A 230,686-nucleotide genomic window follows, 5' to 3' on the forward strand; every position below is an offset into this window, starting at 1 on the left:
CGCCCGCCACATACACCATTTTCACCTCGGGGTAGGTGACCTTGGCGCCGTTGAAGTCGATGGTTTTGCCCGGATTGCTCAGGCATTCGGCGATGCGCGCCACCGGGATCGGCGCCGGCGAGTTCTTCGGCGCATTGCCGGCGGAGATGCCGGCGATGATGCCGCCCTTGGCGGTCGGGCTGCCGCCGGACGAATAGTGGTAGCTGAAGCCGAAGCCGCCGCCCGGCAGGCCGATTTGGCCGAGCATCGCCGCCACCGTCACCAACAGCCAGTGCTGCTGTTCGCCGTGGTGCTGACGCTGAATGCCCCAGCCGCCCATGATCATGGTGCGGCTCTTCGCCATCTCGCGCGCCAACGCGCGCAGCGTGTCGGCATCGACGCCGCTGATGTCGGCCGCCCATTCGGCGGTTTTCGCCACGCCGTCGTTCTCGCCCAGCAGGTAGGCCTGGAACTTGTCGAAGCCGACGGTATAGGTTTTCAGGAAGTCCGGGTTATGCAGCTTCTCGGTCAGCAGCGTGTGGGCGATGCCGATCAGCATGGCGCCGTCGGTGTAAGGGCGCGGGGCGATCCACTGCGCATTGACGAACTTGGCGCTGTCATTGTGCACCGGATCGATGCTGATCACCCGGGTGCCTTTCTTCTTCAGCGCTTCGAAGCCGGTCTGGCCGACGTGATCCGGCACGTTCCAGCTGTTCTTCAGCGTGACCATCGGGTTGCAGCCCCACAGGATCACCAACTCGCTGTTCTCGATCACGTTCGGCCAGGCGGTCTGCTGTTCGTAGACCTCCATCGAACCGACCACGTGCGACATGATCACCTGCGCCGCGCCGGTGGAGTAGTCGCCGGCGTAGCCGAGGAAACCACCGGTCAGGTTCATCAGGCGCTGCAGCAGCGTGCGGCTGTTGTGCAGCATGCCGACGCTTTTCCAGCCGTAGGAACCGGCGTAGATCGACTGCGGGCCGTGATCTTTCTGCAGGCGAACGATCTCATTGCACACCAGCTCGGTCGCTTTGTCCCAGCTGACGCGCACCCACTCATCGCGGCCGCGCAGCTCGGTGCGGCTGCCGGGGCCGCCTTCCAGCCAGCTTTTGCGCACCATCGGGTATTTGATGCGGTTCTCGGCGTGTACCTGATAAGGCGCCATGGTGATCAGCTCATTGGGATACGGATCGTCCTGCACCGGCTGCACGCCGACCATCTTGCCGTCCTGCACGATGGCCTCAAATGCGCCCCAGTGGGCGCCGGTCAGGATGCCTTTTTGCGCCTGACGCAAGACGATGAACTGCGGCAGCGCTTCGCTGATGGCCTGCGCCAGTGCCGCTTTGGGCCATAAGCCCGCCAGCAGCGGGGCAGCGGTCAGCGCGGCGGCGCCGGTCAGGAAGCGGCGGCGGCTCATTTTTAACGGTTGTTGGTTGCTCATTGCGCTTCTCCCTTAAAGCTTGGCCGGTGCGGCAGGTGGCATGTCGCTGGCGTGTTTTTGTACGTATTGCGTCAGCACGCGCAGCTGTTCCTGCGTCAGCGAGGTGCGCGGCGCCATGCCTTTGATGACGCCGATCCATTGGTTGGCGTTGAAGCGATCGAGCGCGGTCAGCCCGTGGCAGCCGGTGCAGTTGGCCGACATCATGTCCGCGGCGTAACGCCAGATTTTTTGCTGATCGTCGATCAGCTGCTTGCGCGGCAGCCACACCTGCAAAGAAACCTGATGCCAGACCAGGCCGGTTTCCGCATCGGTCTGAGTCGACGCGGTCTTCAGCTGTTGGCGCGCGTCCTCACCCAGCAGCACGCTGAGGATGCGCTTGCCCTGCGCGGCGTAAAACACTTCGCTGACGCCGTCTTGCTGCCAGCCGCTCACGGTGGCCAGCACCTTGTCGCCCTCCTGTTTCACCACCTGCACTTCGGTGGACGGCATCAGGTTGCCGGCGTTATGGCTGTCGTCCGCGCCGAGGAAGAACGGTTCGGTGGCGATGGTGTAGAGGGTGGTGGCGCCCGGGGCGGTCAACGCCGCGGCCTTCGCCAGCTCGGCGGCGCCGGCCTGGGTTTCGCCGCTCATGTCCGGCAGGATGTGGGCCACGCCCTTGTGGCAGTCGATGCAGGTTTCGCCCTGTTTGATCGCCACCGGGTGTTGCAGGCGCGCCTCAGGGCGCTGGGCGGTGATGTCCATGGCGTCGTAGCTGTGGCAGGAACGGCAGGTGGCCGAGTCGTTCTCTTTCAGCGTTTTCCAGACCGACTGCGCCATCGCCAGCTTGTGCGCTTCGTATTTTTCCGGCGTATCGATGGTGCCGACCATCTCGCCGTAAATGTCTTTCACCGCGCGGATCTTGGTCCACAGGTAGTCGATCGGCTGGTGCGGCACGTGGCAGTCGGCGCACTCGGCGCGGATGCCCTTGGTGTTTTGGAAGTGGACGCTGCCCTGATATTCGGCCAGCGGCTGTTGCATGGTGTGGCAGGAAACGCAGAAGGTGGTATCGCTGGTTTTATGGAAGACGGTGGCGGTCCCGGCCAACAGCGCCGCGCCGAGGATAATCCCCAGCAGCAAAAGCCATAGCCATCCCCACCGGCGCTTTTTTTCAAAGCCAGTCAGTTTTTTGCTCATGGTAAACCCGCTTATAATTATGAATTTAAAATAAAATCTTGCCAAAAGGCCACCGACCGGAGGTCAGAATGCCACGTCGATTGCAGGGGTAATGATAGAAGAGGGTTAACCCTATAGGGTTATCCGTAGTCAAAAAAATGGCATATATCGCAAAAAATAGCGTTATATTCTATTTTATATAGCGGTGGGCGGCGCAGCGCGCGCTCGCGATGGGTCAGGCCGTGGGCAGATAGGCCTGGCCGCTCAACCACAGGCGGATCGCCGTGCGGCTGGCTTCGAAATGGGGTTCCGGCAGGGCGTCCGGCGCGCACCAGCGCCATTCGGCGCATTTCTCGGGCTCTTTCAGCTCGGCGTTGCCGCCGGGGTGATCCACCTGCAGGCAGATAGACACGGTGTGTTTGCCTTCGGCGCGCCAGGTTTGCAGATTGTTGCTGACGCCAATGAAGCGCGGCGGATCGATAAGCAACCCGGTTTCTTCGGCGATTTCGCGCTGGGCGCACTGCTCGAAGGTTTCACCGGCATCCAGATGCCCGCCGGGGATCGACCAAAAGGGCGCGTGGGAGCCGCAGCGTTTACCCAACAAAATCTCGCCTTGAGGGTTGACGATGATCACCCCGACGCCCGTCACTACGTTCATGCTTTTCTCCGTCAGCAAAGTTTCAGCACAGTATGTCATTTTGCTCCGGCGCTGACCAATGAGCCGATGAAAGTGTGCGTAAGCTCAAAAATCTGCAATGGCGAAAGGGAGAAAGCTTGCTTTCGTCTTGTGCAGCTCACACACTCCTTGAAACGTTTCAGCGTTGTCCGGCCGCTTGTGGCGAACGGGTAACGCTCCTTTTTCTCAATAAAGCTGAAACGATTCAATTCAGCAGGAGAGGAGAATCATGTTCCAGTTGTCACCGCAAGACATTCATCTGGGCGCCGTTGCCGACGGTAAGCAAGAGGCCATCCGCCTGGTGGCCGCCGCCCTGACCGACGCCGGCTGCGTCAGCGCCGGTTACGTGGACGGCATGCTGCAGCGCGAACTGCAGACGTCCACCTATCTGGGTAACGGCATCGCCATTCCGCACGGCACCACCGATACTCGCGATCTGGTGTTGAAAACCGGCGTGCAGGTGTTCCAGTTCCCGCAGGGCATTGCGTGGGGCGAAGGCCAGACCGCCTATGTGGCGATCGGCATCGCCGCCCGCTCCGACGAGCATTTGGCGCTGCTGCGCCAGCTCACTCACGTCCTGAGCGATGACAGCGTGGCGGAGCGGCTGGCGCAAACCACCTCTGCGGAGGAACTGCGCAGCCTGCTGATGGGCGAACAGCAGAGCGCCGAATTCCAGTTCGACGTCTCGCTGATTGCGCTCGACGTCGCCGCCGACAGCCTGATGACGCTGCAGGCGCTGAACGCCGGCCGGCTGCAAAAGGCCGGCGCGGTCAACGCGCAGTTCGTCAGTGATGTCATCACCCGCAAGCCGCTGAACCTGGGGCAGGGCATCTGGCTGAGCGACAGCGTCGAAGGCAACCTGGGCAGTGCGGCCACCGTCAGCCGCCCGGCGCAGGCTTTCGTGGAAGACGGCGAGCCGGTGGCGCTGCTGCTGACGGTGTCGGTCGCCGACGCGCAGCCGCTGGCGGTGCTCAACTACCTCAGCGATCTGCTGCTGGCCAGTAAAGCTGAACGTTTGCTGAAGGCGGATGCCGCCGGGGTGCTGGCGCTGCTGACCAGTGAAGTGGCTGAGGAAAGCAGCGTGCTGAGCGCCGAATTCGTGATCCGCAACGAGCATGGTCTGCACGCGCGGCCGGGCACGGCGCTGGTCAACGTGATCAAAAGTTTCAACAGTGACATCACCGTCACCAACCTGGACGGCAGCGGCAAGCCGGCCAACGGGCGCAGCCTGATGAAGGTGGTGGCGCTGGGCGTGAAGAAAGGGCATCACCTGCGCTTTACCGCCAATGGAGAAGATGCTGAAGCCGCGCTGAAGGCGATAGGCGAAGCGATTAATGAAGGACTGGGCGAGGGCGCAGCATGAGCAGAAGAGTAGCAACGATCACCCTGAACCCGGCGTACGATCTGGTGGGTTTCTGCCCGCAGATCGAGCGCGGGGAAGTCAACCGGGTAAAAACCGCCGGCCTGCACGCCGCCGGTAAGGGCATCAACGTCGCCAAGGTGTTGAAGGATTTGGGCATCGACGTCACCGTCGGCGGCTTCCTGGGCAAAGACAATCAGGACGGTTTCCAGCTGCTGTTCAGCGATCTGGGGATCGCCAACCGCTTTCAGGTGGTGCCGGGGCGCACCCGCATCAACGTCAAGCTGACGGAAAAAGACGGCGAAGTGACCGATTTCAATTTCTCCGGCTTCGAAGTGACGCCGCAGGACTGGGATCGCTTCGTCAGCGACTCGCTGAGCTGGCTGGGCCAATTTGACATGGTGGCGGTGAGCGGCAGCCTGCCGGCCGGCGTCGATCCCGACGCCTTTACCGACTGGATGACCCAGCTGCGCGCCAAGTGCCCGTGCATCATTTTCGACAGCAGCCGCGAAGCGCTGGTCGCCGGGCTGAAGGCCTCGCCGTGGCTGGTCAAACCGAACCGCCGCGAGCTGGAAATCTGGGCCGGTCGCCCGCTGCCGACGCTGGCGGACGTGGTCGAGGCCGCGCATGCGCTGCGCGAGCAGGGCATCGCCCACGTGGTTATCTCCCTTGGCGCGGAAGGCGCGCTGTGGGTTAACGCATCCGGCGCCTGGATCGCCAAACCGCCGTCCTGTGAGGTGGTCAGCACCGTGGGCGCCGGCGATTCGATGGTAGGCGGTCTGATTTACGGCCTGCTGATGCGCGAATCCAGCGAACACACTCTGCGTCTGGCCACGGCGGTAGCGGCGCTGGCGGTCAGCCAGAGCAACGTCGGCGTGACCGATCGTCCCCAGTTGGCCGCGATGATGGCGCGCGTCGATCTGAAACCTTTCAATCAATAGCAGGAGGCAGAATGAAAACGCTGCTGATGGTAGACAGTTCGCTGGGGCAGGCCCGTGGCCACCTGGCGAAACGCATGCTGGAGGCCGCCGCGGCCAAAACCGGCCTGACGCTGGTCGAGTCGCTGCAGGACGCCGAACTGGTGGCGGTGGCGGGGCAGGCTGCCCCTGCTGACGCCGGGCTGAACGGCAAATTGGTGTATGTGGGCGATGTAGAACAGGCGGTGCGTGAACCGGACGCTTTTCTGGCGCGCGCCAGGGCCGAAGCTGAAACCTATCAGGCACCGCAGGCGGCGGCGCCGGTGAAAGCCGATGGGCAAAAACGCATCGTGGCGATCACCGCTTGCCCAACCGGCGTGGCGCACACCTTTATGGCGGCCGAAGCCATTGAAAGTGAAGCGAAGAAACGCGGCTGGTGGGTGAAAGTGGAAACGCGCGGCTCCGTGGGCGCCGGTAACGCCATCACCCCGGAAGAAGTGGCGGCGGCGGATCTGGTGATCGTCGCGGCGGACATCGAGGTGGATCTGGACAAGTTTGCCGGTAAACCGATGTATCGTACTTCCACCGGTCTGGCGCTGAAGAAAACCGCGCAGGAACTGGACAAGGCGCTGGCCGAAGCTGAAGTGTTCCAGCCGCAGCAGCGCGGCGGCGCGGCGCCGGCGGCGAAGAAGAAAGAGGGCAACGGCCCGTATCGTCACCTGCTGACCGGCGTGTCCTACATGCTGCCGATGGTGGTGGCCGGCGGCCTGTGTATCGCGCTGTCTTTCGTGTTCGGCATCAAGGCGTTTGAAGTCAAAGGCACGTTGGCGGCGGCGCTGATGCAGATCGGCGGCGGCTCCGCCTTCGCGCTGATGGTGCCGGTATTGGCCGGTTTCATCGCCTTTTCCATCGCGGATCGTCCGGGCCTGACGCCGGGCCTGATCGGCGGCATGCTGGCGGTGAGCACCGGCGCCGGGTTCCTCGGTGGCATCATCGCCGGTTTCCTGGCGGGTTACGTCGCCAAGGCGATCAGCAGCAAGCTGCGTCTGCCGCAGAGTATGGAAGCGCTGAAGCCCATCTTGATCATTCCGCTGGTGGCCAGCCTGATCACCGGTCTCATCATGATTTACGTGGTCGGCACGCCGGTGGCGAAAATCATGGAAGGCCTGACCCATTGGCTGCAATCGCTGGGCACCGCCAACGCCGTACTGCTGGGGGCAATCCTCGGCGGCATGATGTGCACCGACATGGGCGGCCCGGTGAACAAAGCGGCCTATGCATTCGGCGTGGCGCTGCTCAGTTCCTCGGTGTATGCGCCGATGGCGGCAATCATGGCGGCGGGCATGGTGCCACCGCTGGCGATGGGGCTGGCGACGCTGCTGGCGCGCCGCAAGTTCCCGAAATCCGAACAGGAAGGCGGCAAGGCGGCGTTGGTGCTGGGGCTGTGCTTCATCACCGAAGGGGCGATTCCGTTCGCCGCCCGCGATCCGATGCGCGTGCTGCCGTGCTGCATCGCCGGCGGGGCGCTGACCGGCGCGCTGTCGATGGCGTTCGGCGCCAAACTGATGGCGCCGCACGGCGGGCTGTTCGTGCTGCTGATCCCGGGCGCGATTTCGCCGGTGCTGCTGTACCTGGTAGCGATCGCCGCCGGCACGCTGTTGGCCGGGGTGGCTTATGCCCTGCTGAAACGTGCTGAAGTACCGGCGGCCAGCGTGGCGTAACGGCGATCCAGCCATAAAAAAACCGGAGCCCAGGCTCCGGTTTTGTCGTTTGGGCGCCGCGTTACTGCTGCGCCTTCAGCCAGGCGATCTCTTCCGCCCAGATGTCCGGGTTTACCGTTTCCAGAATCAGCGGGATATTGTCGAAACGCGGATCGCGCATGATGTAGCTGAACACCGTTTTGCCGATGTTGCCTTCCCCCAGGCTGTGATGGCGGTCGACGCGGCTGTTGAACTCGCTCTTGGCATCGTTCAGGTGCATGCCGCGCAGGTAATTGAAGCCGACGATGTCGCCCAACTGCTTGAAGGTGCGCTCGCACTCTTCTTCGGTGCGCAGATCGTACCCGGCGGCGAAGGCGTGGCAGGTGTCGATGCAAACGCCGACGCGGCTTTTGTCTTCGACGCCGTCGATGATCGCCGCCAGGTGCTCGAATTTGAAGCCCAGATTGCTGCCCTGGCCGGCGGTGTTCTCGATCACCGCCGTCACGCCGGCGGTTTTATCCAGCGCGATGTTGATCGATTCGGCGATGCGCGCCAGGCACTTGTCTTCGTCGATTTGCAGCAGGTGGCTGCCGGGGTGGAAGTTCAGCAGCGTCAGCCCCAGCTGTTCGCAGCGCTGCAGCTCGTCGATAAACGCCTCGCGCGATTTTTCCAACGCGTCGGCTACCGGGTGGCCCAGATTGATCAGGTAGCTGTCGTGCGGCAGGATCTGCCCCGGCCCGAAGCCGTACTGGGCGCAGGCGCTCTTGAACTTATCGATAACGTCGGCGGCCAGCGGCGCGGCCTTCCATTGACGCTGATTTTTGGTGAACAGGGCGAACGCGGTCGCCTCCAATTCGTGCGCGCGGATAACCGCCTGATCCACGCCGCCTGACGCGCTGACATGTGCACCGACAAACTTCATCTTCATTCTCCTGTGTTATCGGTGACATTATGGCATTGATGGCGGGCGGATTGAATGGCGAAAAGCGGCGGCCCGCCGAAGCGGGCCGCCGAGGGCGATTACAGCAGGTGTTGCACCAGTTGGTTTATCGCGCCGCCGCCGACCAGCAGCCAGACGAACAGCAGCGTCGCCAACAGAATCGGTTTCACCCCGGCCTGGCGCACGGCGCTGATGTGGGTGGTCAACCCCAGCGCCGCCATCGCCATCGCCAGCATCCAGGTGTCGGCGGTGATCAGATGGCGCACCAGCGTGGCCGGCAGCAGGTTGAAGGAGTTCAGCCCGGCGACGGCGATAAACAGCACGGCGAACCACGGAATGGTGATGGCGGATTTTTCCGCCTTGCCTGCGCTGCCGCGGCTGATGTAGCCCGACAGCAGCAGCAGGAACGGCGCCAGCATCATCACGCGGATCATCTTGGCGATCACCGCCGCATTTTCGGCGTCCGGCCCGATGGCGTGCCCGGCGGCGACCACCTGAGCCACTTCGTGAATGGTGGAGCCGGCGTAGATGCCGAAGGTTTCCTGGCTGAACGGCAGCCACTGGAAGTGTTCATTCAACTGATACAGCCACGGATAGACGAAGATCGCCAGGGTGCCGAACACCACCACGGTCGAAACCGCCACCGCCACTTTGCTGGAGTCGGCCTTCAGCACCGGCTCGGTGGCCATCACCGCCGCCGCGCCGCAAATGCTGCTGCCGGCGCCGATCAGTATCGCGGTCTGGCTGTCGATGCCGAACACTTTCTTGCCGAGCCAACAGGCCAGCAGGAAGGTGGTGATCAGGGTCAGCGCGTCGATGATAATGCCGCTGGCGCCCACGTCGGCGATCTGCTGAAAGGTCAGCCGGAAGCCGTAAAGAATAATCCCCAAACGCAGCAGGCGCTGTTTGGCCAGCTGCACGCCGCCGTGACAAACGGTTTGCCAGCGGGGGTACAGCGTGTTGCCCACCAGAATGCCGATCAGGATCGCCAGCGTCAACGCCCCCAGCCCCAGCTCCGCCACCCAGGGAATATCGCCGGCCCAGACGGCCAGCGCGGTGAGCGCGCCGGTCAGCGCCAGCCCCGGCACCAGCCGCGGCAGGCCGAACAGCGGAAAGCGTCGCTCGGGGTAAGTGTGAGTGGTATCAGTCGCCATAAAAGTCAGTCCTTCAGTCTGTTTCTCGCTGCTAAGAGTACGTTTGGGCTGAATAAAAGAGAAATTGATTATATATTTATAACCTATCTGAATAAGTGGTATTGCGTCAGGCATTGGCATAAAGTCGCATTGCGGCTAGGGTGAGGTGGAGCGGCAAGCCGCCGTCAACTTTCCAACTGAACAGGAGCAGGCGATGGATACCGACGATCAACGCAGAGAGCAGGTAGATCAGGAAGTGGGGCGCGCGGTGCGGCGGTTGATTGAAGAAAACAAGGCGATCGACCGCGACCATCTCGTGGCGATGCTGCAATTGATACAGCGGGACGAAGCCGGCACGCCGCGCGAGGCGGCGCTGGCCGCGGCGGCGCAGCTGGTCGCCTTGGGCAAGTAGCGCGCCGAACTGGCCGCAAACGGGGTAGCCTGGCCGGGCTACCCACATCATGTTGACATTAATTTTGCGGTTCTCTGGCAGAACCCTTTTCAATACCGGGACGGCTATGCATATCACGTTGCGTCAACTGGAAGTCTTCACCGAAGTGCTGAAAAGCGGTTCGACCACTCAGGCCTCGGTGGTGCTGGCGCTGTCGCAGTCGGCGGTCAGCGCGGCGCTGGCGGATCTGGAGGGGCAACTGGGCGTGCAGCTGTTCGATCGCGTCGGCAAACGGCTGGTGATCAACGAACACGGCCGGTTGCTGTATCCCAAGGCGCTGGCGCTGCTGGAGCAGGCGGGGGAGATCGAGCAGCTGTTTCGCCATGATGGGGGGGCGTTGCGCATCGCCGCCAGCAGCACCATCGGCAACTACATGCTGCCGGAGATGATCGCCCGTTACCGCCGGGACTTTCCGGCCACGCCGCTGGAGCTGAACGTTGGCAACAGCCAGGACGTGATCGTGGCGGTGGCGGATTTCCGCGTCGATCTGGGGCTGATCGAAGGGCCTTGCCATATGCCGGAGCTGGTGACGCAGCCGTGGCTGGAGGATGAGCTGGTGGTGTTCGCCGCGCCGGACAATCCCTTGACCCGCCAGCCGCCGACGCTGGAGGCGCTGGCGAATGCGCCTTGGATCCTGCGCGAGCGCGGTTCGGGCACCCGCGAGGTACTGGATCATCTGCTGCTGGCGCACCTGCCGCACTTCCAGCTGGTGATGGAGCTCGGCAACTCGGAGGCGATCAAGCATGCGGTGCGGCACGGTATTGGCATCAGTTGCCTGTCACGGCGCGTGGTGGCGGAGCAGTTGGCCAGCGGCGCGCTGGTGGAACTGCCGGTGCCGCTGCCGCCGCTGCGGCGCACCCTGTACCTGATCCGCCATCGGCAAAAGCACATTTCCAACGCCTTGCAGCGTTTTCTCAGCTATTGCGCGTTGTAATCGACAGCGCGTCACGTCTTCTATCGCCGCGCAGGCAAAAGAAAGCATAAAAACCTGCGCGCGCTCACATTAATGAGAGTAAGTAAGGCCATAAGGGCCGCGGCTAATAATTGCCTCTGAATTATGAAGCTATCTTATATCGGTGCAATGTTGCTAGTTCACCGGCGGGTATTTGTTACAATCCGCCCTCATTTTTCGAAGAGCAGATAGATAGGGAACGAATGGCTCAGCAGGATATAAAAACATCGGGGCAGCAAGCTCCCGGATTGCGCCGCGAGCTGAAAGCCCGGCATTTGACCATGATCGCCATCGGCGGCTCCATCGGCACCGGCCTGTTCGTCGCCTCGGGCGCCACGGTTTCTCAGGCCGGCCCCGGCGGGGCGCTGCTGTCTTACGCTCTGATCGGTTTGATGGTGTACTTCCTGATGACCAGTCTGGGCGAACTGGCGGCCTTTATGCCGGTCTCCGGTTCATTCTCCACCTACGGCGCCAAATACGTGGAAGAAGGCTTTGGCTTCGCACTGGGCTGGAACTACTGGTACAACTGGGCGGTGACCATCGCCGTTGACCTGGTGGCTTCGCAATTGGTGATGAGCTACTGGTTCCCGGACACTCCCGGCTGGGTTTGGAGCGCGCTGTTCCTCGGCCTGATGTTCCTGCTGAACTACATTTCGGTGAAAGGGTTCGGCGAGGCGGAATACTGGTTCGCGCTGATCAAGGTCAGCACCGTGATTATTTTCATCGCCGTCGGCGTGCTGATGATTGTCGGCATTCTGAAAGGCGGCGAGCATGCCGGCTGGCAGAACTGGACCATTGGGGATGCGCCGTTCGCCGGCGGCTTCTCGGCGATGATCGGCGTGGCCATGATCGTCGGCTTCTCGTTCCAGGGCACAGAACTTATCGGCATCGCGGCCGGCGAATCGGAAAATCCGGGTAAAAACATCCCGCGCGCGGTGCGTCAGGTGTTTTGGCGTATCCTGCTGTTCTATATCTTCGCCATTCTGATCATCAGCCTGATCATTCCGTATACCGATCCGAGCCTGCTGCGCAATGATGTGAAAGACATCAGCGTCAGCCCGTTCACCCTGGTGTTCCAGCATGCCGGCCTGCTGTCGGCGGCGGCGGTGATGAACGCGGTGATCCTGACGGCGGTGTTGTCCGCCGGTAACTCGGGCATGTACGCATCGACCCGCATGCTGTTCACCCTGGCGTCCGAAGGCAAAGCGCCGCGCATCTTCGCCAAGCTGTCGAAAGGCGGCGTGCCGCGCAACGCGCTGTACGCGACCTGCGTGGTGGCCGGGCTGTGCTTCCTGACCTCGATGTTCGGCAACCAGTCGGTTTACCTGTGGCTGCTGAATACCTCGGGCATGACCGGCTTCATCGCCTGGTTGGGCATCGCCATCAGCCACTACCGTTTCCGCCGCGGTTACATGCTGCAGGGGCGCGATCTCAACGACTTACCGTACCGTTCCGGGTTCTTCCCGCTGGGGCCGATCTTCGCCTTCGTGCTGTGCCTGATCATTACCCTGGGCCAGAATTACCAGGCTTTCCTGCAAGACAAGATTGACTGGTACGGCGTGACCGCGACCTACATCGGCATTCCGCTGTTCCTGCTGATTTGGTTCGGTTACAAGCTGTCGCAAGGCACCCGTGTCGTGAAGTACAGCGAAATGGAATTCCCGAAGATGGACGTGAAGTAATCTTCGGTGAGTGACACGCGGCGGGAGTTCCCGCCGCGTTTGGGTTTACTTTTTCCCGCCTTTGGCTTCCGCCAGCGCCTGCTGCGCCGAGCTCATCAAACTCTCTACCGTCGCGTAATTCTGCGTCAGCGCCAAAATGCCGGCGTTAAGCCGCATGTTCACCTCGCCGAACGCGCCAAAATCGTAGGGCGCCTCCAGCGGCGGCACAATGCGCGCCAGAAACTCGCTTTCCGCGCCGTAGGGCAGATCGTGCACCAGAATCAGAAACAGACCGCCGGTATAGCGGCAGACGTAGTCGCTCGGGCGGATCAGCGTCTTGAGGCGCTCGCCGACGGTGCGCAGCACGTCGTCGCCGATCTGGACGCCGTGACTTTGGTAGAGCGCCGCCAGCGGGCCGAATTCGAGAATGAACAGGTGGGAGATCGGCTGCGCCGCTGCGGGGCGGCAGATGCTGCGCATCACTACCTCGCCGCCCGCGCGGTTGAGAAAGCCGGTCAGGCGATCGCGGTGCGATGCCTGCTGCTTCTCCCAGGCCAGCGTGACGTGCTGCACCAATTGGCGATGGTAGCGCGCGATCATGCCATGGGCCAGCACCAGCCACAGCGGCGCGAGATCCGCCAGGACAAACAGATTTTGCACGCGCGACAGCGGCGCCGCCAGCAGGTAGGGCAGCGTCAGCGCGCTCACCTCAAGCAGCGCGAAGCGCGGCGCGGCGGCATGGCGCTGCATCAGCCAGCAGGCCAGGGCGGTAATGGTCAGGCCGGCGAACAGGATCAGCACGAAGCGGCCCGACAGCATCGCCAGCGCGGCGCTGGCGCCAACCAGCAGCGCCCACAACAACACTGTCACCAGCATGGCGTTCGGCCAGGCGGGTTGGCGTCTTTGCGCCAACCTGGCGCGCCCGGCGGTCAACAGCAGCAACAGCAGCAACAGGCCGATACCGACCAGCGGTTGGTTCAGCCAGGCGTACCCCGCCAACAGCGCGGCCGGCCCCACGGCATTCAGCCAGGGGGTGAGAGGAGAGGGCGTCAGCGTGAGACGCAGCTGGCGTTGAAACGGTTCGTCATCGGCGTGCAGCGGGCTGTGCAACAGCCAGTTCAGCAGCGCCGGGCGTTTGGGCGTTACCGCCGGAGATGGACTTCTCATTACAGCCTCGTCAATAAGGCCGCTCTTGCGGCGGCCTGAAAGTTTTTTGCACGCGCGGTGCTGTGGTTTTGGATTCTATGTGGTTTTGCCGCTATTTGTCAGAGTCTGGTCGGATCAGGAATAATTTTCAGAATAATTAACCTACTGGCCGTTGGCGGGGGAAAGCGTGGTGGTTTGAAAAATGGCGAGAAAAAACAAATTATTACATTTCGACAACGCTGTTTTCACCTATTGATATGATTGATAAGTATTATCGTTTGCTTTATTGTGGGCGGCTGCGCGCAGGCGGTCGCCGCGCGCTTTCCGGTTTACGGCGGACGCCTTCGCGCCGCTGTCATGATGGTTGTAACAGGTATCTTAACGAATGAGCGTATCCACCGATCCCATGACTGACGCCAAGGGGCAACCCAACGCCGGCGTGATGGGGCGTTATCAGCATATTCTTCGCCATCGCCTGTTGATGATGGGCGTGTTGGCACTGGCGATCCTGGGCTCGCTGCTGCTGGATTTCACCATGGGGCCGTCCGGCCTGTCGCTGTCCTCCTTATGGCAAACGCTGCTTGACCCCGCCGCGGCCGATGCCGGCACGCGGGTGATCGTCTGGGACATACGCTTGCCCTATGCGCTGATGGCGGTGGTGGTGGGCTTTGCGCTCGGCCTGGCCGGGGCGGAAATGCAGACCATCCTGAATAACCCGCTGGCCAGTCCCTTCACCCTCGGGGTGTCTTCTGCCGCGGCCTTTGGCGCCGCGCTGGCGATCGTGCTCGGCATCGGCATTCCGGGCATTCCCGATCAGTGGTTCATCTCCGCCAACGCTTTTATCTTCGCGCTGTTCGCCGCGCTGATGCTCGACGGCATCACGCGCTGGACGCGGGTCGCCACCTCCGGCGTAGTGCTGTTCGGCATCGCGCTGGTGTTTACCTTCAACGCGCTGGTCTCGATGATGCAATTCATCGCCAGCGAGGACACGCTGCAGGGGCTGGTGTTCTGGACCATGGGCAGCCTGGCGCGCGCCTCGTGGGACAAGCTGGGCATTCTGTTCGGGGTGTTCGCCGTGCTGCTGCCGCTGTCGATGATGAGCTCGTGGAAACTGACCGCGCTGCGTCTGGGCGAAGACCGGGCGGTGAGCTTCGGCATCGACGTGCGTCGTCTGCGGCTGACCACGCTGCTGCGCATCAGCATGCTCTCGGCGCTGGCGGTGGCTTTCGTCGGGCCGATCGGCTTTATCGGCCTGGTGGCGCCGCACATCGCCCGCATGATCTTCGGCGAAGATCACCGTTTCTACCTGCCGGCCAGCGCGCTGATTGGCGCGCTGGTGCTGTCGATGGCCTCGGTGGCGTCGAAAAATCTGGTGCCCGGCGTGATCATTCCGGTGGGCATCGTCACCTCGCTGGTCGGGGTGCCGTTCTTCCTGAGCATTATTCTGCGCCATCGGGGGAACGTATGAACCAGGGCTTGCGCATAGAACACTTCTCGGCGGGCTACCCGAAACGTCAGGTGATCGACGATCTCTCGGTGCCGATGCTGCCGCGCGGGCAAATCACCGTGCTGCTGGGGCCGAACGGCAGCGGCAAATCGACGCTGCTGCGCTCGCTGGCCGGGCTGAACCCGGCGCAGGGCAAGCTGTGGCTGGACGACGGCGATCTGATGCAGATGCCGTTCGCCCGTCGCGCGGAGAAAGTGGTGTATCTGCCGCAGTCGCTGCCCGCCGGGGTGCACCTGCACGTGCTGGAGTCGATCATCGTGGCGCAGCGCGCCTCGGGCGGCCGCAGCAACGCCGGCAGCGAAGCGGAGGTGATGGCCCTGCTGGAGCAACTGGGCATCGCCCATCTGGCGTTGAGTTATCTCGATCAGCTGTCCGGCGGGCAGAAACAGCTGGTGGGGTTGGCGCAGTCGCTGATCCGTCAGCCGTCGCTGCTGCTGCTGGATGAGCCGCTGAGCGCGCTCGATCTCAACTATCAGTTCCACGTGATGGATTTGGTGCGCCGTGAAACCCGCAAGCGCAATATCGTGACGGTGGTGGTGGTGCATGACATCAACATCGCGCTGCGTCACGGCGACCACGTGCTGATGCTGCAGGATGGCGATCTGATCGCCGATGGCGCGCCGGATCAGGTGATTACGCCGCAGAGCCTGGCGCGGGTCTACGGCGTGCGCGGGCGCATCGAACGTTGCTCGCAGGGCACGCCGCAGGTGCTGATAGACGGTTTGGTAAACCAGCCGACGATTTAACCCAAGAAAAAGCCCGGCATCGCCGGGCTTTCTTTATCGCGCAGTGTGATTCAGCGCCTCGCTCACGCGTTCGACGACGTGTTGGGCGGTGACGATGCCGCCGGACAGATAGACCTCGGCCGCCGGCAGGTAAACCACCTGGCCTTTTTTCACCGCCGTGGTTTTCTTCAGTGCGGTGCCGGTGAGGATTTTCTGCGGCGCCACCGCGTTCGGCCGCCCGGTCGCGGCGTCTCTGTCGATGACGAACAGCCAGTCCGGATTCAGCTTGGCCACCTGCTCAGGCGTCAGCTTGTTGCCGCGCACGTCTTTTTCATCGGACTGCAACGCGGACGCGAAGCCGAGGGCGTCATAGACGAAGCTGAAACGGCTCTTGGGGGCGTAAGCGCTGATCTTGCCGCCGGAGAACAGCACCACCAGCCCGCGTCCGGCCTGGGCGGCCTGCGGTTTGACCGCCGCGATCTGCGCATCCAGCTTGTCGATCGCCGCCTGCGCCTGTTGCTGCTTATCGAACAGCTCGCCCAACTGCAAGGTGCGCTGTTTCAGGCTGCCCAACTGATCCTGCTGATCGACGGACATGTTCAACGTCGGCGCCAGCGTGTTCAGCTCGTCATAGGCTTTGGACGCCCGGCCGGCGATCAGGATAAGATCCGGTTTGGCGGCGCGCAGCACGGCCATATCCGGTTGGAACAGGGTGCCGGCATTGAGGTATTTGTCGTCCTGATAGCGCTTCAGGCTATCCGGCAAGTTCTTGCGGTTGCCGGGCAGCGCCAGCGGCTCGACGTCCAGCAGCTGCAGCGTTTCCAGCGAGGCGTAATCCAGCACCACGATGCGCTGCGGGTGCTTCTTCACCTCGGTGCTGCCGTTCAGGTGCTGGACGTTGACGGTGGCCGGGGTAGCGGCTACCTGCGTATCGGTTTTGCTGTGGCAACCCGCCAGCGCCATCGCGGCCAGCAGGGCGATCATCAGGGGGGAGCGGCGTAATTTCATGGAGCTTCCTCACGGTGATGGAATGAAAAGGGCGCGCGGCGCGCGCCCAGGGGCATCAGAAGTTGTAGGTCATGCCGACGGTGTATCGGCGGCCGTCCAGCGTGGTGTTGTAGTGATCGTAATCCACGGTCTTGTCGAGGATGTTGTAGACCCCGCCGGTCAACTGCAGGTTTTTCGCCGCCTGGTAGCTCAGGCCCGCATCGACGAAGGTGTAGGACGGTGTGCTCTTGGCCATCGAGGTACGGCTCAGATACTCAGACGTTTTGCTGCGGAAATTAACGCGCGACCACAGGCTGAGGTCCTGCGTGGCGCGCCAATCCAGCACGGTGTTAACCATGTGCTTCGGCATCTGGTTGAGCGCCTTGCCCTGGAACTCGCCGCTCTTCTGCTCGGAAGAGGTGTAGGTGTAGTTAGTGTTCCACTTCCAGTCTTTGTTGATCTGCCAGCCGAAGGTGGCTTCTACGCCGCGCATATTGGCTTTGTCGACGTTGACGCGATCGCTGATAAAGTCGTAGACGTCATTGCCGATCTTACAGTCTGGCGTGTCTTCGCAGCGGCGCACTTCGGTGATCTTGTTCTTGAAGTCGGTGTTGAAGACGGTGACCCCGGCGTTGACGCCTTTCAGGCTATCCCACATCAGGCCGATCTCTTCGCTCAGGCTCTTCTCCGGCTGCAGATCCGGGTTGCCGACGATGATGCCTTTACGCACGCCGCCGCCGGTGACCTGGCCCCAGTTGGCGGAGGATTGGCGCAGATCCGGCGAACGGTAGCCGGCGGAAACGCCGCCTTTCAGCGTCCACTGCTCGGTCAGGTGCCAAACGCCGTACATGCGCGGCGACCAGTGGCTGCCGAAGTTCTGATCGCGGTCCATACGGATGCCGCTGGTCAGGCTAAAGTCATTGGTCAGCGCCCATTCGTCTTCGGCGAACAGCGCCCAGCTCCAGCGCGTCAGTTGATTGACGTCTTGCGCCGAGCTTAGCTGGTTGCCACTGTCGCCCAGTTTCTCATAGCGGTATTGGCCGCCGAGGTTCAGCATGTGAGAACCCAGCTCGAACTGGTTCTGGGTGTTGAAGATGGTGTTGTACATCTTCATTTTGCGGCCCGGGTTGTTGGTCTCTTCCCGCTGAACGTAGCTGGTGGAGTTGCCGAAGTCGTAATAACCGTTGTGGGTCAGCGAGTAGTTGGTACGGGTGTAGAGATCTTCGCTGCGGGAAGTTGGGGTGCATTTGCCTTTGCTGCAGCGCTCCGCCACCACCGATTTGCCCGGCGTGCTGTTGCGATCCTGCAGCGAGCGGCCGATTTCGAAGTCGAATTCGTTTTTTTCGTCCGGGGTCAGGGTGAACACCGCAGTGCCGCTGCGCATGCGCTGTTCATTGTAACCGTTGACGATTTTATCTTCCGCGCGGCGTGAGAGCAGGCCGTTGACCCGCAGGCCGAGCAGGCCTTCAACCAGCGGGCCGGACGCGTAGGCGTTGGTCTGGAACAGGTCGCCGGAATCGCGGTTTTCCTGAAGGGTGGCATCGCCGTGCAGCGAGCCTTTCCACTCGGTGCGTGAGGTTTTGCGGGTGATGACGTTGATCACGCCGCCCATGGCGTCGGAACCGTACAGCGAAGACATCGGCCCGCGCACCACTTCGATGCGCTCAATGGCTTCCAGCGGCGGCAGCCAGCCTTGTTCGATGCCGGCGTTGTCGCTGTTCGGGCGGGTGCCGCGGGTATCGACGCGCTTGCCGTCCACCAGGATCAGGGTGTACTTGGAAGACATGCCGCGGATGCTGATGTCGCTTTTGCTGCCGCCGTCGGTGACCACCACGCCCGGCACGTCTTTCAGCGCGTCGGTGATGTCGCGGTAAGCCTTGTCTTCGATTTGCTGGCGCGGGATCACCGAGATGGAAGCGGCGGAGTCCTGAATTTTTTGCTGGAAGCCGGAGGCGGTGACGACCATGGTGTCCTGGGTGTCGTCCTGCGGCGCGGCCAGTGCGGCGGTGGCGCTGAGTGAGGCAATCACCAGAGCGGCGAGCTTGCTGTAACGTGGCGTTTCCATGAGGTGAACCTTTCCTGGATTGAAGTGAAAGTAATTAACCAATTGAATTTCTAATGAAATTATTCATCGTTCGCTGAGAAATACTTCGCTTCGTCAGCGTTGCGTGAGGGTATTGTAAGGATTTTTTACTGAATGTAAACGCTAATGATAATTCATATCATTTGTATGCTTGTTCTACTGACGGGAAAGGGTAACCGGATGAATTAAAGGGAAAAGCGGCGCAGCGGGCGTGCGCCGGGGGCATCAGCGTTTCTGGATGTAGGTGATGGCCAGCGCCAGCGCCAGCACCAGGCCTTTGATAATGTCCATGGCGTAGTAGGGCACCGACAGCATCACCAGGCCGTTTTGCAGCACGCCGAGGATCACCGCGCCGATCAGGGTGCCGAGCGCATTGGGTTTGCCGGAGCCCGCCAGCGAGAAGCCGATATAGGCCGACGCCACCGCGTCCATCAGATAGCCGCCGCCGGCATTGACCTGCGAAGAGCCGATACGTGACGCCAGCAAGATGCCGCCAAGCGCCGCCAGCCAAGAGGAAATGACGTAAGCGGCAACCCTGTAACGCACGGTGCGGATGCCCGACAGACGCGCCGCCTCGGGGTTGCCGCCGATGGCGTACATCCGGCGACCGTGCTTGGTCAACGACAGAAACAGCTGCACCGCCACGGTGACCGCCAGCATGATCAGCACGATCACCGGCACCTGGCCGAGGGCGGAAAACACCTCCGGGATCAGGCCTTCCGCCATGTCGCCATTCGGTAGCACCATGTTTTGGGTGATGGAACCGCCGTAGCTGTAGGTCATCGCCACGCCCTGGATCACGAACAGGCTGGCCAGCGTCGCCAGCATATCGGGAATTCTGAACACCACGATCAGCAGGGCGTTGAACAGGCCGACCAGTGTGCACAGCAGCAGCGTCACCACGATGGCGCCGGTGGTGCCGAACCCGTGCCAGACGAACAGCGAAATCACCAGCGCGTTGGCCAGTGAGGCGGTTGAGCCGACTGACAGATCGAAACCGCCGACCGACAGCGAGATAGAGACGCCGATGGCGATCACTGTCACGATGGCGATCGAACGCAGGATATTGATGATGTTGTTGGCATCGAGAAAATTGTCCGACGCCAGGCCAAACAGGGCGATCAGCGCCGCCACGGTCAGCAGCATGCCCCACTTGTAGAGGAAATCGAACAGCTGTTGGCGCCAGGGCAGCGCCGGCCGCAAGGCAAATTCTTTACTCACGCAGGGGTTCCTCCGGTGGAATAGAGCAATAAGGTTTCTTCGTCGATGTCGGCGGCGTTCAACTCCGCCACGATGCGGCCGTCCCACAGCACGCAGATGCGATCGCACAGGCCAATCAGCTCGGCGAACTCGCCGGAGGCGTAAATCACGCCTTTGCCGGCGCGGGCCAGGCCGTCGATCAGGCTGAACAGCTCCTGTTTGGCCTTGATGTCCACGCCCTTGGTCGGCTCATCGAAGATCAGCACCTCGGCGTCGCCGCGCAGCCATTTGCCGATCGCCACTTTTTGCTGATTGCCGCCTGACAGGCGCGCCAGCCGCTGTTGCGGGCCGGAGGCGCGAATGTTCAGACGCTGCATGATCTCGCGCGCCCAGCGCAGTTCTTGCCGCCGGTTGAACAGGCTCCAGCGCGAGAAGCTGTCGTCGGCGCTGACGCTCAGGTTCATAGGGATCGCCTCGTCGATGAAAATGCCTTCTTTGCGGCGTTCTTCCGGCACCAGCGCCAATCCTTGTTCGACCGACAGGTGCGGCGCGCGTGGCGCCCAGGGCTGCCCGCGCAGTTCGCCGCGCTCAAGCTGCACGGCGCCGGCGCCGAACAATGCCTTGCACAGTTCGGTTTTGCCCGCCCCGGCCAGCCCGGCGATGCCGAGGATCTCGCCCTCATGCAACCGCAGCGAAACGTCGCGCAGCTTATGGCGATCGCGCAAGCCCTCCACCTGCAGCAGCGTTCGCTCTGGGTGCGGCGGGCGCGGCGGCGGGAAAATGTCGTCCAGCCGATGGCCGAGCATCTTCTCGACGACCTGTTCGCCGCTCAGCCCGCGCATGGCGTCTTCGCTGACGCGCCGGCCGTCGCGCAGCACCGTCAGCCGATCGCAAATGTCGCTCAGTTCGTGGATGCGGTGGGAAATAAACACGATGCCGATGCCTTCGGATTGCAGGCGGCGCACCACGTTAAACAGGCGCTCGCTCTCGGCGCGATCGAGCGGCGCGGTCGGCTCGTCGAGCACCAGAAAACGGCAGCGGTGCGACAGCGCGCGCGCCAGCAGCACCTGCTGTTTTTCCGCCAGCGTGCAGTCCGCCAGGCGTCTGCGCGGGTTGAGCGGCAGCGCCCATTGCTGCAGCAGCTGCGCGGCGCGGCGGTGCAGCTCCGCCCAGTTCAGCCAGTGGCCCGGCTCGTTCAGCCAGTCAAGCATGATGTTTTCCGCTACCGACAGCGTGGTGATCAGCGCGACGTCGACCTCTTGCTGCACCACGTGAATACCGTGACGGCGCGCCTGCAGCGGGGAGTGGATCGCCACCGGCTGGCCGTCGATCAGGATCTCGCCGCGATAATGATCGTGGGCGCCGGAGAGGATCGCCATCAGCGTCGACTTGCCCGCGCCGTTGGCGCCGACCAGCGCATGGATTGATCCGCCCTGCAGCGTGAAGTCCACGTCCTGCAGCGCGTTGAAGCCGGCGAAGGCGATCGAGATATTGCGCATCTCGAGGCGTGAAGGCGTTGCGGTTGACATAGGGTAGTAAGGCCGTTTAGATGTTTAGATGGCTGTTTTGCTCTGTTGTAACACAGATTGCGCCGTTGGCAACCAACAAAATGGCATAACGGCGATGAAAAACGTGGAGAGGCAGGGGCGCAACCCGCGTCAGGCTGCGCCGGTGCGAGAAGCGGTCAGAAGGTGGTAGGGGTGTGTGCGCTGACGATGCGGCAAATGCGCGCCGACGTATTGCTGAAGCTGTGCGGAATGCCGGTGTTGATGGCGTAACTCTGACCGGCGGTCAGGCAATAGCTCTGGCCGTTGATGGTCAGCACGATCTCGCCCTCCAGCAGGGTGCCGATCTCTTCGCCCTGATGCTTGATCTTTTCGCCGGTGGTGGTGCCGGGCTGGTAGGTTTCCAGCATCATCGCCAGGTTGCGCGTCGGGCTGCCGTTGTGCACCAGCTTCATCGACACCCCCTGGCTGCCGATCTCAATCAGATCTTCGGCGTCGATCACCACGCGCGGTTCGTCGACGGCCTCCGGTTCGGCAAAGAATTCAGACAGCGACAGGCCATACACCTTCAGCAGCTTTTGCAGCGTGCTGATGGCCGGGCTGACCTTGTCCTGTTCGATGGTGCTGATCGCACTGTGGGTTAACCCGGACAGTTCGGCGACCCGGCGCTGCGACAAACCCAATTGCTGACGGATCTGTGACAGGCGTTTGCCCGGTGCCAAGCTGGCTTCGCTCATAGCGGTACTTCCTTCTGGTAAGGGCGACAGGTAGAAATGAAGATCGCTATCGGGTGCCTGTCTGGTCGATAACGATGCTGCATGATATCGGTAGTTAGGGTGGGTTTGGAAAATATATTGCCCATATTCACTCTCGGTGCGTTGGACGAAATAGTTGACGTAAAAATGGCAGCAAGGCCTTTTCGGTCAATATTTTATCAATTTAGCAGTCGGTGATGAATAATCAAACAGGATTGTAACATTTGCAAACCCATTCTGTTAATACTATGTTTCATATTGTGGATGTTATTTTGAGCGCCCGGCAGCGGCGCGACCTGGCGAGAAATCCAATCATGTGTTGAATCGAACGGCGGACGGGCGCTAACGCGCCTTAAGAGCATAATGGCGGGTGACGTATGCAAACCAATAGCGCAGCAGTTGAACATTTTGCACAGCATCATGAAGAGAGGCGAAGTAGCGCGTTCCAAAATGAGGTTGCTCATTATTTGGAACGCTATCCCGCCACGCAGTATGTCGATATCCTTCTCACCGATCTCAATGGTTCCTTCCGCGGCAAGCGCATACCCGTCTCAGGGTTGAAAAAACTGGAAAAAGGCAGCTACTTCCCCGCGTCGGTGTTCGCCATGGACATCCTCGGCAACGTGGTGGAGGAGACCGGTCTTGGGCAGGAGCTCGGCGAGCCTGATCGCATTTGTCTGCCGGTGCCCGGCTCGCTGACGCCGTCGGCCGCCGATCCGGAGCATATCGGCCAGGTGTTGCTGACCATGCTGGATGAAGATGGCACTCCCTTTGACGTTGAACCCCGTAATGTGCTGAACCGCGTGTGGCAGGCGCTGCGACAGCGCGGCTTGTTCCCGGTGGCAGCGGTAGAGCTGGAGTTTTATCTCATCGATAGGCTGCGCGACGCGGAAGGCGATTTGCAGCCGCCGTGTGCGCCCGGCACCCAGGAGCGCAACACCCAAAGCCAGGTGTATTCCGTCGATAACCTGAACCATTTCGCTGAGGTGCTGAACGATATCGACGCGCTGGCGAAGCTGCAGGGGCTGCCGGCGGACGGCGCGGTGGCGGAGGCGTCGCCGGGGCAGTTCGAGGTCAACCTGCGTCATACCGACGATATTTTGCTGGCCTGCGATCACGCGCTGGCGCTGAAGCGGCTGGTGCGGCTGGTGGCCGAGAACCACGGTATGCACGCCACCTTTATGGCCAAACCCTATGAGGATTACGCCGGCAGCGGCATGCACGTGCATGTCAGCATGCAGGACGGGGCGGGCAACAACCTGTTCGCCGACGGCGAAGGCGAGGATTCATCGTTGCTGAAACAGGCGCTGGCCGGAATGATCACCCTGATGCCGGCGTCGATGGCGCTGCTGGCGCCGAACGTCAATGCCTATCGGCGTTTCCAGCCGGGGATGTATGTGCCGATCCAGGCCGCCTGGGGCCACAACAATCGCACCGTGGCGCTGCGCATCCCCTGCGGCGAACCGGAGAATCATCGGGTGGAGTACCGCGTGGCCGGCGCCGACGCCAATCCGTATCTGGTGATGGCGGCGATCCTGGCCGGCATGCTGTACGGGTTGGACAACGCGCTGCCGTTGCCTGAGCCGGTGACTGGCAACGGGCTGGAGCAGGAGGGGCTGCCGCTGCCGATCCGCCAGAGCGATGCGCTGTACGAGTTTGAACATCAGCACGCGTTGACCCACTATCTGGGCGAGCGTTTCACCCAGGTGTATCACGCCTGCAAGACGGACGAATTGCTGCAGTTTGAACGGCGGGTGACGGAAACCGAGATCGACTGGATGTTGAAAAATGCCTGAATGGGCGTATAAAGTAAGAAGTATGTGCGGGCGACCGGCCTGCCGGTAGCGGATTAATTCGCCTGCCGGGCTGGTTTTCCGTTCGATCGACAAAAAGAATTTGTATTTGAGGGCTTCCGGATCTTGTCATCCGGAGGCATTCTGGTGCAAAATATCTCAAATGCAGATAGCCGACGTTTTGAAAGCGTCGGTTATTTTTTTTGCATTTAGTTTTACCAACGTAGCGTTTCATACACCAAGCGAGGCCGGACACCGATCCGGATAGATAAATAGTTTCGTGCACGATCAAACAAAACTTTATGGTCGTGACTCATGAGGATTAGAAAGATGGGGCAATTTTTCACTTTAGCGCCGGTGCCCGCCGGTTTCCGCTGTGGCCGCAGCGACTATGGAGCAGCCGAGGTTACCTCGACCCGTTATCCAGCTTACAACCCCCTTCTTTTAGAATTAAGTCGCTCGTTGCGAAGTTTCCCCGCAACCTTAAGTCTTGGCGTGTCCGCCATCCGCAAGGCTCAAGGTAAGGGGGGGCTGAACAATGTCCGATAACACCCTTAACGCCGCTCCGGCTCAGCGCACTCAGCTGCGTAAAACCCTGACATTGGTTCCGGTAGTGATGATGGGTCTGGCTTATCTGCAGCCAATGACCATCTTCGATACCTTCGGCATCGTATCCGGCCTGACCGATGGTCACGTCGCGACCGCGTACGCCTTCGCTCTGCTGGCGATCCTGTTTACCGCCCTGAGCTACGGCAAGCTGGTGAAGAAGTTCCCTTCCGCCGGTTCCGCCTACACCTACGCCCAGAAAGCCATCAGTCCGCACGTCGGCTTTATGGTGGGCTGGTCATCGCTGCTGGACTACCTGTTCATGCCGATGATCAACATTTTGCTGGCCAAGATTTACCTGGAAGCGATCTTCCCGGGCGTCCCGTCCTGGATCTTCGTGGCGGTGCTGGTCGGGTTGATGACGATTTTCAACCTGCGCGGCATCAAGCTGGTGGCTAACCTGAACTCCATCATCGTGGTGGTGCAGGTGGCGATCATGATCGTATTCCTGGGCCTGGTGATCAACGGCGTTTACCACGGCGAAGGCGCCGGTACGCTGGTCAGCAGCCGCCCGTTCTGGTCCGATAACGCTCACGTGGTGCCGATGATTACCGGCGCGACCATCCTGTGCTTCTCGTTCCTGGGCTTCGACGGCATCAGCTCGCTGTCCGAAGAAACCAAAGACGCAGAGAAAGTGATCCCGAAAGCCATCTTCCTGACGGCGCTGATCGGCGGCATCATCTTTATCGTGGTGTCTTACTTCGTGCAGCTGTATTTCCCGGACATCTCGCGCTTCAAGGATCCTGACGCGTCGCAGCCTGAAATCATGCTGTACGTGGCGGGCAAGTTCTTCCAGTCGGTGATCCTGGTGTTCTCCTGCGTGACGGTATTGGCGTCAGGCATGGCGGCGCACGCGGGCGTTTCGCGTCTGATGTATGTAATGGGCCGCGATGGCGTGTTCCCGACTCGCTTCTTCGGCTATGTGCATCCGAAGTGGCGTACCCCGGCGCTGAACGTGCTGCTGGTTGGCGCCATCGCGCTGTCCGCAGTGTCGTTTGACCTGGTGACCGCGACTGCGCTGATCAACTTCGGGGCGCTGGTGGCCTTCACCTTCGTCAACCTGTCGGTGATCTCGCAGTTCTATATTCGCGACAAGATGAACCGCACCGTGAAGGACACGTTCAACTACCTGATCTTGCCGGTTATGGGCGCACTGACCGTCGGCGCGCTGTGGATCAACCTGGAAGCCAGCTCGATGACGCTGGGCCTGGTCTGGGCGGCCATCGGCCTGATCTACCTGGCCTTCGTCACCCGCAGCTTCCGTCTGCCGGTGCCGCAAGCGAGCGAAGACGCCGCCTAAGCGCGAGCCGTCTCCTCAGCCACAAAAAAGGCCGCTTTCGCGGCCTTTTCCTTTTCTGCTTGCTGCGGGTTTTATCCCACCAACTCTTTGCCGTAATCGAACAGCGCTTTCAGCAGGGCGGTTTTCTCTTTGTCGCCTTCGTGCAGGTTATACAGCGATTCGAGCTGCAGCAGATAGCTCTGCACGCGCTCCGCGCTCAAGGCTTCCTGACGGTGTTGCAGCCAGCGGCGCTGCTCGGCGTCGTCCAGCGTATTCGGGTAGTTGCGCGCGCGGAAGCGGAACAGCAGCTCTTTCATGCGGCCGTCGCTGAAGGCCAGATCCAGCGCCGGCAGGTTCTGCGGCTTGGTCTGCTGGATAATCCTCATCGCCGCCTTGTCGGCGTCGCTGAAGAAACCGTCGTACAAGCGGGCGTCGACGTCGTCGGCGCCTTTGAACGGCTCGGCTTCGGCGAACAGCGCGACCACTTTCTCGCGCACTTCCGGATGCTGTTTCAGCAGCTGCAGATTTTGCAGACACGCCTGACGATCGATGCCCAGCCGCTCGGCGTTCTCCGGCAGCAAGGTTTTGGCCGGCGCCAGCACCGGACATTTGTTGATGTGCACCAGCTTGATCGGCACCGGCGCCTGATCCGGCGCCAGATCGTCGCGGCGGGTGTACAGCCGTTCACGCAGTTGCTCGGCGCTCAGCGTCAACAGCGGCGTCATGTCGCCGGCCAGATCGCACATGATCACCGCGTTCTTGTTGTCCGGGTGCCAGGCCAACGGCGACACCCAGCTGGTGTTGCCGCGCGCCGCGCCGAACATGCCGGAGACGTGCACCAGCGGCGTCATGTCGGCGACGTCGATCAGGGCGTTCAGCTTGTGCTTGTTGCGGTGCTGCAGCAGGAAATCGAACAGCCGCGGCTGCGCCTGCTTGACCAGCTTGGCCATCGCGATGGTGGCGTAAACGTCCGACATCGCATCGTGAGCCTGCGTGTGTTCGACGCCGTTGGCGCGCGTGAGGTGTTCGAGGCGGAAGCTGGGGAAACCGTCTTCGTTTTCCGGCCAAACGATGCCGTCCGGGCGCAGAGCGTAGCAGGCGCGCATCACATCCAGCAGATCCCAACGCGAGTTGCCGTTTTGCCAGCTGTAGGCATAGGGATCGTAGAAGTTGCGATAGAAGATATTGCGGCTCACTTCGTCATCGAAACGGATGTTGTTGTAACCGAGAATGCAGGTGCCGGCCACGCTGAAGGCCTGATGGATTTGGCGGGTGAACTCGGCCTCGTTAACGCCTTTGGCTCGCGCCACCTGCGGCGTGATGCCGGTGATCATCACCGCCTCGGGTTCCGGCAGGTAGTCGTCGGCCGGGGCGCAGTAGATGACCAGCGGCTCTTCGATAATGTTGAAATCCATATCGGTGCGCACGCCGGCGAACTGCGCCGGGCGGTCCAGCGACGGGCTCTTGCCGAAGGTCTCATAGTCGTGAATGTAAAATGTGGCCGTTGCCTTGCTGCTCAAAATCGCGTCTCTTCAGTGGCGGATACAATATGCCCCTATTGTAACGGCGTGGGGAGCGATGCCAAGCGGCGGTTAGCGAAATGCGCGCAATTACGCACGGCGATAGAAATCCAGCCGCTGATGAAAGTAGGGGAGCAGGTGGTCGGGGATCTGTCGTTCTGTTTCCGCCTGGGTCGAGGCGATGCCGTAGCGCTCGTTGTAGATCACGCTGATGGCCAGCAAATCGGTTTCTATTTTCTCGCGTTGCGCCTGCGGTAAGCTATCCAGCTTTCGAACCATCGTTATCTCCCTGTTAACCTTAGGGTATAATAGGATCGTTAGCGGGTCTTGTCCCTACCCATTCCGAGGGGAGGTGGACGCCTGAGCGCTTTGCTGTGAGCTGGAAGTCAGACTGTGACGCGCGGCGAACTCGCTCTGCGCCTGGTGCGCATTGAGGCGATCCGCCCGGTTATACAGCGAACAGGCGCCGCTTATCACCGCCCCCCAAAACAGGGTGCACAGCAGTAAAACCCCCAACCAGATTTTTTGGTTATAGGTCATAAGTCCTCCACGGACGAAAAGAGAAATAACATTGACCGTTAAATTAAATCAGGCACTACATCAATGGTATTTAAACGGCGGAGATTAATCATGGAATCTACGCGGTTCTTTTGTTACTAAACCCAGGGTGGATGTTTCAAAAGATTCCTTAAGATAATATTAAGAAAAGTGAGTCTGGGCGCCGTAATTCTATTTAATATTTGTTTAAATATCCGCAGATACAATCTCCCACATTCAATGCCAATGTGGGTGACAATGATGAAAACGCTACTGTTGACCGGCGCTACCGGCTTTCTCGGTGGTGCAGTTCTTGAAAAATTATTGATTGAAAATCAGTCTATTAATTATCTTTTGCTGGTGCGCGCCGATGATGCGCAGCAAGGGCTGGCCCGTATTCGTGCGAATATGGAAAAGTTTAATATCGACGCGAATCTGCTGTCTAAAATTACGATGGAAAATATATTGTTGGGCGATCTTTCCGAGCCGGCCGACTTTTTAACTGACGCACGTATTAACAATGTCACGCACGTTATTAACTGCGCGGCCGTTGCTTCATTTGGTAATAACCCGCTCATTTGGAAGGTAAACGTAGAAGGCACTCTGGCTTTTGCTGAAAGAATGGCGCAGGTGCCGGGATTAAAACGCTTCCTGCACGTCGGCACCGCCATGTCCTGTTCGCCGGAGCCGGGTTCGCTGGTGGCGGAGAGCGGCGAATTTGAGGAGGACGCCGAGCACCTGGTGGAATATACCCGTTCCAAATCCACCATCGAACAGCTGATCCGCCAGCGCTGCCCGCAAATGCCGTTGACCATCGCTCGTCCGTCGATTGTGGTAGGGCACACCCGCCTGGGCTGCCAGCCTTCCAGCAGCATTTTCTGGGTGTTTGGCATGGCGCTGATGCTGCGCAAGTTCATGTGCTCGCTGCAGGACAATATCGACGTGATCCCGGCGGACTACTGCGCGGATGCGCTGGTGATGCTGATGAACAGCGAAACGCTGGAGAACGACGTTTATCACATCTCCGCCGGTGAGGAGAGCAGCGTCAGCTTTGCTGAAATTGACAACGCCATGGCGGCGGCCCTGGAAAAAGCGCCGGTGGGCGATGAGTATGCGCAGGTGACCTATGACGCGCTGGTGAAAATGCGCCGTCAGCTGAAAGACATTTTCGGCCCGTGCAACGAGCGGCTGATGCTCAAAGCGATGCGCCTGTACGGCTCGTTCGCCATGCTCAACGTGCGTTTCAGCAACGAGAAGATCCTCAAGCTGGGCATGCCGAAACCGCCGCGTTTCACCGACTACATCGCCGGCTGCGTGCAGTCGACGCGCGGGCTGTCTATCCAGCAGCAGATGGTGGTGGACTTCAAATAACCGCCGGGCGCAACGGGCGCCCGAGGTTGCTCTGCTACCAGGACGAAGACGACCAGAAGACGCGGCCGAGCACCACCAGTTGCTCCTTGCGCTGCTGATAGCTGAGATGCTCGTCCTGGTACTCTTCCCGGTTGAGGGAGCGGATGATGACGCCGCCGTCCGGCTGCTCGATCAGCACCTTCACCCGCAGCAAATTGCCGTGGCGGATGGCGTAGGTCTTGCCCTCGCGGATGCGCGTGTCGTCGGTGTTGATGCCGACCACGTCACCGTCCTGCAGGCGCGGCTCCATGCTGGAGCCGGAGATGCGGATAATGCGCGCGGCGTTGACCGCCACCCCCATCTTGTGCAGATAGTAACGGCGGAAGATCAGCGAAAACTCCTCGCGATCGACGATTTCGTAGCAGCCGTCGCCGGCGGAAAAATCAATATCCAGCAGCGGGATTTCCACAAACTCTTCCTTGTCTTGTTCGGTATCTTCCCATACCACCGGTTTCAAACGGGCGGGCTGGAAGTCCGACTCCGCCGCCACGTTGTCAAACGGGCGCACCAGCTGCTTTTCGTGAAACACGTCGAACCAGCCCTTGGGCAAATTCAGCCTGGCCTCGATCCGCCTGGCCAGATTGTCGCCAAGATTGCGGGAGGATTTTTCCCCGATGATTTGGCTCAGCGTCGGCGCGGAAGACTCAACCAGCGTGGCGAACTCATTCTGGTTGACGCCTTGCCGGGCGTAGCGGGCCATCAATTCGCGCAGATTGTTGCGCCTGATTTCTTTAGTTTCCATCGTGCAATGATCGCACTCTTTAGCAAAAAGGTAAATAACGATTTTGCTAAAAAACACTTGCGCATAATTTAGCAATTAGCTAAAACAAAAGGGTGGGCCAAGGGTTCACCCGTGCGGGGCGGCCTGTCATGATGAGGAGCCGCTCAGTGAAATCAAACGAGAGAGGGACTTTACGATGTACAAGATTGATTACAATAGCTACCGATCGGTCGCCAGCTTCGGCCACCGCGTGCGCTTTCTGGTGCTGCACTACACGGCGCAAAACTTCGCCGACTCGGTGACGTCGTTGACCGGAAAATCGGTCAGCGCGCACTATCTGGTGCCGGATCCGACCGAGGCGACCTATCAGGCGGCCGGCTTCAGCGGCGTGCGCATTTTCAACCTGGTGGACGAGAACGAGCGCGCCTGGCATGCCGGCAGCAGCCAATGGGGCACCCGCAGCAATATCAACGACACCTCGATCGGCATCGAGATCGTTAACCTGGCGAGCGGTGACGGTGAAAACATCACCTTCCCGCCGTTCAATCCGCAGCAGATTGAGGCGGTCACCCAGCTGGCGCAGAACATCCTGCAGCGTTATCCGGACATCTCGCCGGTGAACGTGGTGGCGCACTCCGACATCGCGCCGGGCCGCAAGAGCGATCCGGGCCCGCAGTTCCCGTGGCAGCAGCTGTATCAGGCCGGCGTCGGCGCCTGGTATGACGAAGCGACCAAGCAGCAGCGCCAGCAGGAATACTGCAGCCAGGGCCTGCCGGCGCAGGCCGATCTGCTGAAACTGTTCGCCCAATACGGCTATGACACCTCGGCGGCGAACACCGCAGAAGGCTATCGCCAGCTGGTGCGCGCGTTCCAGCTGCACTTCCGTCCGCAGAAGTATGACGGCGTGATGGATGTCGAAACCGCCGCCGTTCTGCGCGCGCTGGTCGACAAGTACGCCGCCTGAGCCTGACCGCGAATGGGGGACGCCTCATTCGCCTTTTCCTCGCCGGGCTTCCTCCGCTAAAATAGCGGCCTGGCTGGTCTTTATCGGAGGCATCGTGCGCCTCGATCGAAAAATCTCTCCCCTTGAACTGCTGACCTATCGCCACTATCGCGTCGTTCACGGCGTGCGCATCGGGCTGGCGTTTATCCTGACCTTTCTGCTGATCCGCCTGCTGGCGGTGCCCGAAGGCACCTGGCCGCTGATCACCCTGGTGGTGGTGATGGGGCCGATCTCGTTTTGGGGCAACGTGCTGCAGCGGGCGCTGCAACGCATTGCCGGCACGGTGTTCGGCGCCGCGTCCGGCCTGATCGCCCTGTATCTGGAACTCTATTCGCTGCCGCTGATGCTGGTCTGGTGCGGCGTGGTGATGTTCGTCTGCGGTTACCTGACGCTCGGCAAACGGCCGTATATGGCGCTGCTGGTGGGGATCACGCTGGCGGTGGTGTGCGGCGCGGGCGCCGGCGACATGCACACTGCGCTTTGGCGCAGCGGCGACGTGATCTTCGGCTCGCTGCTGGCGCTGCTGTTCACCAGCATCTACCCGCAGCGCGCCTACATTCTGTGGCGCATGCAAATGGCGGACTGCCTGCAAACCGCCGCCCGAATTTACGGCGCCTACTTTTCGCCGAACGTCATTGAGCGGCCGCGGCTGGAGCCGCAGCTCAAGGATCTGTTGAATCAGGTGGTGAAGCTGCGCAGCCTGATCGTGCCCGCCAGCAAGGAAACCCGCATCCCCAAAGCGGTGTTCGAGGCGGTGCAAACCCTCAGCCGCAATCTGGTGTGCACGCTGGAACTGATGGCCGACGCCTACTGGGCTTCGCGCGAAACGCACTTCATCATGCTAAACGCCCGCACGCTGCGCAGCACCCAACTGCTGACGCTGAGCTCGCTGGAATCGCTGGCGCTGCTGATGCGCGAAGGGCCACAGGCGCAGCGGCAGGCGGCGGCGGGGCAGCTGGCGGAGATCGCGGGCGAGCTGAAAACGCTGATGCAGGAGGTCAGCCTCGGCCAGCACGGCGAAGCGCCGATTTACGGCTATGTCTGGCTCAGCATGGAGCTGGCGCAACAGCTGGAGGAGTTGGGGGATTTGCTCCAGGTTTGCACCGCCGCCGGGCGTGAATAAGGGGTCAGATCATGAAGGCGGCGCTTTGGGTTTTGGCCGCCGGGGCAAAGTGGGTAAGATAAGGCAATCACTGTTGTGCCGGACCGCCACAAACCTGTATCTTGGTGCCATGTGGCCGTAAGCAAATGAATCTGTGTATTACTAAAGCAAGGGTATAAAGATGGATAATGCAAATAAGCCAAGTTTCCAGGACGTGCTGGAGTTTGTGCGTATGTTCCGCCGCAAAAACAAACTGCAACGCGAAATCGTCGACAACGAAAAGAAAATTCGTGATAACCAGAAGCGCGTGCTGCTGCTCGACAACCTGAGCGAGTACATCAAGCCCGGCATGAGCATTGAAGACATTCAGGGCATCATCGCCAACATGCGCAGCGACTACGAAGATCGCGTTGATGACTACATCATCAAAAATGCCGATCTGTCCAAAGAGCGCCGCGAGCTGTCCAAAAAGCTGAAAGCGATGGGTGAAGTGAAGTAACCCGCTTTATCGGGCCGGGCGCGATGCCTGGCCCGCATTCCTGCCAATCATCTTCTTCCTGCCGTTTCGATCATCTCCCGATCCTCATCGATCCCGTAAATGGGATCGCGATCCGCATTTGTAGCATTTTTAGCCGCAATGTTAACGAACTGTGATTTTGCTCAAACAATTATTTTTGCAGCTTTGGTTATATGTCGATCAATGTTCACGTTGTCATTTTGAGTTTTCGAGATGTTTTATGATTAATTTATTGAAATTTAACATGTTGTTTCGCTGCTCGTTTTTTGTTGAATAAAAATGACAACGTCAACATTTAGAATTTTCAAGCGTTTAACGAGTGTATTGGAGGAAGAGATGAGCCAGTTGCCGGAAAAAATGCGCGCGGTCGTTTGCCACGGCCCGCAGGACTACCGTTTCGAACAGGTGCCCACGCCGCTGCCGAAGGCGCGCGAGCTGGTGATCAAGGTGGAAGGCTGCGGCATCTGCGCCGGCGACTGCAAGTGCAAGAACGGCGCGCAGATGTTTTGGGGGGAGAACCCGTGGGTCAAACCGCCGGTGGTGCCGGGACATGAGTTCTACGGCCGCATCGCCGCGCTGGGCGAGGGCGCGGAAGGCAAATACCGGATCGGTGAGCGGGTGATCGCCGAGCAGATCGTGCCGTGCTGGGAGTGCCGTTACTGCAAATCCGGCAGTTACTGGATGTGTGAGACGCATAACATTTACGGCTTCCAGAAAGACGTGGCGGAGGGCGGCATGGCGGAATACATGCGCTTTTCCGAGAACGCTATCGTGCACAAGATCCCGGAAAGCCTGAGCCATGAAGACGCGGTGCTGATCGAACCGATGGCCTGCGCCATCCACACCGTGGCGCGCGGCGACATCCAGCTGGACGACGTGGTGGTGTTGGCCGGCGCCGGGCCGCTCGGGCTGTGCATGGTGCAGGTGGCGCGCCTGAAGACGCCGAAGAAACTGATCGTGATCGACGCCATCGACGAGCGGCTGGCGCTGGCGAAGGAATTCGGCGCCGACGTGGTGATCAACCCGCTGAAGGAAGACGCCGACCAGATTGTCAAATCGCTGACCGGCGGCTACGGCTGCGACGTGTATATCGAGGCCACCGGCGCGCCGATCGGCGTCACCCAGGGGCTGCAGATGATCCGCAAGCTGGGCCGCTTCGTGGAGTTCAGCGTATTTGGCAAGGAAACCACCGTCGACTGGTCCATCATCGGCGATCGCAAAGAGCTGGACATTCGCGGCGCGCACCTGGCGCCCTACAGCTATGAAATCGCCATCGATCTGTTCGAGCGCGGGCTGGTGACCTCAAACGGCGTGGTCACCCACAGCTATTCATTGAACGACTGGGACGAAGCCTTCGCCCTGGCGGACTCGACCGATTCCATCAAGGTGATCCTGGTTCCCTGATTTTCCCGCCGTACCGCTGTTGCAGTCACGACCGCCGGCCCATCCGCAATGGGGGGCCGGTCGGTCGGCCAAATGTAAAGACATGCTGTTGCTCTGATAACCACAACAAGAAGCTTCCCTACAGGAGAATTGGCTATGTTTTCATTATTCAAAAAGACCCTGCCTTTTATCGTCGCCGGTGGAATGTTGGCGGCCAGCCAGGTGGCGCTGGCCAAGCAAATCACGATCGGTATGTCGTTCCAGGAAATGAACAACGACTACTTTGTCACCATGAAACAGGCGTTGGATCAGGCGGCGGCGGATATCGGCGCCAAGGTGTACGTGGCCGATGCGCGCCATGACGTTGCCAAACAGATCGGCGACGTGGAAGACATGCTGCAGAAGAAGGTGGATATCCTGCTGATCAACCCGACCGATTCGGTGGGGGTGCAGTCGGCGGTGATCTCCGCCCATAAGGCCGGCGCGGTGGTGGTAGCGATCGACGCGCAGGCGGAAGGGCCGCTGGATTCGTTCGTCGGCTCGGAAAACTACGACGCCGGCTTCCAGGCGGGCGAATATCTGGCGAAAGCGCTGGGCGGCAAAGGCAAGGTGGCGATCCTCGACGGCATCCCGGTGGTGCCGATCCTGGAGCGCGTGCGCGGCTTTGAAGCGGCGATGAAAAAATACCCCGACATCAAGATCGTCACCAAGCAAAACGGCAAGCAGGAACGCGACACCGCGCTGACCGTGACCGAAAACATGCTGCAGTCGGCGCCGGATCTGGCGGGCATCTTCAGCGTCAACGACGTCGGCGCACTCGGCGCCCTGGCGGCGATCGAAAGCAACGGCGCCAAGGTCAAGCTGGTGAGCGTCGACGGCCAGCCGGAAGCCATCAAAGAGATCCTCAAGCCGAATTCGCCGTTTATCGCCACCTCGGCGCAGTTCCCGCGCGACCAGCTGCGCATTGCGCTCGGCATTGCGCTGGCCCGCTACTGGGGCGCCACGGTGCCGAAAACCGTGCCGGTCAAAGTGAAGCTGATCGACCGCAGCAATGCGGCCGGCTTTAGCTGGTAACAGCGGCCAGGTTCGCCCCGCTGCGGCGGGGCGTTCGGCGCGGAGGGCAATGCGGTGACACCTTTACTGGAACTGAAGCGAATCAAGAAAAGCTTTCCCGGCGTGAAGGCGCTGGACGGCATCGATCTGGCCATTCAACGCGGCGAGGTGCACGCCCTGCTGGGCGAAAACGGCGCCGGCAAATCGACGCTGGTGAAAATCATGTGCGGCATCTATCAGCCGGACGAGGGCGATATTTTTATCAACGGCGAGCAGCGCCGCTTTAACAACTATCGCCAGGCGATCGAGGCCGGGGTCGGCATTATTTTTCAGGAATTCTCGTTGATTCCCTATATGAGCGCCATCGACAACATCTTCCTCAACCGGGAGATCAGGAACCGCTGGGGCCTGCTGGATCGGCGGGCGATGCGGCGCAAGGCCGAGGCGATCTTCAAGCGGCTGACGGTGACTATCGATCTCGATTGCCCGGTGGAGCAGCTGAGCGTGGCACAGCAGCAGTTCGTTGAGATCGCCAAGGCGCTGTCGCTGGAGGCGCGGGTGCTGGTGCTGGATGAACCGACCGCCACGCTGACGCCGGGCGAGGCCGAGCACCTGTTCAGCGTGATGAACGATCTGCGGCTGCTGGGCGTCGGCATGGTGTTTATCTCGCACCACCTGGACGAGATCTTCACCATCTGCGATCGCATCACCGTACTGCGCGACGGCGCCTACATCGAAACGCTGGCCACCGGCGACACCAACGTGGAAGAACTGGTGCGGCTGATGGTCGGGCGCAAAATCGAGAACGCTTTCCCGGCGAAGCAGCACCCGGTCGATACCGCGACGGTGCTGCTGGAGGCGGAGATCCAGCGCGAGAAGCACGGCGCGACCGACCGTTTCCACCTGCACAAAGGCGAGATCCTCGGCTTCGCCGGGCTGGTGGGCTCCGGGCGCACCGAGACCGTCTCGGCGCTGATCGGCGCCAGCCGCTGCCACCGCAAACGCGTCAGCCTCGGCGGCCAACCGGCGGCGCTGTGCTCCCCGGCGCAGGCGCTGGCGCAGGGCATCGGCCTGCTGCCGGAGAGCCGCAAAACCGAGGGCCTGGTGCTGCCGTTCTCGGTGGCGCAGAACATCACCCTCAACCGGCACCACCGGCGCGGCAAGATCTTCGTCAGCGCCCGCAAGGATCGCGATGTGGTGCAGCGGCTGATCCGCGCCGTGGGCGTGAAAACCCCGGACGCCGAGACTGCCGTCAGCACCCTGAGCGGCGGCAACCAGCAGAAGGTGGTGATCGCCCGCTGGCTCAACAATGACTGCAACATCCTGATCTTCGACGAGCCGACGCGCGGCATCGACGTGGGCGCCAAGGCCGAGATCTACCAGCTGATGCAGCAACTGACCCAGCAGGGCATCTCCATCATCATGATTTCTTCCGAACTGCCGGAGATCATCGGCGTGTGCGACCGCGTGCTGGTGTTTCGCGGCGGCCACATCGTCGCCGAGCTGACCGGCGACGACATCGAATCCAACCACATCATGCTTCACGCGACCGGGAGTGCCTTATGATCGGAATTGAACAACCCGCCGTGGCGCGCCGCGCCGCCGGCCCCAGCCTCGGCAAGCGCTGGGAAAAACTGCTGCATCACCCGGCGGTCTTGCCGTTTATCGGCTTTGTGATCCTGTTCGTGCTGATGAGCCTGTTGAACGACAGCTTCCTCAGCGTCAACAACCTGACCAACGTGGCGCGCCAGGTGTCGATCAACGCCATCATCGCGGTGGGCATGACCTGCGCCATCCTGACCGGCGGCATCGATCTCTCGGTGGGGCCGGTAATGGCGCTGGCCGGCTCGGTCGCCGCCGGGCTGATGCTGGCGGCGGTGCCCATTCCGCTGGCGATGGTGGCGGCGCTGGCGGTCGGCGCGCTGTTCGGCCTGGCCAACGGCGCCTGCATCGCCTACCTGCGCATGCCGCCGATCATTGTCACCCTGGCGTCGATGGGCATCGCCCGCGGCCTGGCGCTGCTCTATACCGGCGGCTACCCGATCTCCGGTCTGCCCGACGTTTTCTCATTCTTTGGCCGCGGCACGCTGCTGGGCATTCAGGTGCCGATCCTGATCATGCTCGGCGTGTACGTGCTGGCCTGGCTGATGCTCAATCAGCTGCCGTTCGGCCGCTACGTCTACGCGATGGGCGGCAACGAAGAGGCGGCGCGCCTGAGCGGCATCCGTGTGCCGCGTTACAAGATGCTGGTGTACGTGATCAGCGGCCTGACTGCCGCGCTGGCCGGGCTGGTGCTGACCTCGCGCCTGATGAGCGGGCAGCCCAACGCCGGCGAAGGCTTCGAGCTGGACGCCATCGCCGCGGTGGTGCTGGGCGGGGCGGCGATCTCCGGCGGGCGCGGCGCCATCGTCGGCACGCTGGTGGGGGCGATGATGCTCGGGGTGCTCAACAACGGCCTCAATCTGATGAACGTATCGCCGTATATCCAGAATGTGGTGAAGGGCGGCATCATCCTGGCCGCCATCTACCTCAGCTCCGTGCGGCGCAAATAGGAGGCGCGATGTCAGTCTTTCTTGGCATAGACGTCGGCGGCACGGTGATCAAGGCCGGGCTGTATCGGGCCGATGGCGAAGAACTGGCGATCGCCGAGCGCGACGGCGCGGCGATCGCCGCTCAGCCGGGCTTCAGCGAACGCAATATGGACGCGCTGTGGGATGACGTTTGCGCGGCGATCCGCCAGACGCTGCACGCGGCGGGGCTGGAGGCCGGGCAGGTGCGCGGCGTCAGCTTCTCGGCGCACGGCAAAGGGCTGTACGCCATCGATCGCCACGGCAAACCGGTCGGCAACGGCATCCTCTCTTCGGACAACCGCGCGGCGGCCACGGTGGCTGAGCTGCGCCGCGCCGGCGTGGACGCGCAGACCTACCCGCGCAGCCTGCAGCCGCTGTGGCCCAGCCACCCGGCGCTGCTGCTGCGCTGGCTGAAGCAGCGGCAGCCGGCGCAGTACGCCGCCGTCGATCGCATCCTGATGGCGCACGACTACCTGCGCTTTCGCCTCACCGGCGAGGCGGCGGCCGAGGTGACCAACATCTCCGGCAGCAACCTGTTTAACCAGCACAGCGGCGCTTACGATCCGGCGCTGATGGCGGCCTTCGGCATCGAAGAGGCGCAGGAGAAGACCGCGCCGGTGATCGGCTCGGCGCAGCTGGCCGGGTGGGTGACGGCCGCGGCGGCGGCGCAGTGCGGCCTGCGAACGGGCACCGCGGTATACGGCGGCCTGTTCGACGTGGTGGGCGCGGCGCTCAGCTCCGGCGTGGCCGACGATCGCACGCTCAGCGCGGTGGCGGGCACCTGGTCGATCGCCACCTGCGTAACCGAGCGCATCATTCCCGCCGATTATCCCTACGCCTGGGGGCGCTACTGCATCGACGGCCGCTATTTCGTGCACGAAGGCAGCCCGACCTCGGCCGGCAATTTGGCCTGGTTTCTGCGCCAGTTCTGCGCCGACGACCGGCAGCGCTACGCCCAGTTCAACGCCTGGGTGGCCGAGCGCCGCGAGCAGCCGAGCGGGCTGCTGTTCCTGCCGTATCTGTACGGCTCCAACCTCGGCGGCAACACGCCGGGCGGGCTGATTGGCCTGAGCGCCCACCACGAGATGGCGGACGTGGTGCAGGCGATCTACCAGGGCATCGTGTTCTCGCACCTGATCCATCAGGAACGCATGGTGCAGCTGAACCCGCGCATCGAACGGGTGCGCATGACCGGCGGGCCGACGCAGTCCGAGGTCTGGATGCAGATGTACGCCGACGCCGGCAACCTGCCGCTCGAGGTGGTGGAAACGCGCCAAGGAGGCTGCCGCGCCGCCGCCCTGTGCGCCGCCGTCGGCGCCGGGGAGTACGCCGGGTTCGCCGAAGCGATCGCCGCCGCGCCGCCCAAATTGCGCTGTTATTATCCCGCGACCGCCGCCCATCGGCGCCTGCGCGCCCAGCAGGCGCGCTATCTGGCGGTCGCCCAGGCTTTGAGTGAGGTGACTGATGCAAACGACTAACGCCGCCTGTCTGGGGCTGTATGAAAAGGCGCTGCCCGCCGATCTGAGCTGGCCGCAGCGGCTGGCCACCGCCGCCGAGCTGGGCTTTGAATTTGTGGAGATGTCGATCGACGAGCAGCCGGCGCGCCAACAGCGGCTGGACTGGGATCGCCGCCAGCGGCTGGCGTTTATCCAGGCGCGGCTCGATAGCGGGGTGACGGTGCCGAGCCTGTGCCTGTCGGCGCACCGGCGCGATCCGTTCGGCAGCGCCGACGCCGCCACCCGCGAACGGGCGCGGGTGCTGATGAGCAAGGCGCTGGAACTGGCGACGGATCTCGGCATCCGCAACATCCAGCTGGCGGGTTACGACGTCTATTACGAACCCGCCGATCGCCACAGCCGCGAACGCTTTATCGAGGGCATGCAGTGGGCGGCGACGCAGGCCGCCAGGGCGCAGGTGATGCTGTCGGTGGAGGTGATGGACACGCCGTTCATCAACAGCATCAGCAAATGGCGCGACATCGCCCGCCACGTCAACAGCCCGTGGTTCACGGTGTATCCCGATCTCGGCAACCTCAGCGCCTGGGGCAACGACGTCGCCGCCGAGCTGGCGCTGGGCATCGGCAACATCACCGCCGTGCACCTCAAAGACACCGTCGCGGTGGGGCCGGGCAGCGCCGGGCAGTTCCGCGACGTGCCGTTCGGCGAGGGCTGCGTGGATTTCGCCCACGCCTTTTCCGTGCTCAACGCGCTCGGCTATCGCGGCCCCTATCTGCTGGAGATGTGGGCGCGCGAAGACGGGCGGGATAAGCAACGCATCGCCCAGGCCAAGGCCTGGATCGAACAACAGATGAATGAGGGAGGCATCGCATGCTGAACGAACTCAAGCGGCAGGTGCTGGCCGCCAACCTCAGCCTGCCGGCATACGGGCTGGTGACCTTTACCTGGGGCAACGTCTCGGCGATCGACCGCCAGAGCGGGCTGGTGGTGATCAAACCTTCGGGCATCGCCTACGAGGCGATGACGCTGGAGGATCTGGTGGTGGTGGATCTGGAGGGCAAGGTGCGCGAAGGGCACCGCAAGCCTTCATCCGACACCGCCACCCACCTGGCGCTGTACCGCGCCTTCGCCGATATCGGCGGCGTGGTGCACACCCACAGCCGCAACGCCACCATCTGGGCGCAGGCCGGGCAGCCGATCCCGGCGCTGGGCACCACCCACGCCGACTACTTTTACGGTGACATTCCCTGCACCCGGCCGATGAGCGAGGCGGAGATCGCCGGGGATTACGAGGGGGAAACCGGCAAGGTGATTATCGAGACCTTCAGTCAGGCGGGGCGCGATCCGCAGCAGGTGCCGGGAGTGTTGGTTTACTCCCACGGCCCGTTCGCCTGGGGCAAGGACGCGGCGGATGCGGTGCACAACGCAGTGGTGCTGGAGGAGGTGGCGATCATGGCGATGGCGACGCGCCAGCTGGCGCCGGCCATCGTCCCGATGCAGCCGGAGCTGCTGGACAAACATTTCCTGCGCAAGCACGGCAAACACGCCTACTACGGGCAATAGCGCCCGTCAGCGATTCAACAGCGAGCCGGTGAAGAACTCTCTGCGCACCGGCAGTTCGCCGCGCGGGCTGTTAATGGCGCTGAACAACAGCTCCGCGGCGATCTCCCCCAGTTTCTGCGTATCGTGATACACCCCCGGAATGTGCAGGCCGTAAGCGCCGGCGCGCGGCGGCTCGTCTATCGAGAAGAACTTCACCTGCTGATAGAGCCCCATCTCGTGGCAGATGGCGATGGCGCCCAGCGTGATGATGCCGTTCAGGCCGATGATGTAATCCGGGCGGTTCTCCGGCTGCGCCAGATAGGCGCGCACTTCGCTCTCTTGCGAGGTGAAATCGTAGTCGCCGTTGATGATATGAATCTCACGGCCGCTGCCCTGCAAGGCCGCGACGATGCCGGCGGTGCGCGTTAGCGTAATTTCCGAATCCGCCGGGCCGCCGATAATCAGCAGCTTCTGCTCCGGCTGCTCCGCCAGATAGCGCCCGGCCAGCACGCCGATCTCGCGGTTATCGAGGAACACGCCGCTCAGCTGCTGATCGTAGAGATCGCGGTCGATAAGGATCAGCGGCACGCCATACACCTCGGCCAGCTCGAGATAGGCGGGGCGGTAGCGCTTGTCGTCGCGCACCGCCGACAGCAGGATGCCGCGCGCCTTGTAGCCGAACAGCGCCTGAATGGCGCGCATTTCCGCCTCTTCGCTGCCGTCGGTGTCGAACAGCATGATCTGGTAGCCCTGCTGACGCGCAATGCGCGACACGGTCTTGATCAGGCCGGAATAGAACGGGTTGTACATGCTGCTGGTGACGATGCCGATAATCTGGCTGCTGCTGCTTTTCAGCCCCTGCGCAAAGGCGTTGGGCACATAGTTCAGCTCTTTGGCGATGGCGTGAATGCGCTCGCGGGTTTCCGGCTTGACCAGCTCGGGCTTATTGAAGGCGCGGGAAACGGTGATATTGGTCACCCTGGCGCGGCGGGCGATATCCACGATAGTGGCATTGGGATTGGCTTTCGACACCGTCTTTCCTTGCGTTATGCCTCAACAGATCCCTTATTGTAGGGAAAGGGCGGGGGCGGTGCTAGGGGGGAGTTGGGGGGATGGTTGGAGGCTTTGGAGTGGGAACGGGAAAATAACGAAATGAAAACGAAATTAATAATTTCATTTATTTATTAATTACGAATTAAATCATTTTATGTGGCTGTATTTTTTTGAGGAGAGGTTGGTAAGGTGTGTCTCATTGTTGAAGTTAGTAAGAATGACTGTTTTGTGCCAAGAGCAGACAAAGCCTATAGAGCTAGAGCGCATCTACCGGGACGAAGTTAGTCCATATAACTCCATTGTTCAATGTTTAACTCGTTGTAAAAGCAACATAAAAGATGTAGTGTTAGGAATCGAATTGTACTGGAATATGCTAATTTCAGTTAAGTTGTAGGTGGCTAATTAGGTTGTAATTTAATTTGGGTGAACTATGAAGAAAAAAATAGCAGATTTATTAGCCTTTAAAACAAATATACTTGAAGTGTTCGTTGTTGCAGTATTAATTGCTTTGGGCGTAAATATACTTTCCTCAGGAATTATTAATTATTTTGAATTATCATTTTTGAAAATGATTACAGTTGGCTCTCTACTTATGATTTTAGGCGCTGCAATCTTTCTGAGAAACGCCTATCCTATGAATAACGGAAAGTATAATTTTGATGGGGTGGTGTGCTTAGATGATGAAAACAAAGGATTAGTGCCAATTGAAGGTTACGATTTTGCAGAGGAGGTTAGTCGTTATCTAAAAGGTTTGTGTGCAGAAAATAAGGCTATCCATAAATTATGGACTGAAAATTCAATTGGCTATGGTTATGATATTCAAGGTGGTGTGGTAACCATGAAAAAAAACAAAGCAAATAAACTGTTTGTTGAAGCAATAGAATACTATGTTTTAAAAATGCTCGCACTTCATTTAAGTGGTCATTTTAATGGCAATAAATCTGTTTCTGAGGATTATTTAGTTAAGCTAGATAGGAAGAGTATCCCTGGTGTTCTTATGGGAAATAGATTTATTGATACTTTCTCTAGGCCTATGGATGAGCGTGAGCAATTTATTGACCATGGTCCCTCACCATCTATAGGTAAGGTTGTATATGCGTATGGGAAAGGGGGCGCAATTTTTGACCATTTTGAAATGGTTCTTCCCAAAAACAGTTCGGTCATAAGAGAGAGTGACTCCAGCATAAGTGTGATTACCAAAAGATTCAAAATAAATTATCGGCCTTTGTTCGAAGGCTTGAGTGATAATCTACCAAGAAGATTTGAGGAACTCTATTTAGGTAAGGACTTTCATTCATTGTCAACCTATTCAGTAGGCTTGGTCGTTACTGTGGATTTTAATGTTAAGTCGTTACTAACAACCAAAGGTTGGGAGTATTATTGGTGGCTTGATTCTTTTTTAGGGAAATTGGAAAGCTCATTTTCAAAAGAAATATTCTTATCTAAAATTTCTTGGGATCAAAATGCTGCAATGTTTCTTATAGCTGAGAATAGGAGGAAAATCCAACACAAGGGAGAGTCTTAAAATAAGGTAACAGACAAGCAGGAGTCATGGGCTTTAATGTGGAAGCACGGTCGATAAATTGTTATTATATATAATATGGTAAAATATATTGCTTTAGCTTGTTGGGATTTAAATTTAATTTTTGGTTATGATATGCAACATGAAAACTGTAATTATAAAGAATATACTAATTTATCAACTTGACATCTCGGGTTATTTAGAGGTATCCCATTATTTATGCAGAGAAAAGTGGCCTTATCACAGGAAATCGTTTGGAAGTTGGATTCTATGCGCCAACGTGTGCATCTACGCATTCAGCAAAAGGCAAGTAATATTAATGGGACATTTGACCAAGTTAAGGCTAGTAAGATTTTACTGGAAGTTGCCGATCAGCTCTCACCGGAGAATGGAACGCTCGGCCGAGAGCATCAGGAACGACACACCCGAATTATGTTCCGGCTAAATCTAAAGAAGGACTTGCACGTCGCACTTCGGTAACGCCTTGAGTGTATCCGAGTCGGATTTGGAAAAACTCAAGGCGTGATAATTAAGCAGAAGCTGGTAAGCAACTTAACGATTCGACTGATTGACTAAGCGCAAGAACATACTCAAGATATCTTAAGGGCCGAGTGACAGCGAGTAACACAGGAGTGCTTACCCTCAAGCACTTATGTTTACAATATCTAAGCCTGACTCAAGGGAGTAGTGAAAGGTGGGGTTTACGTCCCTGATGCTAACCACTAATTCCGAATCAGGTCAGGTTCGTTGGCCAGTGCTTATTTCACTTTCCACAACTCTTGGAGTATGGTGTATGGCATTAAGTGATATTTAATTCTACTAAGGTATTTGTATACTGTTTGATCACATAGGTTACCAGTTTGTGGATTTGCCCCTATAACTCCAGACTCATCGACTCTCTTATTTAGGCCTGCCGGCGTCGCAGATATTCCCGCGGCGAACGGTAGCCTAACGCACTGTGCGGATGTCATTCGTTGTAATGTTCGAACGCCATCGCCAGATTCTGCACTGCCGTTCGGGCATCCGGACGTGGCATAACGCTGATGTAGTCGCGTTTCATCGTCTTCACGAAGCTTTCTGCCATGCCATTACTCTCCGGACTACGTACCGCAGTTCTTTTCGGCTCCAGCCCCAGCAACCGGGCGAACCGCCGGGTATCATGTGCTCTGTAGGCCGAGCCGTTGTCTGTCAGCCACTCGATGGGGGCTGGCGGAAGACGGTGTCCGAAGCGACGCTCCACCGAGCCCAGCATAACATCCTGAACGGTATCACTGTCGAAGCCACCGGTTCCAGCGGCCCAGTGCAACGCCTCGCGGTCACAGCAGTCCAGAGCGAAGGTGACACGGAGTTTTTCACCGTTATCACAGCGGAACTCGAACCCGTCAGAACACCACCGTCGGTTACTTTCACTGACGGCCACTTTTCCGGTATGCGCCCGACCTACCGGCTGCATTCTGGGTTTTCGTCCCAGCAACAACGCATGCTGGCACATGATCCGGTACACCCGTTTGGCGTTGACGACCGCCACTGCCAGCGTCTCAGATTCGCGGCGCAATAATGCCCAGACGCGGCGGTAACCATAGGTTGGCACTTCACCGATAACGCCATGGATCCGCTCAAGCACGTCGGCATCATCGGTCTGGCGCTTTTTTCGCCCATCCTGCCAGTCCCCAGGACGATGCTTCAGAACATGCAAGTGCGCACGCGAGACCTGGAGACAACGACTGACGAAGCTCAGTCGCCATCCCCGGGCAATAAGGGCGCGTGCGCTATCCACTTTTTTTGGCGACCATACTCGACGGCTTCCTTCAGCAGTTCGTTCTTCATGGTCTTTTTACCTAGCAGACGCTGTAGCTCTTTGATTTGTTTCACCGCCGCCGCCAGTTCCGAGGCGGGAACAACATCTTCGCCAGCCATAATTGCGGTGAGACTACCTTCCTGATACTGCTTTCGCCAGGCGAAGATTTGGTTTGCATTCACACCATGAAGCCGTGCGACATGGGAAACGGTCATACCTGGCTGAAGCGTCTCTTGAACGATGGCAATTTTTTCCTGTGGAGAACGGCGCCTGCGGCGCTCTGGTCCCAGCAACTCTTCGATCATGCTTATCTCCCGACTAGTCTAATGACTAGTTTTAAGACTAGTCATTAATTTAAGGTGGGTCGAAGTGTCTGGAGATTCAGGGGGCCAGTCTAGTTTGAGAAACGTCCGCTCGTCGCTCAAAACTGCCCTTCTAACCCCTCCGCTAAAAGCAATAAATCAGGCCAGTAGCGCTAGGGTGAAGGCGGTGATGGCTCATTGGGGGAAAAAAGCATTTCCTATTTAGGAACGTTCGGACCAACAGCGCAGGTGATTATCCCCACGATCGACTACCGATAACAACACCGCTAATCTAGCAACGACTTTTCACTCCCCAACCCCCCGCCACAACCCCGGCAACAGCGCCAGCGTCTCATCAATCAGCGCCCGACGGTCATTGCCCGGCTTCCAGATAGTCACCATGGTTTGGCTGATCCCCTGGCTGCCTACTTGGGTGCGCAGCGTGTTGACGTTTTTCCACTGTTCGGCATGCATATGCGTCGGCAAGAATCCCCAGCCGCAGCCTTGTTCGAGCAGGGCACGCAGCATTTCCAGTTCGTTGGTAAAGATAGTGTGCCCGGAAATTTGCAGGCGGCGCGCCACGGGTTCGTCAGAATCCGGGTGCATGATTACCTGCGGCGTGAGCGAGAGCTCCAGCAGCGAAAGCGGCTGTTCCGCGCCGGGGAAAAGCGCTTTAGACGCGTAAAAATCCATCTCTATCGCCCCTAAGGCGCGCCACTCCATGGCGTCGCCCACGCTGCGGTTGCGCGCCTGGCAGATGCCCAGATCGGCATGGCCGTTTGCCAGCAGGCTTTCCGCTTCGTCGCGCGAGGCATTAATTAGGCTCAGGCGCGTGTTGCGTTGGGCCATGGCGGCAATCAGCGCCTGCAGTAGCGCGCGGGGCGTAAAGGGATCGTAGACCAGTGAGATTTCCTGCGCCGCGCTCTTCGGCACGTCTTTGGCGAACGCCTCAAACGCTTTCACCTGGCGCATCAGCAGGTGCGCCTGGCGTTGCAGCTGTTCGCCCTCCGGCGTCAGGTGCAGGCTGCGCCCCTCGCGCAGGAACAGCGCATAGCCCAAGCCATCCTCGAGAAAATCAATCAAATCGCGCAGCGTCGTGCGGTCTTTGCCCAGTTTGAGCGCGGCTTTCGCCAGGCTGCCGTGCTCGGCCACGGCGGTGAAGGCTTCCAGTTGGGCAAAGGAATAAATCAGGCTTGGCACGCGGTTCTCCCGTCGATTTTGCGGGGGATTTTCCCCCATCAGGCGTTTTTTATTATAGGCCGCGTTTTTTTAAGCTGAACGCCTTCCTGAGCTAAGCGAGAAAAAATATGAAAAGCAAAGTGTTTAACCGCAGCCTGCTGGCAGGCGTTGTCATCAGTCTCTGCAGCGGCCTGTTGGCGCCCGCCGCGCTGGCCGCCTGTGCGGGCACCGAACTCAGCGCCTGTCCCGCGCCTTTCGATGCGCAATTGCCGGACACGCACAAGATGCTCACCTGGAGCCAGAGCGACCGGGTGATCGGTTTTCGTAATGACTACCGCAACTATGCGGGGGATGTGTTTCATCACGGCAATGCCATACCGCTGGTGGCTGCCGCTAAACCGTTAACGGACGCCAGGTATCGGGTGAATGGCAAAACCTATAGCCTGCAGGATTACCTACAGCGCCAGAACGTCAGCGGCATGCTGGTGCTGAAAGACGGCAAAATCGCCTGGAAATATCTGGGGGAGGGCAATACCGACGCCACTTTGTGGACGTCGCGCTCGGTGGGAAAATCGGTGGTCGCCACGCTGGTGGGCGTGGCGATTAAACAGGGCAAGATCCGCTCGCTCGACGATCTCATCACGCAATACGAACCCGATCTGAAAGGCACCGCGTGGGACGGCGTGACCCTCGGGCAGCTGATCACCCACACCTCCGGCGTGGCGTGGAATGAGGATTACACCAACCCGAAATCGGACTTTGCGCAGCTGACCGAGTGTGAAGCCAGGCCCGGAACCTACGCCTGCGTGCGCAAGCTGGTGGCCGGCTTGCACCGTGCACATCCGGCCGGGCAGAACTGGTCTTACTCCTCCGGCGGCGCGTGGCTGCTGGGCGACGTGCTAGAGCGCGCCACCGGCATGCCGCTGGCGGCCTATCTGCAGCAAAGCATCTGGCAGCCCTACGGCATGGCGAGCGACGGCGTGTGGCATGCCTACGCCAAAGGTCAGCACGACGTAGGCGCGCACGGCTTCAACGCCACGCTGGAAGACTGGGGGCGCTTCGGCGAATTCATTCTGCATAACGGGAGGTTGCCGAACGGCAAACAGATCTTGCCGGCTGATTGGGTAGCCCAGTCGTCCAACTGGACTCGGGCGGCAGGCTCGGTGTCGGCGGCGCACCCTAACGGCATTTACGGATTCCAATGGTGGAACAACGAAGTGCCGGCCAATGCGGCCAACGTAGAACCTGCCCCGCAGGCATCCCTGAAGCATTCCCTGTGGGCGCTGGGGATCTTCGGCCAGATGATTATGGTCAATCAGGCGGAGAATCTGGTGATCGTCCAGTGGTCTACCTGGCCGCAGGCGGAGCCTTCTTTCAGCGCGCAACCGCTGGAGGCATCGCTGATGTTTAGTGCGATAGCGAAGGCATTGCGTTAACGTCGGCTGGGCAAGCAGGGGCTGGATGGCGGTTGCCATTCAGCCCCTGAACGGTATATTACATGTCTTCGACGTCGACCTTAGGGGAGTCTCAATTCTCTACAGGTAGTGGAGGCCAGTCACCACCCTTTTTAATTAATAACTCTTTTATCTTGTCAATTTTCTCTTTATCCTCGGCATCTCCTACGCCTCTATCTATAAAGCGCTGAAGCTGATTGCCCATAGTCCAACCAAACTTCCCTTTGATTTTACTATCCGCACCTCTCTCTAACAAAAGAATCGTATGATCAAACGAATGAGAATCCAATGAGCTTATTAACAAGGTGTTTCCCAATGAGTCTCTTGTATTTATGTCTGCGCCATAATCCAGCATCACCTTTAACGTTTCAGGGTTTTTGGCTTTGATTGTTTGGAATACAATGGGTTCATTGAATACCTTGTCTTTTGAGTTTGGCGGTAAACCGCCGTCGAGCATGGCTTTGACCCAAATCCCCTTGTCGGCTTTCATGACGAATTCCGCTGGGCTGCTCCCGCCCTCTGGTCTGGGTTGCAGCGGGTCTGCGCCACTTTTTACCAGGTCGGTTATTATTTTCAGCCTTTCCGGCGTATTTTTATCATAGATCGCGTTTAGCACCGACCAAAACAGCAGGGTCATGTCTGCTTTCACTGGTCGATTCAGTTCTTGCTTGCTTATTGAAGGAAGCTTTTCTTTCAGTTTCACTTCATCGCCATCATAAATCAGCTGTGCGACTTCCAGTTGACGGCCTTCAAAAAAATCCTGCGGCTCATATTCCATATTTTTTTTGCATCCTTGCATCATGAGAACAGTAAACAGTAACGCCATGGCCATTATCAACTTGCTCATATTCTCCCCCTGATAGTGGCGATATCATCGTCTTTCTGGTCTTCAATCAACTTTATTGTCTGGTCTATACCGTGTTTATCGAGCAAGGTTCCTGTCCCACCGGCAAGAGTGTGTGGTATGCCGGCGGCATCAGGTATCGCCAGTGATGACCACTCTTTCAAGGTGAAAGGCAATGCTGTGCCCCAGGGTTTTTGCAAAGCATCGGGCAGGGCATTTTTTATAAGCTCATAATCACTTTCGTTATTAACCTCCTGTAACGTGGTTAACAGTTCTCCTTCCACTCGATAGGCCTGTATGTTCTTGGCTGAACCAAGAGCCTCCCCTCCGTATTTTCTAATTGTTCCGCTGTTGAGCCCGGCTGCATTAAACGTCCATGCGGGTTTTCCACTGGTCATTGATGCTGCGGAGGCCATTCCGCCACCTAATGAATGACCAGTAATATCAATGCCGGGGTTTTTTGATATGCTTTCGCCAATATTGATGGCCTTTTTATAATACTCGGAGTTTGCCCCCATCCCCTGCGCGCCATTATTTATCCAGTCATTCACATTTTTAATTCCTGACAAATCGCCCTTAAGGGCCTTTTTGGCGGCGCTGCCGATTCCCTCCGGGAACTCTGGCGCTCTTGATCCTCTGAACACGACCGTCGGATTCATCTCTTTACCAAAAATACTGTTGTCAGGTTGATATACCCTTGCCAAAAAATCCGGCGATTCATCTCTGTCGAAGAGCATATTTCTGTTTAGCCCAATTTTACTCAGGGCCGCATTATCGTTACTGATATCTTTCCAGCCCTCGGGAACGCCGGGTGTATCCTTTAGCGGATTCGTGGTCTTGTAGATATTCTCCGCCAGCTTTGCCTTCTCGACGGCGACATTGTTTGCCGCCAGGCGTTCCGAGGCGATTCGGGCGTCCGGGTAGATACTCCGTTGCCCGCGGCCAATGAGGTATTTTCGCTCCTGCCAGCGTTGCGCTTTGGTCAAGGGGCCAGACACGACCGACTGTGAGGCTCTTCTACCTTGCGCCGGGATATCCGGGCCAAGGGCCGGTTTGGCCCGCGTGACTTGTGCGGGGAAGACGGATGGGCGCGCCCGGCGGCCACCGTAAGACTTCACGGCCTCTTCGTACCGCTTCACTATCTTGTCCACCGGGTAGTTGGGCTCTTGTCTTCCCTGCGGTATCAGGTAGCCGTCGATGTCGGCGTAAAATGGCCCCATCGTCGCCAACACGCCGGGCCGGGTTTCGACCGCTACGACAACGCCGCTCATCAGGTCGCTCTGCACTCTTGCGCGCAGGTTAGAGCTTATTCCGTTTTGCGTAACGCCGACTTCACGGCGGATCCGTCCGCCACCGCGAAAACCAGAAAAAAGCGACAGAATGTCATTGTCCGGCATGTATGAAAGGCTGTGACAGGCGCTGGAAGGGCTGACTATACGGGGGAATTCATCAGGTGAAATAATATCATCGGCGATATACAGCAGTTTCAAACGGGAAAACATAGTGTGTCTCTTCCTTTGCTTGCTGCGTCTTGGCCTGTTCAGGCGGGCGCTCGCACTCCTTGCACTCGATGGCGCCCTGAGGGGGCATGTTATCGAACGGCAGTCAGCGGTAGCTAACGGCGCATAGGACACCAGATAAGGGATAATAACGGCTCAAGCCAATTTGTAAAGCCGGCCAAAGGTTAACCGGAAAGTTCTTGTTTTCCAAAGGCTGCTGCGGGTTTTTAACCCCGCCGATCAAACCGATAAACCAGCGCCAACGCCAGCGCCAAAATCAGCAGCGGCGGGGCGAGGGCGGTGAAGGGCGCGTTGAGGGTGAACAACAACCCCAGGTTGAGGACGATCTGGTAAGCGATGTAGGTCAGCAGCCCGATGATGACGCCGAGCGCTAATCGGCTGCCCATGCCGGGGGCGCGCGGGGCGGTGAAGGTAAACGGGATGGCCAGCAAAATCATCGCCAGCACCAGCAGGGGCTGGCCGAGTTTTTTCCACAGCGCCAGGCGGTATTCGGTGCTGGGCTGCCCCGAGCCCTGCAGGTAATCGATATAGCGATCCAGCTGTTGGAGCGAGAAACTGCCCGCCGGCAGGGTCAGCTCTTTCAGGCTCGGCACCGCGAACAGCGAGCGCCAGAGCAGGCTGTCTTGCCGCGCAATCGTCTCCTTTCTGCCTTGCCAGCTTTTCTGCATCACGTTATGCAGCAGCCAGTTGCCGTCGGCGGCGGTGCTGGCGCTGTCGGCGTAAATGTAAGATTCCAGCGCGCGGTTGGCCTGATAACGGAAGATCTCTATGCCGTGGGGCTGGTCGTTCTCATCGACGGTTTTGACCGTCACAAACTCGTTGCCGCGCCGCGCCCACAGCGGGTTCACGGTGACGTCGTTACTGTTCGACTGCGCCAGCGCGTTGTTTTTCATCTGCAGCGCGCGTTGTTGCAGCGGCGAGGCGGCCCATTCATCGAGGGCGCCGAGCGAGAGGTTCATCAGCAGCCCGGCGGCGAGCATCACCAGCGCGATGCGGAATATCGACATCCCGGCGGAACGGATCGCCGTCAGCTCCAGGCTTTTAGACAGCTGCCCCAGCCCGACGATGCCGCCGAGCAGCGCAATAAACGGCCCCAGATCGACCAGGCTGCGCGGCAGCGTCATCACGGTCACCAGCAGCGCCTGCTGCCAGCGGTAGCCGCCCGGAGTGACGTCCTCCAGCTCGTTGATCAGCGTAAAGGTGGTGAACAGCGGGATGAGCAGCCCGGCCGCGGCGGCGAAGCCGATGAACACGTTGCGGATCAGGTAACGGCTAAAAATAGTCATCGGGAGGGTTTCCGCAGCAGGGATAAGTCGCGCGCCAGCAGCAGGGCGATGCCGACAGCCATCGCCAGCGGCACCAGCCAAACGCCGGGGATCGTCGGCAGAGAGCCGTTGGCCACTAGCGTGCGGCAAATGTTGCCGCCATAGAAAATCACGGTAAACAGCACCGTCAGGGGCAGCAGCGCGGCGTAGCGCCCCTGCCGCGGCTTGATGCGGCTAAAGGGGATCGCCAGCAGCACCATCAGCACGGTGGTCAGCCCACGGCTCTCGCGCCATTGCAGTTCGGCGGCGTCGCCCGGATCGGCGGAGCGCGCCAGTTCCGCCGGCGAGGCCGACTTGTGCCGGCTCTCGGCGCTGGGCACGAACGGTTTGAGCGCGATGTCAAAGTTGTCGTAATTCTGGCCGTTGTCGTCGGCGCCCTGGCGATCCAGCACATAGGCGGTGCCGGTTTTCAGCCGCACGGCGGGGCTGGCGGGAGAGGCGTCGAGCACTTCCACCGACTGCGCGCGGTACAGGTTGGTGTGATGGCCGCCGCGCACATAAATCAGGGTGTCCGTCAGGTGGTTGGCCGTTTTGTCGACGTGATTGGCGAGGATCATGCGGCCGTTGCCGCTGACGTTGAATTTGTCGGCCTGCAGGTGGCTCACGTCCAGCACCGATTGCGACTGTTGCTGCAGCTGATAAATATTGGCGTACGCCCAGGGCCTGCCATACAGCGACAGCAGCGTGACCGCGATCGCCAGCGGCACGGCGAGCAGCAGCACCGCCTTGTACAGCCGCAGCGGGCTGGCGCCGGCGGCCAGCATGGCGGTGATCTCCGCGTCGCTGTACATCTGGCTCAGCGCGACCGCCACCGAGACATACAGCGCGACGGGCAATATCATCTCCAGCGCGATCAGCGATTTATAGAAAACCACGTCGGCCACCACCCGCAGCGCCAGCGTGCCGTTGGCGGCGTCGGTCAGGTAGCGCTGGGCGGAGTAGCTGGCGAACATGAAGATCAGAAACCCGGCGATCATCATCACCAGGCGGCGGATCTCAACCGTGATATAGCGTTCAATCAAAGACATGCGTTATCAGTTCCCGGCGGCGTGCGCTTCATGGCGTCTCCTGCGCGATCAGCGCGCGCAGCAGGGCGATCACCTGGTCAACTTCCTGCGGGGTGAGTGTGCCGTCCTTCGCCCACTGCACGCGCCCGGCCTTGTCCAGCACTACGATGGTGGAGCTTTCCTCCGGCAGCCGCCAGGCCATGCGCCCCAGCCCGTCGCTGTCGACGATGAATTGCGCCCAGGGATAATGCCGCTTGTTTTTCTCGATCTTGCCGCGCACGAAGAAGCCGGAGCCCGGAATCGCATCGTCGGTGTTGACGATGGTGGTCGGCTGGAAGCGATCGCCCGGCAGGTTCGCGTCCTTAACGGCGTTGATCAGCAACGAGTTCTTCTTTTTGGCGGAGGTGCGCCCGGCGATGTACTGGATCACCCGCACCTTGCCCGCCAGTTTTGCGCTGTTCCACGGCCGGTAGCTGAAATCGCCGTTGCGCAGCAGCAGCTCGCCGCGATCGGCGATGGCGATCGGCGCCACCGGCCGGCCATGCACGAAGTTATGCGCGGATGCCGCCAGCGGCGTCAGCAGCAGGGCGAGGGCCAGCAAGCGAGGTAACGTCATCATGGCTACGGGCAATGCGCTTATCTGCCCGCCGCGATGGCCGGCTGGGAAAACGACAGGGGAAAGCGCGCCAGCAGCAGCTCCAGGCGCTGGCGGATGTCGATATCCAGGATCGCCGGCCGATCATAGATATCGCCGCCGGCCAGCTTGTCCGCCACCATCACGTCATGCCGGTCACCCATCAGGCCGTTAATCGCCGCCAGGAAGCGCGAGATCTGCCGGGCCTCGCGGTTGTCGGGATCGATCGATCTCAGCGTGTCGTAGAACGAGACCTGGCGGCTGACGATTTTGCGCACGTCATGGAACTGATGCCCGGTCAGCGCCGGGCCGGCGATCAGCGTTTGCAGCTGGCGCATTTGCTCCTGACGGTAGGTGATAAAGCCCTGTGCGCTTTCCAGCCGGGTGTGGCGCAGCGCATAGCGCACGTAAGACCACACCGGCTTGCTGAGCAGCAGCCGCAGCAGGTTGCCGTACAGCGTCAGGTTCTTCTGGTTGCCGTTGCGAAACGCGTCCTGAAAATGGCCGAGCACCACGGTGGTGGTGTGGAACAGGCGGTTGGCGCGGTGGGGGGCGCCGTACAGCTGCTGGGCGAAGCGCAGGTGCTTATAGCGGGCGCGGATATATTTGTAGCGCATGCGGGTCGCCGCCGCCAACTGCGGGTCTTGCAGGAAACCGTTCACCAATTGCAGCAGCTCGCGACGGGAAAAGCCGTCTTCCCAAAACTGCAGGCACAGCGCGTAGTTGTCCCGAATGCTTTCGGGGGAGCATTCCAGATCGATCTGCTGCGGCAGGCTGATATTCGCCTCAACCAGGTCGTCCTCTTCCACCGCGACAAACAGCGCCTGGGTGGTTTCGGCGGAGAACTTTTTCCAATTATTGCTAGCGGTCATTGATTACTCTCTTTGGGCACATTCAGCCCCAACATAAAGCGATTGCGGTAGGCGCCGATCGTCGGTATCAGGGATAACAGAACGTCTAAACATTGCCCAAGTAAATAAGCGAAGGCGGCGCCCTGCACGCCGAAGGCATACGCCATCGACACCAGCAGCGCAATGTAGGCCGCCGAGGCCGTCGCCTGCGCGATCAGGAAAGCGCGCTGCTTGCCCGCCATAAACAATAAGGATTCCTGCGGGAAGCCCATCATGGAGACGATGATCGCGCCCAGCATGATTTGAATCAGGTCATAGGCTTCCAGGTATTGCTGCCCGAAGACCGCGGAAATAAGCGGCTTGCCCACCAGCAACATCAACACCGCGACGGCCAGGCCGATGCCGCCGGCCAGCAGCGAGGAGCGCAGGCCGAGCAGCCACGGGGTCTTGGTGCGCGGATCCAGGCGCATGATCTCGGGATAGAAGCTTTTCTCCAGCAGCTTGGCCGGGGTGCCCGTCGCATCGAAGAAGGTCATGGCGATCTTGAACAGCCCGGCGGCGGCCGGCCCGAGCACCACGCCCACCAGCACGGTGGTGCAGGAGTTGCGCGCGGCCCAGATGGTATGGGCGATGTTGGTGGTCCAGACGAAGTTCCAGGCACCCTCGATGCGGCGCGCGACGTTGAACAGACGCGGCCTCAGCGCGCCGTGGATATCGCGGCGGCGCAGTTCGCGCGCAGTGAACCACCAAAACAGCGTGCCGCCGATCAGGTTCGAGGCGTACCAGGTGACGATAAAGCCGGGGAACCCCAGATCGAAATAATAGGAGATGACGCTGCCCACCGCCTGCAGGAACGGCTTGATCGCCTGCTGGATGGCGATGAGATCGAAGCGGTTGAAGGCGCGCAGCACGCCGGTCGGCGTGGACGAGGTCATCGATGGGATCAGGGTGCAGTACAGCATGGCGAGCCAGAAGCTTTCGCTGTCCAGCCCCAGGGCGTGAGACAAGAACGGCAGCATGATCATGCCGCCCAGCACGGCGATGACGCCGCTGGCGATATCCAGGCCGAAGGAGAAGGCGACGACGTCGCGGAAGCGCCCGGTATTTTGATGCTCCAGCGCCGGAGTGCCGAATTGCACCACAAACTGCCAGGTCTGGAATTTGATGAAATCGCTGACCGCTTTGGTATAGGCCTGGATCACCACCAGCACGCCGAACATTTCAGGCGACATGCCTTTACCGGCGCAGGAGAGCGCCAGCAGGCCGAGCAGCGCGCTGGCGACGCTGCCGGAGCCCAGGTAGGCGGCATTACGTAAAATGGAACGAAACGCGCCGTCGGAAAACCACCGTTTCATAGCCCAAACCAGCCGTTATCGTTGTTTTGCTGCATTTTGTGTTCCGCAGTCATGCGCTTGCCCTGTATTCGTTTAATAAACCTGAGTTTCTTTACCGGCGTTCTCGCCGGGTTGCCCGAGATCGCTCTGCGGGCGCTTCGCGGGGTTCACCACGGCGGAAATGGCGTTGAGCGCATTGCTCAGCACCTCGTCGTAAGGGGCTCTGGCGTCCAGCTCGATGATGCGCGCGCCGTTGTATTGCAGGCGCACCATGGCGGCGATCTTGTCTTTCAGCTCTTCGTAACTGTGATCGGGCTTGCGGGAAAAGGCCGTATCGACGTCGATATCAAGGCGAATGATCAGCGCTGGCCGATAGACGGCCATGCGTTGATATAAACGGCGTTCGCGCGCCGCCAGGCGGCTCAATAGCCACCCTTTTGCGCGTTCCACGCCGATGCCGGGCCCATCGTAGTAAAAACCTGAGATTTCCGCCTGCGGGTAGCGATCGCTTATCACCAGAACGCCGCTCTGCGCCAGCTGCCGCACCTTGCGCAGGTTGGATGCGCGCCACAGCGAAAAACCGTACATGATCAGCGCCGCCCACAGCGCCGGCGGCCTGTTGCTCATGCGCTGGGTTTTGTCGGATTTCGCCGCCAGGCGCCGTTCCAGCCACACGCCGATGAACGGCAACTTTTTGATTTTGTCGCCGTCTTCGCCGGAGATCAGCCCCAAATAGCGCCGCTCCGTGGGGCGATGTTGCTGCAGGTTTTTCACCAGGTCGGCGGTCAGCGTGGACTTGCCCGTGCCGTCGCTGCCCACCACGGCAATCAGCCCGGTGATGCAGACGGGAGAGGTATCCTGTTCGGCGGTGAGTTTATTTTTATTCATCTGTTTCGGTACGAAAAGGTTATTTGTCGGCTAGGCATTGGCGGCCCTCAGCGATATTTTAACGGCGCGCAGCGATGCGTCGAAAATACGGTCGGCGGGTTCGCGGCCGTCTAAATCCAATATGTTAGCGCCGTTAAACGTCAGGTGCGGGATGACGGCGATCTTTTCACGCAACGCCGCCAGCGAGTGATCGGGTTTGCGTGAATAGGCCGTTTGTTCGTCAATATCCAGCCGAATTAATAATAAGGGCTGATAAGACGCCATCCATTGGTACAGGTTTTGTTCGCGCTTTCTCAACCAGCGGATCCAGCGATTGCCGCCGGCGGTTTTCGCCAACTGCGGGCCATCGAAACGAAACCCCGCCACTTCGGCCTGCGGATAACGATCGGTGATCAGTAATGCGCCGCTGCGGCTTTTCTTCAGCATGCGACGGAATTTATAAACGCGCCAATAGGAGAGTAAAAATATCACCAGCGCCGTGGCATTATCCGGCGGTGTGGAAGGGCGCTCATGCACGCGTTCCGATTTCTTCAGCAAATAACGCCCGAAGGGCGCGCCAATAATCGGCAGCGAACTGATCCATTCGCCGATGCGCCCGGAAGACTGGCCGAGATACAGCAGTTCGGCAGGTTCTTGTGCCGATAACGCGTTGACCAGGCTGGCGGCTAATGTGGATTTTCCCGAGCCGTCACAGCCGGTTATCGCTATTACGCGCACGGGCGAGCGATCAGATGAAGGTCTTATCTGCTGACTCACAATAATTGATCCAATGCGAAAAAAACTATTGTATTCCAATACGCCTTGGGTTCAAGATATTTATTGTGCTTTGCTGCGATAAAATAATGAGATCGGCATTCTTCTTCGTTATTTGAATTGATATTTATGGCGTTTGTTCTTGTTATTTTGTGCTAATTGTTCGTGCGTGGGCCGGTTTCGCTTTTTATGTTAATTTTCGGCATGGCTCGCGGCGAAAAAAGAGCAGAGGTTTTCAATTTTCGCTTAATATTTTGTGCTTTTTGGCGCTGCGTATGGCAAATTTTTTTTCACGCAGCCGCCGCGGCAATGATAAGCGAACGTTCGCTTCAAATATGGCACGCCGTTTCTGGTGTATTGAAAGAGAGTCTTATTATGAGTGCAAAATTTCCGCCGCTGATTGCGGTTATCGGCAGCGACGGATCGGGTAAGTCCACCGTTTGTGAACATCTGATCGAGTATGTGAAACATTATGGCCCGGCGGTGCAGGTGCATCTGGGCAAACAGGCAGGCAACGTCGGGCGCGCGGCGGCGAAATTGCCGCTGCTCGGGCGCTCGGTGGGCAAGGCTATCGAGAGCAATACCAAAAAAGTCAAAACGAAAAAATCCCGGATTGGCCTGTTGCCGTCGGCGGTGATCATCGCTTTCGTGGGGCGGCGGCTGCTGCGTTTTCGCCGCATGCTGGCGTATCGCCGGCAAGGGTTCATCGTGTTGACCGACCGTTTTCCGCAGGCGCAGATCCCTGGCGCTTACGATGGCACGGTTTTTCCCGTCGACGTTGAAGGCAGCCGTTTCGTCCGTTGGCTGGCGGCGCGTGAACGGGCGGCGTTTCAATGGATGGCGGGGCAAAAACCGGATCTGGTGCTCAAGCTGAATGTCAGTCTGGACGTGGCCTGTGCGCGCAAACCCGATCACCGCAAAGCGGCGCTGGAGAAGAAGATCGCCGTCACGCCTTTATTGACGTTCGAAGGCGCCGACATCGTGGATCTCGATGCCGATCGGCCGATCGAGGAGGTGCTTTCGGCGGCGGAAAAAGCCATCGCGGAATTTATGGCGGCGCAGGGGTATCGCTATTCGGCTGATGGGGTATCAACGGCTGCGCACTGAGGCGCGCATCGGTTCGGCAGGGCGGCGAGGCCATTTTCGGCACCGCCGCCGCGGCCGAGAGGGAAAGGCTTTATTTTTTCAGCGCCGCAAAGGCGCGCACGATGGCGTCGATTTCTTCATCACTGTGCGCGGCATTGACGCTGCAGCGCAGCAGGGTCACGCCCGCCGGCGCGGCCGGTGGCAGCACCAGGTTCACATAGACGCCGTGGGCGATCAGCTCGCGCCAGAAACGCAACCCTTCTTCCTTTGAACCGATCATGACCGGCACCACCGGGCTGATGCGCGGCCCCAGGGTATAGCCCAGCTCGGCGAGGCCGTGGTACAGACGGTGCGCATTGCTCCACAGTTTTTCCCGCAGCTCGGGATGGCGGGCGATTTTTTGCAGCGCCGTGCGCACCGAAGCGATGCTGGACGGCGACGGCGAAGCGGTAAAAATATACGGCCGGCTGCTGTAGCGCAGCACGTCCATCCCCTTGCCGCCGACGGCGAAACCGCCGATCGAAGCCAGGCTTTTGCTGAAGGTGCCCAGGATGATATCCACATCTTGCTCGACGCCCAGCGCTTCGGCCAGGCCGCGGCCGCGCTCGCCCATTACGCCGAAGGAGTGCGCTTCGTCCACCAGCAGATACCCGCCCAATCGCCGCTTGATGTCGACGATTTCCACCAGCGGGGCGACGTCGCCCAGCATGCTGTAGATGCCTTCCACGATAATGATCGCTTCGCGGGCGCGTTCGCCCAGGCGCACCATGCGGCGCTCCAGATCGGCGGCGTCATTGTGGCGGAAGCGAATAATTTCCGCGCCGCCGAGGGCGCAGGCGTCGTAAATGCTCGCGTGGCTGTCCGCGTCGATCAGCACCACGGCGCCCGGTCCCGCCAGCGTGCTGATAACGCCCAGGTTGGCGGTATAGCCGGTGGAGAACACGATGGCGCTTGGGCGATCGAAGAATTCCGCCAGCTCCCGTTCCAGCGTCAGGTGCGATCCGTAACTGCCGTTCGCCATGCGCGAGCCGGTGGTGCCGGTGCCGAGCGCGGCCAGAGCCGCCTGGCCGGCGGCGATCGCCTGCGCATCGAACGTCAGGCCAAGGTAATTATTGGTGCCGGCGAGGACAATCTTTTGAGCGCCGATGCGCCCCTGGGTGGCGGAATACACTTCGTCGATACAGGTGCCGAACGGATTCAGACCGGACGTTTGAAATTGTTCACGGTCATTGGCGAGTCGCGCAAACTTATCATACAGTCCCATGGTTTTTCTCCAGATAAGGGCGCAGCGCGTCAAGCAGTTGCTCAGGCGTTCTGACATCAAGCAATATATTGATAGGAATGGAGATATCTAATTCATCTTCCAGCATCATCAGCAGATCCAAGACTCTGATGGATTCCAGGCCAAGATCATTGACGAGATCGCTATCAGGTTTGATTTCCACTCCGCCTTCGACGATACCTTGCAAACACGTCAGGATATAATCCATTACAGCATCGCGATTTAGCATAAGAACGTTGACACACCTCTACTTGGAATAATTAAAACAGCCCTTCACGCAGCGCGCGTTCCAAACTCACCTGTGGAAACCAATTAATCTGTTGCGACAGCGCCTGATTATTGGCGGACCAGTCGCGATGCGTTAATTCGCGTATTTTGCTGCGCGTCAGCATCGGCTCTTGTTTTACCAGGCGGTTCCACAACACGCTGATATCCGCCAGGGCTTTCAGCAGCGGCAGCGGAATGCCCACCAGACGCACCGGCCCGTGACGCACGGCGGCGCCGATGTCCCGCAGGCGCAGCCAGTTATAGCCTTCGGCCACGCCGTCGCACAGTTCGTAAATATTCGGCTGCGCGGGTTCGGTCTGCACCCATTGACTGACCGCCTTTGCCAAATCGCTCACGTGCAGAAAAGAGAGCCTGGCGTCAGGCGCGCCCAGCCGGGGCAGCACGCCGCGCAGCAGGCCGTTGAACAGCGGTTTCAGCTCTTTATCGCCGGGCCCGTAAACCGCCGTCGGGCGGAAAATCCCCAGCGCGATATCGCCCGTGGCGGCGATGAGTTGCTGCTCGGCGGCCTGTTTTGAATGGGCGTACCAGGACAGCGCCGGATGGCGGGCCGCCAGCGACGACATGAACAAGAAGCGATTGCAGCGGCCGTTCTGTTTGGCCGCCTGCATCAAATTCAGGCTGCCGGTGACGTTGCAGCGGGTGAATACCGCTTCCGCATGCCCGCGCACCTGGCCCGCACAATGCACGACGCACTCCGCGCCGCGCACCAGTTCGGTGAGCGAGGGCCGATCTTCCAGCGCGCCGGGGATCCACTGCAGGTTGTCTACGGCGGCTTTTCCGGCTTGCCGCGTCAGGGCGCGCACGCTAAACCCTTGCGCCAGCAGTTCCTGGACGATATGCCGGCCGATAAAGCCGGTCGCGCCCGTCACTGCCACGGTGCCGCTCATTGCGCGAAACCGGCCAGCTGCGGCATTTGCGGGTAGAGCGAAGCGCTCAGCCAGCGTTTCTTGGCCTCCGCGCGCGCGGGTTTGCCCGACGACGTGCGGGGAATGCTGTGCGGCGGCAGCAGCTCGATGTCCACCGCGATGCCGAACTCGCTTTGAATGCGCGCGCTCAGCGAATGCACGATTTGTTCACGGCGCTCTTCCGAACTGACTCGGCACTGGATCTGCAAAATGATCCTGGCCGCTTCGTCGTGTTCTTCGGTCACGAAGGCAATCGCATCGCCGGAACGGATTTCCGGTTCGGATTCCGCGACGTACTCAATATCCTGCGGCCAGATATTGCGGCCGCGAATGATGATCAAATCCTTCTTGCGGCCGGTGACGTACAGATAGCCGTCCAGCAGATAGCCGAGATCGCCGGTGTCCATCCAGCCGGTCACCTGGATCTGCTGCTGGGATTCATCGTCGCAGAAATAGCCGTTCATCAGGCTGGGGCCGGATATCGTGATATGGCCGACCTGGCGCTCCGGCAGCGGTTGCCCGGTTTCGCTGCGGATCTCGATGCGATGGCCGGGCAGCGCACGGCCGCAGTTGACGAAGGTCGAGACGGCGCGGGTCTTCTTGCCCGGCGCGACCGCTTTACCCTCGTACTCCAAAATATCGCGGTCGACCGCGTTGGTTTGCGGGCCGGAGCTGGGGTCGGAAAAACTCACCGCCAGGGTGTTCTCGGCCAAGCCGTAGCACGGCATGAAGGCTTTGCTGTCGAAGTTGATGCTGCTGAAGTGTTCGCCAAACTGGGCGAGCAGCTCGGCCGGGATCGGCTCGGCGCCCACGCCCGCAACCCGCCAGCTGGAAAGATCCAGATCGGCCAGCTCTTTGGCGTTGCTGCGGCGCAGACACAGATCGTAGCCGAACGGCGGGGCGACGGACACCGTGCCGCGATTCTTGGCGATCAGTTTCAGCCACTGCATCGGGCGCATGGCGAAATCTTGCGTGCGCAGGTAGTCGACGGACAGCTGGGTCGCCACCGGCGTAAGCAGGAAACCGACCAGGCCCATATCGTGATAGAAGGGCAGCCACGAAACGCAGCGGTCGCCGGCGCGCAACTTGATCCCGTCGCGACTGATCGCGTTCAGGTTCGCCATGGCCGCCCGCTGGGTAATGATCACGCCGCGCGGAAAACGGGTGCTGCCCGAGGTGTATTGGAGATAGGCGATATCGTCGGGCGAAGGCGCCGGCAACGCGATCTCCGGCTCTGGCAAGGCGTTAAAGTCCGCGTCGCTGAGGATGTGCATCGCCGACGTGTTTTCCGTGGCCGACGCGATGAGCGGCGTCCACTCTTCGCTGCTGACGATCGCCGCGGGGTTGCAGCTGGCGATCAGCCCTTTCAGTTTGGCGGTGTAGGAGTCGCGCTGGCCAACGCCCATCGGGATCGCCAACGGCACCGCCACCAGGCCGGCATATTGGCAAGCGAAAAAGGCTTCGACGAAGCCCGGGCTGGTTTCGGCGATAAGCGCCACGCGATCGCCTTTCTTGAGCTTCAGGGACAATAAACGCCGCGCGCCCGCGATCGCTTTTTGCTGCAGCGTGCGATAGTCGAGAACGGTCACGAGTTGATTGCGACGGTCGTAAAAATTCATTCCCGTATTACCGAGCGCCGCGTAATCCAACGCGTCCACTAACGTGGGGAAGTCCGCATAGCGCATGGGAAGAGAATGAACGGAACTTGTTTCAGACATAGACAAACTTAGCCATAGATTAAAAATCACCAAAAGAGAGAAATCACTCTTGGCGAGGTAATTGATGTTTTACTATGAATAGGTTTTGAATAAGTTTGTTATTCAACCATCTTCATTCCGCGAACAGCGTATATTGCCGTGCTCGAGCGGCATGCCGGTTATTAACCGGGCAGAACGTAAGTAGCCCGAGTCATCAGCCTTGAGCGGCACCCTGGCGAGATATGAGAGACTATTGTAATATCCGGACTTCGCCGTTCTTTAGTCTGCATCTGTCGGGCAGGAAATAACTGTCGGCTCATAGGTTATGACCTCATGCATGGCTATCTTGGAACTTAAACACTTCCTAAACAGTATGCCGCAAGAAATTCAAAAGTGAACGATTCATTTAAGGCTAATCTTAAAAATAGCATTAAGTGGTAAAAATGGCGGCGCACCTCCTGATTAAAGTCGGTACACTAAAAGCGGCGAGTTTCTTTTACCATAACAGCACGAAATAATAAAAGAGCACTATTAGCGTAGCCTGGCTGCGCCGCTTTCTGTTTCCTTTTTTTATCAATTATGGACATCACAGGGTGAATGTCAGGCAACACGTTGCTGATTCGCCGGGGGAAATATTCGGTTTTTCTTATCATTGAGCCGGAGGCATTACACAATTCAATAAAAGGGAACCGCATAAAAAATGCTAAAGGCGTTGTCGCGTGCTTATTTAATTATTTTATTAAAACGTAAGGCTATTTATGATCCGTATTGAGAAAGTTCTGGATAAACGCGAACTTAAAGAATTTATTGCTTTCCCCTCGCAACTGTTTCGCGATGATCCGAACTGGATTGAGCCGCTGCATGTAGAGCGCGAAGAGCACCTGTCAAAGAAAAATCCCGGAACCGACCATATTGAATGGCAGGCATGGGTGGCCAAAAAACAGGGCAAAGTCGTTGGGCGCATCACGGCGCAAATCGATTCTCTGCACCGGGAGCTGCATGGCGAGGATACCGGCCACTTCGGCATGATTGACGCCGTTGACGATCCCGCCGTGTTCAGCACCTTATTCACGGTAGCGGAGGAGTGGCTGAGGTCGAAAGGCGCGCGTAAAATCACCGGGCCATTCAGCCTCAATATCAATCAGGAAAGCGGCCTGTTGGTCGAAGGGTTCGATACCCCGCCTTCCGCCCTGATGACGCACGCGAAACCCTACTACGCGGCCCAGATAGCGCAGCAGGGCTACAGCGAGGGGATTGATTTGCTGGCCTATTGGATGAAAAGAACCGACCTGCATTTTTCGCCGTCATTAACCCGGATGATGGATCAGGTGCGTAAAAAGGTGACCGTCCGCCGTCTCAATCGCAAGCGCTTTCGCGAGGAGATGCAGGTGCTGCGCGAGGTGTTCAACTCCGGATGGCAACATAACTGGGGGTTTGTCCCGTTCACCGAGCACGAGTTCGCCACCATGGGGGATCAGCTGAAGTTCCTGGTGCCCGACGATATGATCCATATCGCCGAGGTGGATGGCGCGCCCTGCGCCTTTATCGTCGGTCTGCCGAACATTAACGAAGCGATTGCCGATCTGCAGGGGCGCTTATTGCCATTCGGCTGGGCGAAGCTATTGTGGCGCCTGAAAGTCAGCGGCGTGCGCACCGCGCGCGTGCCGTTGATGGGCGTACGCCAGGAATATCAATTCAGCCGCATCGGACCCATTATTGCGCTGCTGCTGATTGAAGCGCTGCGCGAGCCTTTCGCCAAGCGCAATATCGACGCGCTGGAAATGTCGTGGATCCTGGAAACCAATACCGGCATGCGGACGATTTTAGAACGCATCGGCGCGGTGCCGTACAAGCGCTATCGCTTGTACGAGAAAACGCTTTAAGCGGCTGATATCGCGTCCTCTTTTTACGCTCCCAGAATAATAACCGCGCCAGGGCATTTTCGGGCGGTGCCGTTTCAGGAGCAGGGTGACGGCGAGTGAGCGAATGCATCGTCTCCGGAAAGAGAACGGTTAAGGTTTTTAATTAATAAACTCAAGATAAATTCACGCTGCGTGATTTATTTGCGAGTGACTGTCGCAGTTTTGACGAGAGCTGATTGTATGCCTGTGGAAAAGAAAAAAGGAATAAGCCGATTAACCTACAGCATTAGGAATTCCTGGGCCGGGTTTATTGATGCCGTGCTTACCGAAGATGCGTTCCGCCAATTATTGGTTATTAATGCTATCTTACTGGTTGTTACATTTGGTTTAGATATTACAAATATAGAAAGGCTGTTATTAATCACCTGCAGTTTTCTGCTATTGGTGGTTGAGCTGCTTAATACGGCGATTGAAACCGTGGTCGATCGCATTTCGCTGGAATTACATCCGTTATCCAAACGCGCCAAAGATTTGGGCGGCGCAGCGCAGCTGGTGGCCGTGGTGATGACTATCATTATTTGGGGAATGGTGCTGCTGGGGCGATAGGGGCTTTGGTGGCTCAACCAGCAAGCCGGTTGCCGTGGCGATATAAGCGGTTATCATCGTTGGTTTGCGTTTTATGCCATTTCAGCAAGGAGAGTTGGCCGTTATGCCCGTAAATTTTGATCTCAACGATCTCTATGCGTTTCGCGCGCTGGTGGAGTACGGCAATTTTCGGCTGGCCGCAGAGTCTATCTGCCTGTCGCAGTCGGCATTGAGCCGCAGGATTGAGAAACTGGAAAACGCGCTGGGCATCAAACTGTTCGATCGCACCACCCGGCGCGTGACCTTGACGCTGTACGGGCAGGCCTTTGCCGAACGTTCTGAGCAGTTGCTGATGAACGTCGAAGCGGTGATGGCCGATATCGATAAGGTCAGTCAAGAGCGGGTGGGGCTGGTTACCGTCGCCACGGTGCCCTCGGCGGCCTACTATTTCATGCCCGACGTGATACGCCGTTTCCGGCTGCGCTATCCGCGCGTGCGCGTCAAGCTGATCGACGGCAGCGCAGGCAATGTGATTGAGGCGGTCACCGGCGGCCAGGCCGATTTCGGCATCTGCTTTGCCGGGCGGCTGCAGCCTAATCTTGAATTTGTGCCGCTGGTGGGGGACGTCTACGTGGCCGCCTGCCGACGTGACCATCCGCTCGCCGGTAAAAAGAGCCTCACCTGGCGGGAATTTTATCAGCAGGATTACGTCTCGCTGGATAAAACCTCCGGCAATCGCAATCTGCTCGATCAGCGCCTGGAACACCTCGTGCCGGAACGCCCCAGCGTGTGTGAAACTCGCCATGTGACAACCATGCTGGGCATGGTTGAGGCGGGCATCGGCATTGCCGCCGTGCCCGCCATGTCGATGCCCGCTTCAGAACATTCGGTGTTGACGTCGGTGCCGCTGGTTGATCCGGTGGTGAAACGCACCGTCGGTCTGATCCGGCGCCGCGGCCGCATGCAGTCTTTCGTCGCCGCCGAGCTGGAAAAGCTGATTACTGAACAGTATCACTCTGCCTGACTGGCTGCTGTGCCGGCACGGTTCGCATGCCGGTCGCGCGAATGGTCGGCTGCGCCTGAGAGGAGGCGAGGAAGTTCAGCAGCGCTTTGCCTTCGCGGCGGTGCTCCGCCTTAGCGGTCACCGCGCCGGCGAAGCGGGTGATGTACTGCACGTTTTCCGGCAGCTCGCCGATAAAGGTGACGCCCGCCACGGGCAGCAATTCGCTGACCTGCTGGAAGCCCAGCGCGTATTTCCCTTGCGCCACTTCAGAGGCCACCGGGATGCGCTCAACCTTATGCGCCTTTCCTTTCACCTGTTCCTCGATGCCGAGCTTTTTGAACAGTTGGCCGCTGACGTAGCGGCCGCTGGCGCTGTCGGAATAGGCGAAAGAGTCAGCTTGCAGCAAGACATTGCGCAGCTCGGCATCCGTTTTTATCGCCGGTTTGGGCGCGCCCTGTTTCACCACCATGCCGATCGGCGAGTCGGCCAGCTCCACGCGCGAACCCGGCTGGATCCAGCCGCCTTTGTCCAGTTGGGCCAGCGCGTCGCCCACCATGATTACCACATCGGCTTGCTCTCCACGCGCCAGCCGCGCGGGGATCGCCTGCGGCGTTTTACCCATCGAGGGGCCGGACACCAGAATGATTTTGTCGCCGCTTTGGGCTTCATATTCCGGAGCCAGTTTTTCCAGCGCGGCTTTGAAGCCGCCGGAGATCATCACGGTCACGTCTTTGGCCAGCGCCGCCGTACTGCAGGAGGCGCACACCAGCGCGGCGAGGATCGAACGAGTGAGTTTCTGCATGACATGATTCCCTGTTGCGATTGCGGGTTAGCGTGCGGTTTGCAGCGGCATGGCGATGCGGCGATACAGATACAGCGTCGCCAGCAAGGCGCACAGCGCGGCGAAGCTCATCCAATAGCCCGGTGAAGCCTTATCGCCGGTGTATTCGATCAGGGCGGTGGAGATCACCGGCGTAAAGCCGCCGAACACCGCCGTCGCCAGGCTGTAGGCCAGCGAGAACCCGGCCACCCGCACTTCCGTTGGCATGATCTCCGTCAGGGCCGGGATCATGGCGCCGTTATAGAGGCCGTAAATGAAGGACAGCCACAGCAGCACGGCCAGCATCATGCCGAAGCTGGGGGCGGCGGCGAGCAGGCTCAGCGCCGGGTAGGCGGTGGCCAGCGTCAGCAGCGTCATGGCGACCAGAACCGGTTTGCGGCCGAAGCGGTCCGACAGCGCGCCGCCGATGGGCAGCCAGATGAAGTTGGAGATCGCCACCAGCAGGGTGACCAGCAAACTGTCGGAAGCGCTGAGCAGCAGCACCTTTTTGCCGAAGGTCGGCGCATAGACGGTGATCAGATAAAACGCGGTGGTGGTCATGGCGACCATCAGCATGCCGGCGATCACCACCGGCCAATTTTTCAGCAGGGTTTTAAACACGTCGCGCATCGCCAGGTGGTGACGGCGGGCGGTAAACTCCTGCGTTTCTTCCAGCTTGCGGCGCAGGAGGAAGATGAAGGGAACGATCAGGCAGCCGAACAGGAAAGGAATGCGCCAGCCCCATTCGCGAATGGCGCTTTCTTCCAACGCCGCATTGAGCGCGAAGCCCATTGCCGCCGCCACCATAATCGCCACCTGCTGGCTGCCGGACTGCCAACTGGTGTAGAAGCCTTTACGGCCCGGCGTGGCGATTTCGGCCAGATAGACGGACACGCCGCCCAGCTCCGCACCCGCCGAGAAGCCTTGCAACAGGCGCCCGCACAGCACCAGCAGCGGCGCCCAAAGCCCGATGCTGTGGTAAGAGGGGATCAGCACAATCAGGAAGGTGCCCGCGGCCATGATCGACAGGGTCACGATCAGCCCTTTGCGGCGGCCGACTTTATCGATGTAAGCGCCTAGCACGATGGCGCCGATCGGGCGCATCAAAAAGCCCGCGCCGAACACCGCAAAGGTCATCATCAGTGAGGCGAACTCGCTGCTGGCCGGAAAAAAGGTGTGTGCGATGTAGGTGGCGTAAAAGCCGAACAGGAAAAAATCGAACTGCTCTAAAAAGTTGCCGGAGGTGACGCGCAATATCGCGCCGGCTCTGGCCCGGGGAGTCATGGGTGAGGTAGAGGAATGCATCTTTATCTCCAGTTTGTTATTGGCGCCTGACGCCGCGCCTGTTGCTGAAGACTCGCTCAGGAAAATAAAGTAAATAAGCGCAATAAACGCATGGCGCGATGCGTTTGGCGCATCAATCGGCGTTAACAATGTTGCCTAACCCGATGTAACGTGGCGTTAACAAGTTTGCCGCTCACCGCCCGCTGCGTAGAACGTCGAAAACGTTATGCGCTTTTTGTGACAGGGTTCATAAAGGGGCGGCGGGGAAACGTTCCGTGCCTCTGAACGATTGTTCGATACCGTGCGTAAAAAGCTGAATGCCTCGCACTGCGTTTGCAAAATGCGTGGATGTACGTTCAGCCTTGCAGTATCCACGCATGCCTTTGCATGCTATCCCAGCGCCTCTCTGCTATAGCTTTACATCTATATAGTTACTGATCTATGTTTTAGGGGGCCCGTGTGGGAAATTAAAACAACGGATGCATTTGATCATTGGTTCAGATCACTCAGCGATGCCGATCGGGCCGGCGTACTTGCCGCATTGATGGTCCTGCGGGAAAAGGGGCCGGGGCTGCCCAGACCCTATGCCGATACGGTTAAAGGCTCACGTTACAGCAATATGAAAGAGTTGCGCATTCAGCGCCGAGGCGAACCGTTGCGGGCATTCTTCGCTTTCGATCCGTACCGTATTGGCATTGTGCTTTGCGCGGGCAATAAAGCCGGTAATGAAAAGCGTTTTTACGATGGGATGATCCAGGTTGCCGATCGGGAATTCACGAACTGGCTGAACACATTAAACGAGAAGGAGTGACGCGATGGGCAGAACGTTGGAACAGCTTATTGCGGATGAAAAGCCCGAGGTCGTGGCCAAAGCGCAGGCGCTGGCGGCGGACATCATGCTGAACATTCACCTTGCCGAGCTGCGTGAAAAAGTACAGAAAACGCAGGTTGAAATGGCGCAGGCGCTGGGGATCAGGCAGCCGACCGTTGCCGTGATGGAAAAACCGGGCCGCGATCTGAAACTGTCTTCGCTTAAACGCTATGTTGAGGCGGCCGGCGGCAAACTGCGCCTGGACATTGAACTGCCGGACGGCTCTCACTACGAGTTTGTGCTGTAAGCGCTAACGGCAGAAAGGCACAAAGCCCGCTCAGATTCCCCGGTGCGGGCTTTGTGCTTTGACACAAGCAGGCGGCCGTGAAAGTAACGAGGCGCAAGACGGGCAGGCTGTCTGAGCGCTTTCGTTTGGGCCGGATAGCGTTAAACAAGCCACTTGCACTCCCTTCGCGATGTCTCGCTTGCCCGTAACTGTCCCCTTGCTCCTTAGCTGAAACGATACAAATTATGTTGATGAGTAGCTCGTTTCATGTGCAAAAACTCAACGTCTTTCATTAAAACTGCGATGAAATTCGTATTTCTATTGCACTATTTCTTCAAATACTCACCCGGTGAAGCTCATCACATTTCTTTAACCTGCTTAACAGTAGATTTTCCCTTGTTTATAAAAAATCGATTCAGCTAAAGGGGAAGGGAAATGAAAAAGACATGGGTGATGGCGGTGTTTTCGGCCCTGATTTCAGGACAGGCGGCGGCGCAGAGTTGGGTGCTGACCAGCGCTGAAGATGGCGTGGAGAAAGGAAACTGGAAGATTTCGAGCGAGGCGCTGAAGATTAAGGATAAAACGTTCAGCATTGAGCAGAAGGTATTGCACGGCGGTAAGCAAGAAGGCAGCAAAGTCGTGATTATCCGCAGCGAGGATGGCCTGACCATCACGCTGAGTCCCACCCGCGGCATGAACCTCCTGCGGGCAGAAGGATTTGGCGCGAAAATGGGATGGGATTCCCCGGTCAAAGAGGTGGTCAACCCCGCCTTTATCAACCTGGAAAGCCGCAATGGGCTCGGCTGGCTGGAAGGTTTCAATGAGATGATGGTGCGTTGTGGCTATGAGTGGACCGGTCATCCAGTGACCGAAGGAGGGCAAATTTACACGTTGCACGGCAAAGCGGGCAATACGCCGGCCTCGCGGGTTGAGGTTGAGGTCGCGGATACGGCGCCGTATGAAATTCGTGTTCGCGGCCTGATCAAAGAGAGCACATTTAAAAAAGCCGATCTGCAAACCCTGACCGAATTGCGCTATGTGCCCGGCAGCAACAGTTTCCGCCTGCATGATGTGTTAACCAACCGGGCGGATTATCCCCATGACTACCAGATTATTTATCACAGCAATTTCGGCGCGCCGATTCTGGAAAATGGCGCTCGCTTCCTGGCGCCGATGGCCACCATCAGTCCGTTTAACGACTATGCCAAAGCCGGGCTGAAGACCTGGGGAACCTATGCCGGTCCAACCAAAGGGTTCGATGAAATGGTCTTTAACATTAAGCCATTATCGGATCCGAATCATCAGACACTGGCGGCGCTGGTCAATAACGCGGGCGACAAAGGGGTGGCGATTCAGTTCGATACCCGCCAGTTGCCCGTCCTGACGCTGTGGAAGAATACCGATACGTTAAAACAGGGGTATGTAACGGGGATTGAGCCGGGCACCAGCTATGCCTACCCGGTCACTGTCGAGCGCGAACAAAAACGCGTTAAGCAGTTGCAGCCTGGCGCCAGTGCGCAGTTTGATCTGACCTATACCTTGCTGCACAGCAAAGCGCAGGTAGCGGGTCTGGCGCAGAAGATTGCGGATATTCAGGGCAAGGTAAAAATTGATGAGAATGACGCGCCGATAGCCACAGAGTAACGCTGCCTGTCGATGCATTTAGCGTTAAAGCAAAAAGCCCGCTTAAGTTTCCTTAAGCGGGCTTCTCTAAATATGGCTCCTCTGACTGGACTCGAACCAGTGACATACGGATTAACAGTCCGCCGTTCTACCGACTGAACTACAGAGGAATCGTGTGAACGGGGCGAATAATAGCGGGGCGCCTGGGGTTTGTCAAAGCGCTAAACTGCAAAAAAAGCGCGTTTGCTGAGGTAATGAGCACCTTGCGCTGTTTTTCGGCATTTTCCATCGCGATGCGTTGATTTTTGCATCCCCAATCGTTTTGACGCCGCTTGCACACGCCTTTGCACGGCGATGGTGCAGGGTCACTCTCGCTATCCTGCACCTTCCCATCTTGGCCGTACGGCCCAGCCCCTGTTATCCCCGCCACACGCCGCGCCGCAACTGATATGTAGGATGAATAAGCAAACAATATGTATTCGTCGTCACAATGGCTGGATTTTTGCTTACCCATTTTTGGGGAATGCGACTGCGCTCTCAAGAAAATTATTTTCCCCGTCTACACATAAAGTGACTGATCCGCGCCCCAGGGCGTTTCGCTACAACAGTGCTGAGGAAGATAACAATGTCATCGAAATTGATAAAAAGTCCGCTCGCTGCTTTGCTCATCGGTTGTTTAGGTACGGCGTTTTCCGCGCAGGCTGATATCGTCATCGGCGTCGCCGGGCCGTTCTCCGGGCCGAACGCCACTTACGGCGATCAGTATTGGCGCGGGGCTTCGCAGGCGGCGGCGGACATCAACGCCGCCGGCGGCATCAAAGGGGAAAAAATCAAACTGGTGCAAGGGGATGACGCCTGTGAACCGAAACAGGCGGTCGCGGTCGCCAACCGGCTGGTGGATCAGGACAAGGTCTCGGCGGTGGTCGGCCACTTCTGTTCCTCATCCACCATGCCCGCCTCCGAGGTGTATGACGAGGCCGGCATCATCGCCATTACCCCCGGCTCCACCAACCCGCAGATCACCGAGCGCGGCATGAAGACCATGTTCCGCATGTGCGGGCGCGACGATCAGCAGGGCGTCATCGCCACCAACTACATGCTGGATACCCTGAAGGCCAAACGCATCGCGGTGATCCACGATAAAGACACCTACGGCCAGGGGCTGGCGGACGCCGCCAAGGCGGCGATGAACAAGCGCGGGGTTAAAGAGGTGCTGTATGAGGGGCTGTCGCGCGGCGAGAAAGACTTCAACGCGCTGGTGACCAAGATCGCCTCGGTCAAACCTGACGTGGTTTACTTCGGCGGCTGCCATCCGGAAGCCGGGCCGCTGGTGCGCCAGATGCGCGAGCAGGGCGTGACCGCCAAGTTCTTCTCCGGCGACTGCGTGGTGACCGAAGAGCTGGTGACCGCCGCCGGCGGGCCGCAGTACACCAACGGCGTGCTGATGACCTTCGGCAACGATCCGCGCCAGATCGCGGAAGGCAAGGCGGTGATCGCCAAGTTCCGCGCCAGCGGCTTTGAGCCGGAAGGCTACACCCTTTACTCCTACGCTTCGATCCAGGCGATCGCCGCCGCCTTCAACGCCACCGGCGGCAAAGACAGCGCCAAGGCCGCCGAATGGCTGAAGTCGCACGACGTGGACACCGTGATGGGCAAAAAAGCCTGGGATCAGAAGGGCGATCTGAAGGTCTCGGACTACGTGGTCTATCAATGGGATGACAAGGGCAAATATCACCAGCTGTAAACGGCCGAACCGTGAAGTTATGACCCTATGACCGACGGGCCGCCGCCCTGGCGCGCCCGTTCCGCGACTACCTTTGGCCGCGTCGGACTGCGTTGGCGGCCTTACCAGGCGAGACTGCTCATTATGGATGTATTCTTTCTGCAACAGCTGATCAACGGCCTGACCCTCGGCGCGGTGTATGGCCTGATCGCCATCGGCTACACCATGGTTTACGGCATCATCGGCATGATCAACTTCGCCCACGGCGAGGTGTACATGATCTCCGCCTACCTGTGCGCCATCGGTCTGGCGCTGCTGTCGTTCTTCGGGCTGCACTCGTTCCCGCTGCTGATCCTCGGCACGCTGGTATTCACCATCGTCATCACCGGGGTGTACGGCTGGGTGATCGAGCGCATCGCCTACAGGCCGCTGCGCAACTCCACCCGCCTGGCGCCGCTGATCTCCGCCATCGGCATGTCGTTAATCCTGCAAAACTATGCGCAGATCAGCCAGGGGCCGCGCCAGCAGGGCATCCCGACGCTGCTGAGCGGCGTGTTCCGCCTGGAGTTCGACGGCGGCGTGGTGCAGATCACCTACACCAAGGTGTTCATTTTGGTGGCGTCGCTGCTCGGCATGGCGATCCTCACCTACATCATTCAGCGCACCCGGCTGGGGCGCATCTGCCGCGCCACCCAGCAGGATCGCAAAATGGCCTCGATTCTCGGCATCAATACCGATCGGGTGATCTCGCTGGTGTTCGTGATCGGCGCCGCCATGGCCGGGCTGGCCGGGGTGCTGATCACCATGAACTACGGCACCTTCGATTTTTACGTCGGCTTTATCATCGGCATTAAGGCCTTCACCGCCGCGGTGCTGGGCGGCATCGGTTCGCTGCCGGGCGCGATGCTCGGCGGGCTGCTGCTCGGGGTCGCGGAGGCGCAGTTCGCCGGCATGGTGAATTCGGATTACAAGGACGTGTTCTCCTTCGGGTTGCTGGTGGCGATCCTGATCTTCCGCCCGCAGGGCCTGCTCGGCCGGCCGCTGGTCGCCAAGGTTTAAGGAGAACGCCATGTCGCAATCCGTAATCAACGGCGGGCTGGACGTTAAACGCAGCCTGCTGGATGCCGTTTTGGCCGGGCTGATCGCCCTGATCGTGTTCGGGCCGATCGTTGGCATCGTGCTGAACGGCTACAGCTTCAACGTCGAGCCGCGCCGGCTGGTGTGGATCATCGTTGCGGTGATGGCCGGGCGGCTGTTGCTGAGCCTGTTCCTGCAAACCGCGCCGGGCCGCAAGGTGCTGGCGCGCTTCGACGGCGGCAACGACGGCGTTTACGTGCGCCCGCTGGGCTATAAATCCAATCTGCGCTGGTTCCTGCCGCTGATGGCGGCGATCGCGCTGTTGTTCCCGTTCGTCGCCACCAAGTACCTGCTGACGGTGGCGATCCTCGGCCTGATCTATGTGCTGCTTGGGCTGGGGCTGAATATCGTGGTCGGGTTGGCGGGGCTGCTGGATCTGGGGTACGTGGCGTTTTACGCCATCGGCGCCTACGGGCTGGCATTGGGCTACCAGTATCTCGGGCTCGGTTTTTGGGCGATGCTGCCGCTCGGGGCGCTGATGGCGGCGCTGGCCGGCGCGCTGCTGGGCTTTCCGGTGCTGCGTATGCACGGCGACTATCTCGCCATCGTCACGCTCGGGTTCGGCGAGATCATCCGGCTGGTGCTGAACAACTGGATGTCGCTCACCGGCGGGCCGAACGGCATTTCGGTGCCGGCGCCGACGGTGTTCGGTCTGGAGTTCGGCCGGCGCGCCAAGGACGGCGGGGTGCCGATCCACGAGTTTCTCGGCATCGATTACAATCCCAACCTCAAGTTCATCTTCATCTACGCGATGCTGTTCTTGGTGGTGCTGCTGGTGCTGTACATCAAGCACCGGCTGACGCGCATGCCGATCGGCCGCGCCTGGGAGGCGCTGCGCGAGGACGAGATCGCCTGCCGTTCTTTGGGGCTGAATCACGTGCTGGTGAAGCTGTCGGCGTTTATGCTCGGCGCCTCCACCGCCGGGCTGGCGGGGGTGTTTTTCGCCACTTACCAGGGGTTCGTCAACCCGACGTCGTTCACCTTCTTCGAGTCGGCGCTGATCCTGGCGATCGTGGTGCTGGGCGGCATGGGCTCCACCCTCGGCGTGGTGCTGGCGGCCTTCGTGCTGACGGTGGCGCCGGAGTTGCTGCGCAGCTTCGCCGAATACCGGGTGCTGCTGTTTGGCGTGCTGATGGTGGCGATGATGATCTGGCGGCCGCGCGGGCTGGTGCGCATTAGCCGATCCAGCTTCGCCGAACGCAAGGGGGTGGCGCCATGAGCGACGCCATTTTGCGGGTGGAACACCTGATGATGCGCTTTGGCGGCATCAAGGCGCTGAACGACGTCAATCTGGAGGTGGAGCGCGGTTCCATCACCGCCCTGATCGGCCCCAACGGCGCCGGCAAGACCACGGTGTTCAATTGCCTGACCGGCTTTTACCGCGCCAGCGGCGGTGCGATCCTGCTCAATACCCACAAGCGGCCGACCGACGTGATCCAGGTGCTGGGGCAGAAGTTCCGCGCCGGCGACTGGATACGCCCGAAGCGGCTCGGTTCGCGCCTCTATTACAAGATGTTCGGCGGCACCCACCTGGTCAACCGCGCCGGGCTGGCGCGCACCTTCCAGAATATCCGCCTGTTCCGCGAAATGTCGGTGGTGGAGAACCTGCTGGTGGCGCAGCACATGCAGAGCAACCGCAACCTGATCGCCGGGGTGCTGAATACGCCGGGCTACCGCCGGGCGGAAAGCGCCGCGCTCGATCACGCCTTCTATTGGTTGGAGGTGGTGGATCTGGCGGACTGCGCCAACCGGCTGGCGGGGGAGATGTCCTACGGCCAGCAGCGGCGGCTGGAGATCGCGCGCGCCATGTGCACCGCGCCGGAGATGATCTGCCTCGACGAACCGGCCGCCGGGCTGAACCCGGTGGAGACGGCCGCGCTGAGCCGCATCATCCGCTTCCTGCGCCAGCATCACGGCATCACGGTGCTGCTGATCGAGCATGACATGGGCATGGTAATGGAGATCTCCGATCGGGTGATCGTGCTCGATCACGGCGATGTGATCGCCCGCGGCACGCCGCAAGAGATCCAGCACAACGAGGCGGTGATCGCCGCCTACCTGGGCGCGGACGAAGAGGAGCTGGCGGGATGAGCGAAACGATGTTGGAATTTCGCGAAGTGGACGTGTTTTACGGGCCGATCCAGGCGCTGCGCCAGGTGTCGCTGCAGGTGAACGCCGGGGAGACGGTGGCGCTGATCGGCGCCAACGGCGCGGGCAAGTCCACGCTGTTGATGTCGATCTTCGGCCAGCCGCGCATCGCCGGCGGGCAGATCCTGTTTCGCGGCGAGGACATCAGCCGCCGCTCCACGCACTTTGTTGCCAGCAGCGGCATCGCGCAGGCGCCGGAGGGGCGGCGCATCTTTCCGGACATGAGCGTGGAGGAGAACCTGTTGATGGGCACCATCACCGTCGGCAATCGCTACCTGGAGGAGGATTTGCCGCGCATGTTCGAGCTGTTTCCGCGCCTCAAGGAGCGGCGCAACCAGCGGGCGATGACCATGTCCGGCGGCGAGCAGCAGATGCTGGCGATCGCCCGCGCGCTGATGAGCCGGCCGAAGCTGCTGCTGTTGGACGAGCCGAGCCTGGGGCTGGCGCCGATCGTGGTGCGGCAGATCTTCGGGGTGCTGCGCGAGCTGACCCGCAGCGGCATGACGCTGTTTCTGGTGGAGCAGAACGCCAACCACGCGTTGAAACTGTCCGATCGCGGCTATGTGATGGTCAACGGCCAGATCCGCCTCACCGGCAGCGGCCAGGAACTGTTGAACGATCCGGAGGTGAGAAAGGCCTATCTGGGCGGCGGCTGAACGCCGCCTCACGGGCAGGGATGCCCGCGTTCATCCCTCGATGGCGTTTCGCTCTTGATCATCGTAGTGCGAGCGGGCCGCTCTGAAGGCGTCGGCGGAGGCGATAATCCACGACCAGAGCGGCAGCATGTTGAGCAGCATCTCTTCCCCCGCGTCGGTGATGGTGTAAACCACGCGGGGCAGTTTTTCCTGATAATCGCAGCGCGATATCAATCCATCCCGCTCGAGATGGCGCAGTGTCCGCGTCAGCATTCTCTGCGTCACGCCCGCTAATTGGCGGCTTATTTCGCCGTGGCGCAGCGGCCCGTGGGTGCCCAGGATATGCAATACCCCCAGCGACCAACGGTTGCCCGCATGTGCGAGGATCTCGCGCTTCAGCCCTTCATCGTCGTTGCTCAATGCTTCACAGAACGCCTGCGAAAATTGCAGCAGCGCTTCCCGATCGCTCGTCATATTCCTCTCCGGTATCACGCGTGTACCTAATTGAACCCGTTTTTGTCAGCTGTCAGGATGACGCAGTGTCAAGACAGGAGGCAAGCATGAAATCCACAAATCCATCCATCAATACCGTGCTCATACTCGGCGCCGGTGAACTGGGGCTGCCGGTATTGCGTGCGATGAGCCGGCAGGCTCGGCTATATCCATCTTTAAAAATCAGCGTGCTGCTCCGGCCGGAGGCCGCCCGCGCCGTCAACGGCCCGCTCCGGGCGCGGCGGGATGCGCTGGCGCGGCTCGGCATCGCCGTGGTGGAAGGCGATCTGCAGCAAAACGGCGTGGAGGCGCTGAGTGCGCTATTCCGTTCCTTCGACGCGGTGATCAACTGCAGCGGCTTTGTCGGCGGGGCGGGCACGCAGATAAAGATCACCCAGGCCGTCTTGCAAGCGGGCGTGGCGCGCTACTTCCCGTGGCAGTTCGGCGTGGACTACGATGTTGTCGGCAAAGGCAGCGGGCAACAGGTGTGGGATGAACAGCTCGAGGTGCGTCACCTGCTGCGTGCGCAGCGTGCGACGGAGTGGGTGATTGTTTCCACGGGCATTTTCACCAGCTACCTGTTTGACCCCGGCTTTGGCGTGGTGGACGCGGCAACCAAAACGGTGCGCGCGCTGGGCGACTGGCGCTACGCGGTGACGCTGACCACCCCCGAGGACATTGGCCGGCTGACGGCCGCGATTTTTTTCCATCGGCCCGCGTTTCGCAACCAGGTGGTCTATATCGCCGGCGACACGCTGACCTACCGCGAGCTTGCCGATGTCATGCAGGCGCGCTGGGGCGTGGAGGTCAACAGGATCCTGTTGGACAAAGAGCGGCTGCGGGAAGATGTGCGGAACCATCCGCGTGACGTCGGCGCCAAATACCGGTTGGCTTTCGCCCGGCCCGACGGCGTGGCGTGGGATAAGGCGAAAACCTTCAATGCGCGCCAGGGCATAGCCACCACCACCGCCGAACAGTGGCTGGCGCAGCAATGGCCGATCCCTCAGGACGGTTAATCGCCTGAGCGCCGCAATCAGAACTGGCGCTGCATCCAGCGCACGTTCAGCCGCACCAGCGCGATGATGGCGCTGGAGAGCAGCCGCAGCCCGCCGGGCATGTCGCGGCGGCGAATGTCCAGCAGCAGCACGGTGCGCACCTGCGGGCTGTCGTTCCATACCTCGTGCTCGAAGGTATCGTCCCAGAGCATGAACTCCCCCTCGTGCAGCCGGTATTCGCGGCCGTCCACCTTCAGCACCGCCGCCGGCGCGCCGTCGGCGCGTTTGGGCATGTCCAGCACCAGATAGCCGCGCAGAATGCCGCGGAACGGACCGCGATGGGGCGGCACCTGTTTGCCGGGCGCCAGGAAGGAGAGCGACGCGGACAGCACGTCCGGCGAGGAGGCGATCAGCGCCGCCAGCGTCGGACAGCGCGCCAGGTTGCGGGGGATGGGCTGGCCATAGGCCTTCATGATGAACATGCGCCAGTCGCGCGCGTCGTTGGCGGAGATGGACGCCTGCTGGCTCATGATCTCGTGAAAGCGCGGGATATTGTGCAGATCGTGGGCGACCGTCAGCGCCTCTTCGCGGATCTGCCGCCATTGGGCGGTGAAGCGTTCGGCGTCGGGGAAGAGGGCCGCGCTGTCGAGCACCGGCTGGCCCTGGATGCGGCGATCGTAAACATTGCGCAGGGCAAGTACGGACCAATCATAAATCGCGGACATCATAATGACCTCGCCTCAGGAAACGCCAAAGGGACACTGCGCGCTTCTTCGGCGCGGCGCGTGGACGGCCGGGGAGAAACGGCAGGAAAAATTGGTACGCTTCAATAGATTAGCACAGCATTTGTGCAACCGTGTGTCTGCGAATGTGTCGAAATGCGGCGAAAAAAACCACACAATTAAAGTGTGACGCGTATCGCATTTAGCGGGCCGGTTGGTTAAAATATCGCGACTTGCCCGCACCTGTCCGGATTTCTTTTACCATGGAACACGCTCCCGTTTCGCGCTCAACCGCCTGGTTGCGCGTGGTCATCCTCGCCGTCTCGGCCTTTATTTTCAACACCACCGAGTTTATTCCGGTCGGTCTGCTGAGCGATATCGCCGCCAGCTTCTCGATGCAAACCGAACAGGTCGGCCTGATCATCACCATTTACGCCTGGATCGTCGCCGCCGCCTCGCTGGCGTGCATGCTGCTGACCAGCAAAATTGAGCGCCGCAAACTGTTGATCGGCGTGTTCATGCTGTTTATCGCCAGCCACGTGCTGACCGCCGTGGCCTGGAACTTCACCACGCTGGTTATCTCGCGCGCCGGCGTGGCGCTGGCGCACTCGGTGTTCTGGTCGATCACCGCCTCGCTGGCGATCCGCGTGGCGCCGCCGGGCAAGAAAGCCCAGGCGCTGAGCCTGCTGGCGGGCGGCACCGCGCTGGCGATGGTGCTCGGGTTGCCGCTCGGGCGGGTGGTCGGGCAACTGCTCGGCTGGCGCATGACCTTTATCGGCATCGCGGTGTGCGCCACGCTGGCGCTGGTGCTGCTGTGGCGCCTGCTGCCGGTGCTGAAAAGCGAGCACTCCGGTTCGCTGGCCAGCGTGCCGCTGCTGTTCAAACGCCCGGCGCTGGTGGCGCTGTACATGCTGACCATCATTGTGGTGACGGCGCACTTCACCGCCTACAGCTACATCGAGCCGTTTATCCAGACCGTGGCCGGGCTGTCGGAGAACTTCACCACGCTGATGCTGCTGCTGTTCGGCGCCGCCGGCATCGTCGGCAGCCTGCTGTTCAGCCGCTACAGCGAGCGGTTTCCTTCCAGCTTCTTCATCGGCGCCATCACGCTGCTGGCCTTGAGCCTGCTGCTGCTGTTGCCGGCGGCCGGCAGCGAAAGCCACCTGACGGTGCTGTGCATCTTCTGGGGGATGGCGATCATGGCGATCGGCCTGTCGATGCAGGCCAAAGTGCTGAGCCTGGCGCCGGACGCTACCGACGTGGCGATGGCGATTTTCTCCGGCCTGTACAACTTCGGCATCGGCAGCGGCGCGCTGCTGGGCAACCAGGTGAGTCTGCATCTGGGCATGGGCAACATCGGCTTCGTCGCCGCGCCGCTGGCGCTGATCGCCCTCGGCTGGTGCCTGTTGAGCGTCTACCGCAGCGAACGGCTGCAGCAGCACCACAGCCGTTAACCTGCGGATTCGGGATGCCGCTGCGGCATCCCGCGCTGCATTTTCCTGCTATAAAACAGGCTGCTGCAGCGTTTTATGCTTAACTTTTTTTCATAGTCTGCTAATTAAAAATTTAACTCCGACGCCGCTTCGCTAGCATAGAAAGTCATTAAAAATGTTAATGCGAGGTTAACGGTGAGTGACTCTGTAGCGGCGTCGCCGATCCATGCGCGGGATTTGGCGGCCAGAATCGACGCCTTGCCCGCGTCGGCCGGCCTGTGGCGCTTTATCATTCTGCTGTCGCTGGGCGGCTTTTTCGAACTCTACGATCTGTTCCAGACCGGCTATATCAGCACCGGCCTTATCGCCGACGGCATTTTCCACACCGGCGCGCAGGGCGTCTTCGGCGTGTCGGATCAGGCGGCCTTCGCCTCCGCCACCTTTCTCGGCCTGTTCGTCGGCGCCAGCCTGCTGAGCCCGTACGCCGATCGCTTCGGCCGGCGCGCCACCTTTATGTTCGCCCTGATCTGGTATGGCGCCTTCTCGCTGCTGTTGGCGTTTCAACAGCAGGCGGAATGGGTGATTTTTCTGCGTTTTCTGGTGGGCGTCGGGCTCGGCATCGAGTTGGTGACCATCGATACCTACCTGACGGAGTGGGTGCCCGCGCATCTGCGTACCCGGGCTTTCGCCTTCGCGTTCTTCGTGCAGTTTCTGTCGGTGCCGGCGGTGGCGCTGATGTCCTGGTGGCTGGTGCCGCAGACGATTTGGGGCCTGAGCGGCTGGCGCTATGTGGTGATCGCCGGCGCGCTGGCTTCGCTGGTGATCTGGCTGGTGCGCAAGGGGCTGCCGGAGTCGCCGCGCTGGCTGGTGCAACAGCGGCGCTATGCGCAGGCCCGGCAGGTGATGCGGGACATGGAACGGCGCTGCGGCGTGGCGGCCGCGGACTTCCCGTCGCGCCCGGTTGACGATGCCGAGGGGGCGCCGCTGCGCGGCCGCTTTCGCGACATCTGGGCGCCGCAATATCGCGATCGCACGCTGATGCTGGTAGTGATGAATTTCTTTCAGGCCATCGGCTTCTTCGGCTTCGGCAACTGGTTGCCGGCGCTGCTGTCGGGCAAGGGCGCTTCGGTCACCCACAGCTTGCTGTACGCTTTCTTCATCACGCTGGCCTACCCGCTTGGCTCGCTGCTGTGCAGCTTCTACGCCGACAAGATGGAGAACAAGTGGCAGATCGTGTTGTCCTGCCTGGTGACGGTGATCTTCGGCTCGCTGTTCGCACTGCAGAACAACCCACTGTGGCTGATCCTGTGCGGTTTCTTCATCACCTGGTCCAACGCCTGGCTGACCTACAGCTACCACTCGTATCAATCCGAGATCTTCCCGACCCATATCCGCGCCCGCGCCGTCGGTTTCTGCTACTCCTTCAGCCGCCTGTCGACGGTATTCAGCAGCATCATCATCGGCATTATCTTGCAGTACGGCGGTTCGCTGGGGGTGATCGCGTTTATCGTCGCCAGCATGCTGATCGTGATGCTGGTGATCGGGCTGTTCGGCCCAAAAACGCGCGGTATCGATCTGGAAAACATCTGACGTTTTGCGCCGGCGGCGACGCCGGCTTCTTCAGCAAAAAAACTCGCGATCATGCGAAAATTATTCCGTTATCACTGCCTTTACGCCTGCCGTACTGTTAACCCGTACAAAATCCAATTCGATACCGAGCGGGGAACACGTCATGAGCACCCTTACCGCGCCCGATGGCGCACGCATTTTCTATAAGGATTGGGGCCGCGGCCAGCCGATCCTGTTCTCCCACGGTTGGCCGCTGTCCGCCGACGCCTGGGACAACCAGCTGCTGTTTTTCGGCCAGAGCGGATTCCGCGTGATCGCCCACGATCGCCGCGGCCACGGCCGTTCCGATCAAACCTGGCACGGCAACGACATCAATCAATACGCTGACGATCTGGCCCTGCTGATCGAAACGCTGGATCTGCGCGATCTGATCCTGGTCGGCCATTCCACCGGCGGCGGCGAAGTGGCGCGCTACATCGGCCGTCACGGCAGCGATCGGGTGGCGAAGGTGGTGCTGGTCGGCGCCGTACCGCCGCTGATGCTGCAAACGCCGGTCAACCCTGAGGGTACGCCGATGGCGGCCTTCGACGGCATTCGCAGCGGCGTGGCGGGCAACCGCTCGCAGTTCTTCAAAGATTTGGCGGTGCCGTTCTATGGCCTCCACTGCGACGAGGTGGAGAGCAATGCGGGGCTGATCGACCACTTCTGGCTGATGGGCATGCAGGGCGGCGTGAAAGGGCAGTACGAGTGTGTGCGCGCGTTCTCCGAAGTGGATTACACCGCTGACCTGCTGGCGATCGACAAGCCGACGCTGCTGGTGCACGGCGACGCCGATCAGATCGTGCCGATCGGCGCCTCGGCGCTGAAAGCCGCTAAGCTTATGCAACAGGCGGAGCTGAATGTTTACGCCGGCGGTTCTCACGGTTTGGCGCAGGTCGATCCCGATCGCTTCAACGCCGATCTGCTGGCCTTCATCCAAAATTCGCCGTTTTAAGGGGGCGCGATGAACCTGACTGCTATCGCCGCCCGCTGCGCACAGCGGCTGCATGCGCCCGCGGTGCGCTGGCTGCTGCTGCTCGCCATTTGCGCCGCCTATATTCAGGGCGGGTTGGTCAAAGCGCTGAACGTCGAAGGCGCGATCGCCGAGATGAGCCACTTCGGTCTGCAGCCGTCGGCGCTGTTCGCCGTGCTGGTGACGCTGCTCGAACTGGCGGCGTCGGCGCTGATCCTGAGCGGCTTTTATCGCTGGCTCGGCGCGTTGGCGCTGGCCGGTTTTACCCTGATGGCGACGCTGATGGCCAATCCGTTCTGGCAGTTCGACGGGGCGGAGCGCGGCCAGATGATGAACGGATTTTTTGAACACCTCGGGCTGGCCGGCGCGCTGTTGCTGGTGGCATTTAACGATTTGAAGGAGCGAACGGATGGCTGAACAGACGGAAAACAAGGCGGCGGCGGGCGGCTTCGCGCCGCTGAAAATCCCATTATTTGCGGTGCTGTGGGGCGCCACGGTGCTCGGCAACGTCGGCAGCTTTATGCGCGACGTCGCCAGCTCGTGGCTGATCACTGACCTGTCGAGCAACCCTTCGGCGGTGGCGCTGATGCAAACCGCCGCTACGCTGCCGGTGTTCCTGCTGGCGATCCCGGCCGGGGTGCTGTCGGACATTCTCGATCGGCGGCGCTTTCTGATCTTCGTGCAAATTCTGCTGGCCTGCGTGAGCGGCAGCCTGCTGGTGCTGTCGCAGACCGGTTCGCTGACGGTGGAATATTTGCTGGCGCTGACGTTCGTCGGCGGCATCGGCGCGGCGCTGATGGGGCCGACCTGGCAGGCGATCGTGCCGGAGCTGGTGCCGCGCGCCGAGCTGAAAAACGCCGTGGCGCTGAACTCGCTGGGCATCAACATCGCCCGTTCCATCGGCCCGGCGGCCGGCGGTCTGCTGCTGGCCAGTTTCGGCGCCGGCGCGGCCTACGGCGCGGACGTGATGAGCTATGTGCTGGTGATCGCGGCGCTGCTGTGGTGGAAGCGGCCGAAGGCCGAGGACAGCGGCCTGTCGGAGCACTTTTTCGGCGCCTTCCGCGCCGGCCTGCGCTATGCCCGTTCCAGCCGCGAGCTGCACGTGGTGCTGCTGCGGGCGGCGGTGTTCTTCGCCTTCTCCTGCTCGGTCTGGGCGCTGCTGCCGCTGGTGGCGCGCCGCATGCTGGGCGGCAGCGCCGGTTTCTACGGCGTTCTGCTGGGAGCGGTAGGCGCCGGGGCGATCCTCGGGGCGATTGTGCTGCCGCGCCTGCGCCAGCGGCTGAATGCCGATGGGCTGGTGCTGTTGGCGGCGGTGCTCACCGCCGTGGTGATGGCGGCTCTGTCGCTGGCGCCGCCGCAGTGGTTGGCGGTGGTGTTGCTGTTGGTGCTGGGCGCCGGCTGGATTATCGCGCTGACCACGCTCAACGGCGCGGCGCAGGGCGTGCTGCCCAACTGGGTGCGCGGCCGCGGCCTGGCCATTTACCTGATGGTGTTCAACGGCGCGATGGCGGCGGGCAGCCTGCTGTGGGGGCTGGTGGCGCAGGAGCTGGGCGTGGCCGCCACGCTGCTGGTCGGCGGCGTCGGCCTGTTGGCGGCGGGGCTGCTGTTCCATCGCCTGCGCTTGCCGACCGGCGAGGCCGATCTGCAGCCGTCGAACCATTGGCCGGAGCCGTTGGTCAACACGCCGGTTGAAAACGATCGCGGCCCGGTGATGATTCAGGTGGAGTACCGCATCCGCGAACAGGATCGGCCGCAGTTCTTGCGCACGCTGCTGATGCTGGAGCGGGCGCGCCGCCGCGATGGCGCTTACGCCTGGGGCATCACCGAGCATACCGGCGATCCGGAATGCATCATGGAGTGGTTCCTGGTGGAGTCCTGGGCGGAGCACCTGCGGCAGCACCAGCGGGTGTCGCACGCCGACGCCGACCTGCAGCAGGAGGCGCTGCGCTTCCATATCGGCCCGGAGAAACCGGTGGTGCATCACTTCCTGTCGCTGGACAGGCGGCAGGTGAAGCATTAACTGCACGGCCGGGCGGTGAGAAGGTGCTATGCTTTTGGTCGGTTCGGCGGCGTGGCCGCCGTAAGACGAATGTAGTCAGCACAGGGAGACACATTGATGACGGCACCTTCTGCTTTTGCCCGCGAGCTTGGGCTGCGCTATCCGATCGTTCAGGGGCCGATGAACGGCGCGTCGCCGCCGGCATTGGCGGTGGCGGTGAGCAACGCCGGGGCGCTGGGATCGTGCGCGGCGGCGCTGTTTTCACCGGCGGTGATCCTCGAACGGGTGCAGCAGATCCGCGCGCAGACCGCCGCGCCGTTCAACATCAACCTGTTTCTGCTCGATGAGCAGCACCCGGATCTCGCCGAGCTTAAGCGCGCCCAGCACCTGCTGCGGCCGTTCCGCGAAGCGCTGGGGCTGAGCGAGCCGCCGATCCCCACCCAATTTGCCGAAAACAACCGCGACCAGATCGCGGCCCTGCTGGAGGCTGCGCCGCCGGTGGTCAGCTTCACCTTCGGTGTGCTGCCGCGCGCCACGGTCACGCAGTTCAAGAAGGCTGGCTCGCGGGTGATCGGCACCGCCACCACGGTGGCGGAAGCCCGCGCCTGGGAAGAAGCGGGCGCCGACTTCGTTTGCGTCTCGGGCGCGGAGGCGGGCGGCCACCGCCCGACCTTCCTCGGCGATATCGAACAGTCCTGCGTCGGGTTGATGGCCCTGTTACCGCAGGTGGCGGCGGCGGTGAAGATCCCGGCGATCGCCGCGGGCGGCATCATGAACGGGCGCGGCATTGCGGCGGCGCAATTGCTGGGCGCGCAGGCGGCGCAGCTGGGCACCGCGTTTCTGTGCAGCCCGGAGTCGGGCATCGCCGAAGCCTGGCGGGCGGCGCTGCGCAACGCCGGCGATGACAGCACGCGCTTGACGCGCGCCTTCAGCGGCCGCCCGGCGCGCGGCATCGTCAATGACTTCATGCGGCAGATGCGCGCGGAAGAGGCGCAGATCCTGCCTTATCCGGTGCAGAACGCGCTCACCGGCGATATCCGCCAGGCGGCGGCCAAGGCCGGGCGCGGGGAGTTTATGTCGCTGTGGGCCGGGCAGGGCGTGGGCCTGGCGCGGCCGATGCCGGCGGCGGAGCTGGTCGCCACCCTGGCGGCGGAGCTGGAAGCGGTGTGAGCTCGTCTGCGCGATTTATTGCTGTGGCAATGTAAAAAGACGCCGGGGTGAGGCCTGAGAAGAGATGAACAGCCCGGCGTTCACGCCGGGCTGCGGGTTTACCCCTGCTAGACGAGAATATCGGCGGAAGCGTCGACATGCCCAACGATTTTGACAAGGAAATCAGGTAATTGATTGCCGGAGAGATTGATGGCCAGATCGGTGACATTCTGCTGCGCGTCATAATTCAGCGCCGCTTCATACAACGAGCCGCTTAAACTATCCACGAAGTGCAGCTCGCTCCCATCGGCCTTAGCCGTCTGGTTGAGCCACGACAGATCGATTTTATCCACCGCCGTCTGGAAATCGCGGATCCAATCCGGTGCGGCGGCTTGGCTGTCGCCGGCTTCGCGGAAGACGAAGGTGTCCGCGCCTGCATTGCCCCAGAGCTGATCGGCGCCGCCGGCACCGTAAATGATGTCGTTGCCTGCACCGCCTTTTAGCGTATTGTTCAGCGCGTTGCCCACTAAAATGTCTGCGCCGCTGCCGCCGATGATATTTTCAATCTGCGCGCCGTAGGCGATGGCGATATTTGCCTTCAAGCCGCCCACATCAGAGAATGCGCCTTCGTTAATGTTGATGTGCTGATCCTGGCTGTAGCCTGAAAAATCCAGCGTGTCATTGCCGCCAGCATCCCAGATAGCCGCCACGATTTTGTCCGTGGACGCCTTAACGCTCAGAAAGTCTCTGTCCGTATTCGAGTTGAAACCATAGGTGGTATCACCGGTGCGCGTGGTGGTATTCGCGCCGTAAAGCTTCTGTATGGCGGTAATATCATCCAGCTGCGGCCCTGATGGCCAAACGCCTTTATAGTCAGCGCTGGTGTATTGTTCGTTAAAATAGCTCATCAAAGAATATTGATGGTCGTCTTCATAATACTTCGCCGAGTTGGCGTAGGTGGGGTAGGTGGCATTTGACGCATCATAATTGCCGGGATGAGAAAGCCCTAACGCATGCCCTATTTCATGAGTCAGCGTATCCCTGGCGTAGTTATTGGTTTGCGGATTGGAGGCGTCGTAGCCGTTATTGCCGCTGATCCAAATGGTGCTTTTGAGATTGCTCTGCGTACTTTCATACGAGGTGTAATTGCCCCCGCTGGCCGCCTTATAAAAACCAAACTTTATATCTGCATTTTTCGCGTCGTTGCCTTTAACCTCGGTGAACGTGATGTTGGCCACATCCGACCAGGATTGCAATGAAAGCTTGGTTTGGGCTTGCTGGGCGGCGGTAAGCTGCGCGGCGCCCGTCTTGTCGCTGCCGGTATAGACGGGGAAAGAGTAGGTCAAGGTAGCCGCATGGTCGGTCACGCCTTTGCCATTGGCGGAATAATGGCTCCTCAGCAGCAGATCTGAAACTTCTTGTGTGGTATATGACGGTTTACTGCTCCCCGCGTGATCGCCTCTTTCATAACTGGTTAAATAACCGGAAATCTTATCGGTCGCTAATGACATATCAAACTCCTTTGGACGTTGACAATATTGCACCTAACGCTCTATATGCTCGTACACAGGTTTGAAAATCAGGGGTAATTAATGTGATATCATTGGCTTGCCTCCTTGGTCCGGCTTGAATATTGCGTTCAAGCAGAATATATCCTTATCATTAATCACGGTGAGGAATTAATTGTGCACTGTGATTGCGTTAAAGCAGTATAAACACAATTATTTTATTAATGAGTTATTCTTATATGAATCTTTTACATAAGATATGCGTAAAAGGCGTGCTTAAATAACCAGGTGGAATTAAATATTTATTTAATATTACACTGTAATTGGCTCGCGGAGTTTACGTGATTGATTTATCTTTTTGCTTTTATTTGGCTTTTGTCTGTGAATGGCGGCGAGTAGCCGCCATTGCCGCAATGCATATGGGCGGCTCCTCGCCGGCGATCGTCATTAATTGAGTACGGGATTATTAAGGGCGCCCGCGTACACCAATTAACTTACCTGATACTTAAAAACTGTAGGTGCCCTGCGCCAGCACGAAGTTCATGTTTTTCAGCCCGGCATGTTGCTGCAGGCTGTTGCTGACGTCGAAGTAGACGTAGGCCACCTTGAACTGGAGATCGCTTCTCGGCGTCCAGGTGGTTTCGACCTGGTACTGGTTGCCGATAAAGCGCGAGCCCTGTTCGCTGCCTTTCACCGGGCGCATTGGCCCGAGGTAGAAGGCGTCCTCGCGGCGTTGCCGCCATAAGGCGTCCCAGCTGAAGTCGATGGCCAGGGTTTGCCACGGCGTAATCGTGACCGAAGGATGGATGGCGATCAGGTTAGCCGGCGCCACCAGCCCGTTCTCGGTCAGGTAGGGCAGCTTGGGGTACATGGCGTTAAAGGTGTTAAGCTGCCCATCGTGACCGTTTTTATCGCCGCTGGCGATGCCAATCTTGCCGCCAAAGCGCGGCTGCCAGCGCCAGTCGCTCACCGTATAGCCGGCGTGCGCCGACGCCGACCAGGCGCGGATATCACGCTGCTCTGCGCTGCCGAACTGCCAGGCGGCTTCATTATCCCAGTCGAACCCCTGCGCCGCGCCGAAAATGCGCGCGCCGACGGTATAGCGCCGCTCTTGCCCGCTGAGCTGCGCGTAGTGGGCATCGTTATCCTCAAAGCCAAAGGTGTAGAGATCGAGCGAGGACGCCAGCGGCGTCAGCGGCGTGGTGCCGTACAGCCCCCACACCTTTTGGCTGTTGTCGGTATCGTCGTCGAAACTGCCAGTTTTAAGGGTGACAGGATGGCCGATAAAGGCGTCGAGGCGGTTTTTATCCTTGACCCAGCTGGCGCGGATAGCATCGAAGGAACGGCGCACGTTGGGGCCGTCGCGGGTGCCCAGCAGGTGCAGCGAGCCCAGCGCAATCTCCTGGCGGCCGACCCGCAGGGTGCCGAGGCCGTAGGCAGTGGGCAGTTTCATATCCACATAGCCCTGGCCGAGGTAGGCATGATCTTCGTCGGTCGGCTTGCGCCCGCGATCGCGCGGCGTGGCCAGCGACGATCCCACTTGCACATAGGCGCCGAAATAGTCGCCGTAGTCGAGGCGCGCGCCAACCAGCAAGCGCTGCATGAAAGTGTCGTCGCGTCCGCCATTCAGATCCCGTTGATCCGTCCATTCATAGCGCTCGCGCAGTGAACCGTCGAAAGATAAGGTGGCCGCATCGCCCAACGGGATGTTTTTCCAGGGGGAAGCGGCGGGCTCCGCCGCCAGCGCGGGGAGCGAGGAAAACAGCAACAGTGCGGGTAGCGTGCGTTTCATCATGAATATCCGAAGAAAAAGCGCGCCGCAGCGCGCCTTGGGTTTATTTAGCCGTCTGGTGAATTTCGGCGATATAGCCGCCGGGGAAACTCACCAGCGCCGAGGCGCGGCGTTCCGCCGCCGTCGAATGCCACAGCACCTGCGCGCCAGTGGCCGTCGCTTTGGCCAGCGTGGCCTGCAGATCCTCGACGCCATAGCCGGTGCGCTCATGGCCGAACGGATAAGGCAGATGCCCATCGGTGACGAAAATGCGCGTTTTGCCAAAGCGCGAGTCCAGTTCGATCTGGCGGATTTTGCCGTTATCGTTGCGGCCGATCGCCGCATCGCTGACCTGTTCGTCGCTCACCACGTTGCCGTGCGAGAACGTCTGATAGCTTTTCAGGAAGTCATCGATGCGGTAAGCGGAGAGGTACAGGCGGTTTTCCGGCACGCTCAGCAGCGGCTTGTAGTTGGGCGCTTTGGTGTGCCAATAAAGCTGCATGTTGACGCCGCCGGGCCACTGGATCACCGCGTCGCGGCCAATCGGATCGTCGAAGGGTTCGACCTGCACATCGGCGCCGGCGGCCCTGGCCTGCCGGATGGCGGCGTCCATATCCCTGACCAGAAAACCGTTGCGCTCAGCGCCAAACGGATGCGGGATCGGCGTTTTGAAATCGAACACCGAGAAGCTGCCGGCCGGCGTCAGTATCAGCTGGGAGTAGGTTTCGCTGGGCGTGGGCGTGACGTTGACCAGCACGCGTTCGGTGCTGGTGCCGCCGAAGGTTTTCAGGATGCTGTCGACAAAGGCATCCATCTTGCCGCGTTCGACGTAGACATGGGTGGTGTCATATTGCGGCCCCACGGCAAGAGACGCCGTATCGGCCGCCCATGATACGGCAGGGAGCAGCAGCGCAAGGGCCGATATCCTCAGCCGACGAGAAGAAATACCGATAGTATGTTGCATGTTGACCTCCAGGTAGCGGTTATTTTCCTGAGTGAAACGTCATTTCCTATGAGCTTTCCCGTCGGCTGAAAAATAAAAGCTAAAAACGCAACGTGCGCCGTGAAACATTAACGAAGGGCGAACGTCAGACGCCTGAACGAATATCGCGCAGGTGCAGATCATCTATTTTTATGGCGTAAAACGATGGGGGCGCCTTTGCCGGCCAAACCCGCTGCCGCTAAGGAATGGCGATGGTCATTAGGCCCGCCTCGCCGCGTGTTGAGGTGAGTCGAGGATAATCCATAACGGTGTTCTCCTTGATGGGATATATCGTATTAGCGCGCTGAAGTTACGTTCTTCATTGCCCTCTAAATATAAATACAGCATTAAAAGAATTGCCCCCCATCAAATTTTTATATGACTTGTTGAGTAAATGCGAATAAGCGGGAAAAGAGAATATCGCAGCGCCAGCCATGGCTCGCCGAAGCAGGCCGTTGAGGAGGCTTACGCCAGGTTTGGGCGATCGTCGTAAGGGTTATTGATGTTCTTAGCAGGAAGGAACAGCGCGAAGATCAGCATTACATAGGGTGTGAAGCAGAACCAGGTCAGGCACCAACCACCGGAGTAACCCGCATCATGCAAACGGCGCACATTGGCCGCTAGCAAAGGCAGCAAAAACGCCGCAAGCGCGAAAATGGAAATCTCATTCATCTTGCTGGCGATAACGGCGAGATAAAGCAGAAACCAAACGTGCTGGCACAAAAGCAGCATTGAATAAGGCCCACGGCTTTCGCGGCCTGAGTAGGTGAAGGTCTTTTTGTAACAGTTGAGTAGACTATTCAGGATTCTCGGTTGTTTAGACATTGCGTTCTGATTGTCCTGACTTGTTGACGAGCCATAGCGACGAACAGGTTAAAACCAGAGAAATAAGCGCTGGGCCAGCAAGGTTAAACTGTTCAAGAGCAATTGCATCCATCGGGATTTTGTTGAGAGGTTCCAGGAACTTGCTCTTAAGTATCAAGATGAAGAGAAGGTAGACGAAGTGGATACCCACCCAAGTGCTATAGATAACGGCATATCGTCCAAGGGATTTTGATTTTTTTGTCAGTACGATCTGCGTCAGGATGATGACACCGCACAAAATGAAAATCCCGGCAGTCTTGAACTGGGTAACGACCGTTGCTGCAACGTCAGAAACAAACAATGCTTTCCCGGCAAAGTAGAGCTTTGCCATTGGGAGGTGCAGAAAATAACCAATAAAACCATAAATGACTATCAGACTAATGAACAGCATCGTTTTCTTCATTTTTTTAGCTCCTTGGCGCTGCTCAAGGATAACATCAAATTTTTCATTTCTAGTTCAGTACGAATCATTATCAGATTCTTGGTCGTCTTGTTGTATTTTGCCATTGCAGTAGGGGCTGATTGTCCACCGTTGCTCATAATGAATGAGACGTCTTTCCTGCCATAGAGCTTCATCTCTGGGATAGGATCTTGGCCATAAATGTAAGGTGTGGGTACGTTAATCTTATAGGATTTCCCTAAAAAGTCGGGAAGGGGTGCTTTTGCTCCATCCAGAGGCGTTACTCTTGTTTCAAATCCGGCGAACTCCAGTGAATAGAGCGTGCTGCCCCCTTGTTTGTCTCTACTGACCAAGTCGTTGCCCATCAGTATCTTAAATTTTTCCCAAATGCCGAGCTGTGTATAGTCGATCTTTCGCCCCTCCCAAAAAACCTCTTGTTCCTTACGCAATTGGTAGACGTAGCGCTGGATTTGTACAGCAGAAGGAGAGAAGTGTCCTATGGACGGGAGTCCATTTTTGCTGAAAATTTGTTCTTTAATGATAAATATTCCTGTTTCTCCGTAAACATTAATATCGTCCATGATTACTCCTATTTAATTGATTTTTAATATTTTTAAATTGTCTTTGTATGCATTTAATCGCCTAAACTATCATGGGGTTATAAATTTTATCAATCAGTTAGTCATTTTTATGTGTTGTGTCGTCGGTTTTTTTACCCTCAAATAAAAAAGCCCGCCGACTTACCGTGGCGGGCTTTGTGCTGTCGCTAAGTTACGCCAGATCGAAGCGATCGAGGTTCATCACTTTGTTCCAGGCGGCGACGAAGTCGTGGGCGAACTTCTCCTGCGCGTCGGCGCTGCCGTAGACCTCGGCCAACGCGCGCAGCTGCGCGTGCGAACCGAACACCAGATCGACGCGGGTGCCGGTCCACTTGACCGCGCCGCTGCGGCGATCGCGGCCTTCGAACAGGCCGTCTTCACCGACCGGGTGCCAGGTGGTGCCCATGTCGAGCAGGTTGACGAAGAAGTCGTTGGTCAGCGCCTGCGGCCGCTGGGTGAACACGCCGTGCTGCGTGCCGCCGACGTTGGCGCCGAGCACGCGCAGCCCGCCGACCAGCACCGTCATTTCCGGCGCGGTCAGGGTCAACAGCTGCGCCTTGTCGACCAGCAGCGTTTCGGCCGGCACGCGGTATTTGCCCTTCAGGAAGTTGCGGAAACCGTCGGCGAGCGGCTCCATCGCCTCGAAGGAGTCCACGTCGGTCTGTTCCTGCGAAGCGTCCATGCGGCCCGGCGCGAACGGCACCGTCAGGGCGAAACCGGCGTTCTTCGCCGCCTGTTCCACACCCGCCGCGCCGGCCAGCACGATCAGATCCGCCAGCGAGATGCGCTTGCCGCCGGTCTGCGCGTCGTTGAAGGCGCGTTGAATGCTCTCCAGCTTGGCCAGCGTCGCGGCGAGCTGCGCAGGTTGGTTGACCGCCCAGTCCTTTTGCGGCGCCAGGCGAATGCGCGCGCCGTTGGCGCCGCCGCGTTTGTCTGAACCGCGGAAGCTGGAAGCCGAAGCCCAGGCGGTGGAGACCAGCGCGGACACCGACAGGCCGGAAGCCAGCACGGCGTTTTTCAGCGCGGCGATGTCCTGCTCGTCGATCAGCGGATGATCGACGGCCGGGATCGGATCCTGCCAAATCAGCTCTTCCTGCGGCACTTCCGGGCCAAGGTAGCGCGCGCGCGGCCCCATGTCGCGGTGGGTCAGCTTGAACCAGGCGCGGGCGAAGGCGTCGGCCAGTTCCTCCGGGTGTTCATAGAAGCGGCGCGAAATCTTCTCGTAGGCCGGATCGAAACGCAGCGACAGATCGGTGGTCAGCATGGTCGGGCGGCGCTTCTTGTTCGGATCGAAGGCGTCGGGAATGGTTTCACCGATGTCTTTCGCCACCCACTGGTGCGCGCCGGCCGGGCTTTGGCTCAGCTCCCATTCGTATTCGAACAGGTGGCGGAAGAAGTCGTGGTTCCACTGGGTCGGGGTGGTGGTCCAGGTGACCTCCAGGCCGCTGGTGATGGCGTCTTTGCCGACGCCGGTGCCGAAGGTGCTGTGCCAGCCGAGGCCCTGCGCTTCCAGCCCGGCCGCTTCCGGATCGGCGCCGACGTGAGACGCCGGGCCGGCGCCGTGGGTCTTGCCGAAGGTGTGGCCGCCGGCGATCAGCGCCACGGTTTCTTCGTCGTTCATCGCCATGCGGGCGAAAGTTTCACGGATGTCGCGCGCGGCGGCTACCGGATCGGGATTGCCGTCCGGGCCTTCCGGGTTAACATAGATCAGGCCCATCTGCACCGCCGCCAGCGGGTTTTCCAGATCGCGGTCGCCCGAGTAGCGGCTGTTCGGCCCGCCGCTCAGTTCCAGCCAGATCTTCTCAGAACCCCAGTAGACGTCGTCCGGCTCCCAGGTGTCGGCGCGGCCGCCGGCGTAGCCGAAGGTTTTGAAGCCCATCGATTCCAGCGCCACGTTGCCGGTCAGGATCAGCAGATCGGCCCAGGAGATGTTGCGGCCGTATTTCTGCTTGATTGGCCACAGCAGGCGGCGCGCCTTGTCGAGGCTGACGTTGTCCGGCCAGCTGTTGAGCGGGGCGAAGCGCTGCTGGCCTTCGCCCGCGCCGCCGCGGCCGTCGCCGATGCGGTAGGTGCCGGCGCTGTGCCAGGCCATGCGGATGAACAGGCCGCCGTAGTGGCCGAAGTCCGCCGGCCACCATTCCTGCGAGTCGGTCATCAGGGCGTGCAGATCCTGTTTGACCGCCGCCAGATCGAGGCTGTTGAAGGCATCGGCGTAGTTGAAGTCTTTATCCATCGGATCGGACAGGGGGGAATGCTGATGCAGCGGTTTCAGGCTGAGCTGATTAGGCCACCAATCCTGATTGGTGGGGCCGTTCTGCGGTGCGGGCTGCTTGCCGCCCGAAAACGGGCATTTGCTTTCAGTTGTCATAATGCGCTCTCTGCTTCCGTAAAGATGCTCCAGCCGCCGGGCATGGAGCGGTTAACAAGGCATGCGGGTAAGGCTTGCGTCGGGTATTGCGCTAAATAACTGAACTCAATCGATTTACGTCATCCTCGCCGCCAACGGGCAAAGGGTGACTCATGGCTAAGCTTAGTCAGCGGCGGCGGAGAGATAAAATAGGAATGAGTGAATATTGTGATAGCTTGCGGCGATTTATGGGTGTGCTATTGATAGTCAACACGCCGCGTTATCGGCGCCGCAGCATGAACGCGAGCACCGCGTCCGCCAGCTTGCCGAACGGCGCACGCAGCAGGTCGGTAAAGCGCCAGCGGCTCTGGATGAAAACGCCCTTGGCGTGGCTCAGCGCCCGAAATCCCTCGATGCCGTGACAGGCTCCCATGCCGCTGGGGCCGATGCCGCCGAACGGCAGGTCGTCCTGAGCGAAGTGCAGCAGGGTGGCGTTGATGCTGACGTTGCCGGAGGCGGTGCGCGCCAGCAGCCGATCCTGCTGCGCGTCTGCCGGGCCAAAGTAGTACAGCGCCAGCGGGCGCGGCCCGGCGTTGATAATGTCGATCGTTTCATCAAAGCCGGCGTAGGTGCGCACCGGCAGCAGCGGCCCGAAGATCTCTTCTTGCATGATCCGGCTGTCGTCGGGGGCGCCGACGACCAGCGTGGGGGCCAGGGTTTTCGGCCGTTCAGACGCCGAGTCCGGGCGATGGCCGACCGGAATGATTTGCGCGCCTCGCGCCTGGGCATCGGCGAGCAGATCGTGCAAGCGGTGGTAGTGCCTGTCGTTGATGATGGCGCCGTAGTCGTCGCTGGTTGGCCCGTCGGGATAAAAGGTTTTGACCGCCGCGTCGTAGAGCGCCATGAAGCTTGCCAGATCGTCCTGATGGATCAGCAGGTAATCGGGTGCGATGCAGGTTTGGCCCGCGTTCGACAGCTTGCCGAACGCCACGCTCTGGACGTTTCTGGCGTTAACCGCGCCGCGCGCCATGACGGCGGGGCTTTTGCCGCCCAGTTCTAGCGTTAACGGCACCAGATGTTTGCCGGCCGCCTGCATGACCTGACGGCCGATCGCCGTGCTGCCGGTGAACACCAGATGGTCGAACGCCAGCTCGCTGAATCTGGCCCCGACGTCCGGCCCGCCGGTCACCACGGCGACCTCATCGGCGGGAAACCGCGCCGCCAGCATCGTTTCGATGAGCTGGCTGGTATGCGGCGTGAGCTCCGAAGGTTTCAGCATCACGCGGTTGCCGGCGGCCAGGGCGGTGGCCAGCGGGATGAAGGTCAACGATAAAGGGTAGTTCCACGGCGCCATGACGCCAATCACGCCCTTGGGCTGATATTGCACATAGGCGCGTGCGGCCTGATACGGCAGGGCGACGTGGCGGCGCTCCGGCTTCATGAAGCGTTTCAGGTTGCGCAGCAGGTAATCGATCGCCTGCACGGTGACCAGAATCTCCAGAATGTCGGTTTCGTAAGGCGAACGGTGGCCGAAGTCCGCGCTGACGGCCGCCGCCAGCGCGGTGCGCTGAGCCAGAATGGCGCTCCGCAAGCGGCGCAGGGCGGCCTTGCGCTGTTGCATCGTCGGCGCGCCGTCGCGCAGGAAGGCGTGGCGCTGGGCGGCAAGCCGCGGCTCCATCGTCATGAGGATGTCATCTCCCTGCACTTGAATTCTCCTGATGCCGAGTGAAAGCGGGAATGCGGTTTGCCGAATTGGGTTTGACCTTAAAGTGAACTTTAAACCTATACTCGTTAAACGATCAACGCAAGATCGTCGGCCAACCGGGATGAGGGAGCCAGAGATCCCGGCGCCGTGCGCAGTATAAACCTTCTTTTTTAACCAGAGTGTAAATGGGAGAAACGACATGGGTTATGTAACGACCAGCGATGGCGTCGAGATTTTCTACAAGGATTGGGGCCCCAAAAACGGCAAGGTTATCTATTTCCACCACGGCTGGCCGCTGTCGAGCGATGACTGGGATGCCCAGATGCTGTTCTTCGTGAACAAAGGATTCCGCGTGGTTGCGCACGATCGCCGCGGCCACGGCCGCTCCAGCCAGGTATGGGAAGGGCACGACATGGATCACTATGCCGATGACGTCGCCGCGGTGGTAAAACACCTCGGCGTACAGGGCGCCATGCACGTGGGCCACTCGACCGGCGGCGGCGAGGTGGTGCGCTATATCGTGCGCCACGGCGAGGACAAGGTGTCCAAAGCGGTGTTGATCAGCGCGGTGCCGCCGCTGATGGTAAAAACCGACGCCAATCCGCAGGGCACCCCAAAATCGGTATTCGATGATTTCCAGGCGCAGCTGGCCGCCAACCGGGCGCAGTTCTATTACGACGTGCCGGCCGGCCCGTTCTACGGCTATAACCGCCCGGGCGCCAAGCCGTCGGAGGCGATTATCTGGAACTGGTGGCGCCAGGGCATGATGGGCGGCGCCAAGGCGCACTATGACGGCATCGTCGCCTTCTCGCAGACCGATTTCACCGAAGATCTCAAGAAGATCGCCATTCCGGTGCTGGTGATCCACGGCGACGACGATCAGGTGGTGCCTTATCAGGATTCCGGTGTGCTCTCGGCCAAGCTGGTGCAAAACGGCACGCTCCATACCTATAAGGGCGCGCCGCACGGCATCCCGACCACCCATGCCGATCAGGTCAACGCCGATTTGCTGGCGTTCGTGAACAGCTAAGCGCGAAAAAGCACCTTTGCTCCGCCCTGAGTGGGTGGAGCTTTTTTCATTGCGATGAGGAACGTCAATGCAAACGATCCTGGGCGCCAGTGGCCAGATCGCCCAAGAGCTGGCGCGTGAACTGAAGCGCGCGCACACCGATGATTTAAGATTGGTCAGCCGCCACCCGAAGAAGATCAACGACAGCGATACGCTGGTTGCGGCCGACCTGCTCGACGCGCAGCAGACCCTGGCGGCGGTGAAGGGCAGCGAGGTGGTGTATTTCGCCGCCGGCTTGCCGCCGGATTCGGCGCTGTGGGAGCGACAATTTCCGACCATGCTGCAGAATGCGCTGGACGCCAGCCGTACCGCGGGCGTGCCCTTTGTCTATTTCGACAATACCTATATGTATCCGCAGAACGGCGAGCCGCAGACGGAATCGACGTCGTTCGCGCCTCGGGGGCGCAAGGGACGGGTGCGCGCTCTGATGACCGAGAAGGTGCTCGACGAGATGAAGCGCAAGCAGATCCCCGTGCTGATCGGCCGTGCGCCCGAGTTTTATGGGCCGGGGAAAACGCAGAGCTTCACCAATGCGTTGATCGTCGACAGGTTGAAAGCGGGGGAAAAACCGCGCGTGCCGGTTCGCGATGACAGGCTGCGCACGCTGATTTGGACGCCCGACGCCAGCCGCGGGTTAGCTCGGCTCGGCAATACGCCCGACGCGTTCGGCCAGACGTGGCATCTCCCGTGCTGCGACGAGCGGCTCACCTATGCGCAGTTCGCCGCGTTGGCCTGTGAGGTGTTTGGGAAGGACATTTCATATTCCGTTATCGGCAAATGGGCGTTGATCGCCGCAGGGCTGTTTTCATCCGGGGCGCGAGAGATGCGCGAGCTGCTGCCGCGCTACGAGCACGATAACCTGTTCGACTCGACCAAGTTCAAACAGCGTTTTCCCGACTTCGCCGTCACGACGTATCGCGCCGGGCTGGAAACGATTTGGCGGGAGTGGAAAAACGCGCAAGCGCCGCGCTGAGGCGTCCGTCACGCCATGAGCAGGCGCATTCGGCACTTTGGCATCACTCTGCCCTCATGATCCTCTCGCACCGTCTCGATCGGCGCGAGCGAGCCTCGCCCTTCACCGGGCGGGGCTTTTTATTGGCTGCGCGAAAGCGGATCACCAGTGATAGCTGATGCCCATATCGAGCTTGTCCGACGCATCGACGCCGGCCGCGTGCTGCGAAAGGTTATTGAATTCATAGTTAATAAACACCTGCATGTTGCTGTTGAGCAACCAGGTCACCCCCAGCTCCTCGTAGTTCAATAAGTCGGTGTTGCGGCCTGCCCGGGCCTGTATTAAACGGGTATAGCCGATGTTGGGCTGAATATGGTCCGTCAGCCGGTATTTGACGAGCGCTTCATAACTTGACGCCGAGCCGCGGTTAGCGGTTTGTTGTGGGCTGATGGCGTTGTCGCTTTGGGTGAACACGGCCGCAAGATAGATTTTTTTCGACGCATAGAGAACCCCTTCGGCCAGCGTATCGATGCGTCGGCGATAGCCGGCGGCGTGTTGCTGCCGCTGCGTGGTTTGAGACGCCGAGGCGGCGGCGATGAGGCTGAGCGTCGGCGTCAACGCATAACGAAAGGAGGCGCCGAAACCGTTGCCGTTTTGTTTGCCCGTCGCTTGCCGATCGTCGCCGTCTTTGAATTGATATTGCAACGCGAGGGCGGCGCGCCGCTGAAACAGGCTGAAAGTTTGGCGGTAAGTGAGCAGGTTATGCGCCCGGCCGCGCATAAAGTTATCGATGTAGTTGTACGCTATTTCCCTAAACAGCGGGGAGCGATCGGTCAGGGCGGTCACATCATAAAGCACGCCCCAGTTGCGGCCGATATCGAGGCTGCCCAGGGTGGCGTTTTGCACGCCGATATAGGCGAGCCGGGTGCTGTTTCGGCTCGCGTCGGCGAAGCTGACGGTATATTCCCAGTGGGCGTAAGCCTGCCAGCGCGGCGCGATCTTTTTTTTGCCTATCAGGCCGAAATAGAGGTAGCTGCGGTCGCCGTCGTCGCGTTCGTTTTGGCCGCTGTAGCGTCTGGCGATAATCGTGCCGTAGAAATTCAGGCTGTTTTGCTGCGATCCCATCAACGACACGGCGAAGGCGCCGCGCGGCAACAGGGCCAGCAGGGGGAACAGCATGCCCGCCGAAAAATAACGAGGATTGCGTTTTATCATGATGGCACCGTCCCTGTGCGCGGCAAACCCGTGTGCTTGCCGCCCCGGCGAAGCTTAAGCGTGCGTTTCGCGTTTAAAGTAACTGACGATCCCCTGAGCGATCGCCGTGGCAATTTTATTTCGGAAGGCGGGGGTGCCGAGCAGCCTTTCTTCCTCAGGGTTGGTGATGAAAGAGGTTTCCACCAAGACGGAAGGAATATACGGGGACTTTAAGACCACGAAGGCCGCCTGTTCGGTATTTTTGGCATGCAAATGATGGATGGGCGCAATATGCTGAATCAGGTGCGAGCCCAGCGCCAGGCTCTCTTTGATTGTTTCCGTCTGCTCCAAATCAAACAGTATCTTCTGCAAATAGCGATCTTTCTTGATGACGTTGGGGCCGGCGAGATCGTCCGCCGCGTTTTCACTGTTCGATAAGTATTTCGCCATCGCGCTGCTGGCGCCTTTATTGGAAAGCGCAAAAACCGACGCGCCGCAGGCACTGGGGCAGGTAAAGCCGTCGGCGTGGATGGACATGAAAAGATCGGCGCCATGCCGGTGCGCGATCTCCACCCGATCGTACAGCGGAATAAAAACGTCGCTGTCGCGCGTCAGGCGGGCATCGATGCCGTGTCGATCAAGCTGTGCACGCACATTTCTGGCGATCTCCAGAACGACATGTTTTTCCAGCGAACCGGTGTGGCCAATGGCGCCGGAGTCGATGCCGCCATGACCGGGATCCAACATGACCAGGAATCTTTTTCGCGCCCCCTGAGGGCCGTTCTGCTTTTTGGGACGTGGCAGGCCGTGGGCGTGAGCCAGCGGGGAAACGGCGCCGTTCAGCGCCAGGGCCGCCAACCCTGCCAACATCATTCTGCGGCGAGATAACCGGGTGTTCAAAAGGTCCGTCTTAGCCATAAGGTTAACCAGCATAAAAGGAAAGGGTGTTTTTGTTATAACATAACAATTTCACGCGCCGGCGGGGTTGTCTGTTAGCGGCTGTTACTTTTAATGTCATTCCTTAAATTCACTGGTTTTTTATACTGAATTTATTTTGTTTATTGAGTGTTTATATTGATATAAATTTGTTTTGCATTTGTTAATTCTTATTTTGACACACTATTTAATCTAATATTTCAAATGAGATTTATTCTCCTCTTTAATTGATATGTTATAACGTAAACATTAAAACGGATAAAAAGCGGGGTCTTTGCCGCCGGCATGAAGCTACTCACGTTTTTGGAGCGTTAACATGACTTTTAAACACCAGGAAAAAGAGACACTAAATATATTCGCCGTTCTCGCGGTCTCGTTAAGCACGGTCATCGCCATGCTCGACAGTACCATCGCCAACGTGGCATTGCCGGTGATCGCCAAAGATTTCGGCGTTTCCGAATCGGCCTCCATCATGATTATTAATGCCTACCAGTTTGCTGTTGTCGCCTCTTTGATGCCCTTCGCGGCGCTGGGCCGCGCGGTGGGCAATAAAAAGATCTTTATAGCCGGGGTGGTGCTGTTCGCTTTTTCATCCTTGGGCTGCGCGCTGTCCACGACGCTGTCGATGCTGACGGCATTCAGGGTGATACAGGGCTTCGGTGCGGCGGCGGTGCTCAGCGTCAATGCGGCGCTGATCAAGGAGATATACCCGGAAAGGCTGCTGGGGCGCGGCCTGGGGATCAATGTGATGGTGGTGTCGGTTTCCGCCGCCGCCGGGCCGTCCATCGCCTCGGCGATACTTTCTCAGACGAGCTGGAACTGGCTGTTTACCATCAATGTTCCCATCGCCTGCCTGTCGCTGCTGCTGAGCCTGATCTTCCTGGCCCCCCGCGAGCGGCGCAGCGTTGGATTCGACAGCGGGGGGGCTCTGTTGGTGTTTGTGCTGTTTATCGCTTTCTCGCTCAGCACGATGAGCATGACCACCCACCATCTGCCGGCGGCGGCGCTCAGCTTTGCGGTATTCGCCGGGCTGGCCGGGTGGCTGTACATCAATCAGAAAAGAAAGGCCAACGCCGCGCTGATCCCGATCGCGATGCTGCATAACCCGACGCTGTCATTGTCTTTGCTGATGTCGATGCTGTCTTACAGCACCCAGCTTTTGGCTTTTGTATCGCTGCCTTTCTATTTCCACAATGTCCTGCAAAGAAACGTGGTGGACATCGGTCTGCTGCTGACCGCCTGGCCGCTGGCCACCATGGCGTCTTCGCTAATTTCCGGCGATTTGGCCAAGAAATACGATCCCAATCTCGTCGCCCTGTCAGGCCTCGCCTGCTTGTTGGCCGGCATGCTGCTGATGGCCAATTTGCCGAGCGATCCGTCGAATGGGGCGATCGTATGGCGCGTGGCGCTGTGCGGCATCGGTTTCGGCCTGTTTCAATCACCGAACAACCTGCTGATCATGACCTCGGTCTCGCACGAAAACAGCAGCATCGCCAGCGGCCTGTTGGGCAGCTCCCGGTTGATCGGGCAAATCGTCGGTTCGGCGTTAGTGGCGATTTTCTGCAATATGCGCGGCGCGCAAGCGACGAATATCAGTTTAATGGCGGGGGCGGCATTCTCGTTCCTTTCTCTGGTCGTGAGCTATATGCGCTTCAAGTCCGCCGTTACGTTAAAAACCAGCAAATAGAAGCACGAGGTTTCCCATGCGATTTATCCCATTAGTGCCGTTGGTTATCGGGATGGCGGCGTTTTCCCTTGCCGGTTGCACGACCTACCACGACGTGGCGTTGCAACAAAAAGAGGCGGGGCTCAATAGCCCGTATTACCTGCTGCAGCCGCCGGTCTATGTCGGCGACCAGTTGAAATATGGCCTGAAGGACGGCAGCGGCGGCGAGCTGAAGGTGGCGAAGGTGGAACCTAAAGACATCGTCGCCGACAGCGGAAAAATCATTCCCCTGGCAGAGCTTTCTTTCCTGCAACGAAAAGACCTTTCCACGGGAAAAACCGCCGCGTTGGTTGGCGGCGGCGCGGTAGCCACCACGGCAATCGTCTTTGTGGCCGGGATAACCATTATGGCAGCAGGCATCGCCGCGTCGGCCTAATACAGCCCATCGACGCGCGCCGCCGAGCGTGCGCGCAGGAGGCACCATGTGCGTAACAGTGAAATTTATCGCCACCGCGCTGCTGGCCCTATTTGCCTTGCCGACGGTGCCTTGCGCCGGCGCCAGTCTGCCGGCGGCGGCCGAGCCGTTGCAAAGCGCGGCGACGCAAACGCTGCCCGGCAGCTACCCGCGGATCGTCATCACCGGCAACTGCCCCTTCGGCGTGATCCTGGCGAACGAGGCGGCCTATCGGCACGTCGTCGGCGTGGGGCCCTGGGCGTTCATGCATGCCGATAGGCATGTGTTGAAGGACATGAAGCCGGATATCGGCAGGATCACGTCCGATTTCATCAATAAAGACTATCGGGTCAACATGGAGTCGTTAATGAATCTGCGGCCCGACATCATTTATTACTACGGCAAAAGCCAGGACGATCGGCTGGAAAGGGCGGGCGTGATGACGGTCGATCTGGACGCCGGCGGGAAGACCAAATACCAGCCGATGGTCACCCAGGTGTATTGGGAAAATACCTTCGCCGACACCCTCGGCCTGCCGCGTACGCATAAATTCAAAGACGCCTGGGAAAAGACCCTGAAGCAGATCCGCCCCTATGCCGCCGCCATCCGCGCGCAGCACGTCAGGGCGTTATATCTGGAAGAAAGCGACGGCAGGCAGCTGAAGGTGAGCGGCCCGCACACCTACGGCGACACCTATCTGAAAATGGCCGGCATGGACAACGTCGCTGGGGATTTGCCGGTGAAAGGGGATGCCGGCAGGTACATCAACGTTTCGATGGAGCAAATCATGGCCTGGGATCCTGATGTGATTTTCGTGGTGTTCGGCAGCGCCAAAGCGCTGCTGCACGGGGGGATCCCCGGCCAGGCGTGGGAGACGCTCAGGGCGGTGAAAAACGGCAAGGTTTTCTCGACGCCGGTGGGCATTCACAACTGGGGGGGCCTGTCGGCGGAAACGTCACTGCTGCCGCTGTTTATGATCAACCGGTATGCCCCTGAAGACATTAGCGACAAAACGCTGCGGCAGGAGACGCGCCGCTATTATCAGACGATGTTCTCTTATGCGATCCCGGACCGGTTGCTGGATGAGGTGCTGGCACAGCGCTAGTGCCACGGTTGAATAGCGTGAGTTCGTTGGAGGAGCTTGGGGATGCCGGGCAGAGGAAAATATGTGGCGATCATGGCGGGATTGTTTATTTCGCTTTGTGTGGTCGCCTTCGCATCACTGTTTGCCGGCCGCTATGCCTTGTCGGCCCATGACGTGGTGCAGATTTTATGGCGGGGGAACATGCCGGGGGAAAACCAGGCCCGCTATTCGGTGATTTTTAACCTGCGCGCGCCGCGGGTGGTGGCGGTGATGCTGGTGGGCGGCGGGTTGGCGGTTGCCGGCGCGACCTTTCAGGCGGTGCTGAAAAACGCGCTGGCCAGCCCGGACGTGCTGGGCACCTCTTCCGCCTCCGCTTTTGGCGCTGCGCTGGGCATTTTGTTGAGTTTGCCTTTTGCCCTGAGTTCCCTGCTGTCGTTTCTTTTCGGCGTGGTGAGCTTGCTGCTGGTGCTGGGCATCTGCCGCCTCAAACGCCGGCAGGATGCACTCACCACGATTTTGTCCGGCATGATTATCGCATCGCTGTTTATCGCGTTTGTCTCGGTCATAAAATATGTCGCCGATCCGCAGGATACCTTGCCGGCGATCGTCTTCTGGCTGATGGGCAGTTTCGCTTCGGTAGCGAAAGCGCAGGTTTATTGGCTGATCCCGCTGTTTGCGGCGTGTTACCTGACTATCTACCGGCTCAGGTGGAATATGAACATTCTCTCTCTTGGGGACGACGAGGCGCGCATCGCCGGCCTGAATCCGCCTCGGCTGAAGATCCTGTTGCTGATCGCCGCCTCTCTGCTGGTTTCCGCCTCGGTGAGCTTGGCCGGCGTGGTGGGGTGGGTCGGCTTGGTGATCCCGCATTTGGTGAGAAGCGTGTTGGGGTATAACCACGGCCGCCTGATCCCCGCTTCGGCGCTGAGCGGGGCGCTGTTTTTGCTGGTGATCGACAATATCGCCAGAGGGGCCACCTATGCTGAAATCCCGATCGGCATCCTGACCGCGCTGATCGGCGCGCCGCTTTTCGCTCTCCTTTTTATTACGAGCAGCAAACATGATCACAGTTAACCAGTTGACCCTGGGTTTCAAGGGGCGAGAACCCCTTCTCGACAACGTCAGTTTTCATCTGGCGCGGGGCGAGATCCTCAGCGTGCTCGGGCCGAACGGCGCCGGTAAAACCACGTTGCTGAGACACATCGCGGGCCTGTGCCGGCCCCTGTCTGGCGGGTGCAAGATCGGCCTGGTCGACAATCGGCCCGCCCGGTTGGCCTATGTGCCGCAGGCGAAAACGCCGCATTTCGCTTATGGGGTACTCGATTTTGTCACTTTCGGCTGTGCCCGCCAGGCGGGGTGGTTCGCCAGGCCGCGGCGGCAAGATGTCGCCAAGGCGCAGGCGGTGTTGCATGCGCTGGAGATCGCGCCGCTGGCGCAGAAAAATATCAACCAGATCAGCGGCGGGGAACTGCAGATGTGTTATTTCGCCAAGGCGCTGGCGGCGGATCCCGACGTCATGATCCTCGACGAACCGGAATCGAACCTGGATTTTTACAATCAGGCTAAAATGATCGAGATGCTCTGGCGCCTCGCCAAAGAGCGGCAGATGACGATCGTGCTGAATACGCATTTTCTGCATTATGCCGATCGTATCTCTGACAAGTGCCTGCTGATGAATAAGCGACAGTGCATGTTTGGCGATAAAAACGCCTTGCTGCAAGAGGACATCCTGGAGCGTTATTTCCAGGTGCCGGTGAGAAAGTGCCGGTATGAATATGCCGGCGTCAGCGAAGAAACGTTCATTGTCGCGCTACGGCATCATGCTTGAGCGCCGCCAGCGCGAGGGTGATTGAGGGATATCCCTCATTGCGGCCCCGCTGGCGGTTATTTAAGCTGAAAGAGAAATGCAACGGTGAATATGGAGATAATCATGACTGATTCAGTGTCCAACGATCGTAATCCCACCCCGGATGTGGCGGAAGACAACGCGTTCTTCCCATCGCCTTACTCCCTCAGCCAGTACACCTCGTCCAAAACCGACTTCACGGGCGCCAGCTACCCGAACGCCTATCGCGGCGGCAAGTGGAAGGTGCTGATGATCGCCTCGCAGGAGCGCTACCTGCTGATGCAAAACGGCAAGTTCTTCTCTACCGGCAACCACCCGGTCGAGATGCTGTTGCCGATGTATCACCTGGATCTGGCCGGTTTCGAGATCGACATCGCCACGCCGTCCGGCGATCCGGTGAAGCTGGAGATGTGGGCGTTCCCGCATGAAGACCCAGCGGTCAAGGCCACCTACGAGAAGTACCGCAGCCAGCTCAAGCAGCCGAAAAAGTTGACGGAAGTGGTGAAGGATCTGGATGGCGGCAACTACCTCGGCGTTTTCATTCCCGGCGGCCACGGCGTGCTCAATGATATCCCGTTCAGCGAAGAGGTGAAAAAGACCCTGCACTGGGCGCATGACAACGATCGCTACGTGATTTCGCTGTGCCACGGGCCGGCCGGTTTGCTGGCGGCGGGCATCGGCGAGAACAAAGAGGATTTCCTGTATCGCGGCTATGAGATGTGCGTGTTCCCGGACTCGCTCGATACCGGCGCCAACATCGATATCGGCTATATCCCCGGCCCGATGCCCTGGCTGGTGGGTGAACGCCTGCGCGAGCGGGGCGTGAAGATCGTCAACGCCGACATCACCGGCAAGGTGCATAAAGATCGGCGCCTGCTGACCGGCGACAGCCCGCTGGCTTCCAACAACCTCGGCAAACTGGCGGCAGAGACGCTGCTGGCCGACGTCGCCACGCGATGAGCGACGAGATCGCGCAGCGCGCTTTCCAGACGGCGCTGGCGATGGACCACGAGCGAACCCTGTCCGCCATTCAGGGGCGGGTTCGCGCCTTCGCCGCGCCGTTCGGTTTCGATCGCTTTGTGCTGTTTTCCGCTTCCGCCATGGCGGAAGCGGGGATCGAGCATATCTATTGGGTCGAAGGCGACTGGTTCGGCGAGGGGGAGGCGGTCGATGCGCTGACCTACGTGCGGCACTGCCCGGTGACCCGGCACATGCTGCGGGCCAGCGAGCCGTTCTTCTGGACCAAGACCCGGGCGCGGCAGGGCGAGCGTTACCGGATTGTGCGCACGCCGCGCGGCGCCGGTCTGCACGGCGTGCAGATCCCGGTGTTCGGCCCCGCCGGCCTGGAGGGCGCCGTCAGCCTGGGGGGCGAGCGCATCGACACCTCGCCGCCGGTGCGGCTGGCGCTGTCGCTCGTGGGTTCGGCGGCCTTTCTGGCGGCGCGGCGGCTGTTCGAACCGGCAGCCGGTGAGGGGGGGAGCCGGCTGTCGGCGCGCGAGCGCGAGGTGCTTAGCTGGACCGCCATTGGCCGGCGGCAGGCGGATATCGCCGCGATGCTCGGCCTGTCTGAACGCACGGTGGAAAACCACCTGCGCCGCATTCGCCAACGCCTTGGCGCCGCCACCACCGCGCAGGCGATCAGCGTGGCGATCCGCCTGGGGGAGATCGCCCCCGAGAGCCGTTAGCCCGCCGCCATTTGCCGCAGCAACCACTCGCGTAGCGCAATGATATCGGGGCGCTGCGCAGTTTCTTCGGTGGCCATCAGATAGTAGTTGGCGCCGGGTAACGCCATCTCGAACGGCGCGGCCAACACGCCGCGCTGCAACAAATCGCGTGCCAGCAGCCGGCTGGCGATCACCACCCCCTGGCCGGCCACCGCCGCCTGCAGCGCATGGGTTTCGTCGCTGAAGGTCAGCCCGGCTTCCACGTTCAACCCTTCCGGCCCGTAGCGCCGCCGCCAGTTTTCCCAGGTCGGCGCATCGGCGGGCACCTGCCGATGTTCCACGTGAAACAGCGTTACCCGCTGCAAATCCTCGATGCGCTCCAGCGCCAGGGCCGGGCTGGCCACCACGATAAAACGATCCTCATGCAGCAGGGTGCAGTGCAGATCGCTTTCCGGTGTTTCGCGGTAGCGGATGGCGACGTCCACGGTGCGCTGGCTGAGATCGACCCGCTCGACGCTGGTGTGCAGGCGCAGATCGATGGCGGGAAACTCCACCTTGAAATCGGCCAGGCGCGGCACCAGCCAGTGGGTGAGAAAATTGGAGGTGGTGGTGACGGTCAGCGCCGGCGGCTGCTGGGCGCGGGTGATTTGGGCGACGGACTGCTCCAGCGCGGCGAAGGCGCGCTGGGTGCCGGCATACAGGATCTCGCCGGTCTCGGTCAGGCTGACGCCCTGCGCGCTGCGCTCGCACACCCGGCATTCCAGCACCGACTCCAGCAGCTTGATCTGGTGGCTGACTGCCGTCGCGCTGACGCCCAGCGCTTCGGCGGCATGTTTAAAGCTGCGGCAGCCTGCCACGGCGTGGAAGGCGCGCAGCGCGCCCAGCGGCGGCAAACGGGTTTTTCTCATGGCTGAATTATTCTCATCCAAGGCTGAAAACTATGAGTTTGTCTGAGCGATTATACAAGAGATAGGCTACTGACATGTGAACAGGGAAATGAATTTATTTCATCATTTCCATCATGTCGGGAGTGAACGATGAGCCTTTATATCAACAACGGTGCCCTGGGCGCCATGGCACACACGGGAGCGGCGGCGAGCGCCCTGGCGCTCAGCGTGCCGGCCGCGGCGGGCGCCTTGCTGCTGAAGACCGAAAATCTGCTGGGCATCGGCGCGACCCTGATGCTGCTAACGGCATTGGCGCTGGCGTTTCTCGGCGGCGCCGCACTGGCCCGTCTACGGCCGCTGCGGAACCGGCCTGCGCTGGCGATTCTTCGCTACGGCTTTTTACTGGCAGCGGTGGGGTGGCTATTGACGCTGCTGATGCTGTTCGGCGGCCATGATTGGCCGGCCCTGCTGCTGGGCATCGCCCTCGGCGGCCTGGGGCAGGGCGTCGCCTACCGCACGGCAGTGGGGGAGAAAGCGGCGTTCGCCGTGGCGTGCAGGCTGACGACGGTGGTGACTATCGTGGCCGTAGTGATTGCCGCTTCGCTGGTGCAAACCTATGCCGCACCGGGGATAAAGGGAGCCTGTTTCGCGCTGGCGTTGCTGGTCGACCTGGCGTTGCTGGGGGCATTGATGGCGCGGGTTGCGGAGCGGGATGGGGGCTGAGAAATGGCTGAAGGTTAAAGGCCTGCCTGGAGGGCGAGGCGGGTCTTTAGGTGTTTGTGGAGATTGTTGAGTAGGTGATCCGCCGGGGCAGTTTTGTGCCAGGAGCGGACATTACAGATATGGCCGCACGGTGTCACTTGCGGGGGTTACATGATTTACCTGTAATCAAGTGCAATAGCAAACGGGCAAATATTCTTGAGGCTGCGGGGAAGTGCAGCCTCAGTGATATGACTGTGGAAAGCGGTTTATTATTTCTTTGCTGCTCGAATCAGGCCGTCAAGCCATTCCTGATGACCATTAAGCATTGGGTTCGGGCGGGTATTTGCCAGATCTTTTGCCGGGACTCCGTTCTGTGTTTCCTGCGTTAGGATACGGACCCTGTGACCGGAAAGATCCTCCAGTAGCCACGCATGATGGACATCGAGTCGTTGAGCGGTATCTTTTTCACCGGCCCATCCGTGCCATGCCAGGCGAGCAGGTTTACCTTCAGCAGGTGGAACAAACTCCACAACCTGAGCTTCAACTGGGAAACCAAACGTGCTGAAGTAGAAGCGAACCCCATTTTCCAATTCTGGACCTTTGTTGTCATAAAAGCGCACATCGGCGGAATTTTTATAGTATTCCGGCCATAGCAATGGCTGACTCAGGAGCGGCCAGACATCATTGACGTTCAGACCTGAGATGATCATTTCATTAGAAACAAAGTTATCGGTAAAACCCGGAATAAAGCCTTCAGGCCAGTTAATCGCGTTCATAAATTTCTCCAATTGCTATAGTTGAGTGTACTGCGTGTGTCATTACGGCAGTAACGTGATGACAGTGATTATTGGTGCAATGGAGTTATAAGGCGAATTGTCATTACTTATATTCTTAATAAAATAAATTATATCAGGGCGCGGGATGTTGGCTTACTTCTGCGCATAAAGCACGAATCCACTGATGACTTGGGTCACGATGGGTTCGCTCATGCCAGGCCATGCTCTTGGTAAAGCCGGGTACTTTCAGGGGCAAAGGGAGAATGATGAGATCGTTGTTAGTCAAGACCATGCGGTGAGGTACAACTGCAATCATATCAGTCACTTGCAATATATCAGGTATCACCTGAAAACTATTAACTGACATGCCTACTCGTCGTGTCAGACTGAGCTTAGCCAGTGCTTCATCTGTAACACCGGTGAAGTTACCTTCTGATGACACCAGAATATGTTCCTGTTTGCAAAATTGTTCGAGCGTCATTTCTGAACTCGCTGCCAGAGGATGATGACGTCGTGCTACGCAGACATAATCTTCTTCATAGAGCGCTCTTCCATGCAGGTCTTCGGGGGTTGTTTGCGGTGTTATCAAAGCCAGATCAACTTCACCCCGAGACAACTGCTGATACATTCGCTCATTGTCCACGGGCCGCACGGCGATTTTAATATTCGGTGCACGTTGTTTTAGCTCAGCCATCAACGGAACGACAACAGCCTTAAGTGCATAGTCCGTTGCGACGATGGTATAAGTCAGTTCCACCGTCACCGGATCAAATTTCTTTGGTTTCAGCAGGATAGCGATATCGGTGAGGATTTGTTTTACCGGCGTAGAAAGTTCGTTGGCCCGCATTGTGGGGACCATACCGTGGCTGGTGCGAACAAAGAGTGGATCGTCAAAGTAATCACGCAAGCGAATAAGCATACCACTGACGGCAGGCTGCGTCAGGGAGAGGCGCTGTGCAGCCCGAGTCACGCTTCCCTCATCCAGTAATGCATCAAGGGCCTTAAGAAGGTTAAGGTCGAGGGTTCTGATATCATTTTTCATAATGAACTAGCCTGACAGATATTAAAATTTTAATTCAGGCTAAATGCTCGGGAAAAGGTTGTCTAGAAGGTTTGCGAGTGTTTTCCGTTTGGGGGAACTTCCATTTCTGGATGGTAAGCCTTGTACGGATAAGTCCGCTCTTCGCTCATAGCAGACCTTCGTCTGCCCTGCGCCAGAAGCGAACTATCGTTTCGCCAGACCAAATCAGCCTCAGTGCGATGAAACAAATACCGACGCAGGCTGCGCGGGCGGAATGGCGAAGTGACGCTGCATGCGTTTTATCTCCTCCGCCGGTGGCAGGCCAAACAGACGCTTGAATTCGCGATTAAATTGCGATGGGCTTTCATAGCCAACGGCGTAACTCGCGGCGGCGGCGGTGATTTGTTGGCGCACCATCAGCATCCGTGCCTGGTGCAGGCGTACCGATTTCACATACTGCATCGGCGGCATCTGCGTTATCGCTTTGAAATGGCTATGAAAGGTCGGCACGCTCATGCCGGCCAGCATCGCCAGTTGCGCCAGCGTTAACGGCTCCGCGTAAGTGGCGTGGATGTGCTGCAACGCTTTACCGATTTTGCCAAACTGGCCCTGTAAGGCTAGCGCGGCACGCATCGCGTTGCCCTGAGCGCCTGTCAGCACGCGGAAATAGAGCTCTCGTACCCGCGCCGGACCGAGGATCGCCGCCTCAAGCGGGTTGGCCAGGACGTCAAGTAAGCGAAGTACGGCCATTTTTACCGTGTCGTCCATGGGGCTCGACATCATGCTTTGCGGCGCGGCGGGAGGATGCGGGGCGCCATGTTGTTCAATCTGCAACATCAGTTCCGCGGCAAGCTGAAAATCCAGATGCATGTAAATCGCCAGCAGCGGATGCGCTGCCGACGCGTCGGTTTCCATCACAAACGGCACTGGCACCGAAACCGCCAGGTAGTGCTGCTCATCATATAAATAGGTCTGTTGACCGAAATAACCGCGTTTGCTGCCCTGGCAGACAATCACGATCCCCGGATCGTACAGCACCGGCGTTCTGGCAAGCGGGCGATCGGAACGCAAAATTCGCACATCAGGTAGGGCAGTGAGGTTGTATCCCTCTTGCACCGCAAGTCTATTCATCAGGGCAATCATGTCGGACATCCCACCACCTCATAAAATCAGGCAAGAAAAAGAGAAGATACGGCCTAAAAATGCGGCAGAGCAGAGAATACCATGCAACCTTCATGGTTCATGGGAGTTCTTTTTATGGCATCTGCAAAAACGATTTTAATTACCGGCGTCAGCAGTGGCTTTGGTCAGGCGCTGGCGCGGGAAGCCCTCGCCGTGGGGCATCGGGTTATAGGGACGGTGCGCAACAGCGAAGCGCTACAGGCTTTCGGCGCGCTCGATACGCAGCGGGCTTTTGGCTATCTGCTTGATGTCACGGACGTTGAGCGTATTGATGAGGTGGTTGGAGAGATTGAGTCCGCCGTCGGTCCGATAGATGTGCTGGTGAACAATGCCGGTTACGGTCATGAAGGCATTCTGGAAGAATCTCCGCTCGCAGAGCTGCGCCGCCAGTTTGACGTCAATGTGTTTGGCGCGGTGGCGATGATCAAAGCCGCGCTGCCGGGCATGCGCCAGCGCCGTCGCGGCCACATTATCAATATCACCTCAATGGGCAGTTTCATTACCTTGCCCGGTATCAGCTATTACTGCGGCAGCAAATTTGCACTGGAAGGGATATCAGAAGCGTTAAGTCAGGAGCTTACCCCGTTCAACATACGCGTGACCGCAGTGGCGCCCGGTTCGTTTCGAACGGACTGGGCCGGGCGTTCAATGGTACGCAGCCCTCGCCGTCTCCCGGACTATGACGCGTTATTTGAACCTGTTCGTCAGGCGCGCCAGGAAAAAAGCGGCAAGCAACTCGGCGATCCTGTGAAGGCGGCTCACGCCATACTGGCATTGATCGAGAGCCAGACCCCACCCACGCATCTGTTGTTAGGCAGTGACGCATTAAGTTTGGTGCGGCAAAAGCTCGAGGCGTTAGGTCAGGAAATTGCACAATGGGAGAAACTGACCCGTTCAACGGATGGCTGAACGGTGTCGGGTAGGGAGGGCGTAGGGATCACCGATTATGACCGCCCGACAGCAAAAAGCCCGCTTAAGTTTCCTTAAGCGGGCTTCTCTAAATATGGCTCCTCTGACTGGACTCGAACCAGTGACATACGGATTAACAGTCCGCCGTTCTACCGACTGAACTACAGAGGAATCGTTTGAACGGGGCGAATAATAGCGAGGCGCCGTCGGCATGTCAAAGGCGGATTACACATTCTGTGACTGTTTGCTTACAGAATGCGCAACCCGTTGAGTTTTTTGGCAGATTTAGCCCTCTGGCGCTCGCTGCAGGCGCAGCTGATAGCGGTAAACGCCGGCGGTGAGCAGGTAATCCCGGTGCACGCTCGGGCTCCAGGAGTCGTCGCCGCCCACTCCCATGTGGAAGCCGTCCAGGTGCAGCCAGGTGCCTGCTTCTGGCTGCAGCAGATGCTGGTGGCTGCAGGCCATCAGCTGTTGCAGGCCGTAACGGCTGAGCGAGAAGTGGAAGCGGCCGTCGATGCGCCAGCCGCCGTAGCGCAGGCTGCGGGTGTCACAGCGCAGGCCGTTCTCGCCGGGGAAAATATACGGTGTATGCAGGTCCGCCAGCGGCAGGCGCCAGCGCCCGTGCTGCGCGGCCAGGCGGCGATCCGGGTAGTTTTCGTGCGGGCCCAGGCCCAGCCATTCCGCCTGCGGCTGCACCGTCGCCAGTTGGCAGTGCAGGCCGATGCGCGCCGGCGGCGGCAGGGCGTCGGCCACCTCGACCTCCACGTTCACGCTCACCGCGCCCAGCGCGTCGAACAGCCACTGTTTGCGGCTGATCAGCAAAATCTCCCCGTCCACGCCGAACTGGTGTTCGCTCACCACCCGCACGCCGTTTCGCAGCGCATCCGCCTGCAGCCGCGTGCAGCGCTCTTCCAGCCGGTACAGGCCTGCCAGCTTCCAGCGTTCGACCCAGGCGTTGGGATCGATATGGTTCGCCTCGCTGACGCCGATGTCGTTATCGATCGGCGCGCGCGCAAAGCCGTCGCGCAGCGGCGTCAGCAGCTGCGGCTGTTCATTCTGCCACCACTGCGTCAGGTGGCCGCTGCTGCGCTCGAAGCGCCAGCGCTGGTCGCCGTGGGTGAGCGTCAGCCCCTGATCGTCTTCAGTCAGCGTGGGCGGCACGCCCTGCGCCGGCGGCGGCGCGGGATGCAGCGCGCGCGGCACCCGCCACTGATCCCAGGCGCAGCGGTGGTGCGCTTCGGACCAGTCGGTGGCCTGCGGCTGCACCACCTCCACGTTCAGCCACAGCTCGCCGGACTGATGCAGCATCGGCAGCCGGTCGAGCAGGGTGAAGCGAGTGCTGCCCTGAGGCGGCAGCGCCAGATCGAAGCTGCCGCTGGCGCGCTCCACGCCGTCCAGCTCCAGCCGCCAGTTGAGCTGTTCGTTGTCGGTGTGGCGGAACAGGTAATCGCTGGTGACGGTCAGCGTCAGCGAGGCGGCGTCGAAGGCGAAGCGGAACAGCTGCTGGGCCCGCTGCGCTTCGAACAGTGCCGGGTGTGGGGTACGATCCGCGAACACCAGCCCGTTCAGGCAGAACTGGCGATCGTTAGGGGAGTCGCCGAAGTCGCCGCCGTAGGCCCAGAACTCTTCGCCGCGCTCGTCGCGTTTGATCAGCGCCTGATCGACCCAGTCCCAGACAAAGCCGCCCTGCAGGCGTGGATAGTGGTGGAACGCGCGCCAGTAGCGCTCAAAGCCGCCGAAGCTGTTGCCCATCGCATGGGCGTATTCGCACAGGATCAGCGGGCGCTGTTCCTCCGGCAGGCCGATCCACTTGCCGATCGCCCATTTGGGCACCGCCGGGAACGGCTGATCCTGATCCACTCGCGCATACATCGGGCAGATGATGTCGGTAGCGGCGGTGTCGGCGCCGCCGCCTTCATATTGCACCGGGCGGGTCGGATCCTGGCTTTTCACCCAGCGGTACAGCGCGTCGTGGTTTACGCCGTGGCCGGACTCGTTGCCCAGCGACCAGATAATGATGCAAGGGTGGTTGCGATCGCGTTGCACCATGCGGGTGACGCGCTCGCTCATCGCCGGCAGCCACAGCGGATCGTCAGCCAACCGGTTCATCGGCTGCATGCCGTGGGTCTCGATATTGGCTTCGTCCACCACGTACAGCCCGTAACGGTCGCACAGCCGGTACCACAGCGGGTGATTGGGGTAATGCGAGCAGCGCACCGCGTTGAAGTTGTGCTGCTTCATCAGCAGGATGTCGTGGCGCATCGTCGCCTCGTCCATCACCTGGCCGTGGCGCGGATGATGCTCGTGGCGGTTAACGCCGCGGATCAGCAGCGGCTGTCCGTTGAGCTTCAGCAACCCGCCGCTGATTTCTACCTGACGGAAGCCGACGTCATAGGCCTCCACCTCGATAATCTCCCCCTCGGGCGAGAGCAGGGCGACGGTGGCGCGATACAGCGCGGGCGTTTCGGCGCTCCACAGCGCCGGGCGTTCCACCGGCAGGCGCAGCGTGGCGCGATCGTCATAGGCGCCGCGCTCGTCCACGATCTCGCTGCCGAGCGGCTGGGTGCGCTCGGCCACCCGCGCGCCATCGCGCCACAGCTGAACCTGCACCAGCAGCGGGCCGGGCCGGCTGGCGCGCGCCGTCACCACCAGTTCGCCGCGGGTAAAGCCGTCATGCAGCGGGGTGGTGATGCGCACATCGCTCAGGTGCGCGGCGGGTTTGTGCAGCAGGCTGACGTCGCGGAAGATGCCGCTCATGCGCCACATGTCCTGATCTTCCAGATAGCTGCCGTCGCACCAGCGCAGCACCATCACCGCCAGCCGATTTTCACCCGGCTGCAGCCACGGGCCGAGATCGAACTCCGCCGGCAGGCGGCTGTCCTGCGAATAGCCGACCCAGTGGCCGTTGCACCATAAATAGAACGCCGAGTTGACGCCGTCGAAGATGACGCGCGTCTGGCCGGCGGCCAGCCAGGCCGGATCGACGTTGAAGGTGCGTGAATAGCAGCCGGTCGGATTGTCTTCCGGCACGCGCGGCGGATCGACCGGGAACGGGTAGCGCACGTTGGTGTAAATCGGCGCGTCGTAGCCGGCGAGCTGCCAGTTGCTCGGCACCGCCAGCGGGGCGGCGTCCGGCAGATCCTGCTGCAGCCAGCTCTCCGGCGCCGCCTCTGGGCGCGGGAAATAGCTGAAGCGCCACTCGCCGTTCAGCGACCGGCGGCTGGCGCTGGGGGCGTCATCGCGCGCGTCTTCCACCGTGCGCCAGCTGGCGAACGGCGGGTGAGCGTCCAGTCGGCTGTAGTGGGTGCAGGCCGGGTTTTGCCAGTCACGGCGGGCGAGGATTTCGGTCAGGGAAGCATGGGGCGCAGCAGGCATCGGCGATCGTCCAGTCGGCTAGGTGATGCTCACCAAGATGCTGACCGGCGCATAAAAAGTAAAGCGGTTACACGCAACCTTGCAAGGGCGATCAAATAACCATTAATGCGGTTCGCCGGCGCGGTAGATCCGCTGTGGGCGGCCGACCTTGCCGTAAATGATCTCGGCGCGCAGCTGCTGTGCGGCGGTGCAAAACTCCAGATAACGGCGCGCGGTGGTGCGGCTGAGCCCCATTTTTTGCGCAACGCTTTCAGCGGTGTGGCGCGCGGCGGGTTCGGCGAACAGCGCGCGGATCTTGCCCAGCGTCAGCTCGTCGATGCCGGCGGGCAGCGCCGCCTGCTGTTCGCCGCGGGCATAGGTGTTGAACATCTCGTCGATGCGGCGCTGGTTGAGGCGCGCTTTGTCCTTCAACGCTTCGCGGCGCTGGCTGAAGCGCTGCAATGTCTGGCTCAGCCGGTCATAGGCCAGCGGTTTGATCAGGTAGTCGAACACGCCGTAGCGCAACGCCTCGGCCACGGTGGCCATGTCGCTGGCGGCGGTGATGAACACGATGCCGCCGCGATACCCGCTCAGCGTCAGTTCGCGCAGCAGGGTGATGCCCTGGCCGTCGGGCAGAAAGTTGTCCAGCAGGATCAGGTCCGGCTTGAAGCGCTCGGTCATGGTGCGCGCCTGCGCCAGGGTGCCGGCCAGCCAAATCTGGCGGCAGCCGCCGTTCTGGCGGATAAACTCCGCGTGCATCTCCGCCAGCGGCGTTTCGTCTTCAACGATCAGGATGTTCAGCCATTCCATAATGAAACCTACTATTGCAATCAAGATGCTAAATGAATGTAAGTAAATTGCGGCGCTAAATAAAGATTATCTCAATAATAAACACCATAAGATTAATTAAGCAAATAAAGAACATTAAATAACTTATTAACCGGGAACGGTTTGTGAAATAGGTCAATAATTGGCGTTTTTTTTCTGTTTACCATTGATTTATCGAACGCGAAACGGCGTTTATCTTCATGGTTTTTAAGGTTTTAATTGCCGTCATTGATGTTAATTAAAATGCCTTTTTGTATTTAACTTGTTGTGTGCCAGTTAACCCAGAGAGCGTGTTATGTTAGGCGATGCCGTATTTAATCGGGTAAAGCGATCGGATCATAAAGCGATTTCGGAAATAAGCGCCTTCTTGCGCAGTAACGATCTGAATATCGACACCACGGTTGAAATATTTATTACCGTTACCCAGCACGACAAATTGGTCGCCTGCGGCGGTATCGCCGACAATATTATCAAATGCGTCGCCATCAGTCCGCTGATGCGCGGCGAAGGGTTGGCGCTGGCGCTGGCGACCGAGCTGGTGAACCTGGCCTACGAGCGCCATCACACTCAGCTGTTTATCTACACCAAGGTGCAGAACGAGCCGCTGTTCCGCCAGTGCGGTTTCTACCCGATCGCCACCGTGCCGGGCATCGTGGTGCTGATGGAAAACAGCCCGTGTCGCCTGAAGCGCTACGCCGCCCAACTGACGAGCCAACGTCGGCCGGGCGATACCATCGGCAGCATCGTGATGAACGCCAACCCCTTCACCCGCGGGCATCAGTATCTGGTGCGTCAGGCGGCCAAACGTTGCGACTGGCTGCACCTGTTTCTGGTGAAGGAAAACACCTCGCGCTTCAGCTATGAAGACCGGCGCCGGCTGGTGCTGGCCGGCACCGCCGATATTCCCAACCTCACGGTACACGAAGGCTCGCAGTACGTGATCTCGCGCGCCACCTTCCCCTGTTACTTCATCAAGGATCAGGGCGTGGCCGACGACTGTTACACCGAAATCGATCTGAAGATCTTCCGCCAGTATCTGGCGCCCGCGCTGGGCATTACCCACCGCTTTGTCGGCAACGAGCCGTTCTGCGCGGTGACCGCGAAATACAACCGCGACATGCGCTACTGGCTGGAAACGCCGGCGCTGCCCAGCCCGCCGATCGCGCTGGTGGAAATCGAGCGTTTGCAATATCAGGGCACGGCGATCTCCGCCTCCTGGGTGCGCAAGCTGCTGGCGGCGGGGGACTTCCACGCCGCCGCGCCGCTGGTGCCGCCGGACACCCTGTACTACCTGCAGGATCTGCAAACGCAGCGCCGGGCCAAGGCGGCCCCGCATCCTTTTGAGTCCGCACAATCAGGTGAATGATGAAAATTATCCGAGAAGCAATGGCCGGCACGCTGGAATCCAGCGATGTCATGGTGCGCATCGCGCCCGCCGAGGGGCCGCAGCACGATCTGTTGATCGCCAGCAGCGTGGAAAAACAGTTCGGCACGGCGATCCGTCGCACCCTGCTGGAGGTGCTGCAGCGCTATGAGGTGGAGCCGGTGCAGGTGATCGTCGACGACAAGGGGGCGCTGGACTGCGTGCTGCGCGCCCGGCTGGAAACCGCGCTGATGCGCGCCTGCGAGAGCGGCCAACTGCCGTGGGAGGCGAAAGATGAAAACGCTGAATAAAACCCGGCTGCGCCGCAGCATGCTGTTCGTTCCCGGCGCCAATGCGGCGATGGTCAGCAATGCCTTTATCTACCAGGCCGATGCGCTGATGTTCGATCTGGAAGACTCGGTGATCCTGCGTGAAAAAGACGCGGCGCGCCGGCTGGTGTACCACGCGCTGCAGCACCCGCTGTACCAGGAGGTGGAAACCATCGTGCGCGTCAATGCGCTCGACTCCGCCTACGGCCTGGCGGACCTGCAGGCGGTGGTACGCGGCGGCGCGGACATCGTGCGCCTGCCGAAGACCGACAGCGCGCAGGACGTTGTCGACATGGAGCGCGAGATCGCCGCCATCGAGGCGGCCTGCGGCCGGCCGGTCGGCAGCACCGGGCTGCTGGCGGCGATCGAATCGGCGCAGGGCATCACCAACGCGGTGGCGATCGCGCACGCTTCGCCGCGTCTTATCGGCATCGCGCTGGGGGCGGAAGACTATGTGCGCAACCTGCGCACCGAACGCTCGCCGGAGGGTATCGAGCTGCTGTTCGCCCGCTGCTCGCTGCTGCAGGCGGCGCGCGCCGCCGGCATTCAGGCGTTCGACACCGTCTACTCCGACGCCAACAACGAAGCCGGCTTCCTGCAGGAAGCGGCGCTGATCAAACAGCTCGGCTTCGACGGCAAATCGCTGATTAACCCGCGCCAGATTGAGCTGCTGCACAACCTGTATGCGCCGACCGCCAAAGAGGTGGCGCACGCGCAGCGGGTGGTGGACGCCGCCGAGGCGGCGGAGCGGGAAGGGCGCGGCGTGGTGTCGCTCAACGGAAAAATGGTCGACAGCCCGGTGATTGAACGCGCCCGGCTGGTGCTGGAGCGCGCCGCGCTGTCCGGCTTACGGGAAGAACCGGCGCAGCACGGGGAGGAAGCATGATGAACCGCCAACAACGATTGATGACCTTCGCCAACCCGGCGGATCTGCCGGGCTATCAGGACGTGTCCAAAGCCAACCTGCAGGCGCGCAAACCGCGCGATCTCAAGCTGTGCGACTCCTTGCAGGAAGCGGTGCGCCGCAGCGGGCTGCAGGACGGCATGACCATCTCCTTCCACCATGCGTTTCGCGGCGGCGATCTGGCGCTCAATCAGGTGATGGAGACGCTGGCGGCGATGGGGTTCCGCAACCTGACGCTGGCCTCCAGCTCGCTGACCGACTGCCATGCGCCGTTGGTTGAGCATATCCGCCACGGCGTGGTGAGCCGCATTTACACCTCCGGGCTGCGCGGCCCGCTGGCGGACGCCGTTTCGCGCGGCCTGCTGGCGGAGCCGGTGCAAATTCACTCGCACGGCGGCCGGGTCAACCTGATTGAATCCGGCGAGCTGAAGATAGACGTGGCCTTCCTCGGCGTGCCGGCCTGCGATGAGTTCGGCAACGCCAACGGCTACAGCGGTGAAGCCTGCTGCGGCTCGCTCGGCTATGCGCGGGTGGACGCCGAGGCGGCGGGCACCGTGGTGCTGCTGACCGAGCAGCTGGTGCCGTATCCGCATCATCCCGCCAGCCTGGCGCAGGATCGGGTGGATCTGATCGTGCAGCTGGAGCGGGTGGGCGACGCCGACAAGATCGGCGCCGACGCCACGCGCATGACCTCGAACCCGCGCGAGCTGCTGATCGCCCGCCGCGCCGCCGAGGTGATCGCCGGTTCAGGTTACTTCACCGAAGGGTTTTCGCTGCAAACCGGCACCGGCGGCGCCTCGCTGGCGGTGACCCGTTTCCTGGAGGACAAGATGCGCGCCCGCGGCATTCGCGCCGCGTTCGCCCTCGGCGGCATCACCTCGACCATGGTGGATCTGCACGAGAAAGGGTTGATCGGCAAGCTGCTGGACGTGCAGAGCTTCGATCGGGCGGCGGCGACCTCGCTGGCGCGCAACCCGCGCCATATCGAAATCAGCGCCAACCAGTACGCCAACTTCAGCTCCAAGGGCGCGTCGGTCGATCGGCTCGACGTGGTGGTGCTGAGCGCGCTGGAAATCGACACCGGCTTCAACGTTAACGTGCTGACCGGCTCCGACGGCGTGCTGCGCGGCGCGTCCGGCGGCCACTGCGACACCGCCGCCGCCGCGCGGCTGGCGATCATCGTCGCGCCGCTGGTGCGCGGGCGCATCCCGACGCTGGTGGAGCAGGTGACCACCTGCGTCACGCCGGGTTCCAGCATCGACATTCTGGTGACCGACCACGGCATCGCCGTCAACCCGGCGCGGCCGGAGCTGGCGCAGCGCCTGCGGGAGGCCGGGCTCGAGGTGGTGAGCATCGACTGGCTGCGCGCCCGCGCGCTGCAGCTGACCGGCGAACCGCAGCCGATCGCCTTTACCGACAAGGTGGTGGCGGTGGTGCGCTACCGCGACGGCTCGGTGATCGACGTGGTGCATCAGGTGGCGGAGTAACCGATGGCCGCCGTCGATCCTCAACTGGCCGCCGAACGCGCGGTCAGCCTGCCGGAGCTGCTCACCAGCCGCGAATGCCGCCAGGCGCGCCAGCAGGCGTGGCTGGCGCAGCACGAGTGCACGCTGCTGGTGCTGACGCTGGTCGTCCCCGGCCCGGTGAAGGACAGCGCGCTGACGCGCGGCATCTTCAACCTCGGGTGGGCGGCGCTGCTGCGGCTGCGCGCCGAGCAGGGCTGGCCCAGCCCGCAGGCCGAGGCGCTGGCGCTTTCCACCGGCTGCGAAGGGTTTGTGGCGCTGCGCGCCGACGCCCAGCGGGTGAAAGATTGCGCCATGCAGCTGGAGGTGAGTCGCCCGATCGGCCGGCTGTGGGATATCGACGTGCTGGATGCGCAGGGGCGCATTTTGTCGCGCCGCGACATCGGCCTGCCGGAACGGCGCTGCCTGCTGTGCGGCCAACCGGCCAAGATCTGCGCCCGCCAGCGGCGGCATGGCAGCGAGCAGCTGCTGCAAGAAATGGAAAGGATGTTCAACGATGCGATCTCTGCCGATTAATCCACCCGCCCGTCGCACCGAGCCGGCCTGCGACTTCGCCCGCGCCGCTTTCCGCGCGCTGCTGGTGGAGGTCAACCTCACGCCCAAACCGGGGCTGGTGGATCGTCATAACACCGGCGCCCACCGCGACATGGATCTCGGGCACTTCTACCGCAGCGCCCGCGCCATCGGCGTGTGGCTGCCGCGCTTTATCCAACGCGGACGGGAAGACGCGGCTTTGCCGGCAGAGCAGCAGCTGGCGCGGCTGCGGCCGCTCGGCATGGCCTGCGAAAACCAGATGTTTCGCGCCACCGGCGGCATTAACACCCACAAGGGCAGCGTGTTCTCACTCGGGTTGCTGTGCACCGCCTTCGGCCGCCTGCAGCAGCAGAGCCGTGACATCGGCGCGGAGGCGCTGTGCGGCGAGGTAGCGGCGATGTGTCGGGGGCTGGTGGACCGTGAGCTGCGGCGCAACAACGCCGGGCAGACCGCCGGCCAGCGCTTGTTCGCTGCGTATGGCCTCAGCGGCGCGCGCGGCGAGGCGGAGTCCGGTTTTCGGTTGGTGCTTGACGGCGCGCTGCCGCTGTATCGGCAACGGCTGGCCGCCGGCGGCGACGAACAGCGGGCGCTGCTGGACAGCCTGCTGTGGCTGATGGCCCACAACGATGACACCAACGTCGCCTCGCGCGGCGGCCTGCGCGGGCTGCGCTGGCTGCGGTGCCGGGCGGCCTGGCTGCTGGCGCAGGGCGGCTCGGCGGGGGAAGCGGGCCTGGCGCGCCTGCGGCGCTTCGATGCCGACTGCATTGCCCGCAACCTCAGCCCCGGCGGCAGCGCCGACTTGTTGATAGTGACCTGGCTGCTGGCGCAGCTGGGTGCCCAAGAATAATAACCAAGCCTTCAGGAGAGTCCCTATGTCACAAACCCAGGAAAAGATCTGGAAAGCGATAGCGCCGCTGGCGGTGCTCGCGATCCTGTTATTGATACCGGTGCCCGACGGCATGCCGCCGCAGGCGTGGCACTATTTTGCCATCTTCGTGGCGATGATCGTCGGCATGATTCTGGAGCCGATCCCGGCCACCGCCATCAGCTTTATCGCGGTGACCGTCAGCGTGCTCAGCGCCAACTGGGTGCTGTTCGGCGCGCAGGAACTGGCGGAGCCAGGCTTCAAGGCCGGTAAAGAGGCGCTGAAATGGGGGCTGGCGGGCTTCTCCAGCACCACCGTCTGGCTGGTGTTCGGCGCCTTTATCTTCGCGCTGGGCTACGAGGCCACCGGGCTGGGGCGGCGCATCGCGCTGTTCCTGGTGAAGTTCATGGGCAAGCGCACGCTGACGCTGGGCTATGCGGTGGTGATCATCGATATTCTGCTGGCACCGTTCACGCCGTCCAACACCGCGCGCACCGGCGGCACGGTGTTCCCGGTGGTGAAAAACCTGCCGCCGCTGTTCGATTCCTTCCCTAACGATCCCTCTTCGCGCCGCATCGGCGGCTACCTGATGTGGATGATGGTGGTCGGCACCAGCATCAGCTCCTCGATGTTCGTCACCGGCGCCGCGCCGAACGTGCTGGGCATCGAGTTCGTCGGCAAGATAGCCGGGGTGCACATCAGCTGGATGCAGTGGTTCCTGGCGTTCCTGCCGGTCGGCCTGCTGCTGCTGATCATCGCGCCGCTGATCTCCTACTACCTGTACAAACCGGGCGTGACCCACAGCAGCGAAGTGGCCGCCTGGGCGAATACCGCGCTGGGGGAAATGGGCAAGCTGACACGCAAGGAGTACACCCTGATCGGCCTGGTGCTGCTCAGCCTGTGCCTGTGGGTGTTCGGCGGCAAGGTGCTGGACGCCACCGCGGTGTGCCTGTTGGCGGTGTCGCTGATGCTGGCGCTGCACGTGGTGTCGTGGAAAGAGATCACCAAATACTCCAGCGCCTGGAATACGCTGGTTAACCTGGCGACGCTGGTGGTGATGGCCAACGGCCTGACGCGCTCCGGCTTTATCGACTGGTTCGCCCAGACCATGAGCACCCACCTGGACGGCTTCTCGCCGAACATGACGGTGGTGGCGCTGGTGCTGGTGTTCTACTTCGCCCACTACCTGTTCGCCAGCCTGTCGGCGCACACCGCCACCATGCTGCCGGTGATCCTGGCGGTCGGCAAAGGGTTGCCGGGCGTGCCGATGGAACAGCTGTCGATGCTGCTGGTGCTGTCGATCGGCATCATGGGCGTGCTGACGCCGTACGCCACCGGGCCGGGGGTGATCATCTACGGCTGCGGCTACGTGAAATCGAAAGACTACTGGCGCCTGGGCGGCATTCTCGGCGTGGTGTACATCGCCGCGCTGCTGCTGATCGGCTGGCCGATCATGAGCCTGTGGTACTGAGTTGACGCACAGCGGCCGCCGCCCGGTGGCCGCTGGTACGATCTTTTCCCGTGAACCCTGTCACACACTTGTCACACTAACCCCGCCATCATACGCAGGCAAACGCTAACACCTTAAAAATAATCATTTTCCGGGAGCCTCTGCGGATGAGAAAAAAAACGTTATTGCTGTGCCTGCCCTTGTTATTCACCGGGAACGCGCTGGCGGACGCCGGCGGTTATCAACTGGAACAGGTGCTGGTGATGAGCCGCCATAACCTGCGCGCGCCGCTGGCCAACAACGGCAGCGTGCTGGCGCAGTCCACGCCGAAGGCCTGGCCGGCCTGGGAAACGCCGGGCGGCCAGTTGACCACCAAGGGCGGGGTGCTGGAAGTGTATATGGGGCACTATTTCAACGCCTGGCTGAAGCAGACCGGCCTGTTGCCGCAAGAGGGCTGCCCGACCGCCGGCAGCGTGTACGTCTACGCCAACAGCCTGCAGCGCACGGTGGCCACCGCGCAGTTCTTCAGCAATGGCGCGTTCCCGGGCTGCGACGTCAGCGTGCACCATCAGGACAAGATGGGCGAGATGGATCCGACCTTCAACCCGATCATCACCGACACCAGCGAAGCCTTCAACCAGCAGGCGCTGGCGGCGATGAATGCCGCGCTGGGATCGCTGAAGTTGGACGCCTCTTATCAGCAGTTGGCGAAGATCATCGACTACAAGGATTCCGCCGCCTGCAAGACCGACAAACACTGCGACCTGACCAAAGAAGCCAGCGTGATGAGCGCGGTGCCGGGCAAAGAGCCGGGCGTCTCCGGCCCGCTGCGGGTGGGCAACTCGCTGGTGGACGCCTTTATGCTGCAGTATTACGAAGGTTTCCCGATGAAAGAGGTGGCCTGGGGCAAAATCGTCACCCCGCAGCAGTGGAAGCAGCTGGCGCAGTTGAAAGACGGCTATCAGGATTCGCTGTTCACCTCGCCGGTGGTGGCGCAGAACGTCGCCAAACCGCTGCTGACCTACATCAACAACGCGCTGCTCGGCGAGCGCAAACCGGACGCGCCGAAGCTGACGGTGCTGGTCGGCCACGACTCCAATATCGCCTCGCTGCTGTCGGCCATGCAGTTCCAGCCGTATCAGCTGCCGCAGCAGTACGAGAAAACGCCGATAGGCGGCAAACTGGTGTTCCAGCGCTGGCGCGACGCGCAGAACAGCCGTGAATTGCTGAAGATTGAGTACGTCTATCAGTCGACCGAACAGCTGCGCAAGGCGACGCCGCTGACGCTGCAAACCCCGCCGCAGCGCGTGACGCTGGCGCTGAAAGGCTGCCCGATCGACAAAGACGGTTTCTGCGCCTGGAGCGATTTCGAAAAGACCATGAAAGGCATCTTGTAATGCCCAGCCTCTCTCCCGACCGCGGGGGAGAGGCCTCTCCCCATCCCGGCTAACGTGCCGCCGTACGAGCCTTAACGTCATTTATTTTGCCCAGGGTCATTGTTGCAGGCGGTTTCGGGGGCTAACATCATCAGCCTGCCTGCTTATCATGGATACTGCCGTTGCCCACTTTTATCCGCAATATCGAATTTTTCACGCCGGACGGCTATCCGGGCCAGGTGGCGCGCTGCCAGTTTGCGCTGGCGGAGTATCGCGACGAGAGTTTTCCCGAGGCGGGCTTTGCGCTGCCGGACCATCTGGCGCGCGCGGTGCCGAAACGCCGCGCGGAGTATCTGGCCGGGCGTGTGCTGGCGCGACAGCTGCTGGCGCCGCTCGGTTTCGCCGACTTCACCCTGGCGCGCGGCGAAGATCGCGCGCCGCAGTGGCCGCCGGGCATCGCCGGGGCGCTGAGCCATAATTCGGATACCGCGCTGTGCGCCGTACACCGCGAGAGCGGGCTGGGCGGCGTTGGGTTGGATGTGGAGACGCTGCTCTCCGACGTGCGGGCGGAGGAGCTGTGGGGGGCGATCGTTTCGGCGGGGGAGCGCGAGGCGTTGCTGCGCGAAACGCTGCCGTTCAACGAGCTGCTGACGCTGACGTTTTCCGCCAAAGAGAGCCTGTTCAAGGCGCTTTATCCGCAGGTGCGTTGTTACTTCGATTTTCTCGATGCGCGCATGGTCGCCGTGGATACGCAGCGGCAGACGTTCGTATTAGCGTTGCTTAAGACCTTGACGCCAAATTGCCCCGCCGGCCGCCGGTTCAGCGGGCATTTTTGGCGTGAAGGTGACGACGTCACGACCTTTATTTTTTGCTAAAATACAATAATAACAGTGTGTTATTTCTTGCTGCGCCGTAACGTGGATTTGCCGCAGCGAGCGGAAAGATTCATTCATCGGAGATTGACCCTCGGTGGGGAATCGGTGTAATTTATCCTCCTTTTACAGCTAATGATAATTATTCGCATAAACATTATCATTGGTGAGGCGCAACAAAGGAGTGGTCTGTGGCGACACTGACGACAGAAAACCAAACCTTCCCCGGGTTTGCGTACGCCGAACAATCGACCTTTTTGTACCGGTCCGAATTCCGTTCCCTCTCCGCCAGCGGCGTGTCCGAACGGATTGAGACGCCGGCGTTCGGCGGCGAGCAGGAAGGCAGCGCGCTGGCGCAGCATATTCGCCAGGCGCTGGCGCGAGCCAACGCCGCCGGCCAGGAGACGCCGGTGGTGGTGGGCGCCATTCCGTTCGACACGCGCCGGCCTTCCTGCCTATATGTGCCTGAAAGTTATGAGTTTGTCGCCAACGACAGCTTTACCCGCGCCGCGCGCCCGATGCTGCAACAGCCGCATCGCCTGGCCGCCTGCACCAGCATTCCGGACGAGCCGCGCTTCAAGCACGCGGTGGCGGAAGCGGTCAGCCGCTTTAAACAAGGCAAGCTGGACAAGGCGGTGCTGTCGCGCATCCTCGACATCGAGCTGGAGCAGCCGGTGGCGGGCCACCAGATCCTCAATAACCTGATGGTGCAGAACCCGACCGGTTACCACTTTTCCCTGCCACTGGCCGATGGCGGCGTGTTGATCGGCGCTAGCCCGGAACTGCTGATCCGCAAGCAGGGCGGCGAGATCCACACCAACCCGCTGGCGGGCTCGGCGCGCCGTCAGGACGATCCGCAGCAGGATCGCCTCGGCAGCGAGCGCCTGATGCGCTCGACCAAAGACAAATACGAACACAAGCTGGTGATCGACGACATCCGTCGGCACCTGGCGCCGCTGTGCGCCAGCCTGAGCGTGCCCAGCGGCCCGTCGCTGCTCAGTACCGGCACCATGTGGCATTTGTCCACCCGCATTCGCGGCGAGCTGCTGAACCCGAATCTCAACGTGATGCAGCTGGCCTGCCTGCTGCATCCGACGCCGGCGCTGTGCGGTTTCCCGACCGAGAGCGCCCGCCAGCTGATCGCCGATCTGGAGCCGCACGATCGCGGCCTGTTCAGCGGCATCGTCGGCTGGTGCGACGCCAACGGCGACGGCGAGTGGGCGATCGTCATCCGCAGCGGCCTGCTGCGCGGCAACCGGGTGCGGCTGTTCGCCGGCGCGGGGATCGTCGCCGCCTCGACGCCGCAGTCCGAGTGGCTGGAAACCGCCGCCAAACTGGGCACCATGCTCAACGCTTTCGGCCTGAACAGCGGTGCGCTGTAGGGCCACTTTGCGGCGCAGCGCGCGCCGCATCCTATCCTTTTCGCAGGAGACAATGATGAACAACAACATGACCCGGCTGTGCGCCCGGATGGCGGTGCGCGCATGAGCATTCAGATGGATTTCACCGGCAAACGCGTGTGGGTGACCGGCGCGGCGCGCGGCATCGGCGAGCAGATCGCCCGGCATTTTTTGACGCAGGGCGCCGAGGTGGTGGGGTTTGACCGCGAGTTCGCCAACCCGGATTTGCCTTACCCTTGCGTGACGCTGGACATCAGCCGGCCGGAGCAGGTGGAGGCGGTGTGCCGCCAACAGCTGGCGGAAAACCCGCAACTGGACGTGTTGGTCAACGCCGCCGGCATTCTGCGCATGGGCAATACCGAAGATCTGAGCGTGGATGACTGGCACCAGTGCATCAACGTCAACGCCTCGGGGGCGTTTTACCTGTTCCGCGCCGTGCTGCCGCACTTCAAGGCGCAGCGCAGCGGGGCGATCGTCAGCATCGGTTCCAACGCCGCGCACGTACCGCGCGTGCAGATGGCGGCCTACTGCGCCTCCAAGGCGGCGCTGACCAGCCTGAACCACTGCGTGGGGTTGGAGATGGCGCCGTTCGGCGTGCGGTGCAATCTGGTGTCGCCGGGCTCGACCGACACGCCGATGCAGCGCGGCATGTGGCAGACCGATGATGCGCAGCAACGCACCATCGCCGGCTTCCCCGAGATGTTCAAGTTGGGGATCCCGCTGGGCAAAATCGCTCGCCCGGACGAGATCGCCAACGCGGTGTTGTTCCTGGCCTCCGACTTGGCCAGCCACATCACCATGCAGGACATCGTGATCGACGGCGGCGCGACGCTGGCCGCCTGAGTCAGACCCGCTGGCGGCGCAGCAGGTGCCGCGCGCCTTCCGCCGCCAGCAGCAGCACCGCCAGCCAGATCGCCAGATAGGTCGGCCATTCGCTTTGGCCGATGCTTTCGCCGAGCAGCAGCGCGACGATCACCAGCAGCACCGGTTCCACATAGCTCAGCAGGCCGAACAGGCTGAACGGCAGCAGGCGGCTGGCGAGGATGTAACACACCAATGCCACGGCGCTGATGACGCCGAGCAGCGGAATGTGCCAATACAGCTCGGCATTGATCGGCAGCGCCGCCGCGCCGCCGTCGCCGAAGGCGAACCAGGCCGCCGCCGGCAGCATCAGCGCCAGCTCGCACCACAGCCCGCCGAGATTGTCGGTGCCGAAACGCCGCCGCAAAATAAAGTAGAGCGGATAACCCAGCGCCACCACCAGCGTCGGCCACGACACGCCGCCCGCCTGATACAGCTCATTGCCTACCCCCACCATGGCGCATGCCACCGCCAGCTTTTGCAGCAGCGACAGCCGGTCGCGGTAGATCAAACGGCCCGCCAGCACCATGGTCAGCGGCAGCAGAAAATAGCCGAGCGACACGTCGAGCGCCTTGCCGTGCAGCGGCGCCCACAGGAACAGCCACAGCTGCACCCCCAGCAGCGCCGAGGTGAGCAGCAGGCCCAGCAGACGCGGCGGCCGTTGGCCGATCCCGACCAGCGTGTCGCTCACCTTGCGCCAATCGCCGGACAGCGCCATGAACAGCGTCAGGAACGGCAGCGTCAGCAGCGTGCGCCAGCCGTAGACCTGTTCGCCGTTCAGCGGGGTGAGGGTAGAGGTGAAGTAATACATCGCGCCGAACAAGATGGAGGCGACGACCGAAAGAGTGATGCCCTTAATCACACGCATTCCTGGTGAGTGATTGATTTTATGGCGGCTACTGTAGAGAAATTTGCCGCCAACGACAATGGCGCCGCCGGGCGCTGGACAATCGGCGGCAGCGGGTTACAATGGATACTGTGTATTCATACAGGCTTTAGCGATGACAATCGATCTTTTTGAAGACGCGCTGCCGCCGCCGTGGCGCGAAGAGATCGCCCCCGGCGCGGTGGTGATGCACGGCTTTGTGCGCGATCACGGGCCGGCACTGCTGGCGGCGGTGCAGGGTGTGGTGGCCCAGGTGCCGTGGCGGCATTTGACCACCCCCGGCGGGCACGTGATGTCGGTGGCGATGAGCTGGTGCGGCAACGGCTGGACCAGCGACAGCCGGGGCTACCGCTATTCGGAACGCGACGCGCGCAGCGGCAAACGCTGGCCGGCCATTCCGCCGATCCTGATGGCGCTGGCGGACGAAGCTGCGCAGCAGGCGGGCTTCGGCCCCTTCGTGCCGGATTCCTGTCTGATGAACCGTTACGATCCGGGCAGCAAGCTGTCGCTGCATCAGGATAAAGACGAACACGACTTCGGCGCGCCGATCGTCTCGGTGTCGCTCGGGCTGCCGGCGGTGTTTCAGTTCGGCGGCCTGCAACGCAGCGACCGGGCGCGGCGCATTCCGCTGGCGCACGGCGATGTGGTGGTGTGGGGCGGCCCATCGCGGCTCTGTTTTCACGGCATCCTGCCGGTCAAGGAAGGCTATCACTCGCTGGTGGGGCCGCACCGCATCAACATCACGCTACGCAAGGCGCTTTAACTGCGGCTCCTGCGCCAGGCAGGCGACGAGATAGTCGATAAACACCCGCAGTTTGGGCGGCAGATACTGGTTGGGCGCATAGAGCAGCCACAGGCCGCCGTGATAGCTGCTGAGGAAATCCCATTCTGGCAACACCTGCACGATCTCGCCCTCGTCGAGCGCCTGGCGGGCGGTAAAGTACGGCAGGCTGCCGATGCCGATATGCCGTTTCACCGCGTCCAGCCGCACGCCGGTGTGGTTGGCGGCGTAGCGGCCGCGCACGCTGACCGTCACCGTTTTGCCGCTGCGGCGGAATTTCCATTGCGCGTCGCTCGGCGTTTCTCCCAGATAGATGCAGCTGTGCGCCGCCAGATCGTGCGGGTGCAGCGGCGTGCCGTGTTGCGCCAGGTAGTGCGGCGTGGCGCACAGCAGATGGTCTATTCTCATCAACTGGCGGCCGACCAACCCGGGCGACGGGCGATCGGTAATGCGCAGCGCCAGATCGACCCGATCGTCGATCAAATCCATGTAACGATCTTCCAGCCGCAGCCTCACGTCCACCTTCGGGTAGCGGCGCAGGAACTCCGGCATGTGCGGGTGCAGCACGAAGCGGCCCACCGCTTTGGGTACGCTGACGCTGACCAGCCCTTCGGGCTCCGCGGCGCCGCGCCCGCCGATCGCCATGACCGCGTCGGCCGCCGCCAGCAGGGTGCGGCAGTGCGCAAACGCCTCTTCGCCGCTTTCGCTCAGCCGCAGTTTACGGGTGGTGCGGTGCAGCAGCTGCAGCGCCAGCGCCTGCTCGAGCTTCGCCACGCTGCGGCTGACGGCGGAAGGCGAAGCGCCCAGCTTGCGGGCGGCGGCGGAAAAACTGCCGCTCTCTACCACCTGAACGAAAACGGCCATTTCGGCCAACAGCGCGTAAGAAAGATTTGTGCTCATGACGCAAAGGTCCATTGTGATGGCGGCGGATTATGCTCCGATTATGACATGAATATAATGGCTCTTCGAACCGAGGAGAAAAATGATGACCGAACGACGTTATTACTACAGCGACGATTTACAGGGCCAGGCGCAGGTGTTGAGCTGTGCGCCGGCCGAGGCGGGCGCTTACGCCGTGGAGCTGGACGCCACGCTGTTCCACCCGCAGGGCGGCGGCCAGCCGTCCGATGTGGGTTCGTTAGGCGGCGTCACCGTGCTGCGGGTGCAGCAGCAGGGGGATACCGTGGTGCACTTTACCGCCGCGCCGCTGCCGAACGGGCCGGTTACGATGCAAATCGATGAAGCGCAGCGCCGGCTGCACGCCCGCTGGCACTCCGCTGGGCATCTGATCGGCTGGTTGGGCGAAACCCGGGGCTGGCGGCCGGTCAAGGCGCACCATTGGCCGGGGGAAGGGCGCATCACTTTCGCGCCGGGGCCGGATGCGCAGACGATAGAAGCGGATTTTTTGCAGGCGGAGCTGGCTCGCTTGATCGCCGCCGATCTGCCGCGCTGCCAGCAGGCGGTGGACGGTTTGCGCCAGGTCGGTTTCGGCGAGTTGCCCGCCTACGGCTGTGGCGGCACCCATGTCGCCGCGCTGGGCGAGGTGGGCGCGATCGCGATTACCGGCCTAAAGATGAAGAAAGGGCAGTTGAACGTGCAATATGAGCTGGGTTGAATGAGGGGGGCGGCTCAGCGCCCGGCCTGCCGCAGCTGGGTGCAGAACGCGCATTGGCATCCCGCTACCGGCACCGCCGCGCAACTGCCGATGCTCACCGGCTGGGCGTCCATGGCGTGAAAGCCGTAAAACAGATTCTCGATGTTTTGTTCCGCCGCCCGCGCCTGCTCCGGGCGCGGTTCGGGCACTTTCGACTGAAACGCTGCGGCCTTGCCGGCCAGCAGGCTGAGAAACAACAGCGACAGCTGGATTTTCATCGTCGTCTTCCCTTTACTTGTTTTTTGATACGTTATAACAAAAGCAAGGCGCCGCCAAGCGCCGCGCTCGCGCTCGGCGCCCGCCAGCGCGTGAGCCGGTGCGGTGAACGCCCGCGTTTAATCCGCCTTTCTATTTGATTTCATTGAAATTGATGAAATAGTCAGATGCCATCATCCAGGGCATGACAGGGCAGCCAATATTCTAAATACTTAATCGAAGAGGCGCTCGGGGCAGGAGAAGCGCTTTGGGATCGCGCTTTTGCACGGCGCGCCCGCCGTTTTGGCATGGACTGCATTTTTTCAGTGTCGTGGAATGTAAAATGGATTTTTGTAACCGGATTTCCGTGTGTTTATTGACGTTTAATTCATCGCGCTTGCTGCGTGACGTGTTGCAACCTGTGGCGGCGTTCGCCGATGAAATCATCGTGGTGGATTCGGGCAGTACTGACGGCACGTTGGCCATTTGCGACGACTTCAATATCAAGCCTCTTTATCACCCGTTTGAAACCCATGGCCGGCAAATGAATTACGCCATATCCTGCGCGCGGCATGACTGGGTTTTGTGCCTGGACAGCGATGAGATCATGGATGATGAAGCTGTCGACGCGATGCGGCTTTTCAAGCGCACCCCAGGCCCTGACAAAAACAACGCCTATCGCATTCGTCGCGATTGGTTTGTGTTGGGACAGGCGGTCAGAACGCTTTATCCCGTCTCGTCACCGGATTACCCCATTCGCTTTTTTCATCGCCAGGTGGTGAAGTTCAATGATGCGCCGGTAGATGATGCGGCGGAAGGGGGCGCATCCACCTTGATACTGGCCGGGCACGTTAAACACGACACTTTTTTCTCAATCGAGGAAGTGTTTGCCAAGCTGAACAGCTATACGGCGCGCGTGGTGAAATACAAGGCGATAAGGCCATCGATTCTCCGAGGGGTGATTAGCGCCATCGGCGCATTTTTCAAGTGGTACATTTTCAGCGGCGCCTGGAAAGCGGGCCGGGTCGGGGCCGTGACCGGCGTTTACGCGGTGTCCTACAGCTTTTTGAAGTATTTCAAGGCGTGGTACCACAGATAGCGAAGGCGGGGGGCGAACCGCCTTCATCTCCTCGTTTAAACGCTGTCTTCAGCGATCAGCACCTCAGTGATATCAATGCGATGCAGCAGCTTTCTCTGTTTCTCATGGCTGATTTTCTTCATGCGGCGCAGCCGGTACAGCTCTTCTCTTTCCGCGTGCAACGAGGCTAAGTACAGCTGCTTTTCCAGCCGCTTCAGCGCCACGATATTCTTAACGTCTTCTTTGGTCAGAATTTTACGTTGCAGCACGTCCAGCATCCGCCGCGTCGTTTCTTCAATCAGCTCCGGCGTGGCGTCGTCCGGCGGGGCGACGAGCAGCTTTTCCTTGGTTTCGTTGACGGCTTTGGTCGCCGCGCTCGCCAAGGCTTCTGAAACGGAGAAAGCCTCTTCCTGATCTTCTTCCGGCGGCAGATTGCCGCGCAACAGGAAGGGCAGCGTGACGATGCCGACAACGATCGACAGTAGGATGACCCCCGAGGCGATAAACACCAGTTGATACCGGCCCGGGAATGGCGAGCCATCCAATAAAAACAGCGGAATTGACAGCACGCCCGCCAGGGTCACCGCCCCTCGCACCCCGGCAAAGGCGGCGACGAACAGATCGCGCGTGCTGAATTTCGAAAATAACAACGGATCTTTGCGCATCAGGGTCGCGCTGCCGACCTTCATCAGCCACAGCCAAATCAAACGCACGGCGATCAAACTAAAATAGATGATCACCACGTAAGCCAGCAGCGTCTCCAGGCTGATGGAATGATCGATACCGGTTTGCGCCACGGTGAAGTTCAAGATGCCCGGCAGCTGCAGCCCAAGCAGAATAAACACCATGCCGTTAAACACGAACTCGAGCATTTCCCAAATATTATTGGTGCGTAAACGCACCAGCGGCATGCTGCGATTCACTTTGGATTGGCCAATCATCATGCCGGCGCTGACGGCGGCCAGTATGCCGGATACGCCGATTCTTTCCGCAATCAGATAGCAGGAAAAGGGCAGTAACAGCGAGAAAATAATCTGGGTGGCGGAATCGTTATACATCCATTTATGGATGAACTTAACCATTTGATTATAGAGAAAAACAATAATGATGCCGCACAGCACCCCACCAATCGATACCTGCAGAAAGGTCAGAAAGGCACTCTCCAGGGTAAACGCCATCGCGCCGAGCGCGACAGCGATGGAGAAGTTGAGGGAAACCAACCCGGAGGCGTCGTTCATCAACGCCTCCCCTTCGATCACGCTCATCACGGGTTTGGGCATGCGTCCTTTACCGACGATGCCGGACAGCGCCACGGCGTCCGTTGGCGACAGAACGGCGGCCAGGGCGAACGCGGCGGCGAGGGGGATTGACGGGAGCAGGAAGTGAATCAGATAACCCACCCCGACGACCGTGATGATCACCAGCACCAGGGCTAGACAAAGGATTTCTCTGCCGTAATGGATGAACTCTTGCGCCGGCGTTTTCCAACCGTCGGCGAACAGCAGCGGGGGAATAAACAGCATCAAGAAAAGCTCGGGATTGAAGTCGATATGCAACCCAAACTGCGGCCAGGCCAACACGGCGCCAACGATGATTTGCATCAGCGGAAGCGGGATCTGGAAGGGCAAGATGCGCGTCACGACGCCGGACAACGAGACGGTGAGCAATAAGATCAATATGGTGAAGAATGTTTCCATCGTGAACCTTTTGTGGATTTAATTTTTCTCGCCGTTATCAAACGGTTTTTCTGCATGCCGCCCCTCAGGCGGGCTCGTCGGCCAAGGCTGAACAGCGGCCACGGCGGCCGCTGTCGATAAAGAAAGCGCAGTTGAGCAAGGCCGGTCTTCGCCCCGCTTGCCTGTGTGATGGCGCAGTCAAACGGGGCAACGGGTTAAGGCAGCGCAAACGCCATCACGTAATCGCCGGTTTCTGTCGAATGCGCGGCGCCGCCGACCACAATAACGATGTATTGCTTGCCGGTTTTAGGCGAAATGTAGCTCATTGGCGTCGCGCTCGCGCCGACCGGCAGCGCATATTTCCAGACTTCTTTGCCGGTGCTGCTGTCGTAGGCGCGCAGATAATAGTCCTGGAAGCCGGCGAAGAAGACCAGGCCGCCGGCGGTCGTCATAGTGCCCGCGTAGGTGGGCATGCCAACCGGCATCGGCAGGTGCGATCTGATGCCCAGCGGCCCCATTTTTTCGGCGGTGCCGGCCGGTATCTGCCAGGCGATCTTTTTGTTTTTGTAATCGACGGCGGTGATCGTGCCGTAAGGGGGTTGGTTGCAAGGCACTTCGAGCGGCGACATCCACATCAACGTGATCATGCCGTATGGCGTGCCGATCATGGGGGAAGGCCCGTGGCCATCGATCACTTTTTGCGGGTACTGTTTCGCGACGCGTTCATAGCTGTCGCGCGCCACTAACCAAAACACGTTCGGAATGCGCACATCGTTCATGTAAGCCATATGGTTCACAGGATCAATCGACATGCTCCCCCAGTTGAGTCCGCCTAAATTGCCGGGCTGCTCTAGCGTTGGGCGGGTGCCGATCGGGGTCATGTCGCCCTGGTAATTCATCTGTTTGAACAGGATGCGGCAGGCCATCTGGTCAAACAGGGTGGTGCCCCACATTTTTTCTTCGGTCAGGCGTTCGGCGCCAATGGTCGGCATGCCGACGGAGAACGGCTGGGTTGGCGAGAGGCGCTCTTCCTTTGCGGCGCCTTGGGTCGGCACGGCTTTCTCTTCAACCTGCGCCAGCGGTTTGCCGGTCTCCCGGTTCAGGTAGAAAATCTGCCCGCGTTTGGTGCCGAGCAAAAGGGCGGGCACCGGGCGATGTTGCTCATCAAAACCGTCCACCAGCGCGGGTTGGGATGCGAGGTCATAATCCCAGATGTCGTGATGCGTGGTTTGGAACTTCCAGCGCTCACGGCCTGTTTCAATATCAATGGCGACCAGGGCAGAGTTGTACTCATCCGAATTTTCCGGGCGATTCATGCCGTAATAGTCGGGCGTTGCATTGCCAAGCGGCGCATACAACAAGCCTAATTTGTCGTCATAGGCGGCGGTGGTCCACATATTCGGCGTACCGCGCGTATAGGTGCTTCCGGCCGGCGGAGCCTTGGTGATGCCCGGGTTGCCTAAGTCCCACGCCCAGTCCAACTCGCCGGTTTTGGCGTCGAACGCCCTGATGACGCCGGAAGGCTCGCCTTTCATCACGTTATCGATAACCCAGCCACCGACGATAATCTTCCCTCTGGCGATGGTCGGCGCCGAGGTTTGGAAGTAATAGCCCGGTTTCACTTCCCCCATATGCTGACCGAGATTCACCTCACCGTTTTGACCGAAGGCGGGACATTTCTGGCCCGTTTTGGCATCCAGCGCAATGAGGCGGGCATCGATCGTGGTGTGAACGATCGCTTTCTCGCACAGAGCGCCTGGCGCAACATCCTCATTTTTGTAGTAGCCAAGCCCGCGGCAGCGTTGCCAAACGGGGGAGGTGGAATGCGAGTCAAATTTCCAGCGCGCTTTACCCGTATCGGCATCGATAGCGGTGATAAGACCGTTGGGCGTACAGCTATACACCAAATCATCGATCGCGAGCGGGGTATTTTGGTCCACGCCCGGCCGGAAATCGCCGGTGCGATAAACCCAGGCGAGTTTCAGGTCTTTGACGGTTGAACGGTTCACCTGATTGAACGGCGCGTAGCGCGTTCCTTCCGTCGTGCGGCCATAGGCGCTCCAATCGGCTGGCGCATTGTCGCTTTTGCTCTCGATAAACGTCACGTCGCCAGAAGGGGTAATTTCGCCATGGGGAAAGAAGGCGCCGATAAAGAAAGCGACAAATGCCACGGATAATACCGAACCGGCGATGTAAGCCTGCTTTTGACTCTTGGCGCTGTGCAGGTACGAGGGAAGTAAAAACGCGGCGATAATAGAGAGGCCGGCGGGCACCAGCAGGCGAGGGAACAATGCCCAGTAGTTAAGCCCCGACTCCCAAAGCGCCCACGGCACCGTCATCAAAAACAGCAGGCCGGTTAAGTAACAAGCTGATTTGCTGCGCTTGAGGACCAGCACTGCGGCGGCGATGTAGCCTATCCCGGTAATGGCATAGTAGAACGATCCGCCGAGGGCGATAAGCCAAACTCCCCCCACGGTTAACGCGACGCCAGAAAAAACCAGCAAGCAAAAGAACGTGATTATAGCGGCTCTCTTACCAAACGATGTTCTAATCATATGTTTTCCTTTGACTTTTAAATCCACATTGGATCACCATCCCATCGCTGCCAACGTGTGAAAATGCCGGCGCGAAAGGCAAGGCATTTCCCGCCTTGAGACTTTTTATTCTTTAACGCTTTAGGGGCATTGAGTTGTCGTTTTGATATCCATTTCAACAGTGGCCATTGCGGTTTAGATCAGTCGCCGGACCAAGATAAGGGGATTTTATTGGGCGATGACAGAACGCGCGCGATAAAAATAACCATCAATGTTTTTATTTAATACCGGGTTGTAACCGTTTCGCAGAGATACGGTTTTGGGTGTGCTGGGCAATCCGATATTCTAGTGCAGTGATAAACGCATTGAATGAAAGAGCCTCTCTGGACTAATTATTTAGAGTGATGATGAATGCGGAATCGCTTTTAATCACGAGGTTGCGTAGAGGTTTACCCTGCGTTGAGTTCAGAGTGAAACGTCATTCTTTATCAAGCCGGTGTCGGTAGAAGCGGCGAAAAAAATGATTCAATGCCATTCTTTCTCCATCGACATAGACAATATAACCTTTCCCGCGTTCGCCGACGGTGACTTTTTCAACATTAACATTAGGATAGTGTTTTTTTAGGTTTTTAGACCATAATTGAATACTCATAACTCTATTTTCCTGACGCGCTTTATTCTTGTTTAAGGCATATTGATAGCACCCGTAAAAATAAGTCTCGTGGAAATAAAATATCGTCACTATCTGGGGATGTCTACAAGCGTGCGGGCGGGATAAAGCGAAAAATGTCGGCTGCGCTCAGGCGAGGGGTTTAGAAAAAATTGAATAAAAACAATAAGTTACCTAATCGATCGCACAAAAAGCAAATGTAGGTAACGTATTGATATTTAAGGTTTTGGTACGTAAGTCATATCGAAGAGAACGCTTGACGGATAAGCGGTTATTCCTTGTGGGGGCGAGAAGATCCCATCTTGGCGCGATTTTCAGGGAGATATTAACGTGTTTTCCAATTAGATAAGTCTTAAAGTTGGTGCTTTTTGGCAAGTGGATAATGCGTGGTTTTGAGCCTAAATTCATCATAATTCTTTATTGATAAATATAAATTATTACCATTTTTAATAAATAGCAACGCCGATCGTGACAGGGTTACCGCTCTGGCCCTGGCGCTACCTCTTTCTCTCTGTGTTTGATCGGGAAGACAATGGGGATATAGGTCTTCATCTCTATTCTATCGCCGCCTTTGGGGTTGATAATTTCAATGAGAAAGCGATCGATCATGCCAACTTTATTTATCGGGAATGATTTGGTGTAGATGCTTTGCGTGAATTTTTGCGCCTCATCGCTTGCGCCATCAAAACTGAACTCTGCAAAAAGTTGCATGTCTTTTTTTCCCTGGGCGTCGGCCAGAGAGGCAAGCACGTTGCCAAGACAGTCTTCCTCAGAAATATAGAGGGTCTTCAAATAGATGCTGACGTAATTCTCTTTCCTGATGCTCGCGCCAAAATTGAAAAAGTTAATCACGCCGCTATCCGTTTTTTTCATGTTATCAATTGCCGCCAATCGCAGCGCGGAAACCGCAGGATGGAAGTGATGTATCTCTGCATCAACGCCATCCCCTGAATCGTCGAAAAATTTTGGCAGGTGCACATAGCGATGCTCGGGAATGCCGTCGAGAAACAGCAATGGGATGGCGGAGGACACGTCCCACGATTTACTTTTGCGATACTGCATCGGCGAGGTTCTGAATTGCTTGCGAAAGGCCCGTTCAAAGGATTGATAGGACTGAAAGTTCAGCGCTTTAACGATATCGGAAATAGAGAGGTTAGTCGCTTTCAACATAAATGCGGCGCGAATGAGTTTTCTGCCCCTCACATAGCTTCCGAAAGTCATCCCTGTTTCATCTTTAAACGCTTTTTGGATATGCCCGCGTGAATATCCGCTTTTTTCTGACAGCATCTCAACGGTGAGCTTCTCATTGAACCCACTTTCTTCCACCCAGGCGAGCAGCTCCTCAATGACTTTAGTTATAAACATGCAGGAGCTCCCTTTTAGTTATCTGCCTAATGGTTGCGTTGGGTAAAATAACGCGATATCGGTATTCAGCGATAAGCCCCAATTCATCCGATCTTTTAGGCAATATCCTGAGTATAGAACGCGTGCAATATTAACGCGGTAAATTAAAAAAAATGTACTTAAAAGTGTCATTTACCAAATAGCAGCGTATGGCGAAGAAGTAGAAAGTGTATGGATACATTTTAAGTATATTAATTTGTTGATTTTTATTAATTTATATGAATGAACCAAGCTGGTGGGAGCACAATTTTTGCTCATTGATAGATAAAAACACTATATGGCTGCCAATTTATTGACAGTAACATCTTTTCGAATCGAAATAATTAACTATTCTATGTTTAAGAGTAGGGGGAAGCGGAAAATAGGCCCGGCAGGGGGTTGTGAAATTAAATAATGGTTAATTCAAGGGGGTATCAAGGCTAATGACATTCAGGGAGGAATATGGGGGGTTATTTTCGCGAAAAATAGCGATTGCTATTTATCTTCTGGCTGTGGCCTGCGTTTTTCTGTCTTGGCGCTCGTGGTTTATCAGCGTTTTTCCACACGACTTCTTTGCGAGTCTCATCTTGTGCGAGAGGTGAATCGGCATCTTTCACCTTGGAAATGATTTTTGTGCAACGTGATGCGTGGATATATTTGAACGGGTATGGGAATGCCATTCTTCGAAAGAAAGCAAGTCGGGCAGCTTTTGGTTCTGCAAGAAGAGGGATGCATTCAATAATAAAAATAGCAAGATGACAGGCTTTACTATGGATTGTTCTAACAAGTTCAGACGCAATATTTTAGATGAGATAATCGCTATCATTGAAAAAGCCATTGATACACAAAGCCATGTATCAATAAGGGCGTTATCCGTTAAGTCAGGGTATTCCATCGGGCATTTACAACGGATGTTCTATTTGTATGAAGGGATGAAGATAGGGACCTATATCAGAAAGCGCAGACTAAGCCGCTCGACGTTATTGCTGAAATGTACCGATATGAAGATCTATGAAATCGCGTTGCTCTCTGGATTTAGTTCTCAGCAATCATTTAGCCGTGCGTTTTCAAATCAGTTCGGTTGCCCGCCGAGAACATTCAGAACCCTGCGCGATTGGCCTTTTCTCAATTACCAACCGATTATTGGCTTCGATAAAGAGCCTTTCCCCAGCAGCATCGTGTACTTGAATTTGCATGAGTATTACGAGAAAAAAAGGATCGTGCAACTGCTTTCGCCGGTAATCAGCCGGGGGCAGATGAAGGTAAACGTAAAGAATCCAATAACCTGTAGCCTGTACAACGCATCGGCAAAGTACATTGCGATCAGGCGCAAAGAAAAAAAGATGAGTGAAAACGAGTTCATCCTATCGCTCTATGAGGGGGTGTTGGCTTCTTTGGATATCTTCATCACGCAAAGCGTAATCTTTAAAATCCACGATCACTGCCCAGGTGAAAAGGAAAACGTCAGCATGTGGTATTTCATCCCGATAAAATGAGCTTTGTTTATCGTACGCGGCAGAGGGTTGCCTGATTACAACGGAAAGCTTTGGTTATGCCATCGATATTTTGATGGCGTCCACCTGTCAACGCCCCATAAGCCTGTTTCAACCAACGGAACGGTTGGCAAGGAAGAAAAAAAACCGACCGCGAGGGTCGGTAAGCATGGGGTATTCAATAGGTATGACAACACTACAATTAAATAATAGCGCGCGTTGGGGGTTTTTATTTACCGAAAAGTGTTATCTCACGGAACAATAGACCCGGCGTGCGCGCATCCTCTCTGGCAATAAGACGGGGGGCCTGCGCAACGCAGGCGTCATAAAATGAAGATAAAAAAAGCCGGCGATTAACGCCGGCCAATGAAACATCGACAATCTCTCTGAGATGCACGACCCCTATACGGGAAATAAGGTCATGCAGTTCCTATGTAACCCTACCTGGCGCGTTTTTTTTTACCAAAAAGCGATATTTTTTGGCCGGTGAGACGGAGAAATAAAAAAGCCGGTCATGACGACCGGCGAATGCGAAAATAACAGGGTAACGTTAATTGAAAGTGCACATAAAATGATAGCGAATTAATCCTAGCACTGACATCGGCGGTATATTTTACCTAAAAATGTCTTTGCGGCATTGGCCTTACCGCTCGGTTCCGGCGGCGGTATGGGGTTGCGTGGAGAGGCGAAAGGGCGACCGATGCTGCTCCCCCTCGAAGCCAGGCTAAGATCCCCGCGGCCAGACCGCCTCGCGCACGGCGATCGCTCTGGGCAGCAGCCCGAGGGCGTAGAAGCGGTCGGCGATGCTTTGCTGCTGACGGATCACCTGTAAATCCATGGCGCGAACCTCATGGCTGCGGCGCGACAGCGCGAGTTCCAGTGAGGCGCTCGCCAGCCCCAGTTCGTTGGAAAGGTGACGAGCGGCTTCTCTCGGCTGCGCGGCGATGTAACGGCCGGTGTGCTGCAGCGCCTGCATCAGCGGCCGCAACAGATCGTCCGAACGCTCGGCAAAGCCGCGGCGCGCCAGGTAGAATTGCTGATTGAGCACCCGCTGGGTGCCGTCGGCGATCACGCGCAGTTCCCCGTTGCGCTGCGCGTCGCTGAGCAGCGGATCCCACATCATCCAGGCGTCCACCGCCTGCAGGTCGGTCGCCGACAGCGGATACTTCGGCGGCGCGTAGACGATACGCACGTCGTTCAACGTCAATCCCTGTTCGTCCAGCATCTGCAGCAATAAATAGTGCACGTTGGAGCCTTTGTTAAGCGCGATGCGTTTGCCGCGCAGATCGGCGGCGCTGCGTATCGGGCTGTCTTGCGGCACCACCATCGCCACGCTCTGCGGCGCCGGCGGCTCAAAACCGACGTACACCAGCGCATTGCCCTGTGCCTGGGCGAAGATCGGCGGCACTTCGCCGGTGGTGCCGAAGTCTATCTCATCGCCGTCGAGCGCGTGCAGCAGCTGCGGCCCGGCGGGAAACTCGCTCCACAACACGCTGATGCGCTGTGTGGCGAAGAGCTGTTCCAGGCTTTGCCGCGCCTTGAGCACCCCGAGGTTGCCGAACTTTTGATAGCCGATGCGCAGTTCGCGTTCGGGCAGAGACGCTGCGGCGATGGCCGGTGAATGTGCGGGTGCGCCGGCGCTGCGACGGCGCGGTTTGATCAGACCAAGATGTGCCAAATGGGTGCGCAGGGTATTGCGGCTGACGCCGAGCAACGACGCCGCTTGCAACTGGTTGCCGCCGCTGCGTTCGAAGGCGTTGCGCACCAGCGCATCCAGCACCCGTTGGTAAAGCTGTGCGCTGTCGCCTTGCAACTGCCGCTGCACAAAGCGGTCGATGGCGTCGTCGCCGCCGTCGTTATCCGTCAGGCGATGGGTGAGCTGCAGTTGCTGCGGTGCGATCGCCCCCTCCTGGCTCAGCAAGACCGCATTATGCAGCGTGTTCTCCAGCTCGCGCACGTTGCCAGGCCAAGGGTAGTCCAGCAGCGCCTGCTGCGCTTCCTCCGTCAACCGCGGCAGTGGCCGTTCCAGACGGTGGGCGTACAGCGCAAGAAAATGTCTGGCCAGCACCGGGATATCGTCCGGCCGCTGGCGCAAGGGCGGTAACGTCACCGCCGCCACGTTCAGGCGGTAATAGAGATCTTCACGGAACCGCCGTTGGCGAATCGCGCCGGCCAGATCGACGTGGGTGGCGGCGATGACCCGCACATCGATCTTCAGCGGTTTGCGCGAACCGACGCGGGTGATCTCCCGCTCCTGCAGCACGCGCAGCAGCTTGACCTGCAGCGACGGGTTCAGCTCGCCGATCTCGTCCAGCAGCAGGGTGCCGCCTTCCGCCGCTTCGAACCAGCCCTGATGAGTGCCGACGGCACCGGTGAAGGCGCCTTTCTCATGGCCGAACAGTTCGGCTTCCGCCAGGCTTTCCGTCAGCGCGCCGCAGTTGACCGCCAGGAAAGGTTGATGGCGGCGCGCGCTGTGGTGGTGCAGATAGCGCGCCACCACTTCTTTGCCGGTGCCGGTTTCACCGACGATCAGCACGGTGGCGTCGGTGGGAGCCAGCCGATCGAGCACGCTTTGCAGAGCGAGCGACGCCGGATCGATCAGCACCGGCTTGTCGGCGGCGAACGGTTGAGGATCGTACATGGGCGTCTCCTGTCTGACGACGATGGGGAAAAAATCTTATCCCAGCCAATGAGCAGCCGCGAGAGGATAAAAGGCGCACGGTGCTGCATTGGCAACAGCCTTCCGCCGCCGCCTGCTGCCAATGCAGCAGTGTTTTTACGTCGATATCTCATCAATCTATTGATATGTATTGGTTTTTTAAAACCTGCAATGTGGCATGCATCCTGCTTTTCTTTTTATAACCAAGCAAAGTTTTTCTATCGATAAATACTGAAAATAGTTATATAGGAAAGGCATAAATGACTGAGTCAGTGAAAGATCGCATCAACGTTTTCTGGTTTCTGCCGACCCACGGCGACGGCCGCTATCTGGGCACGGCGCAGGGCGGGCGCCCGGTGGACCTGCCTTATTTGCAGCAGGTAGCGCTGGCCGCCGACAACCTCGGCTATTACGGCGTGCTGATCCCAACCGGTAAAAGCTGCGAGGATTCCTGGCTGGTGGCGGCGGCGCTGGCGCCGATCACCCGCCGGTTGCGCTACCTGGTGGCGGTGCGCCCCGGTCTGCAGCCGCCGAGCCTGGCGGCGCGCATGGCGGCGACGCTGGATCGGCTGTCGGACGGACGCCTGCTGATCAATGTGGTAACCGGCGGCGATCCGGTGGAAAACAAAGGGGATGGCATCTTCCTCAGCCATGCCGAACGCTACGAGGTGACTCAGGAATTTCTCACGGTGTATCAACGGCTGCTGCAAGGAGAAAAGGTGGACTTCAGCGGTAAGCATATTCGCGTCGAAGGCGCCGAATTGCTGTTCCCGCCGGTGCAGGAAAACGGCCCGCCGCTCTATTTCGGCGGCTCATCGCCGGAAGCGATCGATATCGCCGCCGGGCAGATCGACACCTACCTGACCTGGGGCGAGCCGCTGGCTCAGGTGGCGGAAAAGCTGGCGGCGGTGCGCCAGCGCGCCGAGCGGCAGGGGCGTAAACTCAGCTATGGCATTCGCCTGCACGTTATCGTGCGCGAAACTGAAGACGAAGCCTGGGCGGCGGCCGAGCGACTGATCGCGCATCTGGATGACGACACCATCGCGGCGGCGCAGCAGATCTTTGCTCGCATGGACTCCACCGGCCAGCGCCGCATGAGCGAGCTGCACGGCGGCTCGCGCGAGAGTCTGCGCATCGGCCCCAACCTGTGGGCCGGCGTCGGCCTGGTGCGCGGCGGCGCCGGCACCGCATTGGTGGGCAACCCGCAGCAGGTGGCGGCGCGCATACGCGAGTATCAGGCGCTGGGCATCGACAATTTCATCCTTTCCGGCTATCCGCATCTGGAAGAGGCTCACCGCTTCGCCGAGCTGGTGATGCCGCTGCTGCCGCTGGCGCAGTCGGCTCATCAGACGGCTCGCACGATCAATACCGGCCCGTTTGGCGAAACCATCGGCGGCGATCGTCGTCCCGCCCCGGCGCAGCGGGAGGGCTGATGGCGAAGCGTGCCCATATTATCGTTATCGGCGGCGGTTTCACCGGCGCGGCGCTGGCGATCCAGCTGGCGCGCGGAGCGGTGGATGTCACGGTGATTGAACCGCGCGCCGCGCCGGGCTATGGCGTGGCGTATTCGACCACCGATCCGACCCACCGCATCAACGTCCCGGCCGATAGGATGCAGTTGGCGGATGAACCGGCGGGGGATTTTGACCGCTGGTTCCGTCAGGGCGGCGGGTTGACGGCCGATCCGCAGGCGTTATGGCGCGACGGTAAGGCCTATCCGCAGCGCGGCGCCTTCGGCCGCTATGTCGAGGAACGTTTTCATCAGGCGGCGCAGACGGGCCAGGCCCGCGTGCGGCACCTGCGCGATCGGGCGCAGCACCTGCAGCCGCAGGCGCAGGGCGCGTCCGTCATCACCGCCGGCGGCGAACGGCTGTGGGGCGATTATGTGGTGTTGGCGACCAGCCATCCGCCGCCCGCGCTGCCGCGGCAAATCGCCCCGGAACTGGCGCGCGACGCGCGGTTGATCGCCAATCCCTGGGCGGAGGGGGCGCTGGATGAGATTGAGCCCGATGAATCGTTGGCGATCGTCGGCAGCGGGCTGACGATGGCCGATGCGGTGGCGGCGTTGCACCGCCGCGGGCATCGCGGGCCGATTATCGCGTTCTCTCGTCACGGCCTGTTGCCGCGTGCCAATGCCGAAGGGGAGTACCCGACGTGGTCGTTTACCCCGCCATCCGGACTGCGTGACGGGGTGCGGCAGGTGCGCCTTGAGGTGGTGCGCGCCGCTGGGCAACGGGTGCCGTGGCAGGCGGTGTTGGACGCGGTGCGCGCCCAGGGCCAGCGTCTGTGGCAAGCATTGACGCTGACCGAACAGCAGCGCTTTCTGCGGCATCTGCGCGCCTATTGGGACGTGCACCGCTATCGCATTGCGCCGCAGGTGAGCACGCTGCTGGCGGAGCAACAGGCGGCGGGCACGCTGCAGGTATTGGCCGCTCGTCTGCGGCGGGCGGAACCCTCGCCGCAGGGCGTGCGCTTGACGATTCTGCCGCGCCAGGGCGCAGAGCGAGCGCTGCAGGCGCAGCGGCTGCTGATCGCTACGGGTCCGGCTCATGCCGGCCTGATCGCCGCCAGCCCGTTGCTCAGCTCGCTGGCTGAGCAGGGGGCGCTGCGCGCCGATCCGCTGGGATTGGGGCTGTGGGTCAATGCCGACAGCCAGGCGATCGGCGGCGACGGCCTTGCCAACCCGCGGCTGCTGGTGGCCGGCCCGGCGGCGCGCGGCCGCTTCGGCGAACTGATGGGGCTGCCGCAGGTGGCGGAACACGCCCAAAGCGTCGCGCAATACCTGTTGGCGCGATGTCCGGCTGCAAACTGATCGTCCATTCCCGTTTTTAACACCCTAAGACCCCCCATCCGGCCCGGCTTCGCCCGCGGCCGGCAGATAATTGTGGAGCTCGCTATGTCATCGCAACGTGAAATTCGTCTTAACGCTTTTGATATGAACTGCGTCGGCCATCAGTCGCCGGGGCTGTGGGCGCACCCGCGCGACCGTTCCTGGCAGTATAAGGATCTCGAATATTGGACCGATCTGGCGCGCCTGCTGGAACGCGGCAAGTTCGATGGATTGTTTATCGCCGACGTGCTGGGGATTTACGACGTGCTTAACGGCAGCGGCGACGCGGCGATCCGCCAGGCGACGCAGGTGCCGGTTAACGATCCGCTGGCGCTGGTGACGCCGATGGCGCTGGTTACCGAACATCTCGGCTTCGGGCTGACCGCCTCGCTGTCATTCGAGCACCCTTATCCTTTCGCCCGCAGATTGTCGACGCTTGATCACCTGACCAAGGGGCGCATCGGTTGGAATATCGTCACCTCTTACCTGGAGAGCGGCGCGCGCAATATTGGCCACCGGGCGCAGACCGATCACGATGCGCGCTACGACTACGCCGATGAATACCTGCAGGTGGTTTACAAGCTGCTGGAGGGCAGTTGGGAAGACGGCGCGATTTTGCGCGATCGTCAGCGGCGCATCTTCAGCGATCCGGCGAAAATTCATCCGATCAACCACAAAGGCGAGTTCTTCCAGGTGCCGGGCATTCACCTGAGCGAGCCTTCGCCGCAGCGCACGCCGGTGCTGTATCAGGCCGGCGCTTCCAGCCGCGGCAAGCAGTTTGCCGCGGAGCACGCCGAATGCGTGTTTGTCGCTTCTCCTTCGAAAACATTGCTGAAAAAAACCGTGGCCGATATCCGCCGCCGCGCCGCCGAGGCCGGGCGCGACCCGCGCAGCATCCTGATCTTCAACCTGCAGACGGTGATCGTCGGTGAAACTGACCGACAGGCGCAGGAAAAATGGCGGGAATACAAATCCTATACCAGCTACGAAGGCGCGCTGGCGCTGGTGTCCGGCTGGACCGGCATCGATTTCGGTCAGTATCAGCCGGATCAGGTGCTGAAGCATCTGCACACCAATGCCATTCAGTCGGCGGTGGAAACTTTCTCCAGCGCCGATCCCAGCCGTGAATGGACCGTACAGGGCATCGCCGAATGGGTCGGCATCGGCGGTTTCGGCCCGCTGTTGGTGGGCGGCCCGCAAACCGTGGCCGACGAACTGCAGGCGTGGGTGGAGGAAACGGATGTTGACGGTTTCAATTTGGCCTACGCCGTTACCCATGAAACCTTCACCGACGTGGTGGAACTGCTTATCCCCGAGCTGCAAAAACGCGGAGCGTACAAGCGCGACTATACGGCAGGCACTCTGCGAGAAAAATTGTTCAATCAGGGGCCGCGCCTGGCGGAGCCGCACCCGGCGGTGGGCTACCGCTGGCCGGCCGGCGCGCCCTTGGCCGATGCACTGAGCGTCAAGTGAGGATGCGATGATAGAGATTGAAGGATTGCACAAGGCTTACCGCGCGCCGGACGGGCGACGGATTGAGGTGCTGAAGGGCGTTTCGCTGCAGGTGCCGGCCGGATCGATTACCGCCGTGGTCGGCCCCAGCGGGGCGGGCAAATCGACGCTGGCGAAATGCATCAGCCTGCTGGAACGGCCGAGCAGCGGCAGTATCCGGGTGAACGGCCAGGACTTGTCGCGGCTTGCGGGCGAGGCGCTGCGCAGGGAGCGGCGTGCGATAGGCACGGTGTTCCAGTCTTCCGCGCTGCTGCAGCGCAAAACCGCCTGGCAGAATGTGGCGCTGCCGTTGACCTATCTGGGCGTGGTGCCGCGCGATATCGACAAGCGGGTAAAGAGCCTGCTGGCGGCGGTGGGGTTGACGGACAAGGCGGCGTTTTACCCGGCGCAGCTGTCCGGCGGCCAGCGCCAAAGGGTCGGCATCGCCCGCGCGCTGGCGCTGAATCCGTCGGTGCTGCTGGCGGATGAGGCCACCTCCGGGCTGGATCCGGACGCCACCGGGGCCATTCTCAGCCTGCTTAAACAGCTGCGCGATCGGTATGGCCTGTCGATCATCCTGATCACCCACGAGATGGATGCGGTGCGCGACGCCGCCGACGCGGTGGCCGAGATCCGCGACGGCGTGATTGTGCAGCAAGGGCCGGTGCGCGAGCTGTTGGCGGCGCCCGATTCCTCGCTGGGCCGCCGGTTGTTCCCGCTGAAGACGCTGGCGTCCGACGCCGCGCTGCGGCTGCAGGTAACCTATTCCGCCCGTCAGCCGGCGGCCTCCGACTGGATCAGCCGCATCAGCCGCCAACTCGACCTGCAGATCGATCTGCTGGGCGGCCACGTTGAAGTGGTGGGCGGCAGCCTGGCCGGGCGGTTGGAGATTGCGGTGCGTTTTGGCGGCATTTCGCGTTCGGCGGCTGAACTGCAGGGCGAGCTGCGGCGGTTGGGCATTCTCGCCGAGGTGCTGGAACAGCCGGCGGCCTTGCGGGAGGCGGTATGAAAAATCTGTCTGACAGCGTGATGAGCCAGGACACACCCTGGCGCGAGATCCATCGGTTGATGCTGCCGGCCTACGGCGAAACCTGGCTGATGGTCGGCATCGTGATGCTGTTTGTGGTGGCGATCGGCGGCGCCGTCGGCGTGGTGTTGTTCAACACCTCATCGCGCGGCTTGTTTCCGCGCCCGGCGCTGAATCGCGCGCTGAGCTGGTTGGTGAATATGGGCCGTTCGCTGCCGTTTCTGGTGCTGATGGCGGCGATTATTCCGTTCACCTTCTGGTTGACCGGCACCACCATCGGCATTCCGGCGGCGGTGATCCCGATGATCGTCGCCGGCATTCCGTTCTTCGGCCGGCTGGTGGAGAACGCGCTGCGCGAACTGCCGCCGGAGGTGACGGCGGTGGGGCTGGTGTCCGGCGGTTCGATCTGGCAGATAGTCACCCGCGCGCAGCTCAGCGAAGCGCTGCCGGCGATCGTCGCCGCCATCACGCTGAACGTCATCTCGATGATCGAGTATTCGGCCATCGCCGGCACCATTGGCGCGGGCGGCATCGGCTATCTGGCGGTGGTGTACGGCTACCAGCGTTTCGACAATCACATCATGATCGCCACCATTGTGGTGCTGATCGCCACGATTCAACTGATTCAGTTTATTGGTGACCGCCTGGTCGCCGCGTTGCGTCATCATCAGGAAACCTTTTAATCATGCCTAATCACGATTTTGAGATAGTGAAGAAGAAACGCTGGCCGTGGCCGGTGGGTATCGCGGCGGTGGCGATTATCGCCGCCGCGGTTTGGCACTTCAGCGCCCGCCAGCAGCAGACGGTGCAGTTCGGCAGCACGCTGAAAGTGCACTTTGAGCCGGCGATGGCCGGAGAGCAGCGGGTGATCGAGTACGTCGGCGAACATATCGCGCCGGATTACGGCCTCAGGCTGGAGGCGGTTGGCCTGCAGGATCCGGTGCAGGCCGATCGTGCGGTGGCGCAGGGGCAGTACGCCGCCACGATCTACCAGCACCAGTGGTGGCTAAAGCAGGTGGTGGATGCCAACGGTTTTAAGCTGACCCCGACGCTGCCGGTGTTTCAGTGGGCGTTTGGCATTTATTCCGACCGCTATACGTCGATCGCCGAGTTGCCGGACGGCGCGGAGATCGTGGTGCCCAACGACGGCGCCAATCAGGGGCAGGCGTTGTGGCTGCTGCAGCGCATTGGACTGATCGGGCTGGATCCGGCGATCGAGGCGCGCACCGCCAGGCTGAAAGACATTCGCGAGAACAAGCGCCATTTTAACTTCACGGAGTTGGATTTGCTGACCATGCCGCGCGCGCTGAATTCGGTAGATGCGGCCATTGGCTATGTGTCGCAGTTCGACGCCGGCAAGGTGCCGCGTGAGAAGGGCATCTTGTTCCCACCGGCGCCGAAAACCTTCGCTTCGCAGCTGGTGATTGGCACGCCCTATCTGCAGGACGAAAATATTCGCAAGCTGCAGCGGGCGTTTGCCGATCCCAGGTTGCAGGCGTGGCTGAAAAGCACCGACGACCCGCGGGTGAAAGGCGTGCTGGTGCCGGTCTCGGCAGAATAATCCCCGCCCGAAATGACCGTGATAAAGACCGGATTAACGCGCGTTAATCCGGCGTTTTTGTTACGCCGTAACGGTGTTTAATTTATTGATATTAATGATATTTATAGAAGAAATTGTTGTTTGTCGGCGTAATTTTTTCACCCTATAAACGAGGTGTCACCTGCCAATTACAACGAGGAAGCTATGAGTACCTTAAATATCGATACCGCGCCGCCGTTATCTGCGCCCATCGGCTCGGCCAGCGATGTGGCGCGTTTGATTAACCAGCGCAGCGAGAAAAATACCCATGCGCGCATGATCGTGCTGTTGGCGCTGGGCGGTGTTTTTCTCGATGCCTATGACCTGACCACGCTGTCTTACGGCATCGATGACGTGGTGCGTGAATTCAGCCTCAGCCCGCTGCTGACCGGGGTGGTAACTTCTTCGATCATGGTCGGGACCATTCTCGGCAACCTGGTCGGCGGCTGGTTGACCGATAAGTACGGCCGCTATCAGGTGTTTATGGCCGATATGCTGTTTTTTGTGGTTTCCGCCATCGCCGCCGGGCTGGCGCCCAACGTCTGGGTGCTGATCGGCGCGCGCTTTTTGATGGGTATCGGCGTCGGCATTGATTTGCCGGTGGCGATGGCCTATCTGGCCGAATTCTCCAAATTCACCGGCAAGGCCAACAAGGCGTCGCGCCTGGCGGCCTGGTGCCCGATGTGGTACGCCGCTTCGTCGGTGTGTTTTCTGATCATCTTTGCGCTCTATTTTCTATTGCCGGCCGAATATGCGAACTGGCTGTGGCGCGCCTCGTTGATTTTCGGCGCCGTGCCGGCGTTGCTGATCATCATGGTGCGCAGCAAGTTTATGAACGAGTCGCCGCTGTGGGCCGCTAACCAGGGCGATCTGAAAGAGGCGGCGCGCATCCTGCGCGAGTCATACGGCATTGCCGCCCATGAGGCGGAACCTGACGCCGCCCAACCGGCGGCGCCGCCGAAGGTCAGCTTCCGCGTGCTGTTCCGCAAGCCGTACCGCGAGCGCACTCTGGTCGCCAGCGTGATGAACGTTTGCATTTCCTTTGAATACACCGCCATCGCCTTCTTTCTGCCGTCGATTCTGGCGCAGTTTCTCGGCGCCGGGGTGTTTGAAACTATCTCCGCTTCGCTTGGGCTGAACGTGCTGTTCGCTTTTACCGGTGGCCTGCTCGGCATGCGTCTGGCATGGAAGTATCCGTCGCGCCACGTGGCGATCGCCGGATTCGCGCTGCAGTTTATCGCGCTGATTGCCCTGGCGTTGATCGGACATCCGCAGGCGGCGTTCGGCGTTGGGCTGGCGATCCTGATGTTGGGCCTATGGCTGTTTGCCGAAGGATTCGGCCCCGGCGCGCAGATGATGATTTACCCGGCGCTCTCTTACCCGACGGCGATCCGCGCCACCGGCGTCGGTTTCGGCCGTTCGCTGTCCGGTATCGGCAGCGCGCTGGCGCTGTTTATTCTGCCGATTTTGCAGGCGCGCTTCGGCACCGACATGTTTTGGATTGTTTCACTGGCGGCGGCGATCCCCATCGTCTTCCTGCTGATCATTCGCTTTGAACCGACGGCGCGCGATATCGACGATCTGGCCGATCGCGCTTAACCACAGAGGACACTGACATGACGCAACACCTGTTATCCACCGGAGCAGACTACGCACAGCTGGCCGCGCGTTTTCGGCCGATCTTCGCCGAAATCGCCGCCGGGGCGGTGGAGCGCGAGCTGTCGCGCACGCTGCCGCATGAACCGATCCGTTGGCTGAAAGAGGCGGGGTTCGGCAGGGTGCGCCTCCCGCGTGAAAAGGGCGGCGACGGCGCTTCGTTGCCGCAGCTGTTCGAACTGCTGGCCGAACTGGCGGAGGCGGACTCTAACCTGCCGCAGGCGCTGCGGGCGCATTTCGCCTTCGTGGAAGATCGGCTGAACGCGCCGGACGGCCCGGAGCGCGATCGCTGGTTCGAACGCTTTCTCGACGGCGAGCTGGTCGGCAGCGGTTGGACCGAGATCGGCGGCGTGAAGCTGGGGCAGGTCAATACCCGGGTAACGCCGCAGGCCGACGGCTGGTCGCTCAACGGCGAGAAATTTTACAGCACCGGCAGTCTGTTTGCCGATTGGATCGACGTGTATGCCGAGCGCAGCGACAGCGGCGGCCCGGTGATCGCTTTGGTGAACGTCGCCCAGCCGGGCGTAGAGCGCGACGACGACTGGGACGGATTTGGCCAACGCACTACCGGCAGCGGCACCACGCGTTTTATTGATGCGCGGGTCGAGCAGGCGCACGTCTATGACTTTGCCGAGCGCTTCCGCTACCAAACTGCGTTCTATCAGCATGTGTTGCTGGCGACGCTGGCGGGGATCGGCCGCGCGGTGCTGCGAGACGTCGGCGAGGGCGTGAGGCAACGTAAAAGGATCTATAGCCACGGCAACGCCGGTTGGGTGAAGGACGACGTGCAGATCCAGCAGGTGGTGGGGCAAATCAGCGCCTGGGCCTATGCGGTTGAGGCGACGGTGCTAAAAGCGACTTCCTCGCTGCAGCAGGCTTACGAGGCGCATCGATCCGGCGATGAAGCGCTGCTGCAGGCGCTTAACGTGACGGCGGAGCTGGACGCCGCCAGGGCGCAGGTCATCGCCGGGGAGTGGGTGCAGCGCGCCGCCGGTGAATTGTTCAATGCGCTCGGCGCTTCAGATACCCGTACCGGCAAGGCGTTGGATCGCCACTGGCGCAATGCGCGCACGCTCTCTTCACATAATCCGGTGATCTACAAGGCGCGCAATATCGGTGACTGGGAAATTAACCGCCATACGCCGACCTTTATCTGGCAAATCGGCAGTGGCGGTTGAGGCCGAGGCTATTCCGTCCAAACCTGCGTGCTGCGCGGGCTGTCCATCTGATAATCCGAGTAGGGGCGGGTGAAGAACTCGCGCCCCAACTCGCGGGCGGCCCGCAGCGGGTTGCGCGGATCGCGGGCGATCTCGCCGCGCTGGTTGCCGGCGCCGTGCACCAGCCCGACGAAGGCGGAATGGGTGTAGCGGCTGAACTCCTGGATCTGATGCACGATGCCCAGCGCCGCGCCGGGATAAGTTTCTTCCGACGCCACCGCCAGCCCGATGCGTTTGCCGCTCATGCGTTGGTGCACCTGTTCCGCCTGAGGGTAGGCGTTGGAATAAAAGCTGAACGAGCGATCGAAAAAGGCCTTGGTTTGTGCCGACATGCCGTACCAGTAAATCGGCGTGCAAAATACCGCGCCGTCGGCCGGCAGGAAGTGCTCCAGGAACAGCTCGGCGTAGCGATCGGTCGGCGGCGGCGTATGGCGTTCATCGCTCAGGAAACCGCTCAGGTAATCGTCGAGAAAATGCAGGCTGGCGGAAGTGCCGGCTTCGGCGGCGCCCGCCATGATCGCCTGCGCCAGCGTGGCGCTGTTGCCGTCGCGGCGCGGGCTGCCGACCAGCACCACCAGGCGTTTGGATTGATGAGTTGTATTCATGTCATGTTCCTTGGTGTGAAGTGAACTCAGCCTTAATTTAGAGGCAAGCGTCCGCAGGCGACAAATGACGGTTTTTCTGCCAGGATGAACTCAACTCATCTCAAGAGGCTTCGCCATGTTCGCCACGCTGCCCGTCAACGCGTTACGCACCTTTGAATCCGCCGCTCGCCTGCGCAGCTTCAAGCTGGCGGCGGCCGAGCTGGCGGTGACGCCGACGGCGATTTCGCACCAGATCAAGGCGCTGGAACAGCAGCTGGGTTTTGCGTTGTTCGAGCGGGTGCCGCGCGGCGTGCGGCTGACGGCGAAGGGCGAAACGCTGTTTGCCGGAGTGCATGGCGCGCTGCTGGACGTCGCCGCCACGCTTGAGGGTCTGCGGCCGCAGCCCAGCAGCGGCTCGCTGTGCGTCTCGGTGACGCACTCGTTCGCGGCGCTGTGGTTGGTGCCGCGCCTGGGGCGTTTCTACCAGGCGTACCCGCACTATCTGGTGCGCCTGGAGGCCTGCGCCGAGGTGATCGATCTGCAGCAGGACGCCAGCGTGGATGTGGCGGTGCGTTACAGCCGCGCGCATTATCCCGCGCTGCATCAGGCGGCGCGGCTGGAGGAAAGCTTTGGCGTTTACGCCGCGCCGGGGCTGGCCGCCGCCGAACCGGAAAACCCGGTGCTGATCACCGTCAAGTGGGGGGATTCGGCGCTGTACGACAGCGGCTGGCATGACTGGTGCCGGGCCGCCGGCGTGGACTGGTGGCAGCGCCATGCGGCGATGCGCAGCTATCACGAGGAGCATTACGCCCTGCAGGCGGCGGTGGCCGGGCAGGGATGGGTGCTCGCCAGCTCGGTGATGGTGTCCGAGATGGTGGACAACGGTCTGCTGGTGGCGTACCGGCCGGAGGTGCGCGTACCGGGCGCCGCCTACAGCGTGCTGTGCGCGCCGGGGCGCGAGCGGCACCCGCCGGTCAGGGCGTTTCTGGCCTGGCTGCAGCGGGAACTGCCGCAAGGCAATGGCACGAAATAAAAGTTTTACCGTCCTAAGCTGTGGGAATATCAGCGAACTTTTGTTTTTACTTCACTGCGAGAACCTATCATGAGCCAGCCAAGAATCTCCGATTACCCGATTGACGCGCAATTTATCGAGCGCTGGTCGCCGCGCGCGATGACCAACGACGCCATCGACGATCAAACGCTGCTGAGCTTCTTTGAAGCGGCGCGCTGGTCGCCTTCGGCCTACAACATTCAGCCGTGGCGCTTTGCCTACAGCAAGCACGGCTCCGACAGCTGGGAGAACTACCTGGAGTTCCTGATCGACTTCAACCGCGGCTGGGCGCAACACGCCTCGGCGCTGGTGGTGATCGTCTCCAAAACCACCAGCCTGAACGGCGAGCGGCTGGTGGACAACCCGACCCATGCGTTCGACACCGGCGCGGCCTGGGCCAACCTGGCGCATCAGGCGCATCTGAAAGGCTGGCTGACCCACTGCATGAGCGGCATTCACCACGACAAGATCAAAGCGGCGTTGCAGCTGCCGGACGACTATGCGGTGCACGCTATGGTGGCGATCGGCAAACCGGGCGACAAAGCCTGCCTGCCGGATTTCCTGCAGGAGAAAGAAGCGCCGTCGGGCCGTCTGCCGCTCGGCAAGACCGTCAGCGAAGGGCTGAATTTCACGCTGTGATTGCCCGCTTTCTCGCAGGCCCGCTTGGCGGGCCTTTTTTATGCGGCGAGTAAAACTTAGGGAGTATGTTCTCGTTCGCTCATTCGATATATATTTTGTTATATAGCGATTGCGTGGTGAGGAGGAACCCGTGGGAGATCATTTTGGCAAAGGGCTGTTGGCGGGGTTAAAGGCGGAGAACCTGAAGCCGGAGGCGGAGCTGTCGCGCTTTTGCTCCGACTACAAGCGCGGCTTCGTGCTCGGCTATGCCCACCATTTGGCGCAGCGCTGCGGCGACGAGAACCGGGCGGCGTTCGAGGCCGGGCAGCTCAGCCGCGCCTATGGCCTCGGCAGCGAGCCGATGAGCGAGTTCTTCTCCGGCGGCGACAGCCGGTTGGCGGAGAAGTTTTTCCACGCCGGCTATAACCAGCCGACGCAGGGGTAGCGCCGGCGAGCCGTCAGGCGGCGCTCAGCACCGCCACCATATACACGCATGCCTCATCGCTTTGGTTTTCAAAGCGGCAGTCCGCCGGTGGGCCGAGCTCCAGACAGTCGCCCTCGGCCATTTCATGGCGCGCGTCGCCCTCAAGAAAGACCAGCTCGCCGGATAAAACCCAGATCAGCTGACGCTTGAAGGCGTACACCGACGCCGGCATCGGGATCGCCGCGCCGGCCGGCAGTTCGATGCGCACCAGATCGAGCGGCAGATCGGTGCGCGGCGACACGTGGCGCCGCACGTAGCCGCTCTCAGGATCGACCCACACCGGTTGATCTTCCCTGCGCAGCAGCCGGCCTTCTTGCGTTTCCGCGCGGGCGATCAGTTTGGACATGCTGAGGCCGAACGCCCCCGCCAGTCTGCCCAACAGCATCGCCGTCGGGCTGCTCTCGCCGCGCTCGATCTTATGCACCATCGCCCGTGAGACGCCCGCCCGTTCGGCCAGATCGGACAGCGACCAGTGGCGCGCCTCGCGTTCAATGCGAATGCGCGCGCCGATCAGCTGATTTAGATTGTCTAATTTAATGTTCATATCGTAGTATTATAGTGGACAACTGGCCGGGGTAAACCATGATTATACGAAATGCGACGCTCAACGATAGCGCGGCGATTGCCGCTATCTATAACGACGCGGTGTTGAACAGCACCGCCATCTGGAATGAACAAACCGTGGATGCGGCCAACCGTGCGGCGTGGATCGGCGAACGCCAGGCGGCGGGCTACCCGGTGCTGGTGGCGGTGAACGCCGCGGACGAGGCGATCGGCTATGCGTCGTTCGGCGACTGGCGCGCCTGGGATGGCTATCGCCATACCGTGGAACATTCGGTGTATGTTCATCAGGCGCATCGCGGCGCAGGGATTGGCAAGACGTTGCTGCTGGCGCTGATCGCACGGGCGCGGGAAATCGGCAAGCACGTGATGGTGGCCGGCATCGAATCCGGCAATCAGGCCTCGATTGAGCTGCATCTGGCGCTGGGGTTCCGCGAGGTGGGGCGCATGGAACAGGTGGGCGCCAAATTCGGCCAATGGCTGGATCTGACGTTCCTGCAGCTGACGCTCGACGAACGGGCGACGCCGCCCGCGCGCTGATCCCGGGAGACAGGGCGATGAATATGCTGTTACTGCTGATCGCGGCCGGGATGGGGCTGGTGGTGCAGAATCTGCTGATGGTGCGCATTACCGAAAGCGTTTCGACCATCCTCATTACGCTGGTGATCAACTCCAGCGTCGGTTTGTTGTTGCTGGTGGGGTTGCTGCTGGCCAAAAACGGCCTCGGCGCGGTGGCGGAAGTGACCGGCGCCGCCAGGTGGTGGATGCTGTTGCCGGGGCTGCTGGGATCGCTGTTCGTGTTCGCCGGCATCCTGGGCTACCAAAAACTGGGCGCGGCGGCCACCATCTCGATCCTGGTCGCCAGCCAGCTGTGCATGGGGCTGTTGGCGGACGTCTACCGCGCCGGCCCGGCGGCGCTGCGCGAGAATCTGCCGGCGCTGGTCGGCGCTCTGCTGCTGGTGGCGGGCGCCTATCTGGTGGCGAAACGCAGCTTTTGACGGCAACTGAAAGGCAAAAAGCCCGCTCGGGTTTCCCTGAGCGGGCTTCTCTAAATATGGCTCCTCTGACTGGGAACGCTTTTGCCAGTAACTGGCTAATAAATAAGCTAATGAAGAATTCCCTGCCTGTCAAGACCCCCAGGATGACCACCAAAAATTGTGGGTTACATAAAGCTTGTTTGAACATTCCTTAGCATATGTTGATTGTTACTATTTTGTGGAGGGACATGTCTAGCAAACGTTTCTGTATATCTGCCGCTAAGACGCTCATCGTTCAGTTGCTGATGCGCATTTATCAGGGCGCATCACTGAGCTGGCACTGGAGCGCAGGCGTTTTGGCTACCGCCGCATCTGGCAGTTACTGCGCCGTGAAGGGCTTCATGTTAATCACAAGCGCGTGTACCGCCTTTATCATCTGAGCGGGCTGGGTGTAAAACGCAGACGACGTCGTAAAGGGCTGGCAACAGAACGTCTGCCGCTGCTCCGCCCGGCGGCACCCAATCTGACCTGGTCGATGGATTTCGTCATGGACGCACTGGCCACCGGTCGCAGGATCGAGTGCCTTACCTGCGTCGATGACTTTACGAAGGAATGCCTGACGGCCACTGTTGCCTTTGGGATTTAGGCGTGCAGGTCACGCATATTCTAGACAGCATTGCGTTGTTTTGCAGCTATCCGGCTACGATAATACCTGACCAGGGACCGGAGTTTACCTGCAGAGCTTTTGACCAGTGGGCTTATGAGCATGGCGTGGAGCTGCGGCTTATCCAACCCGGCAAGCCGACACAGAACGGATTTATTGAGAGTTTTAACGGACGCTTTAGCGATGAATGCCTGAATGAACACTGGTTCAGTGACGTCAGTCATGCCAGGAAAACCATCAGTGAATGGCGACAGGGTTATACGCGGGTGTTTTGACCGCAGGTTCAGCCCTTCCAGACAGTAAATCCGATGGGTTTTCTTGTGGTTAACCAGCTAGCCCTCGCGCCGCAGCAGGATATGGATCCGCTGCACACCATAACGAATGAGGATTTCTGCAATCACCCATATCCGCTGCGTAAGGGCCCGGTCATCGCGGCAACTGCGGTAGTTGTAGACCGTTCGGCTCTGCATCATCAGCCGGCATTCCCTGCGAACCCCGATGCGGTTCGGCGCCAGCATGTATTCGACCGCATCGCGTTTCTTCATCGGCCTCAGAACTTTTTTCGGATGACGTCCTGCAGCATTTCCTTGCCCAGACTGAGATCGGCGACCAGCCGTTTCAGGCGGTGATTCTCTTCCTCCAGATGGTGTAGCCGACGCAGTTCCGTTACGCCCATGCCGCCAAATTTCTTCTTCCAATTGTAAAAAGGAGCTTCAGAAATCCCCATCTTTCTGCACACTTCCTCCGCCCGCGTACCTGTTACCGCCTGCTTGAGGGCAAAAGCGATCTGTTATTCGGTATAACGCGTCTTTTTCATGCCGGATGACCTCATTTGTTCAGGGAAAGAAAGGCCGGAAACCCCATTTACGGCGGTACTGAACAAAGGGAAGAGATCAAATTGATCAAGTTATGACTATTCACGCACACAAATCCCTTAAAAAAAGATGCTGTTTTAGATATGCTAACTACATAACTTTCGGACAACTCCGAAAAGTCTAAGTTGTTGAATATCTTCGAATAATGCTTATGGGGATTCCATGGTGGCTACAGAAATTATTATGCAGTTTTTAAAAAAGGGACTCATCGACCTTAATGGTAGTGATGAAAAATTAGACAAACTCATCAATACCACTGCTTCAGTGGTTGAATTATTAGATGAGACACCTTCTAAAACCCTTGCTTACACGTTGATAGCGCTTGATCCTCAGTCTCCCGAAGACGACCCAGTTGTGAAAGAGATCATTGCTGTTTTGGAATCAAATTGGACGACGTATTTTAATACTTTCTCCGGTACGCCAGTTCAAGTGGTACGGGCCATATTGCTCCAGGCATTGGTAGACCAATCAGATAAAGATCATTGTGTAGCAATTGCATTTGTTTCTATTGTTAGAAACATGCTACCAAAAATGGAGGTTGGGAATGAGAGCGATATGTGGGGTGATTTGGTCGGAAGGATTGAGCATAGCTTAAATGCTAAGGCGGAAGAAGAATGGGCTACACCCGAAACAATCAAAGTAAAGCCGTTTGTATATAACCACGGGCAAACAATAGAAATTGTTTCAACTGAAGCTGTAGTCGATAGAGATAGCTTGAAAACTGGAATCGAGAAAGCAAGTGGCCCCGCTAATCCACAAGGCCAGGCAACTAATGGAAACCAGGTATGGCCGAATTCTCACCAAGCATGGGTAAATCAATTTACTCCACTCATGGCAACAGCTATAGCTGATACCGTGGATGCAGCCCTGGCAGAAGCACAAATTGAACCTGTAGATCTTTCGAAGCCACTAAAGGATTTATCAAAAGCTGTAGCAACACATATCGACTCAACTTTGAATGCGGTGAGTTGTGCAACTGCAGGATTACAACGCCGAAGTGGTTTGTTATGGTGGAAGGAATCACTTTACTCATTAAGTGCTTCATGTAGTTATCGTCAAATGCCAGTCAGTATTGCTGCTGCAATAATGGCATACGATTTGTTTATAAAAGTCCCTACTAGCTCACCAGCCAGCGTCTCTGCTTTTCTATATGAAATAGTTACCTCATTTACTGAGTCTGAAAAAAATAAACAGTTTGGCATTGCACAACTTATAAAAGAGGTCAGGGAAACTGATTTTGCAGAAACATTATGTGGATATATCAATCAAACATTGCCAAAAACTGAGGGACGCGGACTTTTGATAGCACTTCTTCATTCGGATTCAGTTTATAAAAATGATCGTGAATTTTATGGATTAACTGGGCTAGCGGCAAAATCAAAACTAACGCTTTCCGAATGGGCTTCATGGATATTTAGGGAATTACAAGCCATCAGAGCAGTAGCCATTGAGGAAAATTCCGATGACTAGATGTACTCTACCCGGTTGCTATGCTCCAGATGTGGCCTGCTCCATGGGAGAAACAGAGCTATGTCATTGTAAAAATTGGGCTTCTGATGATAATGATGACAATGATTCAGACCCAAAAACTCTCAATGAGTTTCACCTTCCATGGACTGGTTTAGCCATGGGATTAACTGACGTAGGATTTGTTAGTGGTTGCTCAAAGCCTAAAATTATTGGTGTGCTGGGTGCCGCAAATGCGGGAAAGACATCACTTCTGGCCGCAATTTATTTACTAGTTTCAAGAGGATTAGCCAGTAAAACAAACAAACGTTTTGCGGGCTCGTATTCCTTGAATGGTTGGGAGGCTGTTTCGACTGCGCTGAGATGGGAACCTGGCCTTTCACCGTGTTTTCCCGCACATACACCAAGTGGCTCACGCCGTTCCCCAGGATTGTTGCATCTTGCTTTTCAGGATATTGAATCTAACCTTCTCCAGGATTATTTATTTGCTGATGCTCCAGGTGAATGGTTTGGCAAATGGGCTTTGAACTCGGACTCCCCAGATGCTGATGGAGCACGTTGGTTATCTGAAAATGCTGATATTTTCCTTTTGATTGTGGATAGGGAAGCCTTATGCGGAGATAGCAAAGGCTTGGCTAGATCTGAATTAATGCGACTAACTCAGCGTCTTGCCGGAGAGTATAGACAAAGGCCTGTGGCGTTAGTCTGGACCAAAGGAGATATTTCTGAAGATGAATCTATGGAAAATCTTGTTAGGGAAGGCATTATCTCTGCCCTTACAATAGATGAAGAGTTTAAAGTTCAGGTTCTTATTAATAATGATCTTCAATCTAAGCCTGAGGAAACGATTTCAACATTATTCAATTGGATAATGAAGCAAACGTTCATGAAAGGTATTTTGCCGTCAATAACTCAAAATACAACAGATCCATTTTTCATGTTCAGACAAGGGTGAGAATATGAAGTGCAATGATAGCTCGGTATTAATTATCGGCGAGTCTGGTGTTGGGAAGACTCATTATGGTGCTCAGCTTCTTATGAAGCTTCAGAAAAAAAATGCACAGTTGCAGATGAATGGTGCAGCTAAAAATTTAGAACCTTTTTCTGAAGCGATGGATAAATTGAATGAGGGGCTTGCCGCAAAACATACACCAGCTATAAGTTACGTTGAAAGTATATGGCCAATTAAGGATTTTGATGGCTTTAAAGGCCAATTGATTTGGCCTGATTATGGCGGTGAACAAGTATCCAATATATCTACGTTTCGAAATATACCTAAAGAATGGATACAACGTGTGACAGACAGCACATCATGGTTATTTATGCTGCGAACTAATTTATATCGTTTGCAAGATGATGTTCTTTCTCGTCCAATAAATAATGAAAAAAATCCAGAGGCCCAACTGATTGAGAAGAAAGAAATTTCGGATCAAGCACGTTTGATTGAACTTATACAGATTCTAATTTATCTACGTAAGATCTCAGGCTCAAGAACAATGCCAAAAATTTGTTTTCTACTTAGTTGCTGGGATGAGTTGAATACAAGCACTACTCCTCCAGATCTTTTAAATCAATCACTTCCTATGTTATATGATTTTATTCATTCACGTTGGGATAGCCCATTAATTATGGGGCTGTCTGCTCTTGGAAAAAATCTGGATAAAATAAATAAAGATCAAGCATATGTAGAGACTGGGCCGGAAAACTTTGGATATGTCGTATGTCCTGATGGTACCTGCAATCCGGACATTACAATTCCCATAAATTTCTTGATTTCTTGAGAGAAGTTATATGAAGATTGAAAAAGCCATATTTGGGCAGGTTGGGCAAGGACATGGCCTTCGGAGCTGTAGTTCAAATCCTGAGTTTTATAGAAAAATATCCCAATGGTTAGATCTTCCCGATGTGGTACCCGCTGGTGTGGATTTTTCTCCATATATTTCAGGTTTTCCTTTTGAAAGTAAATATATTCTTGCCAGAAGTTTTATTGATATAAGTGCTTCACGCTCAGGAATGATGGTTGTTTATGCTGTAGCCATTGACTTAAATGAAATATCAAAATTTGATAACTTAAATAACCTAATAGAGTTACTTCCTCTTCTACCAGGTAATGATGATGTATTCATTGAATCATGTGATTTATGTGAATATCGTGAAATGGAAGTTGAGCAACAGAATGGGCTGAATCACAATGTTATTGAATTATTGGTTGACAGAAAAGATGGACCATTAATCCATGTAGGTCTTGATGGTTTCGAAAACTTAGTCTGTCAGATATGGTTTAAACTATGGCCATGCATGCGAGAAAATTTCTCTTTTAGGTTGAGTATGAGCCCAAAAGATTGTGTTGAGACTACGGTTCCTCACTTAGTTTGTATTCCTACATCATTGCTATCAAGATGGAACAATCATAAAGTCATAAAAGAATTTTCGGGCCAGAGTTCTCCTTCGTCAGCAATTAAAGCATTTAATGCAGGTTACTCTGAATTTGAAAGTTTTTGTGAGAACTTTGGGATTGAAATGAAGGAACCCGCAATGGTTGGGTTGCTTTCTGAGGCTAAATCAAAATACCAAAGTGTTCCATTTACATTCAATGACTGTATTTCTTTAATTAGATATCTAGAGGTTCTTTCTCCTAGCAATATAAAAGGTCGGGAGGCGAAAAATATTTTGGTGACACAATGCGCTGAACTCGTTACTGATTCTGATATAGCTGATGTGTTAAAACTTAGAAATTTGAAAGGGATTGGGTTTGGAGACCTGAATGTCGTTTGGGATGTAATTTCTTCTAAGTTATCACATTGTAAGTATTTAGAAGTTGATGATACACATTTTATTAAAATGATTCAGATTGCTCTATTTGATAATAATGCTGTGTCCGACTGGATAAACTCTGTTAATGCAGGGCTTTTAGGCGCAATATCATCTCTTAACTCATTAGTATTTGTGGCTATTTGGCGATGGAGCAAAATTGATGTAAGTGTATTAAGTAGACTTGTCGATAAATTAGACATCAATGATAGCATTGAGTGTCTGATTGCAGAAAAGATTCCGAAAGATTTATCAAATTCAATAGCTGAGCATTTGGTCAATTTGTTCTCAGATAAAAAATTACTTATATTGCATGGCACAGTTTTGGCCTTGTATTTTCCAGCGAAAGAAGCATTTAAAAAACAATTGGAAATTGATACTAATGCTGGATACGTGAAGGGATTGAATGCGATAGCAGCCAATGTGGATCAAAGTCAATTATTATCTTGTTGTTTGTACTTAAATGATGTGCGTGTAATAGATATTGTAGTAAATCGAGCTGCAATTAACCCTTCTATTCTTGAGTCTGTTTCTATTACGTCAAATATTAGCTTACTTATTTGGACAAGAGCGTTAAAGCTGAATCCAGAACTTTGGAATGCGCCATTAGAAGCGCAAGGGATATTTTTTTCATTGCTGGATAAAGCGTTAGTAGCTGGCTGTCATGATTATGATGTGCTTATAAATTTGCTCTCCATATCCCCAGTTTCTGATTTATGTGATTACCAAAATGTCAATGAAATATGGAGTGTTTTTGATAATACTACCAGATTTAATTATTTGAATGCAACTGCCAAGGGATGGTACAGAAGAGCCCTTAATCTGAACTTTGTTAAGCTCGATGATGTTCTTGAACATGCTATATACCATTTGGATGGTCTGATTGATGAAATGGTCAGAGATTCTATGTTTTTTTGTGAAGGTGTGATTGGTATTTTTTGTCGGGTAAATCTCTTCACTGAAGCTGAGTTCAAAAAATGGTTAGAAGCGTGGTTTATTCATCAACCTAGTCAACAAAGCTATAATTCAAAAGCCATTGGGGAAATTATCAAGAATAAAAACTGGGAAATGGTGGCTAAATTTGTCTTAGAAAAAAACAAGTCATTTTCAAGCAATGCTTCCCTAATTTTAAAACATTGCAAATCAATCTTACCACTCTGGGAGAGGTTGCGATTATGTGACTGGACAACTGAAGAGAAGTGGGAGTTTTTGACTTCGATTTTAATTGAGTTATATCCTTCTGGACCGGACGAAAATGATATATGGTCTCGGTCTGGTGGGCATTCATGGGATATATGGTCTTTTGGTTCTGGTTACGAACGTTGGAGGCGTGCGATAGAAAAAATAAAAAAAGGGGCTAAACCAAAAGTTGATGACTTACTGAAGGAAGTCATCGCAGACTTTCCAAATAACGAAAGAGTTGAAGTTATTAGAGAAATTTTCAAGGCTAAAAAATGAATCTATGTAAATTATTTCCAGAAGCTTATGCACTTATTATTGCTATTTCTGAATATGAAGGGAGTAATGCACTTCCTTACACTGTAACTCAGGATGCATTGGACGTAGCTGGAGTGCTTATGTCTGATGACTATTGTGGTTATAACGCCTCAAATGTGACAAGACTAATTAACTCTGACGCCAAACTGATTAATATCCGTACTGCACTGTCTGAATTGGCACAAAAAGCAGGAGAAGCTGATACAGTTTTTATTTATTTTTCAGGTCATGGAGCTAACTTAGGAAGTGATTCTAAACCAGATTGCTCATTGGTTCCTGTGGATTTTTCATCCAGTGACGGAGGCTTATTGGGTGAGGAGGAGTTGTCATATTTACTCTCTTTAATTAAATCTGAGAGATTGTTATTTGTAATTGATGCTTGCCATTCTGCTGGTGTTGCAGGTATTAAAAATTTATTGCAGTGCAATGAATACCACATGGGTTTTTCAAATAAGTCACTAGAACGCCTTTCTCAAGGGCGCGGTAAGGTGTTGCTTGCGTCATCAAGGGATACGGAGACGTCACTGATTTTGCCCGGAGATAAAAATAGTCTTTTCACTAAACATTTCTTGGATGCATTAAAGGGTGCGGCTGGGCCATTTGATGACAATTTCATCCGTGTATTCGATATTTTTACTTATCTTGAAAGTCGAATACCAACTGATGCCAAAAGATTCGGTGGAGAACAACACCCTGTTTTCAAAAGCAATTTGGAAAATAACTTTCCTGTAGCACTCAAATGTGGTGGTGTTCAAAAAATGGTTGGCTCGGCGGAGCAGCCAAAACATGCTGGAAGGGATCGCAGACTTGAAGAGATTCTGGCTGACTTATATCCAGCTGGCCCAAGTGATCAAGACATTTGGCAGAGAGCTGGGGGAGATATTTCACGGTTAAAACTTAACGGTACAGGTCGTGCTCAGTGGTTTGCGGCTTTACGCTTACTACGGCAAGGCGGTGGTGGAGAAGGCATTCATCTTGAGGCTCTCATGGACGAAGTTCGAAATGATTTTCCGAATCATCATAGTCTTCCTTAAATAAGCATATGTAATTCATTTCATCGTATGATTGTTTGTTTTTATAGCCGCCAATATTGGTTGTTGGCGGTTCACTAAGATAGCTGAACCGCACCGGGAATCTTGGAGACTAGGCTGTGTCCCTTTGTAAGTATCCCTGCAAAACGGACCATTCACATTTAGAGATCTTCCGGCATACTGATTATGTCCCCGGAGGAGATCGCCATGCGCAAAACCCGACTCACCGAACACCAGATCATCGCCGTTCTGAAGTCCGTTGTAGTGGCACAGTAAATTTGGCCACCTGATTAAAGGTGATATTCTCACCTCAACATGAAACAGGTGACTTAATGAACAAGAAAACTAAGCGTACTTTCACCCCTGAGTTCAGGCTGGAATGTGCACAGCTGATTGTTCATGCTGGCAAGAAGACGGGAGGCGTGGTTCTCTGACCATGTTCTGTTGCTTTTATGCCAGCTCAATGCAACGTGCTTAAATGTTTTTCCGGAGAGCGGGCAGCTTTCTCTGCGATACGTTGCTGTGATGGATTGATATTCTGCGTCAGCAGTTTGCGTATGCTATCACGTTGCTGACGAGCGTAAGCCAGAGAAACATCGGGATAGGTACCCAGGCCGAAGCGGGATTCTTTACCATTGACTCGATATTTCAGATACCAGAGACGTGAACCGCCTGGATTGACTAAAAGGTACAGGCCATGAGAATCGGAAACTTTGAAGGGTTTTACGGATGGTTTTGAGTTGCGGATTTTTGAGTCGTTAAGAGACATTTGGGGGTCACTCCGTCATCGAACCAACTTGCCCCCAAATCTGACCACCAAATTCTCCCGATGCGGAGGGTTAACTGAAAATGCGTCGGGAAGACTTTTCACGCTAACTTATTGAATCAGCATCACATAAGGATTCGCAAAGCGGCATGAAAACAAGAATTTGGCTCCTCTGACTGGACTCGAACCAGTGACATACGGATTAACAGTCCGCCGTTCTACCGACTGAACTACAGAGGAATCGTGTGAACGGGGCGAATAATAGCGGGGCGGTTGTGGCTTGTAAAGCGTGAAGACGTCCGAGGCGTTCGTTTGCTGCAAGATTGCCCAACCTGCTGCTTTTTCTCGCTTTTGTCGCTTATCCCGCGCGCAGCGTCGCCGGGTTGCCCGTTGTTTGGCGCATTTGCCTGCCGATGGTGCAACGGTTGCCCTGCGCGGTGGCGCGCGCCGCCCGGCGAACGGCCATTTACCGCCTTGTACCCCGCTTCCACGGCCGTTTACCGACTCTGGCCTGGATCTTGCTGTGATTGCATGACCGGATTTCGGCATTCTCAATTTAGCGGCTCGCTGGAGGCACTATGAATTTCAGACGTCTGAAGTACTTCGTGAAAATCGTCGATATCGGCAGCCTGACCCAGGCGGCGGAGGTGTTGCACATCGCCCAACCGGCGCTCAGCCAGCAGTTGGCGACGCTGGAAGGAGAGCTGAAGCAACAGCTGCTGATCCGCACCAAGCGCGGGGTGCAGCCGACCGAGGCCGGCAACATTCTGTATGCCCACGCGCAGACCATTCTGCGCCAGTGCGAGCAGGCGCAGAGCGCGGTCAACAGCGCCGGACAGGCGATGAGCGGCCAGGTGTCGCTCGGGCTGGCGTCGGGCAGCACCGCGGCGCAGCTGGCGCTGCCGCTGTTGCAGACCCTGCGCGATCAGCAGCCGGGCATCCTGCTCAGCCTGCATGAAAACGGCGGCGCGGCGTTGGCCGGGCAGGTGGCTAACCAGACGCTGGACATGGCGATGGTCTACGGCGCCAAAATGCCCGCCGGGCTGCACGCCATCGCATTGATGCGGGAAGATCTTTATCTGGTGGCGACGCGCGCGGTGCCGCATCCCGGCAACAGCGTCGAGCTGCTGGACGTGGCGCGGCTGAACCTGTTCCTGCCGCGCGAGGGCGATGCGGTGCGCAACCAGCTGGAGGAGGCGATGGCGCTGCGCAAGCTGGCTGCCAACGTGGTGGGGGAGATCGAATCCTCGGGCGCGCTGAGCGCCGCGATCGCCAGCGGGTTAGGGGCGACCGTGCTGCCGGAATCGGTGGCGCGCGCGATGATCGGCCCGGCCAAGGCCTGGATGGCGCGCATCAATGCGCCGACGATGTCGGTGCCGCTGTCACTGTGCATGTCGAGCCAACAGGCGCTGTCCGCCCCGGCGCTGCTGGTGAAAGACCTGTTGCTGTCGATCGCCGGCGGCCGCAGCCAGGAGAAGCGCGCGTTGGCGCTGGTGCGTTGAGGAAAAAACGGCCCGCCGCAGCGGGCCTGAGCACTGTTACCGGAACGGCGGTTCGTTGAAGGTGCGCAGCTTGCGCGAGTGCAGACGATCGCCCTCGGCGCGCAACAAATCGATGGCGCAGATGCCGATCTGCAGGTGTTCGGAGATCGCCCCTTCGTAGAAGCGGTTGGCCTGGCCCGGCAGTTTGATCTCGCCGTGCAGCGGTTTGTCGGAGACGCACAGCAGCGTGCCGTACGGCACCCGGAAGCGATAACCCTGAGCGGCGATGGTGGCGCTCTCCATGTCGACCGCCACCGCGCGGCTGAGATTGAAGCGGCGCGCCGAAGCGGAGTAGCGCAGCTCCCAGTTGCGGTCGTCGGTGGTGACCACGGTGCCGGTGCGCAAACGCTGTTTAACCTCTTCGCCGGGCATGCCGCTGACCATCTTGGTGGCGTCGTACAGGGCGCGCTGCACCTCGGCGATGCTCGGGATCGGGATATCCGGCGGCAGCACCGCATCCAGCACGTGATCGTCGCGCAGATAGGCATGGGCCAGCACGTAATCGCCGATCTTCTGGCTTTCACGCAGGCCGCCGCAGTGGCCGATCATCAGCCAGGCGCTCGGGCGCAGCACCGCCAGGTGATCGCAGATGGTTTTGGCGTTGGACGGGCCGACGCCGATGTTGATCAGCGTGATGCCCTGGCCGGTGCGCGAGATCAGGTGATAGGCCGGCATCTGGTGGTTTTTCCACGCCAGATCGGACACCGCTTGCTCGGGCGCGCTGGTTTCCGGCGTGATGTAGGTGCCGCCGGCGCTGGAGAGCGCGATGTACGGGCTGGCCGGATCGGCGATCTGGGCGCAGGCCCAGCGCACGAACTCATCCACATAGCGGGTGTAGTTGGTGAACAGCACGAACGGCTGGAAATGCTCCACCGGCGTGCCGGTGTAGTGTCGCAGACGCGCCAGCGAGAAATCCGCGCGCAGCGCATCGAAATGCGACAGCGGGAAATGGTTGTCGGTGGCGTGGTACAGGCCGTCGGCGGTCTCGTCACCGATCTGGGCCAGCTCGGTGGTGGGGAAATGCTGCGCGATGCCGGCGCTCATTGAACGATCGAGCGCCAGGCTGGAGCCGTCGATGACATAAGGGAACGGGATCTCCTGCTGCGACGGCGCCACTTCGATATGGGCGGCGTAGTCGTGTTCCAGCATCGCCAGCTGTTCGGCCAGATAGTTGCGGAACAGCTGCGGCCGGGTCACGGTGGTGCTATAGCTGCCGGGATGGGTAAAGCGGCCGAAGGCGCGGGTTTTGCTCGGGCCGGATTGCTGCCCGTCCCAGCTGACGCGCAGTTCGGGATACACGAACAGTCCGGCGGCGCGCGCTTGCGCATCCGGCAGGGTGCCGTGGCTGATAAAGTCACTGACCGCCTGCCGCAGCGCGTCTACCGCGGCGTCATACAGGGCTTCCAGTTGATCGAGTGCCTGATCGGCGCTGAGGCCGCTGCGAGGTGGGGCATAGCTCATACTTTCTCCTTCGATGTCCCGGCTCTGGCGGGATTGGCGGCGTTTCACCGTCACAGGTTAGCCGAAGAAGGGCGTAAAAGCTTGGTTGAAATGACGGGCGCGGCAAAGAAATTACCGCGCCCGTGAAGGCGGAGAGATCAGGAGGCGGGAGCGGCCGCTTCGACCTTCAGCGACACCAGGCCGATGCCCAGCTTCTTCGGCGTGAAGCCGCCGCTGGCGTTCTCTTTCGGCTCGGTCGGCGCCGGCGGGGTAATGCTGATCTTCTGCGCGCCGCGCGGGTTATCGAAGCGCAGGGTGACGGTGCTGTCCTGTTCGCCGAGCGACACAAAGCGCTCTTCGTCGCCGACGCGCACCGAAATCGGTTCGCCGACGTTGTTGCCGTAGGCGCGGGCGCGCAGCACCAGATCGAAGCTTTTCGGCAGCGGGTCGACGTAATCGATGTCGACCGCCGGCGCCAGATTGGCGTCGGACCAGCGGCCCCATTCCTCGACGGCGGAGACGCCGGTGATGGCCTTCACCTGTTCCGGCATGCCGGGCAGCATGAACTCGATGGCGTCCGCCCGGTATTTCACCGCCGCGTCGTCCACCTGCAGGCGGGCGACGGCGTTTTGGTAATCGGCGACGCTGTCCGCCGCCGGGCCGGTGAAGTTCACCTTGCCGTTGAAGCGTTCGCCGCTGGCCTGCGCGATCTGCGGCGGCGAGGCGAGGGTGCCGGAGGCCACGCAGATGTCGGTGCTCAGCGCCAGCTGCGGCGCCCAGACCCGGCCGATCTCGTAGCATTTATCGACCCAGACGAATTTCTCCCCCGCCCCCAGTCCGGCCAGCTGTTTGCGCAGCGGGGTGGAGAGGTAGACGTTGAACATCGGTTCGATGCGGTTATCGCCCACCCGCAGGATGAACGGCACCTTGTAGGTGACGCCGGAGAAGCTGAAGCTGCGCTGGCGCGTGTCCACGCTGTAGTCGCTGATGCGGTTCGGTAGGCCCCACTGGTTGATCACCGCCGGTTTCCAGCCATTGATCTTCTCTTCGATATTCAGGAACACCGTAGACAGCGACGGCGCCGACAGGCTGCTGCGGCCAAGGCCGATGTAGTTGTCGCCGCCCATCACGTCCAGCACCGTGGCGCCGTTGTCCAGCGTGCTGCGTTTCTCGTTGCGCTGTTCCGCCAGCGGCCGGGTGCCGTCGATGATGAAGAACAGATTGCGGCGCTTCTGTTTGGTCAGGATGTCGTAGGCGGTGTTGTTCATCGCCAGATGATCGGAGGACACCACGATCACGGTGTTGCTGAAATAGGGCGAGCGTTTGATCTTGTCGATCAGCGCGGCGATGTGTTGCTGGCTGCAGGCTACCGCGCTCAGCGAGCGGTTTTCCTTGTTCTGCCAGGCGTAGCTTTTCTTGCTGCAGCCGGCGGAGATAAAACCGTCCGGGTGATGGGTATCGACGGTCAGGGTGAACAGCGAGAACGGCTGGCGCTGTTTGGACAGCTCGACGAACTTGCCGTACACCACGTCCAGCACGCTGTCGTCGTACCAGCCCCAGTCGTTTTTGTAGCTCGGATCGGCGACCTGATCGCGCAGCTCTTTGAAGCCGTAAACGTGGTCGAAGCCGTGGGATTTCAGGAAGGTGTCTTTACCGGCGAACGCCAGCTCGGCGCCCTGATAGAAATAGTTGCTGTAGCCGGCGGCCTTCAGCACGTCGCCCAGGCAGACGTTCTCCGGGTAGAAGGTGGAGACCGCGCTGGAGGCGTTGCCGTCGAAGGGCGCGAACAGCGGAATGCCGCACTGTGAGGCGACCATGCCGGCGATGGTGTAGCCGGTGCCCGGCAATTGCTGGGTATTGCTGAAATCGATGCTGTCCGCGCGCAGGGCGTTCAGCTCGTCGGCCAGGCCGGGAAACAGCTCGGTATCGAAGTAGGTGCGTTCCAGGCTCTCGGCATAGATGTACACCAGGTTCGGCCGCTTGCCCTGTACGGTTTTTTTCGGCGCTTTGTAGTAGGTGGTGAAATCGGCGGTATCGCCGACGATCTGGCTTTTGACCAGCAGCGAGATGTCCTGAAATGCCGGGGTGGTGCCGACCGAAAACAGCGCCAGCAGCACGGCGACGAGGCTGTAGGCCACGCTGCTGCCTTTGGCTTTGCGGCGCAGCAGGCTGCGGGCCAGCACCGCGAAGATAAGCCCCAACGCCGCCAGCAGGCCGATGAACGGCAGCACGTATTTGCTGATGCCCGCGCCTTTGAGGCTGCTGGTGACGGTGTAAATCACCGCGTCGGTGATGCCGTCGCCGGTAAAGTAGTTGCTGGCGATCAGGATGACGTTCAGCACCAGATAGCTGCCGAGCAGCGTCAGCAGAATGGCGAACCACCAGCGGTTGGCGGCGGCCCGGGTGCGATAAATCAAAATCGACGCCAAAAAGAGAACAAAAGAAACGACTGCTAAAACCATCCGCCAAACCTTGTCTGATTGGAAAAAAACGTTGCTGCCCTGGTCTGCGCCGCCGACCGTGCCGCGGCGCGAAAAGTGAAGGGTATAGCCTATTGCCGGCGGCGGAACAACGCGCGATCTCCCGCTACGGCCGACGAACGGCGGCTATTGTACATTTTTATGACAATAGTGTGACGTTAATCACGCCGACGGCGGCCGCGGCGGCGAAAGCTTGCTGGTCGGAGGTTTCGCTCTACGCTTAATGAGCGCCGGACGGTGCGCCCATCAGCCATTCAGGAGGAAGTATGCAGACAATCCCCGCAGCGGTACTCGACGATCTGGCCCCGCAAGGCGTGTTGCGCGCGGCGATCAACTACGGCAATCCGGTGCTGGCGCAGGCCGGGGCCGGCGGTAAACCGCAAGGCGCTTCGGTGGAGCTGGCCGCCGCGCTGGCTCGCGAACTGGGCGTGGCGCTCGAACTGGTCACCTATGACGCGGCGGGCAAGGTGTTCGCCGACCTGGACAGCGGCGCCTGGAACCTGGCGTTTATGGCTATCGAGCCGGTGCGCGCGGCGCAAATCGCTTTCAGCGAACCCTACGTGATCATCGAGGGGACTTACCTGGTGGCGAACGACGCACCTTACTTTGAGGCGGCGCAGCTCGACCGGCCGGAGGTGCGCATCGCGGTCGGCCAGGGGGCGGCGTACGATCTGTTTTTATCGCGCACGCTGCAGCAGGCGCAGCTGGTGCGGGCGGCAACCTCCGCCGAGGCGATCGCGCTGTTTTTCGAACGGGGGCTGGAGGCGGCGGCCGGCGTGCGTCAACCGCTGTTGGCCGCCGCGGCCGCCCATCCCGGCTACCGGGTGCTGGACGGGCATTTCACCGCTATCCGCCAGGCGATGGCGGTGCCGCGGCAAAAAACGCAGGGCGCCGCCTACGTGAACGCGTTTATCGAACGCTGCAAGGCCAACGGGTTGGTGAAGGCGGCCTTGCAGCGCAGTGGCCAGGGCGAGGTGACGGTGGCGCCGCCGGCCGCCTCGGCATGATCAGTCGAGCTCCACCGCGTACTGTTCCACCGGGGTGATTTTCTTGATCAGCTTGTTGTCGAACAGGAACTGTTCGTAAGCCTGGTAGCGGGCGCGATCCAACTTGGCCGGATCGCGCGCGAACAGCGGCAGGCTGGCTTGCCACGCCTGTTTGTTCAGCTCGGTATTCAGCTCCGGGTGCGCCTTGGCGAACGCCAGCCAGGTGTCCTGCGGGTGCGCGTGCAGGTAGTCGCTGCCTTGCTTCAGCGCGGCGAGGAATTTGCGGATTTTCGGCTCGTTCACCGCATCGCGGTTGGCGACGATGATCAGCTCGTCGTAGGCCGGCACGCCGTAATCTTCGACGTTGAACACCACCGGTTCTTTACCCTGCAGCTTCAGCTCCAGCGCTTCGATGTTGCGGTAGCCGCCGATCACCGCATCGACCTGGCCCGCCAGCAGGGCGCTGGTCAGCTGGAAGTTGACGTTGATAAGCTTGATGTCCTGCGGCTTGAGGTGTTCGTGTTCGACCATGGTGGCCAGCGTTGCCTGTTCGATGCCGCTGACCGAGTAACCCACCGTTTTGCCCTTGAGATCTGCCGGCGACGTGATGTTTTTATCCAGCGCGATCACCGTATTCAACGGCGTGTTGATCAGCGTGCCGACGCGCATCAGCGGCAGGCCCTGATCGGCGAAGAAATGCAGCTGCGGTTGATAGGTGATGGCAAGGTCGGCCTGTTTGGCGGCCACCAGCCGCGGCGGCAGCGCCGGATCGGACGGCGGCACGATCTTGACGTCCAGCCCTGCGGCCTTGAAGGCGCCGATCTGCTCGGCTACCATAATCGGCGCGTGATCCGGGTTGATGTACCAGTCGAGCACCAGCGTCAGCTTTTCGGCAGCGCCGGCCTGGCCGGTGATGGCGGCGCCCAGCAGCAGCCCGCAAACGGTTTGTTTGATCATGGTCGTTCCTTTATCCCTGGTTATGGTTGCAATCATCAGTCGTTTTCCGGCGCCCAGGCGATCAGGCGCCGCAGCAGCGCATCCACCGCGGCCCACAGCAGCACGGTCATCAGCACCAAAATAAACAGCGCGGCGAAGCAGACGTCGGTCTGCATGCGCGCGTTGGCGTTCAGCATCACGTAGCCCAGCCCTTCGGCCGAGCCGACCCATTCGCCGATGATGGCGCCGATCGGCGCGACGGCGGCGGCCATGCGCAGGCCGGAGCCGAAGGCCGGCAGCGCCGCCATCAGCCGCACGTGCCGCAGCTGCGCCCAGCGCGAAGCGCGCATCGTGCGCGCCAGATCGAGATAATCGTTGTTGACCCGGCGCAGCCCGTCGAAAAAGGCCGACACCACCGGGAAGAAAATCACCAGCACCGCCATCGCCACCTTGGCGCTCATGCCGAAGCCGAACCACAGCACCAGCAGCGGGGCCAGGGCGAACACCGGTATCGCCTGGCTGGTGAGCACCAGCGGCATCAGCCAGCGTTGCAGGCGCGGCGAGAAAATCATGCACAGCGCCAGCGCCGCGCCGAGCAACACGCCGAGCACCAGCCCGCTGACGATCTCCGAAGCGGTGACCAGCGTGTGCCAGGCGAGATAGCCGCGCCCGTCCCACAGCGCCTGCGCCACCGCGCCCGGCGTGGGCAGCAGAAAGGCCGGAATGCCGCTTTGCGCCGCCAGCCACCACAGCAGCAGCAGGCCGGCAAACACCGTCAGCCCGCGCCGCAGGCGGGTGAGTCCACGCTCTTTGGCGATATTCATTGCGCCGCCCTCACCAGTTGCTGCAGCAGCTCGGCCTGGCTTTTCAGCAGGCCGGCGTCATCCGTCGCGCGTGGCGGTAGCCCGCTGATGCGGTGAGTATCGTCGAGGCCCAGCGGCCAGGGAGACAGCACCAGCAACCGGTGGCTCAGGCGGCAGGCTTCCATCGGATCGTGGGTGATCAACAGCACGGTATTTTGCGCCAGCAGCTCGGCGGCCAGGCTCTGGATCTCGGCGCGGGTGATGGCGTCCAGCGCGGAAAAGGGTTCGTCCATCAGTACGATCGGCTGGCGTTCGTAGAGCGTGCGGGCGATGGCGGCGCGCTGGCGCATGCCGCCGGACAGCGCGGCGGGCAGGCTGTGGCCATGCGCGGCCAGGCCTACGCGCTCCAGCAGATGCGCCACCCACGCCCGGTCCGGCGTCTCGCCGCGCAGCCGCGAGCCGAGGGCGACGTTCTCTTCGACGGTCAGCCACGGGTAGAGCAGGTCTTTTTGCCCCATGTAGGCGATGCGCCCGGCGATCGGCAAACCGTCGCTGCCGATCACCGTACCCGAACTGGCCTGCGCCAGGCCGGCGATGATCTTCAACAGGCTGGTTTTGCCGGCGCCGCTGGCGCCGAGCAGGGCGACGAAGCTGCCGCCGGCGATGTCGAAGCTCAGCCGGTCGAAGACGATTTGCTGACCGAAATGCAGGCTGAGATCCCGCACCTGGATGCCGGGCGGGAGAAGCGGGGAGGTCATGAGGCGTTCAGCCCCATCTGCCAAAATGCCGACTCCAGCTGGGTGGCGGTGGTGAAAATCTGCGCCAGCTCGGTGAAGCGGCCCTGTGCGCCGCGCTGCTGACCAACGGTTTCCAGCAGTTCGATGGCGGCGCGCACGCCGGCCAGATAGCCCTCGTCGCCGTAGTTGCGGATCCAGGAGGCGTAAGGATTGCCCTCCATCTGAGTGGCGGGATCGTGCAGCAGCCGCAGGCCGATTTCGGCATAGCCGGCCACGCAGGGCAGCAGACCGGCCAACAGATCGAGGGCGTCGCCGGCATGGCCGATGTCCAGCACGTAGCGGGTATAGTTCATGGTTTCCGCCGCCTCCGGCTGGGCGGCGATCTGCGCTTCGCTCAACCCCCATTCGGCGCAGTAGGCCACGTGCAACGGCAGCTCGGCGACGATGCCGTTGAGCGAGGCGGTGGCGGCGCGCATCTCCGGCAGAGTGCGCAGCTTGCTGACCAGCAGCGCGTAGGCGCGGGCGAAGTGCAGCAGAAACAGATAGTCCTGGGTCAGGTAGCGGCGAAAAGCGCGTTCAGGCAAGGTGCCGGCGGCCAGCTGCTGCAGAAACGGATGATCGACGTAATCTTGCCAGTGGCTGCCGGCATGGTGGCGCAGCCGGCCGTAAAGACCGCTTTCGAACAGGGTAGTGATGGACATGGGACCTCCTTGAGTCAGTGGAGATCCGGGCACGCTGGGGTATGAACAGGCAACGGGTGATCGCGTTGTTGCCTAACCGTCCCTTCGCTGGCATGACCCAGATCAGGTTCAAAGGGTTCGGCTTGCGCCATCTCAGCCCGTAACAGGACACCCCTCGGAGCTGCTTGTTATACGACATTTGTTTTTTGATTACAATCGCCGGGCGGCGCGGCGGCAATCGGTTCGTTTAGTGCGATCGGGGGCGATTTTGCTGGCGCAGAGCGCGCGGTTTTTGTCACTGTAGGCCCATGTTTTGCCTCTGAGGATGATGCCCGATGAAAAAAATTGGTTTTCTCTCGTTTGGCCACTGGTCGCCTTCCGCCCAGTCCGGCACCCGTTCCGCAGCGGATGCGCTGCTGCAGTCCATCGATCTGGCGGTCGCCGCCGAAGATCTGGGGGCGGACGGCGCCTATTTTCGCGTGCACCACTTCGCGCGCCAGCTGGGATCGCCGTTCCCGCTGTTGGCCGCCATCGGCGCCAAAACCCAACGCATCGAGATCGGCACCGGCGTGATCGACATGCGTTATGAAAACCCGCTGTACATGGTGGAGGACGCCGGCGCGGCGGATCTGATCGCCGGCGGGCGGCTGCAGCTCGGCATCAGCCGCGGTTCGCCGGAGCAGGTGATCGACGGCTGGCGCTATTTCGGCTATGCCCCGGCCGACGGCGAGACCGACGCGGACATGGCCCGCCGCCATACCGAAGTGTTCCTGGAAGCGCTGCGCGGTGAAGGGTTCGCCGAACCCAATCCGCAGCCGATGTTCCCGAATCCGCCTGGGCTGCTGCGGCCGGAGCCGTTTTCCGCCGGGCTGCGCGATCGCATCTGGTGGGGCGCCGGTTCCAATGCCACCGCCGTCTGGGCGGCGAAGCTGGGCATGCATCTGCAAAGCTCGACGCTCAAGAACGACGAGACCGGCGAACCCTTCCACATCCAGCAGGCCAAGCAGATCCGCGCCTACCGCGCCGCCTGGCAAGAGGCCGGCCATACGCACGAGCCGCGGGTTTCCGTGAGCCGCAGCATCTTCGCGCTGGTGGATCAGCGGGATCGCAACTACTTCGGCGGCGGCGGCAAGGAGGGCGATCAGCTGGGGTATATCGACGCGCAGACCCGAGCGATTTTCGGCCGCAGCTATGCCGCCGAGCCGGACGTGTTGATCAAGCAGCTGGCGCAGGACGAGGCCATCGCCGAAGCGGATACCTTGCTGCTGACCGTGCCTAACCAACTGGGCGTGGATTACAACGCGCACGTCATCGAATCGATTTTAACCCATGTCGCGCCGGCGCTCGGCTGGCGCTAAACGGAGGAGTGGCATGTCACGCATTTTCATTACCGGCTCGGTCGACGGGCTGGGCCGCGCCGCCGCGCAAACGCTGTTGGACGAAGGGCATCAGGTGATCCTGCATGCGCGTGAGCCTGGCCGTTTGGCCGCGGTGCGCGATTTGCTGGATCGGGGCGCGCAGGCGGCGATCGGCGATCTGTCCGATGTGCAGCAGATCCGGCAGCTTGCCGAGCAGGTCAATCGCCTCGGCCGCCCGGACGCGGTGATCCACAATGCCGGCATGTTTACCGGGCCGCAGGTGATGCCGGTGAACGTCATGGCGCCCTACCTGCTGACGGCCCTGATCGAACGCCCCAAGCGTGTCGTCTACCTGAGCAGCAGCATGCATTTTGACGGCGTGGCGGAACTGAACGGCGTGGATTGGCTTGGCGGCGCTGGCGGTTCTTATTCGGACAGCAAGCTGTTCGTCACCGCGCTGGCCGCCGCCGTGGCGCGCCTGTGGCCTGACGTGATCAGCAGCGCGGTCGATCCCGGTTGGGTGCCGACCAAAATGGGCGGCGCGGACGCGCCCGACGATCTGGCGCTGGGGCATGTGACGCAGGCGTGGTTGGTGACCAGCGATGAACCGCAGGCCCTGGCGTCCGGCGGCTATTGGCACCACCAGCAGCGGCTTGAACCTCACGCGGCGGTGCACGATGAGGCGTTTCAAACGGCGCTGTTGGCGCAATTGGCGCGCGCCGGCGGGGCGCACCTGCCGCAGGCTTGATGGCCGTTCCTTCCTGGCCCGCCGGTGATTATCGGCGGGCTTTTTTTATGCCCGCAGGGTGAACCGACGGGGCTTTTCTTATACAGTGGTCGCCTGGCCTGTTTTGATTGTTATTTATATTATCGCCATGCACTCATTCCTGATTATCGTCCCTGAAGGGGGCATGCTGTTCGAAGCGGCGGGCATCGCCGATATCCTGATGCAGGCTAATCGCCTGAGCCCTGCCGAGACGCCGCTGTATCAGATCGCGGTCGCCACCACGCAATCTCACCGGGTGGTGCACGGCCTGTCCGGGCTGAGCCTGTTGGCCGATCATCGCCTGGCGGATCTCGATCCGGCCCAGCCGCGCGATACCGTGATCGTCGCCGGCAAGGGGGCGACCGAAGAAGAGGGCGCCCTGGTCGCCGATTGGCTGCGTCGCGCGGCGCCGCAGGCGCGCCGTATCGCTTCGGTTTGCGGCGGGGCTCTGCTGCTGGCCGAAGCTGGGTTGCTGGACGGGCGGCGGGCGACCACCCACTGGCGGCTGGCGGAGACGCTGCAGGCGCGCTTCCCGCGAGTGCAGGTCGAAAACGGCCCAATCTACGTGCAGGACGGGCCGATCTGGACCTCCGGCGGCGTCAGCTCCGGCTTCGATCTGACGCTGGCGCTGGTGGAGGATGATTACGGCTTCGTGCAGGCGCGCGAAGTGGCGCAGGATCTGGTGATGTTTCTGCGTCGCCCCGGCGGGCAGGCGCAGTTCAGCCGCTATCCGCTCAACCAGGCCAAATCGCCGGGGCCGATCCGTGACCTGCAATCCTGGATCCTGGAAAACCTCGCCGACGATCTCAGCGTCGATCGGTTGGCCGAGCGCGTGGCGATGAGCCCGCGCAACTTTACCCGGGTGTTCACCCGCGAGACGGGCATTTCTCCCGCCAAATTCGTCGAAGAGGGGCGGTTGCATACCGCCAGGCAGCGCCTCGAACAGAGCGCGGAAGGCATCGAGCAGATTGCCTTAGCCACCGGCTTCGGCAACGGCCTTAACCTGCGGCGGGTGTTTGAACGCAAACTGCAATTGACCCCGAGCGAATACCGCGAGCGCTTTCATGCGCGCAATTTGGCGTAAATTGATTGGTAAACGTCATTTACGCCGTTTCTGGTCGGCGCTAGATTTTAGGCAAAGCCCAAAAACGAGGAGTGCATCATGGTGAGAGTAGGCATTAACGGCTTCGGCAGGATCGGGCGCAACGTGCTGCGCGCGGCGCTGGGGCGCAGCGATTTTGAAGTGGTGGCGATCAACGATCTGACGGACAGCAAGACGCTGGCGCACCTGCTGAAATACGACACGCTTTCCGGCACGCTGGCGGCCAGGGTGGAAGCCGGCGACAACCAGCTGCTGCTGGACGGCCGGCCGATTCAGGTGTTTTCGCAGCGCGATCCCGCCGAGATCCCCTGGCGCAGCGCGGGCGTTGACGTGGTGATCGAAGCGACGGGCTTCTTTACCGACAAGGCCAAGGCGGAAGTGCACATCACGCACGGCGGCGCCAAGCGGGTGATTATCTCGGCGCCGGCCAAGAATGACGACATTACGCTGGTGATGGGGGTTAACGATCACCTCTACGATCCGGCTCTGCATAAGGTGGTCAGCAACGGCAGCTGCACCACCAACGGGCTGGCGCCCGCCGCGCAGGTATTGCATCAGGCGTTCGGCATCGAATACGGGTTGATGAATACCACGCATGCCTATACCAACAGCCAGGCGCTGCACGATCAGCCGGAAAAAGATCTGCGCGGCGCGCGGGCGGCGGCGGAATCGATCGTGCCTTACTCCAGCGGCGCGGCCAAGGCGCTCGGCAAGGTGATCCCCGAACTGGACGGCCGCCTGACCGGTTATTCGCTGCGGGTGCCGGTGCCGGTGGTTTCCATCGTCGATCTGACGGTGACGCTGAAACGCCCGGCGACGGTGGAGGAGATCAACGCCGCTTTCCGCGCGGCGGCGGCGTCCGGCCCGCTGAAAGGGATCCTGGGGTACAGCGATGAACCGCTGGTGTCGAGCGACTATCGGGGCGATGCGCGTTCGTCGATCATCGACGGCCTGTCCACGCTGGTGATCGGCGGCAACCTGGTGAAAGTGCTCGCCTGGTATGACAACGAGTGGGGCTTCTCCAACCGCTTGGTCGATCTGGCGCTGCTGATGGAACAACGCGGGCTGTAAACGCCCAACAGCAAAAAGCCCGCTTAAGTTTCCTTAAGCGGGCTTCTCTAAATATGGCTCCTCTGACTGGACTCGAACCAGTGACATACGGATTAACAGTCCGCCGTTCTACCGACTGAACTACAGAGGAATCGTGTGAACGGGGCGCATGATATCCAGCGGCCCCGGGTGTGTCAACGCTAAATTGCCCCGGGCGGTGCGACTGCTCGGTATCTGAGCAATAAGCTCGTCAATCCGCCCATTGCGCGTCGTTTTCCGCCTGGCCGCGCAGCAGGCGCGCCAGCGGATCCTGGCGGTAGAAGCGGCAAAAGTGCTGATACAGCGCCGGGAAGCGTTCGGCCAGCAGTTCGGGAGCGCTGAAGAAATACTCCGACAGCACGGCGAAGCACTCGGCCGCATCGGTGGCGGCGTAGGCATCCATGCTGGCGGCCTCTTCGCCGACCATGTCGATCTCGTCCTGCAGGCTTTCCATCGCGGCGTGCAGATCATGTTCCCAGGCGGCCACCTCGCGCAGCGGGATCGGCGGCACGCCGGTGGCGACGCCGCCGTTGCGCATATCCAGCTTGTGCACCGCTTCGTGGATCACCAGATTGAAACCGGAAAGGTCGAAAGAGTCCTGCACGTCTTGCCAGTTGAGCACGATCGGCCCCTGTTCCCAGCTTTGGCCCGACTGCACCACCGGCCCCGAGTGCACCAGACCGATCTCGTCCTGCCATTCGTCTTCCACCACGAACGGGGTGGGGTAGAGCAGAATTTCGTTGAAGCCGTCGAGACACTCCGCGCCGAGTTCCAGCACCGGCAAGGCGAACAGCAGGGCGATGCGCGCCTGCATTTGCGAGGTGAGCTGCAGCCCCTGCAGCGGCACGATGCGCTTTTGCTGCAAGATCTGCCCGGCGACGGCCACCAGCCGCTGCCGCTCCTGCTCATTCAGCGGCGAGAACAGCGGGATCGCCAGCGCGTCCTGCCACTGGGCCTCGATGTCTGCCTGGGGTTGAGAGGGTTGAGTCGCTTTCCACGGCCATTTAATCATCAGGTTGCTCGTAAAGTCGTCACTTGAACGTTCAGCGGTATGCTAATGCTGTAAAAATGCCGCAAAAGCGGGCATGATAGCAAGCGTTGTCAGGAGAGATGCCGGAGCGGCTGAACGGACCAGTCTCGAAAACTGGAGTAGGGGCAACTCTACCGGGGGTTCAAATCCCCCTCTCTCCGCCACTAAATTTCATTATATCATTGAGTTAAATAGTTTTTTATCATTTCACTATCTTCCGGTATGCCAATCAGTATGCCATTCATGACTAGCTTGCTTTGATTCCTTCTGGACTCTATTAGACAACTTTCTGCAGAACACGTTATCACTTAGCCAGCATATTCGGGTAGTGCTTTGCGACTATGTCATTCAATTTGTGAACTAAGTCGTAGCGTTTGAAAGTGATATGCGCGGTCCCTTTCTGGAAGTACCTTATCGTAAACATCTCATCCTCGTAGCTAGTGCTGTTCCTTTGCGCGTGAATGTGATCGCCGAGACGGCGAGTGACATCTTCGCGATTGTCCGGGATCGGTTTGCTATCAAGCAACATCAGCATGCGTTCAAGATCTGTCAGCCGGTCACGTTGCCAGCCCCAGTTCAGACCAAACCCCCATCTGTCGTGTTTTACGACGCCCTCCACAATGATTTTCTTACCAAACTTACAAGGCGAGTTCGATTTGTAATTCCAGCTCAGATTTTTGAAAACGTTAATCGCCCCACGTTCAAATACCTCCTCTTTGCTCTGATGGAGTTGTTCAAACGTACTGAGGATGTTGCTTTCGTTGATGGCGGGGATATTTTCTTTTTCCAAGCCGTTGTGCCATTCAGCGCAAGCCTGTGCATCCATCAGGCTCAGCATTCCCGATTTATTCATGAGGTCTCTCCATATATCGCGATCAATACTGCGGGTAATGGCTTTCATGGCGGTTTCCGGCTTTTCTGTAAAGCAATAATCGTAGCGATGCCCCGGCCGCATCCCCCAGTCTTTGGCGATGCCACCACCGATGCTGTTGGTCAGCGTTGAGATAGCATCAAGCCGGTGGATTAACGTTTCAATTTGCGCCAGCGCGGTATTTCGACCAGTGACGATACGTTCAATGCTGGTGGAGCAAATCACCGCTGTGTAGTCAGTTAATACTTCAGGTTCAGTCTGCATATTTTCTACTCCATAATGAAAACACCCGCCGGTTTAAGGGCGGGTGCTATGTTGTGGTAGCTGTCATTGTGTTCGGGTCAGGGAGCATGCCGGGGCATTCACCAGTCAAAGGTCTCAATCCCCGACAGGATATCGCCTGCCGCATCGAGATTCAGAAGAGCGATAGGGTGATGATTCATCAGCGTAACAACCAGCCGACGGCAGGCTTTTGACACTCCTAGCCGTTTAAGATGAAGTACCGGATGTCGCCAGGCATTGAGCCTAATCAGGTACCCCGCTCCGGTAAAATGGAGCCACTCACCGTGGCCATACTCTTCCTGTTGGTGTGATGCGTGATACAGCAGAGAGTTATCGCCGTCGGTGATGTGGGCGGTACTGCACTGGATACCCGTGAGCAGCGCGCCGATGGGGAGAGTGTCGCAGTTCATGAGCGCTTGCCTCCCTGGATGGCACGTGTGACCTCCCGGTAACCTGCTCGCGTCATCAGGCCGCAGGCCCGGCGGGCACGTAGAATATCTATGGCGTTCACGAGGGGCAATTGCGCCTGACCGGTGAAGCCCCGGCGGTCAATGCGTACCAGATCAAACTTTTCCACCATGGCATTCAGCGCATCCGTGAGGGAGATATCGTCACCGATATGGGCCTGTATTACGGATCGTCGCTGAATGCGGTGTCGTTGAGCATCAGGCCGTAGTGCTGCGCCAGCAGGTAGGCGAGCAAGGATTGCCAGACAGTTATGGGGGACGGGCACGACGAAGCCGCCCGAGTGGATGATACGGGTACTGTTCGCATAAGGCGTATCTCTTTTGTTGGATAGTAAAATGATGTGAGACTAAAAATACGGGAGAGTTTTACCTGAGTGTTTCAGGTGTCGGATAAATCGAAATGTAGACGTAGCCGTATGAGCCGAGGCTGTCTGCTTCACAGGTCAGGCCATGGCAATACAGCGTGACACAGTGCTGATGGCGCGGATTGAGCTCACCAGATAGCAGCATCAATTCCAGATGCTTGATAAATTGCGGAAAAGCATTCTCCAAGTCACGGCGCTGGGCGTCGCTGAAAATTCCGCCGATGTCAGCGTGGTCGGCCAGAAAATGCAGTCGTTCCCCCTCCTGTACCAGACGGGCGCCAAACTGCGGCGTGACGTTGCGTTTTAGTCCCAGGCGGGAACATTATGGGGTGATGGCATGTAGTACCTCCTAATTGAGTCGGATAAATCATAAGAGCCCGTGTTCGGCGAACGAGTACACCGTCAGACCGCCGACAATGCAGTGGTCCAGCACCCGGACGTCAATCAGCGCCAGCGCGTCCTGTATCCGTTGGGTGATAAGTTTGTCTGCCTCGCTGGGGTCGGCATGGCCTGAGGGATGGCAGTGCGCCACGATGACCGCGGCGGCGTTATGCTTCAGTGCACCCTTCACGATTTCACGCGGATGCACCTGGGTGCTGGCGATGCTGCCGCTAAACAAGGTCTCATGCGCCAGCAGGCGATGCTGGTTATCGAGATAGAGCACCATAAAGACTTCGCGCTCCAGCCGGGCCATCTGCAGGCGCAGCCAGTCGCGTACCATGAACGGGGCAGTGAAGGGCTCACCCGGTTTGCGTAAATGCTGCTCCAGCAACGCCAGAGCACGTTGAATGGTGCGTTGGGTGGGTAACGGCAGACCGGCGGTTGTCGGGGGTAAGGTGATATTCATCATGATGGGGTGTCGTTGTCTGAAAGGTTAGTCGATGATGCGCATAATGGCGTTGCTTTCGGGATGGATGAGGGCGTAATCCCGCAGGCGATAGTAGTGTTCGGTCATGGCGTCGCATTCGGTGCGGCAGGCGTGATGGCTGTAAGTGATGAGGCAAGCAATGATACCGGCGGCCTCATGTCCCACCGTTGCGCTATTGCCGTTGAGTGCGTTAAAGAGCGTGTACTCGCCTTCGGCAGACGGGATAATGAATGCTCCCCCGTTACTGAGGGTGTAAAACTTCCAATAATCTCCGTGATAGTCCTTACACAAGAGGTTGAGCCAGGAAAATATCGGTGACTCGAGATGTAGCCATTGCGGAATGTCACCAAAGTGCTGTAGCCAAAATGACAGGCGATCTTCGTCGTTAACGAGATTCACCATCAAACAGCATAACTCGGTCTATAGCAACGGGGTCCTGTTTCGCTGATTGCCCGAAAAGCAGGTATGATAGCAAGCTCGAAAGATGAACAAGTCCGATGCCCAAGGAGGTGCGAATGACTGACATTGACTGTCTCAGCGGCTTTCACGTGCGTGTATCCATGGTCGACAACCAGCTTTGCCGCTTCGAACTTAATTTTAACAAAAAATTTGAGGTAATAATGAATATTGAAATCAAACCTGTTATAGACCCGTCAAATGACAAACGTGTTATTTTGTTAATTGAACAATTAAACGCAGCTCTTAATCACATAACAGGAAATGATGGTTCGAAGAATGCCGATTTAGCAGATTTTTCCCAAGAAAGTGCACTGTTTCTACTGGCGTTGAGAAACGGAGAGGCCGTTGCATGTGGCGGTTTTCGTCCTTTGAGTTCTACAACTTGTGAACTCAAAAGGATGTTTGCAATGGAAAAGAAATCCGGACTAGGACTAAGAATTCTGCAAGAGTTAGAATCCGCGGCTAAAAGTTATGGTTATCAGCGTATCTGTCTCGAAACCAGAAGGATTAATCATGTTGCGGTAAACTTTTATTTGAATAACGGTTATCAGGTTATTGAAAATTATGGGGTTTATGTTGGCCGCTCTGAAGCTGTATGTTTCGGCAAGATGTTGGGTTTTTATTGAAAATAAGAAGTTCTTATTCCATAGCTCATTGTCATAAAATCCTCTTATGAAATTAGGTAAGGGTAAAAAATCTATGCTATCCGATTGATTTTTTTGTATTTTAACCTCACTGGTAATTTTTTGTTTTTTATCTCAACAATTGCCATTAGCATTTTATTCTTTCTCGGGACTAAAAGTTAGTGAGGTGGCAAAATAATGATAAGGATTTTGGTTTTTTATGTGAAAGCAATGCCAGTCTAAAGGGTGATTTGATTTTTGTGAATTTTTCATGTCAATGGTATTGACACTTCATTACAAAGATATATAGTAAAAAAACTAAAGTTAATTATTAAATAATAATACATAAAATATAATTTTATCTTATAAGTAGTAATTTATTGCCAGGAATAAACGTGGTGCCTTTTCGGTAGGCGCTTTTCAATGTTTTTTCTGGTAAATAAAAATGAATATAGCCATCGTTGCAATGCAAGGGGTTTTCCCAGGCGCCGAAGACGTCGATTTGTTATGGAAAAATATTAAGTCTGGCATTGTTTCAATTCATGAGTTTCCAGCAACCACTGAAGAAAAACCGGGGCAAAATTGGATCCATCGTCGTCCACTTCTCGAAAATCCTCAATTTTTTGACGCCGAATTTTTCGGGTTAAGTGCAATAGAGGCCGAAGCTCTCGACCCGCAGCTTCGGTTGTTGATGGCGCAATCTTGGCTGGCATTGGAACAGGCTGGCGGATGCCATGAAGATCAGCGCTTGCGCACGGGTATTTTCGCCGGTGTACGCCACTCCCGCTATTTCGAAGAACATTTACAGCACAACCCCCGTCATTTAGCCGCTTTTGGCCCGGACTATTTGCAAATGATGAACCGCAAAGACAGTGCGGCTACGCTTATTGCCTATCGTCTGGGCTTGGGTGGCCCGGCCATTAGTGTCAATACGGCCTGCTCGACGTCGCTGCTTGCCGTTCATCTTGCCTGTAACAGTCTTCTGACCTGGGAATGCGACGTTGCGCTGGCGGGCGGGGCCGCAATACCGGCTTTTAGCGCTGAGTCTCAGTTAGCCATCCCCGGTGGATTCTTATCACCGGATGGCCTGTGTCGCCCATTTTCAGTGGATGCTAATGGCACGATCGACGGTGCCGGTATTGCCATTGTTGCTCTCAAGCGCCTTGAGGATGCGCTTCGAGATGGTAATGCTATCCACGGAGTGATCCTCGGCAGTGCTGTTAACAACGACGGTAATGACAAAGTCGGGTATTCCGCTCCCAGTGTCAGCGGGCAAGCTCGCGTTATTGCCGATGCGCTGGCTGTTGCGAATGTCAGCGTAGACGATATCGGTTATATAGAAACTCATGGTACCGGCACTCAGTTGGGTGATTCTATTGAAATTCGTGCGCTGACTCAGGCCTGGATGCAGCATACTGGGCGTATTGGTTTCTGTGCGCTGGGATCTATCAAGGCCAATATCGGCCATCTTGGTACCGCCGCCGGGGTCACCGGGCTGATCAAGGCATGTTGTGCAGTACGTGATGGGATTATTCCCCCACAGCCGCATTGTGAAACTCCTCACCCAGCATTGAAATTAACAGAGTCACCGTTTCGTATTGCACAACAGGAAGAGTCCTGGCAATCCGACCGCATGCCGCGTCTGGCCGCTGTCAGCAGTTTTGGTATTGGCGGCACCAATGTCCATTTGATCTTGCAACAACCGCCAGAACAGACCTCTCAGCCTGTAACCCTCGCGCAGCCGTCGCTGTTACTGCTGTCAGCTAAAAGTCAGGCTGCTCTGGAACACCAGCGGCAAAATCTAGCGGCGAAGCTGGCGTCACACACGGATGCTGATTTAGCGGGTCTGGCAACCACGCTGGCCTTAAGCCGTAGCCACTTTACCTGGCGCATGGCAATCACGGCAGAAAAGGTCGATCAGGCGGCCAAAAAGTTACTGGCGGCGGATATCAGTACAAAGGTTATCAGGGACGACTGCAGGGTGGCCTTCCTGTTCCCTGGACAAGGTTCTCAATACCCACAAATGACGCTGGCGCTTTATCATCAACGGGCGGATTACCGTGACTGGCTGGATCAGGCGGCACGCTGTCTGCATCGCCATCTTGACGTTGACCTGCTGACACTGCTGGAGTCGGATGCAAACACGTTAATGTCCACAGAGTATGCGCAACCGGCCTTGTTTGCGACCGGGTGGGCGCTGGCACAATGGTGGCGTCAGCATGGGGTTGAGCCGGAGATATTACTCGGCCACAGCATTGGCGAGTGGGTCGCCGCCTGTGTGTCGGGGGTATTTTCCCTTGATGATGCCATGCGTCTGGTGTGCCTGCGGGGACGTCTGATGCAGGCCGCATGCCCCGGACGCATGATGTCGGTGTCGCAAAGTGCCACTATCCTGAAGACTCTGCTACCGCCTGGGCTGGAAATTGCCGTCATCAACCAGCATAACACCTGTGTGGTGGGCGGCGATGCTACGCTGCTTGAGGAGCTGGAAAAGGTTCTATTGCAACAGGAAGTCGCCTGCCGTTATTTGCAGACTTCACATGCATTCCACACGGCCTCCATGACGCCTGCGGCACAAGAGTTTCTTCAGTCCGTGGCTGCCACACCCCGTAATGCGCCCCTCATTCCGATTGTTTCGAATGTCACCGGCCAGATATTGACCACTGAAATGGCGTTGTCCGCGCATTATTGGGCGGATCACATCCGTGAACCGGTGCAGTTTGCGGCGGGGCTGGAATGTATTGCTTCGCAGGGAGTGGACGTCTTGCTGGAGTGCGGACCGGGCAACGCGTTGTCATCACTGACCCGCGGCGTCTTGCCTGACGCCGTGACGATCAGCAGTCAGCCACATGCCTCCCGTGCAGAACATTCAACTGCCGCGCTGCTGCAGGCCGCGGGGGAACTGTGGACCCAAGGTGTAGCGTTAGATTATGGGGCACTAATGACCACTCCTCTGGATCTTCAGCGGTATAGCCTGCCGGGCTACGGATTTAACCGTAGCAATTACTGGGCAGAACCTCATCCTATCGCTGATACCACCGCCATCAGTCAGTTGTTAGCCTCTCGCGGTGCGACACTGAGTCTTGATGGTAAGGAATATCGCAGCCAGCAAGAGATTCAGGCCTTTTTTAGCCAATTAATGGTAATGGCACCACCTGTCGATTCTCATACCTCAACCCCTGTCAGGAACCTCACGATGAAACAACCCGATGCCACCAGTCCTGCTCTGGAGAGTGATATTCAGACGCAAGTCACCGTTATCTGGCAGGAAGTACTGGCTCTGCCTTCTATCAAGCCTGATGAGAATTTTTTCGATCTCGGTGGCAACTCGTTATGGGCTTTGCAGATTGTAAGCAAGATTAACGCCAACTTTGGCTGCGAGATCCATCTCTCCGAATTGCTCCATGCCGCCACGATAGCAGATCTCTCCGCGCTTATTGAACAACGTCTATTCAACAGTGTGGATGATGCAGAGTTGAACATGCTGCTCGGCGAGTTGGGTAACCTTTCCGAAAGCGAACTGCTGGCATTGTTGCAGGAAGGGCAAGGGGCAACTGATGAATGAATTCCTCAAAGAAAAGTTGGCGGGGCTGACGCCTCAGCAAAGGGAGCAACTGCGTCAGCGTAGCACGCAAAGAGCACAGAAACCGTTGCCCGAGACCACCGGCACACTAGATTTCAGTTTGTTTTTTTTCTCGGCCAGTGATGAAGATGGCGCGGCCAATAAATATGACATGTTGTTCCGCTGTGCCGAATTTGGAGACCGCAACGGGATTAAAGCTATCTGGTTGCCGGAGCGGCATTTCACCGCGTTTGGTGGTCTGTATCCCAACCCTTCAGTGCTGGCCGCGGCACTGGCCGTGCATACAGAAAATCTGGAACTGCGGGCGGGCAGTGTCGTGGTGCCTCTGCACAATCCGGTGCGGATTGTCGAGGAGTGGTCGGTCGTTGATAACCTCTCCAATGGGCGAGTTGCTTTGGCACTAGCCAGCGGATGGCACAAAGGAGATTTTGCCTTACGCCCTGAAGCCTGGCATGACCGTCGTGAGCGGGTGGCCAGAGGAATGGAACAAATGCAACGTCTGTGGAGAGGGGAAGAGGTCACCGTGCCGGGTGTTGACGGGGAAAAAGTTAAGGTCCGCACCTGGCCACGCCCGGTACAGCCCGCGCTGCGCTACTGGCTGACCTGCAGTTCACCGGAGGGCTGGGTTCGGGCCGGAGAGCAAGGTTGCAACGTGCTTTGTATGCTGGGCAATTCTCTCAGCATGCTGGAAGAGAACATTATGCGTTATCGCCAGGCCAGAGAAAAAGCAGGCCTTGAGCCGCAAGAGGGAACCATCAGCGTGATGTTGCATACCTATCTGGACAACGACATCCACCGGGCTAAGTCACTGGTTCGTGAGCCCATGTTGCGTTATCTGGAGGGATATATCCGCCAATACGATGGTCTGGTGGATGCGGATATCAGCCAAAGTGTGAATGCCAACAAAGAGCAGTTCCTCGAATTTGCTTTCGAGCGTTATTTCGAGCAGGCCGCGCTCTTTGGCCCGGTAGAAAAATGCCGCCGGCTCACCCACACCTTGAGTGCCATGGGAGTCAATGAGATCGCCTGCCTGATTGATTTTGGCGTCAGTGTCGAAGATACGCTGGCGAGTCTGGCCCTTTTGCGTGAGCTTGCTCCCACTCATTCCTGCCCGGTAGGGCAAGAGCCTAAGGTAAACTGATATGTCTGATGTGAATCCATCCTTGTCTGCCCTGAGCCCAGAATTGAAAAATAAGCTGCTGGCTCAATTATCCCGACGCGCTAAAACTGCCAATGAAGTCCAAGAGGTGCTGGAAAATCAACCTGCGCCTTGGCTGACCCTGGATCAGCGGCCATTACTGACGCTTTTTGCTGCCGGAGAAGAGCCGCCGGTCGATGCGGTGTCTATTACATGCCTGAACGATCGTGTGGTGGGTAACGGTTTTAGTTTGCGGGATATTACCCACGGTATTTGCGGTGATTTACCCCTGCTTAGCAATATCCGTCAGCTTCCTGAAGGACGGATCGCTACGCTGACGTTGCCGCGCACCTACGGGCAAATATATTCTCAAAGTGGGGATATCGTCCGGCTGGTTGAGCAAAGCCTGAACATTGCCCATTCGCTGGGCGCGCGCGCCGTTTCACTCACGGGTCTGATCCCATCGGCCACCCGCTATGGTCAGGATATCCGCCATCGCCCTGACCAACCTCTGATCACTACGGGGCATGCGACCACCACATCGGCTGTGGTGCTGTCATTGCAAAAACTGCTACAGGTTGCCGGTCGCAATCTGACCGATGAGGATCTGAGTTTCATTGGACTAGGGTCTGTAGGCACTGCGGCACTTACGCTGATGTTGAAGGTATTGCCCCATCCGCGCAGCCTGACGTTGTGCGATCTTTACTCCCGCCGTGAAGCTCTTGATGCGCTGATGCGGCATCTGCGTGAAGATCTGGGCTATGAAGGCAAACTCAGGTTTGTTCCCTCGGGGCGAGTTTGCCCGGATGAAATTTATGAGGCGACGACATTGGTTGGGGCAACTAATGTCCCTGACGTTGTGGATGTCTCGCGGCTGCGCCCGGGTACGCTGGTCGTGGACGATTCGGACCCTCATTGCTTCGATGCATCCAGGGCGATTGAGCGCCTGGAAACGCAGGGCGATATTCTGTTCACCGAAGGCGGAGCGCTGCGCGCACCAGCGGAAATCCGGCACCGCATTTATGTGCCAAAGGCGCTGGAGTGGGCACTGCAATACCCGGCAGACGATGACAATGCCCATCATATCACCGGCTGTATTCTTTCCAGCCTGCTCTCCGGTAAGTTTGATTACCCGGCGACCTTGGGGATGGTAGAGCCGCAACATGCCGTGACGCACTATCAGGCGCTGGTGGAAAGAGGGTATCAGGCTGCCAACCTTCACTGTGGCCCCTGGCGTGTACCGGCTTCGGCGATCGCCGCATTCCGCCGCCAGTTTAGCGCGGGGGAGATTTAAATATGGTATCGCCGGTAGATCGTCTCGTCTGTTTTCATCATGTGATTCAATACTGGGCGCAAAAACGCCCGGAAACTATTGCTTTCCATTACTTGCCGGATGGGGAAAGTGTCACTACGACCCTGAGCTATGCACACCTGGACCGACAGGCTCGTCAGGTTGCGCAAATGTTACGCAATCATGACCTGAGTAAGCGGCCGGTACTGCTCCAGTTCCGGCCAGGCACTGACTTTATCGTGGCATTTTTCGGCTGTTTATACGCGGGAGCGATTGCCGTCTCTGCGTATCCACCGGGGAGCAACCGGTCGAAAACGGACCGCTTGCAAAAACTTATTGCCAGCAGTCAGGCCACCACAATTCTGACCAATCAGGAAACCCTGGCAGAGGTACAGCGTGAAAGTGAAGGTGAAGTTTTTACCATGCTCTGCCTGGAAGAGGCGTTGTCTGAAGAAAGTATTGAATGGCAAGAGACGGCTCTGACGGGGGAGGATATTGCTTTCCTGCAATATTCCTCAGGTTCTACCGGTGATCCGAAGGGCGTGATCGTCACTCATGCAAATCTGATGAGCAATCAGCGGGCTATCCGTCAGGGGATGGGCAATGGCGACCATACAGTGTTTGCCAGCTGGCTACCTCTGTTTCATGACATGGGACTTATCGGCAATGTCATGCAGCCGCTGTATCTGGGCGTAAGCTGCTGGCTGATGCCGCCGATGGCATTTTTGCAAAAACCACTGCGCTGGTTAAAGCTGATTTCTGAGGCGGGGGTGACCTGCACTGGGGGGCCGGATTTTGCCTATGCGTTGTGTGTAAATAAGGTGAGCGAAGCAGAGCGTGAAGGTTTAGATCTATCACGCTGGGCGGTGGCCTACAACGGTGCGGAGCCTATTCGCAGTGAAACCGTGGCACGTTTTCAGGCCGCCTATGCCCCTTATGGCTTGCAACCTGGGGCGATGTATCCCTGCTACGGTCTGGCGGAGGCGACGTTGTTCGTTTCTGGTGATCGGGCGGGGACGCCTCTGACCACGTTACTTATCGACAGCGAAGCGCTCAGTGCCGGTCTGGCACTGGCCAGCCAGGAGGGTAAAGGCGTCACGCTGGTTAGCAGCGGACATATCTGGGGGGAGATGCAAGTAGTTGTCGCCGATCCTCATAAGCTCACCCGCTGTGCAGACGGGCAGGTTGGTGAAATCTGGCTATTGGGTAACAGCGTCACTAAAGGGTACTGGAATGCGCCTGAAGCCAACTCAACGCTGTGGGCATCTTTGGCGCAAGAGCCGGACAAAAGCTACCTGCGTACCGGCGATCTGGGATTTCTCCATGAGGGCCAGCTGTATGTGACCGGACGCTTAAAAGAGGTGCTGATTGTCCGTGGTCGTAACCACTATCCGCAAGATATTGAACACACAGTGCAATGTGCCTGCCCTGAGTTTGTCAGCGGCAGCGGTGTGACGTTTATGGCGGGTGACGAACTGGTGGTCGTACAGGAAATCAGGCGCAGTGCCTTGCGTCACTTTGATTTTGAACGGGCGCTGGAACAAACCCGTAGCGCTGTTGCCCTGCAGCATGGCTTGACGCTGGCGCATCTGGTTGCTGTCAAACCCGGCACGGTAGCAAAAACGTCAAGCGGTAAACTGCGCCGGCGTTTTATGTGCAGCCAATGGCAAGCGGGGCAAATTTCAGCGATCGGCACCTCACACCGAGCAAAATCTTCAACGATCCGTGATTCGGCGCTTATCACGTTGCTGGAGGCCAAAGGGCTCAGCGTCCGGCCACAACATACGCTGAGCGAGCTGGGGATTGATTCGCTACAACGACTTGAATTGCACGCCTTTCTGGAACAGGAACTGAACAGGTCAATTCCGCTGGAATTATTACTCGACGATCTGACTCTGGACACTATCGATCAGCAGCTTCAGACGCAACCAGTTTCCGTGCTGGCGGACCAATCCCCGGAAGTTCACACAGAGCAAGTTTCGGAGATCACACCCTGGCAGCAGGCGATCTGGTTGCATCAGCAGGCTAATCCCGATACCGCATTCTACAATCTGGCGACGTTAGTCGATCTTCCTGACGGCGTTACATCACAACAGGTGCAACGTTCGCTGGATACACTGACCATTGCCCATCCACAGCTCTCTGCAACGCTGAATCACAATGAGTGGAGCATTGGCACCGGTGTGATGCTGGAATATGTGGATGTCTCTGGTTGGACACCGGCGCAGCGCACGGCATGGCTGATGGATTTCCGCTCACGTCCCTTCGATTTGGCTGCGACAGCTCCGTGGCGTTGTGCGCTGCTGTCCTCTGATGGACTGGGCAGCCAACTGGCACTGGCGGCTCATCATCTGGTTATCGACCACATGGCTGCACAGACGTTGTTAGCGGATTTGGCTCGGGTGGTCGCCGGAGAGCATTGCGTGACGGGAGATACCCCGTTGCCAGTCATGCTGGGTGCCTCTCACGCCAGTGCTGCCTCTGATCAAAAAGCCGATGCCAGTTGGCTGGCGTCGCTGATCATGGCGCCGGAGCAAATAGAATTCAATCTGCCTATACCGTCGCAACCGGCGGTGATGGCCAGCGTACGCCACATTTTGCCTGCGTCTGAGATCCAGGCGCTGAAACACCATACGAGGCTGACGAGAACGACGCTGCATGTTTTACTGGCCAGCGGGTTTACCGCATTACTTGCACGCTACAGTGGTGAAACGCATATCACGCTGGGTGTGCCGGTTTCAGTCCGTACACCCCGGCAGGCGCAATGGGTGGGTAATGCGGTCAACATACTGCCATTGCCGTTGCAATTAGATGAAGAGACGACCCTGAATACGTTGCTAGAACAGGTCACGGCAAAAACTCATTTGCTGCTGCGTCATCGTTTTCTGCCTTACCTTTCGCTGCTTGAGCAGGTGCGTGAGCATCAGCCACGTCGTAACAGCCTTTATCATGCTGTATTCGCATGCCAAAACGAAATGCCGCATTCCCCGCGTTTCATCCCCGCAGCGGCAGCGCAAAGTACATTTTCACTGCTGGTTTTCCCCTCACCGCAACAGATTGTACTAGAGCTGGAGTTTGAGCCAACCCGCTGTGATATCGCCACGGCACAACGGCTGTTGGGACATTTACAACAGTGGCTGAGCGAGGCTTTACGTCAGCCTGACACTGCAATTAACCGGTTGGGGTATCTGCCGGTCCATGAGCAGGCGGCACTAGGTCTGCTCTGGCGGCCTGCAGTGCCTGATTTACGCCGGGATGATGTGATAACCCGTTTCTGCCAACAGGCAGGGAAACATCCTGCGAAGATCGCTGTTGAAGACCGGAACGGCAATTGTTCTTATCGGGATTTACTGACACTGGCTGAAGGTTACTCGGCACTGCTGCATAAGCAGAATGTTCAGCCGGGCGAACGTATTGGCCTGGCCATGGCGCGCGATCGCCACCTGCCTGCAGCCATGCTGGCGATTCATGCCGCAGGAGCCAGCTACGTGCCCATGGATTTCAGCTACCCGGCGGAACGTCTGGCGATGATGATGGAAGACAGCCAGTGTCGTATCGTGATGACGCGTGAATGTGCACGATTCCCAGAGCATCGGGTCATTACTCCGGAAGATTTAATGCCGGAAGTCACAGGGCGCCTAGCTGCGGCACAGTCTGACTCTGTCGCTTATGTTTTGTACACTTCCGGCTCTACCGGCAGACCGAAAGGGGTCCAGGTAACACATGCCAATATCGCCGCGCTTCTGGACTGGGCACAGGGTTGCCTGAGTGATCAGGAGCGGGAGCGTGTACTGGCATCGACATCTGTCTGTTTTGACCTGTCGGTATTTGAAATTTTTGTGCCACTGTGTCTGGGCACCTGTTGCGTCATGGTTGAACGCATCCTCGATCTGGCCGTACATCCGGTGGATGTTTCGCTGGTGAACACCGTCCCCTCTGCTGTTGAAGCCCTGCTTCAGGCTGATGCTTTCCCTGAGCGCGCGCGGGTGGCGCTGGTGGCCGGTGAACCTTTCCGCCAGTCCCTGGTTGATCGCCTCCTGAGATGCGTACCGCTCCCAAGGCTACTGGATCTATACGGGCCGACTGAAGACACCGTTTATTCCACCTGCGCGCAGAGATATCTCGGCGGCGAAGAAACAATTGGGACCCCGCTACCAGGTACCCGGGCTTATGTGCTGGACGAATTCCTGCAGCCTGTTGCGCAAAACATGCCGGGAGAGCTGTGGCTGGCTGGCGAGAAGCTGTCGCAAGGTTACCTGCAACAGCCTGAGCTGAATGCTGCCGCCTTTATGTTGCCTGCGGCGTTGAGTCATCTTGAAACCCGCGCCTACCGTACCGGTGATCGCGTCCGCCTCCTTCCTGACGGGCGTTTGGTTTATCTGGGACGCCTGGATCACCAGATAAAGTTGCACGGCTATCGTATCGAAATTGGCGAGATTGAACGCTGCTTGCTGCGTGCACCGGGCCTGCGTGAAGTCGTCGTCAATGTGATTGATAATCCTGCAGGACAAAAGCAGTTATCCGCATGGTACATCCCCGCAGGGCGTGACCCGGGCGCTGTGGCATTGCGCTGCCACCTTTTGCAGGTACTGCCAGAATGGATGGTGCCTTCGGCCTGGCTGGCGATGGATACATTCCCACAGACACCGAACGGCAAAATTGATCGTCGCGCCTTGCCGCAGCCTGTGGCGGGAGATTCTCCATCGCAGCCTTTGTTGCGTGAGGATGAACATCAACTGGCGGATTTGTGGCATCAGGTTTTGGGGCAGCGCCCTCTGAACCGGGAGGCGCATTTCGTCAGTCTGGGGGGGAATTCCCTGCTCGCTGTGCAACTCCGTCAGCGGTTAAGTCACTTCTTTGATGTCGAGATTCCAGTGGCTTTGCTGCTCAATCACCGAGTGCTGGGGGAACAGGCGGATGCCTTGAATGCCTATCTGCAACAGAACGCATCTCGCGATGATCTTGAGGAAATTTCATTATGAACCAGATAATTGCGCTCTATGAGCAGTTAACGGCGATGGGCGTAGCCCTGGAACAGGCCGGGGGAAAATTACGTATCCGGGCGCCGAAAGGGGTAATAAATGAAGAACTTAAAAACCGCTTGCAGTTGCACAAGTCTGGGTTACTACAACTGTTGACCGGCGAAGGTGATGGTATACCTGCCAGTGAAGGACAGACCCGGCTTTGGTTGTGGCAACAACAACAGGCCGGTGATGCCTATCATCTGGCTCTGGGCTTGCAACTCTCGGGGCCACTGGATCCGGCATTGCTTTGCCGGAGTTTGAATGAAGAAATTGCGTCTCACCCAGCACTATGTACCCGGCTGGTAGAAACCGATCAGGGCTTATACCAGCGCCTTGCAAATGGACCTGCGGAGATTATTTTACGACAGGCTCCTGCCGGTACGCCGCAGGAGTGGCTGAATGCGCTGGCCGCTCCGGCTTTTGATTTAGCACAAGAGGCACCGCTTCGCGCGCAATTACTGCAGCGGAGCGAAAATTGTCATATGTTGCTGATGGTTTTTCATCATACGGCGCTTGATGGCTGGAGCCTGGGAATAGTGCTCAGCAGATTGGCTCAACGCTATCAGGGACAGGCACCGGCGGGAGAGAACCTGCCTTTATATCGTCGTGTCGCCGATACTCATGAGGCTGATACCTGGTGGGACGCCTACCTGCAAGATGCACCCGAACCTATCTTGTTCCCGTCAGCCGGACGTGAGCCATCGCAGACTGACCATCTGGTATTTCCCGTCGACGACGCGCTGTGGAAGCGTCTTTCAGATTTATCCGGCCAGAGCGGTATTAGCCTGCACCATTGGCTGAATGCTGTCTTCCATCTGCTGCTAAGTAAACTGTATGGAAAAAACGACACTATTTTGCAAACCCCTTATGCCAACCGCAATGACATGCAGGACTCCTCGCGCGTAGGGTTTCTGGTCAATACGCTGTTCAGTCGTGCGCGTATGAAACCTGAACAAACATTACATTCGCTGGTGCAGGCGCTGGCGGAGCAGACGCAGGAAAGCATGCTTCACAGTCACGCCTCATATCGGGAGCTAATGTTCCGGCACCCGAATGCCGTAAGCAATATTATGTTCAGCCTTGAAAGTGATCTTACTGACGGGTTTGCATTGCCCGGCATTGATATCAGCCTGATTCGTTATCAGCCCCGGCAACCCAAGTTTGACCTGATGCTTACCGTCATTCCGGGTAAAAAGCCGCAGTGCCTGTTCGAATTCCGTAAGGGGGCATTAACGTCTCAGGAAGTGAGCAGAATGGGCGAGGCCTATCTGCGCCTTTTGCAACAAATGGCAGAGGCGCCTTACGCGCCGCTTCAGGCAACACGTCTCTGGACGGATACCGGATTACCGGTGCTGCCGCAAGCGCCGGATAGCATACTGGCGCGCATTGAACGGCAGGTCAAACGGACGCCACAGGGCATCGCCGTCGCACAAGGAGATGAATACTGGTCTTATGCGCGACTGTGGGCAAGAGTCGGGCGAATAGTGGAATGGCTGCGTGCGGAGGGAGTTTGCCCTGGCTCCAACGTAGGCATTTGCCTGCCTGCCGGACCGCAGTCGTTGGCGGCGACCTTAGGTGTCCTGGCCGCCGGGTGTGCCTATGTGCCATTGGATAATCAACAACCTCAAGCGCGTTTACAAGGCATGATTGCGGATGCCGGGCTGGTCCGGGTGATTAATCCACACACTCTCCCTGCGGGAGAGTGTGCTGAGGATTGGGTGCCGTGCTCTCCTTCACCGCTTGACCCTGCCTGGCTGATATTTACCTCCGGTTCAACGGGAACGCCTAAAGCAGCGATTGTGCATCACGGTGGGGTGTCGCGCCTGCTGGACTGGTATCTGCAAGAGCTTACGCAAGAAGAGCCGATGCACGCACTGTTGATCAGCAATACGTCTTTCGATTTAACGCAAAAAAATCTGTTTGCGCCACTCATGTGTGGCGGGCAGGTCCTTTTCCCTGTGATGGAGCAGTTTGATCCCCAGGCCATTCTGGCTGCTCTGACGCAATTCCGTGCCACCGTCATTAACTGTACGCCGACTGCTTTTATCTCCCTACTGCAAGAATCTAGAGAACGGGACTATGTCGCACTAGACTCCCTGCGGTATGTGGTGCTCGGAGGGGAACCGATCCTGCTGGCACCTCTTCGCCAGTGGCAACAACAACGACCGACGCCATGCCATTTCATCAACAGTTACGGGCCGACAGAGTGCGCCGATGTGGTGGCCTGGCACCGGCTGGATCGTCCTCTGGACGCATGGGATAATCCCGTCCCCATTGGGCGGCCTGTTCCGGGGGCTGTTCTTTCTGTGGTCGATCTTCACGGGCAGCCCCTGCCGCCGGGCGCCACAGGTGAACTGATGATCGACGGGGACTGCGTCGGGCTGGGGTATCACCAACGGCCCGATATCACAGCTCGACAGTTTTTACCCGCGGGATGCGGCGTCAACCATCGGCGTTATTTAACCGGCGACCGCGCTCAATTACGCGAAGACGGCAATCTTTATTATCTCGGCCGCAGCGATCGCCAGATAAAGCTTAATGGCTATCGTATTGAAATTGAAGAAATCGAAGCCGCATTACTGGCCACAGGTTGGGTGGATAAAACAGCCGTTTCCTTACGTGAAGATACCCGCGGTCATGCCATTCTGGTCGCTTTTTATTGCAGTACCCAACCCGATTTAACTGAGCGGAACTTGCGCGATGCACTCAGTCAGCGGCTGGCGCACTATCAGATGCCGGCACGTTACGTGCTGCTGGATGATATGCCGCTGACGCGCAGTGGAAAAATTGACCGTAACGCGTTACCACAGACTCTGCCGCCGGGCCAATATGTTTCGTCGGAGGGTATGTTACATCCGGGGCTGGAGAAGGAGGTAGCGGAGATCTGGCAATCATTGCTGGGCTGTCTGGTTGAGGATCGTGATGCCGATTTTTTTGCGCTTGGCGGGCATTCACTACTGGCGATGGAAATGGTGCGCGAAGTCCGTCGTCGTCTTAAGCGACCTGCGCGTACCGGTCTGTTGCTGCACAAGCCTCGTCTTGCCGATTTTGCCGATGCGCTGGCCCGGTTACCCGTGGATCAACCTTTACCGGCAACTGTGTACACCCGTGATCCCCATGCGCAGCATCCTCTTACCGCGATGCAGCAAAGGTTGTGGTTCCTTTGGCGTCTCGGCGGGGCGGGCAGCGATTATTCCATGTGTGCCGCCTGGCAACTGGAGGGCATGCTGGACAGCTCCCGGTTGCAGAATGCACTGGCCGCAGTGGTCGCGCGGCATGAAATCCTTGGCAGTCGGTTGATTGAGGATCAACAGGGACCCCGTTACGCTGTCTCGCTACAGGATGGTCCGGTAGCACTGGAAGAGTATGACATTACCGAAGGGGATTTCCCGGCGTTCCGTCAGCAGTTTCATGCGGAACCTGTTGATCTTGCACAGGATCGTTTTATCCGTTTTGCGCTGGTGCATACGGCACAAAAACGTCACTACCTGTTGGTTAATCTGCATCATATTGCCGCTGACGGGTTGTCATTGCCGGTGCTGATGGAGGATTTACAGGCTGCATGGCAGAACGTTCTTCCTGCCGAACCTGCGCCACAGTTTTCCGGGTTAATCCGCCTACGTGAGATGAATTATCCGGAGTTACGCGAGCACTGGAAAAGCTGGTTGACCGATGCGCCGCAAACGTCACTGTTTCCGGCGGATGGCGCAGAGGGGCAATATCCGGGGCGTGAGGCAGGGGTCCAAAAACTAGAACTGTCGCCACAACAGTGGCAGCACGTCAGGCAACAGGCACGCCAATGGAACGTCACGCCGTTTATTGTGATGTTAAGCAGCTGGTTCATTTTGTTGCAGCGATACAGTCGTCAGGATGATCTGATTCTGGGCGTACCGGTTGCACTGCGTGATGATCCTGAGAGTGAGCGGGTCATCGGTCCATTGCTTAATAACATCCCGTTGCGGGTGCAGTGTGATAGCGCCCTGTCAACAGAAGAGATAGTTCGTCGGGTGGCGTCATCCTTTGATCAGGCCATGAGCGCAGCCGAACTGCCTTTTGAAGAGATTGTGGATGCCGTCAATCCGTTACGAAATGCACAACAGTCACCTTTATTTCAGATTCAGGTGGTGGAAGATCCGGCTAACCTGAGCAGGCTGGAACTTGAGGGGATAAAAGTCACTGCCTGTCCTGCGTTGTCGCAGCAGGCAAAATATGATCTTAACGTTCATTTCCAACCGCAGGATGAGGCCTTCAGCGGTTATCTCGCTTATCGCACGGCTTTGTATGGCAAAGACACGATGGCCCGGTTGGCACAGGCCTGGCAACGGCTGCTCATCGCCATGTTGGCAACACCTCAGGAAGCTACGGGCAAACTGAGTCTTCTATCCGCAGAGGATTTTGCGGGCCAGCAGGAAAGGTTGTGTCACACCGACCTCTCGCTCGATACCACGGGCACATTGCATGGGCTATTCGAGCAACAGGTGCAGCGCACGCCGCAGGCGACGGCGGTCATAGGGCCTGACGGCAGCCTCAGCTACACGCAACTTGATGAGTGGGCCAACCGGCTGGCACATGGCCTTATCGCCGCAGGGGTGTCCTCCGGTGACTGTGTTTCCGTGTGTCTGCCACGCAGTGCCGCCCGAATTGCGGTGCTATATGGCGTACTTAAAGCGGGCGGTATGTATCTGCCTGTCGATCCGCAGTGGCCCGCAGAACGACAATCTTTGGTACGCGATCAGGCACGACCTACGCTGCATATTGACGAGCATTGCCTTGCATTACTTGCGGAAGGGCAGCCTGACACGGCGGTCAACCGGAGGGTTGATGCACAGATGTGCTGTTATCTGATGTACACCTCAGGCTCCACTGGTGTACCAAAAGGTGTGCCTATCCGGCACGGAGGCGTGGCGCACGACTTACTGTTCCTGATCCGCCGTCTGGCGCTGGGGACTGGCGACCGTGTGCTGCAACTCACGTCTTTCAGTTTTGATCCCGCTGTGCGCGATCTGTTCGCCACTCTAGCCTGTGGTGCAACCGCTATTTTGCCTGATGATGCCACGGCAACGCATCCGGCACGCATTCTGACCCTGATGGCCGAACATCGCGTCAGTCATGTGCTGTCGATGGTCCCTACGTTACTGCGTGCATTGCTGGCAGAAAACCAGGCCCTTGGCGCACTGCGGGTACTTATGCTTAACGGCGAACGGCTGCGCGGTGACGATCTCACTCATTCCCGGCGTGTTTTTGGTCAACAGCTTACTCTTATCAATCAGTACGGGCCTACCGAAGCCACCATGACCAGCGCCACACATGTCGCGACCCTTGGCGATGAACAGGCCCTGACCGTGCCACTGGGTATTGCCAACCCCAATACGCAATTGCTGGTGATGGATGAGCAAGGGATGGTTTTGCCAGAGGGGGCCGTGGGTGAAATTTGCATTGCCGGACCAGGTTTGTCAGAAGGGTATTTCGGACAGAACTCCTCGGAAACGTTTGTCTGGCGCACCTTACCCGATGGCGAACGCCGCCGATTCTATCGCAGTGGGGACCTTGGACGCTGGAACAATGACGGTGTACTGACCTTCCTTGGGCGACTGGATTTCCAGGTCAAATTGCGCGGTAACCGTATCGAACTGGGTGAAATTGATGCCTGTCTGGGGCAACTGCCGGAAATACGTCACTGCGCAGTTAATGTGATTGGTGATGAACGAAACCCTGTGCTGGCGGCCTGGATTGCGGAAAGTTCACCGGGCGCGGTAAAGCTCGATACCCTGAAACAGACGCTGATGACAAAACTGCCTGCCTACATGGTGCCTTCAAGCTTCACGCTTTTGCCAGAACTGCCTTTAACGGCCAGCGGCAAGGTGGATCGCCGTCGTTTACCCCAGCAAATCCCCCAGCAATCACGGGGAAAAGTTACTCCGCTCACCTCTGACGAACGGGTTATCGCTGAAGTCTGGCAACAGTTGCTTGAATTAAACGCGCTGCCCGATTGTGACACCAATTTTTTCGAGATGGGTGCCAATTCATTGATGATGGTACAGGCCAGCGAGCGGATCACTCGAGCGTTAGGCCGCCCTCTGGCGGTCGTTGATCTGTTTGCTAACCCTAACATCAGGGCGCTGAGTCGATCCCTTGAACAAAAGGTAACCGGGCCACAGGTGCTCTCCGATATCAATACGCATGCCAGCAAACGCCGCGCCGCGCTGGCACAAGTTCGCGAACGCCGTACACCCGTTCAGACACAAAGGAATAACTCATGAGCAACACTCACCCGGATCGCCTGACACGTGGTATGCAAACTATTGAATCTTTGGCATTGCCGATGGGTAACCCGCACGGGCTTCTGCACGGGATGCGTCTGCATGCCCCTAAGTTTAAACAACATTTCTTGCAGGAACTGGGCGATCATTTTGTAACAGAACAGGCTGTCGATGAGAAAACCCGCGTTCTGTTGTCGTTAGTACTGGCCTGCGCGGCAGGTACGCCTGCTGCATTGCTGGAGTTTTGTACCGGTGCGGCATTAAGACAGGGTTGGCAGCGGGAACAAGTTTTGAACGCGGTTGAACTTACGGCGTTATTTAACGGCTGGCCGGCGGCGATTGAAGCGACTCAGACCGTAATAGCGACCTTCGGCAAACTTGATACTGTCACTCAGGAGACTCAAAAAAATGACGCATGCTGAGGCACATGGCCGCTTCTTTCCGTTGGATGAACACGGATACATTGTCAATGACACCTCACACAGTTATTTTCCGGCTGAATTTGGTCAACGGTTGGTCGGGGCGTTCCAGCATGCTTTTCCGTCCGGGCTGCGGGCCGTTTATCTGCGAGGTTCAGTGGCACGCGGCACGTTTGTACCGCATCTGTCTGATCTGGACGCCTTTGCCGTCCTCGATGATGCGTGCCCGACAGAGCCGTTAGCCATAGAGGCTGCCTTAGCTGCTGAATTACGCACATTACTCCCAGGGGTGACGGAGCTGGAATTTACCACCTGCCATGAATACGAAGTGTTGGGCAATTATCTGGGGGTATGGCCATTTTTTATTAAAACCCAATCACTGCTGCTTTACGGGGTGGATTATGCCTCTTTGCTGGCGCCTTATCGACCCGGCGTTGCCATCATGGGGGAGGCGTTGTGGCTACCTCAGCGGGTCGCTGAATATCAGCGGCGTCTGATCCAGCCTGAATGGCAGGCAAAGCCGCAGTTTCTGTGCGAATGGATGATGAAGGCAGTGGTCCGCGCCGCGTTCGAGCTGACTATGGAACAACAGCATTGCTACACACGGGATCTAGCACTTTGCTGTCAGGTATTTTGCATGCAGTACCCACATCAGGCCGGTCTGTGCCGTCAGGCAATGGCATGGGCCATTTCGCCGGATGAGGATCTTGCCGGTCAGCAGCGGTTGCTTGGCGAATTCTGCCCCTGGATAGAAAAACAATCGAAACGTTTGATGGTTGAGTATCGCCTTGATCCCACTGATTACCATCTAGCCCCTGCCGGGGAGGGCGCTCCATGAGCAATCTTACTGAAACACTGCGTAATAAAAGTCTGCAAACCATCTGGTCAGCGGTTTTGATCAGTACACTGGGTAATTTTTTACTGATGCTTTCACTGTCGGTTTATGTATGGCGGATCACCGGCAGTAATTTTCTGGCATCGGCAGTTTTTGCCGTGCAGTGGGGAGCTATTATATTTTCCGCGCCGCTGGTCAGTCGCCTTTTGCAACGTATTCCTGCTGCCAGACTGGCTGCGGGAAGTGAGTGGTTGGGGGGCGTGGTGTCACTGGCAATAGGCCTGAGTTATCAGCATTTGTGGCTAATATTTGTACTTCTCGCTTTGCGCGGGCTGGTGGAAAGCCTCAGTAAAGCGGCGCGTGTGGTCGCGCTTAAAAGTAGTGTTCCCGCGCCTTTATTGGGGCGTGCTGCATCGCTGTTCGGTACCGGGACTTTTATCGGTATTGCCGTCGGCTCTTTGCTTGGGGCTGCATTAGTGGAAAAAGTCTCGTTGGAATGGGTAGCATTCATTGACAGTCTGACTTTCGTGGTCTCAGGCAGTCTGTATTTCCTGTTATGGCTTCGTAACCGAGGAATGGAAAGCGCTGCGCCAGCCAGCAGTGGCAGCGCATTACGCCCGGCATTCGATGCACTGCGTCAACAACCCCAACTGCGCCGGCAATTTGTCTGGGTGATCCTGACCACGGCACTTTTGCAGGGGTTTCATAATGTCGCGCGGACCCTGTTGCCCATCAATCTGCTGGGGCTGGGGGAAGAGGGGGTCATGTTGCTGCAGGCGATAGCCAGTGCCAGTTTCTTTTTCGGTGCGTTAGTGGTGGCTTTGCTGATGCAGGGTGAAAACCAAAGCTGGCGTAATCAACCGTGGCTTATTGCGTTACTGAGCATTGTGCTGATGCAGTTCTCGCTGTTGACGCCTGTGGTCTGGTTGAGTTTGACCAGCTACGCACTCTATCTGTTTGTCTTCGAGATAGCCTTCACCTTCTGTCAGAAAAATATGATTGTTCAATGCCCTCAGTCGGCGATGGCGGCGGTGTCATCCAGTGCGTTATCGATTTCCACGCTCGGTATGGTGCTGGCTATTATTGTGGGTGGGGCGCTTTCTGACCGGGTTGGGCTGGTCGCGACGGGCTGGGTATTCTGCGCGCTGTTTGCTGCAGTTTTGTTGTGGGTCGAATTGCCTTACTGGCTGGGGAAAAACCAACGTTCAACGCTGGAGGAGCAGGCAAATGATTAACTGGTTGCGCAGCGATTTGAGCGAAAAGCTGGTGTGGTGGATGAAACCCGGCGCTGACAATACGCCGTTGTCTGACCTGCTGACCATCCTGCAACGCGGAACGCTGACGGGTGAACTTCCTCCCTACATTTTAGGAGAACGCCGCTGCATCGCTTTTACTGAAATTCCCCTTATTCAGGCTGCACGGCTGCTGCTCAATGCGCGGTCGGCGGGGTTAAATTTTGCACCTTACGGGTTGCAGTTCGATCGCAATGCCATGTTTGCCAAGGGAGCACGGCAAACCATCCATCAACCTTTGTTTGAGGCGGAATGCCTTAGTGCAGATCAACGTTTTCGTCACGTCACGCTGGTACCGGAAAACGGGATGGACTTCACATGGAAGCGCGAATGGCGGCTGCCGATGGATGAGTACGTATTTGACGCAGACCAGTGCACGCTGATTTTGCCCGACCGTCAGGCATTGCAATGGTTAAGACAGCATTTTTCATCGCCAATGACTGGCAACGTACTTCTTCTGGAGGATCTTTTATGACCCTGGCATTGTCCCACGGCGCATCACCACAGCATAGTTTATGGTCGCTCAACTCCCTGCAAGACGCACTCCGGTTGGCAGCGCGTCATCCGGATAATGGGATTGAAACCCTGAATGCTGAAGGAGAGCGCTCGTTCTGGCGCTACGCAGATTTTTATCCACAGGCTATTGCTGCCAGTCATGCGTTGGCAGAAGCGGGAATAAAGCCGGGGGAACGGGTTTTGTTGCGCCTGCTCTGCCCAGCAGATTTTGTACTTTCTCTCTGGGGATGTTTGTTGCTCGGTGCTGTTGCGGTACCGATTGCCGCCGGACAACCCTGGCCGGAGAATGAGCAAGCGTTAACACAAGCACTGGCAGCCCTGAAGTTAATTCGCCCTGCTGCAATGATTGGTGCGGGTCGAGATCTGGCGCATTTCCGGTTGCTCCAGAAAAACATGCCACAGGCACAGATGCCTGTTATTGACGTTGCGATGTTACGCGCACGGCCTGCCAGTCGTGAACTGACCCGGACGGTAGCACGAGGTGATGATTTAGCCGTCATTTTCCCTACATCAGGCTCTACCGGGCAACCCAAGCTGGTGACTCAAAGTGTCCGTGCATTGCTCGCGATGGCAGCAGGAAGCGCGCAGATGAATAATTTTACGGAACAGGATGTCTTCTTGAACTGGATGCCTATGGAACACGTTGGTTCAGTGGCATTTTTGGGTATTTTGCCTACCTGCTGCGCGGCGCAACAAATCCATCTGGCCACCGCCTGGGTAGAAGCCGATCTGGGGCGTTTTCCTCGCCAGGTCGCACAGAACCGGGCAACAGTCGGTTGGGTACCTAATCATGTCTTCAGCCAACTGGCACAATGCCAGGCTGCACCTGACTGGGACTTCAGCAGCCTGCGTTTTCTGGTTAATGCCGGAGAAAGTATCAGTGACCAGATGGTTCACTGTGTCAGGCAATTCGCAGGTTATGGGTTAACAGCTGCTGCATTGCGGCCCGCATTCGGCATGTCAGAAACTTGCTCGGGGCTGACCTGGTCAGATGGCGATGGCCAGCGGATCAGTGGTTATGTCGATTCAGGTATGCCTATCCCCGGAGCAAGTTTGCGTGTCACGGGTGCGAAGGGAGAGTTACTCCGGGAAGGTGAGGTGGGCGATTTGCAGGTCCGAGGTCCTTCCGTGACTCGGGGATACTTTAACGGTGAGGCCGAAAGCTGCTTCCTGCCCGAGGGCTGGTTTGTGACAGGCGACCGCGCATTTCTGCAGCAAGGGCGATTGTATATCACCGATCGTGAGGGCGATGGTATTGAGGGTATCGCGATGCCCGGTTATCAGCTTGAAGCCGAGCTGGAACGGTTGCCAGGCGTCCGTGCTGGCTACACCGCTGTCTGTATGGCAGCCGGACTCATCGGTATTTTTTACGTCGTCCAGACGGGGGCCGATGCCCAGACGGTAGCCAGCCGGATAGCGCAGCGTGCAGGCGAAATTATCGACGCAGTGCCGTACCGTTTGTTCCGGTGTGAAAGCCAGAACATACCACGGACATCCATCGGCAAAATTCAACGTAAGGTATTGCGCCGTCGTCTGGCTGGGATGATTGAACAGGAAGCCGTTGAATGAAATGTCATGCATTCGGTTATGCTGGTAGCAGCGATAACGCTTTCATCTCGCTTAATGCCGGATGGCCACGGGCATTATCGCTGCGACAGTACGTCTATCCCGGGCGAGGAAGTCGTGTATCGGCCGATTTTGCTGCCTCGCTGGGGTTATTAGCACGCCAGGCGGCACAAGAGATCGCTACAGAGCAGCCGGTGGTACTGCTAGGTTACAGTCTTGGGGCGCTGGTGGCTTATGAAACGGCACGGGTCCTTCGTAGCAAGAATAAGCAGGTGGCAGCGCTGGTGGTCTGCGCGATGAATGCACCACATTGCCAACAGCCGTCCCGACAGGTGCATCAGATGGATTTGCCTGAACTGACTCGTTATCTGGCAGACCTCGGTGGTACACCGCCGGAAATTCTGCGCTCAACAGAACTGATGGCTTGGTTTGCTCCGGCAATACAGGCCGATTATCGTTTACTCGACGGCTATCTGCCGCCTTCGGAAGGCGCTCTGGACTGCCCGATCGTGGCACTTTATGGTGAAGACGATCCGCTGACGACGCTGACGGGGATTAAGGAATGGCGTCGTTGCACCCGTGCCTCTTTCGAATGCGCCAGCCTTCCTGGCGGACACTTCTTCCTGCAGAATCAGCCTGAAACCATGAATTCTTTGTTATTCAATCTGTTACCTTCCCTCACGCTGAAGGAAATATCTGTATGAACGCAGATCTTTGTTTCGAATTTTGTGCGATGAACAGCCGCGTCGGTGACATTGCCGGCAACAGTCAGCGTATTCAGCAAGCCTGGCAGCAGGCGCGGGCACGTCATGCTGACTTGCTGTTTTTACCAGAGATGGCGCTGTCCGGCTATCCGGCTGAAGATCTGGTGTTGAGGCGCGCCTTTATGCAGCAGATCGAGCAGGAAGTTACTGCTCTGGTGGCACTGTCGGTCAGCGCGGATACGGCATTAATGCTGACGACACCGTGGTATGACCAGGGAAAACTGATCAATAGCGCGTTGCTGATTGATAAGGGGAGGATTGTACAGATTATCGCCAAGTGCGAACTGCCTAACTACGGCGTTTTTGATGAAGCGCGCTGGTTTCAGCCGGGGCAGTCACCTTGTCCGGTGACGTTCCGGGGGCAACAACTGGGGGTGATGATCTGTGAAGATGCCTGGTTGCCACGTCTAGCCCGACAACTGGAACGTGCCGGAGCGACGGTGCTTATTTCTCTCAATGCTAGCCCGTGGACACAAAACAAACGAGCCCAGCGCCTGCAAGTGTTGCGCCAGCGGGTCAGTGAAACCCGTCTTCCGCTAATTTATCTGAATCTGCTGGGAGGACAGGATGAACTGGTATTCGACGGGGGTGGTGCCGTATTGAATGCGCAGGGGAGTGTGGTCATGCATTGGCCCGCCTGGCAGGAACAGTCATTCACTGTTTATCTCGACAGACAAAGTGGTCAGCCGCGTCTGATGCAGTCTGTGCCAGAGCCCGATGAGGATCCGCTTGCGGATTTGTACCATGCATTGCTGTTAGGCTTACGTGATTACGCCGTGAAAAATGGTTTTGGCAGCGTATTGCTGGGGCTTTCTGGCGGTATTGATTCAGCACTAGTGGCGGTACTGGCCGCTGATGCCTTGGGTGTCGGGCAGGTTCGTGCAGTGATGTTACCTTCACGTTATAGCAGTCACGGAAGTATGGCGGATGCGCGGGAACTGGCGCAACGCTGCGGTATCATGCTTTATTCACTGCCGATAGCAGAACCGCATGCCGCATTAGAACAGACGCTTTCCTGGTTCCTGGGGGATGAACCCTTACAAGACCTCACGGAGCAAAATCTTCAGGCTCGCATCCGTGGTACGCTCCTGATGGCGTTATCTAATCAGTGGGGCTCTCTGCTGCTCTCTACGGGGAATAAGTCCGAAGTTGCCGTGGGGTATTGCACGCTGTATGGCGATATGTGCGGGGGCTTTAATCCCATCAAGGATGTCTACAAAACGCTGGTCTATGCCCTCTGCCAGTGGCGTAACCAATATCAGCCTCAGCAGGGATACCTGCGGGCGACGGATGTGATCCCACAAGCGATTCTGACCAAAGCGCCCAGCGCGGAATTGAAGCCGGGTCAGCAGGACAGTGACAGCTTGCCGCCTTACGAAACCTTGGATGCCTTGTTACGGCTTTTGATCGAAGAAAACCTTTCCTGCGACGAACTTAAGGCTAAGGGTTTTTCGTCTGAGGATATCCATCGGGTCGCGGGGTTGTTGGAGAGAGCTGAATACAAACGGCGCCAGGCTGCGCCGGGAATTAAAATCAGTGAGCTAGCACTTTCAAGAGAGCGGCGCTATCCCATCACTAACGGCTTCGTTTTGTCGGCGAATCACACTGCAAGCGAGGTTTTAAACGCATCATGATTGTGTCGAACATGTTGTTAACTTTTGTTCTCACTAATTTGGCGTTAAACGTAACGCCTGGTCCGGCGGTGATCCAGGTTACGAGCCATGCGTTTACTCAGGGCTGGCAGCGGGCGCAACTGTCAGTGTTGGGCATTTTGTGTGGTAACGCGCTGTATTGTCTGCTTTCTGCCGTGGGGTTGGGGGCATTGTTGATGGCGTGGCCGCATGTTTATCAGATCCTGCGCTATGCTGGGGCACTGTATCTGGTCTGGCTGGCGTTAAAACGTTTGTGGCAATCCTCCAGAGGTTCTGCCCTGAAAATTGCACACAAAGAGGTGTATTCCTTATCTTCCCTATTCCGTGAAAGTTTTCTGTTGCAGCTTTCTAACCCTAAATCGCTCCTGTTTTTCTGCGCGCTGTTGCCGGTATTCATTGGCGTCTCTGACGGACAGGGCGGGATAGCTATCCTGCTGCTCGGGCTGTTGGCTATCGCGTTGGAATATCCTGTGTTGCTCGGCTACACGCTGGTCAGTTCGACTCTGGCAAAACGGATAAATCAGGGAAATGACCGCGGACGCAGAGTGATCGATGTGATTTGCGCGTTTCTATTGCTGTCTTCAGCATCACTGGTGCTTTTTGCCTGAGGGATACGGGGTTTTTATGTCAAAGGGTTATCGTCGTACAGGTAAGATTGTTTTGGGGTTGGTCACAGGCATTTTTATATTGCTGATGCTGTCCGCTATGGCTGGCTGGCTGGCATTGCATCAGAGTCTGCCCACGTTGGACGGCACGTTGAAGGTATCCGGACTGACCGGTGAAGTGAAGGTCATGCGGGATCGACGTGGTGTGCCGGATATTGTTGCAGCAGATAGTCAGTCAGCCTATTTTGCTCTCGGTTTTTTACATGGTCAGGAGCGGTTTTTCCAAATGGATCTGCTGCGTCGCAGCGCCGCAGGCGAGCTGGCAGCACTGCTAGGTAAAGGCGGTCTCAAGATGGATCGGCAGCGACGGATATTTCAACTACGTGAACGGGTTCGGCATGAATTATCGGTGCTTCCTGAAGCTCAGAGGCAGCGCTTAGCGTCCTATACTGACGGGGTGAATACTGGCTTACATGCTCTGAAAAACCGCCCATTCGAGTACTGGCTATTGCGCACGTCACCTGAATCATGGCGTGATGAAGACAGCTTGCTGGTCATTGCTGCCATGTATTTCGACCTTCAGGGGACTCAACCTGGCAGGGAATATGCACGTGGATGGATTGCCAGAAACAATCCTTCACAGGCCGATTTTCTTCTGCCTACAGGTAGTCGCTGGGATACGCCGCTTTCCGGTAATGTCCCAGTATCACCGGAAATCCCCCATACTGCACCGGTTTGGTGGGGAAAACCTGGCGGTACTGGCGAGGTGAAAACCGGGGAGGATATGAAAGGAAGCAACGGCTGGCTGATTACCCGGGATGGCAAAGCTTTTCTGGCGAATGACATGCATCTTGGGCTAGCGTTACCCGGGATCTGGTATCAAGCGCAGATCCAATACGTGCAGCAAAATGAAAAGATAAAGCTGGCTGGGATCACGCTTCCCGGTGTGCCGTTCTTACTCAGTGGAAGTAACGGTAATATTGCTTGGGGTTTTACTAACAGTTATGTGGATACCTTCGATTGGGTCATCGTGGATGAAAGTGTAAAAATACGCTCACAACAGGTCGCACTGGCGGTGAATCATGGTCTGGCGGAAACATTCACGGTTCGCACTAGCGACTGGGGGCCGGTGGTATCAACACCCCTCGGTGATATGGCGATGCGATGGGCAATTGAATTACCTGGAGCACTTAACCTTAACTTGATGGCGATAGGTGAAGAGAAAAGTGTTGATGCTGCCCTAGAGACGGGGAAACGCGCGGGGATCCCGGTGCAAAATCTCCTGGTGGCCGACAGCCATGGCAATATTGGCTGGACCCTGGCTGGCGCACTACCCGACCGGTTTTCTCCCGGGCAGCAAAACACGTTTCCGCTTCAGGCTACGCCGCAGAGTCAGTGGCGTGCAGAGTCTCTTAACCCCGACCGCCACCCACTGCGTGTTAATCCTGCAGAAGCTGGTATTGTTACCGCGAATAATCGCCTACTGTTTGATACCACAGGAGATGAACTCGGCGACGGTGGAGCGGACATGGGGGTTCGTTCTTTTGCTATTTCGCAGAAGCTGAAATCGAAAATCTCTGTCAACGTCCAGAGCATGCATGAGTTGCAACTGGACAATCAAGCGCTGTTGCTGCAGTCATGGCGTGACTGGTTGCTACATAGTCTCGGCCAGCGTCAGGAAGGAGAAACCACTGACCGCACACGGATGCGCACCCTGCTGGCCTCATGGGATGGCAATGCCAGCGCCGGTTCGGCCGCTTATGCACTCGTCGCCCGCTGGCGTGATGATCTCTACTCAACGCTTTTCGGTGAGCTGGACAGCCAGCTGGCAAGCCAATGGCCGCAGGCTATTTACCGGCGTGCCAACCCTCGCTGGGATGAAACCTTATTCTCACTGATGAATGCGGGAAAATGGGTGCCAGAAGGGAATAGCAGTTGGGAAGACTTTACGCGCCATTCGCTGGATATTGCCTGGCAGGCGATGGCAGCAGGCCATACGACCTGGGGCGATGTCAATCGTAGTGATTATGAGCATCCGCTGGCGAAGTCACTGCCGTTAGTGGGGCGTTACTTGCGTTCACCCGCCGTGCCGTTATCAGGGGATAACAATGTTATCCATGTGAATCGCCCGTCATTTGGGGCCTCTGAGCGAATGGTTGTTTCCCCTGGAGATGAGCAACAGGCCACGCTGAGCTTACCGTCAGGGCAAAGTGGTAATCCACTTAGTCCTTGGTGGTTAAATAATTTTTCTAATTGGACACAAGAAGATGCTCAGCCGATGTTGCCGGGTGAAGCTAAATATCAATTAATTATTGAAGGTAATTAATATTAGATAATACCCTTCCCTCAGGTTTGACTCTTGGGGGAGGGATTAATTTGCTATACTCGGTCATTGGTTTCACTCTAATTCTTCAACGGTTGCGTGTTGAGTTTTACATTGAGAGACTTGAACCCAATTGTTTGCGTAATCTGCGAAGGCATCGGCCTGCAGCACGCCATGATAATGGCGAAGATGTTGTTGAGGATGTTTCCCCTGCCGGTCCGGTGAGAAGGCGAACGTGGAGATGCCGGCGGTAGTACCCACTCCAGTAAAATCCTGGAAATCCTTCGCCGCCGGGATATGTTCTATGCTTGTGATAAACGCAGTCGCAGTGTGGAGCTGGCAGTATCTTCATCGGCATGATCCGCTACATACCTAGCTTACAGCCTCACTGGCACCATTACCTGCACTTCTCGCGCCTGAACAGCTAGATATATTGCGCCAGCAATCTTCGTTACCACAAACGGTAATAACACAAACACAGCAACAGCTCGCTCGATTGGACAAACGTCATTTTGACTGGAATATTGCGTATAGCAGAAAACTCATAGAACAGGTACAGGTGCCGTGGCCGAAACAGGCCAAATTTCTGGTACCGGAATGGCAAAAAATTTAATGCTGCCATATTAAAAGTGGAGCAGCTAAATGACTGGTGTTAGGGAATGACAACGCTATAAAAGCTAAGTGATCGGATGAGCTATGTTGATGAGAAGAAGGGCAAATACATGACGGTAAGCTAACTGAAGTCCATTGTATTTGCGGCTATCATTGGTGGTACTCTAGGGGGAAGTGTAGCAGCCGTCAGAGGAGTGACGCGGAAATTAGGGCTATCTACCCCCGATCTCCGGCATGGGTGGAAGAGGAACTGGAATGAATACGTCAGAATTATGATAAAGGTATTTCCTTTGTTTGCTCACTTCTGCCAAAATGCGCATATATGAGATTCGCATCTAGGCAAGCATGATGGGCGTGACTACACCATCTGGATCAATGCGGATCGTCAGTATTTCGAGATGCACCATGTCAGTCTGCTCATTTTGAAAATTGCGGTAGCGTTGGTTGAAGCACCCAGCGCTTCGCCAATATGGTCTTGGCCACGCGAGTTGACACGAACCATATTCCTTGGACAGAGCAGGAAAAACTTCGTGCCTATTATACGGCGCATCGGTAGCCTGTGTACAGGCCCAGCTTCTAGGACGTACTAAGGGATCAAGAGGTGTATAGGCTAATAAATTGGGGATAAGTGAATCCCAGAGCTGGTCACCTGAAGAAGGTGAAATTTTTTGAGAGCAGTATTCTTATCTTGGTACAGAGTTTGCAAAAAACTTCCCCATCGAACTGTGGCAGTAATTAAAACTCAGATCAGACGGCTGGGGGTTAAGAAATCCGATAACAGAAAAAGGATTTTCATTCCCTGGGGGGAGAGGTAACAAAAAATACACATCTGAGTGTAATAGTAAAGCTAACGATGCTCTGCCATGAATAAAATATATACTAATTCAGGTAAGGGGCGATGGATGATTTCTAATTACAATATATAGAGGTTGTGAGTCAATGAGAATTCTTTCCTATAGCGCCGCGCGGGAAAGGTTCTGCGCCAGCGTTTCGCGCGAGCCTCCTTCGAAGTCCCGAAACGGTTGGAACAGTAAAATTTCCAGGCCCAGTTCGGCGCACAACTCACGGATTTCCGCCGGTGAGCCGGGGTAGTAGACCAGATCGTTATCGAAAATTTCGACGCCATCAAAGCCTGCGGCGGCGATAGCCCGCAGTTTTTCCGGCAGCGAACCCGATACCGAGACCGTCGCGATAGAACGTTTCATCATTGCCTCCAGTTAAGCGGTCATGGATGACCTGAAAGCGACCATTCAGCAGCGAGGCGGACCACCGACGGGAATTGAATCATGTTATGGACCAAATGAAATGTTTCGTCAATTCAGAACATTCCATTACCTTTGGTTATATAAAGCGATCGGTTTTCTCACTTTACTTTTACATATTGCGCTTCCTACACTCTGTCGACATGTACCCTCAAATAATAAGGATACCGGGATGAAAAGTGATTGGATGGCGCGAGAACTGGTGCATCGCGATTACAGTCATCACCCGCCGGCGCTGGCGCCGCTGTATAAAACCAGCGTGCTGCGGTCGCCGCGCAATGCATTAATTTCATTGCAAAACTCGCTGTCTGAACTGACCGCCCCCGTCTTCACGCCAACGGATATCGGCCCGCTGGATCACGATCTGATTCTGAATTACGCCAAAGACGGCTTACCGATCGGCGAGCGGATCATCGTGCATGGATTTGTGCGGGATGCCTTCGGGGCGCCGGTGCGCAACGCCCTGGTCGAGGTATGGCAGGCCAATGCGGGAGGGCGCTATCGTCACAAGAAAGATCAGTATCTGGCGCCTATCGATCCCAACTTTGGCGGCTGCGGCAGGATGCTGACCGACGACAACGGGTATTACTGTTTTCGTACGATCAAGCCGGGCCCGTATCCCTGGCGCAATCAGGTCAGCGACTGGCGTCCGGCGCATATTCACTTCTCGCTCTCCGGCGAGGCGTTCGCGCAGCGCTTGATCACGCAGATGTATTTCGAAGGCGATCCGTTGCTCGTTCGCTGCCCCATCTTGCAGTCGGTAGGCAGTGACGATGCGATGCGCACGCTGATTGCCGAGCTGGATATGCACGCCGCCGTGCCGCTGGACAGTCTGGCTTACCGCTTCGATCTGGTGCTGCGGGGCCATCGAGCCACGTGGTTTGAGAACCGTACACAGGGAGCCGCGTGATGAAAAAGTATTTGTCTGAAACGGCCTCGCAAACCGCCGGGCCTTATGTGCACATCGGTTTGGCGCCGCATGCCGCCGGCTTTGATATTTTCGAGCGTAATTTCACCCATGTGTTGACGCAACCGGAGACGCGCGGGGAGCGCATCGTGGTGGAAGGGCATGTCTATGACGGTTCCGGCACGCCGGTTCGAGACGCGCTGGTCGAAGTCTGGCAGGCCAATGCCGCCGGGCGATATCAGCACCCCGCCGACGGCCAGTTGGATAAGCCCGACGATCCGGCGTTTCGCGGCTGGGGGCGAACCTGTTCGGATTTCACCAGCGGCCTGTGGCAATTCGAGACGATTAAACCGGGGCGCGTGACGGGGCGCGACGGCCGGTTGATGGCGCCCCATCTCAATCTGTGGATAGTGGCCCGCGGCATCAACATCGGGTTGAACACGCGTCTCTACTTTGCCGACGAACAGGCGGCCAATGCCGAAGATCCGGTGTTGAATCTCATCGAGTGGGAAAAACGGCGCAGCACGTTATTGGCGCAAAGGCGGCAGCGCGGGGATCAGACGGTGTACCATTTCGACATCTGGTTACAGGGCGAGAACGAAACCGTTTTTTTTGATATTTGATCCTCCGTTCGCCCTGACAATGAGCTTGCCGCGCCGGCGGCAAGTTAATACTATAAATCATGAACATGACTTCTCGCTTTAGCCAACGCATCCGCCTTCGTCATCTGCACGCCTTTGTCGCTACCGCGCAACAGGGGACGTTGGTGCGCGCCGCACAGCAATTGGGCATCACGCAGCCCGCGCTCTCTAAAACGCTCAACGAACTGGAAAGCCTGGCCGGCGAGCGCCTTTTTTCGCGCAATCGGCAGGGGGCGGAACTGACCGCCGCCGGAACGCGTTTCCTGCAGGATGCCAGCCGCGTTTTGGATGCGCTGAATGTGTTGGGGCGCACGCTTGCCTCGGACAGCGAGGCGCTGCCGGCGCCGCTGCATATCGGCGCGCTGCCCACCACGCTGGTGAGCCTGGTCGCGCCGGTCGTGGTGGGGTTGCAGCAGCAATCCCCCGGCTGGCGCATGCAGGTTACGACGCTGGCCAACGATGCGCTGATGATGGCGGTGAGATCGGGGCAATTAACGTTAGGCATCGGGCGCATGTCAGACCCCTCCCGCATGGAAGGGCTCAACTTCGAGCTGCTGTATCATGAAACGCTGCGGCTGGTGGTTGCTCCTCATCATCCGCTGTTGCATTCGGATGTCTCGCTGGCGGAGGCGTTGAGCTGGCCATTGGTGCTCTCCCCGCGGGGTACGGTGCCGCGTCAGAATGCGGAGGCGCTCATTGTCAGCCACGGGCTGGCGGTGCCGGAAGGGTGCGTCGAGACGTTGTCGGTTACGCTGGCGCGCTGCCTGACGCTACAGTATGGCTATGTGTGGCTGGTGCCTTACGGCACGGTGCGTGACGACTTGTTCAGCAATCACCTGCGTGCGCTGCCGTTGCCTACCCAGGGCATGGCCGAGCCACTGGGCATCATTACCCGGCAAGAGGCGCTCTCGTCCCCTGAGCAGCAGCGCCTGATTGCTGCGCTGCGCCAAAGGGTGCTGGATGTACCGGTATAACCGCGTCTTCTAGTCGTCCGATCGCCGCCCGGCGTCGTGTTCGGCAAAGACGGACTGCGCCAGATGAAAAGCGGCGTTCGAGGCGGGTAAGCCGCAGTAAAGCGCCGCATGCATCAGAACTTCTTTGATCTCTTCACGCGTGACGCCGTTATTGAAGGCGGCCCGGATATGCATTTTCAGCTCAGCTTCGCGATTCAAGGCGATCAGCATCGCGATGGTGATCAGGCTGCGGGTATGGCGCGACAAGCCCGGACGCGTCCATATTTCTCCCCAGGCGTAGCGAGTGATGAAATGCTGAAACTCCTCGTTGAGCGGCGACAGCGCCGCGAGGGTATTATCGACATGCTCATCGCCCAACACCGCTCTGCGCACCGTCAGGCCTTGCTGATAACGTTGCCGCTGCGTGAGCTGCTCATCCAAAAAGGCCCGGAACGTGCGGTTAAATGCCCGCCAGGCTTCGATGCTGGACAGGTGGGCGGCGGGCAGGATGACGCATTGCGCGTCGGGAATGCCTGCCGCCAAGGCTTTTGCATCGTCGACGGTCGTTACCGCATCCTCATGTCCGGCGATAACCAGCGTCGGAACGCGGATGCCTGCCAGCTCGGCGCGTAAATCGGCGGTCGCCAGCGCGTCGCAGCAAGCGGCATAGCCCTCGGGATCGCAGGCGGTGAGCTGTTGCACGACGGTTTGCACCTTGACGGGGGCGGATTGGCAAAATGCCGGGGTGAACCAGCGCGCTGCCGCGCCATCGCTGACGGCGGACATGCCGCACTGGCGCACCTGCGCGGCGCGTTCTCGCCAATGCTCCGTCACCCCGATTTTCGCGGCGCTATTGGCGATCGTCAGCGTCAGCAAGCGATCGGCATGAAAGCGCGCCAGCCATAACCCCATCAGCCCCCCCATGGAGATGCCGCAGAAATGCACCCGATCAATCGCCAGAGTGTCCAGCAGGGACAGCACCTGTTCACCCAGTCGCGCCAGCGAGCCGGGCTGTTCATCGGGCGCAGAGTCGCCGTGGCCGGCAACGTCGTAGCGCAGAATGCGATAGTGGGCGATGAACGCGTCGCGCTGCGGCTGCCACATTGCCAATGAGGTGCCCAGCGAGTTGCCAAACAGAATAACCGGGGCGTTTTCAGGCCCCTCAAGGACATAATTCAACATGATTGCTCCCTCTCGGCCATCGCCAGGACTTGTTGAATGAAACGCTGCGTGCTGCCGGTGGCATTGGCCGGATCGAGCAAGGTTTCCAGGGTTTCCCGGCTGAGTCGGGAAGAGACTTCCGCATCGGCGCACAGGAGGGTTAACAGGGGTTGCTGGGTGGCCAGGGCTTGCCGGCAGCACCGTTCTATATGATGGTGCGCCTGTTGACGGCCGAGGGTGGGGGCTAAGGCCAGGGTAACCGATTCAGCCATGATCAGCCCTTGCGTCAGCGCCAGATTGCGCCGCATCGCCGCTTCATGCACCTCCAGACCGTTAATGAGATCCAGGCTTTGCGCCAATGCTGCCCCGCTCAGCACCAGGAGCTGCGGCAGGCTTTGCCACTCGGCCTGCCAGCCGCCCAGCGCGCGTTCGTGCTCCTGCACCAGGCCGGCATACAATCCGGACATCAACGCAGGCAGACGGTTGGCCGCGCTGAGGATGGCGGCGCAGAGCACCGGATTGCGCTTATGCGGCATCGTGGAAGAGCCGCCGCGTCCGGGGGCCGACGGTTCGCTGATTTCAGCGACTTCGGTCTGCATCAACAAAGACATGTCGCGCGCCAGCTTGCCGAGCGAGCCCGTCAGGCCGGCATACCAACTCGCCAGCTCCAACAACCGATCGCGTTGGGTATGCCACGGCGTGGCGCTGCGCGGCAGGGCCAGCGCTTGCGCCAGCGCCCGCTCAACGCGCTCGCCCTGTTCGCCGAGCGAGGCGAGCGTGCCGGCCGCGCCGCCGAATTGCAACGCGAGCACGCGTGGCCGCATTTCAGCCAGACGAGCCCGATAGCGCAGCAAGGCGTCTAGCGTGCCGGCCAGCTTCAGCCCCAGCGTCGTTGGCAAAGCGTGTTGCAGCCAGGTGCGGCCCACCATTAACGTTGCGCTATGGCGCCGGCATTGCGCCGTCAGCGCCGCAATCAGCTGATTGAGCAGCGCGTCGGTTTTATCGAGCGCGTTGCGCAGTTGCAGCACCAGCCCGCTGTCAATCGCATCCTGACTGGTCGCCCCCCAGTGAACGAAACGCGCCGCTTCCGGTGAGGTTTGCGCCACCAACGCCGTCAATTGTTTGACGAGGGGAATGGCTAAATTGCCCGCCAATCCGGCGGACTGCGTCAGCGCGGCGGCGTCGAGCTTTTCCGCCTGGCAGTGGCTGCGTATGATCCGCGCGGACGCGTCATCGGTAATCCCTGCAGACGCCAGGGCCTGCGCCAGACCGGCTTCGAAATCAAGCATGCCCTGCAGCAGCGCCGTGTCGCTGAAGCAGGGCGTTAATGGGGAAGCCATAAACATTGCGCTATAGAGAGACATTCGTTATATCCGTTCCAGAATCAAGGCGACGCCTTGCCCGACACCGACGCACATGGTGCACAGGGCAAAACGCCCGCCGGTGCGCCGCAGTTGATAAGCGGCGGTCATGGCCAACCTGCCGCCGGATGCCCCCAGGGGATGCCCCAGCGCGATAGCGCCGCCGTTAGGGTTGACCTGCTCCGCGTCATCCGGCAGTCCCAGGGCGCGCGTCACGGCCAGCGCCTGGGCGGCAAAGGCTTCATTCAACTCGATGACGTCCATTTGCGCCAGGCTCAAACCGGTTTGCGCCAGCACTTTGCGGACCGCGGGAACCGGCCCGTAACCCATGATGCGCGGCTCTACGCCGCAGGCGGACATGCCGACCACACGCGCCAGCGGGGCGAGTCCATACTGCACCGCCGCGCGTTCGCTGGCAATGAGCAGGGCGCTGGCCCCGTCGTTGATGCCCGAGGCGTTGCCGGCGGTGACGCTCCCCTCGGGGCGCACGACGCCTTTCAGGGCGGACAGCGCGGCCAAAGAGGTGCTGCGGGGATGTTCGTCGCGAACCAGGCTGAGCGGCTCGCCTTTGCGTTGCGGAATGCTGACGGCGATCAGTTCCTCATCAAACAGACCCAGCTCCTGAGCGCGGGCGGTGCGCTGTTGGCTACGCAATGCAAAGGCGTCTTGATCGGCGCGGCTGACGGCGAAATCGCGAGCCACATTTTCGGCGGTTTCAGGCATGGTTTCGACACCGAACTGCGCGCGCATTTGCGGGTTGATAAAGCGCCATCCCATCGTCGTATCTTCCATTTTCAGCGATCGGCTGAAGGCGCTGTCCGCTTTGCCGGTGACAAAGGGCGCGCGCGACATGCTTTCCACGCCGCCCGCGATGATGACCTCCGCTTCGCCGCATTTAATGGCGCGCGCCGCCATGCCTACCGCGTCCAATCCCGAACCGCACAGGCGATTGAGGGTGGTGCCCGGCACGGTGTGGGGCAACCCGGCCAACAGCAGCGCCATTCGCGCCACGTTGCGGTTGTCTTCACCGGCCTGGTTGGCGCACCCCAGAATAACGTCATCAATGGCGTGGGGATCCAACTGCGGCAGTCGGGCAAGCAGCGCCTTCAGGGGCAGAGCGGCCAAATCGTCGGCGCGCAGCGCGGATAATGCGCCGCCGTAACGGCCGAATGGCGTACGAACGGCATCGCAGATAAAAGCCTGTTGCATGGCGATTTCCTCAAGCGGGGATCAAGTCAGATTGCAGTAAACGTATCGGGGTTAACGCTTGCAGCGCGTCAAAGGTGAGCCCCGGACACAGCTCCCGCACCTGCGGGCCGTCCGGGGTGATATCAATGATTGCCATATCCGAATAAATGCGGCTGACGCAGGCCAATCCGGTCAACGGATAGCTGCACTGTTCCACCAGCTTGCATTCGCCGGTCTTGGTCAGGTAGTCCATCATCACATAGACTTTGCGCGCGCCGATGGCCAGATCCATGGCGCCGCCCACCGCCGGGATCGCGTCTTCGGCGCCGGTGCTCCAGTTGGCCAGATCGCCGGCAGCCGAGACCTGATACGCCCCCATCACGCAGATATCGAGGTGGCCGCCGCGCATCATGGTAAAAGAGTCGGCGTGATGGAAATAACTGCCGCCGGGCAGCAAGGTCACCAGTTCTTTACCGGCGTTGATGAGTTCCGGATCTTCTTCGCCCGGCGCGGGTGACGGCCCCATGCCGAGCAGGCCGTTTTCGCTGTGCAGAATCACCTCTTTGTCGGCGGGCAGGTAGTTAGCGATGCGGGTCGGAAGCCCAATCCCGAGGTTGACGTAGGCGCCTTCCGGAATATCGCGCGCTACCCGTTGGGCTAATTGGTCGCGGGTTAATTTTTGCATGTTATGACTCCTCAGGCAGAGAGGGAAAAGGTCGCGGGGTGCGCCACCGCCACCAGGCGCTGGACGAAGATGCCCGGCGTTATCACGTTTTCCGGATCCAGTGCGCCCAGCGGCACCAATTCAGCGACCTGCGCTATCGTCGTGGCGGCGGCCATCGCCATCACCGGGCCAAAATTACGCGCCGCTTTGCGGTAAACCAGATTGCCCCAGCGGTCACCCCGATGGGCCTTTATCAAGGCGAAATCCGCCTTTAAGGGCGTTTCAAACACGTAATGCCGCCCGTCGATTTCACGCGTTTCTTTGCCTTGCGCCAGCGGCGTGCCAAAGGCGGTTGGGGTGAAAATGCCGCCCAATCCGCTGCCGGCGGCCTGCATGCGGGCGGCAAGGTTGCCCTGAGGCACCAGTTCCAGTTCGATCGCGCCGCGGCGATAAAGGTCGTCAAAGACCCACGAATCGGCCTGGCGCGGGAAGGAACAAATCATCTTTCGCACACAGCCGGTCTTGAGCAGCGCCGCGAGGCCGCTGTCGCCGTTGCCGGCGTTATTGCTGATTACCGTCAGCTCACGGGCACCGCGTTCAATCAGCGCATCGATCAGTTCCAGCGGCTGTCCCGCGGGGCCAAAGCCGCCAATCATGATGCTCGCACCGTCCGGAATGATGGACACGGCGTCTTCCAGAGTGGCCACACTTTTATCGATCATCTGTTGTTCCTTTCATTCGGCGCCCGCCGGGGGAGTGTTTATCGTCAATGGGAAAAGTAGATCGTCCCTTTCAGGCAAACAATACCGATTATCGAAAAAGTGTGCGATTATCGGCTATTCTTTGAGAGGCATTCGCAGGTTGTGATCGTCGGCACACCGATATTTCAGGCAGACAGCGGGGTAACGAGAATGGAAAAAGAACAGGAAATTACGCGCAGCAGCACCGATCCCTGGAAGGGGGATCCCGACTTTATGGCCTCTTTGGCGCGAGGATTGGAGGTCCTGCAGGCTTTTACGCCGCAGCGGCGGCTGATGTCGGTGTCGCAGATTAGCCAGCGTACCGGCATTCCGCGCGCGGCGGTGCGCCGCTGCCTTTACACCCTGAGTAAGCTGGGCTTTGTGTACGCGGAAGACGGTAAGAATTATGAGCTGCGCCCGCGCGTCTTGTCGCTGGGTCACAACTGGCTGGGGGCTTCGCCGTTGGCCAACGCCGCGCAGCCGGTGTTGAGGCAACTCAGCCAGACGCTCAATGAGTCCTGTTCCATGGCCATATTGGACGGCGATGACATTCTTTATATCGCCCGCGCATCAACTTCGCGGATCATGACCATCGATTTGCACGTCGGCAGTCGCTTACCCGCCAGCACGACGTCGATGGGGCGGGTGCTGCTCAGCGGGCTCGCCAGTGAGACGTTGAATGACTATTTGGCGCGATTGACTCAACTGCGTTACACCAGCCATACCCTGGTGAGCGTCAGCGCATTGCGGGAAGAGCTGGCGCGCGTGCGTCAGCAGGGATATGCCATCAACGATCAGGAACTGGAGATTGGCCTGCGTTCACTGGCGGTGCCGCTCACCACGCCGGACGGCCGCATCGCCGCGGCGTTGAACGTCGGCGTGCATGCCGGCCAGGTTTCCGCAGAGCGTTTGCATCAGCACCACCTGCCTTTGTTGCGCTCGGCCGCCGACGAGATATCGCTGCTGTTGCACGACTAACCGTGGGTGATCGCGCCGGGGTGCGTATACGGCCCGATTTTTCCGTATCCTGCAGCGCGATGCGGTGTTGTACTGTTGCCCGCGGGTAAGGTAATTTGCTGAGGGCATGATGACTGACGCAGGGGGCAACGGACATGAATGAAAGGATCGACTACCACATCGAGAAATACCACTTCGCGCCGCTGGATGAAGCCCCGCGGCTCGCGCGCCAGTGGAGCGAGGTGTTGAACGAGTGTCGCCAGACGCAGGCCGGGGCGGAGCAGCGTCTGCGCATTGCGCTGCTCAACGTGGACTATGTGACCAGTTTCGAATTGCCGTTTCGTTTATTGCTGGTGCGGGCGCCGCAGCTGATTGCCGGCCTGCGCAATGAGTTGTCGATCAGTCAAAAAAATGTGGTGTTCAACGGCAAGCGCTTTGGCTGCGTTTACAGCCTGAAAAGCGATTTAAGCGACGTGCCTGAGGCCTTTCAATACGGCCTGTCGACCCGTATTCACCGCACTTCGGCGTCGGGCGTGGACGCGTTGCCTTACCGGGAAATCGCCAAAGCGCTCAAGGCGCCGCGTGAGCGACTTAAGCTGGCGCTGGAGCAGGGGCTGCGGGTCACGGCGTTGGACGGACTGTTCTGGTTCGGCATACAGCGCATTGCCGCCGAGGTGCGCAGGCTAAGAAAAACCGGCATGGCGATCGTGACGGCGGAAACGGAGATCTTCGACACCCTGACCGGCACCACGCGCAAGGTTCCGGTATACCGCCTGGCCGAGAGTTGATGACCGATAGTCGGCGGTTCAGCTTATGAAGCGCGATTCCCGCCGGGCTCCTCTACGGTTCTTTTTTACCCGCATCTCCTTGTCGCTCAGCAAGAAAACCGACGTGACATATTCCTAAAATCTGACCTGTGTTCGTTCTGCCGTAGCACAACGCAAACGACGGGCCACCGCCGATAGCCGGTGCCACGATGGTGTTTCCGGTTGGCGGCGCCGTTTGCCGCCCACCTTTGGCTAACATCGACGAGGGTTTGAAGGAGAAGAGTATGTTGAAACGTTTCGCACTGTTGTGCTGGTGCCTGATCGGCGCCAATGCGCTGGCGGCGGGCCCCAACGCCAATATCAAGTATTACGGCTATGACTGGCTGGACTTTTATGAAACCGCCACGCCGTCTTTCAGCGCCACAGAGGCGCTTAAGGCGATTACCGGCACCGGCTTCAGTATGACCAATCTGAATGTGGTGCACACGTTGGCAAGTCTCAATCTGCCCGTTTGCGCCGGGGGGACTTGCGCCGTGAACATTCAGGCTGGTTCGGGGGCGGTATCGGGCTCGCCGTTTATCGATATCTGCCCTGGGGCGGTCTCGAACAGCAACTGCCAGGCCGCAGGTTCCTGGAACGCCATCTGGACGGTGGTCAAGAAGATCGCCGAAGCCAAATATAAGCCCGGCGCCATTTATTTTATCGATGAGCCGTTCGACGTTCCTGCCTTACAGACCGGGGGAAAATATGACGCTTACCAATACTCCAGCTATGTTTGCACCCTGCGACAGGCCATGCAGGAGTACGGGGTCGCGATCCCCGTCTACACCATCTTGTCCTACCGACATGCCAACAACGCCGAATGGATCCGTGAAATACAGCAGGGCGCGCCCGCGACCGCGTGTCCGACCAATGTAAAAAGCACGCCAGATTGGGTTGGAGTGGATAACTACAACTGGTCGGTGGCGGATATGTGGAGTACCTACAATCGCCTGGCGCCGATAAGCGCAGCCGGACAAAAGTGGGTGTTGGTACCGCCTTCTACGGCATCGTTAGGAATGAACGACCAGCAACTGCATGCGCAAATTCAACTGTATTGGGATTTTATTAATCAATATCCGACTGCGCCCGTGGTTTACATCATGAACTGGCGGTTTGATCGCGCGGTCACCGAGAATCGCGCGGCCTTCCCCGAATCGACCGCCTTATTGTCTTTCATGGCGAACACGCTGCTCACCCAACCTTAAGCGTGCAAAAAGGAGGTTCGCCATCAGGAACCTCCTTATGGATTGCACGGCTTACCGATAGGCTTCATTGCGCGCGATCGCGTATTTGCCGCTGCCCAGCAGCAGGATGGCGAGCCCGCCCATAAAGAACACCAGCTCGTTTTCAATGCCCCAGGCGCCGACGTCGGTGACGCTGAACACCTTGCCGGTGCCCACCATCAAAAACGCCACCACCAGCGTAAAGGCGTAAACCAGCGCGGCGGGGCGGGTGAACAGCCCCAAAATGATCAGTATCGGCGCCAGGATCTCCCCCACATACACGCCGTAGGCGATGAAGGCGGGCAGCCCGTGATCCTGCAACGCACCGGCGATCCAACCGACGCCGTGCTGAATCTTCGCCACGCCGTGAAACAGCATCAGCCCGCCGAAGGTCAGCCTGAGCGCCAACTTGCCGGCGTCCGGACGATCAAAAAGGCGCGTGAACACCGCATTCAATGACTTAACCATGACCCTTCCTCCTGAATAGGAATGATTTTCAATCAATATATCAATAAGGTGAATGAGAAAGATGTTCTGGATCAGTAAAACGGCGGACTTTACGCCGAATCACCGGGTGAGATTTAGCGGGCGCTTCACGCGGCAACGCAGGCTGTCCCCGCGACCCAAATCGCGGTAAAATGCAGCAGTTCACCTTATCGCACGTCATCAGGCCGTCGTACTCGCTATGAAAATGCGCAAACCGCGCCGTCCGCCCGGGCGGTGGATTTATTACATCCTGCATGAAGACATGCTGTGGCCCTGCCCGGTCAAATGGGAGTGGGAGAGCGGCTATAACGCCTGGCTGCCGTTTTATTATTCCCCTACGCTGGAATTCGTCGCCGGCAACCCCGCTCGCGCCACCAAGGTCAGCAGCGGCCGGCGCTAAGCGTGCTGCCCGCCTTGCCGCCCGGCATCCGCTCACCTAAGATCATTGCATCACCCACAGGTTTCCGGGAGCGTCCATGTCTACTCTGTTTCGCACGTCTCTTTGTGGCGCGGCGGCGTTGCTGCTGCTTGCGGGTTGTCAGCAGACGGCGCATCAACCGGCGCCGCCGCTGCAGGCGCAATTGGATCACATCGCTTTGATGCTGGCCGGCGGGCATTTCCTGCGCGTGGACTGCGGGCGCAGCGACGTGCCGGACGACGTGAAATTGCAACGCACTGCGATGCGTGCAGCGCAGCACCGCGGCTGGGATACGCATGCGGCAGGGTATCGGCAGTTGCCGGCGCTCACCCAGGCGCGTTACCTGACTCTGCAACAGGATAATCAGCTGCTGACGGACAAATGCGCCACGCTCAGCCGCAGCACCGCGCGCTTTATCGCGGCGGCGCAGGCCGATCAGGAAGACTACATGGAGTAGCGCTACGGTGTGCCTGTCGGGCGCTCGCCACGGGCGCCCAAAAATTCTTTGCAGGATAATGATTTATCGATCATCATTTGAAATGATGTTTCACTTTTATCCATCGAGCCCACCTTGAACCTGTATGCCGCACTGCGTCAGCGCGTGGAAAATACGCCTTGGTACGCCAAACGGAAAAGCTACCGCGTGCTGTTCTGGCGCGAAATCACGCCGCTGGCGGTGCCGATCTTTCTGGAGAACGCCTGCGTTCTGTTGATGGGGGTGCTGAGCACCTTTCTGGTGAGTTGGCTCGGCAAAGAGGCGATGGCCGGGGTGGGGCTGGCGGACAGCTTCAACATGGTGATCATCGCCTTTTTCGCCGCGGTGGATCTCGGCACCACCGTGGTGGTGGCCTTCAGCCTCGGCAAGCGGGATCGCCGGCGCGCGCGGGCGGCGGCGCGTCAGTCGCTGGTCCTGATGACCGGTGTGGCGTTGCTGTTGGCGGCGGGCATTCACCTGGCGGGTGAACCTATCATTGATGTGATCGCCGGTGCGGCCTCGCCGGAGGTGAAAGCGCTGGCGCTCTCTTACCTGCAAACCACGGTGTGGAGCTACCCGGCGGCGGCGATTGCGCTGATTGGCAGCGGCGCGTTGCGCGGCGCGGGCAACACCAAGATCCCGCTGCTGATCAACGGCGGCATGAATATCCTCAATATCATCATCAGCAGCATCCTGATTTACGGCATGCTGGGCTGGCACGGGCTGGGCTTCGTCGGCGCCGGGCTGGGGCTGACGATTTCCCGCTATATCGGCGCCATCGCCATCCTCTATGTGCTGGCGATCGGTTTTAATCCGGCGCTGCACATCACGCTGAAAAGCTATTTCACACCGCTGAAGATGAGCATCCTGTGGGAAGTGCTGGGGATCGGCATTCCCGCCAGCGTCGAATCGGTGCTGTTCAACGGCGGCAAACTGTTGACGCAGATGTTCGTCGCCGGCATGGGCACCAACGTGATCGCCGGTAACTTCATCGCCTTCTCCATCGCTTCCTTGATCAACTTGCCGGGCAACGCGCTGGGCTCGGCTTCGACCATCATCGTCGGCCGGCGGCTCGGCAAAGGCGAGATCGGTCAGGCGGAACGGCAGCTGCGCCATATTTTCTGGCTGTCTACCCTTGGGTTGACCGCTATCGCCTGGGGCACGGCGCCGTTGGCCGGGGTATTCGCCGCGTTTTATACCTCGCAGGATGACGTGAAAACGGTGGTGAAAACCCTGATTTGGCTCAACGCCGCCTTTATGCCGATCTGGGCCGCTTCCTGGGTGTTGCCCGCCGGGCTGAAAGGCGCGCGCGACGCCCGCTTTGCCATGTGGGTGACGATGCTCGGCATGTGGGGCTGCCGCGTGGTGGCGGGCTACGCGTTGGGTATCGAACTGGGCATGGGCGTGGTGGGGGTCTGGTTGGGGATGTTCCTCGATTGGGCGGTGCGCGGCGCCTTGTTCTACTGGCGCATGGTCAGCGGACGCTGGCTGTGGAAATATCCGCGGGCCAAACGCCGGGAGGCCGGGTAACCGGCCGCCTCAGTATAAAAGCGTCATCGCGCTGAAGAACAACAGCGTCAAGGCGATGATGATGAGGTTTTGCGTGGCTTTGCGCACCAGTTTACTGGCGCTCAGGCGGCTGTCGATGACGTAGAGCAGCGGCACCATCAGCAGCACGTAGGCGAACATCAGCATGGCGGTAAAGGGTTGCAGGTTCATTCTCGCCCCTCCTGTGCGCCATCATAGCCGACCAGGTGCACCAGCACGGCCTTCGGCTGATGGGGCAACGCAATAAAGGGCGGGGTGGCTGGGGAGTCCGCCGCGAACGGCAGACCGGCGCGCCGCGTCCTCACCGCCGCTTGCAGAATTTTCTTTCGATGTTTCCGAGTATGGTCGACCATGCGCCTCCGAATAAGGCCGCCGGCAGGCGGCCGATCGCTGTATTGCAAGGATTACAGGCCGCTGCCGGGGCCATGCATTCATAATATTGCGAATGATAACCATTATCAATGGTGGGGGGTGAAAAAATTAAGGGTATTGCAAGGGGGCATCGGGCGGTGGCGTAAAAAGAAAAAGCACGCCTTGCGGCGTGCTTTGCGGGGTACTAACGGCGGTGGTTACTTCTGATCGGGCAGAGCGTAAGCGACCACGTAGTCGCCCAGCTTGGTGCCGAAGGAACCGTGGCCGCCGGCGTAGATCAGCACGTACTGCTTGCCGTTGACCTCATAGGTCATCGGCGTCGCCTGGCCGCCGGCCGGCAAGCGCGCTTCCCACAGTTTTTCACCGTTGGTCACGCTGAAGGCGCGCAGGTAGTTGTCTGCGGTGGCGCCGATGAAGAACACGTTACCGGCGGTGGTCACCGGGCCGCCCAGCATTGGCATGCCCATTTTGAACGGCAGCGGCAACGGTGAGCTGTCGCGCACGGTGCCGATGCGTTTTTTCCACACGATGTCGTTGGTTTTCAGATCCACGGCGGAAATGTAACCCCAGGCCGGCTGTTTGCACGGCAGACCAAACGGTGACAGGAACGGGTTCAGGGTGACGCCGAACGGCACGCCATACTGCGGCTGTACGCCGGATTCGGTGCCGCTGCCGCCTTTGTCGCCTTCCGGCGGCTCAATCGGGTTGCCTGGGCCGCGCGGGATCAGTTTGGAGACGAACGGCAGCGCGATCGGGTTGGCGATGGCGATTTCGCGATCGGTATCGACGGCCAGGCCGCCCCACTCGAACATGCCCAGGTTGCCCGGGAACACCAGCGTGCCCTGCTCGGATGGCGGGGTGAAGGTGCCTTCGTAGCGCAGGCTGTGGAACATCACGCGGCAGACCAGCTGATCATAGATGGTCGCGCCCCACATGTCGGCGCCGGTCAGTTTCTTCTCAGGACGGAAGGTCAGCTCGGAGAACGGCTGGGTCGGTGACAGGCGATCGCCTTTGGCCGGGCCCTGCGGTACCGGTTTCTCCGGCGCCGGCACCACCAGTTCGCCGTTGGTGCGGTTCAGCACGAAGATGTTGCCGGTTTTGGTCGGCACGTAGATGACCGGCACTTTTTTACCGCTCTTGTCGGTAATGTCCGCCAGGGTCGGCTGCGCCGGCACGTCCATATCCCACAGGTCGTGGTGGACGGTCTGATAGAACCAGGCCAGTTTGCCGGTGGAGGCGTTCAGCGCCAACAGGCCGCTGGCGTAGCGTTCCATTTCCGGGGTGCGATCGCCGCCCCAGATGTCCGGAGTGGAAACGCCCATCGGCAGGTAAACGATATCCAGCTTGGCGTCATAGGCGGCAGGCGCCCAGGAGTTCGGCGAGTTCGGCACGAAGTGGTGCTCGTCCGCCGGGATGGCGTTCGGATCTTTCGCGCCCGGATCGAAGGCCCACAGCAGCTTGCCGCTGTTGATGTCGAAGCCGCGGATCACGCCGGAAGGCTCGCGGTTGGAGTAGTTGTCGGTCACGGCACCGGCGATGACGATCACTTTATCGGTGATCACCGGCGGCGAGGTCGGCTCGTAGTGGCCCGGCGTCGCATACGGCATGTTGCTCTGCAGGTTCAGCTCACCGTTGTTGGCGAAATCCGGGCAGGGTTTGCCGGTTTCGGCGTCCAGCGCGAACAGACGGCCGTCGTTGACCGGCAGAATGATGCGGCGTGCGCACATTGCCGGTGCGGCATCGCCTGTGGCGCCTGCGGCTGCGGCGGTTTCGTGGTAAGACACGCCGCGGCAGGTGATGTGCTGGAAGGTTGGGTTGTATTTCAGCTGCGGATCAAACTTCCACTTTTCTTTACCGGTGGCGGCATCCAGCGCAAACAGCTTCTGGTGCGGCGTACACATGTAAAGGGTATCGCGGATTTTGATCGGCGTGACTTCGTTGGTGATCTCACCCGGATCGTTGGCGGTCTTCAGATCGCCGGTCTGGAAACGCCAGGCTTCTTGCAGCTGGCCAACGTTTTTGTCGTTGATCTGGCTCAGCGGCGAGTAACGGGTGCCTTCCTGGGTGCGGCCATAGGCCGGCCAGTCGGCGCCGGTGGCGTCTTTCGGCTGTACCTGCGCGGCGTCGAGCGTGCCGTTGATCTCTTGCGGATCGTTGAACACGGCATAGGCCAACGCGATGACGGTGATCGCCAGCGCCGCGCTCAGCGCGCCGTAGGCGAATTTGCCGTTGGCCACCAGCTTGCGGTAGATAAACGGCAACACCAACCACAGGCCGAAGAAGAAGGTGACGTCCAGGCGCGGTGTCAGCGCCCAGAAGTCCGGGCCCACTTCCCACAGGGCCCAAATAGTGGTGCCCAACAGAAATACCGCGTACAGCAGCAGCGCGGTGGCGCGGCGGCGGAACAGCAGCCAGGAGGTCGCCAGCAGCACCAGCCCGGCGATGATGTAATACAGCGAACCGCCCAACTTGGCCAGCCAGATGCCGCCGCCGAGCAGATAAAGCCCGCTCAGCGCGGCAAACAGCGCCGTTATGACGATAAGCGGCGATAGTGACGCTTTATTTTGCATAGCAATACCCTTACCAAAAATGAAAGTCCCCGATTTAGAGATT

The 230,686-nt window shown here is 58.8% G+C and carries 197 protein-coding genes, 5 tRNA genes, 8 pseudogenes and 1 riboswitch (1 of these 211 cut by a window edge); of the genes and pseudogenes, 119 read left to right on the plus strand and 91 right to left on the minus strand.

Annotated elements, in window-relative coordinates; genetic code table 11:
* The 3 genes from torA to CRO23_RS07550 all read right to left on the minus strand — a co-directional run.
* Positions 1-1,420 carry the 5' portion of a trimethylamine-N-oxide reductase TorA gene (gene torA, locus CRO23_RS07540; RefSeq protein WP_097101657.1) on the minus strand. The gene continues 1,055 nt to the left of window position 1, outside the view, so only the first 1,420 of its 2,475 coding nucleotides appear in the window; its start codon is at positions 1,418-1,420; the stop codon falls past the left edge of the window.
* A 12-nt stretch (positions 1,421-1,432) separates the two neighbouring features.
* Positions 1,433-2,593: a NapC/NirT family cytochrome c gene (locus CRO23_RS07545; protein ID WP_016926984.1), complete on the minus strand. Its 1,161-nt coding sequence runs from the start codon at positions 2,591-2,593 to the stop codon at positions 1,433-1,435.
* A 214-nt stretch (positions 2,594-2,807) separates the two neighbouring features.
* A complete protein-coding gene (locus CRO23_RS07550) occupies positions 2,808-3,230 on the minus strand; it encodes a nucleotide triphosphate diphosphatase NUDT15 (protein ID WP_097101659.1) in 423 nt (140 codons plus the stop codon).
* A 247-nt stretch (positions 3,231-3,477) separates the two neighbouring features.
* On the opposite strand from CRO23_RS07550, the gene fruB reads away from it, so the two are divergent.
* Genes fruB through fruA form a run of 3 tightly spaced genes read left to right on the plus strand, consistent with a single transcriptional unit; the run spans position 3,478 to position 7,246 of the window.
* Complete coding sequence (gene fruB, locus CRO23_RS07555) at positions 3,478-4,611, plus strand: fused PTS fructose transporter subunit IIA/HPr protein (RefSeq protein WP_016926986.1); 1,134 nt, start codon at positions 3,478-3,480, stop codon at positions 4,609-4,611.
* Positions 4,608-5,549, plus strand: coding sequence for a 1-phosphofructokinase (fruK, locus tag CRO23_RS07560; protein ID WP_015378523.1), 942 nt, complete (start codon positions 4,608-4,610; stop codon positions 5,547-5,549). The genes fruB and fruK overlap by 4 nt, the downstream gene beginning before the upstream one ends.
* Before the next feature lie 11 nt (positions 5,550-5,560).
* The gene (gene fruA / locus CRO23_RS07565; protein ID WP_033639847.1) at positions 5,561-7,246 is read left to right on the plus strand and encodes a PTS fructose transporter subunit IIBC; all 1,686 of its coding nucleotides are present in this window, start codon (positions 5,561-5,563) and stop codon (positions 7,244-7,246) included.
* 61 nt (positions 7,247-7,307) lie between these two features.
* On the opposite strand, the gene nfo is transcribed toward fruA, so the two are convergent.
* Together nfo and CRO23_RS07575 are read right to left on the minus strand one after the other, a co-directional pair.
* Positions 7,308-8,147, minus strand: a complete 840-nt coding sequence (nfo, locus tag CRO23_RS07570; RefSeq protein WP_019453617.1) for a deoxyribonuclease IV — start codon at positions 8,145-8,147, stop codon at positions 7,308-7,310.
* A gap of 98 nt (positions 8,148-8,245) precedes the next feature.
* Complete coding sequence (locus tag CRO23_RS07575; RefSeq protein WP_097101661.1) at positions 8,246-9,319, minus strand: YeiH family putative sulfate export transporter; 1,074 nt, start codon at positions 9,317-9,319, stop codon at positions 8,246-8,248.
* A gap of 193 nt (positions 9,320-9,512) precedes the next feature.
* On the opposite strand from CRO23_RS07575, the gene CRO23_RS07580 reads away from it, so the two are divergent.
* The 3 genes from CRO23_RS07580 (at position 9,513) to CRO23_RS07590 (ending at position 12,383) form a co-directional block, all read left to right on the plus strand.
* Complete coding sequence (locus CRO23_RS07580) at positions 9,513-9,710, plus strand: hypothetical protein (RefSeq protein ID WP_016926990.1); 198 nt, start codon at positions 9,513-9,515, stop codon at positions 9,708-9,710.
* Positions 9,711-9,816: 106 nt separating this feature from the next.
* Positions 9,817-10,683 (plus strand): DNA-binding transcriptional regulator YeiE, encoded by an 867-nt coding sequence (gene yieE / locus CRO23_RS07585; protein WP_016926991.1) that lies wholly within the window; start codon positions 9,817-9,819, stop codon positions 10,681-10,683.
* Between the two features lie 221 nt (positions 10,684-10,904).
* The gene (locus CRO23_RS07590; RefSeq protein WP_028127733.1) at positions 10,905-12,383 is read left to right on the plus strand and encodes an amino acid permease; all 1,479 of its coding nucleotides are present in this window, start codon (positions 10,905-10,907) and stop codon (positions 12,381-12,383) included.
* Between the two features lie 45 nt (positions 12,384-12,428).
* Here the strand turns inward: CRO23_RS07590 and CRO23_RS07595 are convergent, their stop codons facing one another.
* Positions 12,429-13,529 (minus strand): GGDEF domain-containing protein, encoded by a 1,101-nt coding sequence (locus tag CRO23_RS07595; protein ID WP_097101662.1) that lies wholly within the window; start codon positions 13,527-13,529, stop codon positions 12,429-12,431.
* 364 nt (positions 13,530-13,893) lie between these two features.
* Here CRO23_RS07595 and CRO23_RS07600 point away from each other — a divergent pair, with 364 nt between their 5' ends.
* Positions 13,894-14,976, plus strand: coding sequence for a FecCD family ABC transporter permease (locus tag CRO23_RS07600; protein ID WP_004935667.1), 1,083 nt, complete (start codon positions 13,894-13,896; stop codon positions 14,974-14,976).
* Positions 14,973-15,761: an ABC transporter ATP-binding protein gene (locus tag CRO23_RS07605; RefSeq protein ID WP_016926995.1), complete on the plus strand. Its 789-nt coding sequence runs from the start codon at positions 14,973-14,975 to the stop codon at positions 15,759-15,761. Before CRO23_RS07600 ends, CRO23_RS07605 begins: the two co-directional genes overlap by 4 nt.
* A 33-nt stretch (positions 15,762-15,794) precedes the next feature.
* On the opposite strand, the gene CRO23_RS07610 is transcribed toward CRO23_RS07605, so the two are convergent.
* From CRO23_RS07610 to puuR, 5 genes are all read right to left on the minus strand, one after another.
* On the minus strand, positions 15,795-16,748 hold the full coding sequence (locus CRO23_RS07610) for a siderophore ABC transporter substrate-binding protein (protein WP_016926996.1): 954 nt from the start codon (positions 16,746-16,748) through the stop codon (positions 15,795-15,797).
* A 55-nt stretch (positions 16,749-16,803) separates the two neighbouring features.
* Positions 16,804-18,792: a ligand-gated channel protein gene (locus CRO23_RS07615; RefSeq protein ID WP_016926997.1), complete on the minus strand. Its 1,989-nt coding sequence runs from the start codon at positions 18,790-18,792 to the stop codon at positions 16,804-16,806.
* A 243-nt stretch (positions 18,793-19,035) separates the two neighbouring features.
* Positions 19,036-20,031 carry an ABC transporter permease gene (locus CRO23_RS07620; RefSeq protein WP_097101664.1) on the minus strand — a complete coding sequence of 332 codons (996 nt, stop codon included), beginning with the start codon at positions 20,029-20,031 and terminating at the stop codon, positions 19,036-19,038.
* On the minus strand, positions 20,028-21,539 hold the full coding sequence (locus CRO23_RS07625) for a sugar ABC transporter ATP-binding protein (RefSeq protein ID WP_097101666.1): 1,512 nt from the start codon (positions 21,537-21,539) through the stop codon (positions 20,028-20,030). The genes CRO23_RS07620 and CRO23_RS07625 overlap by 4 nt, the downstream gene beginning before the upstream one ends.
* Before the next feature lie 155 nt (positions 21,540-21,694).
* Positions 21,695-22,252 carry an HTH-type transcriptional regulator PuuR gene (gene puuR / locus CRO23_RS07630; RefSeq protein ID WP_016927000.1) on the minus strand — a complete coding sequence of 186 codons (558 nt, stop codon included), beginning with the start codon at positions 22,250-22,252 and terminating at the stop codon, positions 21,695-21,697.
* Positions 22,253-22,647: 395 nt separating this feature from the next.
* Between puuR and CRO23_RS07635 the strand changes: the two genes are divergently transcribed.
* Both CRO23_RS07635 and CRO23_RS07645 read left to right on the plus strand, forming a co-directional pair.
* Complete coding sequence (locus CRO23_RS07635; protein ID WP_097101668.1) at positions 22,648-24,066, plus strand: glutamine synthetase family protein; 1,419 nt, start codon at positions 22,648-22,650, stop codon at positions 24,064-24,066.
* A 535-nt stretch (positions 24,067-24,601) separates the two neighbouring features.
* Entirely contained in the window at positions 24,602-25,969 is a 1,368-nt protein-coding gene (locus CRO23_RS07645) for an APC family permease (protein WP_004935642.1), read from the plus strand.
* 71 nt (positions 25,970-26,040) lie between these two features.
* Here CRO23_RS07645 and sbcB read toward each other — a convergent pair whose 3' ends face one another.
* From sbcB to CRO23_RS07660, 3 genes are all read right to left on the minus strand, one after another.
* Complete coding sequence (gene sbcB, locus CRO23_RS07650; RefSeq protein ID WP_016927002.1) at positions 26,041-27,468, minus strand: exodeoxyribonuclease I; 1,428 nt, start codon at positions 27,466-27,468, stop codon at positions 26,041-26,043.
* A gap of 90 nt (positions 27,469-27,558) precedes the next feature.
* Positions 27,559-27,747: a DNA polymerase III subunit theta gene (locus CRO23_RS07655; protein WP_016927003.1), complete on the minus strand. Its 189-nt coding sequence runs from the start codon at positions 27,745-27,747 to the stop codon at positions 27,559-27,561.
* A gap of 54 nt (positions 27,748-27,801) precedes the next feature.
* Positions 27,802-28,008, minus strand: coding sequence for a hypothetical protein (locus tag CRO23_RS07660; protein ID WP_016927004.1), 207 nt, complete (start codon positions 28,006-28,008; stop codon positions 27,802-27,804).
* Between the two features lie 258 nt (positions 28,009-28,266).
* Here CRO23_RS07660 and CRO23_RS07665 point away from each other — a divergent pair, with 258 nt between their 5' ends.
* Complete coding sequence (locus CRO23_RS07665; protein WP_097103078.1) at positions 28,267-29,376, plus strand: SDR family oxidoreductase; 1,110 nt, start codon at positions 28,267-28,269, stop codon at positions 29,374-29,376.
* Positions 29,377-29,410: 34 nt separating this feature from the next.
* On the opposite strand, the gene CRO23_RS07670 is transcribed toward CRO23_RS07665, so the two are convergent.
* Positions 29,411-30,157: a S24 family peptidase gene (locus CRO23_RS07670; protein WP_019453597.1), complete on the minus strand. Its 747-nt coding sequence runs from the start codon at positions 30,155-30,157 to the stop codon at positions 29,411-29,413.
* Positions 30,158-30,332: 175 nt separating this feature from the next.
* Here CRO23_RS07670 and CRO23_RS07675 point away from each other — a divergent pair, with 175 nt between their 5' ends.
* The 10 genes from CRO23_RS07675 to araD all read left to right on the plus strand — a co-directional run bounded on the left by CRO23_RS07675 (position 30,333) and on the right by araD (position 40,784).
* Positions 30,333-31,100: an N-acetylmuramoyl-L-alanine amidase gene (locus tag CRO23_RS07675; RefSeq protein ID WP_016927007.1), complete on the plus strand. Its 768-nt coding sequence runs from the start codon at positions 30,333-30,335 to the stop codon at positions 31,098-31,100.
* A 94-nt stretch (positions 31,101-31,194) separates the two neighbouring features.
* Entirely contained in the window at positions 31,195-32,262 is a 1,068-nt protein-coding gene (locus tag CRO23_RS07680) for an FUSC family protein (RefSeq protein ID WP_016927008.1), read from the plus strand.
* A 160-nt stretch (positions 32,263-32,422) separates the two neighbouring features.
* Complete coding sequence (tmaR, locus tag CRO23_RS07685) at positions 32,423-32,740, plus strand: PTS system regulator TmaR (RefSeq protein WP_004935612.1); 318 nt, start codon at positions 32,423-32,425, stop codon at positions 32,738-32,740.
* A 354-nt stretch (positions 32,741-33,094) separates the two neighbouring features.
* A complete protein-coding gene (locus tag CRO23_RS07690; protein WP_016927009.1) occupies positions 33,095-34,162 on the plus strand; it encodes an erythritol/L-threitol dehydrogenase in 1,068 nt (355 codons plus the stop codon).
* Positions 34,163-34,297: 135 nt separating this feature from the next.
* A complete protein-coding gene (locus CRO23_RS07695; protein WP_016927010.1) occupies positions 34,298-35,215 on the plus strand; it encodes an ABC transporter substrate-binding protein in 918 nt (305 codons plus the stop codon).
* 54 nt (positions 35,216-35,269) lie between these two features.
* Positions 35,270-36,760, plus strand: coding sequence for a sugar ABC transporter ATP-binding protein (locus CRO23_RS07700; RefSeq protein ID WP_097101669.1), 1,491 nt, complete (start codon positions 35,270-35,272; stop codon positions 36,758-36,760).
* Positions 36,757-37,746 carry an ABC transporter permease gene (locus CRO23_RS07705; protein WP_097101671.1) on the plus strand — a complete coding sequence of 330 codons (990 nt, stop codon included), beginning with the start codon at positions 36,757-36,759 and terminating at the stop codon, positions 37,744-37,746. Before CRO23_RS07700 ends, CRO23_RS07705 begins: the two co-directional genes overlap by 4 nt.
* Positions 37,747-37,754: 8 nt before the next feature.
* Positions 37,755-39,242, plus strand: a complete 1,488-nt coding sequence (locus tag CRO23_RS07710) for an FGGY-family carbohydrate kinase (protein ID WP_097101673.1) — start codon at positions 37,755-37,757, stop codon at positions 39,240-39,242.
* Entirely contained in the window at positions 39,229-40,098 is an 870-nt protein-coding gene (locus tag CRO23_RS07715) for an L-ribulose-5-phosphate 3-epimerase (RefSeq protein ID WP_097101675.1), read from the plus strand. Before CRO23_RS07710 ends, CRO23_RS07715 begins: the two co-directional genes overlap by 14 nt.
* Complete coding sequence (araD, locus tag CRO23_RS07720) at positions 40,092-40,784, plus strand: L-ribulose-5-phosphate 4-epimerase (protein WP_097101676.1); 693 nt, start codon at positions 40,092-40,094, stop codon at positions 40,782-40,784. Before CRO23_RS07715 ends, araD begins: the two co-directional genes overlap by 7 nt.
* Positions 40,785-40,790: 6 nt before the next feature.
* Here araD and CRO23_RS07725 read toward each other — a convergent pair whose 3' ends face one another.
* Entirely contained in the window at positions 40,791-41,795 is a 1,005-nt protein-coding gene (locus CRO23_RS07725) for a LacI family DNA-binding transcriptional regulator (protein ID WP_004935582.1), read from the minus strand.
* 451 nt (positions 41,796-42,246) lie between these two features.
* On the opposite strand from CRO23_RS07725, the gene CRO23_RS07730 reads away from it, so the two are divergent.
* On the plus strand, positions 42,247-43,341 hold the full coding sequence (locus tag CRO23_RS07730; RefSeq protein ID WP_097101678.1) for a hypothetical protein: 1,095 nt from the start codon (positions 42,247-42,249) through the stop codon (positions 43,339-43,341).
* 967 nt (positions 43,342-44,308) lie between these two features.
* On the opposite strand, the pseudogene CRO23_RS07740 reads toward CRO23_RS07730, so the two are convergent.
* Together CRO23_RS07740 and CRO23_RS07745 are read right to left on the minus strand one after the other, a co-directional pair.
* Positions 44,309-45,441, minus strand: a pseudogene (locus CRO23_RS07740) (IS3 family transposase); the annotation flags it as partial.
* Positions 45,442-45,744: 303 nt separating this feature from the next.
* Positions 45,745-46,638 carry a LysR family transcriptional regulator gene (locus CRO23_RS07745; protein ID WP_097101682.1) on the minus strand — a complete coding sequence of 298 codons (894 nt, stop codon included), beginning with the start codon at positions 46,636-46,638 and terminating at the stop codon, positions 45,745-45,747.
* A 107-nt stretch (positions 46,639-46,745) separates the two neighbouring features.
* Here CRO23_RS07745 and CRO23_RS07750 point away from each other — a divergent pair, with 107 nt between their 5' ends.
* Positions 46,746-48,053, plus strand: a complete 1,308-nt coding sequence (locus tag CRO23_RS07750; protein WP_097101684.1) for a serine hydrolase domain-containing protein — start codon at positions 46,746-46,748, stop codon at positions 48,051-48,053.
* A 91-nt stretch (positions 48,054-48,144) separates the two neighbouring features.
* On the opposite strand, the gene CRO23_RS07755 is transcribed toward CRO23_RS07750, so the two are convergent.
* The 9 genes from CRO23_RS07755 to CRO23_RS07795 form a co-directional block, all read right to left on the minus strand.
* Entirely contained in the window at positions 48,145-48,918 is a 774-nt protein-coding gene (locus tag CRO23_RS07755) for an ankyrin repeat domain-containing protein (RefSeq protein WP_097101686.1), read from the minus strand.
* Positions 48,915-50,417, minus strand: coding sequence for a phospholipase (locus CRO23_RS07760; protein WP_097101687.1), 1,503 nt, complete (start codon positions 50,415-50,417; stop codon positions 48,915-48,917). Before CRO23_RS07760 ends, CRO23_RS07755 begins: the two co-directional genes overlap by 4 nt.
* 224 nt (positions 50,418-50,641) lie before the next feature.
* Entirely contained in the window at positions 50,642-51,721 is a 1,080-nt protein-coding gene (lptG, locus tag CRO23_RS07765; protein ID WP_097101689.1) for an LPS export ABC transporter permease LptG, read from the minus strand.
* The gene (lptF, locus tag CRO23_RS07770; protein ID WP_097101691.1) at positions 51,718-52,788 is read right to left on the minus strand and encodes an LPS export ABC transporter permease LptF; all 1,071 of its coding nucleotides are present in this window, start codon (positions 52,786-52,788) and stop codon (positions 51,718-51,720) included. The genes lptG and lptF overlap by 4 nt, the downstream gene beginning before the upstream one ends.
* Positions 52,789-52,816: 28 nt before the next feature.
* A complete protein-coding gene (locus CRO23_RS07775) occupies positions 52,817-53,383 on the minus strand; it encodes a YtfJ family protein (protein ID WP_097103080.1) in 567 nt (188 codons plus the stop codon).
* Positions 53,384-53,403: 20 nt separating this feature from the next.
* The gene (locus tag CRO23_RS07780) at positions 53,404-54,273 is read right to left on the minus strand and encodes a hypothetical protein (protein ID WP_016927024.1); all 870 of its coding nucleotides are present in this window, start codon (positions 54,271-54,273) and stop codon (positions 53,404-53,406) included.
* On the minus strand, positions 54,270-55,607 hold the full coding sequence (locus CRO23_RS07785) for a lipopolysaccharide biosynthesis protein (RefSeq protein ID WP_004935553.1): 1,338 nt from the start codon (positions 55,605-55,607) through the stop codon (positions 54,270-54,272). Before CRO23_RS07785 ends, CRO23_RS07780 begins: the two co-directional genes overlap by 4 nt.
* 72 nt (positions 55,608-55,679) lie before the next feature.
* Positions 55,680-56,474, minus strand: a complete 795-nt coding sequence (locus CRO23_RS07790) for a hypothetical protein (RefSeq protein ID WP_079452231.1) — start codon at positions 56,472-56,474, stop codon at positions 55,680-55,682.
* Between the two features lie 30 nt (positions 56,475-56,504).
* The gene (locus CRO23_RS07795; RefSeq protein WP_033632594.1) at positions 56,505-57,230 is read right to left on the minus strand and encodes a lipoprotein; all 726 of its coding nucleotides are present in this window, start codon (positions 57,228-57,230) and stop codon (positions 56,505-56,507) included.
* Between the two features lie 372 nt (positions 57,231-57,602).
* On the opposite strand from CRO23_RS07795, the gene CRO23_RS07800 reads away from it, so the two are divergent.
* The gene (locus CRO23_RS07800) at positions 57,603-58,334 is read left to right on the plus strand and encodes an ATP-binding protein (protein ID WP_015378484.1); all 732 of its coding nucleotides are present in this window, start codon (positions 57,603-57,605) and stop codon (positions 58,332-58,334) included.
* 70 nt (positions 58,335-58,404) lie between these two features.
* Here CRO23_RS07800 and spt read toward each other — a convergent pair whose 3' ends face one another.
* Genes spt through CRO23_RS07820 form a run of 4 tightly spaced genes read right to left on the minus strand, consistent with a single transcriptional unit; the run spans position 58,405 to position 62,506 of the window.
* Complete coding sequence (gene spt / locus CRO23_RS07805; RefSeq protein ID WP_016927027.1) at positions 58,405-59,577, minus strand: serine palmitoyltransferase; 1,173 nt, start codon at positions 59,575-59,577, stop codon at positions 58,405-58,407.
* Complete coding sequence (locus CRO23_RS07810; RefSeq protein WP_015378483.1) at positions 59,564-59,824, minus strand: acyl carrier protein; 261 nt, start codon at positions 59,822-59,824, stop codon at positions 59,564-59,566. Before CRO23_RS07810 ends, spt begins: the two co-directional genes overlap by 14 nt.
* 31 nt (positions 59,825-59,855) lie before the next feature.
* The gene (locus CRO23_RS07815; RefSeq protein WP_016927029.1) at positions 59,856-60,770 is read right to left on the minus strand and encodes an NAD-dependent epimerase/dehydratase family protein; all 915 of its coding nucleotides are present in this window, start codon (positions 60,768-60,770) and stop codon (positions 59,856-59,858) included.
* Complete coding sequence (locus CRO23_RS07820) at positions 60,767-62,506, minus strand: fatty acyl-AMP ligase (protein ID WP_089184799.1); 1,740 nt, start codon at positions 62,504-62,506, stop codon at positions 60,767-60,769. The genes CRO23_RS07815 and CRO23_RS07820 overlap by 4 nt, the downstream gene beginning before the upstream one ends.
* 737 nt (positions 62,507-63,243) lie before the next feature.
* Here CRO23_RS07820 and CRO23_RS07825 point away from each other — a divergent pair.
* The 3 genes from CRO23_RS07825 to CRO23_RS07835 all read left to right on the plus strand — a co-directional run bounded on the left by CRO23_RS07825 (position 63,244) and on the right by CRO23_RS07835 (position 65,956).
* Entirely contained in the window at positions 63,244-64,368 is a 1,125-nt protein-coding gene (locus CRO23_RS07825; protein WP_016927031.1) for a hypothetical protein, read from the plus strand.
* A gap of 219 nt (positions 64,369-64,587) precedes the next feature.
* Entirely contained in the window at positions 64,588-64,953 is a 366-nt protein-coding gene (locus CRO23_RS07830; RefSeq protein WP_004935528.1) for a diacylglycerol kinase, read from the plus strand.
* A gap of 103 nt (positions 64,954-65,056) precedes the next feature.
* Positions 65,057-65,956, plus strand: a complete 900-nt coding sequence (locus tag CRO23_RS07835; RefSeq protein WP_097101693.1) for a LysR family transcriptional regulator — start codon at positions 65,057-65,059, stop codon at positions 65,954-65,956.
* Here the strand turns inward: CRO23_RS07835 and CRO23_RS07840 are convergent.
* Entirely contained in the window at positions 65,931-66,737 is an 807-nt protein-coding gene (locus CRO23_RS07840; protein WP_048796852.1) for a substrate-binding domain-containing protein, read from the minus strand. The genes CRO23_RS07835 and CRO23_RS07840 overlap by 26 nt on opposite strands.
* 27 nt (positions 66,738-66,764) lie before the next feature.
* Positions 66,765-68,060, minus strand: a complete 1,296-nt coding sequence (locus tag CRO23_RS07845; protein WP_028127724.1) for an MFS transporter — start codon at positions 68,058-68,060, stop codon at positions 66,765-66,767.
* A 436-nt stretch (positions 68,061-68,496) separates the two neighbouring features.
* Between CRO23_RS07845 and CRO23_RS07850 the strand changes: the two genes are divergently transcribed.
* From CRO23_RS07850 to CRO23_RS07860, 3 genes are all read left to right on the plus strand, one after another.
* Entirely contained in the window at positions 68,497-68,850 is a 354-nt protein-coding gene (locus CRO23_RS07850) for a type II toxin-antitoxin system RelE/ParE family toxin (RefSeq protein ID WP_049298854.1), read from the plus strand.
* Positions 68,851-68,854: 4 nt separating this feature from the next.
* Entirely contained in the window at positions 68,855-69,157 is a 303-nt protein-coding gene (locus tag CRO23_RS07855) for an XRE family transcriptional regulator (RefSeq protein WP_016927038.1), read from the plus strand.
* A 414-nt stretch (positions 69,158-69,571) separates the two neighbouring features.
* Positions 69,572-70,780, plus strand: a complete 1,209-nt coding sequence (locus tag CRO23_RS07860) for an aldose 1-epimerase family protein (protein WP_016927039.1) — start codon at positions 69,572-69,574, stop codon at positions 70,778-70,780.
* Positions 70,781-70,853: 73 nt separating this feature from the next.
* Here CRO23_RS07860 and CRO23_RS07865 read toward each other — a convergent pair.
* Positions 70,854-70,929 (minus strand) — tRNA-Asn (locus tag CRO23_RS07865).
* 455 nt (positions 70,930-71,384) lie between these two features.
* Between CRO23_RS07865 and CRO23_RS07870 the strand changes: the two genes are divergently transcribed.
* The 5 genes from CRO23_RS07870 to CRO23_RS07890 all read left to right on the plus strand — a co-directional run bounded on the left by CRO23_RS07870 (position 71,385) and on the right by CRO23_RS07890 (position 76,423).
* On the plus strand, positions 71,385-72,503 hold the full coding sequence (locus CRO23_RS07870; RefSeq protein WP_016927040.1) for a branched-chain amino acid ABC transporter substrate-binding protein: 1,119 nt from the start codon (positions 71,385-71,387) through the stop codon (positions 72,501-72,503).
* A 123-nt stretch (positions 72,504-72,626) separates the two neighbouring features.
* Positions 72,627-73,541, plus strand: a complete 915-nt coding sequence (locus CRO23_RS07875; RefSeq protein WP_016927041.1) for an ABC transporter permease subunit — start codon at positions 72,627-72,629, stop codon at positions 73,539-73,541.
* 10 nt (positions 73,542-73,551) lie between these two features.
* Positions 73,552-74,838, plus strand: coding sequence for a high-affinity branched-chain amino acid ABC transporter permease LivM (livM, locus tag CRO23_RS07880; RefSeq protein WP_033639877.1), 1,287 nt, complete (start codon positions 73,552-73,554; stop codon positions 74,836-74,838).
* Positions 74,835-75,710, plus strand: coding sequence for an ABC transporter ATP-binding protein (locus CRO23_RS07885; RefSeq protein WP_016927043.1), 876 nt, complete (start codon positions 74,835-74,837; stop codon positions 75,708-75,710). The genes livM and CRO23_RS07885 overlap by 4 nt, the downstream gene beginning before the upstream one ends.
* Entirely contained in the window at positions 75,707-76,423 is a 717-nt protein-coding gene (locus CRO23_RS07890; RefSeq protein ID WP_079449933.1) for an ABC transporter ATP-binding protein, read from the plus strand. The genes CRO23_RS07885 and CRO23_RS07890 overlap by 4 nt, the downstream gene beginning before the upstream one ends.
* A gap of 30 nt (positions 76,424-76,453) precedes the next feature.
* Here CRO23_RS07890 and CRO23_RS07895 read toward each other — a convergent pair whose 3' ends face one another.
* Complete coding sequence (locus CRO23_RS07895) at positions 76,454-76,876, minus strand: winged helix-turn-helix transcriptional regulator (RefSeq protein ID WP_016927044.1); 423 nt, start codon at positions 76,874-76,876, stop codon at positions 76,454-76,456.
* 86 nt (positions 76,877-76,962) lie between these two features.
* On the opposite strand from CRO23_RS07895, the gene CRO23_RS07900 reads away from it, so the two are divergent.
* On the plus strand, positions 76,963-77,910 hold the full coding sequence (locus CRO23_RS07900; RefSeq protein ID WP_016927045.1) for an aromatic alcohol reductase: 948 nt from the start codon (positions 76,963-76,965) through the stop codon (positions 77,908-77,910).
* 17 nt (positions 77,911-77,927) lie between these two features.
* On the opposite strand, the gene CRO23_RS07905 is transcribed toward CRO23_RS07900, so the two are convergent.
* A complete protein-coding gene (locus tag CRO23_RS07905) occupies positions 77,928-78,614 on the minus strand; it encodes an aspartyl/asparaginyl beta-hydroxylase domain-containing protein (protein ID WP_028127723.1) in 687 nt (228 codons plus the stop codon).
* Positions 78,615-78,874: 260 nt separating this feature from the next.
* Here CRO23_RS07905 and CRO23_RS07910 point away from each other — a divergent pair, with 260 nt between their 5' ends.
* The 6 genes from CRO23_RS07910 to CRO23_RS07935 all read left to right on the plus strand — a co-directional run bounded on the left by CRO23_RS07910 (position 78,875) and on the right by CRO23_RS07935 (position 85,794).
* The gene (locus CRO23_RS07910; RefSeq protein ID WP_028128352.1) at positions 78,875-80,065 is read left to right on the plus strand and encodes a sugar transporter; all 1,191 of its coding nucleotides are present in this window, start codon (positions 78,875-78,877) and stop codon (positions 80,063-80,065) included.
* 174 nt (positions 80,066-80,239) lie between these two features.
* Positions 80,240-81,634 (plus strand): MFS transporter, encoded by a 1,395-nt coding sequence (locus tag CRO23_RS07915; RefSeq protein ID WP_028128351.1) that lies wholly within the window; start codon positions 80,240-80,242, stop codon positions 81,632-81,634.
* 142 nt (positions 81,635-81,776) lie between these two features.
* Complete coding sequence (locus CRO23_RS07920; protein WP_016927049.1) at positions 81,777-82,607, plus strand: alpha/beta fold hydrolase; 831 nt, start codon at positions 81,777-81,779, stop codon at positions 82,605-82,607.
* A 9-nt stretch (positions 82,608-82,616) separates the two neighbouring features.
* Positions 82,617-83,042 carry a DoxX family protein gene (locus tag CRO23_RS07925; RefSeq protein WP_016927050.1) on the plus strand — a complete coding sequence of 142 codons (426 nt, stop codon included), beginning with the start codon at positions 82,617-82,619 and terminating at the stop codon, positions 83,040-83,042.
* Positions 83,035-84,645 (plus strand): MFS transporter, encoded by a 1,611-nt coding sequence (locus CRO23_RS07930; protein ID WP_097101695.1) that lies wholly within the window; start codon positions 83,035-83,037, stop codon positions 84,643-84,645. The genes CRO23_RS07925 and CRO23_RS07930 overlap by 8 nt, the downstream gene beginning before the upstream one ends.
* A gap of 96 nt (positions 84,646-84,741) precedes the next feature.
* On the plus strand, positions 84,742-85,794 hold the full coding sequence (locus CRO23_RS07935) for an NAD(P)H-dependent flavin oxidoreductase (protein WP_049299779.1): 1,053 nt from the start codon (positions 84,742-84,744) through the stop codon (positions 85,792-85,794).
* Positions 85,795-85,901: 107 nt separating this feature from the next.
* On the opposite strand, the gene CRO23_RS07940 is transcribed toward CRO23_RS07935, so the two are convergent.
* From CRO23_RS07940 to CRO23_RS07975, 8 genes are all read right to left on the minus strand, one after another.
* On the minus strand, positions 85,902-87,284 hold the full coding sequence (locus tag CRO23_RS07940) for a serralysin family metalloprotease (RefSeq protein WP_097101697.1): 1,383 nt from the start codon (positions 87,282-87,284) through the stop codon (positions 85,902-85,904).
* Between the two features lie 502 nt (positions 87,285-87,786).
* Positions 87,787-89,073 (minus strand): alginate export family protein, encoded by a 1,287-nt coding sequence (locus tag CRO23_RS07945; RefSeq protein WP_239442229.1) that lies wholly within the window; start codon positions 89,071-89,073, stop codon positions 87,787-87,789.
* 43 nt (positions 89,074-89,116) lie between these two features.
* Complete coding sequence (locus CRO23_RS07950) at positions 89,117-90,016, minus strand: glyoxalase (RefSeq protein WP_255253501.1); 900 nt, start codon at positions 90,014-90,016, stop codon at positions 89,117-89,119.
* A 483-nt stretch (positions 90,017-90,499) separates the two neighbouring features.
* Positions 90,500-90,859 (minus strand): DUF805 domain-containing protein, encoded by a 360-nt coding sequence (locus tag CRO23_RS07955; protein WP_071525925.1) that lies wholly within the window; start codon positions 90,857-90,859, stop codon positions 90,500-90,502.
* A complete protein-coding gene (locus CRO23_RS07960; protein WP_016927057.1) occupies positions 90,852-91,301 on the minus strand; it encodes a hypothetical protein in 450 nt (149 codons plus the stop codon). Before CRO23_RS07960 ends, CRO23_RS07955 begins: the two co-directional genes overlap by 8 nt.
* Positions 91,298-91,879 carry a hypothetical protein gene (locus CRO23_RS07965; protein WP_016927058.1) on the minus strand — a complete coding sequence of 194 codons (582 nt, stop codon included), beginning with the start codon at positions 91,877-91,879 and terminating at the stop codon, positions 91,298-91,300. The genes CRO23_RS07960 and CRO23_RS07965 overlap by 4 nt, the downstream gene beginning before the upstream one ends.
* A 190-nt stretch (positions 91,880-92,069) precedes the next feature.
* Positions 92,070-94,265, minus strand: a complete 2,196-nt coding sequence (gene katG / locus CRO23_RS07970; RefSeq protein WP_016927059.1) for a catalase/peroxidase HPI — start codon at positions 94,263-94,265, stop codon at positions 92,070-92,072.
* Between the two features lie 259 nt (positions 94,266-94,524).
* Positions 94,525-95,928: a coniferyl aldehyde dehydrogenase gene (locus CRO23_RS07975; RefSeq protein ID WP_176167137.1), complete on the minus strand. Its 1,404-nt coding sequence runs from the start codon at positions 95,926-95,928 to the stop codon at positions 94,525-94,527.
* 220 nt (positions 95,929-96,148) lie between these two features.
* Between CRO23_RS07975 and CRO23_RS07980 the strand changes: the two genes are divergently transcribed.
* Together CRO23_RS07980 and CRO23_RS07985 are read left to right on the plus strand one after the other, a co-directional pair.
* Positions 96,149-96,979: an alpha/beta fold hydrolase gene (locus CRO23_RS07980; protein ID WP_025303474.1), complete on the plus strand. Its 831-nt coding sequence runs from the start codon at positions 96,149-96,151 to the stop codon at positions 96,977-96,979.
* A 67-nt stretch (positions 96,980-97,046) separates the two neighbouring features.
* Positions 97,047-97,991, plus strand: a complete 945-nt coding sequence (locus tag CRO23_RS07985) for an NAD-dependent epimerase/dehydratase family protein (RefSeq protein ID WP_097101701.1) — start codon at positions 97,047-97,049, stop codon at positions 97,989-97,991.
* Between the two features lie 141 nt (positions 97,992-98,132).
* On the opposite strand, the gene CRO23_RS07990 is transcribed toward CRO23_RS07985, so the two are convergent.
* Complete coding sequence (locus CRO23_RS07990) at positions 98,133-99,185, minus strand: porin (RefSeq protein ID WP_016927063.1); 1,053 nt, start codon at positions 99,183-99,185, stop codon at positions 98,133-98,135.
* A gap of 54 nt (positions 99,186-99,239) precedes the next feature.
* Positions 99,240-100,082: an N-acetylmuramoyl-L-alanine amidase AmiA gene (gene amiA, locus CRO23_RS07995; protein ID WP_025303471.1), complete on the minus strand. Its 843-nt coding sequence runs from the start codon at positions 100,080-100,082 to the stop codon at positions 99,240-99,242.
* Positions 100,083-100,416: 334 nt separating this feature from the next.
* On the opposite strand from amiA, the gene CRO23_RS08000 reads away from it, so the two are divergent.
* The 7 genes from CRO23_RS08000 (at position 100,417) to CRO23_RS08030 (ending at position 106,835) form a co-directional block, all read left to right on the plus strand.
* The gene (locus CRO23_RS08000; RefSeq protein ID WP_079449929.1) at positions 100,417-101,787 is read left to right on the plus strand and encodes an MFS transporter; all 1,371 of its coding nucleotides are present in this window, start codon (positions 100,417-100,419) and stop codon (positions 101,785-101,787) included.
* 52 nt (positions 101,788-101,839) lie between these two features.
* Complete coding sequence (locus tag CRO23_RS08005; protein WP_016927066.1) at positions 101,840-102,202, plus strand: hypothetical protein; 363 nt, start codon at positions 101,840-101,842, stop codon at positions 102,200-102,202.
* A 46-nt stretch (positions 102,203-102,248) separates the two neighbouring features.
* Positions 102,249-103,325 carry an ABC transporter substrate-binding protein gene (locus CRO23_RS08010; protein WP_233504950.1) on the plus strand — a complete coding sequence of 359 codons (1,077 nt, stop codon included), beginning with the start codon at positions 102,249-102,251 and terminating at the stop codon, positions 103,323-103,325.
* 42 nt (positions 103,326-103,367) lie between these two features.
* Positions 103,368-104,378, plus strand: a complete 1,011-nt coding sequence (locus CRO23_RS08015; protein WP_016927068.1) for a FecCD family ABC transporter permease — start codon at positions 103,368-103,370, stop codon at positions 104,376-104,378.
* The gene (locus CRO23_RS08020) at positions 104,365-105,132 is read left to right on the plus strand and encodes an ABC transporter ATP-binding protein (RefSeq protein WP_016927069.1); all 768 of its coding nucleotides are present in this window, start codon (positions 104,365-104,367) and stop codon (positions 105,130-105,132) included. Before CRO23_RS08015 ends, CRO23_RS08020 begins: the two co-directional genes overlap by 14 nt.
* A 102-nt stretch (positions 105,133-105,234) precedes the next feature.
* Positions 105,235-106,110, plus strand: coding sequence for a glyoxalase III HchA (gene hchA / locus CRO23_RS08025; protein ID WP_097101703.1), 876 nt, complete (start codon positions 105,235-105,237; stop codon positions 106,108-106,110).
* Positions 106,107-106,835 (plus strand): PA1136 family autoinducer-binding transcriptional regulator, encoded by a 729-nt coding sequence (locus CRO23_RS08030; RefSeq protein WP_016927071.1) that lies wholly within the window; start codon positions 106,107-106,109, stop codon positions 106,833-106,835. Before hchA ends, CRO23_RS08030 begins: the two co-directional genes overlap by 4 nt.
* On the opposite strand, the gene CRO23_RS08035 is transcribed toward CRO23_RS08030, so the two are convergent.
* Positions 106,832-107,722: a LysR substrate-binding domain-containing protein gene (locus CRO23_RS08035; RefSeq protein WP_097101705.1), complete on the minus strand. Its 891-nt coding sequence runs from the start codon at positions 107,720-107,722 to the stop codon at positions 106,832-106,834. The two genes, CRO23_RS08030 and CRO23_RS08035, sit on opposite strands and share 4 nt — an antisense overlap.
* Before the next feature lie 129 nt (positions 107,723-107,851).
* Here CRO23_RS08035 and CRO23_RS08040 point away from each other — a divergent pair, with 129 nt between their 5' ends.
* Positions 107,852-108,424, plus strand: a complete 573-nt coding sequence (locus tag CRO23_RS08040) for a hypothetical protein (RefSeq protein ID WP_097101706.1) — start codon at positions 107,852-107,854, stop codon at positions 108,422-108,424.
* A 248-nt stretch (positions 108,425-108,672) separates the two neighbouring features.
* Here the strand turns inward: CRO23_RS08040 and CRO23_RS08045 are convergent, their stop codons facing one another.
* From CRO23_RS08045 to CRO23_RS08055, 3 genes are all read right to left on the minus strand, one after another.
* Positions 108,673-109,179 carry a polyketide cyclase gene (locus CRO23_RS08045; RefSeq protein WP_004110859.1) on the minus strand — a complete coding sequence of 169 codons (507 nt, stop codon included), beginning with the start codon at positions 109,177-109,179 and terminating at the stop codon, positions 108,673-108,675.
* A gap of 133 nt (positions 109,180-109,312) precedes the next feature.
* Positions 109,313-110,221 (minus strand): LysR family transcriptional regulator, encoded by a 909-nt coding sequence (locus CRO23_RS08050; protein WP_023464152.1) that lies wholly within the window; start codon positions 110,219-110,221, stop codon positions 109,313-109,315.
* A gap of 210 nt (positions 110,222-110,431) precedes the next feature.
* Complete coding sequence (locus CRO23_RS08055; RefSeq protein ID WP_097101708.1) at positions 110,432-111,352, minus strand: AraC family transcriptional regulator; 921 nt, start codon at positions 111,350-111,352, stop codon at positions 110,432-110,434.
* A 105-nt stretch (positions 111,353-111,457) separates the two neighbouring features.
* Between CRO23_RS08055 and CRO23_RS08060 the strand changes: the two genes are divergently transcribed.
* On the plus strand, positions 111,458-112,291 hold the full coding sequence (locus tag CRO23_RS08060; protein WP_079452258.1) for an oxidoreductase: 834 nt from the start codon (positions 111,458-111,460) through the stop codon (positions 112,289-112,291).
* 95 nt (positions 112,292-112,386) lie between these two features.
* Here the strand turns inward: CRO23_RS08060 and CRO23_RS08065 are convergent.
* The 3 genes from CRO23_RS08065 to dpiA form a co-directional block, all read right to left on the minus strand.
* A tRNA-Asn gene (locus CRO23_RS08065) sits at positions 112,387-112,462 on the minus strand.
* 114 nt (positions 112,463-112,576) lie between these two features.
* Positions 112,577-115,666 carry a beta-galactosidase gene (locus CRO23_RS08070; protein ID WP_097101710.1) on the minus strand — a complete coding sequence of 1,030 codons (3,090 nt, stop codon included), beginning with the start codon at positions 115,664-115,666 and terminating at the stop codon, positions 112,577-112,579.
* A gap of 102 nt (positions 115,667-115,768) precedes the next feature.
* Positions 115,769-116,455 (minus strand): two-component response regulator DpiA, encoded by a 687-nt coding sequence (gene dpiA / locus CRO23_RS08075; RefSeq protein ID WP_016927082.1) that lies wholly within the window; start codon positions 116,453-116,455, stop codon positions 115,769-115,771.
* Positions 116,456-116,768: 313 nt separating this feature from the next.
* Here dpiA and citC point away from each other — a divergent pair, with 313 nt between their 5' ends.
* From citC to dhbA, 11 genes are all read left to right on the plus strand, one after another.
* The gene (gene citC / locus CRO23_RS08080) at positions 116,769-117,839 is read left to right on the plus strand and encodes a [citrate (pro-3S)-lyase] ligase (protein ID WP_097101712.1); all 1,071 of its coding nucleotides are present in this window, start codon (positions 116,769-116,771) and stop codon (positions 117,837-117,839) included.
* Positions 117,839-118,147 (plus strand): citrate lyase acyl carrier protein, encoded by a 309-nt coding sequence (gene citD, locus CRO23_RS08085; protein WP_016927084.1) that lies wholly within the window; start codon positions 117,839-117,841, stop codon positions 118,145-118,147. Before citC ends, citD begins: the two co-directional genes overlap by 1 nt.
* Positions 118,131-119,051 carry a citrate (pro-3S)-lyase subunit beta gene (gene citE / locus CRO23_RS08090; protein ID WP_016927085.1) on the plus strand — a complete coding sequence of 307 codons (921 nt, stop codon included), beginning with the start codon at positions 118,131-118,133 and terminating at the stop codon, positions 119,049-119,051. The genes citD and citE overlap by 17 nt, the downstream gene beginning before the upstream one ends.
* Positions 119,051-120,556, plus strand: a complete 1,506-nt coding sequence (citF, locus tag CRO23_RS08095; RefSeq protein ID WP_028130661.1) for a citrate lyase subunit alpha — start codon at positions 119,051-119,053, stop codon at positions 120,554-120,556. Before citE ends, citF begins: the two co-directional genes overlap by 1 nt.
* A 3-nt stretch (positions 120,557-120,559) precedes the next feature.
* Positions 120,560-121,108: a citrate lyase holo-[acyl-carrier protein] synthase gene (gene citX / locus CRO23_RS08100; RefSeq protein WP_028130662.1), complete on the plus strand. Its 549-nt coding sequence runs from the start codon at positions 120,560-120,562 to the stop codon at positions 121,106-121,108.
* Positions 121,089-121,973: a triphosphoribosyl-dephospho-CoA synthase CitG gene (gene citG / locus CRO23_RS08105; RefSeq protein ID WP_016927088.1), complete on the plus strand. Its 885-nt coding sequence runs from the start codon at positions 121,089-121,091 to the stop codon at positions 121,971-121,973. Before citX ends, citG begins: the two co-directional genes overlap by 20 nt.
* A 25-nt stretch (positions 121,974-121,998) precedes the next feature.
* Positions 121,999-123,462 (plus strand): anion permease, encoded by a 1,464-nt coding sequence (locus CRO23_RS08110; RefSeq protein WP_016927089.1) that lies wholly within the window; start codon positions 121,999-122,001, stop codon positions 123,460-123,462.
* Positions 123,463-123,608: 146 nt separating this feature from the next.
* A complete protein-coding gene (agp, locus tag CRO23_RS08115) occupies positions 123,609-124,838 on the plus strand; it encodes a bifunctional glucose-1-phosphatase/inositol phosphatase (RefSeq protein ID WP_016927090.1) in 1,230 nt (409 codons plus the stop codon).
* Positions 124,839-124,999: 161 nt separating this feature from the next.
* Entirely contained in the window at positions 125,000-125,692 is a 693-nt protein-coding gene (locus CRO23_RS08120; protein WP_016927091.1) for a 4'-phosphopantetheinyl transferase family protein, read from the plus strand.
* Between the two features lie 188 nt (positions 125,693-125,880).
* The gene (locus CRO23_RS08125) at positions 125,881-127,071 is read left to right on the plus strand and encodes an isochorismate synthase (protein ID WP_016927092.1); all 1,191 of its coding nucleotides are present in this window, start codon (positions 125,881-125,883) and stop codon (positions 127,069-127,071) included.
* Between the two features lie 102 nt (positions 127,072-127,173).
* A complete protein-coding gene (gene dhbA, locus CRO23_RS08130) occupies positions 127,174-127,932 on the plus strand; it encodes a 2,3-dihydro-2,3-dihydroxybenzoate dehydrogenase (protein ID WP_016927093.1) in 759 nt (252 codons plus the stop codon).
* 1 nt (position 127,933) lies between these two features.
* On the opposite strand, the gene rarD is transcribed toward dhbA, so the two are convergent.
* Complete coding sequence (gene rarD, locus CRO23_RS08135) at positions 127,934-128,812, minus strand: EamA family transporter RarD (protein WP_097101714.1); 879 nt, start codon at positions 128,810-128,812, stop codon at positions 127,934-127,936.
* 139 nt (positions 128,813-128,951) lie between these two features.
* Here rarD and alkB point away from each other — a divergent pair, with 139 nt between their 5' ends.
* Positions 128,952-129,599: a DNA oxidative demethylase AlkB gene (alkB, locus tag CRO23_RS08140; protein ID WP_016927095.1), complete on the plus strand. Its 648-nt coding sequence runs from the start codon at positions 128,952-128,954 to the stop codon at positions 129,597-129,599.
* Here alkB and CRO23_RS08145 read toward each other — a convergent pair.
* Positions 129,582-130,517, minus strand: coding sequence for a LysR family transcriptional regulator (locus CRO23_RS08145; protein WP_016927096.1), 936 nt, complete (start codon positions 130,515-130,517; stop codon positions 129,582-129,584). The genes alkB and CRO23_RS08145 overlap by 18 nt on opposite strands.
* An 85-nt stretch (positions 130,518-130,602) precedes the next feature.
* Here CRO23_RS08145 and CRO23_RS08150 point away from each other — a divergent pair, with 85 nt between their 5' ends.
* Positions 130,603-131,232 carry a hypothetical protein gene (locus tag CRO23_RS08150; RefSeq protein WP_016927097.1) on the plus strand — a complete coding sequence of 210 codons (630 nt, stop codon included), beginning with the start codon at positions 130,603-130,605 and terminating at the stop codon, positions 131,230-131,232.
* A 14-nt stretch (positions 131,233-131,246) separates the two neighbouring features.
* On the opposite strand, the gene CRO23_RS08155 is transcribed toward CRO23_RS08150, so the two are convergent.
* Positions 131,247-131,489: a hypothetical protein gene (locus tag CRO23_RS08155; RefSeq protein WP_016927098.1), complete on the minus strand. Its 243-nt coding sequence runs from the start codon at positions 131,487-131,489 to the stop codon at positions 131,247-131,249.
* A 320-nt stretch (positions 131,490-131,809) separates the two neighbouring features.
* Between CRO23_RS08155 and CRO23_RS08160 the strand changes: the two genes are divergently transcribed.
* On the plus strand, positions 131,810-132,565 hold the full coding sequence (locus CRO23_RS08160) for a glycosyltransferase family 2 protein (RefSeq protein ID WP_016927099.1): 756 nt from the start codon (positions 131,810-131,812) through the stop codon (positions 132,563-132,565).
* A 35-nt stretch (positions 132,566-132,600) separates the two neighbouring features.
* Here the strand turns inward: CRO23_RS08160 and CRO23_RS08165 are convergent, their stop codons facing one another.
* From CRO23_RS08165 to CRO23_RS08175, 4 genes are all read right to left on the minus strand, one after another.
* Positions 132,601-134,241: a Na+/H+ antiporter gene (locus CRO23_RS08165; RefSeq protein WP_016927100.1), complete on the minus strand. Its 1,641-nt coding sequence runs from the start codon at positions 134,239-134,241 to the stop codon at positions 132,601-132,603.
* Between the two features lie 194 nt (positions 134,242-134,435).
* The gene (locus CRO23_RS08170) at positions 134,436-136,775 is read right to left on the minus strand and encodes a membrane-bound PQQ-dependent dehydrogenase, glucose/quinate/shikimate family (RefSeq protein WP_097101716.1); all 2,340 of its coding nucleotides are present in this window, start codon (positions 136,773-136,775) and stop codon (positions 134,436-134,438) included.
* 457 nt (positions 136,776-137,232) lie between these two features.
* On the minus strand, positions 137,233-137,406 hold the full coding sequence (locus CRO23_RS25035; protein WP_153297017.1) for a hypothetical protein: 174 nt from the start codon (positions 137,404-137,406) through the stop codon (positions 137,233-137,235).
* Positions 137,407-137,901: 495 nt separating this feature from the next.
* Complete coding sequence (locus CRO23_RS08175; RefSeq protein WP_016927103.1) at positions 137,902-138,789, minus strand: helix-turn-helix domain-containing protein; 888 nt, start codon at positions 138,787-138,789, stop codon at positions 137,902-137,904.
* Positions 138,790-139,454: 665 nt separating this feature from the next.
* Between CRO23_RS08175 and CRO23_RS08180 the strand changes: the two genes are divergently transcribed.
* Entirely contained in the window at positions 139,455-140,303 is an 849-nt protein-coding gene (locus tag CRO23_RS08180) for a helix-turn-helix domain-containing protein (protein ID WP_227944589.1), read from the plus strand.
* A 721-nt stretch (positions 140,304-141,024) separates the two neighbouring features.
* On the opposite strand, the gene CRO23_RS08185 is transcribed toward CRO23_RS08180, so the two are convergent.
* Positions 141,025-142,941 carry an aliphatic sulfonate ABC transporter substrate-binding protein gene (locus CRO23_RS08185; RefSeq protein WP_016927105.1) on the minus strand — a complete coding sequence of 639 codons (1,917 nt, stop codon included), beginning with the start codon at positions 142,939-142,941 and terminating at the stop codon, positions 141,025-141,027.
* A gap of 278 nt (positions 142,942-143,219) precedes the next feature.
* Here CRO23_RS08185 and ssuD point away from each other — a divergent pair, with 278 nt between their 5' ends.
* The 8 genes from ssuD to CRO23_RS08225 all read left to right on the plus strand — a co-directional run bounded on the left by ssuD (position 143,220) and on the right by CRO23_RS08225 (position 152,720).
* Positions 143,220-144,392, plus strand: coding sequence for an FMNH2-dependent alkanesulfonate monooxygenase (ssuD, locus tag CRO23_RS08190; protein WP_016927106.1), 1,173 nt, complete (start codon positions 143,220-143,222; stop codon positions 144,390-144,392).
* The gene (locus CRO23_RS08195; RefSeq protein WP_016927107.1) at positions 144,392-145,771 is read left to right on the plus strand and encodes an FAD/NAD(P)-binding protein; all 1,380 of its coding nucleotides are present in this window, start codon (positions 144,392-144,394) and stop codon (positions 145,769-145,771) included. The genes ssuD and CRO23_RS08195 overlap by 1 nt, the downstream gene beginning before the upstream one ends.
* Positions 145,772-145,855: 84 nt before the next feature.
* Positions 145,856-147,262 carry an LLM class flavin-dependent oxidoreductase gene (locus CRO23_RS08200; RefSeq protein WP_016927108.1) on the plus strand — a complete coding sequence of 469 codons (1,407 nt, stop codon included), beginning with the start codon at positions 145,856-145,858 and terminating at the stop codon, positions 147,260-147,262.
* A 7-nt stretch (positions 147,263-147,269) separates the two neighbouring features.
* Entirely contained in the window at positions 147,270-148,289 is a 1,020-nt protein-coding gene (locus CRO23_RS08205; RefSeq protein WP_097101718.1) for a methionine ABC transporter ATP-binding protein, read from the plus strand.
* Complete coding sequence (locus CRO23_RS08210; RefSeq protein WP_016927110.1) at positions 148,286-148,990, plus strand: methionine ABC transporter permease; 705 nt, start codon at positions 148,286-148,288, stop codon at positions 148,988-148,990. Before CRO23_RS08205 ends, CRO23_RS08210 begins: the two co-directional genes overlap by 4 nt.
* A gap of 2 nt (positions 148,991-148,992) precedes the next feature.
* Entirely contained in the window at positions 148,993-149,868 is an 876-nt protein-coding gene (locus tag CRO23_RS08215) for a MetQ/NlpA family ABC transporter substrate-binding protein (protein WP_016927111.1), read from the plus strand.
* A 183-nt stretch (positions 149,869-150,051) separates the two neighbouring features.
* Complete coding sequence (locus CRO23_RS08220) at positions 150,052-151,485, plus strand: MFS transporter (RefSeq protein ID WP_016927112.1); 1,434 nt, start codon at positions 150,052-150,054, stop codon at positions 151,483-151,485.
* 17 nt (positions 151,486-151,502) lie between these two features.
* Positions 151,503-152,720, plus strand: coding sequence for an acyl-CoA dehydrogenase family protein (locus tag CRO23_RS08225; RefSeq protein ID WP_033639920.1), 1,218 nt, complete (start codon positions 151,503-151,505; stop codon positions 152,718-152,720).
* An 8-nt stretch (positions 152,721-152,728) separates the two neighbouring features.
* On the opposite strand, the gene CRO23_RS08230 is transcribed toward CRO23_RS08225, so the two are convergent.
* Complete coding sequence (locus tag CRO23_RS08230) at positions 152,729-153,364, minus strand: flavodoxin family protein (protein ID WP_033639921.1); 636 nt, start codon at positions 153,362-153,364, stop codon at positions 152,729-152,731.
* Between the two features lie 115 nt (positions 153,365-153,479).
* Here CRO23_RS08230 and CRO23_RS08235 point away from each other — a divergent pair, with 115 nt between their 5' ends.
* From CRO23_RS08235 to CRO23_RS08245, 3 genes are all read left to right on the plus strand, one after another.
* Positions 153,480-154,376, plus strand: a complete 897-nt coding sequence (locus CRO23_RS08235) for a LysR substrate-binding domain-containing protein (protein WP_060444574.1) — start codon at positions 153,480-153,482, stop codon at positions 154,374-154,376.
* Between the two features lie 69 nt (positions 154,377-154,445).
* Positions 154,446-155,033, plus strand: a complete 588-nt coding sequence (locus CRO23_RS08240) for a nitroreductase family protein (RefSeq protein ID WP_097101720.1) — start codon at positions 154,446-154,448, stop codon at positions 155,031-155,033.
* A 130-nt stretch (positions 155,034-155,163) separates the two neighbouring features.
* On the plus strand, positions 155,164-155,457 hold the full coding sequence (locus CRO23_RS08245) for a DUF2623 family protein (RefSeq protein ID WP_016927116.1): 294 nt from the start codon (positions 155,164-155,166) through the stop codon (positions 155,455-155,457).
* A gap of 13 nt (positions 155,458-155,470) precedes the next feature.
* Here CRO23_RS08245 and CRO23_RS08250 read toward each other — a convergent pair whose 3' ends face one another.
* Complete coding sequence (locus CRO23_RS08250; protein ID WP_015378410.1) at positions 155,471-156,040, minus strand: helix-turn-helix domain-containing protein; 570 nt, start codon at positions 156,038-156,040, stop codon at positions 155,471-155,473.
* 38 nt (positions 156,041-156,078) lie between these two features.
* Here CRO23_RS08250 and CRO23_RS08255 point away from each other — a divergent pair, with 38 nt between their 5' ends.
* From CRO23_RS08255 to CRO23_RS08270, 3 genes and pseudogenes are all read left to right on the plus strand, one after another.
* Positions 156,079-156,597 carry a GNAT family N-acetyltransferase gene (locus tag CRO23_RS08255; RefSeq protein WP_016927117.1) on the plus strand — a complete coding sequence of 173 codons (519 nt, stop codon included), beginning with the start codon at positions 156,079-156,081 and terminating at the stop codon, positions 156,595-156,597.
* A gap of 17 nt (positions 156,598-156,614) precedes the next feature.
* Positions 156,615-157,055: a DMT family transporter gene (locus CRO23_RS08260; RefSeq protein WP_016927118.1), complete on the plus strand. Its 441-nt coding sequence runs from the start codon at positions 156,615-156,617 to the stop codon at positions 157,053-157,055.
* 265 nt (positions 157,056-157,320) lie between these two features.
* Positions 157,321-157,958: pseudogene (locus CRO23_RS08270) on the plus strand (IS3 family transposase); the annotation flags it as partial.
* Here CRO23_RS08270 and CRO23_RS08275 read toward each other — a convergent pair.
* Positions 157,959-158,485: pseudogene (locus CRO23_RS08275) on the minus strand (transposase); the annotation flags it as partial.
* A 250-nt stretch (positions 158,486-158,735) separates the two neighbouring features.
* Between CRO23_RS08275 and CRO23_RS08280 the strand changes: the two are divergent.
* From CRO23_RS08280 to CRO23_RS08295, 5 genes are read left to right on the plus strand one after another with little or no spacing between them, the layout of a single operon-like run.
* Positions 158,736-160,043, plus strand: coding sequence for a GTPase-associated system all-helical protein GASH (locus CRO23_RS08280; protein WP_217992223.1), 1,308 nt, complete (start codon positions 158,736-158,738; stop codon positions 160,041-160,043).
* Positions 160,036-160,995, plus strand: coding sequence for a TRAFAC clade GTPase domain-containing protein (locus tag CRO23_RS08285; protein WP_097101722.1), 960 nt, complete (start codon positions 160,036-160,038; stop codon positions 160,993-160,995). Before CRO23_RS08280 ends, CRO23_RS08285 begins: the two co-directional genes overlap by 8 nt.
* Before the next feature lie 4 nt (positions 160,996-160,999).
* Positions 161,000-161,821 (plus strand): hypothetical protein, encoded by an 822-nt coding sequence (locus tag CRO23_RS08290; RefSeq protein ID WP_097101724.1) that lies wholly within the window; start codon positions 161,000-161,002, stop codon positions 161,819-161,821.
* 10 nt (positions 161,822-161,831) lie between these two features.
* Positions 161,832-164,309, plus strand: coding sequence for a GAP1-N1 domain-containing protein (locus CRO23_RS25040; protein ID WP_176519318.1), 2,478 nt, complete (start codon positions 161,832-161,834; stop codon positions 164,307-164,309).
* The gene (locus CRO23_RS08295) at positions 164,306-165,382 is read left to right on the plus strand and encodes a caspase family protein (protein ID WP_097101726.1); all 1,077 of its coding nucleotides are present in this window, start codon (positions 164,306-164,308) and stop codon (positions 165,380-165,382) included. Before CRO23_RS25040 ends, CRO23_RS08295 begins: the two co-directional genes overlap by 4 nt.
* 383 nt (positions 165,383-165,765) lie before the next feature.
* Here CRO23_RS08295 and CRO23_RS08300 read toward each other — a convergent pair.
* Both CRO23_RS08300 and CRO23_RS08305 read right to left on the minus strand, forming a co-directional pair.
* A pseudogene (locus CRO23_RS08300) lies at positions 165,766-166,148 on the minus strand (Arm DNA-binding domain-containing protein); the annotation flags it as partial.
* Positions 166,149-166,309: 161 nt separating this feature from the next.
* Positions 166,310-166,385: transfer RNA gene (locus CRO23_RS08305), tRNA-Asn, on the minus strand.
* Positions 166,386-166,723: 338 nt separating this feature from the next.
* On the opposite strand from CRO23_RS08305, the gene nac reads away from it, so the two are divergent.
* Positions 166,724-167,647, plus strand: a complete 924-nt coding sequence (gene nac / locus CRO23_RS08310; RefSeq protein WP_016927119.1) for a nitrogen assimilation transcriptional regulator NAC — start codon at positions 166,724-166,726, stop codon at positions 167,645-167,647.
* A gap of 36 nt (positions 167,648-167,683) precedes the next feature.
* Here the strand turns inward: nac and CRO23_RS08315 are convergent, their stop codons facing one another.
* Positions 167,684-169,147 (minus strand): AMP nucleosidase, encoded by a 1,464-nt coding sequence (locus tag CRO23_RS08315; protein WP_097101728.1) that lies wholly within the window; start codon positions 169,145-169,147, stop codon positions 167,684-167,686.
* Positions 169,148-169,284: 137 nt separating this feature from the next.
* Positions 169,285-171,588 carry a phosphatidylglycerol--membrane-oligosaccharide glycerophosphotransferase gene (gene opgB, locus CRO23_RS08320; RefSeq protein WP_097101730.1) on the minus strand — a complete coding sequence of 768 codons (2,304 nt, stop codon included), beginning with the start codon at positions 171,586-171,588 and terminating at the stop codon, positions 169,285-169,287.
* A gap of 284 nt (positions 171,589-171,872) precedes the next feature.
* Between opgB and CRO23_RS08325 the strand changes: the two genes are divergently transcribed.
* Complete coding sequence (locus CRO23_RS08325; protein ID WP_016927121.1) at positions 171,873-172,613, plus strand: transporter substrate-binding domain-containing protein; 741 nt, start codon at positions 171,873-171,875, stop codon at positions 172,611-172,613.
* Here CRO23_RS08325 and CRO23_RS08330 read toward each other — a convergent pair whose 3' ends face one another.
* Genes CRO23_RS08330 through tenA form a run of 4 tightly spaced genes read right to left on the minus strand, consistent with a single transcriptional unit; the run spans position 172,614 to position 175,769 of the window.
* Entirely contained in the window at positions 172,614-173,549 is a 936-nt protein-coding gene (locus CRO23_RS08330) for an ABC transporter substrate-binding protein (RefSeq protein ID WP_049209463.1), read from the minus strand. It abuts the gene before it with no gap.
* 35 nt (positions 173,550-173,584) lie between these two features.
* Entirely contained in the window at positions 173,585-174,352 is a 768-nt protein-coding gene (locus tag CRO23_RS08335; protein WP_049299639.1) for an ABC transporter permease, read from the minus strand.
* Positions 174,349-175,089: an ABC transporter ATP-binding protein gene (locus tag CRO23_RS08340; RefSeq protein ID WP_097101732.1), complete on the minus strand. Its 741-nt coding sequence runs from the start codon at positions 175,087-175,089 to the stop codon at positions 174,349-174,351. Before CRO23_RS08340 ends, CRO23_RS08335 begins: the two co-directional genes overlap by 4 nt.
* Positions 175,086-175,769: a thiaminase II gene (gene tenA, locus CRO23_RS08345; protein ID WP_097101734.1), complete on the minus strand. Its 684-nt coding sequence runs from the start codon at positions 175,767-175,769 to the stop codon at positions 175,086-175,088. The genes CRO23_RS08340 and tenA overlap by 4 nt, the downstream gene beginning before the upstream one ends.
* Before the next feature lie 62 nt (positions 175,770-175,831).
* A riboswitch (TPP riboswitch) is annotated at positions 175,832-175,934 on the minus strand.
* A 149-nt stretch (positions 175,935-176,083) separates the two neighbouring features.
* On the opposite strand from tenA, the gene CRO23_RS08350 reads away from it, so the two are divergent.
* From CRO23_RS08350 to gap, 4 genes are all read left to right on the plus strand, one after another.
* Entirely contained in the window at positions 176,084-177,106 is a 1,023-nt protein-coding gene (locus tag CRO23_RS08350) for an LLM class flavin-dependent oxidoreductase (protein ID WP_063990438.1), read from the plus strand.
* A 13-nt stretch (positions 177,107-177,119) separates the two neighbouring features.
* A complete protein-coding gene (locus tag CRO23_RS08355; protein WP_079449896.1) occupies positions 177,120-177,854 on the plus strand; it encodes an SDR family NAD(P)-dependent oxidoreductase in 735 nt (244 codons plus the stop codon).
* Positions 177,855-177,981: 127 nt separating this feature from the next.
* Positions 177,982-178,956: a GlxA family transcriptional regulator gene (locus CRO23_RS08360; RefSeq protein WP_028128346.1), complete on the plus strand. Its 975-nt coding sequence runs from the start codon at positions 177,982-177,984 to the stop codon at positions 178,954-178,956.
* A gap of 78 nt (positions 178,957-179,034) precedes the next feature.
* Positions 179,035-180,045, plus strand: coding sequence for a type I glyceraldehyde-3-phosphate dehydrogenase (gene gap, locus CRO23_RS08365; protein WP_016927129.1), 1,011 nt, complete (start codon positions 179,035-179,037; stop codon positions 180,043-180,045).
* A 54-nt stretch (positions 180,046-180,099) separates the two neighbouring features.
* Here gap and CRO23_RS08370 read toward each other — a convergent pair.
* A tRNA-Asn gene (locus CRO23_RS08370) sits at positions 180,100-180,175 on the minus strand.
* A 99-nt stretch (positions 180,176-180,274) separates the two neighbouring features.
* The gene (gene mtfA, locus CRO23_RS08375; protein ID WP_097101736.1) at positions 180,275-181,075 is read right to left on the minus strand and encodes a DgsA anti-repressor MtfA; all 801 of its coding nucleotides are present in this window, start codon (positions 181,073-181,075) and stop codon (positions 180,275-180,277) included.
* Positions 181,076-181,167: 92 nt separating this feature from the next.
* On the opposite strand from mtfA, the gene CRO23_RS08380 reads away from it, so the two are divergent.
* Positions 181,168-181,257: transfer RNA gene (locus tag CRO23_RS08380), tRNA-Ser, on the plus strand.
* 140 nt (positions 181,258-181,397) lie between these two features.
* On the opposite strand, the gene CRO23_RS08385 is transcribed toward CRO23_RS08380, so the two are convergent.
* The 6 genes and pseudogenes from CRO23_RS08385 to CRO23_RS08410 form a co-directional block, all read right to left on the minus strand.
* Positions 181,398-182,228: a DUF4942 domain-containing protein gene (locus CRO23_RS08385; protein ID WP_016927131.1), complete on the minus strand. Its 831-nt coding sequence runs from the start codon at positions 182,226-182,228 to the stop codon at positions 181,398-181,400.
* 98 nt (positions 182,229-182,326) lie between these two features.
* A complete protein-coding gene (locus CRO23_RS08390; protein WP_097101738.1) occupies positions 182,327-182,656 on the minus strand; it encodes a DUF5983 family protein in 330 nt (109 codons plus the stop codon).
* Positions 182,653-183,020: pseudogene (locus tag CRO23_RS08395) on the minus strand (TA system toxin CbtA family protein). The gene CRO23_RS08390 and the pseudogene CRO23_RS08395 overlap by 4 nt, the downstream one beginning before the upstream one ends.
* 59 nt (positions 183,021-183,079) lie before the next feature.
* On the minus strand, positions 183,080-183,391 hold the full coding sequence (locus tag CRO23_RS08400) for a type IV toxin-antitoxin system YeeU family antitoxin (RefSeq protein ID WP_071525926.1): 312 nt from the start codon (positions 183,389-183,391) through the stop codon (positions 183,080-183,082).
* 54 nt (positions 183,392-183,445) lie between these two features.
* Entirely contained in the window at positions 183,446-183,925 is a 480-nt protein-coding gene (radC, locus tag CRO23_RS08405; protein ID WP_028128145.1) for a RadC family protein, read from the minus strand.
* Positions 183,926-183,952: 27 nt separating this feature from the next.
* Positions 183,953-184,348 (minus strand): antirestriction protein, encoded by a 396-nt coding sequence (locus tag CRO23_RS08410; RefSeq protein WP_016927136.1) that lies wholly within the window; start codon positions 184,346-184,348, stop codon positions 183,953-183,955.
* 113 nt (positions 184,349-184,461) lie between these two features.
* On the opposite strand from CRO23_RS08410, the gene CRO23_RS08415 reads away from it, so the two are divergent.
* The 15 genes from CRO23_RS08415 to CRO23_RS08485 all read left to right on the plus strand — a co-directional run bounded on the left by CRO23_RS08415 (position 184,462) and on the right by CRO23_RS08485 (position 212,299).
* On the plus strand, positions 184,462-185,031 hold the full coding sequence (locus tag CRO23_RS08415; RefSeq protein WP_097101740.1) for a GNAT family N-acetyltransferase: 570 nt from the start codon (positions 184,462-184,464) through the stop codon (positions 185,029-185,031).
* A gap of 442 nt (positions 185,032-185,473) precedes the next feature.
* On the plus strand, positions 185,474-188,593 hold the full coding sequence (locus tag CRO23_RS08420; protein WP_097101741.1) for a type I polyketide synthase: 3,120 nt from the start codon (positions 185,474-185,476) through the stop codon (positions 188,591-188,593).
* Entirely contained in the window at positions 188,586-189,752 is a 1,167-nt protein-coding gene (locus CRO23_RS08425; protein WP_016927141.1) for a MupA/Atu3671 family FMN-dependent luciferase-like monooxygenase, read from the plus strand. Before CRO23_RS08420 ends, CRO23_RS08425 begins: the two co-directional genes overlap by 8 nt.
* Before the next feature lies 1 nt (position 189,753).
* Entirely contained in the window at positions 189,754-191,043 is a 1,290-nt protein-coding gene (locus CRO23_RS08430) for an amino acid adenylation protein (protein ID WP_097101743.1), read from the plus strand.
* Between the two features lie 2 nt (positions 191,044-191,045).
* Positions 191,046-196,022: a non-ribosomal peptide synthetase gene (locus tag CRO23_RS08435; RefSeq protein ID WP_097101745.1), complete on the plus strand. Its 4,977-nt coding sequence runs from the start codon at positions 191,046-191,048 to the stop codon at positions 196,020-196,022.
* The gene (locus tag CRO23_RS08440) at positions 196,019-202,324 is read left to right on the plus strand and encodes a non-ribosomal peptide synthetase (protein WP_097101747.1); all 6,306 of its coding nucleotides are present in this window, start codon (positions 196,019-196,021) and stop codon (positions 202,322-202,324) included. The genes CRO23_RS08435 and CRO23_RS08440 overlap by 4 nt, the downstream gene beginning before the upstream one ends.
* Complete coding sequence (locus tag CRO23_RS08445; RefSeq protein ID WP_016927145.1) at positions 202,321-202,746, plus strand: carboxymuconolactone decarboxylase family protein; 426 nt, start codon at positions 202,321-202,323, stop codon at positions 202,744-202,746. Before CRO23_RS08440 ends, CRO23_RS08445 begins: the two co-directional genes overlap by 4 nt.
* Positions 202,733-203,581, plus strand: coding sequence for a nucleotidyltransferase domain-containing protein (locus CRO23_RS08450; protein ID WP_016927146.1), 849 nt, complete (start codon positions 202,733-202,735; stop codon positions 203,579-203,581). Before CRO23_RS08445 ends, CRO23_RS08450 begins: the two co-directional genes overlap by 14 nt.
* A complete protein-coding gene (locus tag CRO23_RS08455; protein ID WP_016927147.1) occupies positions 203,578-204,813 on the plus strand; it encodes an MFS transporter in 1,236 nt (411 codons plus the stop codon). The genes CRO23_RS08450 and CRO23_RS08455 overlap by 4 nt, the downstream gene beginning before the upstream one ends.
* The gene (locus tag CRO23_RS08460; RefSeq protein WP_016927148.1) at positions 204,806-205,345 is read left to right on the plus strand and encodes a hypothetical protein; all 540 of its coding nucleotides are present in this window, start codon (positions 204,806-204,808) and stop codon (positions 205,343-205,345) included. Before CRO23_RS08455 ends, CRO23_RS08460 begins: the two co-directional genes overlap by 8 nt.
* Positions 205,279-206,955, plus strand: a complete 1,677-nt coding sequence (locus CRO23_RS08465) for an AMP-binding protein (protein ID WP_097101748.1) — start codon at positions 205,279-205,281, stop codon at positions 206,953-206,955. The genes CRO23_RS08460 and CRO23_RS08465 overlap by 67 nt, the downstream gene beginning before the upstream one ends.
* Entirely contained in the window at positions 206,952-207,656 is a 705-nt protein-coding gene (locus tag CRO23_RS08470; RefSeq protein ID WP_097101750.1) for a thioesterase II family protein, read from the plus strand. Before CRO23_RS08465 ends, CRO23_RS08470 begins: the two co-directional genes overlap by 4 nt.
* A complete protein-coding gene (locus CRO23_RS08475; RefSeq protein ID WP_097101751.1) occupies positions 207,653-209,350 on the plus strand; it encodes an NAD+ synthase in 1,698 nt (565 codons plus the stop codon). The genes CRO23_RS08470 and CRO23_RS08475 overlap by 4 nt, the downstream gene beginning before the upstream one ends.
* The gene (locus tag CRO23_RS08480; protein WP_016927152.1) at positions 209,347-209,976 is read left to right on the plus strand and encodes a LysE family translocator; all 630 of its coding nucleotides are present in this window, start codon (positions 209,347-209,349) and stop codon (positions 209,974-209,976) included. The genes CRO23_RS08475 and CRO23_RS08480 overlap by 4 nt, the downstream gene beginning before the upstream one ends.
* A gap of 16 nt (positions 209,977-209,992) precedes the next feature.
* Positions 209,993-212,299 carry a penicillin acylase family protein gene (locus CRO23_RS08485; RefSeq protein ID WP_097101753.1) on the plus strand — a complete coding sequence of 769 codons (2,307 nt, stop codon included), beginning with the start codon at positions 209,993-209,995 and terminating at the stop codon, positions 212,297-212,299.
* Between the two features lie 138 nt (positions 212,300-212,437).
* Here the strand turns inward: CRO23_RS08485 and CRO23_RS24880 are convergent.
* Positions 212,438-212,530: pseudogene (locus CRO23_RS24880) on the minus strand (IS66 family transposase); the annotation flags it as partial.
* Here CRO23_RS24880 and CRO23_RS25225 point away from each other — a divergent pair.
* Positions 212,526-213,030: pseudogene (locus CRO23_RS25225) on the plus strand (VasL domain-containing protein); the annotation flags it as partial. The pseudogenes CRO23_RS24880 and CRO23_RS25225 sit on opposite strands and share 5 nt — an antisense overlap.
* An 840-nt stretch (positions 213,031-213,870) precedes the next feature.
* On the opposite strand, the pseudogene CRO23_RS08495 reads toward CRO23_RS25225, so the two are convergent.
* Positions 213,871-214,113 (minus strand): annotated as a pseudogene (locus CRO23_RS08495) (sugar phosphate isomerase/epimerase family protein); the annotation flags it as partial.
* 229 nt (positions 214,114-214,342) lie between these two features.
* Between CRO23_RS08495 and pcaH the strand changes: the two are divergent.
* The 3 genes from pcaH to CRO23_RS08510 are packed head-to-tail and all read left to right on the plus strand — an operon-like array spanning position 214,343 to position 216,692.
* Positions 214,343-215,080 carry a protocatechuate 3,4-dioxygenase subunit beta gene (pcaH, locus tag CRO23_RS08500; protein WP_016927158.1) on the plus strand — a complete coding sequence of 246 codons (738 nt, stop codon included), beginning with the start codon at positions 214,343-214,345 and terminating at the stop codon, positions 215,078-215,080.
* The gene (gene pcaG / locus CRO23_RS08505) at positions 215,080-215,700 is read left to right on the plus strand and encodes a protocatechuate 3,4-dioxygenase subunit alpha (RefSeq protein ID WP_016927159.1); all 621 of its coding nucleotides are present in this window, start codon (positions 215,080-215,082) and stop codon (positions 215,698-215,700) included. Before pcaH ends, pcaG begins: the two co-directional genes overlap by 1 nt.
* A gap of 59 nt (positions 215,701-215,759) precedes the next feature.
* Positions 215,760-216,692 carry a LysR substrate-binding domain-containing protein gene (locus CRO23_RS08510; RefSeq protein ID WP_097101755.1) on the plus strand — a complete coding sequence of 311 codons (933 nt, stop codon included), beginning with the start codon at positions 215,760-215,762 and terminating at the stop codon, positions 216,690-216,692.
* A 9-nt stretch (positions 216,693-216,701) separates the two neighbouring features.
* Here CRO23_RS08510 and pcaDC read toward each other — a convergent pair whose 3' ends face one another.
* The 5 genes from pcaDC to CRO23_RS08535 are packed head-to-tail and all read right to left on the minus strand — an operon-like array spanning position 216,702 to position 221,767.
* Positions 216,702-217,853 carry a bifunctional 3-oxoadipate enol-lactonase/4-carboxymuconolactone decarboxylase PcaDC gene (pcaDC, locus tag CRO23_RS25395; RefSeq protein WP_441347583.1) on the minus strand — a complete coding sequence of 384 codons (1,152 nt, stop codon included), beginning with the start codon at positions 217,851-217,853 and terminating at the stop codon, positions 216,702-216,704.
* Complete coding sequence (locus CRO23_RS08520) at positions 217,847-219,196, minus strand: 3-carboxy-cis,cis-muconate cycloisomerase (protein ID WP_097101757.1); 1,350 nt, start codon at positions 219,194-219,196, stop codon at positions 217,847-217,849. Before CRO23_RS08520 ends, pcaDC begins: the two co-directional genes overlap by 7 nt.
* A gap of 3 nt (positions 219,197-219,199) precedes the next feature.
* The gene (pcaF, locus tag CRO23_RS08525; protein WP_016927163.1) at positions 219,200-220,402 is read right to left on the minus strand and encodes a 3-oxoadipyl-CoA thiolase; all 1,203 of its coding nucleotides are present in this window, start codon (positions 220,400-220,402) and stop codon (positions 219,200-219,202) included.
* 10 nt (positions 220,403-220,412) lie between these two features.
* On the minus strand, positions 220,413-221,066 hold the full coding sequence (locus CRO23_RS08530) for a 3-oxoacid CoA-transferase subunit B (RefSeq protein ID WP_016927164.1): 654 nt from the start codon (positions 221,064-221,066) through the stop codon (positions 220,413-220,415).
* Positions 221,067-221,077: 11 nt separating this feature from the next.
* Positions 221,078-221,767: a 3-oxoacid CoA-transferase subunit A gene (locus CRO23_RS08535; RefSeq protein ID WP_016927165.1), complete on the minus strand. Its 690-nt coding sequence runs from the start codon at positions 221,765-221,767 to the stop codon at positions 221,078-221,080.
* Between the two features lie 189 nt (positions 221,768-221,956).
* Between CRO23_RS08535 and CRO23_RS08540 the strand changes: the two genes are divergently transcribed.
* The 3 genes from CRO23_RS08540 to CRO23_RS08550 all read left to right on the plus strand — a co-directional run bounded on the left by CRO23_RS08540 (position 221,957) and on the right by CRO23_RS08550 (position 224,756).
* Entirely contained in the window at positions 221,957-222,763 is an 807-nt protein-coding gene (locus CRO23_RS08540; RefSeq protein WP_016927166.1) for an IclR family transcriptional regulator domain-containing protein, read from the plus strand.
* A gap of 134 nt (positions 222,764-222,897) precedes the next feature.
* Complete coding sequence (locus CRO23_RS08545) at positions 222,898-223,530, plus strand: helix-turn-helix domain-containing protein (RefSeq protein ID WP_097101759.1); 633 nt, start codon at positions 222,898-222,900, stop codon at positions 223,528-223,530.
* A 263-nt stretch (positions 223,531-223,793) separates the two neighbouring features.
* Entirely contained in the window at positions 223,794-224,756 is a 963-nt protein-coding gene (locus CRO23_RS08550) for a hypothetical protein (protein ID WP_016927168.1), read from the plus strand.
* A 51-nt stretch (positions 224,757-224,807) separates the two neighbouring features.
* Here the strand turns inward: CRO23_RS08550 and CRO23_RS08555 are convergent, their stop codons facing one another.
* Positions 224,808-225,242, minus strand: a complete 435-nt coding sequence (locus CRO23_RS08555) for a DoxX family protein (protein ID WP_033639943.1) — start codon at positions 225,240-225,242, stop codon at positions 224,808-224,810.
* A gap of 217 nt (positions 225,243-225,459) precedes the next feature.
* On the opposite strand from CRO23_RS08555, the gene CRO23_RS08560 reads away from it, so the two are divergent.
* From CRO23_RS08560 to CRO23_RS08570, 3 genes are all read left to right on the plus strand, one after another.
* Positions 225,460-225,660 carry a hypothetical protein gene (locus CRO23_RS08560; RefSeq protein WP_016927170.1) on the plus strand — a complete coding sequence of 67 codons (201 nt, stop codon included), beginning with the start codon at positions 225,460-225,462 and terminating at the stop codon, positions 225,658-225,660.
* A gap of 76 nt (positions 225,661-225,736) precedes the next feature.
* Complete coding sequence (gene gspS, locus CRO23_RS08565) at positions 225,737-226,135, plus strand: type II secretion system pilot lipoprotein GspS (RefSeq protein ID WP_060444583.1); 399 nt, start codon at positions 225,737-225,739, stop codon at positions 226,133-226,135.
* 114 nt (positions 226,136-226,249) lie between these two features.
* Positions 226,250-227,683, plus strand: coding sequence for an EmmdR/YeeO family multidrug/toxin efflux MATE transporter (locus CRO23_RS08570; RefSeq protein WP_004935263.1), 1,434 nt, complete (start codon positions 226,250-226,252; stop codon positions 227,681-227,683).
* A 9-nt stretch (positions 227,684-227,692) separates the two neighbouring features.
* Here the strand turns inward: CRO23_RS08570 and CRO23_RS08575 are convergent, their stop codons facing one another.
* From CRO23_RS08575 to CRO23_RS08585, 3 genes are all read right to left on the minus strand, one after another.
* Complete coding sequence (locus CRO23_RS08575) at positions 227,693-227,872, minus strand: hypothetical protein (protein WP_015378373.1); 180 nt, start codon at positions 227,870-227,872, stop codon at positions 227,693-227,695.
* Positions 227,869-228,054 carry a hypothetical protein gene (locus CRO23_RS08580; RefSeq protein WP_097101761.1) on the minus strand — a complete coding sequence of 62 codons (186 nt, stop codon included), beginning with the start codon at positions 228,052-228,054 and terminating at the stop codon, positions 227,869-227,871. The genes CRO23_RS08575 and CRO23_RS08580 overlap by 4 nt, the downstream gene beginning before the upstream one ends.
* Before the next feature lie 216 nt (positions 228,055-228,270).
* Complete coding sequence (locus tag CRO23_RS08585) at positions 228,271-230,643, minus strand: glucose/quinate/shikimate family membrane-bound PQQ-dependent dehydrogenase (RefSeq protein ID WP_004935255.1); 2,373 nt, start codon at positions 230,641-230,643, stop codon at positions 228,271-228,273.
* Positions 230,644-230,686 lie beyond the last annotated feature (43 nt).

The organism is Serratia sp. JKS296, from assembly GCF_900215445.1.
Taxonomy (GTDB): domain Bacteria; phylum Pseudomonadota; class Gammaproteobacteria; order Enterobacterales; family Enterobacteriaceae; genus Serratia; species Serratia marcescens.

Bases quoted from the DNA above. Each gene is read 5' to 3' on its own strand.
- CRO23_RS07545 (WP_016926984.1), bottom strand. From the start codon at position 2,593: ATGAGCAAAAAACTGACTGGCTTTGAAAAAAAGCGCCGGTGGGGATGG.
- CRO23_RS07550 (WP_097101659.1), bottom strand. From the start codon at position 3,230: ATGAACGTAGTGACGGGCGTCGGGGTGATCATCGTCAACCCTCAAGGC.
- fruB (WP_016926986.1), top strand. From the start codon at position 3,478: ATGTTCCAGTTGTCACCGCAAGACATTCATCTGGGCGCCGTTGCCGAC.
- fruK (WP_015378523.1), top strand. From the start codon at position 4,608: ATGAGCAGAAGAGTAGCAACGATCACCCTGAACCCGGCGTACGATCTG.
- fruA (WP_033639847.1), top strand. From the start codon at position 5,561: ATGAAAACGCTGCTGATGGTAGACAGTTCGCTGGGGCAGGCCCGTGGC.
- nfo (WP_019453617.1), bottom strand. From the start codon at position 8,147: ATGAAGTTTGTCGGTGCACATGTCAGCGCGTCAGGCGGCGTGGATCAG.
- CRO23_RS07575 (WP_097101661.1), bottom strand. From the start codon at position 9,319: ATGGCGACTGATACCACTCACACTTACCCCGAGCGACGCTTTCCGCTG.
- CRO23_RS07580 (WP_016926990.1), top strand. From the start codon at position 9,513: ATGGATACCGACGATCAACGCAGAGAGCAGGTAGATCAGGAAGTGGGG.
- yieE (WP_016926991.1), top strand. From the start codon at position 9,817: ATGCATATCACGTTGCGTCAACTGGAAGTCTTCACCGAAGTGCTGAAA.
- CRO23_RS07590 (WP_028127733.1), top strand. From the start codon at position 10,905: ATGGCTCAGCAGGATATAAAAACATCGGGGCAGCAAGCTCCCGGATTG.
- CRO23_RS07595 (WP_097101662.1), bottom strand. From the start codon at position 13,529: ATGAGAAGTCCATCTCCGGCGGTAACGCCCAAACGCCCGGCGCTGCTG.
- CRO23_RS07600 (WP_004935667.1), top strand. From the start codon at position 13,894: ATGAGCGTATCCACCGATCCCATGACTGACGCCAAGGGGCAACCCAAC.
- CRO23_RS07605 (WP_016926995.1), top strand. From the start codon at position 14,973: ATGAACCAGGGCTTGCGCATAGAACACTTCTCGGCGGGCTACCCGAAA.
- CRO23_RS07610 (WP_016926996.1), bottom strand. From the start codon at position 16,748: ATGAAATTACGCCGCTCCCCCCTGATGATCGCCCTGCTGGCCGCGATG.
- CRO23_RS07615 (WP_016926997.1), bottom strand. From the start codon at position 18,792: ATGGAAACGCCACGTTACAGCAAGCTCGCCGCTCTGGTGATTGCCTCA.
- CRO23_RS07625 (WP_097101666.1), bottom strand. From the start codon at position 21,539: ATGTCAACCGCAACGCCTTCACGCCTCGAGATGCGCAATATCTCGATC.
- puuR (WP_016927000.1), bottom strand. From the start codon at position 22,252: ATGAGCGAAGCCAGCTTGGCACCGGGCAAACGCCTGTCACAGATCCGT.
- CRO23_RS07635 (WP_097101668.1), top strand. From the start codon at position 22,648: ATGCAAACCAATAGCGCAGCAGTTGAACATTTTGCACAGCATCATGAA.
- CRO23_RS07645 (WP_004935642.1), top strand. From the start codon at position 24,602: ATGTCCGATAACACCCTTAACGCCGCTCCGGCTCAGCGCACTCAGCTG.
- CRO23_RS07655 (WP_016927003.1), bottom strand. From the start codon at position 27,747: ATGGTTCGAAAGCTGGATAGCTTACCGCAGGCGCAACGCGAGAAAATA.
- CRO23_RS07660 (WP_016927004.1), bottom strand. From the start codon at position 28,008: ATGACCTATAACCAAAAAATCTGGTTGGGGGTTTTACTGCTGTGCACC.
- CRO23_RS07665 (WP_097103078.1), top strand. From the start codon at position 28,267: ATGAAAACGCTACTGTTGACCGGCGCTACCGGCTTTCTCGGTGGTGCA.
- CRO23_RS07670 (WP_019453597.1), bottom strand. From the start codon at position 30,157: ATGGAAACTAAAGAAATCAGGCGCAACAATCTGCGCGAATTGATGGCC.
- CRO23_RS07675 (WP_016927007.1), top strand. From the start codon at position 30,333: ATGTACAAGATTGATTACAATAGCTACCGATCGGTCGCCAGCTTCGGC.
- tmaR (WP_004935612.1), top strand. From the start codon at position 32,423: ATGGATAATGCAAATAAGCCAAGTTTCCAGGACGTGCTGGAGTTTGTG.
- CRO23_RS07690 (WP_016927009.1), top strand. From the start codon at position 33,095: ATGAGCCAGTTGCCGGAAAAAATGCGCGCGGTCGTTTGCCACGGCCCG.
- CRO23_RS07695 (WP_016927010.1), top strand. From the start codon at position 34,298: ATGTTTTCATTATTCAAAAAGACCCTGCCTTTTATCGTCGCCGGTGGA.
- CRO23_RS07705 (WP_097101671.1), top strand. From the start codon at position 36,757: ATGATCGGAATTGAACAACCCGCCGTGGCGCGCCGCGCCGCCGGCCCC.
- CRO23_RS07710 (WP_097101673.1), top strand. From the start codon at position 37,755: ATGTCAGTCTTTCTTGGCATAGACGTCGGCGGCACGGTGATCAAGGCC.
- CRO23_RS07715 (WP_097101675.1), top strand. From the start codon at position 39,229: ATGCAAACGACTAACGCCGCCTGTCTGGGGCTGTATGAAAAGGCGCTG.
- araD (WP_097101676.1), top strand. From the start codon at position 40,092: ATGCTGAACGAACTCAAGCGGCAGGTGCTGGCCGCCAACCTCAGCCTG.
- CRO23_RS07730 (WP_097101678.1), top strand. From the start codon at position 42,247: ATGAAGAAAAAAATAGCAGATTTATTAGCCTTTAAAACAAATATACTT.
- CRO23_RS07750 (WP_097101684.1), top strand. From the start codon at position 46,746: ATGAAAAGCAAAGTGTTTAACCGCAGCCTGCTGGCAGGCGTTGTCATC.
- CRO23_RS07755 (WP_097101686.1), bottom strand. From the start codon at position 48,918: ATGAGCAAGTTGATAATGGCCATGGCGTTACTGTTTACTGTTCTCATG.
- CRO23_RS07760 (WP_097101687.1), bottom strand. From the start codon at position 50,417: ATGTTTTCCCGTTTGAAACTGCTGTATATCGCCGATGATATTATTTCA.
- lptG (WP_097101689.1), bottom strand. From the start codon at position 51,721: ATGACTATTTTTAGCCGTTACCTGATCCGCAACGTGTTCATCGGCTTC.
- lptF (WP_097101691.1), bottom strand. From the start codon at position 52,788: ATGTCTTTGATTGAACGCTATATCACGGTTGAGATCCGCCGCCTGGTG.
- CRO23_RS07775 (WP_097103080.1), bottom strand. From the start codon at position 53,383: ATGACGTTACCTCGCTTGCTGGCCCTCGCCCTGCTGCTGACGCCGCTG.
- CRO23_RS07780 (WP_016927024.1), bottom strand. From the start codon at position 54,273: ATGACCGCTAGCAATAATTGGAAAAAGTTCTCCGCCGAAACCACCCAG.
- CRO23_RS07785 (WP_004935553.1), bottom strand. From the start codon at position 55,607: ATGAAACGGTGGTTTTCCGACGGCGCGTTTCGTTCCATTTTACGTAAT.
- CRO23_RS07790 (WP_079452231.1), bottom strand. From the start codon at position 56,474: ATGAATAAAAATAAACTCACCGCCGAACAGGATACCTCTCCCGTCTGC.
- CRO23_RS07800 (WP_015378484.1), top strand. From the start codon at position 57,603: ATGAGTGCAAAATTTCCGCCGCTGATTGCGGTTATCGGCAGCGACGGA.
- spt (WP_016927027.1), bottom strand. From the start codon at position 59,577: ATGGGACTGTATGATAAGTTTGCGCGACTCGCCAATGACCGTGAACAA.
- CRO23_RS07810 (WP_015378483.1), bottom strand. From the start codon at position 59,824: ATGCTAAATCGCGATGCTGTAATGGATTATATCCTGACGTGTTTGCAA.
- CRO23_RS07815 (WP_016927029.1), bottom strand. From the start codon at position 60,770: ATGAGCGGCACCGTGGCAGTGACGGGCGCGACCGGCTTTATCGGCCGG.
- CRO23_RS07820 (WP_089184799.1), bottom strand. From the start codon at position 62,506: ATGTCTGAAACAAGTTCCGTTCATTCTCTTCCCATGCGCTATGCGGAC.
- CRO23_RS07825 (WP_016927031.1), top strand. From the start codon at position 63,244: ATGATCCGTATTGAGAAAGTTCTGGATAAACGCGAACTTAAAGAATTT.
- CRO23_RS07830 (WP_004935528.1), top strand. From the start codon at position 64,588: ATGCCTGTGGAAAAGAAAAAAGGAATAAGCCGATTAACCTACAGCATT.
- CRO23_RS07835 (WP_097101693.1), top strand. From the start codon at position 65,057: ATGCCCGTAAATTTTGATCTCAACGATCTCTATGCGTTTCGCGCGCTG.
- CRO23_RS07840 (WP_048796852.1), bottom strand. From the start codon at position 66,737: ATGCAGAAACTCACTCGTTCGATCCTCGCCGCGCTGGTGTGCGCCTCC.
- CRO23_RS07845 (WP_028127724.1), bottom strand. From the start codon at position 68,060: ATGCATTCCTCTACCTCACCCATGACTCCCCGGGCCAGAGCCGGCGCG.
- CRO23_RS07855 (WP_016927038.1), top strand. From the start codon at position 68,855: ATGGGCAGAACGTTGGAACAGCTTATTGCGGATGAAAAGCCCGAGGTC.
- CRO23_RS07860 (WP_016927039.1), top strand. From the start codon at position 69,572: ATGAAAAAGACATGGGTGATGGCGGTGTTTTCGGCCCTGATTTCAGGA.
- CRO23_RS07870 (WP_016927040.1), top strand. From the start codon at position 71,385: ATGTCATCGAAATTGATAAAAAGTCCGCTCGCTGCTTTGCTCATCGGT.
- CRO23_RS07875 (WP_016927041.1), top strand. From the start codon at position 72,627: ATGGATGTATTCTTTCTGCAACAGCTGATCAACGGCCTGACCCTCGGC.
- livM (WP_033639877.1), top strand. From the start codon at position 73,552: ATGTCGCAATCCGTAATCAACGGCGGGCTGGACGTTAAACGCAGCCTG.
- CRO23_RS07885 (WP_016927043.1), top strand. From the start codon at position 74,835: ATGAGCGACGCCATTTTGCGGGTGGAACACCTGATGATGCGCTTTGGC.
- CRO23_RS07890 (WP_079449933.1), top strand. From the start codon at position 75,707: ATGAGCGAAACGATGTTGGAATTTCGCGAAGTGGACGTGTTTTACGGG.
- CRO23_RS07895 (WP_016927044.1), bottom strand. From the start codon at position 76,876: ATGACGAGCGATCGGGAAGCGCTGCTGCAATTTTCGCAGGCGTTCTGT.
- CRO23_RS07900 (WP_016927045.1), top strand. From the start codon at position 76,963: ATGAAATCCACAAATCCATCCATCAATACCGTGCTCATACTCGGCGCC.
- CRO23_RS07905 (WP_028127723.1), bottom strand. From the start codon at position 78,614: ATGTCCGCGATTTATGATTGGTCCGTACTTGCCCTGCGCAATGTTTAC.
- CRO23_RS07910 (WP_028128352.1), top strand. From the start codon at position 78,875: ATGGAACACGCTCCCGTTTCGCGCTCAACCGCCTGGTTGCGCGTGGTC.
- CRO23_RS07920 (WP_016927049.1), top strand. From the start codon at position 81,777: ATGAGCACCCTTACCGCGCCCGATGGCGCACGCATTTTCTATAAGGAT.
- CRO23_RS07925 (WP_016927050.1), top strand. From the start codon at position 82,617: ATGAACCTGACTGCTATCGCCGCCCGCTGCGCACAGCGGCTGCATGCG.
- CRO23_RS07930 (WP_097101695.1), top strand. From the start codon at position 83,035: ATGGCTGAACAGACGGAAAACAAGGCGGCGGCGGGCGGCTTCGCGCCG.
- CRO23_RS07935 (WP_049299779.1), top strand. From the start codon at position 84,742: ATGACGGCACCTTCTGCTTTTGCCCGCGAGCTTGGGCTGCGCTATCCG.
- CRO23_RS07940 (WP_097101697.1), bottom strand. From the start codon at position 87,284: ATGTCATTAGCGACCGATAAGATTTCCGGTTATTTAACCAGTTATGAA.
- CRO23_RS07945 (WP_239442229.1), bottom strand. From the start codon at position 89,073: ATGAAACGCACGCTACCCGCACTGTTGCTGTTTTCCTCGCTCCCCGCG.
- CRO23_RS07950 (WP_255253501.1), bottom strand. From the start codon at position 90,016: ATGCAACATACTATCGGTATTTCTTCTCGTCGGCTGAGGATATCGGCC.
- CRO23_RS07955 (WP_071525925.1), bottom strand. From the start codon at position 90,859: ATGTCTAAACAACCGAGAATCCTGAATAGTCTACTCAACTGTTACAAA.
- CRO23_RS07960 (WP_016927057.1), bottom strand. From the start codon at position 91,301: ATGAAGAAAACGATGCTGTTCATTAGTCTGATAGTCATTTATGGTTTT.
- CRO23_RS07965 (WP_016927058.1), bottom strand. From the start codon at position 91,879: ATGGACGATATTAATGTTTACGGAGAAACAGGAATATTTATCATTAAA.
- katG (WP_016927059.1), bottom strand. From the start codon at position 94,265: ATGACAACTGAAAGCAAATGCCCGTTTTCGGGCGGCAAGCAGCCCGCA.
- CRO23_RS07975 (WP_176167137.1), bottom strand. From the start codon at position 95,928: ATGACGATGGAGCCGCGGCTTGCCGCCCAGCGCCACGCCTTCCTGCGC.
- CRO23_RS07980 (WP_025303474.1), top strand. From the start codon at position 96,149: ATGGGTTATGTAACGACCAGCGATGGCGTCGAGATTTTCTACAAGGAT.
- CRO23_RS07985 (WP_097101701.1), top strand. From the start codon at position 97,047: ATGCAAACGATCCTGGGCGCCAGTGGCCAGATCGCCCAAGAGCTGGCG.
- CRO23_RS07990 (WP_016927063.1), bottom strand. From the start codon at position 99,185: ATGATAAAACGCAATCCTCGTTATTTTTCGGCGGGCATGCTGTTCCCC.
- amiA (WP_025303471.1), bottom strand. From the start codon at position 100,082: ATGGCTAAGACGGACCTTTTGAACACCCGGTTATCTCGCCGCAGAATG.
- CRO23_RS08000 (WP_079449929.1), top strand. From the start codon at position 100,417: ATGACTTTTAAACACCAGGAAAAAGAGACACTAAATATATTCGCCGTT.
- CRO23_RS08005 (WP_016927066.1), top strand. From the start codon at position 101,840: ATGGCGGCGTTTTCCCTTGCCGGTTGCACGACCTACCACGACGTGGCG.
- CRO23_RS08010 (WP_233504950.1), top strand. From the start codon at position 102,249: ATGTGCGTAACAGTGAAATTTATCGCCACCGCGCTGCTGGCCCTATTT.
- CRO23_RS08015 (WP_016927068.1), top strand. From the start codon at position 103,368: ATGCCGGGCAGAGGAAAATATGTGGCGATCATGGCGGGATTGTTTATT.
- CRO23_RS08020 (WP_016927069.1), top strand. From the start codon at position 104,365: ATGATCACAGTTAACCAGTTGACCCTGGGTTTCAAGGGGCGAGAACCC.
- hchA (WP_097101703.1), top strand. From the start codon at position 105,235: ATGACTGATTCAGTGTCCAACGATCGTAATCCCACCCCGGATGTGGCG.
- CRO23_RS08030 (WP_016927071.1), top strand. From the start codon at position 106,107: ATGAGCGACGAGATCGCGCAGCGCGCTTTCCAGACGGCGCTGGCGATG.
- CRO23_RS08035 (WP_097101705.1), bottom strand. From the start codon at position 107,722: ATGAGAAAAACCCGTTTGCCGCCGCTGGGCGCGCTGCGCGCCTTCCAC.
- CRO23_RS08040 (WP_097101706.1), top strand. From the start codon at position 107,852: ATGAGCCTTTATATCAACAACGGTGCCCTGGGCGCCATGGCACACACG.
- CRO23_RS08045 (WP_004110859.1), bottom strand. From the start codon at position 109,179: ATGAACGCGATTAACTGGCCTGAAGGCTTTATTCCGGGTTTTACCGAT.
- CRO23_RS08050 (WP_023464152.1), bottom strand. From the start codon at position 110,221: ATGAAAAATGATATCAGAACCCTCGACCTTAACCTTCTTAAGGCCCTT.
- CRO23_RS08055 (WP_097101708.1), bottom strand. From the start codon at position 111,352: ATGTCCGACATGATTGCCCTGATGAATAGACTTGCGGTGCAAGAGGGA.
- CRO23_RS08060 (WP_079452258.1), top strand. From the start codon at position 111,458: ATGGCATCTGCAAAAACGATTTTAATTACCGGCGTCAGCAGTGGCTTT.
- CRO23_RS08070 (WP_097101710.1), bottom strand. From the start codon at position 115,666: ATGCCTGCTGCGCCCCATGCTTCCCTGACCGAAATCCTCGCCCGCCGT.
- dpiA (WP_016927082.1), bottom strand. From the start codon at position 116,455: ATGGAATGGCTGAACATCCTGATCGTTGAAGACGAAACGCCGCTGGCG.
- citC (WP_097101712.1), top strand. From the start codon at position 116,769: ATGTTAGGCGATGCCGTATTTAATCGGGTAAAGCGATCGGATCATAAA.
- citD (WP_016927084.1), top strand. From the start codon at position 117,839: ATGAAAATTATCCGAGAAGCAATGGCCGGCACGCTGGAATCCAGCGAT.
- citE (WP_016927085.1), top strand. From the start codon at position 118,131: ATGAAAACGCTGAATAAAACCCGGCTGCGCCGCAGCATGCTGTTCGTT.
- citF (WP_028130661.1), top strand. From the start codon at position 119,051: ATGAACCGCCAACAACGATTGATGACCTTCGCCAACCCGGCGGATCTG.
- citX (WP_028130662.1), top strand. From the start codon at position 120,560: ATGGCCGCCGTCGATCCTCAACTGGCCGCCGAACGCGCGGTCAGCCTG.
- citG (WP_016927088.1), top strand. From the start codon at position 121,089: ATGCGATCTCTGCCGATTAATCCACCCGCCCGTCGCACCGAGCCGGCC.
- CRO23_RS08110 (WP_016927089.1), top strand. From the start codon at position 121,999: ATGTCACAAACCCAGGAAAAGATCTGGAAAGCGATAGCGCCGCTGGCG.
- agp (WP_016927090.1), top strand. From the start codon at position 123,609: ATGAGAAAAAAAACGTTATTGCTGTGCCTGCCCTTGTTATTCACCGGG.
- dhbA (WP_016927093.1), top strand. From the start codon at position 127,174: ATGAGCATTCAGATGGATTTCACCGGCAAACGCGTGTGGGTGACCGGC.
- alkB (WP_016927095.1), top strand. From the start codon at position 128,952: ATGACAATCGATCTTTTTGAAGACGCGCTGCCGCCGCCGTGGCGCGAA.
- CRO23_RS08145 (WP_016927096.1), bottom strand. From the start codon at position 130,517: ATGAGCACAAATCTTTCTTACGCGCTGTTGGCCGAAATGGCCGTTTTC.
- CRO23_RS08150 (WP_016927097.1), top strand. From the start codon at position 130,603: ATGACCGAACGACGTTATTACTACAGCGACGATTTACAGGGCCAGGCG.
- CRO23_RS08155 (WP_016927098.1), bottom strand. From the start codon at position 131,489: ATGAAAATCCAGCTGTCGCTGTTGTTTCTCAGCCTGCTGGCCGGCAAG.
- CRO23_RS08160 (WP_016927099.1), top strand. From the start codon at position 131,810: ATGGATTTTTGTAACCGGATTTCCGTGTGTTTATTGACGTTTAATTCA.
- CRO23_RS08165 (WP_016927100.1), bottom strand. From the start codon at position 134,241: ATGGAAACATTCTTCACCATATTGATCTTATTGCTCACCGTCTCGTTG.
- CRO23_RS08170 (WP_097101716.1), bottom strand. From the start codon at position 136,775: ATGATTAGAACATCGTTTGGTAAGAGAGCCGCTATAATCACGTTCTTT.
- CRO23_RS25035 (WP_153297017.1), bottom strand. From the start codon at position 137,406: ATGAGTATTCAATTATGGTCTAAAAACCTAAAAAAACACTATCCTAAT.
- CRO23_RS08175 (WP_016927103.1), bottom strand. From the start codon at position 138,789: ATGTTTATAACTAAAGTCATTGAGGAGCTGCTCGCCTGGGTGGAAGAA.
- CRO23_RS08185 (WP_016927105.1), bottom strand. From the start codon at position 142,941: ATGTACGATCCTCAACCGTTCGCCGCCGACAAGCCGGTGCTGATCGAT.
- ssuD (WP_016927106.1), top strand. From the start codon at position 143,220: ATGACTGAGTCAGTGAAAGATCGCATCAACGTTTTCTGGTTTCTGCCG.
- CRO23_RS08195 (WP_016927107.1), top strand. From the start codon at position 144,392: ATGGCGAAGCGTGCCCATATTATCGTTATCGGCGGCGGTTTCACCGGC.
- CRO23_RS08200 (WP_016927108.1), top strand. From the start codon at position 145,856: ATGTCATCGCAACGTGAAATTCGTCTTAACGCTTTTGATATGAACTGC.
- CRO23_RS08205 (WP_097101718.1), top strand. From the start codon at position 147,270: ATGATAGAGATTGAAGGATTGCACAAGGCTTACCGCGCGCCGGACGGG.
- CRO23_RS08210 (WP_016927110.1), top strand. From the start codon at position 148,286: ATGAAAAATCTGTCTGACAGCGTGATGAGCCAGGACACACCCTGGCGC.
- CRO23_RS08215 (WP_016927111.1), top strand. From the start codon at position 148,993: ATGCCTAATCACGATTTTGAGATAGTGAAGAAGAAACGCTGGCCGTGG.
- CRO23_RS08220 (WP_016927112.1), top strand. From the start codon at position 150,052: ATGAGTACCTTAAATATCGATACCGCGCCGCCGTTATCTGCGCCCATC.
- CRO23_RS08225 (WP_033639920.1), top strand. From the start codon at position 151,503: ATGACGCAACACCTGTTATCCACCGGAGCAGACTACGCACAGCTGGCC.
- CRO23_RS08230 (WP_033639921.1), bottom strand. From the start codon at position 153,364: ATGAATACAACTCATCAATCCAAACGCCTGGTGGTGCTGGTCGGCAGC.
- CRO23_RS08235 (WP_060444574.1), top strand. From the start codon at position 153,480: ATGTTCGCCACGCTGCCCGTCAACGCGTTACGCACCTTTGAATCCGCC.
- CRO23_RS08240 (WP_097101720.1), top strand. From the start codon at position 154,446: ATGAGCCAGCCAAGAATCTCCGATTACCCGATTGACGCGCAATTTATC.
- CRO23_RS08250 (WP_015378410.1), bottom strand. From the start codon at position 156,040: ATGAACATTAAATTAGACAATCTAAATCAGCTGATCGGCGCGCGCATT.
- CRO23_RS08255 (WP_016927117.1), top strand. From the start codon at position 156,079: ATGATTATACGAAATGCGACGCTCAACGATAGCGCGGCGATTGCCGCT.
- CRO23_RS08260 (WP_016927118.1), top strand. From the start codon at position 156,615: ATGAATATGCTGTTACTGCTGATCGCGGCCGGGATGGGGCTGGTGGTG.
- CRO23_RS08280 (WP_217992223.1), top strand. From the start codon at position 158,736: ATGGTGGCTACAGAAATTATTATGCAGTTTTTAAAAAAGGGACTCATC.
- CRO23_RS08285 (WP_097101722.1), top strand. From the start codon at position 160,036: ATGACTAGATGTACTCTACCCGGTTGCTATGCTCCAGATGTGGCCTGC.
- CRO23_RS08290 (WP_097101724.1), top strand. From the start codon at position 161,000: ATGAAGTGCAATGATAGCTCGGTATTAATTATCGGCGAGTCTGGTGTT.
- CRO23_RS25040 (WP_176519318.1), top strand. From the start codon at position 161,832: ATGAAGATTGAAAAAGCCATATTTGGGCAGGTTGGGCAAGGACATGGC.
- CRO23_RS08295 (WP_097101726.1), top strand. From the start codon at position 164,306: ATGAATCTATGTAAATTATTTCCAGAAGCTTATGCACTTATTATTGCT.
- nac (WP_016927119.1), top strand. From the start codon at position 166,724: ATGAATTTCAGACGTCTGAAGTACTTCGTGAAAATCGTCGATATCGGC.
- CRO23_RS08315 (WP_097101728.1), bottom strand. From the start codon at position 169,147: ATGAGCTATGCCCCACCTCGCAGCGGCCTCAGCGCCGATCAGGCACTC.
- opgB (WP_097101730.1), bottom strand. From the start codon at position 171,588: ATGGTTTTAGCAGTCGTTTCTTTTGTTCTCTTTTTGGCGTCGATTTTG.
- CRO23_RS08325 (WP_016927121.1), top strand. From the start codon at position 171,873: ATGCAGACAATCCCCGCAGCGGTACTCGACGATCTGGCCCCGCAAGGC.
- CRO23_RS08330 (WP_049209463.1), bottom strand. From the start codon at position 173,549: ATGATCAAACAAACCGTTTGCGGGCTGCTGCTGGGCGCCGCCATCACC.
- CRO23_RS08335 (WP_049299639.1), bottom strand. From the start codon at position 174,352: ATGAATATCGCCAAAGAGCGTGGACTCACCCGCCTGCGGCGCGGGCTG.
- CRO23_RS08340 (WP_097101732.1), bottom strand. From the start codon at position 175,089: ATGACCTCCCCGCTTCTCCCGCCCGGCATCCAGGTGCGGGATCTCAGC.
- tenA (WP_097101734.1), bottom strand. From the start codon at position 175,769: ATGTCCATCACTACCCTGTTCGAAAGCGGTCTTTACGGCCGGCTGCGC.
- CRO23_RS08350 (WP_063990438.1), top strand. From the start codon at position 176,084: ATGAAAAAAATTGGTTTTCTCTCGTTTGGCCACTGGTCGCCTTCCGCC.
- CRO23_RS08355 (WP_079449896.1), top strand. From the start codon at position 177,120: ATGTCACGCATTTTCATTACCGGCTCGGTCGACGGGCTGGGCCGCGCC.
- CRO23_RS08360 (WP_028128346.1), top strand. From the start codon at position 177,982: ATGCACTCATTCCTGATTATCGTCCCTGAAGGGGGCATGCTGTTCGAA.
- gap (WP_016927129.1), top strand. From the start codon at position 179,035: ATGGTGAGAGTAGGCATTAACGGCTTCGGCAGGATCGGGCGCAACGTG.
- mtfA (WP_097101736.1), bottom strand. From the start codon at position 181,075: ATGATTAAATGGCCGTGGAAAGCGACTCAACCCTCTCAACCCCAGGCA.
- CRO23_RS08385 (WP_016927131.1), bottom strand. From the start codon at position 182,228: ATGCAGACTGAACCTGAAGTATTAACTGACTACACAGCGGTGATTTGC.
- CRO23_RS08390 (WP_097101738.1), bottom strand. From the start codon at position 182,656: ATGAACTGCGACACTCTCCCCATCGGCGCGCTGCTCACGGGTATCCAG.
- radC (WP_028128145.1), bottom strand. From the start codon at position 183,925: ATGAATATCACCTTACCCCCGACAACCGCCGGTCTGCCGTTACCCACC.
- CRO23_RS08410 (WP_016927136.1), bottom strand. From the start codon at position 184,348: ATGGTGAATCTCGTTAACGACGAAGATCGCCTGTCATTTTGGCTACAG.
- CRO23_RS08415 (WP_097101740.1), top strand. From the start codon at position 184,462: ATGACTGACATTGACTGTCTCAGCGGCTTTCACGTGCGTGTATCCATG.
- CRO23_RS08420 (WP_097101741.1), top strand. From the start codon at position 185,474: ATGAATATAGCCATCGTTGCAATGCAAGGGGTTTTCCCAGGCGCCGAA.
- CRO23_RS08425 (WP_016927141.1), top strand. From the start codon at position 188,586: ATGAATGAATTCCTCAAAGAAAAGTTGGCGGGGCTGACGCCTCAGCAA.
- CRO23_RS08430 (WP_097101743.1), top strand. From the start codon at position 189,754: ATGTCTGATGTGAATCCATCCTTGTCTGCCCTGAGCCCAGAATTGAAA.
- CRO23_RS08435 (WP_097101745.1), top strand. From the start codon at position 191,046: ATGGTATCGCCGGTAGATCGTCTCGTCTGTTTTCATCATGTGATTCAA.
- CRO23_RS08440 (WP_097101747.1), top strand. From the start codon at position 196,019: ATGAACCAGATAATTGCGCTCTATGAGCAGTTAACGGCGATGGGCGTA.
- CRO23_RS08445 (WP_016927145.1), top strand. From the start codon at position 202,321: ATGAGCAACACTCACCCGGATCGCCTGACACGTGGTATGCAAACTATT.
- CRO23_RS08450 (WP_016927146.1), top strand. From the start codon at position 202,733: ATGACGCATGCTGAGGCACATGGCCGCTTCTTTCCGTTGGATGAACAC.
- CRO23_RS08455 (WP_016927147.1), top strand. From the start codon at position 203,578: ATGAGCAATCTTACTGAAACACTGCGTAATAAAAGTCTGCAAACCATC.
- CRO23_RS08460 (WP_016927148.1), top strand. From the start codon at position 204,806: ATGATTAACTGGTTGCGCAGCGATTTGAGCGAAAAGCTGGTGTGGTGG.
- CRO23_RS08465 (WP_097101748.1), top strand. From the start codon at position 205,279: ATGGTTAAGACAGCATTTTTCATCGCCAATGACTGGCAACGTACTTCT.
- CRO23_RS08470 (WP_097101750.1), top strand. From the start codon at position 206,952: ATGAAATGTCATGCATTCGGTTATGCTGGTAGCAGCGATAACGCTTTC.
- CRO23_RS08475 (WP_097101751.1), top strand. From the start codon at position 207,653: ATGAACGCAGATCTTTGTTTCGAATTTTGTGCGATGAACAGCCGCGTC.
- CRO23_RS08480 (WP_016927152.1), top strand. From the start codon at position 209,347: ATGATTGTGTCGAACATGTTGTTAACTTTTGTTCTCACTAATTTGGCG.
- CRO23_RS08485 (WP_097101753.1), top strand. From the start codon at position 209,993: ATGTCAAAGGGTTATCGTCGTACAGGTAAGATTGTTTTGGGGTTGGTC.
- pcaH (WP_016927158.1), top strand. From the start codon at position 214,343: ATGAAAAGTGATTGGATGGCGCGAGAACTGGTGCATCGCGATTACAGT.
- pcaG (WP_016927159.1), top strand. From the start codon at position 215,080: ATGAAAAAGTATTTGTCTGAAACGGCCTCGCAAACCGCCGGGCCTTAT.
- CRO23_RS08510 (WP_097101755.1), top strand. From the start codon at position 215,760: ATGAACATGACTTCTCGCTTTAGCCAACGCATCCGCCTTCGTCATCTG.
- pcaDC (WP_441347583.1), bottom strand. From the start codon at position 217,853: ATGTTGAATTATGTCCTTGAGGGGCCTGAAAACGCCCCGGTTATTCTG.
- CRO23_RS08520 (WP_097101757.1), bottom strand. From the start codon at position 219,196: ATGTCTCTCTATAGCGCAATGTTTATGGCTTCCCCATTAACGCCCTGC.
- pcaF (WP_016927163.1), bottom strand. From the start codon at position 220,402: ATGCAACAGGCTTTTATCTGCGATGCCGTTCGTACGCCATTCGGCCGT.
- CRO23_RS08530 (WP_016927164.1), bottom strand. From the start codon at position 221,066: ATGCAAAAATTAACCCGCGACCAATTAGCCCAACGGGTAGCGCGCGAT.
- CRO23_RS08535 (WP_016927165.1), bottom strand. From the start codon at position 221,767: ATGATCGATAAAAGTGTGGCCACTCTGGAAGACGCCGTGTCCATCATT.
- CRO23_RS08540 (WP_016927166.1), top strand. From the start codon at position 221,957: ATGGAAAAAGAACAGGAAATTACGCGCAGCAGCACCGATCCCTGGAAG.
- CRO23_RS08545 (WP_097101759.1), top strand. From the start codon at position 222,898: ATGAATGAAAGGATCGACTACCACATCGAGAAATACCACTTCGCGCCG.
- CRO23_RS08550 (WP_016927168.1), top strand. From the start codon at position 223,794: ATGTTGAAACGTTTCGCACTGTTGTGCTGGTGCCTGATCGGCGCCAAT.
- CRO23_RS08555 (WP_033639943.1), bottom strand. From the start codon at position 225,242: ATGGTTAAGTCATTGAATGCGGTGTTCACGCGCCTTTTTGATCGTCCG.
- CRO23_RS08560 (WP_016927170.1), top strand. From the start codon at position 225,460: ATGAAAATGCGCAAACCGCGCCGTCCGCCCGGGCGGTGGATTTATTAC.
- gspS (WP_060444583.1), top strand. From the start codon at position 225,737: ATGTCTACTCTGTTTCGCACGTCTCTTTGTGGCGCGGCGGCGTTGCTG.
- CRO23_RS08575 (WP_015378373.1), bottom strand. From the start codon at position 227,872: ATGAACCTGCAACCCTTTACCGCCATGCTGATGTTCGCCTACGTGCTG.
- CRO23_RS08580 (WP_097101761.1), bottom strand. From the start codon at position 228,054: ATGGTCGACCATACTCGGAAACATCGAAAGAAAATTCTGCAAGCGGCG.
- CRO23_RS08585 (WP_004935255.1), bottom strand. From the start codon at position 230,643: ATGCAAAATAAAGCGTCACTATCGCCGCTTATCGTCATAACGGCGCTG.